Origin of the sequence: Pseudomonas sp. SIMBA_041, from assembly GCF_046535095.1 — a bacterium.
Taxonomy (GTDB): Bacteria; Pseudomonadota; Gammaproteobacteria; order Pseudomonadales; family Pseudomonadaceae; genus Aquipseudomonas; species Aquipseudomonas mucoides.
This window is the reverse complement of the sequence record NZ_JAWRXJ010000004.1, coordinates 1-230,686: the sequence shown is the minus strand read 5'-3', so window position 1 is coordinate 230,686 and position 230,686 is coordinate 1. Positions and strand designations below refer to the sequence as shown.

Below are 230,686 nucleotides of genomic sequence, written 5' to 3'. Positions count from 1 at the left end.
CCTTGCCCACTTCGGTGTTCAGGCGGAACTCGATGCCCATGCCGGTGAAGACTTCGCGACGATTGCTCAGCACGGTCTTTTCCAGCTTGAACTCGGGGATGCCGAAGGTCAGCAGGCCACCGATTTCCGGGTTCTTGTCGAACACCACCGGGGTCACGCCGCCACGTACCAGCACGTCGGCACAGCCCAGGCCTGCAGGACCGGCCCCGATGATCGCGACACGCTTGCCGGTCGGCTTGACCTTGGACATGTCCGGGCGCCAGCCCATGGCGAACGCGGTGTCAGTGATGTACTTCTCGACCGAACCGATGGTTACCGCGCCGAAGCCGTCGTTGAGGGTGCAGGCACCCTCGCACAGACGATCCTGCGGGCACACCCGGCCGCACACTTCCGGCAGGGTGTTGGTCTGGTGCGACAGCTCGGCGGCCTGGAGGATGTTGCCCTCGGCCACCAGCTTCAGCCAGTTCGGAATGAAGTTGTGCACCGGGCACTTCCATTCGCAATACGGGTTACCGCAACCCAGGCAGCGGTGGGCCTGATCAGCCGAATGCTGGGGTTTGAAGGGTTCGTAGATCTCCACGAACTCTTTCTTGCGTTGACGCAACAGTTTCTTCTTCGGATCTTTGCGCCCGACATCGATGAACTGGAAGTCGTTATTCAGACGTTCAGCCATTGTTAAAACCTCATCAAACTCTTCAGGCGCATATCACTGCGGGTTGGCACGGGTGCTGGAAAGCAACGATTTCAGGTTGGCAGCCTTGGGCTTGACCAGCCAGAAACGACGCAGGTAGTCGTCGAGGTTTTCAGCGAGGTTACGACCCCATTCGCTGTCGGTTTCCTCGACGTATTCGTTCAGCACGCGTTGCAAGTGGCTGCGATAGGCTTCCATCGCCTCACCGCTGATCCGCTGGATTTCCACCAGTTCGTGGTTGACCCGGTCAACAAAGGTGTTGTCCTGGTCGAGCACGTAGGCGAAACCGCCGGTCATGCCTGAGCCGAAGTTGTAACCGGTCTTGCCCAAGACGCAGACGAAACCACCGGTCATGTACTCGCAGCAGTGATCGCCAGTGCCTTCCACAACCGTGTGGGCGCCGGAGTTACGCACGGCAAAACGCTCGCCTGCGGTGCCGGCGGCGAACAACTTGCCCCCAGTGGCGCCGTACAGGCAGGTGTTGCCGATGATGGCACTGTCCTGAGTCTTGTAGACGCTGCCCTTCGGCGGAACGATGACCAGTTTGCCGCCGGTCATGCCTTTGCCGACGTAGTCGTTGGCGTCGCCTTCCAGGTACATGTTCAGGCCGCCGGCGTTCCACACACCGAAGCTCTGACCGGCCGTCCCTTTGAAACGGAAGGTGATCGGCGCGTTCGCCATGCCTTGGTTGCCGTGCTTGCGCGCGATTTCACCGGAGATCCGTGCGCCGATCGAACGGTCGCAGTTGCAGATATCCAGGGCGAAATCGGCGCCGCTCATGTCGTTGATGGCCGAGGTGGCCATGTCGACCATTTTCTCGGCCAGCAGGCCTTTGTCGAACGGCGGGTTGCGGTCCACCTGGCAGAATTGAGGCTTGTCTGCCGGGATGTGATCGCTGCCCAGCAACGGCGTCAGGTCCAGGTGTTGCTGCTTAGCGGTCTGGCCTTCGAGGACTTCCAGCAGATCGGTACGACCGATCAGCTCTTCGAGGGAGCGCACGCCCAGCTTGGCCAGCCACTCACGGGTTTCTTCGGCGACGTAGGTGAAGAAATTCACCACCATGTCGACGGTGCCGATGTAGTGATCCTTGCGCAGCTTCTCGTTCTGAGTCGCGACGCCGGTGGCGCAGTTGTTCAGGTGGCAGATACGCAGGTATTTGCAGCCCAGTGCGATCATTGGCGCGGTGCCGAAGCCAAAGCTTTCAGCGCCGAGGATCGCAGCCTTGATCACGTCGAGGCCGGTTTTCAAGCCGCCGTCGGTTTGTACCCGCACTTTGCCGCGCAAGTCGTTGCCGCGCAGGGTCTGGTGGGTTTCAGCCAGGCCGAGTTCCCACGGAGCACCCGCGTATTTGATCGAAGTCAGCGGCGATGCGCCGGTGCCGCCGTCGTAGCCGGAGATGGTGATCAAGTCCGCGTAGGCCTTGGCCACACCGGCCGCGATGGTGCCGACGCCCGCTTCTGCTACCAGCTTCACCGAGACCAGCGCCTTCGGGTTGACTTGTTTCAGGTCGAAAATCAGCTGCGACAAGTCTTCGATCGAATAGATGTCGTGGTGCGGCGGCGGCGAAATCAGGGTCACGCCCGGCACTGCGTAACGCAGCTTGGCGATCAGACCGTTGACCTTGCCACCCGGCAACTGACCACCTTCGCCGGGCTTAGCGCCCTGAGCGACTTTGATCTGCAGTACTTCAGCGTTGACCAGGTATTCCGGGGTCACACCAAAGCGGCCAGTCGCAACCTGCTTGATTTTCGAGCTCTTGATGGTGCCGTAACGCGCCGGGTCTTCGCCGCCTTCGCCGGAGTTGGAACGCGCACCGAGACGGTTCATGGCTTCGGCCAGGGCTTCATGGGCTTCCGGCGACAGGGCGCCCAACGAGATACCGGCGGAATCGAAGCGCTTGAGCACCGATTCCAGCGGTTCGATTTCGCTGATGTCCAGCGGCGTGTCGAGGGTTTTGACCTTGAACATGTCGCGGATCATCGACACCGGACGGTTGTCCACCAGCGCAGTGTATTCCTTGAACTTGCTGTAGTCGCCCTGCTGCACAGCCGCTTGCAGGGTGTTGACCACGTCCGGGTTGTAGGCGTGATATTCGCCACCGTGGACGAACTTCAGCAGGCCGCCTTGCTGGATCGGCTTGCGCGGGCTCCAGGCTTCGGCGGCGAGCGCTTTCTGCTCGGCTTCGATGTCGACGAAACGCGCACCCTTGATGCGGCTCGGCACACCACGGAAGCTCAGCTCGCAAACTTCTTCGGACAGACCGATGGCTTCGAACAACTGCGCGCCGCGATACGACGTGATGGTCGAAATACCCATCTTCGACAGGATCTTCAGCAGGCCTTTGGTGATGCCTTTGCGGTAGTTCTTGAACACCTCATAGAGGTCGCCCAGCACTTCACCGGTACGGATCAGGTCGCCCAGCACTTCGTACGCCAGGAACGGATAAACGGCGGAGGCGCCGAAACCGATCAGCACGGCGAAGTGATGCGGGTCGCGAGCGGTCGCGGTTTCCACGAGGATGTTGGAGTCGCAACGCAGGCCTTTTTCGGTCAGGCGATGGTGCACCGCGCCAGTGGCGAGCGAAGCATGGATCGGCAACTTGCCCGGGGCAATGTGCCGGTCACTCAACACCACCTGGGTACGACCGGCGCGCACGGCTTCTTCAGCCTGATCGGCAACGTTGCGGATCGCCGCTTCGAGGCCGACGCTTTCGTCGTAGTTGAGGTCGATGATCGCGCGCTCGAAGCCCGGACGATCGAGGTTCATCAGCGAACGCCACTTGGCCGGGGAAATGACCGGCGAGCTGAGGATCACGCGCGAGGCGTGCTCCGGCGATTCCTGGAAAATGTTGCGCTCGGCACCGAGGCAGATCTCCAGCGACATGACGATGGCTTCACGCAGCGGGTCGATCGGCGGGTTGGTGACCTGCGCGAACTGCTGGCGGAAATAGTCGTACGGCGTGCGCACGCGCTGGGACAGCACGGCCATCGGCGTATCGTCGCCCATCGAGCCCACGGCTTCGTAGCCTTGCTCGCCGAGCGGACGCAGCACCTGATCACGTTCTTCGAAAGTGACCTGGTACATCTTCATGTATTGCTTGAGCTGATCGACGTCGTAGAACGCCGAACCATGGTCGTTGTCTTCCATGGTCGCCTGAATGCGCAGGGCATTCTTGCGCAGCCATTGCTTGTACGGGTGACGGGACTTCAGGCGGTTGTCGATTGCATCGGTGTCGAGGATCTGACCGGTTTCGGTGTCCACGGCAAAGATCTGGCCCGGACCCACGCGGCCCTTGGCGATCACGTCTTCAGGCTGGTAGTTCCAGACACCGATTTCCGAAGCCAAGGTGATGAAACCGTTCTTGGTGGTGACCCAACGCGCCGGACGCAGACCGTTACGGTCGAGCAGGCACACCGCGTAGCGACCGTCGGTCATGACCACGCCGGCCGGGCCGTCCCACGGTTCCATGTGCATCGAGTTGTATTCGTAGAACGCACGCAGATCCGGGTCCATGGTTTCGACGTTCTGCCACGCAGGCGGAATGATCATCCGCACGCCACGGAACAGGTCGATGCCACCGGTGACCATAAGCTCCAGCATGTTGTCCATGCTGGAGGAGTCGGAACCGACGCGGTTGACCAGCGGGCCGAGCTCTTCCAGGTCCATCAGATCGTTGGTGAACTTGGTGCGACGGGCCACGGCCCAGTTGCGGTTGCCGGTGATGGTGTTGATCTCGCCGTTGTGCGCCAGGAAGCGGAACGGTTGAGCCAGCGGCCATTTCGGCAGGGTGTTGGTGGAGAAGCGCTGGTGGAACACGCAAATCGACGTTTGCAGGCGCTCATCGCTCAGGTCTGGATAGAAGGCGGTCAAGTCCGCCGGCATCATCAGGCCTTTATAAATGATGGTCTTGTGCGAAAAGCTGCAGACGTAGTGGTCGGTATCGGCGGCATTGGCCACGGACGAGCGACGACGGGACGTGAACAGCTTGACGGCCATGTCCTGATCGCTCAGGCCTTCACCGCCGATGAACACTTGTTCGATCTGTGGCAAGCGCTCAAGGGCCAGGCGGCCGAGGACGCTGGTGTCGATCGGCACTTTGCGCCAGCCGACGAGGGTCAGGCCGGCCGCCAGGATCTCGCGGTTCATGTTCTCGCGAGCGGCTTCGGCTTTTACCGGGTCCTGGTTGAAGAAGACCATGCCCACAGCATATTGCTTGGGCAGTGTGACGCCGAAGGTTTCCTGGGCGATGGCACGCAGGAACACGTCCGGCTTTTGAATCAGCAGACCGCAACCGTCACCGGTCTTGCCGTCGGCATTAATCCCACCGCGGTGGGTCATGCAGGTCAGGGCCTCAATGGCCGTTTGCAAAAGGGTATGACTGGGCTCGCCCTGCATATGGGCTATCAGGCCGAAACCGCAGTTATCCTTGAATTCATCTGGTTGGTACAGACCTGCTTTCATAGACACTTTCTCACCAGGCTGCCTCTTGTCGAGGCAAATTTCTTTTCAATTCAACCACTTGCCATCCACGCCGAACGTTCGTCAGCTTTGCGGGAGCAAAAGGGAGGTCATTGTACACACCGACACTTACGCTCACAAATTTGACGACGAACTGTCGCAAATCTATGTCGCATTTGTGAAAGGTTTAAAGCGATCTGCTGTGCTAGTCAAAACTTTTTTAATTTTGACCGCACGACTCAAAGACTACTGTGACGCAGACACCACAAGGCACGCGGCCTGTAGAGGCGGCATGCACTTGTAGAAATTTTGAGGTGCCGGGAGAGGCGGCCTGGGTAAGGCCGCCGAATCTTCAGCGAGTTGTAGCCAGTTCCTGTTGGACGCTGGCGACAGTGCGAGGCCAAGGTTTACCAGCCTGAACCTTCGCTGGCAAGGCCTTGATGGCGGTAACGGCTGCATCGCGGCTGGCGAAGTTACCGTAGGTGATGACGTAAAGCGGCTTGCCGTTGAGGACTTTCTTGAAATAACGGTACTCGCCGCCCTGCTCTTTCACGAAGTTTTGTGCAGTCGTTTCGGAGCTGGTGCCGAGAATCTGCACCACGTAGTTGCTGGTCGGCTGACCGGCGTACCAAGTGCCACCCGCGGCCTTGGCGGCAGGGGCTGGCTTCTCGGCAGGCTTGGCGGCAGCCACAGCGGCTGGCTTGGCTGGCGCGGGAGCCGGCTTCACGGCCGGCGCAGTCGGGGCTGGCTTGGCGGTGGCGACCTGAGTCGGTGCTGGAACCGGTTTAGCGGCTGGCGTCGGCGCAGGACCCGGCTGAATGCCCGCTGGCGGCGCGACAGTGGTCACGGTTGGCGGTGTCGCGCTGGAACCCTCGACCGGCACGCCATCGTCGCCCTCGGTGATGCCACCGGCCGCTTCAGCCAACGGACCGCGCATGACCGGTTGCGAGTTGCCGACCAGCGGCAATGGCATCGGCTGCGAGTTACCGGCGAATTCGACGGAAGGTGCACCGCCGTTAGGCTGTGGCGAACCCTGTCCGAGCGGCAGTTGTGCCTGTTCGTTGGCAGGTGCGCCGGTGGTCGGTGCTTTGCTGCGACCCGGCATCAACCAGGCGGCGGCTACCGCGACCACGACAACGGCGGAAATCGCCAATACGTGTTTCTTCGGCATGTTAAACCCCATACTTGGACGCTTCACCGCTGAGCGGCTGGCAATCATGGCTTCGATCATTGCATCGCGGGCGACCTGGTTGATGTTGCCAGGCCAACCGTCGGAGCTTTCGTGAATATCAGAGATCTGATCCGCGGTGAAAAGTTCGATACCCCGACCGGCACCTTCGAGGCGCTGATCCAGATATTCGCGGGTTTCTTCTTCGGTGTAAGGCTGCAGCTCGATCACGTGGAAGCGCTCTTCCTCAAGGCTCAGCGCCTCAAGCTGAGCGATCAGCGACGACTCGCCAAACAGGAACACGTGCGGGCGACCTTCCGGTGCGCCGGCCGCCAGAGCCATGAGGGCTTCCAGCGCGGACTCGTCGAGCTGCTCGGCGTCATCCACCAGCAAATAGACTTCCTGACCGGTCAACGCCAGTTGCACCACTTGCGCCAGAATCGCGCCGATCTCGGCCTGTTCGACGTTCAGCGATTGAGCGACCTGGCGCAAGATGCCGGCCGAATCGCCCGCCCCGCGAGCGGAAACCACCACGCTCTGCACCGACTGCTTGTTGGTGCTGGCTACCAGAGCCTGGCGCAACAGGGTCTTGCCACTGCCTTGCGGGCCCGTGACCACCAGCAGCAGCTGGCTATAACGCGCCAGGTGATGCAGTTGCCCCAGCACCGGTTTGCGCTGGGCCGGGAAAAATTTGAAGCCAGGTACCCGTGGAGCAAAAGGGTCATGACTTAACTGGTAATGGCCGAGGAAAGCCTCGTCGGCATGCAAACTAGTCATCGGGATCTTATTAACCTTTCAGCTGAGCCAGGGCGCGGTAATCCGCTCCCAGCGTGGCCTGTAAAATCTCTTTCGGATAATCGTCGGTCACCACCGCTTCGCCCATGTGGCGCAGCAGCACCAGGCGCAAACGACCGTCGATCACTTTCTTGTCAATTGCCATGTGTTCAAGGAAATCGGCTTCGGTCATCTCTTCTGGCGGGATGACCGGCAGGCCGGCACGCTGGAACAGGCGAATACCGCGATCACGTTCTTGCTCACTGATCCAGCCCAGTCGCGCCGACATCTCCAAAGCCATCACGGTGCCAGCAGCGACGGCTTCACCGTGAAGCCAGACACCATAGCCCATGTGGGTTTCGATGGCGTGGCCAAACGTATGACCGAGGTTCAATGTGGCGCGAACACCGGTCTCTTTTTCGTCGGCGCCGACCACTGCAGCCTTGGCGGCGCAGGAGCGTTCGATGGCATAGGTCAGGGCGACCTGATCCAGGGCACGCAGGCGATCAACGTTTTCTTCGAGCCAGGTCAGGAACGGCTCATCGCAGATCAGTCCGTACTTGATGACTTCAGCCAGGCCAGCGGACAGTTCGCGGGCCGGCAGGGTATTGAGGGTCGCGGTATCGATCAGCACCACGTTGGGCTGATAGAACGCGCCGACCATGTTCTTGCCCAGCGGATGGTTGATACCGGTCTTGCCGCCCACCGAAGAGTCGACTTGCGACAGCAACGTGGTCGGCACTTGAATGAAATCAACGCCACGCTGGTAACAGGCGGCAGCAAACCCGGCCATGTCACCCATCACGCCGCCACCGAGGGCGATCACGGTGGTGCGGCGGTCGTGCCGTGCGGTCAGCAGGCCGTCGAAAATCAGTTGCAGGGTTTCCCAGGTCTTGAAGGCTTCGCCGTCAGGCAGGACAACGGAAATCACCGAGTACTGCGCCAGGCTGCGGGTCAGACGTTCGAGGTAGAGCGGTGCAACGGTCTCGTTGGAGATGATCGCTACTTGCCGTCCGCGAATATGCGGGGCCAGCAGCTCAGGCTGATCCAACAAACCTTCGCCAATGTGAATCGGGTAGCTGCGCTCGCCTAGATCGACCTTGAGTGTCTGCATGTGTCCCCACAGTGAAGATGAATCAGGCGTCCTGCCTTGAGTTATCGAATGTCCACGGCACCCGTTGGTGTGACGCCGTTCGGTAGCCATCTGCCATAACCTGGAGCGGTCATGGCAGGACGCCGAGGATAGCGCATTTCGCGCTGCGCATTAACGGGGCGGTAGCTGCTGCAAGCGTTCGAGGATGTCGAGCACCACCATTCGCGGCGGCCGCTCATCGGTTTCAACCACCAGGTCGGCGATTTCCCGATACAGCGGATCGCGGATTGCCAGCAGATCCCGCAGAGTCTTGGCCGGATCAGCGGTACGCAACAGGGGGCGATTGCGGTCACGGGCAGTTCGGCCGACTTGCTGTTCGACAGAAGCATGCAAGTAGACCACCCGACCACCGGCATGCAGCGCCCGACGATTGGCTTCGCGCATGACTGCGCCCCCACCGGTTGCCAATACCACGCCATCGCAGCCGCACAGCTCGGCAATCATCGCCTGCTCGCGGTCACGAAAGCCCGGTTCGCCTTCTTTATCGAAAATCCACGGGATATTGGCGCCCGTGCGCAATTCAATTTCCTTATCGGAATCTTTGAACGGCAGGCGCAGCTCTTTGGCCAGCAACCGGCCGATGGTGCTTTTACCAGCGCCCATCGGTCCAACAAGAATCAAATTTCGCACAGAATCAATGACTCACAGCAATCGCCTGGTTGTTCATGATACGCGGAGTGAGAAATACCAGCAGCTCGGATTTTTTCTCCGAAACCACGTCACGCCGGAAAAGGCGGCCAAGATACGGCACATCGCCGAGAAATGGCACCTTATCTACAACCTTGCTTTGAGTATTTGAGAAAACCCCGCCAATCACGATGGTCTCGCCATCGTTGACCAGGACCTTGGCGTTGACCTCGTTTTTCTTGATCGGCGGTACATCCTGCACCTTGTTCAGGTAGTCCGGCTCATCCTTGGTGACCTTGACCTCCATGATAATCCGGTTGTCCGGGGTGATCTGTGGTGTCACTTCCAGCGACAGCGAGGCTTCCTTGAAAGACACCGAAGTCGCGCCACTGGAGCTGGCTTCCTGGTAGGGAATCTCCGTGCCCTTGAGGATTTTTGCGGTTTCCTTGTCGGACGTGACCACCTTGGGCTGCGAGACGATTTCGCCGTTGCCGGTTTTCTCCATCGCCGTCAGTTCCAGGTCCAGCAACACGTTGTCGGTGATGAAGGCGATGCCGATGCCCGAGGTGCTGCCTGCTGCGCCCATGTCGACAAACGACGAGTTGGTACTGGTACTTTCCGGTGTGCCGATGGTCCTCCCATCGCTGGCCCCGGACGTATTCCAGTTGCCCTTGTTCCGCACCGAACCACCCCAGCGCACGCCGAGGCTTTTGTCGTAATCGACGTTGGCTTCGACGATTCGCGCTTCGATCATCACCTGGCGAACCGGGATGTCCAGTTGCGTGACGATGCGGCGAAGCTCATCGAGACGGTCCTGGGGCTGGTAAGCAATGATGTTGTTGGTGCGCTCATCAACGGTGATCGACCCCCGCTCGTCGGCTTTCGCCTCGGCACTGGTCACTGAAGTGAACAACTTGGCAATGTCCGCCGCCTTGGCGTAGTTGACCTGCAACAGCTCGCGACGCAGCGGCGCCAGTTCGGAGATCTGCTTCTGCGATTCCAGTTCCTGGCGTTCCCGAGCGGCGATTTCATCGGCCGGCGCCACTAACAGCACGTTACCGATCTTGCGCTTGTCCAGGCCCTTGGTTTTCAGCACCAGGTCCAGTGCCTGATCCCATGGCACGTTTTGCAACCGCAACGTGATGCCGCCCTGCACGGTGTCGCTGGCCACCAGATTGAGGTTGGTAAAATCGGCGATCAGTTGCAGCACCGAGCGCACGTCGATGTCCTGGAAATTCAGCGAGAGTTTTTCGCCGGTGTAGGCGAAGCGCTCTGCGTTGCGCTTTTGCAGATCGTCGACCGTCATCGGCCGGATGCTGACGGTCAGCTTGTTGTCGGTCTGATAGGTCGAATAGTCGAACGCGCCGCCAGGCTCGATGGTGATCGTGGCACGGTCGCCAGTGGCGACGGCGTTGACGAATTGCACCGGAGTGGCGAAATCCTTGACGTCGAGGCGCACACGCAACTTTTCGGGCAATTGGGTCCTGGCAAAACCGAGGATGATCTTGCCTTCGTGTTCCTGGATGTCTGGTGCGATGGACGGATCCGACAGGTCGATGACCACATTGCCTTCACCCTGGGTACCCCGCTGGAAGTCGACGCCGCGAATGGCCTTGCTCGAAGGGGCGTAGGTTTTAGCCGGCGCCGGTGTTGCTACCGCGGCGCGAGCCGCCGGTTTCGACGCCTTGCTGTTGGCCCCCTGCCCGACCACCACCAACAGGTTGTTGCCTTCGACCCTCGCGTTATACGGCGTCAACTGCGTCAGGTTAATGATCAATCGCGTGCGGTCGTTGGCCTCGACCACCGTGGCACTGCGGGCATTGCCGCCACCGAGGTCGCGCGTCTTGTTCTTCAGCTGACTGACCACGCCGGGCAGGTCCAGTGCAATCCGCGCCGGCTGTTCGGTCGTGTAACCGTCGGGCACCGGTGGCGGCCCATCGAAAGACAACTTCAACTCGACGCGATCACCCGGCAGCGCGGCAACATCCAGCGCTTTGAGGTTGCTCGCCAGCACCATCGGAGACACCAACGCTATCCATAGCGAAATGCCGAGGGTTGAGAAAGTCCTGTTCATTATTCGAGTTCCACTATGAGTGCTCTTTCAAAGGAAGGGTCCGTGGTCGCTCCAGCCAGGCACCCTCGCCATCGGGAACGATTTCGACCACATCAACTTGTGAGCCGCTGATGGCGACGATCCGCCCATCGTTACGCCCCAGGTAATCACCGACTTTCAGCCGATGCACCCCGCCCGCCCCGCGCAACAGTGCAAAGGAGCCAGAGGCATTGGAGATCGTGCCGACCATTTCAAACTGCTCGATGTTGAATCCTTCGAGGTACTGCTTGATCCGATTGGGGTCGGGTTTGACGTTGCGCGAGCCGCGTTTCTGGCCTGCCAGGTCCACTCTGACCTGCCGGGAAAACGGGCTGCGCAGGTTGGCGGCGTTGTAGGTGAACGTTGGGTAAGACCGAAACGTCGGCGTTGGTTCAATTTTGCCCGGAGCCCGCAGGCGCACTTCGTTCATGTAGGCATCCAGGTCGCCGAGGTCGTTATCGCTGCCACACGCGGCCAGGCTGGCGAACAACACCACCATCGATACACAACGAAGCGGACTCATTTCTGCGCCCCGTTGTAGCGATAGGTCTTGGCAAGGATGCTCATGCGCAACTTCGGACCACCTTCAGGGCTGGCCGGCGCGATGTCGAAATCATGCAGTGTCACGATCCGGGGCAGCCCGGCCACGCCACTGACGAAGGTCGCCAGGTCGTGATAGGCACCAGTCACCGTGATCTGGATCGGCAGTTCGATGTAGAACGGCTGGGTGACTTCCGGCAGCAGTTTGATCTCTTCAAACTCCAGTCCGCTGCCCAGCCCCGTGCGGGTGATGTCCTCCAGCAGGCCGGGAACCTCGGTGTCGCTGGGCAATTGCCGCAGCAGCATGCCAAAGGACGTTTCCATCTCCTTCATTTGCTGGGTGTACAGCTCCAGATTTGCCGCCATGTGGGCCTTGGTCGCGAACTGTTCCTTGAGGGTCGACTCTTCCTCGCGCTTCAGGTTGAGCTGGTCTTCGAGATCACTGAGGTAAAAGGTGTACCCCAGCGCCAACACCAACAGCATGAGCAAAACAGCCACCACGGCCTTGATCGCTGGCGGCCAGGAACCCATGTTGCTGGTGTCCAGATCGTTGAGATCAACATTGCGCAACCCTTCCAGCCATTGAGACGGACTCATTTATCCTCCTCCACGGCAGCGGGCTGGGTCTGACGAACGGTCAGCTGAAAGACATTGGCCTGATCCAGCTGACCGGCGGTCGTCGCCTTGACCTCGGTAAGACTGGGGGCATCGAACCAGTCGGACGCATCCAGGTTGCGCATCAGGTCCGACACGCGATTGTTCGACTCCGCCGCGCCGGTGATGGACAGGGTTTTGCCGACCATTTTCACTTCAGTGAAATACACACCGTCCGGCAGCGTGCGCGCCAATTGATCGAAGATCCGGCCGCTGATCGGCCGGTTGCCTTGCAGGTCCTGGATAATGCGCATGCGCTCGACCAGTTGCTGGCGTCGGGCTTTCAGATCACTGATCTGTGCGATCCGCTCGTCGACCACTGCGATCTGCTTGCCGATGTAGGCGTTACGGGCAGCCTGCCGATCAATGGCTCCACTGATGAACTGGTCCGCGACCAGTACGCCCCCCACGGAACACAGCAGCACGCCGACCAACGTCAGCAAAAAGCGTTTGCGGCGTTCTTCCCGCAGCTCTTCGCGCCAAGGTAAAAGATTGATCCGCGCCATCAGTCGAAACTCCTGAGGGCGAGCCCGCACGCGATCATCAAGGCTGGCGCATCGCTAGCCAGCGCGCCGGCGTTGACCTTGCTGCTCAAGGCCATGTTGGCGAACGGGTTGGCCACCTGAGTCGGCGTATCCAGGCGCTGTTCGATCAACCGGTCCAGCCCCGACACCGACGCCGTGCCACCGGCCAGCAGAATGTGATCGACCGCGTTGTACTGGCCAGAGGCAAAGAAGAACTGCAACGAGCGCGAAACCTGCTGTACCAGCGCCTCGCGAAACGGTTGCAAGACTTCGTTGACGTAGTCGTCTGGCAATCCGCCCTGCTTCTTCGCCAGCCCGGCCTGCTCGACCGTCAGGCCATACCGGCGCTGAATTTCCTCGGTCAGCTGCCGCCCCCCGAACAATTGCTCGCGGGTATAAATGATCTTGCCGTTGTGCAGCACGCTGAGGGTGGTCATGGTCGCGCCAATGTCCACCACCGCAACCGTCAGGCGCTCCTGGGTGGCGGCCAGTTGTGTCGAGAGCAAGCCGAAGGAACGCTCCAGCGCGTAAGCCTCGACATCGACCACGCGCGCAGTCAGGCCGGCCAAGGCCAGAGCCGCCTCTCGGACTTCGACATTTTCCTTGCGACAGGCGGCCAGCAACACATTGACCCGCTCCGGGTTACGCGCGGACACGCCCTGGACTTCGAAGTCGATGGCGACTTCATCCAAAGGGTAGGGAATGTACTGATCGGCCTCGATCTTGAGCTGGTTTTCCATCTCGTCGTCGGAAAGACCACCGTCCATCTCGATGGTCTTGGTGATCACCGCCGAACCGGCCACTGCCACCGCCACGCTCTTGAGGCTGGTTCTGGCCTTGAGCAACACACGAGAGAGCGCCTGCCCGACACCCTCGAGCTCAGCGATGTTTTTTTCGACTACCGCATTGGCCGGCAACGGCTCTACCGCGTACGCCTCGACCCGATAACGGTCACCCTGACGACTCAGTTCCAGAAGCTTTACCGACGTGGAACTGATGTCGATCCCCAACAGCGAGTTGGCTTTTTTATTGAAGAGTCCTAGCACTACCCATTCCCTATGACTATCCGTGTCTTACGGACTCTGTAATATCCGTTGCGTTCATTACCTCCCGTCTTGACAGAAGCGCCCATGACGCTCCCTGCGGAAAAATGCTTATAATGCCCAGCGTTTTTTTTCCGGTTTTTACTTCAAGCGCGGGTCGTTCCCTGTTTATCCGAACCCTGATGCCTCATTCATTCTTTGCCCTGGATGTCCAAAAGCCTTGATTCGTCTGCTGAAATTTTTCGGTTGGTCCATCGTCGCCGTTTTCTGCGGACTGCTTCTGGGTCTGAGTGGCGCCTTTCTTTACCTTAGTCCCGGATTACCGTCCGTGGAGGCGCTGAGAAGCATCCAGTTGCAGATTCCTTTGCGGGTCTACAGCAGCGATAACAAGTTGATCGCAGAGTTTGGCGAAATGCGCCGTACTCCAATCCGTTTCGCCGACATTCCCCCCAATTTCATTAATGCGTTACTAAGTGCTGAAGACGACAATTTCGCCAACCACTACGGCGTCGACCCCAGCAGCCTGATGCGTGCGGCGACCCAATTGGTCAAGAGCGGACACATTCAGTCCGGCGGCAGCACCATCACCATGCAGGTCGCGAAAAACTTCTTCCTGACCAGTGAACGCAGCTTCTCGCGCAAAACCACCGAAATTCTCCTGGCCCTGCAGATCGAACGACAGCTGACCAAGGACGAGATCCTTGAGCTGTACGTCAACAAGATCTACCTGGGCAACCGCGCCTACGGCATCGAAGCCGCCGCGCAGGTTTACTACGGCAAATCGATTCGTGACGTCAGCCTCGCCCAGATGGCGATGATCGCCGGCCTGCCAAAAGCCCCGTCGCGCTTCAACCCGCTGGCCAACCCGGCCCGCAGCAAAGAGCGCCGCGACTGGATTCTGGGGCGCATGTACAAGCTCGGGAAAATCACCGAAGCCGACTACACCACGGCGATAAACGAACCGCTGAACGCCAGCTATCACGTGCCGACGCCGGAAGTGAATGCACCGTACATCGCCGAAATGGCCCGGGCCGAGATGGTCGGGCGTTATGGCAGCGACGCCTATACCGAAGGGTTCCGCGTGACCACGACTGTGCCGAGCAATCTGCAGGAAATGGCCAACACCGCGGTTCACGAAGGCTTGATGACATATGACCAGCGCCATGGTTATCGCGGCCCCGAGTCGCGCCTGCCGGGCAAGACGCGCGAGGCCTGGGCTACCGAGCTGACCAAGCAACGCACCATCAGCAGCCTTGAACCCGCCATCGTGACTCAGGTCGACAAAAACGGCCTGCAAGTGATGACCCGCACCGGTGACGAACACGTCGGCTGGGATAGCATGAAGTGGGCGCGTCCGTTCCTGAACACCAACAGCATGGGTGCCAATCCGAAGCAGCCTTCGGATGTGGCTCAAGTCGGCGATCTGATTCGCGTGCAGCGTCAGCCGGACAACTCGCTGAAATTCAGCCAGATTCCGCAGGCGCAGGGCGCACTGGTATCCCTTGATCCGCAGAACGGCGCCATTCGTTCGCTGGTCGGCGGTTTTGCGTTCGAGCAGAGCAACTACAACCGCGCCTTGCAGGCCAAGCGCCAGCCAGGCTCGAGCTTCAAACCGTTCGTCTACAGTGCGGCGCTGGACAACGGCTACACCGCCTCCAGCCTGGTGAACGACGCGCCGATCGTGTTTGTCGACGAATACCTGGACAAGGTCTGGCGCCCGAAGAACGACACCAACACCTTCCTCGGTCCGATCCGTCTGCGCGAGGCGCTGTACAAGTCGCGTAACCTGGTGTCGATCCGCTTGCTGCAAGCGATGGGCGTCGGCAGGACAATCGACTACATCACCCGCTTCGGTTTCAACAAGCAGGACCTGCCGCCCAACCTGTCCCTGGCACTGGGCACCGCGACCCTGACCCCGATGGAGATCGCCACGGGCTGGAGCACCTTCGCCAACGGCGGCTTCAAGATCACCCCGTACATCATCGACAAGATCGAAAGTCGCAACGGCGACACGCTGTTCGTCGCCAACCCGCCGAGCGTTCCTCAGGGCGACGCAGCGTCCAGCGGCATTGCTGCCCCGGCCGCGCAGACCTTTACAGTCAACGCGACACCGGGTGAGGCGCCAGCCGCTCCGGGCACCGCGCCGCAAACGCCGGCCGTTGCCGAACGCATCGTCGATGGCCGCACGACCTACATCCTCAACAGCATGCTGGAGGACGTGATCAAGCTCGGCACCGGCCGTCGCGCACTGGCCTTGGGACGTGGCGACATTGCGGGCAAGACCGGTACGACCAACGAATCCAAGGACGCGTGGTTCTCCGGCTATAACGCCGACTACGTGACGACGGTCTGGACCGGTTTCGACCAGCCTGAAAGCCTCGGCCGCAAGGAGTTCGGCGGCACCGTCGCGCTGCCGATCTGGATGAGCTACATGGGCGCCGCCCTCAAAGACAAGCCGCCGCATACGCAGCCAGAGCCGGAAGGCATCCTGAGCCTGCGGGTCGACCCGGTCAGCGGTCGTGCCGCCAGCCCGGGCACGCCAGGCGCGTACTTTGAACTGTTCAAGGCCGAAGACACGCCACCGTCGGTGAATGAGCTGGGCAACGGCACAGCGCCGGGCAGCCCGCTGCCAGCGGATGAAGCGGCACCGATCGATTTGTTCTAGAGAGGCAGCTACAGGTTTCAAGCTGCAAGCCACACGCTGAAGCAAGAGCCGCATCGCTTTTAACTTGCAGCTTGTAGCTTGCCGCTTCAAGCCCATAAAAAAACCCAGCACTTGGCTGGGTTTTTTATGGGCGGCTGCTTTTATCCGTTGAACACGTCATCCACGCTTTTCAGCGGGTAGTTCTTCGGATACGGCAGGGTCGCTACGCCGGTCTCGATGGCAGCCTTGGCCACCGCATCGGAGATCAGGGTGATCAGGCGGGCATCCATTGGTTTCGGAATGATGTACTCACGGCCGAATTCCAGTTTGATACCGCCGTAGGCGTCGCACACTTCCTGAGGAACCGGCAGCTTGGCCAGTTCACGCAGGGCGTTGGCCGCAGCCACTTTCATTTCTTCGTTGATGCGCTTGGCGCGAACGTCCAGGGCACCACGGAAGATGAACGGGAAGCCCAGCACGTTGTTGACCTGGTTCGGGTAGTCCGAACGGCCGGTGGCCATGATCACGTCGTCACGGGTGGCGTGAGCCAGTTCCGGGGAGATTTCCGGGTCCGGGTTGGAGCACGCGAACACGATCGGGTTGGCCGCCATGGATTTCAGGCCTTCAGCGCTCAGCAAGTTCGGACCGGACAGGCCAACGAACACGTCTGCGCCTTGCAGGGCGTCTGCCAGGGTGCGCTTGTCGGTCGCGTGAGCGAAGACAGCCTTGTACTGGTTCAGGTCGTCACGGCCGGAGTGGATCACGCCGGTACGGTCAACCATGAAGATGTTTTCGATGTTGGCGCCCATGCTCACCAGCAATTTCATGCAGGAGATGGCCGCCGCACCGGCGCCCAGGCAGACGATCTTGGCGTCAGCGAGGGTTTTGCCGGCGATTTCCAGGGCGTTGATCATGCCGGCCGCGGTAACGATCGCGGTGCCGTGCTGGTCATCATGGAACACTGGAATGTCACACTGCTCGATCAGAGCGCGTTCGATTTCAAAACACTCCGGTGCCTTGATGTCTTCCAGGTTGATGCCACCGAAGGTGATGGAGATGCGCTTGACGGTGTCGATGAAGGCTTGCGGGCTTTCGGAGTCGACTTCGATGTCGAAAACGTCGATGCCGGCGAAGCGCTTGAACAGCACGCCTTTACCTTCCATCACAGGCTTGGAAGCCAATGGGCCGAGGTTACCCAGGCCGAGAATCGCGGTGCCATCGGAAATGACTGCAACCAGGTTGCCTTTGCCGGTGTATTTGTAGGCCAGCTCAGGATCGCGGGCGATTTCGCGTACTGGTTCGGCTACGCCGGGGCTGTAGGCCAGCGACAGGTCGCGGGCAGTAGCGGTGGCCTTGGTGAGCTCGACGCTCAGCTTACCTGGACGAGGATGGGCATGATATTCGAGAGCGGCAGTTTTCAAATCAGACATGGGGGCATTCCGCTTTTACTGTTGGACAGACTGGTCAGCGAGGATACGCGCCTCGCAAAATCCCCACAAGACTGACCGGTCACCCCTGTCAAGCGCCCTGCCCTACGACTTTGGGCCAAGAGCCGCGGAACACAAGGGATGGACTGTTCACAATCGACAGCAAAAATGTCTACAATTTTTTCTTAGCGCGCGATTTGCAGCATCGACGGATCGGTGAGCGGCAGAAGCCAGCGCGCCTGTCCGGATTTCAACCCGCCGCGACGGGAACGATCCACTACCCAGCCACGCGCCTCGATCTGCTTGCCTTCCAGGTTTTCCAGCGCCGGGACATCGAACTGCCCGAGTAAATTGGGTGCAACACGCAATACAACTGAATCCTGCAACTCGATCCAAATCCCACCGCGATTGCGCTGAACCTTGCTCACACGCCCACTGAGCACGGCGAAACCGGAAGCGTTGATCTGCTCTGCTTTCAGTACAGGTGATTGCCGCCACAGGCCAAGGCCGGCCTGACGGGCACTGCGTTCGGCGGCTTGCTGGCAGCCGACCAAATCGACATTCGGCACGACTGCCACTTGGAAACCGAGCCCTTCTGCGAGCATCTGCGCTTCGAGATTGGCGCCATCGGCGCTATAGACATGAGCCAGAGTGCGACCGTAATGGTCCTTGCTCTCCTTGCCGGGCAACAAGCCGACCCGTCCATCGCTGGCGGCCACCAACGCTTCCAGGCGTTTGCGCGCGGCCACGGCGAACGGCTCGTCGGAACGCCCCTTTTTGCCCAGCTCCGGGGTGTTCAGACCGATCATGCGCACACTGCGGCCATCGTCGAGGCGCAAGGTGTCGCCATCCACCACTCGCTGCACCATGACCGACTCCAGTGCGCTCGGCGTCGGACAAAAGGCGTGGGCGCCGGACAGCCAAATCGCGGACACAAAAAAGGCGCCCGCGAGGGACGCCTTTTTCAACAGCAAGGAAAAGCCCATCGGGCCCTTCAACCTTACTCTGCAGCAGCTGGAGCTTTCTTGCCGAAAGCGCCAAAACGGTCTGCGAAGCGCTGTACACGACCGCCAGTATCCAGAGTCTTCTGCTTACCGGTGTAGAACGGGTGGCACTCGTTGCATACGTCGATCGCCAGAGGCTTGGCCAGGTTCGAACGGGTTTCGAACTTGTTGCCACAGCTGCAGGTAACTGCGGTGACTTCGTATGTTGGATGGATATCGGCTTTCATGGTGTCTTCCTCGGGCTAGCGTGCCGCCACTCAACACTATTGTTGAATACCGCACGTAATTAGGCCGCGGATTCTACCAGACATTGCCAATCGCGCAAGCTGTCGCTGAGACCGACCGTCTGCTAGGCTCCCGACCCAAAGCGCCGTCCCGTGCAGGAGCGAGCCTGCTCGCGAAAGAGGGTGTGTCAGCCCAGCATTTGTGGTGCCTGACACACCCTCTTCGCGAGCAGGCTCACTCCCACAGGGTATGCGCCCGGTTTTTCATTTATTGCCTGTCCAAAGAGAATCCCCCGCGTGCCCGACGCCATTTTGCGCCTCGCCCTGCCTTCGCCGCTGCGCCGCCTGTTCGATTACCGTGCCCCGGCCGGAGTCCTGCGTGCCCAGCTGCAACCGGGCATGCGCCTGCGGGTGCCGTTCGGTCGACGGGAAATGATCGGAATTCTGGTGGAGGTCACCGACACCAGCGAAGTCCCGGTAGAAAAGCTCAAACCGGCGATCGCCCTGCTCGACGCCACGCCGCCACTGCCGCCCGCACTATTCAAGCTGTGCCTGTGGACGTCCCAGTATTATCAGCACAGCCTCGGCGACACCTTGAGCTGGGCGCTGCCGGTGTTGCTGCGTCAGGGCGAACTGGCCGAAGCGCGCCAGGAACGCTTCTGGTCCGCCGCACCGGGCGCCAGCCTGGATGACCCGCGCATTGCCCGCGCGCCCCGCCAGCGCGAAGCCCTGGCGACACTGGCCCAGCATCCCCACGGCGTGGCGCATCAGTTGCTGAGCAAACTGATGCTGAGCAAGGACAGCCTGGATTTGTTGCTGGCCAAAGACCTGGTCCAGGTCGAAATCCGCAAACACGCCCCCGGCGCACGCCACGAGCACTGGCTGGCGCAACCGGAATTGCCACTCAACCCGGAACAACGCGCCGCGTATGAAGCGATTCGCGCCGGGTTCGACAGCTATCATGCGTTTCTGCTGGCCGGCGTCACCGGCAGCGGCAAGACGGAAGTCTATTTACAGCTGATCCGCGAAACCCTCGAGGCCGGCAAGCAGGCGCTGGTGCTGATCCCGGAGATTAACCTCGGCCCGCAGACCCTGGCGCGTTTCGAGCAGCGCTTCAATGCGCGCATCGCGCTGATTCACTCGGCAGTTAACGACCGAGAACGCCTCGAAGCCTGGCTTGCCGCGCGGGACGGTGACGCCGACATCATTATCGGCACCCGCTCGGCGCTGTTCACGCCGATGAAAAACCCCGGCCTGATCATCATCGATGAAGAGCATGACGGTTCCTATAAACAGCAGGAAGGCTTGCGTTACCACGCCCGCGATCTGGCACTGGTCCGCGCCCGCCAGGAAAACATCCCGATTGTCCTCGGCTCCGCCACACCCTCACTGGAAAGTCTGCACAACGCCTACACCGGCCGTTACGGCCTCCTGCGGCTGAACGAGCGAGCCGGCGGCGCCAAGCAGCCACGCTTCCTGCGCCTGGATGTCAAAAGCCGCCCGCTGGACAGCGGCATTTCCGGGCCGATGCAGCAAGCGATCGGCCAGACTTTGGCCGCTGGCCAGCAAGTATTGGTGTTCCTCAACCGTCGCGGCTTTGCGCCGACGCTGTTGTGTCACGACTGCGGCTGGATGTCCGAATGCCAGCGCTGTGATGCGCGGATGACCGTGCACCAACGCTCCGGCGAACTGCGCTGCCATCATTGCGGCTACGTCGAGCGCGTGCCGCGGCGTTGCCCGAAATGCAGCAAAGTCGATTTGCGCCCCGTGGGTGCTGGCACCGAGCGCGCCGAGGAACGGCTGGCGATTCTGTTCCCGGACGTCCCGGTGTTGCGGGTCGACCGTGACAGCACATCGCGCAAGGACGCGATGAATCAGCTGTTCGCCACCATTCAGAAAGGCCAGCCGTGCATATTGGTCGGCACGCAAATGCTTGCCAAAGGGCATCACTTTCCGCGGGTGACGCTGGTGTCGATTCTCGACGCCGACGGCGGCCTGTTCTCCGGCGACTTCCGCGCCAGCGAGCGCATGGCGCAGTTGATCGTTCAAGTGGCCGGCCGCGCCGGACGGGCGGAAGAGCCGGGCAGAGTGATTATCCAGACGCACCTGGCAGACCATCCGCTGCTGGTGCAACTGACCGAGCAAGGATATTTCGCCTTTGCCGAGCAGGCGTTGAGCGAACGTCGCTCCGCTGGACTGCCACCGTTTGCGCATTTGGCGCTGCTGCGGGCTGAAGCGCATAAACCGGGGCAGGCTGAAGGCTTCCTGGATGAAGCATGCAGCGAGGCCGAACGCTTGCTGGCCGAGCAGAATCTGGGTGGGATCGAGTTGCTGGGGCCAGTGCCCGCGCCGATGGAGCGTCGCGCCGGGCGCTATCGCGCACAGTTGTTGTTGCAGGCCACGGCCCGGGCGCCGCTGCATCGGTTGTTGAGTAGCTGGTTGCTGGTGCTGGAGCAGATGCCGAGCGGGCGGGCGGTGCGCTGGTCCCTTGATGTCGATCCCGTGGATTTGTATTGAATTAGAGATCGCCTTCGCGAGCAGGCTCCGGGCGGCGTTCCGACGAAGGCTGACTATTTGTCACCACATATCCATAACCTGCCCGCTATAGTTGGCAAGCCCGTCTTCGCAACGGATAATGCCCAGTTTTTCCACCAGCGCATCGAAGCGCGCACCGCGCTTGCGGTCGAAAGAGACCACCATGAAAGACACCATTCGCCAGCTGATCCAACAAGCCATCACCCAACTCGTCAACGAAGGTGTGTTGCCTGAAGGCCTGTCGCCGGCGATCCAGGTGGAAAACTCCCGCGACAAAAAGAACGGCGACTTCGCCAGCAACATCGCGATGATGCTGGCCAAACCGGCTGGCATGAAGCCGCGTGACCTGGCTGAGAAAATCATCGCTGCGCTGCCGGCTGATGAAAACGTCAGCAAAACCGAAATCGCCGGCCCGGGCTTCCTGAATTTCTTCCAGAACACTGATGCCCTGGCCACTCGCCTGGATGCCGCCCTCGCCGACGACCACATCGGCGTGCGCAAAGCTGGCCCGGTGCAGCGCACTGTGGTCGACCTGTCGGCACCGAACCTCGCCAAAGAAATGCACGTCGGCCATTTGCGCTCGACCATCATCGGTGACGGCGTGGCGCGCGTTCTGGAGTTCCTCGGCGACGACGTGATCCGTCAGAACCACGTCGGCGACTGGGGCACCCAGTTCGGAATGCTGATGGCGTACCTGCAAGAAAACCCGATCACCAGCGACGAGCTGTCGGACCTGGAAAATTTCTACCGTGCGGCCAAGCAGCGCTTTGACGAATCCGAACAGTTTGCCGATCGTGCCCGTGGCCTGGTGGTCAAGCTGCAAGCCGGCGACCCGGACTGCCTGGCCCTGTGGACCAAGTTCAAGGACATCTCGCTGTCGCACTGCCAGAAAATCTACGAACTGCTGAACGTCAAACTGACCATGGCCGACGTGATGGGCGAAAGTGCCTACAACGACGACCTGATCAACGTGGTCAACGACCTCAAGGCCGCCGGCATGCTGGTCGAGAGCAATGGCGCCCAGTGCGTGTTCCTCGACGAGTTCAAAAACGCCGACGGCGACCCGTTGCCGGTGATCATCGTCAAGGCAGATGGCGGCTACCTCTACGCCACCACCGACCTGGCGGCCGTGCGTTACCGCAGCGGCAAGCTCAAGGCTGATCGCGCGCTGTACTTCGTCGACCAGCGTCAGGCCCTGCACTTCCAGCAAGTGTTCGCCGTGGCGCGCAAGGCCGGCTTCGTGACGCACCCGATGGAAATGGAACACATGGGCTTCGGCACCATGAACGGCGCCGATGGCCGTCCGTTCAAGACCCGTGACGGCGGCACCGTGAAGTTGATCGACTTGCTGACCGAAGCTCAGGAACGTGCCTACACCCTGGTGAAGGACAAGAATCCGGAACTGGCCGAAGCCGAGTTGCGCAATATCGCCAAGGTGGTGGGCATTGGCGCGGTGAAATACGCCGACCTGTCCAAGCACCGCACCAGCGACTACAGCTTCAACTTCGACCTGATGCTCAACTTCGAAGGCAACACCGCGCCGTACTTGCTGTACGCCTACACCCGCGTCGCTGGCGTGTTCCGCAAACTGGGCAAGGACTTCACCGAAGTCGAAGGCCAGATCGTGCTGGAAGCGGCACACGAACACGAACTGGCGGCGAAACTGGCGCAGTTCGGTGAAATCCTCAACAACGTGTCCGATAAAGGCACGCCGCACATCCTCTGCACCTACCTGTACGATGTGGCTGGACTGTTCTCCAGTTTCTACGAGAACTGCCCGATCCTCGGCGCCGACACCCCGGCGCAAATGCAAAGCCGTCTGCGCCTCGCCGCGCTGACCGGCCGCACTCTCAAGCAAGGCCTGGAACTCTTGGGTCTGGAAACTCTGGAGCGTATGTAAGTTGGCTGCCAAGAAAAAACCTGCACCCAAGCGTGGCGCCAGCCGTTACCAAGCTCCTGCAAAACAGCCGATCCCGGGCTGGCTGTGGATGGCCATCGGCCTGACGGTTGGCGCGTTCATCGTCTTCCTGATGAAACTGGAGCCCGGCAAGGGCAGCGACACGGTCAAGCGCGAGAAGGTGGAACAGCAACAGAAAGCCAAGATCGCCGAGGCCAACAAGACCCCGCCGAGCCCGACGCAACCGGTGAAGCCGAAGTACGACTTCTACACCTTGCTGCCGGAATCGGAAGTGATCGTGCCGCCGGATGCCGTGCCGGAGAAGACGCTGCCAACGCCACAAGTGCCAGCCATTCCGACCACGCCGGTGACACCAGCCGAAGCGGCGAAGATCGACACGGCGCGGGCTCAGGCCGCTCTGGCCGGGATTACGCCACCACCGGCGCCACCCGTTTCCAAAGCGGCGCCGGTGACCAAGTTCTTCCTGCAGGCCGGTTCGTTCCGCAAGGAAACTGACGCGGACAAGGTTCGCGCGCAGATCATTCTGCTGGGGCAGGCCGTGGCAGTTGAGTCAGGCACGGTGAAGGATGAAACCTGGTATCGCGTGCTGGTCGGGCCGTTCAGCAATCGCGAACAACTGACCACGGCGCAGAAACAATTGGCCGGCGCAGGGTTTAGCAACCTGTTGTTACAACAACGCCAAAGCCGCTGACTTCACGGCAGGACCGCCGCGTCATCGTTCATCGCGAGCAAGCTCGTTCCCACAGGATATGCGCCAACCCTGTGGGAACGAGCTTGCTCGCGATGGCGTCGTGATAGACACCCAATTCCCTCACAGACTCACACCGCTCGTCTCCCGCCCCGTCCCGCAGTTGAAAAACGCTCCACCACCCCCATATGAGTTGGCATAAGGCATTTTCGCCCCGCTGCGTGGAGACTCTCCCTTGACCACCATCGTTTCAGTTCGCCGCCACGGCAAAGTCGTCATGGGCGGCGACGGCCAGGTTTCTCTCGGCAATACCGTGATGAAAGGCAACGCGAAGAAAGTTCGCCGCCTGTACCACGGCCAGGTTATCGCCGGTTTTGCCGGGGCCACCGCTGACGCCTTCACCCTCTTCGAACGTTTCGAAGGCCAGCTTGAGAAACACCAAGGTCACCTGGTTCGCGCTGCCGTCGAACTCGCCAAAGAATGGCGCACCGACCGCTCCCTCAGCCGCCTCGAAGCCATGCTCGCAGTCGCCAACAAAGACGCCTCCCTGATCATCACCGGCAATGGCGATGTGGTTGAGCCTGAAGAAGGCTTGATCGCCATGGGTTCCGGCGGCGGCTACGCCCAGGCCGCTGCCAGCGCACTGCTGAAGAAGACCGATCTGTCGGCCCGGGAAATCGTCGAAACCGCCCTCGGCATCGCCGGCGACATCTGTGTATTCACCAACCACACCTTCACCATTGAGGAGCAGGACCTCGCTGAGTAAGCCTGTTTTGGCCACCACGCCACGGCTCACTTTTACCTGAGGACCGCCAATTACTATGTCCATGACTCCCCGTGAAATCGTCCACGAACTCAATCGCCATATCATCGGCCAGGACGATGCCAAGCGCGCCGTCGCCATCGCGCTGCGTAACCGCTGGCGCCGGATGCAGCTGCCTGAAGAGCTGCGCGTTGAAGTAACCCCCAAGAACATCCTGATGATCGGCCCGACCGGTGTCGGTAAAACCGAGATCGCTCGCCGCCTGGCCAAGCTCGCCAACGCGCCGTTCATCAAAGTCGAAGCGACCAAGTTCACCGAAGTCGGCTACGTAGGCCGCGACGTTGAATCGATCATTCGGGACCTGGCGGATGCGGCGATCAAGCTGCTGCGCGAACAGGAAATGACCAAGGTTCGCCATCGCGCCGAAGACGCCGCCGAAGACCGTATCCTCGACGCCCTGCTGCCACCGGCTCGCATGGGTTTCAGTAACGAAGACGCCGGATCGGCCACCGATTCCAACACCCGCCAACTGTTCCGCAAGCGCCTGCGCGAAGGTCAGCTGGATGACAAGGAGATCGAAATCGAAGTCGCCGATGTAGCCGGCGTCGACATCTCCGCGCCACCGGGCATGGAAGAAATGACCAACCAGTTGCAGAGCCTGTTTGCCAACATGGGCAAGGGCAAAAAGAAAAGCCGCAAGCTCAAGGTCAAGGAAGCACTGAAACTGGTGCGTGATGAAGAAGCCGGCCGCCTGGTCAATGAAGAAGAGTTGAAGGCCAAGGCGCTGGAAGCGGTCGAGCAGCACGGCATCGTGTTCATCGACGAAATCGACAAGGTCGCCAAGCGCGGCAACTCCGGCGGCGTCGACGTATCCCGTGAAGGCGTACAGCGCGACTTGCTGCCGCTGATCGAAGGCTGCACCGTCAACACCAAGCTGGGCATGGTCAAGACCGACCACATCCTGTTCATCGCCTCCGGTGCATTCCACCTGAGCAAGCCGAGCGACCTGGTGCCGGAACTGCAAGGCCGCCTGCCGATTCGTGTCGAGCTCAAGGCGCTGACGCCGGAAGACTTCGAGCGCATTCTCAGCGAGCCACATGCCTCGCTCACCGAGCAATATTGCGCACTGCTGAAAACCGAAGGCCTGGGCATCGAGTTCCAGCCGGACGGTATCAAGCGCATTGCCGAGATTGCCTGGCAGGTCAACGAGAAGACCGAGAACATCGGTGCCCGTCGCCTGCACACCTTGCTCGAGCGCCTGCTTGAAGAGGTGTCGTTCAGCGCCGGTGACCTGGCCAGCGTCCATGACGGCAAGGTGATCATGATCGACGCTGACTACGTCAACAGCCACTTGGGCGAATTGGCGCAGAACGAAGACCTGTCCCGCTACATTCTGTAAGCCTCAAGTTGCAAGCTACAAGCGTCAAGCTTATCGAGTTAAGCTTGCAGCTTGTAGCTTTCCTCCCGAGGCTCTTCCTATGCTCCCCACCGACATCAAACTGCACAAAGCCTCGAAAACCCTGTCGCTGAAATACGCGTCCGGCGAGGAATATCACCTGCCCGCCGAGTTCCTGCGCGTGCACTCTCCCTCCGCCGAGGTCCAGGGCCACGGCAAACCCATTCTGCAATTTGGCAAGAAGAATGTCGGCCTGACCAAGGTAGAACCGGCCGGTCAGTACGCACTGAAGTTGACCTTCGACGACGGCCACGACAGCGGCCTGTTCACCTGGGAATACCTCTATGAGCTGGCGCGACGTTATGACGCACTTTGGGATGACTATCTTGCCGAGCTCAAAGCCGCTGGAAAAACCCGCGACCCAAACGAATCCGTCGTCAAGCTGATGCTCTAAGTCAGGCCTCTTGCTCTTTAGAGGGCATTTTCTAATTTCATCTGTTTGAATGCTCCGCCTCAGGGCCAATGATTGGCCCGCTTGCGAAAAAAATTAAACTCGGGTAACCAATGGATCTGGCAAGTTCCCTGCAGGCTCTCTGAACTAAAAAGCAGCGATGCAGTATTAACGGTCACCCGAGCAGTAGTACCTGGCATTGGCTGTGTGACTACCCAGTCAGGCTCAGGTACTCGTCTCAGGACAATGGAGCGTCGTAGATGAGTAACAAGAATAACGATGACTTGAAATATCAAGCCTCGGAAAACACTTTAGGGCTGAATCCTGTCGTTGGGCTGCGTGGTAAAGATCTACTGGCTTCTGCTCGCATGGTGCTCAGGCAGGCCATCAAACAACCGGTCCACAGTGCCAAGCATGTTGCCCATTTCGGCCTTGAACTGAAGAACGTGTTGTTCGGTAAATCCGAACTGCTTCCGACCCCCGAAGACCGTCGCTTCGCCGATCCGGCGTGGAGTCAGAACCCGCTCTATAAACGTTATCTGCAAACTTACCTGGCGTGGCGCAAGGAGCTCCACGACTGGATCGACGAGAGTAACCTGGCGCCCAAGGATGTCGCGCGCGGGCATTTCGTGATCAACCTCATGACCGAAGCCATGGCCCCGACCAACACGGCGGCCAACCCGGCGGCAGTCAAGCGCTTCTTCGAAACCGGCGGCAAAAGCCTCCTCGATGGCCTTTCGCATCTGGCCAAGGACATGGTGCACAACGGCGGCATGCCGAGCCAGGTCAACATGGGCGCATTCGAAGTCGGCAAGAGCCTGGGTGTGACCGAAGGCGCTGTCGTGTTCCGCAACGACGTGCTGGAACTGATTCAGTACAAGCCGACCACCGAACAAGTCTTGGAGCGCCCCCTGCTGGTGGTGCCGCCACAGATCAACAAATTTTACGTATTCGACTTGAGCCCGGAAAAGAGCCTGGCGCGCTACTGCCTGCGCAGCAATGTGCAGACCTTTATCGTCAGCTGGCGCAACCCGACCAAGGAACAGCGCGAGTGGGGCCTGTCGACCTACATTGAAGCGCTCAAGGAAGCGGTCGATGTGGTTAGCGCCATCACTGGCAGCAAAGACATCAACATGCTCGGCGCCTGCTCCGGCGGTATCACCTGCACCGCGCTGCTGGGCCATTACGCGGCACTCGGCGAGAAAAAGGTCAACGCCCTGACACTGCTGGTCAGCGTGCTGGACACCACCCTGGACAGTGACGTCGCCCTGTTCGTCGACGAGCAAACCCTGGAATCCGCCAAGCGCCAGTCCTATCAGGCCGGTGTGCTGGAAGGCCGCGACATGGCGAAAGTCTTCGCCTGGATGCGCCCCAACGATTTGATCTGGAACTACTGGGTCAACAACTACCTGCTGGGTAACGAACCGCCGGTGTTCGACATCCTGTTCTGGAACAATGACACCACCCGATTGCCTGCCGCGTTCCATGGCGACCTGATCGAGATGTTCAAAAGTAATCCACTGATCCGTCCCAATGCACTGGAAGTGTGCGGCACGCCAATCGACCTGAAACAAGTCACCGCAGACATTTATAGCCTGGCTGGCACCACCGACCACATCACCCCGTGGAAGTCCTGCTACAAGTCGGCGCAACTGTTTGGCGGCAAGGTCGAATTCGTGCTGTCGAGCAGCGGACATATCCAGAGCATTCTGAACCCGCCGGGCAACCCGAAATCGCGCTACATGACCAGCAGTGAAATGCCGGCCAAGGCCGAAGACTGGCAAGAAAACTCCACCAAGCACACCGATTCCTGGTGGCTGCACTGGCAGACATGGCTGGCCGAACGTTCGGGCAAACTGAAGAAGGCCCCAACGGTTTATGGCAACAAAACCTTCACCGCCGGCGAAGCAGCACCGGGTACTTATGTGCATGAGCGGTAACTGACACACCCCACCCTCCTGCAGGAGTCGAGCTTGCTCGCGAAGGCGGCGGCACAGTCAATGTAACTGCGTCTGCCTCACCGCTATCGCGAGCAAGCTCGCCACCTACAGGGGATCGGGGATGAATTAACCCACAGGGCCTGAAGCATGCCGCAACCGTTTATATTCCGTACCGTCGACCTGGATGGCCAGACCCTCCGCACGGCAGTACGCCCGGGCAAGCCTCACTTGACGCCCTTGCTCATTTTCAACGGCATCGGCGCCAACCTGGAGCTGGTGTTTCCGTTCGTCGCGGCATTGGACCCGGACCTGGAAGTCATTGCGTTCGACGTACCCGGTGTCGGCGGCTCGTCGACGCCGAATCGGCCGTACCGCTTTCCGGGCCTGGCGAAACTCACAGCACGGATGCTCGATTATCTCGACTACGGACAAGTCAACGTGATCGGCGTGTCCTGGGGCGGCGCCCTCGCCCAGCAATTTGCGTATGACTACCCCGAGCGCTGCAAAAAACTTGTGTTGGCGGCCACGGCGGCTGGAGCCGTCATGGTGCCGGGCAAACCGAAAGTGCTGTGGATGATGGCCAGCCCACGACGCTACATCCAGCCGTCGCACGTGATCCGCATTGCACCGATGATCTATGGCGGCGCCTTCCGTCGCGACCCCACCCTGGCGGCCAGCCACGCAGCGAAAGTCCGTTCGGCGGGCAAGCTCGGTTATTACTGGCAGTTGTTTGCCGGCCTGGGCTGGACCAGCATTCACTGGTTGCACAAGATCAACCAGCCGACGCTGGTACTGGCCGGTGACGACGACCCGTTGATCCCGTTGGTCAACATGCGCCTGCTGGCCTGGCGAATTCCCAATGCCCAGCTGCACATCATCGATGATGGGCATCTGTTCCTGATCACCCGTGCCGAAGCCGTGGCACCGATCATCATGAAATTCCTCGAGGAAGAACGCCTGCGCGCCGTGATGCATCCGCACCCGACGCCGTTGGGCAGTTAGTCGCTTCATCGGCCGGCAGGACGCCGCGCCGCGCAACAACCCACAACAGCGTCTATGGTGATCTGGTTCAGTGAGTTTGTTTTTGGCTTGAAACGAAGGAGTGTTGAGACATGCGCGACAAACCAGCGAGAGACGCTTTACCCACTCCCGCCGCGTTCATCAACGCACAGAGTGCAATTACCGGCCTGCGCGGCCGGGACCTGATTTCGACCCTGCGCAACGTGGCGGCCCACGGCTTGCGCAACCCGGTGCACAGCGCCCGACACGCCTTGAAACTGGGCGGTCAGTTGGGCCGTGTCTTATTGGGTGAAACCTTGCACGCGACCAACCCGCAGGACAGTCGTTTCACCGATCCGGCGTGGAGTCTCAACCCGTTTTATCGTCGCAGCCTGCAGGCCTATCTGAGCTGGCAGAAACAGGTTAAAAGCTGGATCGACGACAGCGCCATGTCCCCCGACGATCGCGCCCGCGCGCACTTTGCGTTTGCCTTGCTCAATGACGCCGTGTCGCCGTCCAATACCCTGCTCAATCCGCTGGCGATCAAGGAAATCTTCAATTCCGGCGGCAACAGTCTGGTGCGCGGTATCAGCCATCTGGTCGACGACTTCCTGCACAACGACGGCCTGCCCCGGCAAGTCACCAAGCAAGCATTCGAAGTGGGTAAAACCGTCGCCACCACGACCGGCTCGGTGGTGTTTCGCAACGAGCTGCTGGAGCTGATCCAGTACAAGCCAATGAGCGAAAAACAGTATTCAAAACCGCTGCTGGTGGTACCGCCGCAGATCAACAAGTACTACATTTTCGACCTGAGCCCGCATAACAGCTTCGTCCAGTTCGCCCTCAAGAACGGCCTGCAGACGTTCATGATCAGTTGGCGCAATCCCGATGTGCGCCATCGCGAATGGGGGCTGTCGACCTACGTCGAAGCCGTGGAAGAAGCGATGAATGTCTGCCGGGCGATCACCGGCGCGCGCGAAGTGAACCTGATGGGCGCCTGCGCTGGCGGGCTGACCATCGCCGCGCTGCAAGGTCACTTGCAGGCCAAGCGACAGCTGCGGCGGGTGTCGAGCGCGACCTACCTGGTGAGCCTGCTCGACAGTCAGATGGACTCCCCGGCAACGCTGTTCGCAGACGAACAGACCCTTGAAGCGGCCAAGCGCAAGTCCTATCAGAAAGGTGTGCTGGATGGTCGTGACATGGCCAAGGTGTTCGCCTGGATGCGCCCCAACGACTTGATCTGGAGTTATTTCGTCAATAACTACCTGCTCGGCAAAGAACCGCCCGCGTTCGACATCCTCTACTGGAACAACGACAACACGCGGCTGCCGGCGGCCTTTCACGGCGATCTGCTGGACTTCTTCAAACACAACCCGCTGAGCCACCCGGGCGGCCTTGAAGTGTGCGGCACGCCCATCGACTTGCAGAAAGTCACCGTCGACAGCTTCAGCGTCGCAGGCATCAATGACCACATCACGCCGTGGGACGCGGTGTACCGCTCGACTCTGTTGCTGGGTGGTGAACGACGCTTCGTGCTGTCCAACAGCGGCCACGTGCAGAGCATCCTCAACCCGCCGAGCAACCCGAAAGCCAACTACGTCGAAGGCGCAAAATTGAGCAGCGACCCACGCGCCTGGTATTACGACGCCAAGCAAGTCGACGGCAGCTGGTGGACGCAATGGCTGGAGTGGATTCAGCAACGTTCCGGCGCGCTGAAAGAAACCCACATGGCCCTCGGCAATCAGAACTATCCACCGCAAGAGGCAGCACCCGGTACTTACGTGCGTGTGCGCTGACGTTCAACCTTCCACGGCCGGCGTTGGCCGTGGCACTGACTCGATCATTAAGAAGACTGGATGAAAACCCGCGACCGGATTCTCGAATGTGCTTTGCAGTTGTTCAATCAGAAAGGCGAACCGAACGTCTCCACCATGGAAGTTGCCAACGAGATGGGCATCAGCCCTGGCAACCTCTACTACCACTTTCACGGCAAGGAGCCGCTGATTCTCGGGCTGTTCGAGCGCTTCCAGTCTGAACTGGCGCCGCTGCTCGACCCTCCTGCCGATGTGGAACTGGCACCGGACGATTACTGGCTGTTCCTGCACTTGATCGTCGAACGGCTGTCGCATTACCGGTTTCTGTTCCAGGACCTGTCGAACCTCGCCGGACGCCTGCCAAAGCTGGCCAAGGGCATACGCAACCTGCTCAATGCGCTGAAGCGCACACTGGCGTCATTGCTCGCGCAGTTGAAGGCTCAGGGGCAATTGGTCAGTGATACGCAGGCGTTGGGGCAGTTGGTGGAGCAGATCACAATGACGCTGCTGTTCTCGCTGGACTACCAACGGATTCTTGATCGTGAGGGTGAGGTGAGGCTGGTGGTGTACCAGATCATGATGCTGGTGGCGCCGCACTTGCTGCCGCCGATCAAGGTGGCGACGGAGCAGATGGCGCTCCAATATCTGGAAGAACACGAGTAAACCTGAGACCGCCGCTCCCACATTGGATTGGCGGTGTTCTGGAGAATGGGTTCACCAACAAAAACGCCCGACCTTGGCAGGCCGGGCGTTTTTTTGAGCCCTGAAAATCAGGACTGACTGGTTGGCGTCGTTGCTGGCGCTACAGTCGGGGTTACAGCAGGGGTCGGCGCGGTTGCAGAGTTCGATGCGCTGACCGGGGCGGCCGGGGTTGCCGGTTTGGCAACAGCAGCCACTGCTGGTTTTGGTGCGGCGGCTTTCGGCGCTGCCGGTTTTTTCACCGCTGGCTTCTTCGCTGCAGCAGGTTTTGCTGCTGGCTTGGCGGCCGGTTTGGCAGCTGCGGTTTTGGCAGCTGGTTTAGCCGCTGGCTTGGCGGCTGCTTTAGCGGCAACCGGTTTAGCCGCTGGCTTGGCAGCAGCAGGTTTTGCTGCGGCAGTTTTGGCAGCAGGCTTGGCCGCTGCTTTCGCAGCAGGTTTGGCAGCCGGTTTAGCGGCGGCTTTGGCCAGTGGCTTGGCAGCGGTTTTAGCCGCTGGCTTGGCCGCTGCGGTTTTCGCCGCAACAGGCGCAACCTTGGCACCGGTGAGTTTTTCGATTTGCTTGGTCAGGGTATCGACCTTGCTGTGCAGTGCTTTCACTTCGTTGCGGCTCGGGACACCGAGGCGCGAAATGGCACTGTTCAGGCGCTTGTCGAAAGCCCCTTCCAGCTCATCCCATTTGCCCAGCGCGCGATCTTTAACGCCAGTGATGCGCGACTTGGCCGACGAAGCAGAATCCTTGGCGGCGTCGACTTTCTTGCCAACAGCGTTCTTGGTGAGCTTCTCGGCTTTCTCGCCGTCTTTGACCAATGTATCGAAGAGCTTGCTGCCGTCAGTGTCGATCTTCGAGTACACGCCTAAACCAGCCAGCCAGATTTTGCGGGAGTAGTCTTCGACTTTCCCGATCCACGAGCTGCCTTCTTTTTCGGTGTTCTTTTTAACAGCCATCCCGTTCTCCTTAAGATTTACGCGCGACGCGTTCGAGCAATGCCGTCAGCTCATCGAGCTTAGCAGAGAGTGTCTCAACGTCATGTTTAGACGGAATGCCGATACGATTCAAGGCACTTGCGACACGCGAGTCAAAAGCCTTCTCGACCTTGTCGAGTTGAACTTCGACCTTGCCTTTGAAAGTACTCACTTCACTCTTGGCTTCAACGATCTCGGCGTTAGCGGCTTCAAGCTTTTCAGCCACTACTTTTTTGCCTTTCTTTTCAACAGTTTGACCCGCCTTGATCAACTCTTGAAAGTACTCGCTACCCTCTTGCCCGACCTTGGCGTAGGCACCCAGGCCAGCCAGCCAGATCTTGCGGGCATAGGATTTGACGTCGCCCAGAGCGGTGGTCGATGCGTCGATTTTTTTCTTCAAAATAACTTTGGCCATGGTGCACCTCACGCGCAGAAGGTTTGAGGAACTGCCCGGACAAGTGTCGGGCTCAGGCACAAAGTAGGGAGAAAAATTAGAAACGGCACCCTAACAACTGACATAAACAAGTAGTCGGAACGCCAACCAACCTGTGGGAGCGGGCTTGCCCGCGAAGACGATGGATCAACCACAAAATTTATTGCGGATGTTCCGGCCTCTTCGCGGGCAAGCCCGCTCCCACAGGGATCGTGTTTCACAGAAAGAACCGGATCAGACCAACGCTTTATCGAGGGCCTTTTCGATTTCAGATTTGATCATGCCGCTCATGGCCGACATCATCAGGCCCAACTCCACATCGACGCGGATCGAATCTTCGCTGACATGCACCGCGCCTTTCACTCCGGAGCGCTTGAGGTTCAGCGTGTCACCGGACCACTGCGGCTCCAGGCCGTATTGATCGGACAGTTTCTGCGCCAGCTTGTCGGCCTTCTCGCGGGCCGCTTCCTTGCCCAGGCCGTGGGCACGTTCAACACTAATACGGGCCATCGAATGACTCCTGCTTTATGGATACTTTCCTGAAGCATCTTGACCATGACTGCGTCAAAACGTCCCGGTGGTTGCCCATCTTACCTTCAGCCTTGCCAAGACAAAGCATGCCTTGGGGATTAGAATGTCCCGCATTCTCTTCTGGTGACAGCGATATGACTGATCAGCGCAAAGGCAGCGATGCCGAACCCACCACTCACTTTGGTTTCAAAAACGTTCCGGAAAGCCAAAAAGCGGAAAAAGTCGCTGAGGTTTTCCATTCGGTAGCCGCCAAGTACGACTTGATGAATGACCTCCTGTCGGGCGGCATGCACCGTTTGTGGAAGCGTTTCGCAATCGAGCTTTCGGGCGTGCGCACCGGCAATCGCGTGCTGGACATCGCCGGCGGCACGGGCGACCTGACCAAGAAATTCTCACACCTCGTCGGCCCGACCGGCCAGGTGGTGTTGGCCGACATCAACGAATCCATGCTCAAGGTCGGTCGTGACCGCCTGCTGGACCTCGGTGTGGCCGGCAACGTCGAATTCGTTCAGGCCGACGCTGAAAAGCTGCCGTTCCCGGACAACCATTTCGACTGCGTGACCATCGCCTTCGGCCTGCGCAACGTGACGCACAAGGAAGACGCCCTGCGTTCGATGCTGCGCGTGCTCAAGCCTGGCGGTCGCCTGTTGGTGCTGGAGTTTTCCAAGCCAACCAACGCGCTGATGTCCAAGGCCTACGACGCCTACTCGTTCGCCTTCATGCCACTGATGGGCAAGCTGATCACCAACGACTCGGAAAGCTATCGCTACCTGGCCGAGTCGATCCGCATGCACCCGAATCAGGAAACCCTGAAGTCGATGATGGTCGAGGCCGGTTTCGACCGCGTGACCTACCACAACATGACCGCAGGCATCGTCGCCCTGCACCGCGGCATCAAACCCTGATGTTGCTGGCCGGCCTGCTCGCCAGCGTTGAACTCGGCCTGAACCGGGTGCTGCGTCTCGACAGCACCGCGCTGCCGCGGCTGGCGCATTTGAGCGGCCGGGTGATTGCCGTCGACTGCCGCAGCCCGGCATTGCAGCTGTTCATCCTGCCCAGCGATGAAGGCCTGATGCTCGCTTCCCACTGGGAAACCGGCGCCGACTGCACCCTGCGAGCACCGGCTTCGAGCCTGTTGAAACTGGCGATGAGCAAGGACAAGACTTCGGTCCTGCATGGCCCTGAAGTCGAACTCGACGGTGACAGCGGCGTGCTGCTGGAACTGGCGGCGATCCTTCAGGACCTCGAACTGGACTGGGAGTACGAACTCTCGCGCTGGCTGGGGCCGGTGGCCACACAACTGGTTGGCGGTCACCTGCGCAGTCGCGCCCGCTGGTATCAGCAAGGGTTCGCCAGCCTGGGGCAGAACCTCGGCGAATACCTGGCTGAAGAGTCGCGCACCCTTGTCGGTCAGCGCGAAGCCGAAGCCCGATTCAGTGAACTGGACCAGATCAAACTCGATCTGGAACGACTCGAGGCGCGCTTCGAGCGCCTTTCCCGATCCCTCGACCCAAGCGATAACGCATGAAGCTGCTTGCCGTCCGCCGTTTGTTGCGCATCCAGCGCGTTGTGATTCGTTACCGCCTCGATGACCTGCTGTTTGCCCTGCCGCTGCCGTGGTTTCTGCTGGCACTGCGTTACGCGCTGCCGTGGCGCTGGTTCCCGCGCAAGACGCTGGACCTGAGCCGTGGCGCGCGATTGCGCCTGGCGTTGCAGGACCTGGGGCCTATCTTCATCAAGTTCGGGCAGATCCTGTCCACCCGCCGCGACCTGTTGCCGGAAGACATCGCCGACGAGCTGATGAAACTGCAGGACCGTGTGCCGCCGTTCGACTCGCAAGTGTCGGTCAAGCTGATCGAAGAGCAGCTCGGCAAGAAAATCAGTGAAGTGTTCAGCCGTTTCGACGTCGAGCCGCTGGCGTCCGCTTCGGTGGCGCAGGTGCATGCCGCGCAGTTGAAAACCGGCGAAGAAGTGGTGGTCAAGGTGATCCGCCCGGGCCTCAAACCGATCATCGCCCAGGATCTGGCGTGGCTGTTCATTCTGGCCCGCGCTGCTGAAAAGCTCTCGGCCGACGCGCGCCTGCTGCACCCGGTGGACGTGGTCAGCGACTACGAAAAAACCATCTACGACGAACTCGACCTGCTGCGCGAAGCGGCCAACGCCAGCCAGCTGAAGCGCAACTTCGAAGGCTCGCCGCTGCTCTACGTGCCACAAGTCTATTGGGACTGGTGCCGCCCGAAAGTGTTGGTGATGGAGCGCATCTACGGCATCCAGGTCACCGACCTGACCACCCTGGCCGACCAGCGCACCGACATGAAAATGCTCGCCGAACGCGGCGTGGAGATCTTCTTCACCCAGGTGTTCCGCGACAGTTTTTTCCACGCCGACATGCACCCCGGCAATATCTTCGTCAGCACCGTCAACCCGTGGAGCCCGCAGTACATTGCGATCGACTGCGGTATCGTCGGCAGCCTGACCCCGGAAGACCAGGACTACCTGGCCCGCAACCTGTTCGCCTTCTTCAAGCGTGATTACCGGCGTGTGGCGCAATTGCACATCGATTCGGGCTGGGTGCCGGCGGAAACCAAACTCAACGAATTCGAAGCAGCGATCCGCACCGTGTGCGAGCCGATCTTTGAAAAACCGTTAAAAGATATTTCCTTCGGCCAAGTTCTGATGCGCCTTTTCCAGACCGCTCGACGCTTCAACATGGAAGTTCAGCCGCAGCTCGTGCTGTTGCAAAAAACCCTGTTGAACATCGAAGGCCTGGGCCGTCAGCTGTACCCGGACCTGGACTTGTGGAACACCGCGCAGCCGTTCCTTGAACGCTGGATGCGCGAGCGCGTCAGCCCCAAAGCCTTGCTCGGCAACGTGCAGAGCCAGTTCGAACAGCTGCCGCACCTGGCCAACATGGCCCGCGACCTGCTCGAACGCATGTCCCACCCCCACGCCTACGACCCGCCACCACCGTGGCATAAACGCAAGGATGACTGGTTCTTGCGCCTGCTCGGCTGCGCCCACCTGGCGGGCGGCGTTATTCTGCTGGCCGGTGGACCACTGAACGAACTGGGTCATTGGCCCGGGGGAATCATGGTGGCCGTTGGTTTGTATCTGGTCGTTCGCCGATAGCCAGTTGTGTGATCCACTGGCACACTGTTTGAACGTTGGGCCAGGCTAATGAAGTGCGAAGCCCGCTGTCGGAGTCGAAGATGAAAAACTGGCTGGACGAGATCAAGTGGGACGCTGATGGCCTGGTGCCGGCGATTGCCCAGGATCACAAGACCGGGCGCGTCCTGATGATGGCCTGGATGAACCGTGAAGCGCTGGAACTGACTGCTGCCGAGAACCGTGCCATTTACTGGTCGCGCTCGCGTGGCAAGCTGTGGCGCAAGGGCGAAGAGTCCGGCCACGTGCAAACCCTGCATGAGATGCGCCTGGACTGCGACGCCGACGTGATCATCCTGATGGTCGAGCAGATCGGCGACATCGCCTGTCATACCGGCCGCCAAAGCTGCTTCTACCGCGTCTATGAGAACGGCGACTGGACAACGGTCGACCCGGTCCTGAAAGATCCGCACGCCATCTATTCCGCAGGACACAAACATGAGTGACACTCTGACCCGCCTGGCCGCAGTGCTGGAAGAGCGCAAAGGCGCCGCTGCCGACAGCTCGTATGTCGCCAGCCTGTACCACAAGGGCTTGAACAAGATTCTGGAAAAAGTCGGCGAAGAGTCGGTCGAAACCATCATTGCCGCCAAGGACGCCGCCATCAGCGGCGACTGCAGCGATGTGATCTACGAGACCGCCGATTTGTGGTTCCACAGCATGGTCATGCTCGCCCAACTGGGGCAGCATCCGCAGGCTGTACTTGATGAACTGGACCGTCGCTTCGGTCTGTCCGGACACGCCGAGAAAGCCTCGCGCCCGTCCGCCTGAACAATTATTAGAGAGGAGCAGCAACATGGGCATTTTTGACTGGAAACACTGGATCGTCATCCTGGTTGTTGTCGTATTGGTATTCGGCACCAAGAAACTGAAAAACCTCGGCACGGACGTGGGCGAGTCGATCAAGGGCTTCAAGAAAGCCATGAACGACGACGAAAAGCCGGCCGATCCGACCGTGACCCCGGCGCAACCGGTTCCACCTGTTCAGCCACAGACTACGCAGTCCGTGAACCAGCCGCACACCATCGACGTGCAGGCACAAAAAGTCGAAGAGCCGATCCGCAAAGACGTGTGAGCACTGACTAATGTTTGGTATCAGCTTCTCTGAACTGTTGCTCGTCGGCCTAGTGGCCCTGCTGGTGCTGGGGCCCGAGCGCTTGCCGGGTGCTGCGCGCACCGCCGGCCTGTGGGTCGGGCGCTTGAAGCGCAGCTTCAACGCGATCAAACAGGAAGTTGAACGTGAAATCGGTGCCGACGAGATTCGTCGGCAGCTGCACAACGAGCACATTCTGTCGCTGGAGCAGGAGGCGCGGAAGATTTTCTCGCCGACTCAGCAGGAGCCGACGCCGGTGGAGCATGTGGGGGAACAGACGATTCACGCGCCTGTCGCCGCCACTGAACCAACGCCTGCGCCAGCACCTGTTGTAGCGACTGCGCAACCTGAGTCCGTTGTATCAGCACCACCGGTTGCTCCTGCCGCCGCGCCGACAGCGCCGGCCCCTCATGACCCAACACTGCCGCCGCGAGCCCCATGAGCGATCTCCCCGAAAACGACCAGCACATGCCGCTGGTTTCGCACCTCACCGAGTTGCGTACCCGTCTGCTGCGCTGCGTAGCGGCGATTTTCATCATCTTCGCCGGGTTGTTTGCCTTTACCCAGCAGATCTACACCTTCGTCTCCACGCCGCTGCGCGCGTACCTGCCCGCCGGCGCGACGATGATCGCCACCGACGTGTCGTCGCCCTTCCTGACGCCGCTGAAGCTGACCATGATGGTCTCGCTGTTCCTGGCGATCCCGGTGATCCTGCACCAGATCTGGGGCTTCATCGCACCGGGCCTGTACAAGCATGAAAAGCGCATCGCGGTGCCGCTGCTTATGTCCAGCATCGTGCTGTTCTACACCGGCATGGCGTTCGCCTATTACCTGGTGTTCCCGTTGATCTTCAAGTTCTTCGCCGCTGCCACCCCGGCCGGCGTGGAAATGATGACCGACATCACCAGCTACCTCGATTTCGTCATGACGCTGTTCTTCGCCTTTGGCGTGGCGTTCGAAATTCCGGTGGCCGTGGTGCTGCTGGTGTGGATCGGCGTGGTCGACGTCAAATACCTGAAGAAAATCCGCCCGTACGTGGTCATCGGCTGCTTCGTGGTCGGCATGATCCTGACGCCGCCGGACATCTTCTCGCAGACGCTGTTGGCGGTACCGATGTGGCTGCTGTTCGAGATCGGCATCCTGTTTGGCAGCCTGATCAGCAAACGTGGCGAGCATCCGGACGACCAACCGGTTGACGATCACAACGACCAGCCGCCAGCGACCCAACCGTGAACCTGCTGCTGCTCGAAGAAGCCGATTTCATTGCGGCCGACCGGGTGATCCTGCGTGATCGCCGGTTGACGCACATGCAGGAAGTTCACCGCTGCGAAGTCGGTGACAGCCTGCGTGTCGGTCGGATCGGCGGGTTGATGGGCGCGGCCGAGGTGTTGCGCCTGGACGCCGCTGAAGCCGAATTGCGCGTCACCCTCGACCAACCGCCCCCGAACAAGCTGCCGTTGACCCTGGTGTTGGCCCTGCCGCGCCCGAAAATGCTGCGCAGGGTGTTTCAGACCGTGGCCGCCATGGGTGTGCCGCGCGTCGTGCTGGTGAACAGCTATCGCGTCGAGAAGAGCTTCTGGCAAACCCCGTTCCTGGAACCCGAGGCGATTCGCGAACAATTGATCCTCGGCCTCGAACAGGCCCGGGACAGTGTGCTGCCCGAGATCGTTATCGAGAAGCGCTTCAAGCCCTTCGTTGAGGACCGTCTGCCGGCGATCACCGAGGGCACCCTCGGCCTGGTCGGACATCCCGGAAACTACCCGCCTTGCCCCCGCGGCCTCGACGAACCGGTGACCCTGGCCATCGGCCCCGAAGGTGGCTGGATCCCTTACGAGATCGACCTGCTGGGCAAGTCCGGCCTGCAACCGGTGCAGCTCGGCGAGCGCATCCTGCGCGTCGAGACCGCCGTCACCGCCCTGCTCGCCCGCCTGTTCTAACACGGCCCCTTGTAGCAGCTGGCGAAGCCTGCTGCTACAAGGGATGTGATCGTCGCCAGTCTTTTTCCGCCCTACAGAACCGGCTTTGCCTGCCGATACAGTTCCCACAAAACCAATCAGTGGTCCAGGGAGTTGTAGCATGTACCAATGGCTAGCCGAGAATCTGGGGAACATCAGCGTCAATCGCAAACTGGGAATCGGTTTCGGTCTGGTGCTGTTGCTTACCCTGTTGATCACCTTCACCGGCTGGACTGGCCTGAGCGACGTGACGAGCCGTGGCGACAAGCTCGGGTTCATCGCCAGCCTCAATGACCTGACCAAAGACCTGCGCCTGGCCCGTCTGGACTATGAAATGCGCCGGGGCGAACAAGGCCCGGGGGCGGTCAACGACAAGCTGGCGCAACTCGATGCGGGCCTGCAAACCGCTCGCAAACTGATTGAGCAACCGGCCGACGCGGCAATGGTTGACCAGCAATTGGCCGCCGTCAGCCAGTACAAACAAGCGTTCAGCGCGATGATCCAGGCCGGTGCCAACCGCGAAGACGCGCGCAGCAAACTCGGGGCCACGGCCGACAACGCCGTCGCCCGCGTCGCCGAAGTCGAGAAATCCCTGCTGCAAGGCGACAACGTCGCCCAGTTCAATAGCGTGATCGATTTGAGCAAATTGATTCAGCAAGCGCGCTTCCAGGTTCGCGGCTACACCTACAGCGCCAAGCCCGAAGCCGAACAACCGGCGCTGGACGCCATCGACAACGCCCTGAAAAACCTCGAAAGCCTGCCGTCCAAACTGCCGGAAGAACACACCGCCAACCTGCAACAGGCGACCGATTCGCTCAAGGCCTACCGTGCCGCCGTCAGCCAGTACCGTGACTCCCAGGTCGCCAGTGCTGCCGCACTCGTGCGCATGGCCGAGCAAGGCGATATCCTGCTCGACGTCAGCAAAAAACTCACCGTGTCGCAAACCATCGTCCGCGACACCGATGCGGCTCACGCCAAGAACATGCTGCTGATGGCCACCGCCCTGGCCCTGGCCTTCGGCATAGTCGCAGCCTGGGCGATCACTCGCCAGATCGTCATCCCGCTGAACCAGACCCTGAAAGTGGCTGAACGTGTGGCCGCCGGCGACCTGACTCACAACCTGACCTCCAAGCGTCGCGACGAACTCGGCCAGCTTCAGCGTGCCATGCAGAGCATGACCCTGGGCCTGCGGGAACTGATCGGCGGCATCAGCGACGGCGTTACACAAATCGCCAGCGCCGCCGAAGAGTTGTCGGCGGTCACCGAGCAGACCAGTGCCGGGGTCAACAGCCAGAAAGTCGAGACCGATCAGGTAGCGACCGCAATGAACGAAATGACCGCGACCGTGCAAGAAGTCGCATGCAATGCCGAAGAAGCCTCCGAAGCCGCCGTCGCCGCCGATCAGCAAGCCCGCGAAGGTGACAAAGTGGTCGGCGAAGCCATCGCCCAGATCGAACGCCTGGCCCTCGAAGTTGGCAATTCCACCGCCGCGATGGGCGATCTCAAACGCGAAAGCGACAAGATCGGCAGCGTGCTCGACGTCATCAAATCCGTGGCCCAGCAAACCAATCTGCTGGCCCTCAACGCCGCCATCGAAGCCGCCCGTGCCGGTGAAGCCGGACGCGGTTTTGCGGTGGTGGCCGATGAAGTTCGCAGCCTGGCGCAACGCACCCAGAAGTCCACCGAAGAAATCGAAGAGCTGATCGTCGGCTTGCAAAACGGCACCCAGCAAGTCGCCACGATCATGGACAACAGCCGCGTCCTGACCGACAGCAGCGTCGAACTGACCCGCCGCGCCGGGGGCTCACTGGAAAGCATCACCCGCACCGTGTCGGCGATTCAGTCGATGAACCAGCAGATCGCCGCCGCTGCCGAGCAGCAAACGGCAGTGGCCGAGGAGATCAACCGTAGCGTGCTGAACGTGCGTGACGTGTCCGAGCAGACCTCGGCAGCCAGTGAAGAGACGGCGGCATCCAGTATTGAGCTGGCGCGGCTGGGAACGCATCTGCAGATGCTGGTGGGCAGGTTCAAGGTTTGAGGTGATGCGGACTGATCGTTCCCACGCAGAGCGTGGGAACGGTCGACTAGAGAACCTGACGCAAAAACGCCTGCGCCCGCGGATCCTTCGGCGCATCAAAGAACTCCGCCGGTGACGCATCTTCCAGCAATTTGCCGTGATCGAAGAACAACACCCGATCCGCCACTTCCCGCGCAAAGCCCATTTCATGGGTGACGCAAACCATGGTCATGCCTTCCACGGCCAGGGTTTTCATCACGTCCAGCACTTCGCCGACCATTTCCGGGTCCAGCGCCGAGGTCGGCTCATCGAACAACATGACCTTCGGCTCCATGGCCAACGCCCGGGCAATCGCCACGCGCTGTTGCTGGCCGCCGGACAGACGCGACGGAAACTCGTGGGCTTTCTGTGCAATGCCGACCTTTTCCAGCAACGCCAGGGCCTTGGCCTCGCGCTCTTTCTTGCCGCGTTTGCGCACGACTTTCTGCGCCAGGCAGAGGTTTTCCAGCACGGTCATATGCGGGAACAGGTTGAAGTGCTGAAACACCATGCCGACCTCGCGCCGGTAGGCGTTGACGTCGGTTTTCGGGTCGGCCAGTTGCAGACCATCAATGCTCACCGAACCCGAGTCGAATGCTTCCAGGCCATTAAGGCAGCGCAGGAAGGTCGATTTGCCGGAGCCGGACGGGCCGATCACCACCAGCACTTCACCCTTGGCCACGTGCGTGGTGACGTCATCCACCGCGCGAACCACCTGGCCGCGGGTATCGAAGACTTTTACCAGATCGCGAACTTCAATCACTTTGCGCGAGCCTCCGCTCAAGCCGGCTGGCGATTTTCGACAGCGGCAGGTTGATCAACAGGTACAACCCGGCCACGCAGAACAGGATTTCGAATGGCGAGAACGAGGTGGTGATGACTTCACGACCGCTTTTCAACAGTTCGGTAATTGCGATGACCGAAACCAGCGACGTGTCCTTGACCAGGCTGATGAATTGCCCGGCCAGGGGCGGCAATACCCGCTTCAAGGCTTGAGGCATCACCACGTGGCGCATCGACTGGCCAGCGCTCAGCCCCAACGAACGCGCGGCTTCGTTCTGGCCGCGGGCGATGGACTGCACGCCGGAACGGATGATTTCCGCGACGTAGGCGCCCGTGAACAGCGACAACGCCGCGATCCCGGCGAATTCCCGGGACAGGTTCATCACGGTGCCGATGAAGAAATAGAAAATGAAGATCTGTACCAGCAGCGGTGTGCCACGGACCAGTTCGACGTAAATGGTCGAAAGGTCGCGCAGGGTCGGGTTGCTCGACAGCCGGCACAAACCGGTGACGAGACCGATCAACAGACCGAGTACGCCAGACACCACGGACAACCACAACGTGGTCCACAGTCCCCAAAGCAGTGGACCGGCGGCCCAATGGCGTGTCACGCCGATCACATCGCCTTCGGCCACATCATCGCCTTGGGCGACTTGCAGGCTGTTGTCGTCGACGGTCACGCGCTGCTCATCACCCGCGTCGTTGCGCAGGGTGACTTCGGCTTTATCGCCCGTGCGCACCAGTTCGCTGACGGTGGAGATGTCGGCGGCGCGCTGGGATTCTTCGGCGTGGTAGGCGAAGTATTGCGGCACTCGGTTCCAGCGCCATTCGTAGGACATCAGCGAGGTGGCGTAATACAACGCGCCGGCCAGGCCGATCAGCACCAGCACGGTTAAAACGTGCCAGGGCCATTGGGATTTTTTTTGTTTCATTTGCTTTGAAGCTTCCGAATTTTGTGTCGCCGGGAAGGCCGTCATCGCGGGCAAGCCTGCTCCCACAAGGTTCTGCGCCGGACACAAAATTTGTGTTCACCCAGATCACTGTGGGAGCGGGCTTGCCCGCGATTGGGGCGGCGCGGTCTAACTGACCGAACGCCGCTTGTCAGCGTTACTCCATGTCCTTGAGCCAAGCGGTGTCTTTGAACCACTTGTCATGGATGCGATCGTAGGTGCCGTCTTCGTGGATCTGGTGCAGGAAGTTGTTGATGAAGTTGATGCTGTCGTAGTCACCCTTCTTCAGGCCGAAGGCCAGCGGCTCGTACGTGAACGGCTTGTCGAGGAACACCAGTTTGCCGGCGCCAACCTTGTTCACCGCCACCACGTTGTACGGCGCGTCGTAGATGAAGGCATCAGCCTTGCCATTGACCACGTCCAGCACCGCTTCCTGTTCATTGTCATAGCCGTGGTACTTGGCTTTGGAGATCAGCTTCTTGGCGACCATCTCGCCGGTGGTGCCGAGCTTGGAGGTGATGCGGTAGTCGGCGGTGTTCAAGTCCTTATAGGACTTGATGGTGCCTTCCAGCTCTTTGCGGATCAGCAGGGTCTGACCGACGACGATAAACGGTTCGCTGAAGTTCAGGCGCAGGTTGCGTTCCTGGGTCAGGGTCATCCCGCTGCCGATCATGTCGAACTTGTCGGTCATCAGGGCCGGGATGATGCCGTCGTAGCCGGTGGACACCAGCTCCAGCTTGACGCCCATGGCTTTGGACATGGCTTTGAGGATGTCGACTTCGAAACCGATGATCTCGCCGCGCTTGTTGGTCATCTCGAACGGCATGTAGGTCGGGTCCATGCCGACTTTCAGCGTGCCGCGCTTGACCGCGTCATCGATGGCACCGGCCTGCGCCGCGCTGACTGCAACCAATGCCGTGACGCCGACCAGCAGCATCGAGAGATACTTCTTCATCATCATGTCCCCAAAACCATTGCGGTGTGAGGCGCGCAAAAACGGCGGCTTCCCTCAGGAAACGCCCCCATACGGACAAAAATTATCCGGGCGCACCAATTCGGGGACGGATCCTAAACTACTCGCCCGTTTGCACAAGGGCTGAAACAGGATTTGTTGGCTGACGCCGATCAGGCAAAAAAAAACCCCGCTGGATGAGCGGGGTTTTCTATTACGCCAACTGAGGCTGTGCGCTCAGCGGTTTGAGCGGCAGCAACGGCGCGTGGGGATCGGCTTTCACCGATTGACGCCAGGCTTGCAGCCATTCGGGGTGACCTTCACTCCAGACCTGCTCATGCAGACGACCCAATGCCACCGGGTCACTCAGCAATTGCACACGCTCATTGTTGTTCAGGCCATCAGGCCCGACCTTCAAGGCGTGACGAACCCGTTCGACACGCAGCCACTCGATTGGCTCGGCCTGACCGTGACGAGAAGTCGCCAGCGAGCACGCCAGGGCGTTCTGCTGCGGATCGACCACCGCCCGGATGAAGCCGTCGTTCAGTGCGTGATAACGGTTTTCGTGGGTGTACTGGTCGGTGGCCAGCAGCGCCTGCGGCGGATTGTATTCCTCAGGGATCAGGAACAGGCTTTCGTCACGGGACTTCAAGCCCAGACCGACACGGCTGGAAATCACCGACACCGGAATCGACAGCATCAACGAACCGACAATCGGCACCAGCCACCACAGGAAGCTCGGGTTCAGCCAGATCACCAGCAAGGCCCAGAAGAAGCCCAGCAAGGTCTGCGGACCGTGGCGCTTGACCGCTTCGCTCCATGGCGTGGAATCGTCGTCACGTTGTGGCGAGTTCCAGGTCGCGGCCCAGCCGAGGAACGCGGCCAGTACGAAACGGGTGTGGAAAATCATCCGCACCGGCGCCAGCAGCATGGAGAACAATACCTCCAGCAGCATCGACATCGTCACCTTGAACTTGCCACCGAACTCTTTCGCACCTTTGGCCCAGATCAGGAGGATGCTCAACAGCTTCGGCAGGAACAGCAGCACGATGGTCGTGGAGAACAGCGCCACAGCCTTGTCCGGGTGCCATTGCGGCCACAGCGGATACAGCTGTCGCGGCTCCATGAAGTATTGCGGTTCCATCAGCGTGTTGACCGCCAGCAGCGCCGTCGACAGCACGAGGAAGAAGAACCACAACGGCGCCGACAGGTAAGACATCACGCCGGTCAGGAACACCGCCCGGTGAACCGGGTGCATGCCCTTGACCAGGAACAGGCGGAAGTTCATCAGGTTACCGTGGCACCAGCGACGGTCACGCTTGAGTTCGTCCAGCAGGTTCGGCGGCAGTTCTTCGTAGCTGCCCGGCAAATCGTAGGCAATCCACACGCCCCAGCCAGCACGGCGCATCAGCGCGGCTTCAACGAAGTCGTGGGACAGGATCGCACCGGCGAATGCGCCTTTACCCGGCAATGGCGCCAGGGCGCAGTGCTCGATGAACGGCTTCATGCGGATAATCGCGTTGTGGCCCCAGTAGTGGGATTCACCCAACTGCCAGAAGTGCAGACCGGCGGTAAACAACGGACCGTACACGCGAGTCGCAAACTGCTGCATCCGTGCATACAAGGTGTCCATGCCCGACGCACGCGGCGCGGTCTGGATGATCCCGGCGTCCGGTGTGGCTTCCATCAAGCGCACCAGGCTGGTCAGGCATTCACCGCTCATCACGGAGTCCGCGTCGAGCACGACCATGTACTTGTAGTCACCGCCCCAACGACGGCAGAAGTCGTCGAGGTTGCCGCTTTTACGTTTCACGCGACGGCGACGGCGGCGATAGAAGATCTTGCCGAAGCCACCGGCTTCGCGGCAGACGTCCAGCCAGGCTTGCTGCTCGGCAACGCAGATGTCGGCGTCGTTACTGTCGCTGAGGACGAAGAAGTCGAAGCGATCCAGGTCACCCGTGGCCGCTACCGATTCAAACGTCGCCCGCAGACCGGCAAATACACGCGGCACGTCTTCGTTGCAGATCGGCATCACCAATGCGGTGCGCGCGTCCTTTGGAATCGGCTCATTACCGGCACTTTTACCGGAGATGCGGTATTTATCGTGCCCGGTGAGCAACTCGAGGAAGCCCATCAGCGCGGTCCAGAAACCGGCCGACACCCAGCAGAACAGAATCCCGAACAGGATCAGGATGCTGGTTTGTAATGCGTATGGCAGCACTTGTGTGGCGGTTTGCAGCAGCGATTGATGCAGCACTTCGTTGAGGTCGACGAACGACCAGCCCTGGTACGGCATGATGCCTTTCATGTACCAGCCGGCGACGATGGTCTGGCCGAGCATCAATACCAGCAGAATGTAGCGACGGATCGAACCCACAGTGCGCCAGCGAGCGGCCGGCAGCACACGTTCATCTTTCGGCGGAGCCGGCGGATTGGTGCGACCGGTCAGGCGGCGCCAGCCACGTACCAGAATGTTGGTGCGCCACGGCTCCGGCACGACTTTGGTCCGACGGATCGGCGGGGTCGCTTTGAGGCAAACCCGACCGCTGGCGTCGACCGCCAGCATTTCCGCTTCTTCCAGTTCTTCAGCCGTGTTCAAGGTCAAACGACGGCCCACCGAGGCTTGGGCAGCCTCGGTCGGTGCGTCGAACGTCTGCGACGACAGACGCTGGTGCAATTCGCTGAAGGACGAGCAGCCCGCGAGTTCCGCGCGCTGCTCGTCGGTCATCGGTAGATGCGCCAGATACTCGGCGAGCGTCTCTGGCTGTATTTGAGAATTACTCATCGGCAGACAACTGATAGCTCCAGGTCTCGGTCAGGACTTCTTCAGTCGATGCCGATTCCGGTGTGGCTGGGGCCGCGTCGGCAGCGACTGGCTGCTTGGCGTCTTTATTAGCCTTGTCCTTGGCATCTGCAACCGGCTTGGCATCGGCCTGCTTGGCCTCTGCTTGCTTGGCTTCCTTGTCGGCTTTTTCCTGTTGCTTTGCGGCAACCTTGTCGGCTTTGGCGACAGACGAATTCGAGGCTGGAACCGACGTCTTGGCCAGGTCTGCCGGCACGATGTTCTGAACCAGGGCCGCGCGCATTTCGGTGGCTTTGCTCGCATCCTTGATCTTCATGCGCAGCGTCAGGCGCCAGCCCTTGGTTTCAGGGTTGTAACGCACGCTGTTCTCGACCAGTTCAGCGTTGTCGCCCACGCTGACCTGGCTGCGAACGTCCGCATCCGGTGGCAATGCCGCCAGGGACGGGCCTTCGAAGTCCACCAGATAAGCAACGCTACCGTCCGGCTGACGGATCAGGTTGGACTGTTTAACGTCACCGGTGGAGCGCAGGGTCTGTTTGACCCAGGCACTGTCAGGCGCGTGGATGGAAGCTTCGTCCATGGTCCAGTGCATGCGATAGGCAACATCGAGCGGCTGGCCAGGCTCTGGCAGTTTTTCCGGGTTCCAGAAAGCCACGATATTATCGTTGGTTTCATCGGCGGTCGGAATCTCGACCAGATCCACGGTACCCTTGCCCCAGTCACCCTTCGGCTCGATCCAGGCGCTTGGGCGCTTGTCGTAGCGATCGTCGAGGTCTTCATAGTGGCTGAAATCGCGGCCACGTTGCAGCAGACCGAAACCACGCGGGTTCTCGACCGAGAAGTTGCTCACCGACAGGTGTTTCGGGTTGTTCAACGGACGCCAGATCCATTCGCCGTTGCCGGCATGGATCGCCAGGCCGCTGGAATCGTGCAGCTCACGACGGTAGTTCAGCACTTTCGAAGGCTGGTTGGCGCCGAACAGGTACATGCTGGTCAATGGAGCAATACCCAGCTTGCCGACCTTGTCGCGCAGGAACATCTGCGCCTTGACGTCGACAATGGTGTCGCTGCCCGGACGCAGGGTCAGGCGATAGGCACCTGTCGCACGCGGCGAATCCAGCAACGCGAAAATCACCAGGTGCTTGTCACCCGGCTTCGGCTGTTGAATCCAGAACTCGGTGAAACGCGGGAATTCTTCGCCGGATGGCAATGCGGTATCAATCGCCATACCCCGGGCAGACAAACCATAAACGTGGCCCTTGCCGACGACGCGGAAGTAGCTGGCGCCGAGCATGGTCATGATTTCGTCTTGCTTGTCAGCCTTGTTGATCGGGTACAGCACCCGGAAACCGGCATAACCCAGTTGTTCGGTGGCCTTAGGATCGAACTTCACGTCGCCGAAATCGAAACGACTCGGGTCATATTTGATTTCTTCGACGGAATTAGCCGTGATTTCGTTGATTTTCACCGGTGTATCGAAATGCATACCCTGGTGATAGAACGACAGCTTGAACGGGGTTTTCTGATCCGCCCACTCGGCCTTCTCGGTCAGGAAACGAATTTTCTGATAGTCCGCGAATTTCATCTCGCGGAACTCGGTTGGCAGGTTACTGCGCGGAGCTTCGTATTTTTGCGCGGCCAGCTCTTTTGCCTTGACCGACACATCCTCCAGACTGAATGCCCAAAGCTGGCCGGCGCTGAATAGGCAGAGCAGTGCAGAGCCCGCTACCAGAGCGCTTCGGAACCGTTTGGCAGTCAATTTTGGTGCATTACAGGGACTAACAATCACGAGCAACCCTCGCCGAAAACAGATCAAAAAACCAACGGCCAGTTGAAGGGTTCGCACGGTCAACGGCATGAAAAAACCGACCTTGCAAACCACTCTTGCCAAGTTGGCGAGCATTGTTCCGACTCCGATGGGGCTAAATGATTCCCCAAACGGTTCAGGACAAGTCTCTACCTAAGTCAAAATGGACCAACGAACGCCGATCCCCGTAGCGCGCGATTATCTAGTAGGCCGCGTTACAACGCATCAGGCGCAACAAAGTATTTCTCGCGAAAAACGCCTGTTTACAGTCGAAAAGCTCTTAAAAAGTTGTTTCAAGCGCTTTCAGGTCTGTAACAGGAAGGTTACCGGGCCATCGTTGACCAGGTGCACCTGCATATCCGCGCCGAATCTACCTGATGCCACAGTGCCATGCACCTGTTTCGCTTTGCCTAATAGATAGTCGAAAAGCTCCTCACCCAACGCAGGAGGGGCCGCGGTCGAAAAACTCGGACGCAGCCCGCTTTTAGTGTCAGCAGCCAGGGTGAACTGTGAGACCAGCAGCAACCCGCCACCGACATCCGCCAGGGACAGATTCATCTTGCCCTCAGCGTCGCTGAATACCCGATAGTTAAGCAGCTTATTGAGAAGTTTGTCGGCGCTGGCCCGAGTATCCTCGGGCTCGACGGCGACCAGTACTAGCAACCCTTGGTCGATCGCCCCCACCACTTCCCCCGCGACCTCGACTCGCGCACCCCGTACGCGTTGCAACAACCCCTTCATGCTTCTTCGGGCGGCAGATCGAGCAAGCGGCGCGCCATCTGGCCGGCGGCCCGTACCAACGCATCGGTGATGCCCGGTTCGGCCGCTGCATGGCCGGCGTCACGGATGATCTGCAGCTCACTGTTCGGCCAGTTCTGGTGCAATTCCCAGGCGTTATCCAGCGGGCAAATCACATCGTAGCGACCGTGGATAATTACACCGGGCAAATGGGCAATCTTGCCCATGTCACGGATGAGCTGGTTGGGCTCAAGGAAGGCGTTGTTGGTGAAGTAGTGACATTCGATGCGTGCAATCGACAACGCGCGCTGAGGTTCCGAGAAGCGATCGACCACCAGCGGATTCGGACGCAACGTTGCGGTCCGGCCTTCCCACGTGGACCAGGCCTTGGCCGCATGCATCTGGGCAATCTGGTCGTTGCCGATCAGGCGCTTGTGGAAAGCGCTGAGCAAGTCGTCGCGCTCGTCCAGCGGGATCGGCGCAATGTAATCCTGCCAGTAATCGGGGAACAGACGGCTGGCGCCTGCCTGGTAGAACCACTCGATTTCCTGCGGACGGCAGAGAAAGATCCCGCGCAGGATCAGGCCGTGGACACGCTCCGGGTGGGTTTGCGCGTAGGCCAGCGCCAGGGTTGAACCCCAGGAGCCGCCAAACAGCACCCATTTGTCGATGCCCAGATGCTTGCGAATTCGCTCAAGGTCGGCGACCAGATCCCAGGTGGTGTTGTTTTCGAGGCTGGCGTGGGGGGTGGAGCGACCGCAACCACGCTGGTCAAAGGTGACAATGCGATACAGGTTTGGATCGAAATACCGACGGCTCTGGGCATCACACCCGGCGCCGGGGCCGCCGTGGATGAACACCACCGGCAAACCTTCCGGTGAACCGCTTTCGTCGACGTAGAGCGTATGGGTGTCATCGACGGCCAGATCGTGCCGGGCGTGGGGTTTGATCTGTGGGTACAAAGTCTGCATTGCGCGCTCCGTAAGGGGTCGAGGTCATCCCTGGGGGGACTTCTATTATTCTGCCGTCCGGCATCATAAACCCGAATTACGTCAATGAGCATGCCCCTTGCTGCGTCAGAGTCTGTCAGCCAAAAACCCGAGCAGCGTTTCATAGAGTTCGTCCACCTCGGCGACCTGGCCGCGCGCGCGCAAACAGCCGTGAACCAGCCCTTCGCCATAGTACAACGTAGTGTCCACGCCAGCGGCTTCCAGTTGTTCGGCGTAGACCACACCGTCATCGCGCAGAGGATCGAATTGCGCGACGGCAATCAAGGCCGGCGGCAGTCCACCGAAATGCCCGGCGAGCAATGGCATGGCATAAGCGCCCGGCTGTCGGCTGCCGCGCAAGTACAAGGCGTGATAGCAATCGACATCGCTGCTGCTGAGTAACGGCGCGTCGATGCATTCGCTGCGCGATGACGACTGCTGATCGCCGCCCAGGCCCGGATAGATCAGGACCTGCGCAGCGGGCAGTGGTTCGTGGGCATCGCGTAACGCCAGGCACAACGCCGCGGCCAGATTGCCGCCAGCACTGTCCCCCATCACCAGCGTCCGCGCTGGATCCAGTCGGAACGGCCCGGCACGCAACGCGCGCCAGACCTTGAGACAGTCATCGAATCCCGCCGGATATGGATGTTCGGGCGCCAGACGGTAATCAACGGCAATCACCAACACGCCGAGTGTCGAGGCGAACTCGGCGCAGATGAAGTCGTGGGAATCCAGATCGCCGACCACCCATCCGCCACCGTGCAGATACACGATGCACGGGCACGTATCGGACGATGGCGAGGCGTGTGGCTGATACGACCTGACGGCCACACCGGCCAAATCGAAATCGACGACATAGAGCCCTTCAGGACGCGGCGGGGTAAACGCCTGGCACATCTCGCTGTAGGCCAGGCGCAAACCGGCGAGGCTGGTGTCGGTGCTGTTGAAGCTGACGGTTTTCTCGACGAAGGCCGTCATCTGTTCGGAAAGCAGGTAGGGAGTCATGTGCCAGTGTCAGTCCGTCAGAATTTCGTGAACAGGGCCTTTGTGGCGAGGGGGCACTCGTCATTACCGATGGGTCAGTTTTTCAAACTGGCCTGTACGGTTGCGAGGCCGTCCTTGCCATCAAAACTGGACACGCCCGCCAGCCAGCGCTGCAAATCTTCCGGGTGATCGCGCAACCATTGCCTGGCCACGTCCTGCGGCGTCTTGCGTTCCATGATCGGCACCATCAACTGGCTTTCCTGGGACGCGGTAAACGTCAGGTTTTCCAGCAGACGATTGACGTTCGGGCAACGCTGGGCGTAATCCGGCGCGGTGACGGTGGAAACGGTGGCCGCGCCTTCGTTCGGCCCATACACGTCTTCACTGCCCGTCAGGTAGGCCATCTTCATGTTGATGTTCATCGGGTGCGGCGTCCAGCCGACGAACACCACGAATTCCTTGCGATTCACCGCGCGTTGCACGGCGGCAAGCATGCCGGCCTCACCGGACTCGATCAGTTTGAAATCCTTCAAGCCAAAGTGATTGGTCTCGATCATGGTTTTGATTGTGGTGTTGGCGCCGCTACCCGGCTCGATGCCATAAATCTTGCCACCGAGCTGGTCCTTGAATTTTGCGATATCGGCGAAGGTTTTCAGTCCGGCGGCGGCCACGTAATCCGGCACCGCGAGCGTCGCCTGGGCATCGGCCAGGCTCGGTTTGTCCATGACCTTCACTTGATTGGCGGCCACGAACGGCGCGATGTTTTTGTCCATCGCCGGTTTCCAGTAACCAAGGAAGATGTCGAGCCGCTTGTCGCGGATGCCGGCGAAGATGATTTGCTGCACGGCGCTGGTTTGCTTGCTTTCGTAGCCCAGGCCATTGAGCAGCACATCGGCCATGCCGCTGGTGGCGATGACGTCGGTCCAGTTGACCACGCCCATGCGCACGGCTTTGCAGGAAGCATCGTCACTGGCCAGGACGCTGGTGCTCAAAAGAGCCGTGCCGCAGAGGATTGAGAGACAGCGGGTGAACAGTCTTTTCATCGTGAGAGTCTCGTGCGGCAGATTATTGTGAGGGCCGGTGTCTTCGTGCACCGTGCTCAGCACATTACGCAGCAGCGAGAGGGTAAAAGCGAACTGTGGCGACCGAGATTTGCACGGTGGCGACAGTCTGGCGAGATCGTTCCCTTGCTCCGCGTGGGCGCGTGGGAATGCAGCGAGGGATGCTCTGCGTCTCAAAGGCGGATGCCGTAGCCTAATAAAGCAACGACAACGTAAATAGACAGCACACTATAACCAAACAATATAAAAAACTGTCAGAAGTGCCAGCTGACAACCCACATTGAAAAATATTAAATCAACAAGAAAGCAATACACCAGCAAAAGATAATACTTCAATCCGGAGAAAATATTATGGACACACCGTCTACATCACAAGGCCTCGATGAAGAATTCAATGCAACCATAAAATTCGCATCTGGAAATTTCGCATTCAAGGCGAATAAGATCAGCATAAAAGAGAGCGTTGATTCATTAGGAAATAAATGCTGGCGAGTACAGGCCTTCCAAGATATTTATAAGGACTTCCCCCCAAACCAGGTTTAGCTGGCATCAAAGAGGTTATCGCCATTCATCTCTATATCGGAGAGGAACTCAGCGGAACAAATGAAGCACTGGTTCCCGCAATCCAGCCGCCCAACGCGATAAAAAACAGTGGCAACCTGTTCAAGATTGTCGACAAAAAACCTGACAAGGACGACGTTATAGATACAGCCGAAACTTACCCAGGCACCGAAGGCATAGCAAGTTACGAGTGGAATCAAGAAAGAACACGCATCAAAGGCACTTTTCGCCTCCTGGTAATGGACTGCGATAACCCTGGCCCCGAAACAGATATAAACATATATGGTAACTTCAACCTATTAAACAGTGGCGACCATAGAATTTAATGCCAATCCCAAATTAAGAAGCGATTTTCAAAAATCGCTCTCAACTTTACTTCAAGAAATTTTTAGCCCCCCAACTCAACAAACCTTGCAGCAACTCCTTGAGCACCCCTTGCGTTGGCGCAGCCAGATCCGGGCGATAGCGGAACGGCTCGAACTCTTCCATGTAGGTGCACTGCCCCAACTCCAGTTGCACCGCATGGATGTTTTCGGCCGGGTTGCCATAATGCCGGGTGATGTGGCCGCCCTTGAAACGACCGTTCAGCACATGGCTGTAGTCGCCGTGACGCGCGCAGATTGCTTCCAGCTGAGTGGCCAACTGCGGATCGCAACTGGCGCCATTGAAGGTGCCAAGATTGAAGTCCGGTAGTTTGCCGTCGAACAGGTGCGGGATGATCGAGCGGATCGAGTGCGCGTCGAACAGCAACGCATAGCCGAACTCGGCTTTCAGTCGCGCCAGCTCGTTTTGCAAGGTCGTGTGATACGGCGTCCAGATCTGCTCCAGATAGGTCGCGCGCTCCTCTTTCGACGGCTCCAGCCCTTCACGGAACAATGGAATGCCGTCGAACAGCGTCGCCGGGTACAGACCGGTGGTCGCGCCGACATACAAAGGCTTGTCGTCGGATGGCCGGTTCAGGTCGATCACGAATCGCGAATACTCGGCTGCCAACGTACTCGCGCCCAACTCTGCAGCAAACGCGTAAAGCTGCGGAATGTGCCAGTCGGTGTCCGGCAGGCTGCGGGCGTCGGGGATCAACCCGGCTTCGACCGCCGGGGTCAGGCGCAGGCCGGCGTGGGGCATGCTGATCAGCAGCGGCACGCGGCCTTGTTTGAAGTTCAGAACCTTATCCACAATTGCTCTCCTAAACGCTTGTCTCGACGCCGTGACGCACGACGCGTTTTTCCAGGTCACCGCCCAGCCAGTACGACAGGTCGGCCGGACGATCGATTTGCCAGGCGACAAAATCCGCGACCTTGCCAGCTTCCAGCGAACCGTGGGTGTCGGCCATGCCCAGCGCGGTGGCGGCATGAATCGTTGCACCGGCCAGTGCTTCTTCCGGGGTCATGCGGAAACAAGTGCAGGCCATGTTCAGCATCAAGCGCAATGACAGCGCCGGCGAGGTGCCGGGGTTGAGGTCGCTGGCGATGGCGATTTTCACCCCGTGCTTGCGCAGGGCTTCCATGGGCGGCAACTGGGTTTCCCGCAGAAAGTAGAACGCGCCCGGCAGCAGCACGGCGACGGTGCCGGACTTGGCCATGGCGATGGCGTCGTCCTCGGTCATGAACTCCAGGTGATCCGCCGACAGTGCGTGATAACGCGCCGCCAGACTCGAACCGTGCAGCGACGACAGTTGTTCGGCGTGCAGCTTCACCGGCAAACCGAGCTCCTGTGCGGTGACGAACACGCGCTCGACCTGCGCCGGCGAGAACGCCAGGTATTCGCAGAAGGCATCCACGGCATCCACCAGCCCTTCGGCGGCCAGGGCCGGGAGCATGTCGGCGCAGATGTGATCGATGTAGTCGTCGGCGCGATCGGCGTATTCCGGCGGCAAGGCGTGAGCGGCCAGGCAGGTGCTGCGCACGCTCACCGGCAGTTCGGCGCCGAGACGGCGGATCACGCGAAGGATTTTGCGTTCGCTGGCCAGGTCGAGGCCGTAGCCGGATTTCATCTCGACGGTGGTCACGCCGTCGCGCATCAAGCTCTTCAGACGCTTGGCGGCACTGGCGAACAGTTCGTCTTCGGTCGCCGCACGAGTAGCGCGCACGGTGCTGGCGATGCCACCACCGGCCGCGGCGATTTCCGCGTAGCTGACGCCTTGCAGACGCTGTTCGAATTCACCGCTGCGGTTACCGCCAAACACCGTGTGGGTATGGCAGTCGATCAGGCCCGGAGTCACCCAGGCCCCTTTAAGATCATTGACTGCCGGGTACTCGCCCGACGGCAGTTCAGCGCGTGGGCCGATCCACTCAATGTGCGCACCTGACGTCACGATGGCCGCATCCTCGATGATCGAGTAGACGCCTTGCGCCATGGTTGCGACGTGGCAGTGTTGCCAGAGAGTTTTCATCCGTGGCCTCCGTTAGGTTATCGATGAGAAAAAGAAGGTTCCCGCTCTACCGGTACTGCCTTCCCTGCCGCCGGTTTTACCCACGTCAGGTAGGCCAGCACCAGCAATACAATCCAGACCACGCCGACGATCAGAGCCGCCTGGGTGTCCGGGAAATAGCCCAGCACGCCGAAAATGAACAGCATGAAGGCAATCGCTGCCATCGGCGCATAGGGCCAGAACGGCACCGGGAATTTCAGTTCGGCGACCTGTTCGCGGCTCATGGAACGACGCATGGCCACCTGGGTGAACAGAATCATCAACCAGACCCAGACCGTTGCGAAGGTGGCAATGGAGGCGATCAACAGAAACACGTTTTCCGGAATCAGGTAGTTGAGCAGCACGCCCAGCAGCAGCGCGGCACTCATGACCACCACGGTCATCCATGGCACACCGTTGCGCGACAAGCGGGCAAAGCCTTTGGGTGCGTGCCCTTGCTGGGCCAGACCGTACATCATGCGGCCCGCCCCGAAGATGTCACTGTTGATCGCCGACACCGCCGCCGAGATCACCACGATATTGAGAATGGTCGCCGCCGAGCTGATCCCCAGATTGTCGAAAATCTGCACGAACGGGCTGCCCTGGCTGCCGATCTGCTGCCATGGAAAAATCGACATCAGTACGAACATCGTCAGCACGTAAAACAGCAGGATACGCAACGGTACGGCATTGATCGCCCGGGGCAGCACGTGCTGCGGGTCTTTGGCTTCGCCGGCCGTCACACCGATGATTTCGATGCCGCCAAACGCAAACATCACCACCGCAAACGAAGCGATCAGGCCGCCCACGCCATTGGGCATGAATCCGCCATGGCTCCAGAGATTGCTGATGTCGGTCGCCTGAGCACCGGGTGCCGTGCTGATGCCGAACAGCATGATGCCAAAGCCGCCAAGGATCATCGCAACGATAGCTGCCACTTTGAGCAGCGACAGCCAGAACTCCATTTCACCGAAGACTTTGACGTTGCACAGGTTCAAGCCGCCGACCACCGAAACGATGCCCAGCACCCAGATCCAGCGGGCGACTTCCGGAAACCAGAAGCCCATGTAAATACCGAACGCGGTGACGTCGGCCATGCCGACGATGACCATTTCAAACGCGTAGGTCCAACCGAGGATGAAGCCCGCCATCGGCCCCAGATAGGTGCTGGCGTAGTGGCCAAAAGAGCCGGCCACCGGATTGTGCACCGCCATCTCGCCGAGGGCGCGCATGACCATGAACACCGCCGCGCCACCAATCAGGTATGCGAGCAGTACCGCAGGCCCGGCCATTTGAATGGCCGAGGCAGAACCGTAAAACAGCCCGGTGCCGATCGCCGACCCCAGTGCCATGAAGCGAATATGTCGGGCAGAGAGCCCGCGTTTCAAACCTTTTGCTGGCTGTTGCATTTCTCGTCCTTAATTATTCTTATTCGACTCAAAATCGTATCGCGAGCAGGCTCGCTCCCACAGGGGTTGTGTGAACACTGGAGATCCACTGTGGGAGCGGGCTTGCTCGCGAAGAGGCCATTACAGGCTAGGCAGCAACTTCACCGACAACAGCTCGTTCAGGCAACGCGTTGCCAACAACTCGGTCGCGGCATTGATGTCCGGTGCAAAGAAGCGATCCTTCTCATAGAACGGCACTTCTTTACGCAAGATGGCACGCGCCTTTTCCAGTTTCGCCGAAGTCTTCAAACCATTGCGCAAGTCCAGGCCCTGAGCCGCCGCCAGCCATTCCACCGCCAGCACGCCACGGGTGTTTTCAGCCATTTCCCACAGACGCTTGCCTGCCGCCGGAGCCATGGACACGTGGTCTTCCTGGTTCGCCGAAGTCGGCAGGCTGTCCACCGAATGCGGATGCGCCAAGGCCTTGTTCTCACTGGCCAGTGCCGCCGCCGTCACCTGAGCGATCATGAACCCGGAGTTCACGCCACCGTTAGCCACCAGGAACGGGGGCAGTTGCGACATGTGTTTGTCCATCATCAGCGAGATACGACGTTCGCTCAGGGAACCGATTTCAGCGATGGCCAACGCCATGTTGTCGGCGGCCATGGCCACCGGTTCGGCGTGGAAGTTACCGCCGGAAATCACATCACCTTCAGCAGCGAATACCAGCGGGTTATCCGACACGGCGTTGGCTTCGATCGCCAACACTTCGGCAGCCTGACGGAACTGGGTCAGGCAGGCGCCCATGACTTGTGGCTGGCAGCGCAGGGAGTACGGGTCCTGGACCTTTTCGCAATTTTCATGCGAGTCGGACACTTCGCTGCGCTCGCCCAGCAGATCACGGTAAGCGGCAGCGGCGTCGATCTGGCCTTTCTGGCCACGGGCAGCGTGGATGCGTGCGTCGAACGGCGAGCGCGAGCCCAATACCGCTTCAACGGTCAGCGCGCCCAGCGCGACAGCGCCAGCGAACAGGTCTTCACCCTCGAACAGACCGCGCAAGGCGTAAGCAGTCGATACCTGAGTGCCGTTCAGCAGCGCCAGGCCTTCTTTTGCGGCCAGGGTCAGCGGGGTCAGACCAGCGATTTTCAGCGCTTCGGTGGCTTCCATCCATTCGCCCTTGTAGCGCGCCTTGCCTTCGCCCAGCAGCACCAGCGACATGTGCGCCAGAGGCGCCAAATCGCCGGAAGCACCGACCGAACCTTTCAATGGAATGTGCGGGTAAACCTCGGCGTTGATCAGGGCGATCAGCGCGTCGATGACCACGCGACGAATCCCGGAAAAACCACGGCTCAGGCTGTTGACCTTGAGCACCATGACCAGGCGTACCAGCGCGTCGCTGATCGGCTCGCCGACACCGGCGGCGTGGGACAAAACGAGCGAGCGCTGGAGGTTTTCCAGGTCTTCGCTGGCGATACGGGTCGAGGCCAGCAGGCCGAAACCGGTGTTGATGCCATAAGCGGTGCGGTTCTCGGCGAGGATCTGTTCCACGCAGGCCACGCTGGCTTCGATCTGGGCCGAGGCGCTGTTGTCGAGGGTGATTTTGACCGGTTGCTGATAAACATCACGCAGTTGGGCAAGGCTCAGTTGGCCGGGAATCAAATTAAGCGCAGTCACATCATTCTCCTTTTGAGAGTTTTTATTAACTCACCAGACGCTCCGGAGATTTCCGTTGTCCGTCGCGTCTCGCTTTTGGGGAGACGCGCCTTGGCACGCTGGTGTTATGGAAATCAGTTCAGGTTCGGCAACGCGTTGTGCAGCAAAATCGGGTCTTTCAACACACCGGCAGCGGCGGCGATGTCCGGTGCAAGCCAGCGGTCCTGGTCGTAGGCCGGAACCCGCTCGCGCAGCAGACGCCACGCGACATCGGTGCCAGCGCCAAAGCGTTGCTCTTTCAAGAATTCAAACGCCTGAGCCGCCAGCAAGTACTCGATGGCAAGGATCTGCGTGCAGTTTTCCAGCGCACGATGCAGCTTCAGCGCGGCGTTGGTGCCCAGGCTCAAGTGGTCTTCCTGCAGGCCCGACGTAACGTAGTTGTCGAGCACGGCGGGTTGCGCCAATTGCCGGTTTTCCGCGCACAGGGACGCGGCGACGTACTGAACGATCATCATCCCGGAGTTGACGCCCGGATTGGCCACCAGAAACGCCGGCAGACCGCTGACGTGCGGGTTGATCAGGCGATCGAGGCGACGTTCGGCGATGGAGCCGATTTCAGCCATGGCGATGGCCAGCAGGTCCGCTGCCATCGCTACGGACTGGCCGTGCGGGTTGGCTTGGGAAACGACGCGGTAGTTGTCCGGCGTGCCCAGCACCAACGGGTTATCGGTGGCACCGTTGAGTTCGTTTTCGATTTGTTGAGTCGCGTGAACCAGCTGGTCACGGGCAGCGCCGTGGACCTGCGGGATCGAGCGAATGCTCAGGGCGTCCTGGGTACGAATACCTTTGCTGCTGGCGATCACTTCACTGCCATCGAGCACCGCGCGCAGGTTGACGCCGACTTGCTGCATGCCCGGGTGCGGCTTGAGCGCAATGATCTCGGCGTCGAACGCATCGATCTGACCGCGCTGGGCTTCAAAACTCATGGCGCCGATCACATCGGCCCATTGCAGCAAATGCGCGGCGTCGGCAATCGCCAGGCAGCTGAGGCCGGTCATGCACGGCGTACCGTTGACCAGGCACAAACCGTCCTTGGCGCCGAGCTTGACCGGTTGCAGGCCTTCTTCGGCCAGGGCTTGCTGAGCGGAAACGATTTGCCCGCGATAGCTGACATTGCCAACACCCAGCAGCGCGATGCCGATGTGAGCCATGTGCGTCAGGTAGCCCACAGAACCCTGGGACGGCACTTGCGGGGTGATGCCACGGTTGAGCAGCGCCAGCAGGGCTTCGACCACTTGGCGGTGCAGGCCGGATTTGCCGTGACTGTAGTTGACGACGGCGGCGCACATGATGGCGCGCGTCTGCTCGTTGGTCAGCGGCGCGCCCACGCCACAGGCGTGGCTGAGCAGGGTGTTGCGCGACAACTGGCTGAGTTGTTCATCTTGCAGGGAGACGTTGCACAACGCGCCCAGCCCGGTGTTGATGCCATAGGCACGCTCGCCGCTGGTGACGATGCGCTGGACGATGCCCTGGGCGTTTTCAATGCGTGCCCAGACCGGCGCCGACAGCTCAAGCTGCGCGCCATGACGGGCAACGGCGACCACATCCTGCCAGCGGACCTGCGCTTCGGTGATAACGATTTTTTCAGCCTGGGACATCTTTGACCTCGTGCGTAAAACCTGAATATTGATGCAGCTTTACCGGCCCCATCGCGGGCAAGCCCGCTCCCACAGTGTTCTGTTGTGTGAAGAAAATTTATGCAACACAACCAATCCCTGTGGGAGCGGGCTTGCCCGCGATGAGGCCGGCAAAAGTCACCGCAAATCTTTTAAACCACTGCAGCCCGACGTTGCACAAACCGGTCGACATACTCATCCGCCGGCGAATGCAGGATCTCGCGCGGGGTGCCGACCTGAATCAGGCGGCCGTCCTTGAGGATCGCGATGCGGTTGCCGATGCGCACGGCCTCGTCGAGGTCGTGGGTGATGAAGACGATGGTCTTGTGCAGGGTCTTTTGCAGTTCAAGCAACTGGTCCTGCATCTCGGCGCGAATCAACGGGTCAAGGGCACTGAACGCTTCGTCCATCAGGATGATGTCGGTGTCGGCGGCCAAGGCGCGGGCCAGGCCCACACGCTGACGCATGCCGCCCGAGAGCTGATGCGGGTATTTGTTTTCGTAGCCCTTGAGGCCCACGGTGTTGATCCAGTGCAGCGCGCGCTCGGAGCACATTTGCTTGCTCTCGCCGCGCACTTTCAGGCCGTAGGCGACGTTGTCCACCACAGTCTTGTGCGGCAGCAGGCCGAAGCTCTGGAACACCATGCTGATCTTGTGCCGGCGAAATTCGCGCAGGGCTTCCATGTCGTATTGCAGGATGTCCACGCCGTCCACCAGGATCGCGCCGCTGGTCGGGTCGATCAGGCGGTTGAAGTGACGCACCAGAGTCGATTTGCCGGAACCCGACAGGCCCATGATCACGAAGATCTCGCCCGTGCCGATGCTCAGGGACAGATCGTTCACGCCGACTACGCAGCCGGTTTCGGACAGCACCTGGTCTTTGGTCTTGCCCTGGCCAATCATCGCCAGCGCATCCTTGGAGCGGTTGCCGAAAATCTTGAAGACGTTTTTGACTTCAATCTTGCTTACGGTCGCGTTGTTCATTTGCTCACCTCATGCCGTGCCCGACCGTACGCCTGAGTAATGCGGTCGATCACCACAGCCAGAATCACGATCGCCAGACCGGCTTCCAGGCCACGTCCGACGTTGAGGGTCTGAATCCCCACCAGTACGTCTTCGCCCAAGCCACGGGCACCAATCATCGAGGCAATCACGACCATCGACAGCGCCATCATGGTGGTCTGGTTGATCCCGGCCATGATGCTCGGCAGGGCCAGGGGCAGTTGCACGCCAAACAGTTGCTGCCAGCGGTTCGCACCGAAAGCGTTGATCGCCTCCATCACTTCACCATCAACCTGGCGAATGCCCAGGTCGGTCAAGCGAATCAGCGGGGGGGCGGCGTAGATCACGGTGGCGAAAATCGCCGGGACCTTGCCCAGACCGAACAGCATCAGCACCGGGATCAGGTACACGAAGCTCGGCATGGTTTGCATGATGTCGAGCAACGGCATCAGCACCGAACGCAGGCGATTGCTACGTGCCGAGAGAATGCCCAGCGGAATGCCGATCAGCACCGAAATGATCGTCGCGACCATCATCAGCGCCAGGGTTTGCATCAGCTTGTCCCAGAGGCCGACCGCACCCACCAGGAACAACAACCCGACAATCACGGCCGTGGTCACGACTTTGCGCGTGGCGTGCCAGGCAATGCCCGCGACGATGGCGAGCATCAACCACCAAGGCGCCGCACGCAGCAGGCCTTCAAGGTTGACGATGGCCCACAGCAGCGTGTCAGAGATCTGCCGGAACACGTCGCCGTAGTTGGTGACCAGCGAATCGACCCAACCGTTGACCCAGTCGGCGATGGAAAAGGTAAAGCTTTCGGGAAACATAGGAGACTCTCAATCAAGGGGTTGCGATCAAGCGTCCGACTGCCGCTACCGGCAGTCGGAGAGGCTCAACCTACAAGGCCGCGTCGATTTTCTTGGCTGCGTCTTCGCTCACCCACGCGTGCCAGACTTCAGGATGTTCCTTCAAGAAGATCTTCGCCAGTTTTGGCGACTCGATCCGCTCTTTGGTCATGCGCCCAAGGTTCTGGTTGAGGATGTCGATTGGCACGTTGACCTTTTCCAGCACGGCCACCAGTTCCGGGGCCTGTTCGTGGAAAGTCTTGGACAGGCCGACCTTGATATCCACGGTCTTGTTCACGCCTGGTTTCTCTTCGAGTTTCACCGCGTCGATCTGGCCCATCAGTGGGGTTGGCGACCAGTAGTAGAACAGGATCGGCTCGCCACGCTTGTAGCTCGACAGCACGGCCGCATCCAGCGCCGGGCCGGTGCCTGGGCGGAAGTTGGTGTAGGTGCTTTCCAGGCCGTAGCTCTTCAGCATTTCGCTGTTGTCCAGCTCGCAGGTCCAGCCGGCCGGGCAGTTGTAGAAACGGCCCTTGGAGGGCTCTTCAGCGTCCTTGAAAATCGCCGAGTATTTGCCCAGGTCGGCAATGTTTTTCAGGTCGGGAGCTTTGGCTTCCAGCTTGCGCTTGGCATCGCCTTCGATGACGTAACGCGGCACGTACCAGCCTTCGATAGCGCCCACCACAGGTGCGCCGACACCGACGACCTTGCCGGCCTTCTCGGCCTTGTTCCAGACTTCGCTGCGACCGACCCACTCTTCGGCAAACACCTGAATGTCGTTGCTGCTCAGGGCGTTTTCCATGGTGATGGAGTTGCCCGGCAGGCTGTCGGTCTTGCAGTCGTAGCCCTTCTCCAACACGACTTGCATCACGTCGGTCAGCAGCATCGCGCTTTCCCAGTTCAGGCCGGCAAATTTCACCGGTTTGCCCGACTCGCACCAACCAGCCGCCTGAGTGGCGCCAGCACTGGCCAGCAGGCCCATGGAAAGCAATGTGGTCAGCAGGGTCTTGTTCGATTTCATTGTTGTGACGCTCCTAATCATGAATTGGCTTACGGCAGTCAAGAGGCATCCAGCCCTGTCCACGTCCAATCAGGCCTGCGTCGCTACGCGACCGGTCCCGTTTGTTTTAGGTTGTACAACACTGTCCTGCTCGATCGGCAGAATCAGTTGATCGGGCACGGTGCCGTGCCATTTTTTCGCACACACGTAATACAGGGCCGCGGGAATCACCAGACCGATGATCCAGGAGATATCCACATCACCCAGGGCCGCCACCAGCGGACCGGTATAGAACTTGGTGGAGATGAACGGCAACTGCACCAGCACACCGAAGACATAGACGCTGATACCGAGGGCGTTCCAACGGCCGTAGCGACCGTTAGGATCGGCCAGTGCCGGCACGTCATAGCGCTCGCGGGTGATGCAGTAGTAATCCACCAGGTTGATCGCGCTCCATGGCGTGAAGAACGCCAGCAGGAACAGGATGAAGGACTTGAACGCACCGAGGAACGAGTGCTGGCCGAGCAACGCCATCAGGGTCGCAGCACCAACGATCACCAGCACGAAGACCAGACGCTGCAGGCGCGATACTTTCAGGTCACCACGGAAGCCGCTGATGATGGTCGCAATGCACATGAAGCTGCCGTAGGAGTTCAGCGTGGAGATGGTGACCTTGCCGAACGCGATGCTGAAATACAGCAGCGCAGCGGTGGCACCGGTACCGCCCAGACCAACGATGTAGGCGACTTCATGCCCAGCGAATTGGCCGTTGGCCGATGCAGCAGCGAACACGCCGAGGACCATCGCGACCTGCGCACCAATGACCGAACCTGCGCCTGCGGCAAAAAAAGTTTTCACCGAAGAAATCTTGCTCGGCAGGTAGCGCGAGTAGTCAGCCACATAAGGGCCGAAAGCGATCTGCCAGGAGGCCGCGAGCGATACCGCAAGCAAGAAACTGCTCCAGCTGAAGTGGCGAATTTGCAACAGTGCGCCCACATCAACCTGGCTCATCAGACGGCTGAACAGATAAACAAAGGCAATCACGCCAATGACACTGGCCACACGGCCGATCCAATGGATCACCCGATAACCGAGCACCGTGACCAGCACGATGACACTGGCGAAAATAAGGATGCCGACGCTGTCGCTGACGCCAAACAACTGGCCCAGCGCCTGACCGGAAAGCACGGTACCTGTTGCGGTGAAGCCCAGGTACATCAAGCAGACCAGCACGATCGGGATGGCCGCGCCATACACGCCGAACTGGACCCGACTGGAAATCATCTGCGGCAGGCCCAGCTTGGGACCTTGCGCCGCATGCAACGCCATGACCCCGCCGCCGAGCAGTTGACCAATCAACAGACCGATCAACGACCAGAACACATCACCGCCCAACACCACGGCCAGGGCCCCGGTGACAATCGCGGTGATTTGCAGGTTGGCACCCATCCACAGGGTGAACTGGCTAAATAGACGACCGTGTCTTTCCGCTTCCGGGATGTAGTCGATCGAGCGCTTCTCGATCAACGGTTTGTTGCCTGCACGTTCGCTGACAGCCATGGTTCAACCTCTGTGGATTGTTTTGTAGGTTTACGCAATCCCTGTAGCAGCTGCCGCAGGCTGCGTTGGGTTGCGAAGCGACCCCGGCATTCCAATGTGGAACGAAGGTCCTTCGGCCCTTAACGCAGCCTTCGGCAGCTGCTACTCGGGTTGTTTATTTGCCGGTAATCATCGGCAGGTTCAGCCCTTGTTCCTTGGCGCAGTCGATCGCGATCTGGTAACCCGCATCGGCGTGACGCATAACGCCGGTCGCCGGGTCGTTATGCAGCACGCGAGCAATACGCTCGGCTGCTTCGTCCGTACCGTCGCAGACAATCACCATGCCCGAGTGCTGGGAGAAGCCCATGCCGACACCGCCGCCGTGGTGCAGGGACACCCAGGTCGCGCCGCTCGCCGTGTTCAGCAGAGCGTTGAGCAGTGGCCAGTCGGACACGGCATCGGAACCGTCTTGCATGGATTCGGTTTCGCGGTTCGGGCTGGCGACCGAACCGGAGTCCAGGTGGTCGCGACCGATCACGATCGGCGCGGACAATTCACCGCTGCGCACCATTTCGTTGAAGGCCAGGCCGAGCTTGGCGCGCAGACCCAGGCCAACCCAGCAGATACGCGCCGGCAGACCCTGGAAGCTGATGCGCTCGCGGGCCATGTCCAGCCAGTTGTGCAGGTGGGCGTCGTCCGGGATCAGCTCTTTTACCTTGGCGTCGGTCTTGTAGATGTCTTCGGCGTTGCCCGACAGTGCAGCCCAACGGAATGGGCCGATGCCGCGGCAGAACAGTGGACGGATGTAAGCCGGTACGAAGCCTGGGAAGTCGAATGCGTTTTCCACGCCTTCTTCCTGGGCCATCTGACGGATGTTGTTGCCGTAGTCGAAGGTCGGGATGCCCATTTTCTGGAAATCCAGCATCGCTTTAACGTGCACGGCCATCGACTGCTTGGCGGCTTTGACCACAGCAGCAGGCTCGGTCTTGGCGCGAGCGCGGTACTCTTCCCAGGTCCAGCCGGCCGGCAGGTAACCGTTGAGCGGGTCGTGGGCGCTGGTCTGGTCAGTGACCATGTCCGGGCGTACGCCACGACGAACCAGTTCCGGCAGGATTTCAGCGGCGTTACCCAGCAGTGCGATGGAAATCGCTTTGCCTTCTTTGGTGTATTTTTCGATGCGCGCCAGTGCGTCGTCGAGGTCTTTGGCCTGCTCGTCGACGTAGCGGCTGTTCAAACGGAAATCGATGCTGACCTGTTGGCATTCGATGTTCAGCGAGCAAGCGCCAGCCAGAGTGGCGGCCAGAGGCTGGGCGCCGCCCATGCCGCCCAGACCGGCGGTCAGGACCCAACGACCTTTCAGGTCATCGTTGTAGTGTTGGCGACCGGCTTCGACGAAGGTTTCGTAGGTGCCCTGGACGATGCCCTGGCTGCCGATGTAGATCCAGCTGCCGGCGGTCATCTGGCCGTACATGGCCAGGCCTTTGGCGTCCAGTTCGTTGAAGTGTTCCCAGCTCGCCCAGTGTGGCACCAGGTTGGAGTTGGCGATCAGTACGCGCGGTGCATTGGTGTGAGTCTTGAACACGCCGACCGGCTTGCCGGATTGCACCAGCAGCGTCTCGTCGTCGTTCAGGTTGGTCAGGCTTTCGACGATCTTGTCGTAGCACTCCCAGTTACGTGCCGCACGTCCGATACCACCGTAAACCACCAGTTCTTTAGGGTTCTCGGCGACTTCCGGGTCGAGGTTGTTCATCAGCATCCGCAGCGGCGCTTCGGTCAGCCAGCTCTTGGCGGTCAGCTTGTTACCGCGTGCGGCACGGATTTCAACGTTACGAAACTTGGTAGGTTTCTGGGTATTGTCAGTCACGAAAAAGACTCCTCAGCGATCAATTCAAACCAACCCTGGCAGTGGGCAAGCCAGCCTGTGCGCATCGTTGCGCCACAAGCGAATCAGTGGACGCTGCGGAGAGTCTCGGTCGACTCATACGCATACGTCTTTACTTGTACATACAAGCATATGCAATCAAGCGGCCAACTTGTTTGATGGGTGTTCAAGAAAGTTTTTGGATGGGCTGGAACGCTTGTAGATCAAGGGTTCAGGTAGAGATGAAATTTTTCGGGGGGATTGTTGCAGAAGGGTGACGGCTGTTACTTGAGCGAGGTTTTGCGCCACGCTGGGGCGTTCGGTAACAAGATGGTGCGCGCAGGGGAACAGTTTTTGCGAGGCAAAAAGCATCGCGGGCAAGCCCGCTCCCACAGGGAAATCATCGTACCTGTGGGAGCGGGCTTGCCCGCGATAGAGGCGACTTGATATTGAATCAGTGCGCAGTCAGTTCGATCACACAGCATGGGCCATTGCTGGAGACTTCCAACAACCCAGTGTTACCGTCCAGTTGCAGGCAATCATGGCGACCCAGTTGCGAAACGCTGTTACCGGCTTTCACCTCCAATGCGTCGGCGATGCTGAACACCAACACGGTCCCCGCCGAACTGAAAAACCGCTGTTCACCCGCCAGCCACTGCAACCGCGCGCTGTAACGTTGCGGCGCATAAATCAGGTTGAAATCGCGGATCGGCCCGCCGAGCAGTGTGCAGGACACTTCGCTCTCACCACTGAAGGCAAACGGGTGCAGCGGTAACAACGGATGCGTGTCCTGGCCATCCACCCGCAAGGTCATGCCGTCACCCTGCAGCACAGTGATGACCCGCTCGTAACCGGTGAATGTCGAGAAACCACCCGACTCGCCGATGTCGGCAATCGACAGGCGCCAGCCGAAACCCTCAAGGCCAACGCCCGCATCGCGGGTGATTTCTTCAGTGCTGCCGCCGCCGTTTTTCCACGGCATGCGCGGGTAATCTTTGGCGCGTAAAACCATTGTTCTCATTTATGAAACCGACCTTCCAGACGATGACGGGAACCGGGGTGGATCAAACGGGCGGCGGTCACGGGCTGACGGCCGGACCAGGTGCGGCGACGAATCAGCAGGCACGGCTCGCCCTTTTCAATCTGCAGCAATTTGCACTCCGACGCCTCGGCCAGAATCGCCTCGACCACGTGCTCACCTTCGGTCAGCGGCGCGACCTGGTTCAAGTAGGCATAAGGCGTTTGGAGGGTGAAATCCTGCTTGAGGTACTCCGGGGCGACCAGCGCGTTGACGAAACGGTCTTCGATTTGCACCGGGATATCGTTTTCGAAATGCACGATCAGCGAATGGAAAACCTTCTGCCCTTCGCGCATATCCAGCGCCAAAGCGCGCTCGGAGCCGGCGGCCTCTTCTTCAAGGGTGATCACCTTGCAGGTATGGCGATGGCCACGGGAGGCGATCTCGTCGGCGATGTTGTGCACTTCAAACAGCGCGGACTGGCTTTTCGGCTCGGCGACGAACGTACCCACGCCTTGCATGCGCACCAACAGACCGTCGGCGGTCATCTCGCGCAGGGCACGGTTGATGGTCATGCGGCTGAAGCCGAGCTGGCTGACCAGCTCGCTTTCCGACGGAACGCGGTAGTGCGGCGGCCAGTTTCCACTGTCGATTTGCTGGGTAATCATCTGTTTGACGCGGGCGTACAAGGGCGCCGGACTGTCGCCGATGTTCGCGGCCAACGGTGACACTGGGGGCGGAGTCGGCACGGTTAATCCTTGTTCGTTTGAGAAGAGTTGCTAGCTTGCCGGAGTTTACCGAGCAGGCAAACGTCTGTATATGTATATACAAATAACACACGATGGGGTGCTGAACCATGTCCGCCTTCTTTGCCGAACGCGCGCTGCTGCCTAGTGGATGGGCCAACAATGTACGTCTTGAGGTCAACGCCGAGGGCGTATTGACCCATATCCAGGCCGATTCCCATGCAGATGGCGCCGAACGGCTAAGCGGTCCGCTGCTGCCGGGGATGCCGAATCTGCACTCCCATGCCTTCCAGCGAGCGATGGCCGGTTTGGCGGAAGTGGCGGGTAATCCGAACGACAGTTTCTGGACCTGGCGCGATTTGATGTATCGCCTCGTCGGAAAAATCAGCCCGGATCAACTCGGCGTCATCGCCCGTCAGCTCTACATCGAAATGCTCAAGGCTGGTTACACCTCGGTCGCGGAATTTCATTACGTGCACCACGACACCAATGGCCAGCCTTACGCCGACCCGGCCGAACTGGCGCTGCGTATCAGCCAGGCGGCGAGTTCCGCCGGTATCGGCCTGACCCTGCTGCCGGTGCTCTACAGCCATTCCGGTTTCGGTGGCCAGACGCCCAACGAAGGCCAGCGCCGCTTTATCAACAGCACCGAGAACTACCTGAAACTTCAGTCGCGCTTGCAGCCGATCCTGGCGCAGCAACCGGCGCAGTCGCTGGGCTTGTGCTTCCATTCGCTACGCGCAGTAACCCCGCAGCAGATCAGCGAAGTGCTGGCCGCCAGCGACAAACAATGCCCGGTGCACATTCACATTGCCGAACAACAGAAGGAAGTCGACGACTGTTTGACCTGGAGCGGTCGTCGTCCGCTGCAATGGCTGTACGAAAACAATGAGGTCGATCAGCGCTGGTGCCTGGTTCACGCCACCCACGCCAACGCGGAAGAAGTCACGCTGATGGCCAAGAGTCGCGCCATTGCCGGTTTATGCCTGACCACCGAAGCCAACCTTGGCGACGGAATTTTCCCGGCGGTGGATTTCCTCGCTCAGGGCGGACGCATGGGTATTGGTTCCGACAGTCATGTGTCGTTGAGCGTGGTGGAAGAATTGCGCTGGCTGGAATACGGCCAGCGTCTGCGCGATCAGCGGCGTAATCGTTTGTATGGCGCGGAGCAGCCGATGGTGGGTCGCACGCTGTACGACGCAGCACTGGATGGCGGCGCTCAGGCGTTGGGTCAGCCGATTGGCGCATTGGAAGTCGGTAAGCGTGCGGATTGGCTGGTACTGGACGGCAACGATCCGTACCTGGCGACGGCCAGTGGCGACGGGATTTTGAATCGCTGGTTGTTTGCCGGTGGTGATCGTCAGGTGCGTGATGTGCTGGTCAATGGCCAGTGGGTCGTGCGTGACGGGCGTCATGCGGGAGAAGAAGAAAGCAATCGCGCCTTCACCCAGGTCCTGCGCGATCTTCTGGGCTAACCCCAAACAAAATGTGGGAGCGAGCCTGCTCGCGAAGGGGCCATCAGATTCAACAGAGATGTTGACTGACAGTCCGCCTTCGCGAGCAGGCTCGCTCCCACATTGGGTTTCTGCAAACAGTTAGTTCGAGGTCTTGGCCATCTGCGTATCCGTCGCACGCCAGATCAGCCGCGTGGTGTCGTAACCTTGCTGACGCGCCTTGCTCAGCAATTCCTCTCGAACCACGCCATTGACCGTCGGGGTCCGCGACAGCAGCCACAGGTACTTGCGACTCGGGTCGCCCACAATGGCTGTCTTGTAGTCATCGCTGACGTACAACACCCAGTATTCGCCCTTCGCCGTACCGGGCAGCAGACGAGAAAACCAGGTATCGAACTCGACCCACAGTTTGTCGAATTTACCTGACACCTGTGGATAAGCCGTGCCCTTGACCTCTTCCCACTGCCACTGCGGTGTCAGGCAGCGGTTCAACACCGCCATGTTGCCGTCAGGCTTGAGGCTGTAATGGGCTTCGGACTGCGCGCAGTCGCGCTGGAAATACATCGGCAGGCGAGCCAACTCGTACCAGGTTCCCTGGTAACGCTTGAGGTTGACGCTGTTGACCGTTTTTGGCGCCAACGAATCATGGCCAGAAGTGGCGCAGCCAGCCAATACCAGGCCGGCAAAAAGTACGAACAGGAACCGCTTCATTGTTTTTCTCCCGTGGGCGCAACGCCCCGGTTTACTTCAGGCCTTGGCCGGAAAACATCAATACTTTGTCACCGGCGTACTGCACGCTGATAAAGCTGTTTTTGTCGCCCCAGGTGCAACTGGACATACCGAGCGCGCCCGAGCAATCAGCAGGTTGACCCAACAACGTTTCGACCTCGGCCTTAGGCATGCCGGTCGACAGTTTCGAGTAGTTTTCCTGATTGACCTTGCTGCATGCGGCCAACAACACGCAGAACGAGAGCAAGGCGATAGATCGCAGCGACATGGTGAAACTCCTGGAGCGAAGGGGAATGGCATGGCTGCCAAGCAGAAGCTTAGAAGAGAAAACCCTCTTCTGGTTCCCCGACCGTCACGCTATTTATCAGGCCACTCGTCTGCCTTTTTTCGAAAAATCAGCCACTTTCTTACGCAAATGGGTATTTCGTCAGTTTTTGCAAAAAGACGCCTAATCTTTGGCGCTGGCCAGTCGACACAGAGGGATCCCACAGCCCTGACTGTGGCAAATTGACGCCCCCAGTTGATCAGCCCCTCCGCGGTAGCTCATTTAATGACCAGAAACATGAAGTTCAGCCACAAGATCTTGCTGGCTGCCGCCCTCGTGGTGGCCGTTGCATTCGCTTGTTTCATCCTGTTCAACGACTATCGCCAGCGCCAGACCCTGCGCAGCAGTACCGAATCCTCGATGCAGGAACTCGGCAGCCTGACCACCAGCAACATCCAGACCTGGCTGGAAAGCCGCATTCAGTTGCTGCAATCGTTGTCCCAGCAGATCGCCATGGATGGCAGCGCACCCGCCAGCCTGAAACGCGCCATCGACCTGCCGGCTTACACCAGCAACTTCCAGCTGAGCTATTTCGGCGGCACTGACGGGGTGATGTTCTCGGTCCCGGCCGGCAATCGCGCCGCCGACTACGACCCTCGCGCTCGCGGCTGGTACAAGGCGGCCAACAGCGCGCAACAGACCATCGTCACCGAACCGTACATCGCTGCGTCCTCGGGCAAATTGGTAATCACCGTCGCCACGCCCGTGAAGAATCAGGGCCAGATGATCGGTGTCGCCGGTGCGGACATCGACCTGTCCAGCGTCAGCGCAATCATCAACTCGCTGAATTTCGGCGGCCACGGCCATGCATTCATCGTCAGCGCCGACGGCAAGATCCTGATCCACCCGGACAGCAAACTGGTGCTCAAAGGACTGGCCGATGCCTACCCGAACGGCGCGCCGAAAGTCAGCCCGGGCATGAAAGAAGTCGAGTTCGACGGCAAGACCCAGTTCATCTCCTTCACCCACGTCAACGGCGTGCCGTCGGCGGACTGGTATGTGGCGCTGGTGCTGGATCAGGACACCGCGTTCTCGATGCTCAGCGAATTCCGCACCTCGGCGATCATCGCCATGGTCATCGCCGTGGTGATCATCATCGCGTTGCTGGGCATGTTGATCAGCTTCCTGATGCAGCCGCTGCTGACCATGGGCCGCGCGATGCATGACATCGCCGAAGGCGAAGGTGACCTGACCAAACGCCTGACCATCCACGGCCAGGACGAATTCGGCGCACTGGGCACCTCGTTCAACCGTTTTGTAGAACGTATTCACACCTCGATTCGCGAAGTGTCCTCGGCCACCGGCCAGGTCAACGAAGTCGCCCTGCGTGTGGTGGCCGCGTCCAACTCGTCGATGTTCAACTCCGACCAGCAAGCCTCGCGCACCAGCAGCGTGGCCGCCGCGATCAACGAACTGGGGGCCGCCGCCCAGGAAATCGCCCAGAACGCCGCCCTCGCCTCGCAGCATTCGAGCGACGCCCGCGCCCTCGCCGAAGACGGTCAGCAAGTGGTGGATAAAACCATCGCTGCGATGCAGCAGCTGTCGGCGAAGATCAGCGATTCGTGCGGCAACATCGAAACACTCAACAGCAACACCGTGAACATCGGGCAGATTCTGGAAGTGATCACCAGCATCTCCCAGCAGACCAACTTGCTGGCCCTGAACGCGGCCATCGAAGCAGCCCGTGCCGGTGAAGCCGGTCGTGGCTTTGCCGTGGTGGCGGACGAGGTGCGCAACCTCGCCCACCGCACTCAGGATTCGGCGCAGCAAGTGCAGAAGATGATCGAGGAGCTGCAAGTCGGCGCCCGTGAAGCGGTCAGCACCATGACCGACAGCCAGCGCCAGAGCGAAAGCAGCGTCGGCATCGCCAACCAGGCCGGTGAACGCCTGGGCAGCGTGACGCAGCGCATTGGTGAAATCGACGGGATGAACCAGTCAGTGGCGACGGCGACGGAAGAACAGACCGCGGTGGTGGAGTCGATCAACGTCGACATTACCGAGATCAACACCTTGAACCAGGAAGGGGTGGAGAACTTGCAGTCGACCTTGCGTGCGTGTGCGGATCTTGAGCAGCAGGCGGCGCGATTGAAGCAGTTGGTGGGTAGCTTCAGAATCTAAGGCGCTCTTACTGGCCTCTTCGCGGGCAAGCCCGCTCCCACAGGGATCTTCGGTGGACAGAGATCATTGTGGGAGCGGGCTTGCCCGCGATGGCGGCATTAGCAAAAAAGAAGCATCAGAACCGAGATCCAGGCCCCGAAAGAAACTCTATTTCCTCAGCCGTAGACGCCCGCCCCAACACCGCATTGCGATGCGGAAACCGTCCAAACCGCGCAATCACGTCCCGATGCCGCTCGGCATAATCCAGGTTATCGGCAAACACCGCCCGATCAGCCTCCGGCTGCTGCGCCACCAATTCGATGAACCGCGAAACAGCTTCGTTCTGCACCGCCAGATGCTCGCAATGCTCCAGCACCAGGTAAATAAACACCCGCTGAATCGGCTGCAGCTGCCGATCAAAATCCGCAGCAATGCCTTGCGCCACCAGAGCCTGAGCCCTGAGATCGCCGGAAAAGGATTTGGGAGTGTCGCGGTAGATCATTCGCGGGAGTTGATCGAGCAGCAGCACCAGAGCCAGCCAACCTTCGGGGCGTTGCGCCCAGTCAGTCAATCCGCCGACCAGTGCCTGCTCGACCCAGTCCCCGAAACGCGTTTGCGCTTCGAGGTCCTGGCTGTTGCGCTTGCCGAACCATAACTTGCCCTTGGCGGCCGCTGTTTCGTTCGCTGATCCGGAAGAACCGAACCACCAATCGAGCAACGGCTGCCAGGGCGCGGTCATGGTTTAGGCCTTGTGGTAAGCCGTGACGCGTTCGACTTCTTCTTTCGAACCGAGGAACACCGCGACACGCTGGTGCAGGCCGTCCGGCTTGATGTCGAGGATGCGCTGATGGCCATCGGTGGAAGCGCCGCCGGCCTGTTCAACCAGGAACGACATCGGGTTGGCTTCGTACATCAGACGCAGCTTGCCCGGCTTGGACGGCTCGCGGCTGTCGCGCGGGTACATGAACAGACCGCCACGGGTCAGGATGCGGTGCACGTCCGCGACCATCGCGGCGACCCAACGCATGTTGTAGTTCTTTTTCAGCGGGCCTTCTTCGCCAGCCAGCAATTCGCCGACGTAACGTTGTACCGGGGCTTCCCAGTGACGCTGGTTGGAGGCGTTGATCGCGAATTCCTGAGTGGAAGTCGGGATCTTGATGTCTTCGTGGGTCAGCACGAAGCTGCCCATTTCACGGTCCAGGGTGAAGCCTTTAACGCCATCACCCAGGGTCAGGATCAACATGGTCTGTGGACCGTAGATCGCGTAACCGGCAGCCACTTGCTCGGTGCCTGGCTGCAGGAAGGCCTTCTCGTTCAAAGGCTCGTTCTGGCTCAGGTATTCGTTCGGGCAACGCAGCACCGAGAAGATCGTACCGACCGGTGCGTTAATGTCGATGTTCGACGAACCGTCCAGCGGGTCGAATACCAGCAGGTACGCGCCTTTCGGGTATTTGCCCGGGATCTGGTAGGCATTGTCCATTTCTTCGGACGCCATGCCGGCCAGGTGACCGCCCCATTCGTTGGCTTCGAGCAGGATCTCGTTGGAGATCACGTCGAGTTTTTTCTGCACTTCACCTTGGACGTTTTCAGTGCCCATGCTGCCCAGAACACCACCCAATGCGCCTTTGGACACGGCGTGGTTGATCTCTTTGCAAGCACGCGCCACCACTTCGATCAGGAAACGCAGATCGGCAGGGGTGTTGTTGCTACGGGTCTGCTCAATCAAATAGCGACTCAGGGTAACGCGGGACATGGAAGGCTCCGGTGGAATGGGGGGCTAAAAACCCGCGCAGTTTAACGCGAGTCGAGGCGCATTTCCTCCTATCAGACGTGATACGCCCAAGAGAGTTCATGCACCGGGATGAGCGTAGTTCGAAACGGGCATTTTTACCGGCCGATAAACCGCTATCGCGAGCAGGCTCACGCCCACTTGGATCCCATGAACACGGGAGATCCACTGCGGGAGCGCGCCTGCTCGCGATGGGGGCGCAACACCCACTTTCAGGGTTTGACAGGGGGCTTGCGCAGCAAGCTGAACGCCATCGCTGCCAGGAACAGCACACTCAGCAACAACACCGCCCACAACCCGATTTTTTTCCAGCTCGTGCCCGCCGTTGCCGTCGTGATCACCGTCGATGTCGGCGTCACCACCGCCCCGCCGTCCACCGTTGCCTTGCCCAATGTCGCCAGTTTCTGCGCGCTGTAATCCGGAATCAGCGTCGACAACGGCAAGCTCGCCGCTTTCACCGTCGCACTCCCCAGCGCCAGCATGTAAGGCCCGGGGCCGCGTGCCAGGAACACCAGTTGCGTCGAACGCACAGCGAACTTCAGCGTCGGCGCTTCGGCACCCAGGCCGCCGCCACGCTCGTCCACCACCAGTTTCAACTGCTGCACGGTTTGCCCCGACAACTGCAATTCGTTTTGCACCACGTCCTGACCACTCTGGGTCAGGCGATACAGCAAACCGCTGCCCAGCGGCTGCCACGGCAAACTGCTCTCGCGGCGACCCGACAACGTCACCGGCGCCAGACTGTTGGGCTGACTCAGATCGACCTGCACCCGTTCGACATTCAGCCCCATCGGCAACTGCCAAGTGTATTCACCGACCTTCGCGCTGCTGCCGGCCAACGCTTGAGACCAGACCAACGGCAGCGGCAGGCTGCGGGTGCTGGCGCTTTCCAGCTGCGCCGAGGTCAGCGCTGGCGCCGGGCGAATTCCACAGCAAGCGCAGATAGCGCGCCGATTGCCCCGGCAACCCGACTTCATGCTGCTCGACCTGTTCGTCGGCAAACGTCAGCCGTGCGACCTGCCCTTCGCCCCACGATTGCCAATGCTGCAAGTCGTCGCTGGCTTCTATGCTGAATCGCTGGAAGCCGTCACGCTCGCTGGTCCAGTCGAGGACCAATTGCTGCAACGGCGCCTTGATGCCACTGGCATCGAGCAACCAGCCGCGCAGGACTTCTTCGCCCGCCTCCAACTGACTGGACGGCTGCACTTCGACCAGGGTGCCGTTGGCACTCGATTGCACCCGCACGCTGGGCGCGCGCTCGGTGGAATCCGCCGAGTTGTACAGCGGGAACCACTTCACGTCGGTCAGCGTGCGATCTTTGCGGGTCTGGGCCGATTCCCGCGCCAGGGCATACGCCTGAACCTGACCGGCGGCGTTGAACACACGCACATCACTCAGGTCGGTTTGCCGCGCATTCAACTGCACGCTCAACGGCAATTCGAGGCGATACCACGGGCCTTCGCCGCTCACGGACAACGGCACTTGAGTGGTGAAATCCGCCGGTTGCTCCTGGGCGCTGACTGACAACGTCACACCCAGCGCAACGGCACCCAACCATCCCAGGTTCAGCTTCTGACTCAAGACGACACTCCTTCGGTTTCCGGGGCCGGTTTTTCAGATTCCGGCACAGCCTCGGCACGCTTGGGCGGCAGCGGCGCGAAATAGCCCACCACCAGTAGCAGCACACCCACGCCGATAAACGACACGATCCGCGCGAGCCCGCCGCGGTTACTCAATTCCACAAAGAACAGCTTGGCCACCACCACGCCAATCAACGCCGCACCGATCAGCCAGACCTCGCGACGATGGCGCAAATGGCCACCGATCATCAGGCTCAGCGCCATCAGGGTCCAGACGATGGACAGGCCGGCCTGCACCAGCATCGATTCCAGCAAGGCATCGAATTCGAACGGCACACCGCCCCATTGGTGCGCGGTGCGCATCACCAACGCAGTGAAGAACACGAACAGCGAAACCCCGGCGATCAATTGCGTGGCGTGTTCGGCGTAATCCTTGCGGATCGCCAGCTGCGTCACCGCGCTGCGCGACCAGACGTAGACGCCGAACAGCGCACATAGCAGGCCCAATTCCAGCGGGTTGATCAGCGGCACATAAGGCAGCGGTTCGGCGGTGCCGTCGCTGACCACGTTCGCCAGCCAGAACCAGCCGAGCATCAGCAGCGCCAGCGGTGCCGCCGCATACAGTCGGTACTCGCGGGGATACGCCGACACCGGCCACGGCCAAGTGCGCGGCGCCGCCATCAGCACCAGGTACAGACTCGGCAGAATCGCCCAGCCCAACCAGCGCCAGGCGTTGTACTGCTCGGACAACAACAGCAAGCCGTAACGCAGTTCCAGCGCCAGCACACCGATCAACAACCAGCAGCCAAGCACATGCGCGGTGCTGAGCGCGCGCACCCGCAACATCGGCGCCAGTCGTTTCAGCGAAACGAAATGCACGACAAACACCGCCGCCCAGGCCAACCAGCCAAAACTGGCCGCCGGGTGATAACGCGAATGCCACGCCGCGAGCAACACCACGCCGGCCGCTGGTATCAGCAAGGTGCAGAGCAAACCCAGCGAAGACCATTTCAAGCGCAGTGCCAACAGTGTCCACAGCGCCACGCTAATGGCCGCCACCGCCAGCAGCAGCGGCGCTTGCAGATTCACCGGCGCAAAGCGCAGCACTTCACTGACCCACGCCAGCGCCCACCAACCTGCACCCCACACCAGCAGCACTTCGGACAAACGCTGCAAGCTCAACACATCGAACGCCGAAGCATGGTTGCCCAGCTGCAATCGCCAGGCCCCGACCAGCGCCGCCAAGCCCAGTACCAACGGCGTCCAGAAACCGCTGTGCGCCAGTGGCTTCAGTCCTTCGCTGGCCAACGGTCCGAGCAGGTCCGGCCCGGCAAACAGGAACGCCGCGCCGCCAATCACCTGCAACAGCAAACCGAAGACAAAACTCACGCGCTGCTTGAGATACAGGCTCAACCAGATGATGAACAAACCACTGGCCGCCCACACCGCACTCGCGGTCTGCCATGGCAGCACGAACAGCACCGCCAGATTGATCAGCACCAGGCCGGCCAGCAACACCACCGACAAACCGCGCAGCAGTCGCACGTCGCTGCGCACCATGTCATCACGGGCCGCCAGCAGCATGCCGGCGATCAACGCCAGGCCGATCAGCGAGGCACTGAGCAAACCGCTCCAGCCGGCACTGAACACCGCCGCCGATTCACCGCCAGCACCTTGCAGACGCAGCAGGAACAACGCGCCACCGAGCAATTGCACAGCAAACGCGGTGAACAGGAACGTGCGCGATTGCAGGCGCAGACCGACAAACAACGTCGCCAGCCCGGCCAGCGCCCAACTGATCGCCGTACCGTGGGTGAAGAAAAACAACGGCGCCAATAGGTAAAGGAACATCAGGCCGAGGCAAGCCAGTACCGGCAGCCCTTTGCGTTCCCATTGCGCCGTGTGCTCCGGCGAGGCTTGGCGCAATTGGTAGAAGCTGAACAACAACGCCACGCCGAGCATCAACGCACCCAACGGTGCGCCGTCGAGCAGGCTGCTTTCGCCGATCCGCAGCTCGCTGAGAAACGCCAGCGCCGAACCCAGTTGCAGCAACAAGGCAAAGGCCCTGGCCAACGGGCGTTGCTGACGCAAGCCGAGCCAGAAAATCCCGGCACCTTCGACGGCCCAGGCCGCCGACGTCCAGCGCGCATCCAGCCCCAATGGAATCGCCAGACTGGCGAAAATCACACCCAGTGCCAGACAGGTTTCTGCCACCAACAACGCGCGGCCGCCCATCAGCAATCGGGCCAGCCCCATGTAAATCATGCCCAGCGCCAATGCGCTGAACGCGGCGGCAAACTCAAGGTGCTGGACCAGCGCGAACTGCAAGCCGAAGCCCACCAACGGCGGGCCAAACAGCATCGTGCCGTCGACGTAATCACCTTTACGCGCCGACCAGCGCAGCAACGCCTCGCGACTGTCGTCCTCGGGCGCATCGCTCATTTCCAGTAACTTGCGCCGGGCGAACAGCAGGCCGATGGCCAGGTACATCAGGAAAAACAGGATCAGGAACGGCTCGGTGCTCCACAGCAACTCTGGCGTGTAGGAACGCAGGCCCCAGGCGAAACCGATACCGAAGGTGCCGACGAAGCCAATCAAGTTGAGCAATCGCCAGGCCTTGAACCAGGCGATGGCGAGGATGCCGGCGTTGAGCAACGCAAAGTAGCTGAACAGCGCGACGTGATTGCCGGCGCCAGTGGACGTGAGAATCGGCGCGGCAAAACCGCCCAGCGCGGCGACGCAGGCCAACGCCAGGGAGTCCTGGGTGATCGCCAGAATGGCCGAGAACACCGTCACCGCCACCAGCAAGCCAAGCGCTGCGGTGGGATCAAGCAACGGATGCAAACGCATGGCGGCGAACACCGTCAGGTACAGCACGGCAATGCCGGTGCCTTGCAGCATCAATGCGTAATGGGTGTTGCGATGACGCAGCCACCAGCCCAGTCCGAGCAGGCCCAATGCTGCCGCCGCAACCCCGGCGTAACGCAGTTCAATCGGCACCACCATGCCTTCGGTTGCGTAGCGCAGCAGAAAGGCCAGACCGAGGAACAACAGCACCACACCGACCCGCAGCACAGTGTTGCCACCGAACAGCCAGGCGCGGGCGCCACTGATGGCGCGATCGATAAAGTTAGGGCCGCGCGGGATGGCAGGTTCGCGGGCAACCGGCTCGGGTTTCCAGACATCGGCCGGCAGTGGCTGACTGGACTCAGTCGCCGCAGTGGTGATCGGTTCGAGTTCGGCAGGGAGGTCCCAGATCAGTTCCGGGCTGTCGGCAGGGATTTCGTCGAGCGTAAATTCAGGAGGCGCAACGGACTCGCTGGCGATCGGTTCGCCGGTTTCAGACGCCTTGACGCCGGACACTTCGAGCAAGGTCAGTCGTTGCTGCACGGCATTCAGCGCAACTTGCGTCTGCTCCAGCAAAAGGTGCTGCTCGGCCGCTTTTGAACCTAAACGGGCGATGTGAATGGCTTGGCCAATACCCAAGCCGAGCAATGCGCCCAACAGCGCATCACTGAACGACTCATCGAGTATCCAGCCGAGCACCAGCCCAATCAGCATGAAAATCCATTGCATGGTCGATATCCCTAAGCGGCTCATTGCCTTGTGGCGTCTGCACTGACGTCATCGCGGGCAAGTCACGCTCCCACAGGATTTTCATGAGCCGAAAGAACGACGATGACCTGTGGGAGCGTGACTTGCCCGCGATTGAGCGCGCAGCGCTCACTGAAACTGGTGCTTAGTATATCGGCCAGGCCCAACAACCGTCGGGCCTTGCACGCAATTATTGCGAAAAGTTACTCCAGTGCCTTCCAGATGTCCGTCGCGTACTCACGAATAGTCCGGTCCGAGGAGAACCAGCCCATCCGCGAGGTGTTCAACACCGCCGAACGCCACCATTCCTTGGAGTCGTGCCAATGGGCTTCAACGCGCATCTGCGCGTCCCAATAAGAGTCGAAGTCGGCACAGACCAGGAAGCGGTCGTAGTCCACCAGCGAATCGATCAACCCGGTATAACGGGACGGATCATCCGGCGAGAACACCCCGCCACGAATCGCTTGCAGCACGTCGCTCAGCCGATGGGACGCTGCGATATCCGGCGTCGCGTTGAACTCATGGTTCTGTTTGCGTGCTTCAACCTGCTGCGCACTGAGGCCGAAGATGAACATGTGCTCGGCGCCGATGCGCTCGCACATTTCGACGTTGGCCCCGTCCAGGGTGCCAATAGTCAATGCACCGTTGAGGCCGAACTTCATGTTGCTGGTGCCGGAGGCTTCGAAGCCTGCGGTGGAAATCTGCTCCGACAAATCCGCCGCCGGAATAATGCTCTCCGCCAGGCTGACGTTGTAGTTGGGCAGGAACACCACTTTGAGCAGACCGCGCACGGTCGGGTCGTTATTCACCACCCGGGCAATGTCGTTGGTCAATTTGATGATCAGCTTGGCCTGGTGATAACTGGCGGCGGCCTTGCCGGCGAAGATCTTCACGCGCGGCACCCAGTCGACTTCCGGTTCGGCCCGAATCGCCTGATACAACGCTACGGTGTGCATCAGGTTGAGCAACTGGCGTTTGTACTCGTGGATCCGTTTGACCTGCACGTCGAACATCGCCGCCGGGTTGACTGCCACGCCCAGCCGCTCGTGAATCAGGTACGCCAGGGCTTTTTTACTGTGCAGACGCTGATCGGCGAAGGCTTTTCGGAACGCGGATTTCTCGGCGAACGGTTCCAGATCGAGCAAGCGCTCTTCGGGGTTATCGAGCAAATCAGGCCCGAGGGCATCGACCATCATCGACGTCAGTTCAGGGTTGGCCTGGTACAGCCAGCGGCGGAAGGTGATGCCGTTGGTCTTGTTGTTGATCCGGTCGGGGTAGAGTTTGTGCAGTTCGGAGAATACGGTTTTACGCATTAACTGCGTGTGCAGCCCGGAGACACCGTTGACGCTGTGCGAACCAAGGAACGCGAGGTTGCCCATGCGCACACGGCGGCCATTGTCTTCTTCGATCAGCGACACCGCGCGCAACACGTCGAAGTCGTGAATCCCTTTGGCCCGCAGCGAATCGATGTGTTGGGCGTTGATCAGGTAAATGATCTGCATGTGCCGCGGCAACATCCGCTCCATCAAGCCGACCGGCCAGGTTTCCAGCGCTTCCGGCAGCAGCGTGTGGTTGGTGTACGACAGCGTGTCCACGGTGACTTGCCATGCTGCATCCCAGGCGACGTCGTAGACATCGACCAGTTGGCGCATCAATTCGGCCACGGCAATCGAGGGGTGCGTGTCGTTGAGCTGGATCGCCGCGTGGTCGCCCAGGGTCAGGACCGAGGTGTGCATGTTGCGGTGACGGCGCAGCAAATCCTGCAATGAGGCAGCGACGAAGAAATATTCCTGGCGCAGGCGCAGTTCCTGCCCGGCTTCGGTGCTGTCCGCGGGATAAAGCACGCGGGAAATACTTTCGGCCCGGGCGACTTCGGCCACGGCACCCAAGTGGTCACCGGCGTTGAAGCGTTCCAGGTGCAAATCTTCCATCGCGCGGGCGCGCCACAGACGCAAGGTATTGACGCTCGCCCCACGCCAGCCGACCACCGGCGTGTCGTAAGCAATCGCGCGGACGGTTTCCACCGGGGTCCAGACTTGCTTGGTCTTGCCGTTTTCATCGGTGACGGTTTCGACGCCGCCGCCGAAGCCGATCGGGTAAACGACTTCTGGGCGCTCGAATTCCCACGGGTTGCCGAAGTCCAGCCAGTGTTCGGTCTGTTCCTGCTGCCAGCCGTCGACGATGGCCTGGCGGAACAAACCGTGTTCATAACGAATGCCGTAGCCGTGGCCGGCGATGCCCAGGGTCGACATGCTTTCCATGAAGCAGGCGGCCAGACGACCGAGGCCACCGTTGCCCAGCGCCGCGTCGGGCTCCAGCAGGCGAATGCGTTCGAGGTCGACACCGAGTTCGGTCAGCGCTTCGCGGGCGACGTCGAGCAAGCCCAGGTTGCTCAGGCTGTCGTAGAGCAGCCGGCCGATAAGAAATTCGAGGGAGAGGTAATAAACCCGTTTCTGTCCTTTGCGGTAGATCTGCCGGGTGTGGTCCATCCAGTGCTCGACCATGTGATCCCGCGCCGCCAGGGCGATGGCTTCGAACCAGTCGTGGTCGAAGGCGTGATCCGGGTCTTTACCCACCGCATAGGTGAGTTTGGTCAAGACGGCGTCGCGGAATGCGGCCACCTCTGCTTCGCGAACAAGTGGTTCTTGAGTCATCGATAGGACCTCGAGCGAGCGTGGAGTTGTTGAGCCTAGACGGTCTGACAGACGGTGAGGGCTCTGGTTCGGCAGTTTTTCCTGATAGTGCGAGATAGGTCGGCATTACCTTGTCGTGTGCCTGAATCAATGCAGGGGCCGTGCCGGATTAACGGTGCTTTTTGGGTGATACAGAAAAAATCTGGCGAAAGGTTGTTCAAAAATCCACCAGTCCCGGTATGATCGCGCGCCCTGATGCATGTAGCTGGTAACAACCGATGATGAAGCCCAACCTGATCGCCGCCGCTGAGATCGATCGCCTCGATACCTGGGCCAAGTACTCTGCGCCGATGTGCGGTTCCTGCGTGTCCAGCTGCTGCACGCTGCCGGTCGAGGTCAAGATCAAGGATCTGATCCGTATCGGCATCGTCGACGAGTTCGAACGCGGCGAGCCGGCGAAGAACATCGCCAAGCGCCTGCAGAAGGAAGGAATCGTCGAACGCTACAGCCAGAAGACCGAGATCTTCACCCTCCAGCGCATGAGCAACAACGATTGCCTGTACCTGGATCGTAAGAGCCGTCTGTGCACTATTTATGAAAAGCGCCCGGATACCTGCCGCAATCACCCGAAAATCGGGCCACGGCCTGGGTATTGCGCGTACAAGCCAAAGGAAGTGGCGCGCGAGACCAGCAGTAGCCGTCGTACCCTCGAAAAATTCTGATCCTCAGCCTGTGAACTGTGGCGAGGGAGCTTGCTCCCGCCTGAGTGCATAGCACTCAGAAAATCAGCTAGCTGCAAAAATCTGGGGCCGCTACGCAGCCCAGCGCGAGCAAGCTCGCTCGCCACAGTTACCGCACAAACCCCAGACAAACAAAAACGCCCCCGACCTTGCGGTCGGGGGCGTTTTTTTTAAGCGTTAACTAAGTCGAAACTCAGTTACCGCTTTTCTTGGCAGCGCGGGTACGCTCGCTTTCGCCCAGGATCTTCTTACGAAGACGGATGGACTTAGGAGTGACTTCGCACAATTCGTCTTCTTGAACGAATTCCAGAGCCTGCTCCAGAGTGAAGCGGATAGGCGGAACCAGAGCGATGGTTTCGTCTTTACCCGAAGCACGCATGTTGTCGAGCTTCTTGCCTTTGGTTGGGTTGACGCCCAGGTCGTTGTCGCGGCTGTTGATGCCGACGATTTGACCTTCGTACACGTCTTCACCGTGACCCAGGAACAGTTTGCCGCGAGCTTGCAGGGTTTCCAGCGAGTAAGTCAGTGCCTTACCGGTAGCAACCGACACCAGCACGCCGTTCTGACGGCCGGACATGTCGCCGGACTTCATCACGTCGTAACGGTCGAAGATCGAGGTCAGGATGCCTGCACCGGAGGTCAGGGTCAGGAACTCGTTACGGAAACCGATCAGGCCACGGGCCGGGATGTTGTACTCAAGGCGCACACGGCCCTTGCCATCCGGAACCATGTTGGTCAGGTCGCCCTTACGGATACCGATCTGTTCCATGATCGAACCTTGCGATTCTTCCGGCAGGTCGATGGTCACGTTTTCGTACGGTTCGTGCTTGACGCCATCAACCATGCGGATGATCACTTCCGGACGACCAACACCCATTTCGAAGCCTTCGCGACGCATGGTTTCGATCAGTACCGAGAGGTGCAGCTCACCACGGCCGGAGACTTTGAACTTGTCGGCGGTGTCGCCTTCTTCAACGCGCAGGGCAACGTTGTAGAGCAGTTCTTTGTCCAGACGTTCCTTGATGTTACGGGAAGTCACGAACTTGCCTTCTTTACCGCAGAAAGGCGAGTCGTTTACCTGGAAGGTCATGGAAACGGTTGGTTCGTCAACGGTCAGCGGCTTCATCGCTTCGACGTTCAGTGGGTCGCACAGAGTGTCGGAGATGAACAGCTGGTCGAAGCCGCTGATGCAGACGATGTCGCCGGCAGCTGCTTCGTCAACGTCGATACGGTGCAGACCGTGGTGACCCATCAGCTTCAGGATACGACCGTTACGCTTCTTGCCGTCGGCGTCGATAGCGACAACCGGAGTGTTCGGCTTGATGCGGCCACGAGCGATACGGCCAACGCCGATAACACCCAGGAAGCTGTTGTAGTCCAGAGCGGAGATTTGCATCTGGAATGGACCATCGCGGTCGACTTTCGGCGCAGGTACGTTGTCGACGATCGACTGGTACAGCGGGGTCATGTCTTCAGCCATGTCGGTGTGTTCCAGACCGGCAATGCCGTTCAGGGCCGAGGCGTAGACGACTTTGAAGTCCAGCTGTTCTTCGGTAGCACCGAGGTTGTCGAACAGGTCGAAGATCTGGTCCAGAACCCAGTCCGGACGCGCGCCTGGACGGTCAACCTTGTTGATGACCACGATTGGACGCAGGCCGGCTTCGAAAGCCTTCTTGGTCACGAAACGGGTTTGCGGCATAGGGCCGTCTTGAGCGTCAACCAGCAGCAGAACGGAGTCAACCATCGACATTACGCGTTCAACTTCGCCGCCGAAGTCGGCGTGGCCCGGGGTGTCCACGATGTTGATGTGGTAGCCGTTCCAGTTGATGGCGGTGTTTTTCGCCAGAATGGTAATACCGCGCTCTTTCTCCTGGTCGTTGGAGTCCATCACGCGCTCGTCGTTGAGCTCGTTGCGCTCCAGGGTGCCGGATTGACGCAAGAGTTTGTCTACCAGGGTGGTTTTACCATGGTCAACGTGAGCAATGATGGCGATGTTGCGTAGATTTTCGATCACTTGTGTATCTCGATCAGAGGATTCGGTGTGCTGACAAGTCTTGGCAGCGATTAACAGTAGAGTCAGGCCTTGCCGTTACAGCTTGACGGCAGAGTCGGGGGGCCGGTGACGCAGGCCACAGGCATACAGCCCCGGGCTCTTAGCTCGGTCGATAAACGCGCACATTGGCATGCCCCTCACTGAGCAAATGGTGGGCATGCAGGCGACTCATCACGCCTTTGTCGCAATACAGCAGGTACTGGCGAGTAGGGTCCAGTTCCTTGAAACGAGCGTTCAATGCATAGAAAGGCATCGCTTGTACCTCGATACCAGCCAGGGCCAGCGGATCATCTTCAGCGGCATCCGGGTGACGGATGTCGATGATGATTTGCCCCGCCAGCGCTTCGCTGACTTCTTCAATCTGCAAGTCCTGGCCCAATTCGTCGATTACGCGATCGATCGGGACCAGTTTGGCGTTCTCGAGCGCACGCTCAAGGACCGCCATGTCGAATTCTTTCTCTTCATGCTCCACGCGCGGACGCTTGGCGTGGGTCTTTGGGTTCACCGAGATGACCCCGCAGTATTCCGGCATGTGCTTGGCGAAGTCGGCAGTCCCGATTTCGTTGGCCAGGTCGATGATGTCCTGCTTGTGACTGGCGATCAGCGGACGCAAGACCAGCTTGTCGGTCACGCAGTCGATCACGGACAGGTTCGGCAACGTCTGGCTCGACACCTGGGAAATCGCTTCACCGGTGACCAGCGCTTCAATGTCCAGCCGATCAGCAATACGGGAAGCAGCGCGCAACATCATACGCTTCAAAACTACACCCATATGACTGTTATCGACTTTCCCGAGAATTTCTCCCAGAACTTCCTCGAACGGCACACTGACAAATAACACGCGTTGGGAGCTTCCGTACTTCTTCCAGATGAAGTGCGCGACTTCCATGACGCCCAGTTCATGGGCCCTTCCGCCCAGATTGAAGAAGCAGAAATGGCTCATCAGGCCACGACGCATGATCTGGTAAGCCGCCACGGTGGAGTCGAAGCCACCGGACATCAGCACAAGCGTCTGTTCCAGTGCACCCAGCGGATAACCGCCGATGCTGTTGTGCTGGCTGTGGATCACAAACAACCGTTTGTCGCGAATTTCGATGCGAACTTCGATTTCCGGCTCTTTCAGCGAGATTCCGGCGGCGCCGCACTGACGACGCAGTTGGCTGCCGACGTATTTTTCGACGTCCATCGAGCTGAATTCGTGCTTGCCGGCACGCTTGCAGCGCACCGAGAAGATCTTGCCGGCCAGGGACTCACCGAAGTGCTGCTTGCACTTGGCGACGATGTCGTCGAAATCGCCCAACGGGTATTCATCGACCTGCAGGAAATGCGCGATGCCCGGCATGCAGCTCAGGCGCTCGGTCATCTCCTTCAGGGCTTTGGGCTCGCTGACGCGGGTTTCCAGCTCGAGATTGTCCCACACACCGTTCACCACCACGGCCGGGTCCAGGTCGCGGAGCACGGTGCGGATGTTTTTAGCCAATTGGCGGATGAAACGCATCCGTACCGGGCGGCTCTTGATGGTGATCTCGGGGAAGACTTTTACGATTAGTTTCATGAAAACAGCGCGCGCTGGGCCAGCCGAAAAAGGGGGGCGCGGATTATAGCGGAAATTGCTCAAGGTTTAACCAGTTAATGTGCAGAAGGTTTTGCGCGCACCAAAACAGGTCATTTATGGATTTTAACGCTACATTGTAGGGCGAGATTTTTCACCTGAAGACGCTTTGTGCCTTTATAAGCGTGAAATTGGGGCAAAAAACCCATGGTGGGGCACTGGCATGCAATTTGCTCCCTTGTGAGGCAGGTTGCCTTGGCAGAGTATTCGCGCCGGCATCACCCACATTCCAAGGGCATCCACTACTAAGCCCGAAGCCACCCGGAGGACACTATGTCGAAGTCGGTTCAACTCATCAAAGATCATGACGTCAAGTGGATTGATCTGCGCTTCACGGACACCAAAGGCACTCAGCACCACGTGACCATGCCGGCTCGCGACGCGCTGGATGACGCTTTCTTCGAAGAAGGCAAAATGTTCGACGGCTCCTCCATTGCTGGCTGGAAAGGCATCGAAGCCTCCGACATGATCCTGATGCCGGACGACAGCACTGCCGTACTTGACCCGTTCACCGAAGAGCCGACCCTGATCCTGGTTTGCGACGTGATCGAGCCTTCGACCATGCAAGGCTACGACCGCGACCCACGTGCGATCGCCAAGCGTGCCGAGGAATACCTGAAGTCGACCGGTATCGGTGACACCGTATTTGTGGGTCCAGAGCCTGAGTTCTTCATCTTCGACGAAGTGAAGTTCAAGTCCGACATCTCTGGCTCGATGTTCAAAATCTTCTCCGAACAAGGTTCGTGGATGTCCGACCAGGACGTGGAAGGCGGCAACCGTGGCCACCGTCCAGGCGTCAAAGGCGGCTACTTCCCTGTTCCGCCATTCGACCACGACCACGAAATCCGTACCTCCATGTGCAACGCCATGGAAGAAATGGGCCTGGTCATCGAAGTTCACCACCACGAAGTGGCGACTGCTGGCCAGAACGAAATCGGCGTGAAGTTCAACACCCTGGTTGCCAAGGCTGACGAAGTTCAAACCCTGAAGTACTGCGTACACAACGTTGCTGATGCATACGGCCGCACCGCGACCTTCATGCCTAAGCCTCTGTACGGCGACAACGGTTCGGGTATGCACGTCCACCTGTCCATCGCCAAAGATGGCAAGAACACCTTCGCTGGCGAAGGCTATGCCGGCCTGTCCGACACCGCCCTGTACTTCATCGGCGGTATCATCAAGCACGGTAAGGCACTGAACGGCTTTACCAACCCGTCGACCAACTCCTACAAGCGTCTGGTCCCAGGTTTCGAAGCACCGGTAATGCTGGCCTACTCGGCTCGCAACCGTTCCGCTTCGATCCGTATTCCTTACGTGTCCAGCCCTCGCGCTCGCCGTATCGAAGCCCGCTTCCCGGATCCAGCAGCCAACCCGTACCTGGGCTTCGCTGCACTGTTGATGGCTGGCCTGGACGGCATCCAGAACAAGATCCACCCTGGCGATGCTGCTGACAAAAACCTGTACGACCTGCCGCCTGAAGAGGCGAAAGAGATCCCACAAGTTTGCGGCAGCCTGAAAGAAGCCCTGGAAGAGCTGGACAAAGGTCGTGCGTTCCTGACCAAAGGCGGCGTGTTCTCCGATGACTTCATCGACGCTTACATCGCTCTGAAAAGCGAAGAAGAAATCAAGGTCCGCACCTTCGTACACCCACTGGAATATGAGCTGTACTACAGCTGCTGATCCGGTAGCGCTGCGACACGCAGCGTGACAAAAAGAGGCCTCCTTCGGGAGGCCTTTTTTGTTGGGGCAATTTCCCACAATGAAATTCGCCATCTCCTCGGGCGCACGCAGCATCGTCCGGCATCAACCACTTTTAATGACTCGTAGCCTGTCCTCTGCCCGAACTCAAAGGATGGATCGATGAAAACCCTTACGCTAAAGACATCACTGGTCGCTCTCTGCGCCCTCGCCCTTCAAAGCTGCACCACAACCACCATGGAAATCGAACGAGAAGTCCTGCTCAAAAGCAGCCGATCGTGGGATGACACACCTTACGTTCGCTACCCGGATGCGACACCCGAGCTGACAGTGCTCAGACTCAAGATACCCGCCAACACCCAACTGCCTTGGCACACCCACGCCATGCCCAATACGGGCTATGTCCTCTCCGGCGAGCTGATGATCGAGAACAAGGACAACGGCCAGACCAGACGCGTCAAACAAGGTGAAGCCGTGGCGGAAATGGTCGATATCGCCCATCGCGGGGTCACCGGTGATGAACCGGTAGAGCTGATTGTGTTCTATGCTGGCAGCGAAGGTATTCCACTGTCGGAGTAAATCCTTGCTGCTCACAGGGAGTCTGAATGCAGCCACTTTTAATGCTTTTGCTGCTGTCCTTCGTTTTTCCCGTGATGGCCCAAATCTACAAATACACCGACGCCGACGGCAACACTGCCTACAGCAATCAACCGCCCGATGGCGTCACGGCCCAACCGGTAGAACTGCCGCCGCTCAATAATATTGAGCACCCGCCGCTTCCCGCACCGCCTACCGATACCGTTAACCATCAGCAGTCACACAGCACCTATGAGGTACTGCAACTGACCGGCCTGCCCACCGAAGAGGCCCTGCGTGCCAACAATGGCACTTTCACCGTCAGCGTCCTGATCAAACCGCGCCTGAAAGCGCCGCACCTGCTGAGATTGCTGCTGGATGGACAACCGTATGGACAATCAAGCAATGTGCCGATCCTGCAACTGGTGAACATCGACCGCGGCGAGCACAGCCTGGCGGTACAAGTGGTTGATGGCGAGGATGCCCTTCAGCAAAGTCCGACCGTGACATTCACTGTGCAACGGGTGCACAAGCCGTGAGGCTGTGGCTGCTGATCGCCAGCTTGATCGCCTTCCCTGCGACAGCAGAGGTATTCACTTATCTCGACGCACAAGGCAATCGCGCATTCACCGACCAGCCGCAGCACGGCAACGCCAAACGCATACCGCTGCCGACCAGCAATCGCATGGCTGCCCAGCCCACGGCTGCGAAGCCGCTGATTGCCGCGAATCCGCCCGAAGAGCAACCGCTGTTTCACTACGACTTGTTGCGCATACTGGTGCCAGAACCAGACGCGACAATCCGCAGCAATGCCGGCGAAATTATCGTCAGCGTCACCAACGAACCCCGCCTGCAACCGGGTCATCGCTACCGCCTGCTACTCGACGGCCAACCCACCGCCGAACCTGGCCTGAGTCCTGTATTTCCCCTGACCAATATCGATCGCGGCAGCCACAACCTGTCAGTGGAAATCCTCGACGAACAAGGCCGCACCGTCGAACGCACTGCCAACCAGCCCTTCCACATGCTGCGCACCTCACTCGCGCAACAACGCCGGGTCAAACCCTGCACCCTCGCCGACTACGGCCAACGGCCGGAATGCCCCCTCGAAGACAAACCGGAAGAAGAAAAAAATCCGTTCCTGCGTTTGTTCTAACGCCGTTCAGGTTTGCGCACTATATTGGTGCAATAGGGTGCACCGTACCCACATCGCAACCCATTTTGGTTCGAAAGTACCCGGGAAAGCTGGCAGAACGCCACGCAAACGAGCGTCAAACGCCCGTTTCAGGCCTTAATTGCTTCTTTTCGGAGCCTTGGTTTGGTTTTTGCATTTTCCCCGCATCAGCGCTTGTTTCTCGCGCATGCTCCGCTCCAAAAGAGGTCCTGATGACCATTAGCGACGCACTACACCGCTTGCTACTCGACAACCTGACCACCGCCACCATCCTGCTCGACGCCGAATTGCGCCTCGAGTACATGAACCCGGCGGCGGAAATGCTGCTGGCCATCAGCGGCCAGCGCAGCCATGGGCAGTTCATCAGTGAGTTGTTCACCGAATCCACCGAGGCGCTGAATTCCCTGCGCCAGGCGGTCGAGCAGGCGCACCCGTTCACCAAACGCGAAGCGATGCTCACGGCCCTCACCGGCCAGACCCTGACTGTCGATTACGCGGTCACGCCGATCCTGGCCAACGGCGCCACCATGCTGTTGCTGGAAGTCCATCCCCGTGACCGCCTGCTGCGGATCACCAAGGAAGAGGCGCAGTTGTCGAAGCAGGAAACCAGCAAGATGCTGGTCCGCGGGCTCGCCCACGAGATCAAGAATCCGCTGGGCGGGATTCGCGGCGCGGCGCAACTGCTCGCCCGCGAACTGCCAGAAGAAAGCCTGCGCGATTACACCAACGTCATCATTGAAGAAGCCGATCGCCTGCGAAACCTCGTCGACCGCATGCTCGGCTCCAACAAATTGCCGTCGCTGGCCATGTGCAACGTCCACGAAGTGCTGGAGCGCGTCTGCCATCTGGTGGAAGCGGAAAGCCAGGGCTGCATCACCTTGGTGCGCGATTACGACCCGAGCATTCCAGACGTGCTGATCGACCGCGAACAAATGATTCAGGCGGTGCTGAACATCGTGCGCAACGCGATGCAGGCCATCAGCAGCCAGAACGAATTGCGCCTGGGCCGCATCAGCCTGCGCACCCGCGCCATGCGCCAGTTCACCATCGGCCACGTGCGCCATCGCCTGGTGACCAAGATCGAAATCATCGACAACGGTCCGGGCATTCCTGCGGAACTTCAGGAAACCATCTTCTTTCCCATGGTCAGCGGTCGCCCGGACGGTACCGGGCTGGGCCTGGCCATTACCCAGAACATCATCAGCCAGCACCAGGGCTTGATCGAATGTGACAGCCACCCAGGCCACACCACTTTCTCGATCTTTCTGCCACTGGAACAAGGAGCCACATCGACATGAGCCGTAGTGAAACCGTGTGGATCGTCGATGACGACCGTTCTATCCGTTGGGTCCTGGAAAAAGCCTTGCAGCAGGAAGGCATGACCACGCAAAGCTTCGACAGCGCCGATGGCGTGATGAGCCGCCTGGCGCGCCAGCAACCGGACGTGATCATCTCCGACATCCGCATGCCGGGCGCCAGCGGCCTGGACCTCCTGGCACGGATTCGCGAACAGCATCCACGGTTGCCGGTCATCATCATGACCGCTCACTCCGATCTGGACAGCGCTGTCGCGTCCTATCAGGGCGGCGCGTTTGAGTACCTTCCCAAGCCGTTCGATGTCGATGAAGCCGTCTCCCTGGTCAAGCGCGCCAATCAGCACGCTCAGGAACAGCAAGGCCTGGAAGTCCCGGTCGCCCTGACCCGTACTCCGGAAATCATCGGCGAAGCACCGGCGATGCAGGAAGTGTTTCGCGCCATCGGGCGCTTGAGCCACTCCAACATCACGGTGCTGATCAACGGCGAATCCGGCACCGGTAAAGAACTGGTGGCTCACGCCCTGCACCGCCACAGCCCACGGGCGGCCTCGCCGTTCATCGCGCTGAACATGGCGGCAATTCCGAAAGATTTGATGGAATCCGAGCTGTTCGGCCACGAAAAAGGCGCGTTCACCGGCGCGGCCAACCTGCGTCGCGGTCGCTTTGAGCAAGCGGATGGCGGCACGCTGTTCCTTGATGAAATCGGCGACATGCCGGCCGACACCCAGACCCGTTTGCTGCGGGTACTGGCCGACGGCGAGTTCTACCGCGTTGGCGGTCATGTGCCGGTGAAGGTCGATGTGCGAATCATCGCCGCCACTCACCAGAACCTGGAAACCCTGGTGCACGCCGGGAAGTTCCGTGAGGACTTGTTCCACCGCCTCAATGTGATCCGCATCCACATTCCGCGCCTGTCGGACCGTCGCGAAGACATCCCGACACTCGCCAAGCACTTCCTCAGCCGCGCCGCGCAAGAACTGGCGGTCGAGCCGAAGCTGCTGAAAAGCGAAACCGAGGAATACCTGAAGAACTTGCCGTGGGGCGGCAACGTCCGTCAGCTGGAGAACACGTGCCGCTGGATCACGGTGATGGCATCGGGTCGCGAAGTACACATCAGCGACCTGCCGCCTGAACTGCTGAGCCTGCCACAGGATTCGGCGCCGGTGACCAACTGGGAACAAGCACTGCGCCAGTGGGCCGATCAGGCGTTGGCGCGTGGTCAGTCGAGCCTGCTGGACACCGCCGTGCCGGCTTTCGAACGGATCATGATCGAGACCGCCCTCAAACACACCGCCGGCCGCCGCCGCGATGCTGCGGTCTTGTTGGGTTGGGGGCGTAATACCCTGACGCGCAAGATCAAGGAACTGGGGATGAAGGTGGATGGTGGGGATGATGATGAGGGGGATGAGGGCTAAACCCTTCACCTGATCGTTCCCACGCTCCCGCGTGGGAACGCCTCAATGGACGCTCTGCGTCCACTTCAACTGGGGACGCGGAGCATCCCCGGGCTGCATTCCCACGCAGAGCGTGGGAACGATCAACTGCCAAATCCAATCGCGAGCAGGCTGACTCCTACATTTAGAGCTCTGTGCACCGACTGAATGCACCGTGAACCGCAATCGCGCACAAACACTGATCCATCACCCCATCACTTTTCGCAATCGAACCCCTATCGAAAAAACACGAAAGCCCCGGAATACGGGGCTTTCGACGTTTCAGCGCGGCTTTCTGTTTCAACTTGTTAAAAACTGGCACGCCCCCTGCAATAGTCCATTCAGTGATTCAGTTCACTACCCGGTTTCGGGGACCTTGGTACAGGCAGGCCGGGGATTCCCCTCTTTACATCGGGCTCACACCGCACAAGCGACGAGCCCACCCGTTTTGGGGCCCTTGATACAGGCAGGTCAGGGGTTCCTTCTTTACACCGGGCTCACGACGCAATGCGTGAGCCCCGCCGTTTTGGGAACCTTGGTACAGGCAGGCCGGGGATTCCCTCTTTTATTGCTCCCGGAGATGGATCTCCAGTCGCCAGCGGTCATTGACCTCGCTTCCGGCCCACTCGCCTTGCAGTGGCCGGGCCGCCACCACCGACAGCAACAACCCCCCATCACTCAAACGAACTCGCCAGTTGACGTTTTTATCGTCGAGTCTGAGCTGACCTTTCTGCGCCTTGCCTTCAGCCTCGAACAGCAGCGCGAGGCTACCGTCGACAAACTCGCCGTGGCTTTTGGGTTCGTTGTTGAACCACACCACCAGGCCGTCGCTGGTGACCTCCACTTGCTGCAAGACCGTCGGGTCTGGCGCGGTCAGGCGACCAATCATCAGCCCCACCATCATCCCGACAATCGCCAACGAACCGAGCACACGCGGGAATAGTTTCGAACGGGGGTCCTTTGGCGGCGTAGAATGCCCGTCATCTTTATCTTCGGAGCCGTGCATGTTTCACGTCATCCTTTTTCAACCAGAAATTCCGCCGAATACCGGCAACGTTATCAGGCTGTGCGCCAACAGTGGCTGCCACCTGCATTTGATCGAGCCGCTGGGCTTCGAGATGGATGACAAGCGCCTGCGCCGGGCCGGCCTCGACTACCACGAGTACGCCACCCTGCAGCGCCACGCCGACCTCGCCAGCTGCCTGGAAAGCCTTGGCCACCCCCGGTTGTTCGCCTTCACCACCAAGGGTTCGCGACCGTTCCACGATGCCAGCTTCGCCGAGGGCGATGCCTTCCTGTTCGGTCCGGAAAGCCGAGGCCTGCCGGCTGACGTGCTCGACGCCCTGCCCGGCGACCAGCGCCTGCGTTTGCCGATGCGTGAAGGCTGTCGCAGCCTGAACCTGTCGAACACCGTGGCCGTCGCCGTTTATGAAGGCTGGCGTCAACTCGGGTTCAAGTAATAATCCGACCATCATTTTTGCCTGACAGAAACAATCGCGGGCAAGCCCGCTCCCACAGGTTTTGCACAATCCTGTGGGAGCGGGCTCGCCCGCAATTTTCAGCAGCGCAGCTTATTGAACGGTCGGAGTCTCGCCGGCCGCCTGCATGCGTTGCAGTTCTTGTGCGTACAGCGCGTCGAAGTTCACCGGTGCCAGCATCAGGGCCGGGAACGAACCACGGGTGACCAGGCTGTCCAGGGTTTCGCGAGCGTACGGGAACAGGATGTTCGGGCAGAACGCGCCAAGGGTGTGGCTCATCGAAGCGTCGTCCAGGTTCTTGATCAGGAAGATCCCGGCCTGTTGCACTTCAGCGATGAACGCCACTTCGCCGTTTTCACCGTTTTTCACGGTCACGGACAAGGTCAGCACGACTTCGTGGAAATCGCCTTCCAGAGCCTTTTGACGGGTGTTCAGATCCAGACCGACGCTCGGCTCCCACTGCTGGCGGAAAATCGCCGGGCTTTTCGGGGCTTCAAAGGACAAGTCACGTACGTAGATGCGCTGCAAGGAGAATTGCGGTGCGGTTTCTTCTTCGCTAGCTGCAGTGTTCTGTTGGTCAGTCATCTCAGATCCTTTCTGATCTTGGGGTCTTATAGGGAAGGTATTCAGGCCTTGAGCATGGCGTCGAGCTTACCGGCGCGCTCAAGGGCAAACAAATCATCACAACCACCCACGTGGGTGCTGCCGATCCAGATCTGCGGCACGGACGTACGTCCGGCTTTCTGAGCCATGGCGGCGCGCACCTGCGGCTTGCCATCGACCTTGATCTCTTCGAAGGCCACGCCTTTGTTCTCGAGCAGACACTTGGCTCGCGAGCAGTAGGGGCAGTAATCGCTGGAATAGACGACGACGTTGCTCATATCACTTCACCAACGGCAGGTTGTCGCCCTTCCAGCTGGAAATACCACCGGAGAGCTTGGCGGCGGTGAAGCCGGATTTCATCAGTTCGCGGGCATGGGTACCGGCGGTCTGGCCCAGGGCGTCGACCAGAATGATGGTCTTGGCCTTGTGCTTTTCCAGTTCGCCGATGCGCGCGGTCAGTTTGTCGTGAGGAATGTTCAACGCGCCAACGATGTGACCGGCGGCGAAGTCCTTGTTCGAACGGATGTCGATCACGACGCCTGCGTCCTTGTTGACCAGCCCGGTCAATTCACCGGTACTCAGGCTACGGCCGCCGCCTTGCATTTGATAGGCAATCAGCGCCGCCAGCAGTACGACGAAGATACCGACAAGAATGTAGTGGTTAGTGGCAAATTCAATCAGGTGAGCAACCATCGAAGGAGGTTCCAGGGCGTTAAAATGTCGGCCAGTATACACAGCCACTATGGTGGGCCAAACCCCGTCCGGCGGTGACGTGGCCGGAACTTGGCTGTAGGGCGTGTTGACCCTCAATTGCGAGTCGCGCCGCGCCCCGTAAATCGCAAGACTAGGCATGAGGAGTGAGGTTTGGCGTTTCAAATGAACGACGAATAACGACGGATTGCGCTTTACGGGGCGTGACCCTCCGGGTTTGCCCTGTGAGCGCGCCATGCTGCGTTGCGGGACTCGGCAACGAAACAACCCTTACCCACGTCCCGCGCCTTGCCTGGCACGCTCACAGGGCAAACGCGACTCGCAATTGAGGGTCAACACGTCCTAAACTTGCCACTCCCTTTTTAATCGCCCTCTTTTAACCTCAGCCACGAGTGGAATCCATGACTACCACGCCTAAACCTTTGGTCCTGATTATTCTCGATGGCTTCGGTCACAGTGAGAGCCCTGAATCCAACGCCATCTTTGCCGCGAAGAAGCCCGTACTGGACCGTTTGTGGGCTACCGTACCGAATGGCCTGATCTCCGGCAGCGGCATGGATGTCGGCCTGCCGGACGGCCAGATGGGCAACTCTGAAGTCGGCCACATGAACCTCGGCGCCGGCCGTGTGGTGTATCAGGACTTCACCCGCGTGACCAAATCGATCCGCGATGGCGAGTTTTTCGAGAACCCGACCATTTGCGCCGCCGTGGATAAAGCCGTTGCCGCCGGCAAAGCCGTGCATTTCATGGGCCTGCTGTCCGATGGCGGCGTTCACAGCCACCAGGACCACCTGATCGCCATGGCGGAACTGGCGTTCAAGCGCGGCGCTGAAAAAATCTACCTGCACGCCTTCCTTGATGGCCGCGACACGCCGCCAAAAAGCGCTCAGTCGTCCATCGAACTGCTCGACGCGACCTTCCAGGCGCTGGGCAAAGGCCGGATCGCCAGCATCATCGGCCGTTACTTCGCCATGGACCGCGACAACCGTTGGGACCGCGTGTCCCAGGCCTATAACCTGATTGTCGACGGCAAAGGCGAGTTCAACGCTGCCACCGCCCAGGAAGGTCTGGAAGCCGCCTACGCCCGTGGCGAGAGCGACGAGTTTGTCAAAGCCACCTCCATCGGCGAGCCGGTCAAGGTCGAAGACGGCGATGCCGTGGTGTTCATGAACTTCCGCGCCGACCGCGCCCGAGAGCTGACTCGCGTGTTCGTCGAAGACGGTTTCAAGGAATTCGAACGCAGCCGTCAGCCGAAACTGGCCGGTTTCGTCATGCTGACCCAATACGCCGCGAGCATTCCCGCGCCATCGGCCTTCGCCGCCGGCAGCCTGGAAAACGTGCTCGGCGATTACCTGGCGAAAAACGGCAAGACGCAACTGCGCATCGCCGAAACCGAAAAATACGCCCACGTGACCTTCTTCTTCTCCGGCGGTCGTGAAGAACCGTTCCCGGGCGAAGAACGCATCCTGATCCCGTCGCCGAAAGTCGCTACCTATGATTTGCAGCCCGAGATGAGCGCGCCGGAAGTGACCGATCGCATCGTTGATGCCATTGAGCACCAGCGTTACGACGTGATCGTGGTCAACTACGCCAACGGCGACATGGTCGGCCACAGCGGCGTGTTTGATGCCGCGGTGAAAGCGGTTGAATGCCTGGACCGGTGCGTCGGGCGTATCGTCGAAGCCCTGGAAAAGGTCGGTGGCGAAGCGCTGATCACTGCCGACCATGGCAACGTCGAGCAGATGGCTGATGAAGCCACCGGTCAGGCGCACACCGCGCACACTACCGAGCCGGTGCCGTTCATCTATGTCGGCAAGCGTGACCTCAAGGTCCGTGAAGGCGGCGTACTGGCGGATGTGGCGCCGACCATGCTGATGCTGATGGGCCTGGAAAAACCGGCGGAAATGACCGGGACATCGATTCTGGTGTAACCCGCTCGCTCGAACACAACCGAAACCCTGTGGGAGCGAGCAAGTCGAATCGTCGCATCGCCGCTCCCACATTGGTTTTGGGGTGTTTTTTTGTCCAGTTATCACACAGTCCCAATTGGGCATTTTTTTTGCCACGCTTGGCGGGCATACTAGGCCGTCCCTTTCCCTGGTGTCGCCCGCCTCTATGCTCCGCGTCCTGATAGCCCTTGCACTGACTTGCCTGCTCCAACCGGCTTTTGCTGACGAGCGCGAGCAAACCCAACAACAGTTGGACGCCACGCGTCAGGACATTGCCGAGCTGAAAAAACTGCTGGGCAAGCTCCAGGAAGAAAAATCCGGTGTGCAGAAAGAGCTCAAAGGCACCGAGACCGAAATGGGCAAGCTCGAGAAGCAGGTCGATGCCCTGCAAAAAGAACTGAAGAAAAGCGAATCCGAGCTGCAGCGACTCGATGCAGAGAAAAAAAAACTCCAGAGCGCGCGCACTGAACAGCAACGACTGATCGCCATTCAGGCCCGGGCGGCCTATCAGAACGGCCGTGAGGAATACCTGAAGCTGCTGCTCAATCAGCAGAACCCGGAAAAATTCGCCCGCACCCTCACCTATTACGACTACCTGAGCCAGGCCCGCCTGGAGCAGCTAAAGAATTTCAACGAAACCCTGCGCCAACTGACCAATGTCGAAAAAGACATCGACGCCCAACAGGCGCAGTTGCTGGTGCAGAAGAGCAGCCTCGACACCCAGCGCGATGAGCTCGATAAAGTCCGCAAGGAACGCCAGCAAGTCCTGGCCAAGCTCAACGACGACGTAAAGGCGCGCGACCAGAAACTGGCATCCCGCGAGCAGGATCAGGCAGACCTGTCTAAAGTCCTTAAAACCATTGAAGAAACCTTGGCTCGCCAGGCCCGTGAGGCAGAAGAAGCGCGGAAAAAAGCGCTGATCGCCCAGCAGGAAGCCGAAAAAAAGCGTTTACGTGAGGCCCAGGCGGCTGCAGACGCAGAGAACACCGACGCCCCACGCAAACCGGTTAAATCGACACCCGGCGCCCTGGTTTCAAGTTCCGGCGAGACCTTTGGCGGCCCTTTCGCGTCAACCCGGGGAAAACTTCCCTGGCCGGTTGATGGTCGACTGCTGGCACGCTTCGGCGAATCCCGTGGCGACGATGCCCGCACCAAGTGGGACGGCGTGATGATCAGCGCCTCCGCCGGCAGCCAGGTGCATGCCGTGCATGGTGGTCGCGTGGTGTTTGCAGACTGGTTGCGTGGCGCCGGGCTGCTGGTGATTCTCGACCACGGCAACGGTTTTTTGAGTCTTTATGGTCACAACCAGACGCTGCTCAAGTCTGCGGGTGACGTGGTAAAAGCCGGTGAGTCCATCTCCACTGTCGGTAACAGCGGCGGGCAGGACACACCAGCGCTGTATTTCGCAATTCGTCAGCAGGGTCACCCGAGTGATCCGGCGCAATGGTGTCGCGCGCAAGGATAAGCACGCTACCTAATTTCAGGAGTTCGTTAGACATGCTGCATTTGTCCCGCCTTACCTCGCTGGCCCTGACGATCGCCCTGGTGATCGGCGCGCCTCTGGCGTTCGCCGCTCAACCGGCCCCGGCAGTCGCGCCTGCGGGCACTGCCGCGACGACCAAGGCGCCGTTGCCGCTGGAAGAATTGCGCACCTTTGCCGAGGTCATGGACCGGATCAAAGCCGCTTATGTCGAGCCGGTGGACGACAAGACCCTGCTGGAAAACGCCATCAAAGGCATGCTCAGCAACCTCGATCCGCACTCCGCCTACCTGGGCCCGGAAGATTTCGCCGAACTGCAGGAAAGCACCAGCGGTGAATTCGGCGGCCTGGGCATCGAAGTCGGCGCCGAAGACGGTTTCATCAAGGTGGTTTCGCCGATCGATGACACCCCCGCCTCCAAGGCAGGTATTCAAGCCGGCGACTTCATCGTCAAGATCAACGGCCAGCCGACTCGCGGCCAGAGCATGACCGAAGCCGTGGACAAGATGCGCGGCAAGATCGGCCAGAAAATCACCCTGACCCTGGTGCGCGATGGCGGCACGCCGTTCGACGTCACCCTGGCCCGCGCCATCATTCAAGTGAAGAGCGTGAAGTCGCAATTGCTGGAATCCGGGTACGGCTACATCCGCATCACGCAATTCCAGGTCAAGACCGGCGAAGAGGTCTCCCAGGCCCTCGCCAAGCTGCGCAAGGAAAATGGCAAGAAGCTCAACGGCATCATCCTCGACCTGCGTAACAACCCTGGCGGCGTGCTGCAGGCCGCGGTGGAAGTGGTCGACCACTTCATCAAGAAGGGCCTGATCGTCTACACCAAGGGCCGTATCGCCAACTCCGAGCTGCGCTTCTCCGCGACCGGCAAGGACGAAAGCGAAGCCGTGCCAATGGTCGTGCTGATCAACGGCGGCAGTGCCTCGGCGTCCGAGATTGTCGCCGGTGCCTTGCAGGATCAGAAACGCGCTGTGCTGATGGGCACCACCAGTTTCGGCAAGGGCTCGGTGCAAACCGTACTGCCACTGAACAACGATCGCGCGCTGAAGATCACGACGGCGTTGTATTTCACGCCGAACGGCCGCTCGATTCAGGCCCAGGGCATTGTTCCGGACATCGAAGTGCGCAAGGCAAAGATCACCAACGAGCAGGACGGCGAGTACTTCAAGGAAGCCGACCTGCAAGGCCACTTGGGCAATGGCAACGGCGGCGCCGACAAGCCGACCAGTTCCAGCAAAGCCAAGGCCATGCCGCAGGATGATGATTACCAGTTGGCCCAGGCCTTGAGCCTGCTCAAAGGGTTGAGCATCACGTCCGGCCGCTGAGATGTTCCAGCGGTTTATCCTGGGTTTATTGCTCTGCCTGACGGGTGTTGCTCACGCAGCCCCCGTCGAGACGGCCCCTCAAAAAGCGTATCTCAGCCTGATCATCGATGACCTGGGGCAGAACCTGCCCCGGGATCGCCGCGTGCTGGCCCTGCCCGGCCCGGTCACCACGGCGATCATGCCCGACACGCCCCACGCCACCGAGTTCGCCCGCGAAGCCCATCGCGCCGGCAAGATCGTCATCCTGCACATGCCGATGGACCCGGCCACGGGGCCGTTCGCCTGGCATCCCGATCTGCCCATCGAAGAACTTGAGAGGCGCCTCGACGCGGCATTCAAGGTCGTGCCCTACACCGCGGGCATCAACAATCACATGGGCAGCCGCATGACCGCACAGCAACCGGCCATGGTCTGGTTGATGGCGGACTTGCAGCAACGGCACAAGTTCTTCGTCGACAGCCGTACCAGCGCGCAAACCGTTGCTGCCGCCGAGGCGCAGAAGATCGGGTTGGCGAGTGTTTCGCGGGATGTATTTCTGGATGATGAGCGCACCGAGGCGGCAATCTTCACGCAGCTACAGACAGCGATCAGCCTGGCGCGCAAGCAGGGTTCGGCGGTGATGATCGGGCATCCGTATCCGCAGACACTGGCGGTACTGGAACGCGAGCTGCCGAAGCTGAAGGCGCAGGGGATTGAGTGGATTGATATCAAGCAGATGATCAGCGTGCGGGGTAACCGCGCGACGGCCGCCCATGGCAAGGATGGCGTTTACCGGTAATCCGTCACACCGCCGCTCCCCCATTTTGATCACTGGGTCTTAGAGATACCGCGCCATGATCTCGTCCACCTTGCCTTCCTTGCGCAGCTGATCCAGCGCGGCCTGAAGCTTGGCGACCATTTCGTCCGGCACGTCTTTGTTCAATGCCAGATACAGTTCGGCGCTGTTGAAACGCAGTATCGTTTTCAGACCATTCACGCCTTCCTGCCGCGCCAGATAACGCCCGGCCGGGTCGCCCGTGGCCCACAGATCAATCTGGCCATTGACCAGCTTCTTCGCGTTGTCCTGGTCGCGCAGCACAACGATCGGATTCAACCCCTGCTTGCCCAGCGTCTCGGCAATCGCATCACCCTTGTACGCGCCAATCTTGTATTTGCGCGCGTCATCCAGCGTTTCAAGGCTGATCTTGCTGTCAGCCTTGGCCAGCATGATCCAGTCATCCGGACCAATCGGGCCAACCCATTTGAAGAGCTTCTCGCGGTCGGGCAAACGCGCCATCACGAACACGCCATAACCGGGTTTTTCCAGCGCGAGTTTGTAGATGCGCTCCCAGGGGAAACGCAGGGTCAGGCTGTAGGTGATGTCGGCACGTTTGAACATCTCGCGGACGATGTCCACGGCGATGCCATTAATGTTCTCGTCCTGAGCGAAGTTTTTGCCGTTCTTCGCCATGTTGTACGGCGGGAAGTTTTCCGTCAGCAACACCAGGTCGGTGTCGGGACTTTCTTCGGCGCGCACCCCATTGATGAGCAATAGAGAAGCGCTGGCGAGGATAAGAAGAAGGCGTTTAAGCATGTCTGGCTACCGAAATCCATGGCGTACCCAAGAGTGCCTTGAGCTCGCCACACTGTCTACTGGCCTTTTAATAACAGCCTTATCGACATCGCAAACAAAATGAGTGTCACAGTCACTGTGGTAGATAGTTACCGCCCTTCACCCAGCCTCACCTGATTAATTGCTAATACCCGGCGACAGGCCGGTTTTACATAATTAATCAGAGGCACCATTCAATGAATTCGATCCCCGTACTTTTTATCAGCGCATTGTGTTCGCTATGTCTACCGTGCTTCGCTGATACCAGAGATTATGGAGAAAACCTGCAAAATCTCGCTGCTTCCAGGGTTCTTAAAAACATCGATGGTTCGCAGGACCACTGGCAAGGTATCGGACGCCTGGAAATCAATGGTGCCAGATGCACCGCAACGCTTCTGGACACGCGCGATGAACTGGCATCCCCACCGACTCCCGCTTACGTGCTCACCGCTGGGCACTGCATCGAATTGACCAACGGAAACATCGTAACGGACAAGCCGGTAAGCGGAACCATGCAGTTCAATTTCTTCGCCGACATTCCCGGATTCAAATCTTATCCGTTGAAAGCGGTGGTATGGCGGAGCATGCAAGGCGTTGATCTGGCTATCGTTGAACTGGAAGTCAGCCTTCAAAAGCTCATCGATGAGGGCATACAACCGTTGAAACTGGCCCGGGATACACCGGCGAACGACACCGATGTGTTGATCGTGGGCGCCCCAACAGGCTTTGAGGACGTCACATTGCGCATGGCCGCCTGCACCTTACAACCGGCCCTGGAGATTGTTGAAGGTGCATGGGTATGGCGAAACACGTTTATGACTCGCTGTCAGGATATCCGGGGAGGTAGCTCTGGAAGCCCCTTACTGGATCGATACACCAATGAGATCGTAGGCGTCATAGGAACAGGGAACTTTGATGACAGCATCATTCCATGCCGCGATCATGCCCCCTGCACACCTGTTGGAAATGTCTATCTGGCTGTGCCGGGGAATGTGTACGGCAACCCGACGGCATTTCTCAACGGGTGCTTCTTGCAGGGCCGCATTGCTAAAAACCCACCGTCGTCTTGCCAGCTCTACCCGGCGTTCACCGTCGACACGGACGCGAATAAGCTGGAAAGATACAAAAGGGTCAAACAGCAGGATAACGGTTCGATTGCCATCCCTACGTGGAACTATCGATTTTCAATAAGTACTGCTTTTTACCGTCATAAAAGCGTCCGCACGGCAATGGACTGTGAGAGCCCCCATCACTACAGCGATGCCGTAAGCTCAATTGATACCTTCATCAATTCCGAGATAGGCACGGAGCCCGGATTCTATTTTCTTTGCATTCTCGGTGTTGATTCCTTGGCGCAAGAACCTGAATCAGGGCTTCTGAAAAATGCGCTGTCCCTGCCGGTCGAGGTCCTGGAGAACAAGCCAACCTCCCCACCCGATTTATCGATCAAGGGCGACGTCAATGTGACACTGGCGAAAACAGCAGAACCCTATAGGACCTATTCCATCAAATTTGGTCCAGCAGCAACAACAGACTGTCATCAACCTGAGAAATACGTCGATGACATGGACATGGATTTCTGGATTGATAGCGAGGAGCTTCCAGGGAAGCTCTGCTCCATTGCTTATGACAAATCGGGACAGGCTTCCGAACCGAGGACCGACTTACTGAGCCCCGTGACAGGGATTCATAAGGCTGCGTCATCCAACGCCCAGATTGATCCATAACATAGGCCCGGAACATCTTCTCCGGGCCACGGACCTTCACCGCATCACGATGCCGCGATGGGCCATGTAGGCCTTGGCTTCCTGCACGGTGTATTCGCCGAAGTGGAAAATACTCGCGGCCAGAACTGCACTGGCGTGACCTTCGATAATGCCGTCGGCCAAATGCTGCAGGTTGCCGACGCCGCCGGAGGCGATCACCGGAATACCCAACGCATCGCTGATAGCGCGAGTCACGCCAAGGTCGAAGCCGTTTTTCATGCCGTCCTGATCCATGCTGGTCAGCAGGATTTCACCGGCACCCAGGCCTTCCATCTTCTTCGCCCACTCGACGGCATCGAGGCCGGTAGGCTTGCGGCCCCCGTGGGTGAAGATTTCCCAGCGCGGGGTTTCGCCCGGGCCGGAGACCTTCTTCGCATCGATGGCAACCACGATGCACTGCGAACCGAAATGTTGCGCCGCCTCGCCCACAAATTCCGGATTGAACACTGCAGCGGTGTTGATCGAGACCTTGTCCGCACCGGCATTCAGCAGGTTGCGGATGTCTTGCACGGTACGTACGCCACCGCCCACGGTCAGCGGGATGAACACCTGGCTAGCCATGCGCTCCACGGTATGCAGCGTGGTATCGCGACCGTCGACGCTGGCGGTGATGTCGAGGAAGGTAATCTCGTCAGCACCCTGCTCGTCATAGCGACGAGCGATTTCCACCGGGTCACCGGCGTCGCGAATATTCTCGAACTTCACACCTTTGACGACCCGGCCGTTGTCCACGTCCAGGCAAGGGATGATGCGTTTGGCCAGCGCCATGGTCAGTCCTCAGCCTTTGTACGAATCGCAGAAAGCTTGCGCTTCAGCGACGTCGAGGGTGCCTTCGTAGATCGCCCGGCCGGTGATCGCGCCGATGATGCCGGGCGCCTTGGCGTCGAGCAGCGACTTGATATCGCCGAGGTTGTGAATACCACCGGACGCGATCACCGGAATGCGCGTGGCAGCGGCCAGCGCGGCGGTGAACGGTACGTTGCAGCCCTGCATCATGCCGTCTTTGGCGATGTCGGTATAAACGATCGCGGACACGCCATCGGCTTCGAATTGCTTGGCCAGGTCGATCACTTGAATGGTGCTGATTTCCGCCCAACCGTCAGTGGCGACGAAACCGTCTTTGGCGTCCAGACCGACGATCACTTTGCCTGGGAACGCACGGCAGGCTTCAGCCACGAAAGCCGGATCTTTCACAGCTTTGGTGCCGATGATCACGTAGCTCACGCCCGCTTTCACGTAGTGCTCGATGGTTTCCAGGGAACGGATACCGCCACCGATCTGGATCGGCAGGTTCGGGTAGCGCTTGGCAATCGCGGTGACCACTTCGCCGTTGACCGGCTGGCCTTCGAAGGCGCCGTTCAGGTCGACCAGATGCAGACGACGGCAACCGCCCTCCACCCACTTGGCAGCCATGCTCACCGGGTCATCGGAGAACACCGTGGAATCTTCCATGCGGCCCTGGCGCAGACGAACACAGGCACCGTCTTTGAGATCGATAGCGGGAATAATCAGCATCTGGCAAACCTTCAAATTCGAGTGTTCAGCTTCGCTCGGAAATCAGTTTTTCTCGAGCGCCCACAAGTCGCTTTCGATGCTTTCGAACCTCTCTTTGAGGTGCGTCTGCACATCGAAAATCGCCCTGTTGTAATAATGCGGAGCAATTTCACGGGTAAACAGTTCAAGGATTTCGGCCGCTTCGAACGAACCCAGGTCCAGTTCGAAGCGATCCTCCATGAAGCGTTTGATCTTCTGGTTGGCCTCGTTCTCCTGTTCAGGAGTGAGGGTCAGGATCGGTGGCTTCGTTTTCTTGACGGCCATTTACCAGCGACCATCCCACGCGGCGAAGTTCTGCAGCAATTGCAGGCCATGGGTATGGCTCTTCTCCGGGTGGAACTGCACGGCGAAACGCGAACCATCGGCCAGCGCCGCGGCGAAATCGACACCGTAGTGACCGCCACCGACCACCTGCCGTGCATTGCCGGCGGCGATGTAGTAGCTGTGCACGAAGTAGAAACGCGCCAGGTCCGGAATGTCGTGCCACAGCGGGTGACTCACCTTCTGTTTCACTTCGTTCCAGCCCATGTGCGGGACTTTCAGGTGTTCGCCGTCTTCATGCAGGTCCTTGCCGAAGAACTTCACCGCGCCCGGGAACAGGCCGATGCAGTCGACGCCGTCGTTCTCTTCACTGCTGTCGAGCAAGGCTTGCATGCCCACGCAGATGCCGAGGAACGGGCGGTCCTGGCTGACTTCACGCACCAGCGAATCGAACCCCAAGCGACGAATTTCCGCCATGCAATCGCGAATCGCGCCGACGCCGGGAAACACCACCCGGTCAGCTTCGCGAATCACGTCGGCATCGCTGGTGATCAAGACCTTGCCGGCACCGACGTGCTCGAGGGCCTTGGCCACCGAGTGCAGGTTGCCCATGCCGTAATCGATAACCGCGACCGTCTGCATTACAGAACGCCTTTGGTCGATGGCATCTGACCGGCCATGCGGTCATCGAGCTCGACGGCCATGCGCAGGGCGCGGCCGAAAGCCTTGAACACGGTTTCGATCTGGTGGTGGGTGTTGGTGCCACGCAGGTTGTCGATGTGCAGGCTGACGAGGGCGTGGTTGACGAAGCCCTGGAAGAATTCCTGGAACAGGTCAACGTCGAAACCACCGACGGTAGCGCGGGTATACGGCACGTGCATCTGCAGGCCGGGGCGGCCGGAGAAGTCGATCACCACGCGCGACAGCGCTTCATCCAGCGGCACATAGGCGTGGCCGTAGCGACGGATGCCTTTCTTGTCGCCGATGGCTTTGGCGAAGGCCTGACCCAGGGTGATACCGACGTCTTCCACCGTGTGGTGGTCGTCGATATGCAGGTCGCCCTTGCTGACAATATCCAGGTCGATCAGCCCGTGACGGGCGATCTGGTCCAGCATGTGCTCAAGAAAAGGAACACCGATATCAAATCGGGCCTTTCCGGTGCCATCCAGGTTGATCGAGGCTTTGATCTGGGTTTCCAGAGTGTCGCGCTCGACTGACGCCTTACGTTCGGCCATCACCAGCTCCGCAAAATCATTGGGCGAAAAAGGCAGCCATTATAGGGGCGCGGGGCCGAAACAGAAACACGAGACGTGATATGGCTGACGGATAGAATCCCGTGCTGTCGGGGATAGACATGTCCATACAAGCCATTTTGGACACCCCAAAACAACTGTAGGAGTGAGACCGGCTTGCCGGCGATAGGGCCCTCACATTCAACATTTCTGTCGACTGTCAGACCGCTATCGCCGGCAAGCCGGCCTCACTCCTACAGGGGTACTGCGTTTACTTAGTGGAAGAGGACTGCAGTTTTCTGCAAGGTCACCCAAACACCCCACGCCAACGGAATACCCACCACCAGCCATGCAGCAATCGCCAAAGGCTTGGAGCCCGGCGCAGCTTTCCACTCCAGCACGGTGCTGCTGTCAGCGCCCTTGTCGTGGCCCAGCGCCTGTTCGGCAGCCAGTTCAGCGTCGGTCATGAAGTACTTGTCGGCCACTGGACGCACCAGCAGGTTGCACAGGAAACCCAGCACCAGCAGGCCCGCGAGGATGTACAAGGTGATGTCGTAAGCGGCGGCACGTTCAACGCCGATGCTCAGCTGATACTCACGCAGGTAGTTCACCAACACCGGACCCAACACGCCCGCCGCGGCCCATGCCGTCAGCAGACGACCGTGGATTGCACCGACCATTTGCGTACCGAACAGATCCGCCAGATACGCCGGGACCGTCGCAAAACCACCGCCGTACATCGACAGGATGATGCAGAACGCGGCCACGAACAGCGCAACGTTGCCCAGATGACCGAGGTTCGGGATCAACGCGTACAGCGCGAAACCGAGGGCGAAGAACACGAAATAGGTGTTTTTGCGACCCAGGTAGTCCGAGAACGAGGCCCAGAAGAACCGGCCACCGATATTGAACAGGCTCAGCAAACCGGTGAAACCGGCAGCAATCGCCGCAATCGAAGCCAATTGCCCGGCGTCCAGTTGACCGAATGGCAGGTCCACACCGATCAATTTACCGCCGAACACTTCCTGCAACAGCGGCGACGCCATGCCAAGAATGCCGATGCCGGCGGATACGTTCAGGCACAGCACCAGCCACACCAGACGGAACTGCGGAGTTTTCCACGCCACATTCACGTGAACGTGACGGTGAGTGATCATCGCATTCGAGGCTTTTTTCGCCGGAGCGGTCCAGCCCTCAGGCTTCCAGCCGGTTGGCGGAACGCGGTAGGACAGTGCGCCACCGATCATGAACACGAAGTAGATCGCGGCCATCACCAGGAAGCTTTGCCACACGCCCACGCTTTCTGCCGAAGCGAAATGGCCCATCAGGGCTGCGGCCAGCGGAGCACCGACCATCGCGCCACCACCGAACCCCATGATCGCCATGCCGGTCGCCATGCCACGCTTGTCCGGGAACCACTTGATCAACGTCGACACTGGTGAGATATAGCCCAACCCCAGGCCGATACCGCCAATGACCCCGGAGCCGACCCACATCAGCCAGATCTGGTGGGTATAGATCCCCAGCGCAGAAATCAGCAGACCACCGCACCAGCACAGCGCCGATACAACGCCCGCCTTGCGCGGCCCGGCGTGTTCCAGCCAGCCGCCCCAGATCGCTGCCGAGCAGCCGAGGAAGATGAAGAACAGGGTGTAGATCCAGCCGAGCATCGAGATCGGCCAGTCGCATTGCGACGAGAATACTTGCGAGATAAAGCTCATGTCCGGCGCACAAGCCACCGGTTTGGTCACACCCAAGGCTTTGGACAGTGGCAACCAGAACACCGAAAAGCCGTAGGCCATGCCGATGCAAAGGTGGATGGCCAACGCGGCCGGTGGTACCAGCCAGCGGTTGAAACCGGGCTTGGCGATGATGCGTTCCTTGGACAGGAACGCAGGCTGGCCGGCGTAGAGGCCGTCCGCCGCGAGGCTTGTAGTCATTGTGTATCCCCCAATTATTAGTAGGGTTCGCCAGCCACTCCTCACCCCCGGCCTTTATGCGCACGCATGACCGTTTTGTTGAGTGAAGTGCCTTTTTGTGCGACATCGGGTCGCAGCGGGACGGACGAACGGGCAAAGGTTACCATTTGCACGTGACAGAAAAACCAAACTGATATCACCTTTTGTAAGTCATCTGTTCTCGTACCTCTTTAAGGAGACGCCATGCCGATCATTGTCGAACCGCTGAACGAGGTCACTTATCAGGATCAGCAAGATCTGCAGAAGATTTACCGCGACGCTCCGGACTGGCTGTACGCCCCGTTTTCCGGGGATGTACAGCTGATCGAAAGCTGTTTGCGGGACGGTTCGCTGATCGCCGGACGCTTCAATGATCGACTGCTGGGCGCAGCGCGTTTGCAACGGCACCAGGACGTTTGGCACTTGTCCCAACTTTGCGTACGAAAAATTACCCGACGCCGTGGTGTCGCCGAGCGGCTGGTGAGCGAAGCGCAGAAATTGGCCTCTGATTCGGGCGCCACCCTGCGCCTGCTGGCTCCCGCCGGGCATCTCGAAGCCCAGGCGCTGGCGGCCAAGCTGAAACTGCCGCTGGATGTGTTACCAGCGTGATCGCCTGACCGGTCGTCCGCATTGGAGCGCTATACTCCCCGGCTAAATTTCGAATTTGACTAACTACAAGGACTCGCCCATGAAAGCGTTCGGCAAAATCCTGGGTCTGGTACTTCTCGGGCTGTTGCTGATCATTGTGGCGCTGGGCTTTGCCCTGACCCACCTCTTCGATCCCAACGACTATAAAGACGAGATTCGCCAGATTGCCCGCGACAAGGCCCACATCGAGCTGACGCTCAATGGCGACATCGGCTGGAGCCTGTTCCCGTGGCTGGGCCTGGAGTTGCACGACGCCAGTGTTGCGACCCTGGTCAAACCGACAGAGCCGTTTGCCGACTTGCAGATGCTCGGCCTGTCGGTGCGCGTGTTGCCGCTGCTGCGCCGCGAAGTGCAAATGAGCGATGTCCGCGTCGAAGGCCTGAACCTGCGCCTGACCCGCGACAAGGACGGCCATGGCAACTGGCAGGACGTCGGCAAGGTTCCGGCGCCAGCCACTGCGGCCACGACACCGGCCACACCTGGCGAACCGGCACCGGAAACCACCGTTCAAGTGGAAAAACCGGCCCAGCCCGTTCGTCTGGACATCGACAGCCTGACCGTCAACAACGCCCGCGTTGAGTACAACGACGAGCAGACGGGCAAGCAGTTCAGCGCCGAGAGCATTCAGCTCAGCACCGGTCCGGTCCACGACTCGACCAATATTCCCGTCAAACTCACCGCGTTCCTGGGCACCAACCAACCGGTTCTGCGAGTGCGCACCGAGCTCAATGGCGAGCTGCGTTTCGAACGCGCCTTGCAGCGCTACAAGTTTGAAGACATGAAACTGTCCGGCGAAGTCGCAGGGGATCCGCTGCAGGGCAAGACCATGACCTTCGCGGCGCAAGGGCAATTGCTGCTGGATAAAGCGGCGAACGTCGCCGAATGGACCGGCATCAAGATTTCCGCCAACCAACTGCGCGCACTGGGTGAGCTCAAGGTCAACGACCTCGACAAGACCCCACAGATCAGTGGCGGCATTTCGATTGCCCAGTTCGACCTGGCGAAATTTGTCGACAGCATCGGCCAGAAACTGCCAGCGATGGCCGAAGGCAGCCTGAGCAAAGTCGAACTGGTCAGCCGTGTGGCCGGCACGCCGACCAGCGTGTCGTTCGACAACATCAACCTGAAAATCGATGACAGCACCTTCAGCGGCCGAATCGCTGTCGAAGACTTCGCCAAGCAATCGCTGCGCGCGGCCCTCAAGGCGGACACGTTCAACGTCGACCGCTATCTGCCACCCAAATCCGCCGAAGCCAACAGCGCGACACAAGTGCGTCAGGCCGAAGTCGCCAGCACCGAGGCCGACGCCATGGCCGGCGCGGGCAGCACACCGCTGCCGGAGTCGCCGACCAAGACAGCCTGGAGCACCGAACGCCTGCTGCCGGTCGAGCGCTTGAGCAAGCTCGACGTGGACGCCGACCTGACCTTTGGCCAGTTGACCCTCGACAAGCTGCCGATCAACAACGCGGCGCTCAAGGCCACCGGCCAGGGAGGCCTGCTGACCCTGGAGAACCTGCGCGGCGATCTGTACGAGGGCAACTTCGAAGCCAAGGGCACCCTCGATGTGCGCCAGCAGGTTCCTGCGCTGAACATGCAGACGCGCATCAGCAAAGTACCAGTGGAAAAAATCCTCGAAAGCCAGGGCAAGAATCCACCGGTCAAAGGCCTGGTGACGCTCAACAGTGCGCTGACCGGCAGCGGTAACAGCCAGAAAGCGCTGATCGACAGCCTCAACGGCACCGCCAGTTTCGTCATCAACAACGGCGTGCTGCTCAATGCAAACCTTGAGCAACAGCTGTGCAAAGGCATCGCCACCCTGAATCGCAAAACCCTCAGCGGCGAGCCACGGGGCAAGGACACGCCGTTCCAGGAACTCAAGGGCAACCTGACCTTCCGTAACGGTGTGGCCAGCAACCCGGACCTGAAAGTACGCATCCCGGGCATGACCGTGAATGGCGACGGTGACGTCGACCTGCGCGTGCTGGGCATGGATTACCGCGTGGGCATCATCGTCGAAGGCGACACCAGCGCCATGCCGGACCCGGCTTGCCAGGTCGGCGACAAGTTTGTCGGTGTCGAGTGGCCACTGCGTTGCCGGGGTCCGCTGGAACTTGGTGCCAAGGCCTGCCGTCTGGATAACGAACGCATGGGTCAGGTCGCGAGCAAAATGGCCGGCGACAAGATCAGCGAAAAAATCGACGAGAAGCTGGGCGACAAGGTCAGTCCTGAACTGAAAAACGCATTGAAGGGGCTGTTCAAGCGATGAAAGCCGAGCAGTTTTCAACGGCGGTGCTGGATTGGTACGACCGCCACGGCCGCCACGATTTGCCCTGGCAACAGGGCATCACCCCGTATCGGGTGTGGGTCTCGGAAATCATGTTGCAGCAAACCCAGGTCAGCACCGTGTTGAATTACTTCGACCGCTTCATGGCTTCGTTGCCGACGGTCGAAGCCCTGGCCGCAGCGCCGGAAGACGAAGTGCTGCACCTGTGGACCGGCCTGGGTTACTACACTCGCGCACGCAATCTGCAGAAGACCGCGAAGATTGTTGTCGCTGACTACGCTGGCGAGTTTCCCCGCGACGTTGAAAAACTGGTTGAATTGCCCGGCATCGGCCTGTCGACGGCGGGCGCCATCGCCAGCCTGAGCATGGGCCTGCGGGCGCCGATCCTCGATGGCAACGTCAAACGCGTCCTGGCGCGCTTTACTGCGCAAGAGGGTTACCCGGGGGAGCCGAAGGTCGCCAAACAGCTATGGGCGAACGCTGAGCGCTTTACGCCGCATGATCGGGTCAACGCCTACACCCAGGCGATGATGGACCTGGGCGCCACGCTGTGTACGCGCAGCAAACCGAGTTGCCTGCTCTGCCCGCTGGAAAAGGGCTGCGAAGCGCACATGCTCGGCCTGGAAACCCGCTACCCCATCCCCAAACCGCGTAAAACCGTGCCACAGAAGCGCACGCTGATGCCGATGCTCGCCAACGGCGAAGGCGCGGTTCTGCTTTACCGGCGGCCTTCCACGGGCCTGTGGGGCGGTCTCTGGAGTTTGCCGGAGCTCGATGACCTCGACGACCTGCACCATCTGGCGGCGCAACACTCGCTGGAACTGGGCAGCCAACAGGCGCTACCGAGCCTGGTGCACACGTTCAGCCATTTTCAATTGTCCATCGAACCCTGGCTGGTCCATGTCCAGGAGGCCGGCCATCACGTGGCCGAGGCCGACTGGCTCTGGTATAACCTCGCCACCCCGCCGCGCCTGGGCCTTGCCGCCCCGGTCAAAACCTTGCTCGAACGCGCGGCCGCCGTATTGAACGCAGGAGAATTGTCATGACCCGCACCATCATGTGCCGCAAGTACAAAGAAGAATTGCCCGCCCTGGAACGCGCTCCCTTCCCGGGCGCAAAAGGCCAGGACATTTTTGACCATGTCTCGGCCAAGGCCTGGGCCGACTGGCAAAAGCACCAGACCCTGCTGATCAACGAAAAACGCCTGAACATGATGAACGCCGAAGACCGCAAATATCTTCAGGGCGAGATGGACAAGTACTTCTCCGGCGAGGAATACGCCAAGGCTGACGGCTACGTGCCGCCGGCTGAATAATCCCGATTTCTCGGGGGGCGGATCGTAAGCGACGGTAATAATTAAATTTTTTTTGAAAAGTTTGTTGACGACCCCCTGAAAAACCAGTTTAATGCGCCCCGTTGCCCAGATAGCTCAGTCGGTAGAGCAGGGGATTGAAAATCCCCGTGTCGGCGGTTCGATTCCGTCTCTGGGCACCAAATACCGAAAACCCTGAATCGCAAGATTCAGGGTTTTTTTATGCCTGCGATTTGATAACCGCCTGAAACCTGCAGCGCATACCCCCTGAAAAACAAATCCTTCCTTATTGCTCTAGCCCAATGATGGCTCCGTGCTATTATTTTTCCGTTACATGGAAGACGACCTACATTGGTGCCGATGCCCCCCGCATCCGAATCAGTCGATACAGGATCGAGACAGCGCATGGAGTGCGTGCTTTTTACCCCCTCCCCGCAAAACACTGACCTCCCCTGTTGGACCTGTGTAGCCAGTCTTGCAAGCACGCTCTCCTCTCGAAATCCTGAACATGGAACAGTTATGTCTGACATCAATGAACTCAAAGACAAGATCAACACTAAAACCTTGAATATGGTTTTGCTGTCGGCCGCAACCGTTGGGCTGTACCTGTTGCTGTGGCTGGTCAGAACCAATCAGAAAATCAGCGAAACCACCAAAATCAAACTGGTCGATAACACCTACATCATCTGGCTGGCCGTCTGCCTTGGCTGGAGCGGTGCTTTGTCCAATTCGGGTGAAGTACTGTTCGATGCGCTGTCCGGCATTCTGATCATTGCAACCAACGCGCTGTACATCGTCTGGGCGTTCAAAGCCAAGAATGCACTGTCGGAATACGCCCTCAGCGAACACAAAATCGATCTGCGGATGAACGCGTTCTATACGTTCTTCCTGAATGTTTTCTACATCAACTACTGCATCAACGACCTGCCTGAAGAGCAACGCAAGCAACTGATCCTGCGTGGCTCGACGACACAAGCCTGATTCAGGGTAATGGGCGGGCAGCCCCCAGTGGCTGCCCGTCTAATCTGCAGCCTCCCTCATTCGCTACTGTTCCAGTGGAACACCAGATTCCTCGCGCCAGCACTGCCGATATCCGTCGTGTCACGTTTCGCTTCACCGTTGCGCGTTGCCACGACCGTGTACTTGCCGGCAGGTAATTGGACATAAACCAGAGGACCCGCCTGACTCAGCGTCAGCACCGGCCCTTTAGCGTTCTGAACCAGCAACTGCACGTCCGGAATGTATTCGTCTTGCGGACCGACCGAGAAGGTCATGTGCAGGTTGTAGCCCGTCGTTTGCTGGATGGCTTTCGCCTCATCCTCGCCGATACCGCCGGAGAGGTAAGAAATCCCGTTTTGTTCCTGCCGTTGAACTTGCACGCCAGTAGCATCAACAGGGTCAAGGCTGGCGGCATTCAACATCGCCGGAAACGCCAGGACACCGACAGCAACAAAGGACAACATGAAGGCATGGACGTATTTCATGATGACGACTCCCGGGCTCCTCAGAACCCTCTCATTCCCTTGAGTTTTGATTTCCTGGACGCGGTTCCGGTTTTAGATTGATTCGATCTTGGGTTCACTGCGAAACGGACTACACCCTGTATTCCACAAACACGTCCCGTCATCGGCTTGGTCCTGCAAAACGTATCCGGTATTTCCTTCCGGATTGGCAGCGGCGTACTGCATCGCTACCCCATGCACGCTTGGCATCCTCTTTCGCCTGCTTCTCCAGCCGCGGAAGACTTCATGCCCCTCGTCAAACCCGATAACACTCAAGATTCGCCACTCACCTCATTGGTGGACAACCTTGGCGAACTGATCCGCCAGGCACGCCTGAAAGCGTTGCGAGCGGTCGATACGGCGCAAGTGCAAACCTGTTGGCAGATCGGGCGGCATATCGTTGAGTTCGAGCAGGAGGGGGCTCATAGGGCGGGCTATGGGAAGCAGTTGTTGGCGACGTTGGCCAAAGCCCTAACCGCCGAGTTTGGGAAGGTTTTGACGCATCCAACCTCCGCTACATGCGCCAGTTCTATCAAGCCTTCCCGATTTGTGACGCACTGCGTCACGAATTGAGCTGGACCCATTACCGAAGGCTTCTGCGCGTCGACAACGACCATGCCCGTCAGTGGTACATGAACGAATCAGCCCACCAGAACTGGTCAAGCCGCGCCCTTGAGCGTCAGATCAACACGCTGTATTACGAACGTCTGCTGGCGAGTCGTGATCGGTCCACTGTCAGGGAGCGCTTTTCGGTACTGGAGGGCCATGAGCAACTGTTCGCCAGCAAGTACAAACGAGTGCTGCCGAGTGAAGAGGAACTTCGAGTGGAGCTGGATCGGGAACGGGTCCTGCTTGAGGATCGGCTGGTCAAGAAACGCCGATAAAAATGGGTGGATTGTCCGAAACCGTCATGAAGTCTATCGTTGGCAGCTACGCGCAAAGGTACGTCATCGATGAATTTCAAGGACACGCCTGCACTGGCGCCTGCTCAGATCGAGCGGCCATTGCCTGCCACCCCACCCGGCGCCCCCTTCAAGGAGACCGCCGCAGACGGCTTCATCCTCGGCGGCTTCACCTGGCGGCACACCGCGCAAGACCCGGCCCGCCCCGTCGTGATCATCAACGCCGCCACCTCGGTGCGCTGCCGCCATTACTCGCGTTTTGCCGATTACCTGTTCGCCAACGGGTTCGATGTCATTACCTACGATTACCGGGGCATCGGCGAATCTCGTCCCGCCTCGCTGAAAAACCTCGACGCCTCATGGACCGACTGGGGTGCGCTGGACTTTGAGGCGATGCTCAAGCGCGCTGAGCGTGAATTCCCCGGCCAGCCCATCGATGTCATCGGCCACAGCTTTGGCGGCTGTGCAGCGGGCCTGGGAGCGTCCGGGCATGTCATTCGACGGATGGTGACGGTCGGCGCGCAATTCGCTTACTGGCGCGACTATGCGCCCGCCCATCGCTGGCGGATGTTCGGCAAATGGCACGTGGTGATGCCGTTGATGACGATGTTTCACGGCTACTTCCCCGGCAAACGCCTCGGCTGGCTGGAAGACACGCCGGCCGGCGTGGTTCGTGACTGGAGCACACCGACCGACCGCTTTGAAACACGCCCCAGCGGTCGGCGCCTGCAGGGCGGAACCGGTCGGTTACCCTTCGAACGCGTCGGCGCAAATATCCTCGCGATCAGCGTCAGCGACGATCCTTACGGTACGATTTCGGCCATCGAACGCCTGCTCGGCTACTTCACTCAAAGCACCCGCACCCATCTGCGAATCACCCCGCAAGACATCGGCGAAGAAGAAGTCGGACATTTCGCCTTTTTTCGCAGCGCATACCAAGCCACACTATGGCCCATTGCATTGTACTGGCTGCAAAACGCCGAACTGGCCCCCGACACACCCGGGCGGCGAGTCCCGCGCAGCTGAGCCCTCTCAAAAAATTACGGAACGACGTCCATGGCCTCCGCCAACAAGCAAAACAAACGCGCCTCCCGCGCCAAAGCCAAGGCCAAGCAGAACCGCACCCAGCGTGCCGCCGCGCCGGTCGAGCTGGACCCGAACGACGATCGCATCGACTTCGAATCGGTGGACCTGACCGAGCTGTTCAAGAAAATGATCGACGCCGAAAAGACCAGCCAGCAAGCAATGTGCCTGGCGTTCCTGGAAGACCCGCTGCTGGAATTGGTCTATGAACAGGAAGGCGAAGAAGGTGCGATGGACTTCATTCTCGCCGCGCTGATCGAGTACCGCCAATGGTCGACCGAAGTCGACGAGGCCGGTGCCCTGGCGTGGATCGAATCACCAGCCTTCCAGGCTGACTATGTCGCGGCGTCCGATAGCATCGCCGCGCAAACCCAACAGAAAGCAAACTGAGCTCCCATGGCATCCCTGAACAAGCAACAAAAACGTGCCAAGCGCGCAAAGGCCAAAGCCAAGCAAATCAACATCCACGGCCGCAAACCTGCCGCGCTGGACGATGACCTGGACGAAATCGGCGAGCCGATCCCGGAATACACCCTGGCGATGTTCAGCAAGATGCACGACGCCGAAGCCACCAGCCGCAGCGACATGCTTCAGGTCCTGCTGTCGGACCTCGCCGGCATCATCAGCGACCATCCAGACTTGCTGGACATGGAAAACGCCGACAACGAAGCCATGGCCGCCACCCACCTGGCCGCCGACATGCTGCTCGACTACCGCATGTGGGCTGATGGCATGGACCGGGAAACCGCTCAGGCCTGGCTGACCGAGCCGCAGTTCATCACCGACTTCGGTCATGCGCTGGACAGCTATCGTCAGGCGCTGGATGCGCAGGAAGAAAAGAGCGAATAAACGCTTGGCAGAAACAAAAAACGGCCGCTCGTCATCACTGACAGCGGCCGTTTTTTATGGAAACCATTCCAAAAGGACCCGCCCGCTACCTCTCATCAGCGGATCGGTATATCCCATTGACATATCCCTTATTAAATCTATTCTTTGAACTCACAACACACCCAAAAAAGCCGGAGGCCAAAAATGGAACAGACCACCCTTTTCATGAGTAATCGAAGCCAGGCTGTCCGTCTTCCGAAAGCTGTAGCCATGCCAAGCGATGTAAAACGAGTCAACGTAGTTGCCATCGGCAGGGCCCGCATCATCACCCCAGCGGACGAAACTTGGGATAGCTGGTTCGATGGAGATAGCGTAAGCGCAGACTTTATGACTGACCGCGACCAACCCTTCGAACAGGAGCGTGAGTCGTTCTGATGATCAAGTTCATGCTCGATACCAACATCTGCATCTTCACCATCAAAAACAAACCGCAAATCGTAAGAGAAGCTTTCAACCTTCACGACGGGCAGTTGTGCATCAGTGCAGTCACGTTGATGGAGTTGATCTACGGTGCCGAAAAATCTGCGGCTCCCGAAAAGAATCTGGCGGTGGTCGAGAGCTTCGCTGCACGCCTTGAGGTCTTGCCTTTCGACAATGACGCGGCCGCGCACACAGGAATGATTCGGTCAGAGCTGGCAAGGGCGGGCACACCCATTGTCCCGTACGACTCTATGATTTCGGGACATGCCCGTTCACGCGGGCTCATTGTTGTAACAAACAACCTGCGCGAGTTCGAACGGGTCCCAGGACTGCGTGTAGAAGACTGGGTTCACCCCGCTTGAGCCGGACACAGTCACTCAAACAAAAAACGGCCGCTCGTCATCACTGACAGCGGCCGTTTTTTTTCACGCCTTCAAATCAACAATCAGGCAGCAACACCTTCCAGACGCGGGATATCAAAGCCAAGCTTGGCACTGGCATAGCCCAGTTCGCCTTTGGCGATGGACTGAGCCTTGTAACCGTCATTGATCAGGTCCTTCACGTACAGCTTGTTGTAGATGAACATGAACACGAGGTTGCTGAGGCTGAAGGTGAAGCAGGCCACGACGAACATGATCGCTGCCCACTTGAAGTCACCACGGAACAAGGCCGGGAAAAAGCCAAAGAAAAATACGGTCCACGAGAAGCCGATTGGCGCTTCTTTCATGGCACCGGTATTCGGGTTTTTAAACACAACCGATGTAAACGCCATGCCTGTCTCCTTGATGCCCCAATGGGTTGGCTGAATGGCCGGGCTAGCTCCATGCAGCGCTGATTCCGATCTACCGCTTGAACGGCAGGCACACGCAAATGCATCTGTGAACACACCGCAGATGAAGGAGCAGGCAAGAAAAGGTCGGGGGGCTTTTAGCCGGGAAGGCTGAGGGCGTCGAACAATCCGTGTCCTGAAACTCCATCGCATCCCGTAACAGCGGGATACACATTCGGTGCAAAGGCTACTATCTAGCCATCATCGTGTCTATCCGCTTGCTACCCAATAAAGCATCTGAATGAAAGGCAAAAAAACGACCGCGATCATCTCTGATGGCGGTCGTTTCGGTGCTTCAACAACAATTGGCGTGAGTCAGATCTCAGCGCGCCAAGGCTGCGCTCAGCTTCTCATTGTGACGACGGCGTGCAACCAGCACGCCTGCCGCGACTACCAATAGCGCCAACAGGCCGGTCGCGAGAATCTCCACGCGATGCGCTTCCTGGAACAACATGATGGTCAGGGCCGCCACGATGAAAATGATCACCGCGTAGGTCAGGCCCGGGAACAGCCACATGCTGAAGGCGATTTTTTCACCGCGAGCCATGCGCTGTTTGCGCATGCGCAGTTGCGAAATGGCGATCACCAGGTACACCAGCAACGCGATGGCGCCGGAGCTGGCCAGCAGGAATTCGAACACCGCGGCCGGGGCCACGTAGTTGGCGAATACCGCAAGGAACGCAGCGCCGGTGGACAGCATGACGGCCCAGTACGGGGTGCCGCTCTTGTTGGTGCGCTGGGAAACGGCCGGTGCATCACCGCGCTTGCCCAGGGAGAACATCATCCGCGAAGCGGTGTACAGCGCCGAGTTAAGGCAGCTGGTCACAGCAACCAGCACCACGATGTCGACGATCAGCTTGGCATTCGGGATGCCCATGCGCTCCAGCACAGTCTGGTACGAACCAACGCTGGCCAGGATCGGGTCGTTCCATGGCACCAGGGCCACCACGATGAAAATCGATACGAGGTAGAACAAGCCGATCCGCCAGATCACCGAATTGGTGGCCTTGGAGATTTGCTGGCCCGGGTTCTTCGATTCCGCGGCCGCGATGGTCACGATCTCGGTGCCCATGAAGGAGAACATGGTGGTCAGGATCGCGCCCAGTACCGCGCCCATGCCGTTTGGCAGGAAGCCCTGGGTGTCGAACAGGTGCGAAACGCCGCTGACCTGGCTGCTCGGCAAGAAGCCGAAGATCGCCATTACGCCGAGGGCGATGAAACCGATGATCGCCACGACCTTGATCAGGGCGAACCAGAATTCGAACTCACCGTAGTTTTTTACGCTGAACAGGTTAGTCACCGTCAGCAGCAAGGTGATGATCAGCGTGAACGCCCAGATCGCCACGTTCGGGAACCAGGCGTGCAGGATGGTCGCGGCGGCGTTGGCTTCCAGCGGAATCACCAAGACCCAGAACCACCAGTACAACCAGCCGATGGTGAAACCGGCCCAGTGACCGATCGCGCGATCGGCATATGTCGAGAAGGAACCGGTGTCCGGCGAGGCAACAGCCATTTCGCCGAGCATGCGCATCACCAGCACGACCAGCATACCGGCGGCGGCGTAAGCCAACAGCACGGCCGGGCCAGCGGCGGCGATGGCGTGACCCGAGCCTACGAACAAGCCGGCGCCGATTACCCCGGCAATCGACAGCATGGTCACATGACGCGGTTTGAGCCCCTGTTCGAGGCCATTGGAGCTTGGGGTACTGCTCATTGAAACTACCTTTGTAAGGAAAAGCGAATGCGTGCATCCCGCCTCGATTTCTCTCTCGTAAAAAGAAACCAACGGGGCGTTCTGTATTCTGTACGCAATAATTGCGCCAAAATGTTTCAACACCGTCTATCACGGTGATCTCGTCCAGACCGGACAGTCATCGCAACCCATTGAAAATAATGGCACTTTGCCAAGGCGTTACCCTGCGACTCACTTTCAAGGACGAATCCGCGCACCGGAAACACCCCAGGAAAATGCTCGACGCACAATAAAAGTGCAGATCAGGAACGTTTGGCCGGTTAGCGCTTCCAACCCCCCGCCAAAGCTGGCAACATCGCGCCCTTTTTTACGCGACACCCGCCGGGTATCTGGTTCAAACGGCTGTTCGGTTGATAGCAGCGCGACAGTCTGCTGTAGCGATGCGACAACCTGCCACGTCACGTCCGTTTACCGCCCGTAGCGCTGTTGGCTGCCATTCGAACGCTATGCTAGCTTGGCCGCCTCGCCAGGAAGGCCGCCAACAGCAGGAGCGAAACACTATGAGGAACGCACATGGCTGAGGCCACGCCCGCGCTTGAAATCCGCAACTTGCACAAACGCTACGGACAGCTTGAGGTGCTCAAAGGCATCTCGCTGACCGCCCGCGACGGCGACGTGATCTCGATCCTGGGTTCTTCCGGTTCCGGCAAGTCCACGTTCCTGCGTTGCATCAACCTGCTGGAAAACCCGCACCAGGGCCAGATCCTGGTGGCCGGCGAAGAACTCAAACTCAAAGCCGCGAAGAATGGCGAACTGGTCGCTGCCGATGGCAAGCAGATCAACCGCCTGCGCAGCGAGATTGGTTTTGTGTTTCAAAACTTTAATCTCTGGCCGCACATGAGCGTGCTCGACAACATCATCGAAGCGCCGCGTCGCGTCCTCGGTCAAAGCAAAGCCGAAGCCATCGAAGTCGCCGAAGCCCTGCTGGCCAAGGTCGGTATCGCCGACAAGCGCCATGCCTACCCGGCGCAATTGTCCGGCGGCCAGCAACAACGCGCGGCCATCGCCCGCACGTTGGCGATGCAACCCAAGGTGATCCTGTTTGACGAGCCGACTTCCGCCCTTGACCCGGAAATGGTCCAGGAAGTACTTAATGTCATCCGCGCCCTGGCCGAAGAAGGCCGTACCATGCTGCTCGTGACCCATGAAATGGGCTTTGCCCGTCAGGTCTCCAGCGAAGTGGTGTTCCTCCACCAGGGCCTGGTAGAAGAACAAGGATCGCCACAGCAGGTGTTCGACAACCCGCTTTCGGCACGCTGCAAACAATTCATGTCCAGCAACCGCTAACGGAGCTACCCGCATGCAGAACTTCAAAAAAGTCTTCCTGGCGGCCGCCGTCACCCTGGCGTTCAGCGCCGGTGCCATGGCCGAAACCCTGAAGATGGGCATCGAAGCGGCCTACCCGCCGTTCAACAATAAAGATGCCAGTGGCAATGTCGTCGGCTTCGACAAGGAAATCGGCGACGCTCTGTGCGCCAAGATGAAAGTCGAGTGCACCGTGGTGACCTCCGACTGGGACGGCATCATCCCGGCCCTGAACGCCAAGAAGTTCGACTTCCTGATCTCCTCGATGTCGATCACCGACGAGCGCAAGCAAGCGGTCGACTTCACCGACCCGTACTACTCGAACAAGCTGCAGTTCATCGCACCTAAAGACAAAGAGTTCAAAACCGACAAGGCTTCCCTGAAAGGCAAAGTGATCGGCGCACAACGTGCGACCCTCGCCGGCACCTGGATGGAAGACAACATGGACGGCGTCGAAGTCAAACTCTACGACACCCAGGAAAACGCTTACCTGGACCTGACCTCCGGTCGTCTGGACGGCATCCTGGCGGACAAGTACGTCAACTACGAATGGCTGAAAAGCGACGCCGGCCGGTCCTACGAATTCAAGGGTGATCCAGTAGAAGAAAGCGACAAGATCGGTATCGCGGTACGTAAAGGCGACCCGATCCTCGCGAAGCTGAACCTCGCCCTGAAGGAAATCGTCGAAGACGGCACCTACAAGAAAATCAACGACAAGTACTTCCCGTTCAGCATCTATTGATTCTGACCTGCCGGACCGGCGCCGTTCGCTAACGGCGCCAGTCCATGGCATTGCCTGCCGCGATTTGAAAAGAAACCCATGACTATCGATCTCTACGGATTCGGCCCGGCGCTCGCCGCTGGCGCGCTGATGACTGTGAAACTGGCACTCTCGGCCTTGTGTCTGGGGCTGGTGCTCGGTTTGCTCGGCGCCTTGGCCAAGACATCCCCGTACAAGCCGTTGCAATGGCTTGGCGGCACTTATTCGACACTGGTTCGCGGCATCCCGGAATTGCTCTGGGTGCTGTTGATCTACTTCGGCACGGTCAACCTGATGCGTGCCCTGGGCGAGTCTTTCGGCAATCCCGATCTCGAACTCAATGCCTTCGCCGCCGGCGTGATCGCGCTGGGCCTGTGCTTTGGCGCCTACGCCACCGAAGTGTTTCGCGGCGCGATCCTGGCGATTCCCAAAGGTCACCGTGAAGCCGGCGTGGCGTTGGGCCTGTCGAAATTCCGCATCTTTACCAAACTGATCATGCCGCAGATGTGGCGCATCGCCCTGCCGGGCCTTGGCAACCTGTTCATGATTCTGATGAAAGACACCGCGCTGGTATCGGTCATCGGCCTGGAAGAAATCATGCGCCACGCGCAAATCGGCGTGACCGTGTCCAAGCAACCGTTCACCTTCTATATGGTGGCCGCGTTCATGTACCTGGGCCTGACCGTGCTCGCCATGAGCGGCATGCACTTGATGGAACGACGTGCCGCGCGCGGCTTCGCGAGGAGCACCCAATGAACTGGGAAGTCATCATCAAGTGGCTGCCGAAACTGGCCCAAGGCGCAACGCTGACCCTGGAACTGGTGGCCATCGCCGTGATCGCCGGTTTGCTGCTGGCGATTCCGTTGGGCATCGCGCGTTCGTCGCGGCTCTGGTACGTGCGGGCATTTCCCTACGGCTACATCTTCTTTTTCCGTGGCACGCCGTTGCTGGTTCAGCTGTTCCTTGTCTATTACGGCCTGGCTCAGTTCGATGCAATTCGTAACAGCCCGATGTGGCCGTACCTGCGCGATCCGTTCTGGTGCGCCACCGCGACCATGACCCTGCACACGGCGGCCTACATCGCCGAGATCCTGCGCGGCGCGATCCAGGCGATTCCGCCGGGTGAAATCGAAGCGGCGCGCGCGTTGGGCATGTCCCGCGCCAAAGCGCTGTTCTACATCATCCTGCCGCGAGCCGCGCGCATCGGCCTGCCGGCCTACAGCAACGAAGTGATCCTGATGCTCAAGGCCAGCGCCCTGGCCAGTACCGTGACCCTGCTGGAGTTGACCGGCATGGCCCGCACCATCATTGCCCGGACCTACCTGCCGGTGGAGATCTTCTTCGCCGCGGGCATGTTCTATCTGTTGATGGCTTACGTACTGGTTCGTGGCTTCAAGCTGCTGGAGCGCTGGTTGCGCGTCGATGCCTGCCAAGGGCGTTGATTCCTCCCGCGTGCTGACGGGCGAGGCCCTGCTCGCCCGCTTCACCGCGCTGGATGCTTTCCTGATCGAGCATCAAGCGCTGTGGAAACCGCGTCCGTTTACTCATCTGCATCTGCCTTGGGAAACGTCCTACCCGGAATTGGCACTTTGGCTACGGGAACGGTCGCTGGACGACGCAGAACTTGCGCATAACCAACCTTGTTTGCTGCATGCGCCGGAGCCGTTTGCTTCATTGGCTGCGCTGTCCCATGAATTGAGTTCTGTGGGTGAATTACCGGCGCATTCGCTGCAAGCGGCCGGGCATCGGCTGAACGTCGATGTACCGGGACGCAAGTGGCAACAAATCGAGGCGTTCGCCAGTCGCCTGTCGTTTGCGGCAGCGCCGAAGCATTGGCTGGATTGGTGTTCGGGCAAGGGCCACTTGGGTCGGCGTTTGCTGCACACCGGGCAACAACTGACCTGCCTGGAATACGACCCGGCCCTGGTGGCCAGCGGACAGGCACTCAGCCAGCGTCATCAATTGCGGGCGCTGCACGTCGAACAGGATGTGCTCGCGCCTGACACCGCGAATTTATTGACTGTTGATCACACACCGGTGGCGCTGCACGCCTGCGGTGATTTGCATGTGCGGTTGATCCAGCTCGCCAGCGCGGCGGGGTGCAAACAATTGGCCATCGCGCCGTGCTGTTATAACCGGATCAATCTTCCGGCCTATCAGCCGCTTTCCTCGGTCGGTTTGCGATCCGACCTACAGCTGTCCCTCGACGATCTCGCCCTGCCCATGAGCGAAACCGTCACCGCTGGCGCTCGCGTACGACGTCAACGCGACACCTCCATGGCCCGGCGCCTGGGTTTCGACGTGCTGCAACGGCAATTGCGCGGCGTCGATGAATACCTGCCCACCCCTTCCCTGCCGAGTGCCTGGCTGGATAAGTCCTTCGCCGAGTACTGCCATCATCTGGCCGCACTGAAAGACTTATCCACAGTCGGTTCGCAAGATTGGTCCGCTGTCGAAGCTGCTGGATGGCAACGCTTGGCGCACGTGCGCAATCTGGAGCTGCTGCGCGGACTTTTCCGACGTCCGTTGGAGCTTTGGCTGGTCCTCGATCGCGCCCTTTTCCTTGCCGATCAGGGTTATACCGTTCGCCTCGGGACCTTCTGCGAAACCCCGCTGACGCCGCGTAATATCCTGCTCTTGGCGGAACGCCCATAAAAGCCACAGCCTGTGGATAACTCTGTTGATGAAATTATCGTGGATCCAATATCTACGGCTGTTTCAGAGGTGAAACGCAACTGTTCATTTTTCGTACACTCACGAAAAAATCCAGAAAAACAGGGATTTGCGCACCAATGAGAACAGGTCCACAAAAACACCGGTGAGCGCAGAATGCCACCGCCGCCGTTGTGCATAAGCATTCAATGCAAAGGACATAAGCGCCTAAACCCGGACCTCACGCGGGGAAAATTGCACCGCCTCCCGACTCTTGTTATACAAACACGCAAGGACGCCGTCAGCGCGACCACGAACAAGAAAATTCGACCGACAGGATGCGACCGTGACGTTCATTTCCTACGCACAGAACTTCGAAGACATACGCCTGTGGCGCGCCCTCAAAACCGTCGAGAACGGCTTCTATATCGACGTCGGCGCCAACGATCCGACCCATGACTCGGTCACCAAAGCGTTCTACGACCACGGCTGGAGCGGCATCAACGTCGAACCGATGCCCAACTACTACGAAGCCCTGTGCCAGCAGCGTCCCAAAGACACCAACCTGCAATGCGTGGCCGGCGAAAGCGCCGACAGCCTGACCTTCTATGGCATCGCCGGCACCGGCCTCTCGACCGTCGACCCGGCCATGGCGCAAATGCACAAAGACGCCGGCATGGACGTGCGCAGCCAAACCGTCCAGTCCCGCACCCTGACGTCCATCTGCGAAGAACACGCCCAGGGCCGCCCGATCCACTTCCTGAAAATCGACGTCGAAGGCCACGAAGAAACCGTCCTGCGCGGCATGGACTTCACCCGGTGGCGGCCATGGGTCATCCTCATCGAAACCCCGTGGGACCGCGACCAGACCTGGGAAACCCTCGTCACCGGCGCCGGCTACCACTCCATCCTGTTCGACGGCATCAACACCTACTACCTCGCCGAAGAACACCTGAACCTCAAACCCGCCTTCGACATCCCGCCGTGCAACCTGGATGAATTCCAGTTCTGCAAAGGCCACAACTTCAGCCACCCCATCGGCGATGCCGAACAGCAACTCGCCACTGCCCTGCAACGCGCCGAACAGGCCGAAGCACAGCTGCGCGCAATGCAAAACAGCCGCACCTGGCAAGCCATCCAGAAACTCAAGAAAACCCTGCTACGCGCTTGACCTGACGCCTGCGCAAAAATAGTCTGAATTCAGGGGTTTACAGAACCAACCCAATCGCTATAATCGTCGCCCAACACGCCGGTATAGCTCAGTTGGTAGAGCAACTGACTTGTAATCAGTAGGTCCCGGGTTCGACTCCTGGTGCCGGCACCATACAAAACAAAGCCCCTGCAGAAATGCAGGGGCTTTGTTGTTTCTGGAACGTCCACTTTTTATCCACACTCTGGAACCCGCGCGAGCCTGCTCGCAATGAGTCCGTCAAACCCAACGACGATCTACTGACCAAGACAAAGGGCTGCCTTTCCAAGGCACCAAAAACGAAGCAACCTCAACCAAACAGCATCCTTTGCCAATGATCCTCACCCACAATGGCAATCGAAGCTCCTGCCTCCCGCAACTCCACTGCCTTCATGATCTTCGTTCCATAAGTGCTGTGGCGCCACTGCTCATTACCCACGCTACCGACCACCAGGTAATGCACCTTCTTACTCACACCGCCCCCAATCAAACCACCTCGTTCTTCGACCAGCGCCTGACAATCCTTACGCGGCCCAAAGGCCATGACACCCGTAAATACGAACATCCGGCCATCCCACACCAAATCAGGGGCCGGTAAATTGAAGGGAAGGTCCGTAGGAGCAACGGCAACAGCACCGCCGACTTTCGCTCCCTCAATACCCACTCCAGAAAAACCATGCAGGATGTTAAGCAGCTCCAGGGACTCATCCTTGTCTAGAGCATCGTCCTGAAGCATGCACGCCAAACGCGAATACAGCAGATTGATCACAGGATCATTCAGATGCGCGAGATTGTTTTCCAACCATTGCTTTAGAAAAACCGCTTCCGTGATATTCACAACACCGTCGGCCGTAATCCCAGCGGCCAACCCGACCAAGGCATCGGCGGCACGTCGATCGATACGGGCGCGATGGAAAAATTTGCTGCTCTCGAACTCGTTATGTAGATCCATTACGGGTTTTCCTTTGAGGTGGGTACTGGTTCGATACCGAAGCATCAGCGGATAGATGTTGTGTTCAACGCTAGCACCACTGCGCGCAGACACCCCGTTTTTAGCCAGGAAAATAGATCCGTCCCCTTTTCCGCCTAAAGGCCTCCCCTGCTACCTATCAATCTAATTTTACAACTTCAACCTCATCAAAATAGTCCCCAATAGATGAAGCTTCCTCTTCACCCATAAGCCGTACACAGGTCAAATTTTCAATAGCTCGTGAGCACGCAACATACATAATCTTCTGATTTTCAGCCGACACAGGGCCTGCTGAGAATATATTAGTAAACTTATAGTCTCGCCAAAAGAACTCATCCACTACAACTAATACGTTTCTTATCCCTGAGCCTTTCGTCTTGTGCATGGTTATAAAATTTGTTTTCTCCGACAAATAATCGTAGTAATTAAAAACCTCGCCTAAGGTTATTTTTTCGCCAAAAAAATCAGCATAAAATAAATCCCGTTTTACATCTCGCTCCAAATCTCCAAATTCATAATCATCAATATCGAATCCTGATTTATTTAATTTACTACAACTGTCAATACCTGCGATGTAAAGATTCTTAAAATCAGTGTACCTGGCGTCCCCATTCATCTGCTCAATGAAGTGATCTCTTCTTTTTATGAAGCGTTCGTAGGACTCCGACCTTTTTATCAACTTCAGCTGAAAAGATTCGAGTATCGCCTTGTGCCCAGAGCAGTTCAATTCGAAAACCTGCTTGAATGCGGCTAGCAACTCATCCTTTTGACGAACTGAATCTAATACAAACCCAGATTTTTTTACAGAGCGGATAACGTTAGAATGTCTACGAGACGAAACATCTTGATATAGTTCATACAAATCATAGAAATGGCACGTAGTTAGTACTTTCTCTAGGTTTTCATTCGTTGACTGACCAAATCGAGAGTTGAAAATCTCGTACAAACGACCAAACCCTGCTTCTAACGCTACAGCTTTGTTTGTCAGCATTAGCATTTTGTAGTTATCAAAACCCTGAGCTATCTCAATCAACTTATAAAGTTTTTCGACATATAAATCCTTTGCCTCACGAGAGCTTTGCTGATTAGGCTTCTCTTCGCAAATCGCATAAACCAGCTTCACTTTACCTTGGCGCTCGGCCAAAGTTTCTAAAAGACCGCTATCAAAAACCCTCAAGGCAACATTTTGTTTTAATCCGTCGTTCCTCAAGTTATTTATAAGCCTTACAACCTGCTCCGAGCATCTATAGTTATCCTCCTTTTCAATTTTCTCTAGCGCACCAGCTTGTACATATGACTCTACATCCCCAACCCCCTCCTCATATATACCTTGCATCGAATCGCCGAAAAAACCGAATATTATATTTTGATCAATTGCAACATAGTTAAGAAACGCTCTAACCACATCAGGAGAAGTATCTTGATACTCGTCAACAAATATATAATCATACTTGTCAGACAAAATTTTCCGCAATTTCGCGCGCTTCACCAATAGAGAAACCGCTAGCTTAATGAGCCCATCATGGCCGAAACTTAAATCGCGAAGACTATTAAACACGGTTTCATTATAAGCAACTTTATGAGCGGGAACCCCTTCAATATGCTTCAATATATGGGAATTTAAATATTTTATCTTATCGTTTAAAACTTTGTTTGCCGCGGCAGGGTCTCTATCATAAACAGGCTTACCTAGTACTTTTTCCTCTTTTGTTCTTAGTATAAAATATGCCTTTTCGGCATATTTCTCGTATGCCCTTTTATAGCGAGCATGCTCACGCTTCTTATATTCCTTCTCATCATCCAAGGCCTCCCCTCGCGTGAATTCAGGCAGAAGGAAAATTTCGTGTATGACCTTATGCAGATCGAGCCGGAAGGTTTTTACGATTCCATTCATAAACGAATGAATTGTGCTGATGGTATGCAGATCACCTGCTCGCATCTTGATCTCATCAGCAGCCAAATTTGTATGGGTAATACATGCCACCCTCTTATCTGGCATATTTTTAGAAATGTGGTCTAACAACTTCTTCAAGGTTTCGGTCTTCCCACTTCCTGCTCCCCCCTGGAGTAGGAAACTCTTCCCCCGCGCTAGGCAGGACAAAACCTGATCAAACGGAGTCATTCGGATATCCATTCCAACGCCTCCTCAATATAGGTGGGAATACGCCAAGTAACTTGGTCATCAGTTAGTGCCAAGTACAACAGAGAGGACGCGAACGCAGATTTTTTATCCAATACTTTATCAATCAAATCGTAGGCATCTAGCCCTGCATCAAACTCATGCACGTTCTTCAATCCATTTATGCTATCAATTTTCTTTTTAATCAACTCCTTATTGACATGCACAAAAGCATCCTCAAAACTCCTCGCATGATATTTCTCTTCCTCCTTCTGATAAGCAATATATATATTAGAGTAAGCATGCTTTAGATCATGCGAAACTAATCTAGAGAACCAACTGGCGAACTTAGCTTCATCAGAGAAGTCGGGAGCATCATAGTAATGTTTTAACGTGGCATTGCTAATGTGATCTGCGTCAACAACCTTGGAGGAGAGATAAGTTGTTTTGGGCTTATCTTTGCTTAAATCAAGGGTCTTTTTGGTTGTATCTATATCCGTGATGACAAGAGTTTTGATCTCCAAAAACTCTAGAAAATGCCTAAACGCCTTGGCATTAGCACCGACTTCTAAAATTGTAACATTTTGGGAGAACAATGAAATATGGTCTTTACTGTGGAGCTTTGACTTATCAAATAGTTCTACAAAGTAAGGCCAGAGCATTCGTTCAGTAACACCCTCAATAAATATCACCTTGCTTGCAAAAAACAGCTCGCACGAATTGAGAGTTAGGTACTGCTCTAGAAACTTAAACGAATCTTCATCGTCGCCATACTTAGCTTTCAGCTCAGCATGGAAATTTTTTATTTTTGTCTTACCTTCTGAGTTTTGCAAATACCTTATGTCTTTAAAATCACACTGCGAAACAATATGAGATGAATGCGTAGTAATTACGGCCTGAATATTGTCAATCTCATTCAAGATACTTTTTATTTGATTGGCAAAAATATATTGCATCTGTGGATGCGTATGCGCCTCTGGCTCCTCGATAAAAAGGAGATTTATATTTTTTCCGGTTTTGGCAAACGACTCTTTCTTGATCTCAACACTCAAAAGCAAATAAAGTATATTCATATGACCGAGACCATTGAACGTCTCGGGGAGAAATTCGGCGCGCTCTCCATACACCACCTGCGAGCTATTCTCCAAAACCTCATTTGATTCAAGATTGGATACAACCTTGATATCTTCAATCCCCAAAAAGGCTTTAGACGTCTTTAAGAATGGCTCAAAAAAATCCTTATAGCTGTTTTCAAGACTCTCATCAATTTGCAGGAGCAAGTTATTAATCGGATCGAAGTCCGTGACATCCTTATTGGCCTTATTGAAATATTGCGTTGTCAGCTTCGAAAGCATTTTCTTGCCGCCTTCGCTGCTAGCAACATCTCGCTTAGCATGAATTATTTGGAAATTAATCAGATCCCTGACCGAAGTGATGTCTTTCTTTACAAGCCTAGTTCGATTTTCCAGAAGTAGATCTTCATCATTCGCATATGCATAGACATGTACCTGTAAGTACCTATCAAGGTTTTTTCGAAGAAACCTCTCCCTCTCACCATCGAATTGCTCTATATCTCTCAGCAATAAGTCTTTGTTTATAACGCACTCGAATAAAATATTTACTTTGTTTACTTTACTATCAAGATCCAACATAAATTCTGATAGGTGTCGCAAATTGTCTTCGTCACCGTACTCAATTTCAATCCTCATACTTATCGATAGAGGAACAACGTCAGTTCCGTGATCTATCGCAACTAGATCCTTACGAATCGCCAAAGGAAAATCATGGTAATTAAAGGCAACACCTGACTCGTAGAACTTCTCAAAAAGCACAAGCAAGGATGTTTTTCCACTATTATTTCTACCAATAAGCAAAGATAAACTATCCCGCAAATCTAACGTCACATCCTGCAAAGCCCGAAAATTTACAGCTGAGATTTTAGTGATCTTCATGTAGGTCTCTTATATCCATTTAGAGCAAAGGATAAGCACTTTCAAACACTTTGGAGGTTAATATAACTTTGATACATAAATTTCAAGAATACCTTCCCGCAAAAGTTTTATTCACATATTATTTTAAATGTGCCTTGAGCCTGGTTCGAAAGATCGAATGGCTTCAATATAGCCTAAGCATAGCCTTTTGCCATTTATCGATTTGACCTGCGAGAGTCCGGGACTGAGAGGTAACGGCGTCGAGCTGTGTGAGAAAGCAAAAGGGTAGCAATGGGGGTAACAGTTAAAACATCAACCATTTATCCTATTGATAAATATGAAAAATATTTCTTTTTTCGACTCCTGGTGCCGCACCATACGCAATATCGAAAAAGGCTCACCGAAAGGTGGGCCTTTTTCGTTTGTGGGTCTTACGCTCGCCCCTTTCGCTGAAGGATGGCGAACCGACGCATCCAATTCTGGTACCGCGCATCTACATCCCTCCCCGAAACGATGAGCGGTTACGGTCGAAAAGCTGTGAGACGGCATAATGACAGCAGTGCTTATGCACAACCCTCTCCGCCGTTGCGAGCCGCTTTGTAATGAACACCGAACGACGTTACTCGATCATCTTGGAGCGCAGCGCCGAGGTGCTGCTTGAACATGCACCCATGTCACAGATAGAGGCATTTTGGGACGCCAACGATACCCGCTACTTCGGGTTGCGCATGGAGGACGAGCACAGCGCACACGCACGAGTGATTGTTACGGACGAAGTCCCCGACGACGAAGATGTGGCGCTTTTCTGACTGTAGCGAATGGAATCACTCGCCTCCTACGAGAGGAGGGGGGCGCCCAAATGATTTTCAGATCTATTGCCGACACCACAAAACAAAGCCCTCGTAGAAATACGGGGGCTTTGTTGTTTCTGGATTCTGGGTTCTGGGTTCTGGGTTCTGGGTTCTGGGTTCTGGGTTCTGGGTTTTTATACACCGGCCATCAATCAATCAAACTCCGTAGAAACCGAAAGATGCTCCCAAGCATCAATCTCCCCCTGCAACCGCGCAATCTTTTCACGCACCAACCTCACCGCATCCTTACCCAGCAACAGATGAACCGGCGGCTTTTCAGCAGCGACCAAGGTCAGCAACGCCTGCGCAGCCTTTTGCGGATCGCCAGCCTGCTTGCCACTCTTCTCTTCCCGCGCCTTGCGCACTGGATCAAACACCGCTTCGTAGTCACTCACGGTGCGACCGGATCGGATCATCGAGCGCCCCGCCCATTCGGTGCGAAATGAGCCAGGTGCCACGGCGGTCACGTGGATGCCCAGGCTTTCGACTTCTTTGGCCAGCGCTTCGCTGACGCCTTCAAGGGCGAATTTGCTGCCGCTGTAGTAAGCGATGCCCGGCAAGGTGATGAAGCCGGCCATGGAGGTGATGTTGACGATATGCCCGCTGCGCCGTTCACGCATGCCGGGCAGGACTGCTTTGATCATTGCCACCGCGCCAAACACGTTGACGTCGAACTGGCGCTGCATTTCAGTCAGTGGCGATTCCTCGAGAATGCCTTCGTGCCCATAGCCGGCGTTGTTCACCAGCACGTCGATCTGCCCCACTTCACGCAGGATGTCAGCCACCAGCGGTTCGACGGCTGGGAAATCGGTGACGTCGAGCACGAACGCTTTAGCGCGATAGGCGTCCAGCGCTTCGAACGCGGCGCACTCGGATTCGCGCCGCACCGTGCCAACCACCGTGTGTCCCGCCGCCAGCGCTGCTTGCGAAAAGGCCAGGCCGAAACCTGAACTGACGCCGGTGATCAGGAAAACCTTGTGAGCGTGGGTGTTCATGCTGCGTTCTCCAATAAAAACGCCGTCGATAGTGATCGACGGCGCTGTGGACAAGTCAACGAGGTCTTAGTGACCAGCGCTCTGCCCACCATCCACGTGCAGAATCTCCCCGGTAACAAAGTTGGCGCTATCCAGATAAACAACCGCCTGAGCAATGTCACCGATCTCACCCATATGCCCAACCGGGTGCAGATTCCCCAGCGCTTCATGCGTTTCTTCACCATGCATCGGCGTCTTGATGATGCCTGGCGAAACCGCATTCACCCGAATCCCGCGCTTGGCGTACTCAATTGCCAGGGACTTGGTCGCCGCGTTCAAGCCACCTTTGGTCAGCGAAGCCAACACCGATGGCACACCATCAACCGCGTGGTCCGTCAGACTGGTGGTGATGTTGACCACATGGCCTTTGCCTTGTTTTTCCATCTCGTTGATCGCGAGCTGGGTGATGTAGAAGAAGCCGTTCAAGTTCACCGACAACACATTGGCGTAGTCTTCAGCGGTGTATGCGGTGAACGGCTTGGCGATAAAGATCCCGGCGTTGTTGACCAACGTATCGATGCGGCCAAAACGTGCGATCGCTTCACGGATCACTTGCTGCGCAACCGCCGGGTCGCCGATGTCGCCCGCCACGGTGAGGATGTCCGGGTCGGTGGACGGTTTGATCGAACGCGAAGTGGCGACAACCTTGTAATCCAGGTCACGGAACGCTTTGACCATGCCTGCGCCGAGGCCTTGGGACGCGCCGGTAATGACGATGACTTTTTTCGAATTGCTCATGATGAACCTCTGCTAATTAAAAGATGATTTAAAAAAGTAAGTAATCAGGCTTCGGCCGGGGCCTTGGCCATTTGTCTCAGCATTTGTTCGTAGTACTCGACCGACTGCGATCCGGACACCAGGTGACGACCGTTGAGGATCATGGCCGGGACCGAGTTGATCCCGTGCTGGCGGTAGAACGCCTCAAGCTCGCGCACTTCTTTTGCGAACGCTCCGGAGGCCAACACTTCTTGCGCAGTGGCCACATCCAGTCCCGCTTCCCCGGCCAGACGAGCGAGGGTTTCGCGGTTGCTAGGGTTCTGGCCGTCAGTGAAGTAAGCGCGCAACAGGATCTTCTTCAGCTCGATCTGCCGCCCTTCCTGCAACGCCCACAACAGCAATCGGTGCGCATCAAACGTGTTGTAGAAGTGCGTGCGCTTCTCCAGATCGAAGGTGAAACCGATGGCCTCGCCACGAGCGATTTGCATGGCTTTGCCAGCGGCGACGTCTGCGGCGGTGCGTCCATATTTGCGCATCAAATGCTCGACCGCTTTTTCGCCGACTGCCGGCATGTCCGGGTTCAGTTCGAAAGGCTTGTAGGTCAGCTCCACCGAAATCTCACCGGCCACGTTCTCGATCGCTTGCTCCAGCGCCGTCGCACCCAATGCACACCACGGGCACACCACGTCGGAGATGAAGTCGATGGAGACGGACGCGGTCATGACTTGCCCTCCGCCTCAGCCAGTTGCTTTCGATACTTTGTGGTGGTGATGCCGGCGTAGCCCCAGTTATCCGTGTCGACTTCTTCGATCACGATGTGGGTCAGGTGCGGATCCTTTTTGAGGACGCGTTCCAGGGTTTCTGTGATTTCGGCGATCACCTGAGCTTTCTGCTCTGAGGTAACGCCATCGCGGGTAATGCGAACGCTGACAAAAGGCATGAGGGAATCTCCAAGTGACCTGCCCTTCGGAATGAATGGGTAGGCGTTGGAGCTCAATGTAGGGCGTTAGCTGGAGGGGAAAAAGGTGGGGGCGGGAACATCATTAGTTACTTGGTGTAATTAGTAAGATATCGCAGGTGTCCGATTTTGCAGTAGGACTCAGCCGCTTCTGATGTAGTCCGCCTTTTGACGTGTCGCTTTTTTTCACTTTCTGCGACACGTTATTAGAACGTGTCGCTGGAGACGACATGTGCGCGTCGATGTGTTCTTTCGTTTAACTGTTGCTCAGCCATAAAAATCACTAAACCGCCCTCCACGCCACCACCTAGCCACGATTGCGCAGTCGTCCCTCTCAAGCTACCTTCAGGTCGTCGCTGCCAATTCAGCGACCGGGCCTGATAACCCGAGTAAGATACAGGCGCACAAGCGCCCATAATCACGATTGTTGGCGTTTTTTTGTGCCTGCATTTCCGTGTAATGGCGGCTGTGCGTGGGAGACCTTCGGGTCTGCCGGGTTCCTGTATCTCCGGTTTATCAGCCCGCGCACAGCTGCCACCCATTCGCCTGATAACGAACGTGGTAGCTCAAACTTTGATTCAGGAGTTTTTGCTAATGCCCGCTACCGGTCCGTCCAAAATTTGCGCTACCGCTCCACCGGTCATCACCCACCCCCGCCCAAACACCGGAGGTGCCCAATGACCAACCCTCAAGACCTCAAAACCATCGGCCTCACCCCTTTCTCCTACCACGCCAACGATGCACTGTTCCGCATCAACGCCGGCGTCCCGGTGATCCAGGCCCTCTCCCACGCTTCCGATCTGCTCCACATCGCCAAGCTTCTCGCATCCGATGCCGCGATGGTTCGCGATACCGACCGGCATGCCTGGGCATCGCATTACTTGCAGGATATGAGTAAGGCGATCATCGATGACGTAGTGAAGGTGCTAGCCGCGCCGTGTAACAACCGAGCCAGTAACGTCGCGCCATAAACAAATCGCACGCATGAAAAAGCCCCGAATCAATCGGGGCGTTTGCGTAAGTCGGTCATCTACCCACTGGCTGATTCGGGTGATATCGATCACTCACGCCACTGTCGATCGGTTCTTCCCCCCGCATCGACTGAGCCACCGCTTCGGTAATGGCGTCCCAAATGTCCGGCCTTGTCAGCACCGGCATTTCCTTTGCCAGTACGTTGCTCAGCTTCCCTTCGTTCTGCTCAATGGATCGCAGGAGTCGGTCAGCCTGTTGATCCGGCATTTCAACGATTTCCTTGATCGCCTGCCTGGCCCTTATGTGGCTGCGTAAATACCGCGACTCTTCACGCATCTGTTCGGTGATCGTGCGGCGGATGACGTTCGAGATGAACACGACGTGTGGCCCCAGGTTTGGATATCGCCACACCGGGCGTGCCTGTTCCTGCCCCGTGAATTCAATGTTCGAGACCACGCCGTCAGGGTATTGCGTGCGAGTACTGGCGAACGTTACCTGGTCTCGTATGCCCTGCATGAGCGGTTTTGAAACCTGATCCAGCACGCTGTCATACAGGCGCCGCTCGGCCGAGTCGTCGGTGATAACCGCTGAAATCGGGAGAATCACCGGATCTGGAATGGCTCCATCACGACGCAAAATGTCGTTGATCAGGAAGCGATGGACCCGGCCGTTGCCATCAGCCAGCGGATGGATATAGACAAAAGCAAACGCCGCCACAGCGCTGCGCATGACCGGGGATTGCCCTTGAGTGCGATTCAGAAAGACGCGAATCCCTTCTAACATCCGCTCCAGATCACTTTCCGGTGGCGCGACATAATGGACGATCTCCTGATAGCGAACCGTCTCTCCAACAAACACCGGCGATTGCCGAATTCCCAGGCGGGTCAGGGTGGTCACTGCGCCAAGGATCTCTTCCTGCATCTCAGCCAGTGCCGCATCGGTGAGCGGCAATTCGCCCTGACCGGTTCGTCGCGCCAACACATCTGCAAATCGCTGGATACGCGTAGAGCGATCCGCCTCCCCTTCAATCGCGAAACTGGCTTTGCTTTCCCGCAGCGTCATCCATGCCGCGGCGCGCAGCAGAAGCGCCTCGCCAAATTCTGCGGTCAGTTGACCAAAGAGGTGAGGCACATCGAGGTCCGCTGCTGACTGGACTGCTGCTGTCTTGACGACGACTGGGCAGAAGTAGCGCGTGCCTGGCAGGTTGTCAGTCACGCGCCAACGCGGCACTTTCACCGCCTCTTCGGGTGACGCCGCCACCATCAGATCGGCGTTGATGGCGTCGACATACTTACCGCCTATGGGCTCGGGCGCTTGCAATTGCTCGCCGGTGAGCCACTCAAACAGGAACGCTGCCCGGCGTGCATATTGGCCAGTGGGCTCAACATTTAACCAGTCTTGCACCGGTGCCGGACCCACCTTGGTAAACAGCCGACTCAAGAATTCAAGGTTCGGGACTTCATGCCGCAGATGAAATTGCAGATGGGATGAGAGGTCCGGATCGGGGCGCATATTCTCCGTATACGTCTCAAGACGAAACCCGTCTTCGACTTGAGTTAACCGCCGGCTACCCACCTGACTCAACACGGGTAGCCGCGCCATCGGCAGCACGCCGAATGTCGTCGCTAGCCAGGCAGCACCGATGGGGTCTACGGGAAACTCGCTCACGGTCACACTCCTTTGAACAGCTCGGCTGAAATCAAAAATGCCTACAAATGGAGAGTAACGATCAAAATCAGGTTTTGCTGCATAAAAACGATTATTTTTTGATGGGTTTGCATAAAAACGAACATTTCAGACGCGTCAGATTGATCCGGCCCTGACCCTAAACGCATAAAAACGAGTTTCGGTGCTCAAAAACGATCATAAATCCGTACTTTTGCATAAAAACGTTTCGAGACCGGCCGCCTTTCGAAGTCCCAGCAGCACGAAACCCGCACTGACAACCCCGTTCCCACCCCAAAAAAAATGCCCAAACCTCCCGGTCCGAGCATTCTTTGACCCCGATCACCCACCCTCCCCCAGAAACCCGCGATCCTGCGCAACCCTCCAACCATCGGACGCCAGCATCAATTCGCTACTAAACTCGGGACAAGCGGGTTCAGGTGCAGGATTATAGCCAGCACGTATCGCCCAACCGACGGCCAGGTACTCAACAATAGCCAGCCCACTTTAGAGGGCATTACCCAATGGATAGCAGAACCCTACGCAACTTGATGCGCATTGTGCAGACCGGCTCATTGTCGGCGGCGGCAGAGCATTCCTGTTTAACGGTGCAGGCATTGGCTGCGCAGTTGAACAAGGTCGAAGAGCAGTTTGGTTTTCGGTTGTTTCGTCGCTCCAACAAGGGGTTGACCCTGACCACGCAGGGCACGGAACTCACGCCTTTCATGGACAAGGTGTTAGTGGCCACGCGACAACTCGAAGAAAAAGTCGCGGCGTTGAAAGAGCCTGGGCAGCGCACGCTCAGGGTGGCGCTGAACACGACGCTTTCGTCTGACTTCAATCGGCGAATGATCGGACGCCTGATTGAGGTGTTTCCCGACTATCAGCTGGAATTCAGCTACGCCGAGTCGATGGAAAACCTCAGCAAGCTGAAGAACGAAGACTTCGACCTGGCGGTGTTGATCGGCCCGCAGCAGCCGGGATTACCGAGCATTATCCTGCCCGAGGTTCAGGTGCAGGTGGTCGGTGCCCATTGCGGCCAGGAACATGATCCGCTGGTCATGCTCGGCAACAAGTTTCAGGTGCGTCCGGCTGACGATTGTCCGTATTCCCACAGCTTCCTGCGCTTTCTCGACGCCGGTCTTGGCAATTACGAGTCGAACAAGCGGATGGTCTACTCCTGCAGTGAAACGCTGACGCTGTCGCTGATCACGCAAATGGATGGCCTCGGCATGGTGTCCCGCGATGCGGCCCAACGTAACGGCTTGACCATTTTTCCTGGCTTCGAGGATGCCCTCGAAGTGCGGTTGGCGGTCAATAACCCTGAGTTGTCGGGCCAGGCATTGCACGATGTGGTCGACTTGCCGCTACATGAAAGAACCGAGCGCAATGTACGCAGCCGTTCCCACCGCAACGGAGAGAAAGAGGTTTTTGCTGAAGTACGCACATAACAACGTCGGAATCGCGGCATAAAATTCCGGGCGATCGAGCTGCACGTGCTGATCCTTGATCAACAACGGCGTGACGCTGATGGCAGCGACGATCGCCACCGGCAAGTATTCCAGCGCACGGGCGACGAAGGGCGGCCAATGGTCGGTGTTCACTTGCAGCGGCAACGCACGCGGCAGGAAGGTCACGGCCATCATCAGGACGACGACCAGAATCAGGAACGTTTGGTCAGGCATACACCCACCCCGCAGCCCACAAAGGTGGCGATGAATACGTTGAACGGAGAACTGCCGGCCAGGCTCAATGCGCCCATGCAGGCGACAGCGGCCAGTGCGGCGATGAGTTTGTTACGCGTATTGCACAGCGACACCAGCACGTAGAGCATCATCGCCGTCAGTGCGTAGTCGAGCTGGTACTTGATCAAGTGCGCCGCGTACTGCGCGCAAATCGCCCCGAGTAAACCGCCGAGCACCCACGACGTGTGGCAATACAGATTGAAGCCGATCAGGTAACGCACATTGACTGGCGCGCCCTTGCCCAGTTTGACGCTGTGGAAGGCGAACGACTCATCGGTCAAACCACCCGCATAACACCAACGCTCAAGACGACTGAGCCCCATGGCCTGCAACGCCTTGGCCATGTAGACCGACATCAGCATGTGCCGCGCGTTGATCAAAAATGTGGTGAGGACAATGGTGGTCAGCGACGCGCCACTGGTAATCAGTGCCAGCGCGGCGAACTGCGAAGCACCGGCGTAGACAAACAGGCACATCGCGACTGGCAACCACACGGGCATCCCGGCATTGACCGCCATCAGGCCGAACACGAACGACACCGTGAAATAACCGGCCACCACCGGGCTGGCTTCTGCAAAGGTGCGCGAACGTTGTTGTGGCCCGACCATCAGCGGCCGGCTGCTGGACGTCTCATTCATAGATCCCTCTCAAATGTTCTTTCGCCACGCGGTTCGCAAAAACCCTGGGCACTCCAAAAACGTTTCCCGGCGAGGTTGGCATCGTCGACAAACAGGAACATGCGCAGCACGCCCACGCGTTTCATGTCCGCCGAAGCCGCTTCAACCAGCCGTTGACCCACGCCTTGGCTGCGATACAACGGGCTCACCGCCAAATGGTTGATCGTGCCACGACTGCCCAGCATGCCGCCGAGCACCGCGCCGACGATTTCGCCGCGGGTGTCCAGCGCGATGAACGCGGTGGTGGTCTTCTGCACCAATACACCACGCAGGCACTTGGCGTCCTGCCATTCGCAGAAAGACACCTCTTCGAATTGCCGGAAGAAGCGCTCCAGGCGCTGGGCATCCTTGGCTGTCGTACGCCTCAACATCACCGGTGCAGGGCACTCGGCGAGGCTGATCGCGGCGTTGTACTGTTCAGCGAACAATGTCGAAAGCGGTCCCGGGCCGCGAGAAGGAAATCGCCAGAATTTGCCGATAGGCCATGGCATGGGAATGGGTGTTGCGCGCCGGCGTGACGTAGTGGCGCATGTCCCGATCCAGGAAGTAAGTGGTGTCGAGAATGTCCGTGTAAGTCGTCGACGCCAGATGCTCTTGTTCATGGGCACTGTACAAGCGGCTTTCCGCGCCCTCCACGTTATTGCGTCCCCAGAAATGCACGCCGCTGAACGGGTAACCGTCGCAGTGAATACCTTCCGGGGTGATCTCCAGTTGCTTGCCTGGTTTGATCTCGATCCGGATCTGGTGAATCTGGCATTGCCAGATTTCGTCGTGCAGTTCCGGCGGCAGAACGTTTTTGTACACTTCGAAATCCGTGTCGATCAGGCTGCGCATCACCGGCGAATGAATGATTTCATCGGAGAAATCCTGGAAGTGCCGGACCATTCCGCCCACGTAGGCGTTGTTGGCCTTGGACTGGACGTAGGCGCGGTGCTCCAGCTGCGTCAGTTCGCGCGTCACCGGGTTGTATTCGAAATCGCTGTAGCGTCGGTACCGATTGCCCGCCTCGGCCTGACCGTAGTAACTGTCGGGCTCCATGTTTTCCCAACTTCTGGTCAATCTGATGAAGTCGGAGAAGTGACCGAACAGATTGAAGTCACTACTTTTGACGTTGACGTATTTGTCGCGCCGTAGCGATTCGCCCACTTCTTTGTTCAAAACGAGCATTTTCAAAATCTCCGTGCATTTAGCAACCTAATCTAGAGAGCACAGGATTTGCGTCCATGAGAAAGAATTTCAGGCATATCAAGCGTTGCTTGAAACGGAGTTTGAAGTTGCTTCAATTTGACGTTTTGCGACTGAAAACAGCGGTTTTTAGCGCTTTTTAACCGTCACCAGGCAAAAAAATCCCTCGAGCCAGTCGAGGGATTTACGATTTTTTTACGCTTAATCGATCATCAGAAGACGTTGATCGGGTAATCCACGAACACACGCAGTTCGTTACCGCTGACGTTGTACTCGCTGGACTTCTGCGACACACGCAGCACCGAACTGCGCAGCTTCACGCTCAGGTCTTTGGCCGGGCCGCTTTGCACGACGTATTTGAACTGGTTGAAGATTTCGCGCTCGGTGCCGCCTTCGCTGGTGGACGTGGTGATGTTGTCACCGCGCACATACGCAACGTTGTACGTCAGACCCGGAACGCCGAACGCGCTGAAGTCCAGGCCGTAGCCCAACTGCCAGCTGCGTTCGTCTTCGGCGTTGAAGTCGGACCAGTAGGAGTTCGCCAGGTAGATGGTGTTGCCACCGTCGCCCACACGCCCTTGGTCTTTCTGGTAGCCGCCGTAGGCGTAGCCGAGGTTGCTGTCGCCCGTGCTGCGCTGGTGCGCGAGGGTGAACGAGTGCGGGCCGGTGACGAAGGTCGCGGCCAGGCTCCAGATCTTGTTGTCGTCGCCGGTGATACCGTTTTCGCGGACGTAGGCATCGTCCAGCTTGGTGCGGTAGCCGTTGAAGTCCAGGGTCAGGGACTGATCCTTGTCGATCGGGAAAATGTAGTTGGCATTCACGTATTGCTTCTTCAACACGTCTTCGACGTCGGAAGCGTACAGCGCGCCTTTGAATTGTTCGGTGAACTGGTAGCTACCGCCCAAGACGTTGATCGACTTCAGGCCACCGCTGTCACGACCTTCAGCGCTTTTACGCGATTCGGCGGTGAAACGACCGGCGTCCAGCTGCAGGCCGTTGATCTCTTTGGACGTGATCAAGGTGCCGGTGTAGCTTTCTGGCAGCAGGCGCGAGTTGTCGTAATTCAACACCGGCAGGGCCGGCATCTGGTCGCCGTAGGTCAGCGTGGTGCTGGACAGGCGGAACTTGATCGCGGCGCCACCCTTGGACAGGTCGTCAGCCGGCTGGCCACTGTCGCCCTTTTTGAAGAAATCGATGCCTTGCGCGCCGCTACGGTCTTCGCTGCGCTCCAGATTGAGGGCGTACAGACCGAAAGCGTCGACTCCGACACCCACGGTGCCTTGGGTGAAGCCGGACGAGAACGTGCCGATGGCCGCTTGGCCCCACTCGGATTTATCCGGGTTGCCGTCTTTGTAATCACGATTGATGTAGGCGTTGCGCAACAGCACTTTGAGGCTGCTGTCTTCAACAAAACCCTTGGACTCGGCCTGGTCGTTAGCCATGGCCTGTGTAGCACTCAACATCCCCAGAGCGATCAGGCTGATTCGCTTGTTCAACATTTTGTTTTCCTTATTTCGGGTTGAAACGCGCTGTGTCGAACGGCTGAAACGGCGCTATCGCACTCTTTTTTCACCCCAAAACAAAAAGGTCCGCGCACGAAAAAATCGTGGCGGACCTTTTATTATTTTGTGGGCGTGGCGGTTAGCCACAGGCGTTGGGCGGGATCCTAGTCGCGCCCATAATGCTGTGTCAATTTGATGAATTGACTATAGATAGACGAAAAACGTCTAAGCGAGCTGAGCCAGCCAGGCTGCAAACGCCTCGGGCTTACCGAGCCAAGGGCTGACATCGACCAGCGTGAACTGGCCATTTCGCTCAAGCGCCAGTGTCGGAAAACCTTGTCCGCCGACCTTGGCCAACAGGGCGCGACTGTCTTTGATGTGCTGTTCGGTATTGGCACTGTGAAAGGCCGTTTCGAAGGCCAGGGGTTCCAGGCCGATCTCTGCTGCCAATTCAAGCAGCACCGATTGATCGGCGATGCGCCGACCTTCAACGTAATGCGCGGTCTGCAAACGCCCCAACAACTCAATCCCACGCCCGGCAATTTGCTCGGCTGCCAGCACGGCCGCAATTGGCGGAGCGGAATCGAACACCGCCGTTTCATCGCGCAGCAGACCTTCAAAATATGCTTCGCCAAAAGGCTGCCCGCTGTATTCGGCAATGCGTCGATCGTGGGGCATCACGTAATTGCGCAGTTGAGGTGAAACGGCTTTGCGGTTGGCGCCCGTCATCATGCCGCCACCGTGGGCGATTACCGGCAACACGCCTTGGGCTGCTTGCACCAATGGTTTGGCGCCATAGCACCAGCCGCACAACGGGTCATAAATGTAATGAAGGATCATCGAAAGGCTCAGGCAATAAAGTAGGAAAATTCACTGCCGGCAGACTAATCCTCAGGTGGTTGCGGAAAAACGCTGGAATGGCTTTCAGTCTGTTTCGTGGATCGGTCGAATAATGCCCCGCCCTCTGACCTGGAGTAAGCCTGAAAAAACCATCGCCCATAAAAAAGCGCCGCCATCCCGGCAGCGCTTTATCAATCCTTTGTTTATTCTTCTTATCCTTCCATCACATCCCACAACGCTTCCAGTTCCGCTTCGCTGAACAAGCCAGCGGGGTAGCGCTCGATCATCATCCGGCGCGGATCAGGTTCACTGATCTGACGCGTTCCATTGGACTTGAACCACTGCGCAAGGACCTGGAGCGATTCGCTATTAATTGCCAGGGGATGCAACGCCCGCTCGCTCACTACGTTCACTTCGGCGTTCATTTCAGCGCTCTCTCCTGGTTCGTGAGCGGCTAACTTATCCAAGGTTTATGACAGAACATCGCAGTTCTCCCCCTCCCTGTTTCACGCGGTGACAGATACAAGAGCTGTGCCAATGTGTCTGTGCTGTCGACAAGCGGATACAAAAAAGCCCGCAGTCCATAAGGGCTGCGGGCTTTTCAGGGTGTGGAGAGGGTTAACCGTAGCTCAGCTGATTGTGCAATCGACTCAGGCTGTTACAACCCCACTCACTCCTTGTGCGGCGCGGGTTGCTGTTGAGTAAGGCAGTGAATGTTACCGCCTCCCAGTAACAGTTCCCGGCCTGGCACCATCACCACTTCGTGTTGCGGGAACAGGGTCTGCAAAATTTCCTTTGCCGGCTCGTCCAGCGGGTCATCGAAGCTTGGCGCGATGATGCCGCCGTTGACGATCAGGAAGTTCACGTAGGAACCCGCCAGACGAACGGTCGGATTTCGTTCCTGAGTGCCGTCCACCGGGTCGACGCCCGCGCACTCTTCTTCGGTCGCATACAGCGGACCCGGAATCGGCATCTTGTGCACCGTGAAAGGGCGACCTTTCGCGTCGGTGCTACTTTGCAGGACCTTCATGGCCGCCTGGCAGCGCGGGTAGTTCGGGTCTTGCGGGTCATCGGTCCAGGCCAGCAACACTTCACCCGGGCGCACGTAGCAGCAGAAGTTATCCACATGGCCGTCGGTTTCGTCGTTGAACAAACCGTCCGGCAACCAGATGATTTTATCCACAGCCAGATTCGCGCTGAGCACTGCTTCGATCTCTGCACGATCAAGGTGCGGATTGCGATTGCGGTTGAGCAGGCATTCTTCGGTGGTGATCAGGGTGCCTTCGCCATCGACGTGAATCGAACCGCCTTCGAGCACGAAGCCCTCGGTGCGGTAACGCTGGCTGCGCTCGATCTCGAGGATCTTGCCGCCGACCTGCGAGTCACGGTTCCATGGCGAATACAGGCCACCGTCGAAACCGCCCCACGAGTTGAAGTCCCAGTTCACGCCACGGACTTCGCCACGGTTGTTGATGACGAATGTCGGACCGGTGTCGCGCACCCACGCGTCATCGCTGGACATTTCCACCACACGAATATTCGGCACATCGAGGCGGGCGCGGGCGTTTTCGTACTGGCCTGCGGAAACCGCGACGGTCACCGGTTCGAAACGTGCGATGGCTTTGGCCACCGCCACGTGTGCGGCTTGCGCCGGTTTGCCACCCAGGCGCCAGTTGTCCGGGCGCTCGGGCCAAATCATCCAGGTCTGGGTTTGTGGCGCCCATTCGGCCGGCATGTAAAAGCCGTCGGCGCGAGGCGTGGTGTGCAAAGTGGTCATGAGAATCAGGACTCCAGGGAACCGTCGAGAGATTTCAGTGCGCCGTACAGGTTCGGGCGACGATCACGGAACGAACCCCACGCGCTGCGAATGTGCTCCAGCTCGTCGAGGTCGAAAGTGTGCACAAGAATACCTTCTTCGGTTTTGTTGAGCTCCTGAACTTTTTCGCCGAACTGGTTGGCGATGAAGGAAGAGCCGTAGAAGGTAATGTCGTAGCCGTCCTGCTCTTCGTTGCCGATGCGGTTGCTGGCGATCAGCGGCATCAGGTTGGCGCCGGCATGGCCCTGTTGCACGCGCTGCCAGTGATCACGGGACGAGATGGTCTTGTCGTGCGGTTCGCTGCCGATGGCGGTCGGGTAGAACAGGATTTCCGCGCCTTGCAACGCCATGCTGCGGGCGCACTCCGGGAACCACTGGTCCCAGCAGATGCCCACGCCGATTTTCGCGTAACGGGTGTTCCACACTTTGAAACCGGTATCGCCCGGGTTGAAGTAGTACTTCTCATGGTAACCGGGGCCGTCCGGGATGTGGCTTTTACGATAAATCCCGAGGTTGGAGCCGTCGGCATCGATGATCGCGATGCTGTTGAAGCGCGCACGACCGGCCAATTCGTAGAAGCTGATCGGCAGCACCACTTGCAGCTCTTTGGCGACTTTCTGGAAGTGCTTGATCGCGACGTTGTCTTCAACGGCTGTGGCCAGTTGCAGGTAATCCGCGTTCGGCTTCTGGCAGAAGTATGGGGCTTCGAACAGTTCCTGGATCAGGATGATCTGCGCGCCTTTGGCTGCCGCCTCACGAACCAGCTTCTCGGCGGTTTCGATATTGGCTTCAAGGTCCCAGGAACAGGCCATCTGGGTAGCGGCGACGGTAACGATACGGCTCATGAATCGGCTCCTGAGCAAAGGCTTGGGGTCGACTGTGGCATCGACCCGTGACAGAAATGGGAAGCGCTGGGCATGGATCGTCCACAGCGAGGCAGCGGTGACTTTATAGCCGATAAATATCGGCTTTAGAAGCCACCCACAAACCTTCTGTCATATTTTTTTGCTAAAAAGCCGATATCTATCGAATTAACACGCCTACAGGGTTATGGGTTTACAGGCCTTCCGCGAGCACCTTCGAGAGCATGTCGACGAAGAAATCCACGCTCTGGCGCGACGTCACCATCGGCGGTTTGATCTTCAGGACGTTAAGGAAATCACCGGTCGGCTGCATGAAAATCCCCAGCTCGCGCAGGCGATCACACAGCGCCGTGGTTTCTTCGGTTGCCGGTTCCAGCGTGTCGCGATTGCGGATCAGCTCGACGCCCAGATAAAACCCGGAACCGTGTACCGCGCCTACCAGCGGATGAATATCGATCAGCGCTTCCAGGCGCTCCTTGAAGTACCCACCCACCACCTGAGCGTTGTCCCAGAGCTTTTCTTCTTCCATCACATCCAGCACCGCCATGCCGATCTGGCAACTGACCGGACTGCCGCCCGCCGACGAGAAGAAATAACCTTCGGCCTCCAGCGCTTCGGCAATTTCCCGACGGGTGATCACCGCGCCCAACGGCTGACCGTTACCCATGCCTTTGGCCATGGTGATGATGTCCGGGACCACACCCTGCTCTTCAAAACCCCAGAAGAAATGGCCCATGCGCCCGTAACCGACCTGCACTTCATCGGCGATGCATACACCGCCCTGGGCGCGGACCCTGGCGTAGACCTGCTGCAAATAGCCCGGTGGCAACGAGATTCCGCCGGCATTGCCGTACACCGGTTCACAAATGAAACCGGCCAGTTTGCGTCCTTGTGCAGCGACTTTTGCCAGGTTGTGTTCGACGCTGCGCACGTAGTCCGGCGCGCTGTCCGGGCCACGAAATTCCCCGCGATACGTGTTCGGCGCAACGACGGGATGCACCCAGTCCGGGCGGCTGCTCAAGGCCTTGGGGTTGTCGGCAATCGACGTCGACACCGCATCGGCGCCTACCGTCCAGCCGTGATAGGCCTCCAGCACGCTGAGCATGTCGCGCCCGCCGCTGTAGGCCCACGCCAGGCGAATGGCCAGGTCGTTGGCCTCGCTGCCGCTGTTGACCAGGAATACCCGGTCCATGGAGTCCGGCGCCAACTTCAGCAAACGCTCGGAAAACTCGGCGACCGCCGCATAATTGAAACGCGAGTTGGTGTTGAGCAGCGACCACTGACGACCGGCGACCGCCGCCATGCGCGGATGACCATGGCCGAGCACCGCGACGTTGTTGAGCATGTCGAGGTAAGAGCGGCCCTGCATGTCGATGAGGTGGTTGCGCCAGCCGCGCTCAATGCGCGGCGGATCGACGTAATAGTGCTTTTGGGTCCGGGCGAAACTGGCGCTGCGGCGTGCCAGCAGTGTCTGCGAATCCAGTTCTTCTTCAGCGTCACAGGCCAGCCCCAGCAATGCAGCTGGCGACGGGCACAAGGCTTGCCAGGCCAGGGCACGCGATGGCGTGCAAAACAGCGGCGCATTGAACGCCGTGCCTCGGCACAACTGCACGATCAACGGCCCGCTGACCGAGCCCAGCACCTGGCCTTTGACCAGCGCCGCGCCGACGTGCAGCGACGGGGTCACGCCCCACAGTCGTACGCTCAGTTGCGGACCGTCGAGTTGCAGTACACCCGCCGAGGGCTGATGAACCACACCGGCAAACGGCGATTCGACTGCCGTGCCGTGGGGCACTCGCAATTCGACGTGCAACGGGCAGGTGTCCGGCTCGTCCGCCGTGTCTGGCCGGGTTCGCGACAACCGGTATTGTCCATAGCGACTGGCCGCCAGGCCGTGGGTCGCAGCAGCTTCCGTCAGGAGTCGCTGATCGATGCCTTCTTGCTCCCAGTTGCCCGCCTCGAAATGCGGGCTGAGGACGCCCAGATCGATCAGCTCAAACTCGCGCCCCACCAGGCTTGGCAACAACGGTGCAAACCCTTCGCTGCCGATGCTCGGCAGACTCTGGCCAACACACGCCAGGATCGCCGCTTCCATCAGTTCCAGCGGCACCGAGGTGGCCACGCGGAAAATTTCCCACTCATGGGTCAGGTTGTCACGGCTGTATTGGTTGCCCGGATCAATGCTCACTTGCTGCTCGCCACTGAGCACCAGCACCGCCGCACGCGCGACGATCAGTGGCCAGAGCGCCAGTAGCTCTTCACGCTGCAAAGGATTGACCGCGTGATAGGCCTCGATGGCCGGCAAAATGTAGAACGGATCGCCGTTGGCGTGGTGCAGCAGCGCGGCGCACGTCACCGAAAGATCGGTGATGCGCCAGGTGCGGACCAGGTCGCCGAAATCGATCACGCCCTGCAATTGCCACTGGCGTTGCGCATCGCGCTGCCAGACCACGTTGTCGTCCGTGATGTCCATATGAATGGCCTGCACCGGCAACTTGTCCACCAGCGGTTTCAGATGACGCTCGGCGCGTTCGGCGGCCTCGGCGATCAACCGGCGTTGCGCGTCATCCTTGATCACCGGCAGCAGATGACCAATCAATGCGTTGGCGTGACGGGCGTCCCACTGCAACGTGCGCTCAAGGCCCGGATGGTCGAACGCCGCCAAGGCCAGGTCCATTTCGCCGCACAGTTGACCGAAACCCGCCACCACGGCACCCGGCAGGTGATCCAGATGGGTAAGCGACTGACCTTCGATGTAGTCGAGCAGGCGCACGTGCACCGATTGACCCGCGACATCCAGCGTGAGCAGATCAGCACCATTTTTGGCCGGGATCACTCGCGGCACCTTCACGCCGGACTGCTCCCGTAAATGCTTGAGCCCCGCGTGCTGGGCTTGCAGTTCCAGCGCCGAATACTCACCACGGCAGATTTTCAGGACGAAACGCCCCCGGTCGCTGTCGACGCGAAAGTTGAGATCCTGCTGGCTGCCCAGGGTCTGCAACGTTCCGCTCAGTCCGTAATGCCCTTCCAGCAGCTCTAACGCTTGCTGCGCAGACACTTGCGGGCTGGGCAAACTGGCGCGGTGAATCAACGTGGCGAGCGGCATACAACGACCCCTGAAATTTTATTAGGCGCTTATATCGCCACTGCCAGACGCGATACGCAACCCCCTTTTGATCGCCTGACCGGCCCTGACACTCGACATGACCAGTGAACGGGTCAGGAAAAATCAAGTCGTACTCGCCTCACTCGGCACTTTGCGCAAGAATGTCCCCCATCAACGCCCATTACTGGAGAAGCACCATGAATGTAGTCACCACCGACCTGCCCGGTGTTCTGATCATCGAACCCAAGGTTTTTGGTGACGAACGCGGCTTCTTCTATGAGAGCTTCAATGCCAAGGCCTTCGAAGAAGCGACGGGGCTGGACACACAGTTTGTCCAGGACAACCATTCCCGTTCGCAAAAAGGGGTACTGCGCGGCCTGCATTACCAACTGCAAAATACCCAAGGCAAACTGGTCCGCGTGACGGCCGGTGAAGTGCTGGATGTGGCGGTGGATATTCGTCGTAGCTCACCCCATTTCGGCAAATGGGTAGCGGTGCGTCTGTCCGCCGACAACCATCGCCAACTTTGGGTCCCGGAAGGTTTCGCCCACGGATTCGTGGTGCTGAGCGAGTTCGCCGAATTCCTCTACAAAACCACTGACTACTACACCCCCTCCGCCGAGCGCAGCATTCGCTGGGACGACCCGGACCTGGCGATCGATTGGCAACTGGAGGCAGCACCACAACTGTCCGGCAAAGACCAGGCAGCCGCGTTCTTCAAGGACGCTGAAGTCTTTTCCTGAAACCTGTCTGCATCTTCGTTGCAACCACGACTTGACCAAGGCGCGCAGACTGCGCCATCAAGCCTAGGCATAATGCGCCTGTACCCACAGGCGCCCGATGCTCATGACTCCGACCCTACCTCGCAGACCCCGCTGGCGCAGCCTCGCCCTGCTGGCGCTGTGCCTGGCGCCGCTGCTGTGGCCGCTGGAGCATTTGGCCGAGCGCTATTACCGCAGCGAATTGGCCGGGCAGAACCGTCAGACTCTCGACTTGTACGTCGCCAACCTGCTGGGCACGTTGCACCGTTATGAAGTCTTGCCGCAGATCCTCGGCGACCTGCCGGCGCTGCGCGCCGTACTTGGTGCGCCAGACGATAGCGTCACCCAGGGCAACGCCAACCGCTTGTTGAAAAACATCAGCACCCAAACGGGTGCCGAAGTCATGTACCTGATGGACACCCGTGGCAAGACACTGGCGGCGTCCAATTGGGACAAACACGACAGCTTCGTCGGGCGTAATTTTTCCTTCCGGCCTTATTTCAGCGAAGCCATGGCCGGGCGGCTGGGACGGTTTTTCGGCCTGGGCACGACCTCGGCCAAACGCGGCTACTTCTTCGCCGCGGCGGTACGCGAGGGCGAAAAAGTCATCGGCGTGCTGGTGGTCAAAGTCGACCTGGACCACACCGAAAGCCTCTGGGGCAAAACCCCGGAACAACTGCTGCTGACCGACCACAACGGCGTGGTCATTCTCACGTCGCGGCCGGAGTGGCGCTTTCGCTCGACTCGCCCGTTGAGCGATGAAGAAAACCAGGCCATTACCGCGATCCAACCGTATCCGACCCGCGATCCGAAGCCGCTGAATCTCAATCCCAATGCCTGGGTGACGCAGACCCAGCAGATCGCAGAAACCGGCTGGAACGTCAGCATCCTTGCCCCGCGCACCCTCATCGATCGCCCCGTGCGCACGGTGGTCGCCGTCGGCGGCGCAACATTGTTGGTGGTGATGCTGCTGCTCGGGCTGATGATGCAGCGCCGGCGCCATTACCTTGAAAGGATCGCCTTCGAAGCCAAGGCCCGGCGCGAACTCGAAGGCCGGGTCGCCGAGCGCACCAGCGATCTCGAAGGCCTCAACCGCCGATTGAAACAGGAAGTACTGGAGCGCGAGCATGCCCAGCAGGAACTGGTTCGCGCCCAGGATGATCTGGTCCAGGCCGGCAAATTGTCGGCACTCGGCACGATGTCGGCGAGCATCAGCCACGAACTCAATCAACCGCTGGCGGCGATTCGCAGCTATGCGGAAAACGCCGAAGTGCTGCTCGATCATCAACGCACTGACGATGCGCGTGGCAACCTCAAATTGATCAGCGAATTGACCGGGCGCATGGCCTCGATCATCGCTCACCTGCGCGCCTTCGCCCGCCGTGATCGGCACGCGCCGGAAAGCGTGGCCCTGCAACCGGCGCTGGATGACGCGCTGGCGTTGCTGGCCAAGCGCCGCCGCAGCATGGAAGTCGAATTGATCCGCGACTTGCCTGCCGCCACGCTGTGGGTCGAGGCCGGGGAAACCCGTCTGCGTCAGGTGCTCGGCAACCTGTTGGCCAACGCCCTCGATGCGCTGACCGAAAAAGGGCCGCCGCGTAAACTCTGGTTGAGTGCCCAATCCACCGCGGACGGCGTCACTTTGTACATTCGCGATAACGGTCCCGGCTTTTGCATGGAAGCCCTGGGACGTGCGAGCGAGCCCTTCTACACCACCAAGACCCGCACACAAGGGCTTGGGCTGGGGCTGGCGATTTGCGAAACCCTGATGCGTGCCTTCGGTGGTGAACTGTCGTTCGCCAACCACAAGGAAGGTGGCGCCCTGATTACCCTGAAACTGCGCGCTGGCGCACCGGGCGTGAGCCTGCAACCGTCCGAGGACCGAAGTGCATGACCATCGAGAATCGCATTCAGGTCGTGTTGATCGACGACGATCCCCACCTGCGTCAGGCCTTGAGTCAGACGCTGGACCTGGCCGGCCTGAAAATCCTGCCGCTGGCCGAAGCCAAAGGCCTGGCCGCACAACTGGAGCGCGACTGGCCGGGCGTGGTAGTCAGCGACATTCGCATGCCGGGCATGGACGGTCTCGAATTGCTGACCGAACTGCATGCCCAGGACCCGGAGCTGCCGGTGCTGCTGATCACCGGCCACGGCGATGTGCCGCTGGCGGTGCAAGCCATGCGCGCCGGGGCTTATGACTTCCTCGAAAAACCGTTCGCCAGCGACGCCCTGCTCGACAGCGTGCGCCGCGCCCTGGCCTTGCGCCGGTTGGTGCTGGATAACCGCAGCCTGCGTCTGGCCCTGAGTGATCGCAATGAACTGAGCACTCGACTGGTCGGGCAATCGGCGCCGATGCTGCGCCTGCGTGAGCAGATTGGCGCACTGGCCGCGACCAAGGCTGACGTGTTGATCCTCGGTGAAACCGGCGCGGGTAAAGAAGTCGTGGCCCGTGCGCTGCACGATTTGTCGAACCGTCGTAACGGTCCGTTCGTGGCGATCAACGCTGGCGCACTGGCCGAGTCGGTGGTGGAAAGCGAGTTGTTCGGCCATGAGCCGGGGGCGTTCACCGGCGCGCAAAAACGTCGCATCGGCAAGTTCGAATTCGCCAACGGCGGCACGCTGTTTCTCGATGAAATCGAAAGCATGAGCCTGGACGTGCAGGTGAAATTGCTGCGCTTGCTGCAAGAGCGCGTCGTCGAGCGTTTGGGCGGCAATCAGTTGATCCCGCTGGACATCCGCATCATCGCCGCGACCAAGGAAGACCTGCGCCAGTCCGCCGATCAAGGACGTTTCCGCGCTGACTTGTATTACCGCCTGAACGTCGCACCGCTACGCATTCCCCCCCTGCGCGAGCGTGGCGAGGATGCGTTGATGTTGTTCCAGCATTTCGCCGACGAAGCCAGCGCCCGCCACGGTTTACCGCCCCATGAATTGCAACCGGGGCAACGCGCCCTGTTGCTGCGCCACACCTGGCCCGGCAATGTACGGGAACTGCAAAACGCCGCCGAACGCTTTGCACTGGGCCTGGAACTGGCGCTGGACAACAACACGCCGGATGGCGCAAGCAGTACACCGGTCGAAGGGGTCAGCGGCGGTTTGAGCGAGCAAGTGGAAAATTTCGAAAAGAGCCTGATCGCCGCCGAACTGGCGCGCTCTCACAGCTCCGTGCGCAGCCTCGCCGAAGCGCTAGGCATCCCGCGCAAAACCTTGCACGACAAGCTGCGCAAACACGGGCTGAACTTCGCGGGTGGCGCCAGCGGTACGAGCGACGATCTCGATTGAGCGACCGTTAAATCATCACTTTCAAACAAGAGGCCTGTGCATGAACCGCGACAGTCGTCACCTGGAATCGATTCTCCATCACGACATCCCCCTGACGCAGGCGATGGGCGTCAAAGTGCTCGACTGGCACGACCAGCAACTGCGCCTGTACTTGCCGCTGGAAGCCAACGTCAACCACAAAAGCACCATGTTCGGCGGCAGCCTGTATTGCGGCGCGGTGTTGGCGGGTTGGGGCTGGCTGCATTTGCGCTTGCGCGAGGAAGGGATTGAAGACGGGCACATCGTGATTCAGGAAGGGCAGATCAACTATCCACTGCCGGTGACCATGGACGCGACGGCAATTTGCCAGGCGCCGAGTGCGGCGGTGTGGAAGAAGTTTCTGGCGATGTATCAGCGCTATGGGCGGGCGCGGTTGACGCTTCATTCAAGGATCGTGAATGTCGACAGCGATGAGGATGCGGTGAGGTTTACCGGGCAGTACGTCCTCCACCGCTGAGTAGAGGCCAGCACAAAACCCTGTAGGAACGAGCCCTTACCCGCGGTCAGGAACGGGCGAGCTCCAGCAGCTTTTCGCGCCACGCAGCCTTCGCCGGCAGCGCCAAAAAGAATGCATTCAACAACGATTCCCGCGCCGGATAGCAAAACGGCGCACCGCTCAAATCCAGCACCTCACCGCCGGCGCCTTCCAGCACGCCTTGCGCCGCGGCCGTGTCCCACTGCGACGTCGGTGCCAGGCGCGGATAACAATCCGCCGCCCCTTCCGCCAACAGGCAAAACTTCAGCGAACTGCCAATGTTGGCCAATTGCAATTCACCCAGGCTATCGCTCAACCCAGCCAGCAAGCGCTCCTGCTCCGGGCTCGAATGCCGGCGGCTGGCGACCACGGTAAACGCTTCCCCCGCCGCAGGCACTTCGCGAACCTGGATCGGCAATGGCGAGCTGCCCTTGTCGCCACGCCAGGCGCCCAAACCGGCACCACCGACGTAAAAGCGGCCGTTGGTCGGCATCGACACCACGCCAAACACCACCTGCCCCCGCTCGATCAACGCAATGTTGACGGTGAACTCCTCACTGCCGGAAATGAATTCCTTGGTGCCGTCCAACGGGTCGACCAGCCACCAGCGATGCCAACTAGCGCGCACGCTTTGCGGGATGTTGGCGTCCTCTTCGGACAGCACCGGAATGCTGGGGTCCAACGCGGACAACCCGGCCAGAATCAAGTGGTGAGCTGCCAGATCGGCAGCGGTCACCGGAGAATCGTCAGCCTTGGCCGTCACGGCGGTACCGGTGCGCCAGAACGGCAAAATCGCGTCGCCCGCCTTCAACGCCAGCTTAACCACAGGCGCCATCAACGGATGGGGGAAACTCAAATTCATGGCAAAAACACCCCACGCTGGGTCAGTAAGTCACGGGCCAGATACAGCGCCGCCAAGGCACGACCCTCAGTGAAACGCGGGTTCTGAGCCAGCGCGGACAACTCGCGCAAGTTGATCCTTTCCACGCCCATTGGCTCGGGCTCGTCACCTTCAAGGCTTTCTTCATACAGATCGGTGGCCAGCACCACCTGGATCTTCTGGCTCATGTAACCGGGCGACAGCGACAACTCGGTCAGATGCTCCAGCTGCCGCGCGCCATACCCGGCTTCTTCCTTGAGCTCTCGCTCGGCCGCCGCCAGCACGTCTTCACCCGGCTCGACCAAGCCTTTGGGCAATGACAGCTCGTATTCATCGGTGCCGCCGCAATATTCCTCGACCAATACCGCGTGATCGGCATCGAGCATCGCCACGATCATCACCGCGCCATAACCCGCGCCCTTGCCGACCAAACGCTCGTAGGTGCGCTCCACGCCATTGGAAAAGCGCAGTTTGAGCTCTTCGACACAAAACAAACGGCTGGTGGCGACGATCTCGCGGGCGAGTACGGTGGGTTTCTGGCGCATGAAAAGCTCCTGGGCGTGAACGCGTTACTATACCCGGCCTATCCTGATTGTTGACTTCGGATATCTCTTTTAACGCTGGAGAAGTTTTTTATGTCCCTGCTGCCCTGGCGCGACATCGACACCGTTCTGCTGGACATGGACGGCACGCTGCTGGACCTGCATTACGACAACCATTTCTGGATGGAGCACTTGCCACAGCGTTACGCCGAGTTGCACGGGGTGAGCCGGGCCATGGCCGAGATGGAATTGCAGCCGCTGTTCGAACGCAATGCCGGCCAGTTGCAGTGGTACTGCCTGGATTTCTGGAGCGCCGAATTGAAACTGCCGGTGCGCGAACTGAAACTGGAAACCGCGCACCTGATCGCCTTGCGCCCGGATGCGGATACGTTTCTGGCGGCGATCAAACAAGCAGGCAAGCGGGTGGTGATGATCACCAATGCGCACCGCGATTCGCTGTCATTGAAGCTGGAAAGGATTGAACTGGCGCCGTATTTCGAGCGATTGATCAGCTCGCATGATTACGGGTTTCCCAAGGAGAATCCGCAGTTCTGGGAGGCGTTGCAGGCCGACATCGGCTTCGACCCCACGCGCAGTCTGTTTATCGACGATACGCTGCCGATCCTGCGCAGTGCCCGCCGTTTTGGCGTAGTGCACCTGTTGGCGGTGAGTGAGCCGGACAGTCGAAAAGGGGCCAAGGACACGGCGGAGTTTGCGGCGGTGGGGGATTATCGGGAGCTTATTGCAGGGCTTTAGACCTTATCGACTGCATCGCGGGCAAGCCACGCGCCCACAGAAGATACAAAACCTGTGGGAGCGTGACTTGCCCGCAATGGCCATCACACGGTCTTGAGGATTACTCAGGAATCCGCAATGTTTGCCCCGGATAGATCTTGTTCACATCCTTGAGCATCGGCTTGTTGGCCTCAAAGATTTTCTGATACTTGTTGGCGTCATGGTAAACGCGTAACGAAATCGCACTTAAGGTATCGCCCTTCTCAACCACGACGAATCGCGCGGCCACAGCCACCGGGCCGGTCACTGTGATCTGGTCATCCACGCTGCCCACGCCGGCAATATTGCCCACCGCCAGCAGAATTTTTTCCTTCTCTTCCTGACTGCCGACTTCCCCGGTCACGGTCACTTTGTCGCCATCCACCGTGGCCTCCACATTCGGGTTACCCAAGCCGACCTTGCTGATGTGCTCCTTCAACTGTTCGCTGGCATTGGCGTTGCCGGGGGTCAGCAAATCGAGCAGTTTTTCGCCTGCTTCTTTCACAAAGCTCAATAGACTCATGGTGCACTCTCCTTAGGTTTCAGGTTCCAGACGCAAAAGACTAGACCAAGCTTGTCATCCCCGGTTCCAACCCGACCAATGACGTTGATCCGGCGCAAGCGCTAGAATCCCCCTCCTTCACCGCGCCCTGGAGCGAAGATGGACATCAAGCAGCTCAAATTCCTCATCGCCCTCGACGAAACCCGGCACTTCGGCCAGGCCGCTGCGCGCTGCCACATCACCCAGCCGACCCTGTCCATGCGCTTGCGCAGTCTCGAAGAAGAACTTGATTTGCCGCTGGTCAATCGCGGTCAGCGCTTTGAAGGTTTCACGGCACCAGGTGAACGGGTGCTGGCGTGGGCGCGCACGGTTTTGGCCGCTTACGACGGTTTGCAGGCCGAAGCCGCGGCGTGTCGCGGCAATCTGGTCGGTACGTTGCGGTTGGGTGTGGTGCCGTTGTCGAGTTTCGATCCGCTGCCCTTGATGCAACGCCTGCATGCCGAACACCCGAACCTGCGTTTCGAACTCTCGGCGCTCAGCTCCGAGCAAATCCTCGAACAACTGGCGAACAACCGTCTCGACCTTGGCGTGTCCTATCTGGAACGCCTGGACGGCGAGCGTTTCGATTCGCTGGCCTTCAGCGAAACCCGCATGGGCCTGCTCTACGATCGTCGTTTCTTCAGTTTCGGCGAAGCGCCGCTCACATGGGAATCGCTGATCGAGTTGCCCCTGGGCATGCTCACCAGCGGCATGCACTTTCGTCAGTCCATCGACCACAACTTCCACAGCCGCGGCCTCACACCCCAACCCCTGCTGCAAACCGATGCCGTCCACCAATTGTTACAAGCGGTGCACGGTGGCCTTTGCTGCGCGGTGATGCCGTTGGACGGTGGCCTGGAAAACCTCACCGATCACTTGCGCCTGCAACCCATCGAAAAAGCGCAAACCCTCGCCCGGCTGGGGCTGATCATGCGTCGAAGCGCGCCGCGTTCGGCCTTGGCGGAAGCCTGTTTCGCGATCTATCAGAAATCACCGACGGACTCTTGATCGACGTCATCTATCGGTAGATCAGTAATAGCGATTAGACGCGACCTATTGACGCGCCTAGGCTTAAGCCTGACCCAACCGTCGGTGATGCCATGAACGCCAAGCGCCCTTCCTGCGCGGCGCCAGCCCTAGAAACGCCCGCGCCAGACGCAAGCCAGACCTACAGCTATAGCGACCTCCAATACACCGAATCAGCCAGCACCGCGCTCGCTGAGGAAGTGGCGTTGGCGATCGCCTACAACGGCATCAGTCAGGCGGTGATGCTGGTCACGCCGACTGACCTTGAAGACTTCATCGTCGGATTCAGCCTGGGCAGCGGCATCATCGAAGACGCCACCGACATCTATGACCTGCAACTCAGCGGCTCGGGGTCGGCGCAGTACGCGCAAGTGACCATCGCCAATCGCGCCTTCTGGAACCTCAAGCAGCAGCGTCGACAACTGGCCGGCACCAGCGGTTGCGGGCTGTGTGGTGTGGAAGCGGTCGAGCAGGCATTGCCCGACCTCAAGGTATTGCCGGGCGCGCCACTGCCGCCCGCCGAATGGCTCGACGGCCTGCGCCAGCGCATCGGCGCCTTCCAGCCGCTCGGTCAGCACTGCGGTGCGGTGCACGCGGCGGTGTTCATGAACGGTCAGGGCGAATTGCTACTGGGCCGTGAAGACATCGGCCGCCATAACGCCCTCGACAAGCTGATTGGCGGACTGATCCGCCAGAAAATCCCGACCACTGGCGGCCTGGCGATTGTCACCAGCCGCTGCAGCCTCGAATTGATCCAGAAAGTATTACGCGCCGGCATCCAGACACTGGTCAGCCTGTCGTCGCCCACGGGCCTTGCCGTGCAATGGGCCCGTCGTCACAACCTCAACCTCATCCATCTGCCCCAGAAGAATGCGCCACGGGTCTACAGCCCGGCTTTGGAGAATCAAGCGTGAGTCAACACCGTCAAGCCGACCAGACACCTGTTCCTCGTTACAAGCCTTACAAAGGTCCGGCCGGTGGTTGGGGCGCGCTGGCCAGCGTTGCCCGGGCCTGGTTAACCAGCGACAACGCGTTGAAAAACCTGCGCATGATGCTCAAGACCAACAAGAACGGTGGGTTCGACTGCCCGGGTTGCGCCTGGGGCGATTCCAAGGAAGCCGGCATGGTGGCGTTCTGCGAGAACGGCGCCAAAGCGGTGAACTGGGAAGCGACCAAACGCCGTGTCGATGGTGCGTTTTTCGCCAAGCACAGCGTCAGTTCGTTGCTGGAACAAAGTGATTACTGGCTCGAGTACCAGGGCCGTTTGACCGAGCCGATGTGCTACGACGCCGACACCGATCGCTACAAGCCGATCAGTTGGGAAGCCGCGTTCGCCTTGATCGCCAAGCATTTGCAGGGCCTGTCGAGCCCGAACCAGGCCGAGTTCTACACCTCGGGCCGCGCCAGCAACGAAGCGGCGTACCTCTATCAATTGTTCGTGCGCACTTACGGCACCAACAACTTCCCCGACTGCTCGAACATGTGCCACGAGGCCAGCGGTGTGGCATTGGCGCAGAGCGTTGGCGTCGGCAAAGGCACCGTGACCTTCGACGACTTCGAACATGCCGATGCAATTTTCGTCTGGGGCCAGAACCCCGGCACCAACCATCCGCGAATGCTCGAACCACTGCGCGAAGCGGTGAAACGCGGTGCGCAGGTGGTGTGTATCAACCCGCTCAAAGAGCGCGGCCTGGAGCGCTTCCAGCATCCGCAACACCCGATCGAAATGCTCACCAACGGCGACAAACCAACCAATACCGCGTACTTCCGTCCGGCATTGGGCGGCGACATGGCAATCATGCGCGGCATGGCGAAGTTTCTGCTGCAGTGGGAACGCGATGCGCAGAAGGCCGGTGAGCCTGCAGTGTTCGACCACGACTTCCTCAACGAACACAGCGCCAATGTCCTGGAATACCTGGCCGCCGTCGACGATACGCCGTGGGAGCAGATCGTCGAACAGTCCGGCCTGCCTCTGGTGGAGATCGAGCAAGCGGCGCGTATGTACGTCAAGGCCAAGAACGTGATCATGTGCTGGGCGATGGGCATCACCCAGCACCGCCATTCGGTGGCGACCATCCAGGAAATCGCCAACCTGATGCTGCTGCGCGGCAACATCGGCCGACCGGGCGCCGGTCTGTGCCCGGTGCGTGGCCACAGTAACGTGCAGGGCGACCGGACCATGGGCATCAACGAGCGTCCGCCGGTGGCGTTCCTCGATTCGCTGGAGCGTCGCTTCCGGTTCAAGGTGCCGCGTGACAATGGCCACAACGTCGTCGAAGCGATTCACGCCATGGCCGACGGTCGCTCCAAAGTGTTCATCGGCCTGGGTGGCAACTTCGCCCAGGCCACGCCGGACAGCTCGCGCACTTTCCAGGCGTTGAGCAATTGCGACCTGACCGTGCAAATCAGCACCAAGCTTAACCGCAGCCATTTGGCCCACGGCAAAGAGGCGCTGATCCTGCCGTGCCTGGGCCGTACCGACATCGACATCCAGACCGAAGGCCCGCAAGCGGTGACCGTGGAAGACTCGTTCAGCATGGTCCACGCCTCCAACGGCCAGTTGCAGGCGCTGTCGAACCAGATGCGCTCGGAGCCGTCGATCATTGCCGGCATCGCCGCCGCCACGCTGGGCAGCAAACCGGTGGACTGGAACTGGCTGGTGGCCGATTACGACCGTATCCGCGACCTGATCGCCGACACGATCCCGGGCTTCCGGGACTTCAACGAGAAGATCAAGAATCCGGGCGGTTTCTACCTCGGCAACAGTGCCGGTGCACGCAAGTGGAATACCCCGTCGGGGCGCGCGAATTTCCGTCCCAACGTCTTGCCCAAAGACCTGGTGCACGAACGCACCCGCGCGACGGGCGTGTTGCCGGATCTGATCATGCAGTCGATGCGTTCCCACGATCAGTACAACACCACGATTTATGGTCTTGATGACCGTTACCGTGGCGTAAAGGGTCAGCGCGATGTGTTGTTTGTGAACGAAGCCGACATCATTCGCCTGGGTTTCAAGCCGGGGCAGAAGGCTGACATCGTTTCGATCTGGGATGACGGGCGTGAGCGGCGCGTGAAGGGTTTCACGTTGTTGGCGTTTGATATTCCGGCGGGGCAAGCGGCCGCTTACTACCCGGAAGTGAACCCGCTAGTGCCGCTGGAAAGCATCGGGGATGGCAGCCATACGCCAACGTCGAAGTTTGTGGCGATCCGGTTGGAAATGGCGAGTGAGACTGGATTGATCTTGGCCAAGTCGGCTTAACGTTTCGTCTGTTCTACCGCTATCGCGAGCAGGCTCACTTCTACAGGGGAATTTGTGTTCAACACAGATCCATCGCAGGATGTGAGCCTGCTCGCGGTGGCGATCTCAAACTAAATACATATTCCGGACCAACCACTTTCCAATCGCCCACAAAAAAGGCCGTTTCTATAAAGAAACGGCCTGCCCGAAGTAACTAAAGACCGGCGAAAAACAGTTAAGTTCCGTCTAAAAAACAGTAACTTATAGAAATGTGCTGAAGTCGTGTTACTCGTCGGATTTCGATTGTCACCGCCCCGACACAGCCTCAGGATCGCGCCGTCATCCCCTTGAGGTTCCTCCATGAAGTTCTCCTCGATTCTCTTGTTGTCCCTTGGCTTGTTCAGTGGCCTTGCTTCTGCTGGCGGCACCACCGAAGCAGGTGTGGGCGGCGCATTGGGCGGGGTTCTTGGCTCGGTCGTCGGTCAATCGCTGGGCGGTAATACTGGTTCCACCATCGGCGCGGCGCTGGGCGGCGCGGGTGGTAGCGCCGTCGGCGCAAACAAACACAGCCGTGGCGAAGCCGCCATCGGTGGTGCGCTGGGCGCAGCAGGCGGTAACGTGGTCGGCCGCAGCATGGGCGGCACCACCGGCAGCCTGATCGGCTCCGCAGCAGGTGGCGGCGCCGGTGGCGCGCTGGGTAACTACATGGGCAACAAATACGATGATGAGGGCGACAACGATAGTCGCTCCTATCGTGGTCATGGTGATCGTGGCTACTACCGTGACGGCCACCCAGGCCGCGGTCATGCCTATGGCCACCGTAAGCATCACCATCGCTATCGCGACTGAGGCTTCCATCGCCTCGTTGGCCGGTACATAAAAATCGCAGCCCTAGGGCTGCGATTTTTTTTGCCTGGTTTACACCACCAGGCGCTCCAGCGCCTCACGCAATCCTGACGGAATCGATACAGGCTGAGTCGAAGCACGATCGACAAACACGTGCACGAAGCGCCCGGCCGCGCAGGCTTCGTCTTCCCCTTGCTTGAACACCGCCAATTCGTATTGCACTGAACTGTTGCCGAGCTTGCCGACCCGCAGGCCGATCTCGATCCGGTCCGGAAAGGCGATGGATGCAAAGTAATCGCACGCTGAACTCACGACAAAACCCACCACCTCGCCGTCATGGATATCCAGACCACCGACGTCGATCAGGTAGGTGTTCACCGCCGTGTCGAAGAAGCTGTAGTAGGTGACGTTGTTGACGTGACCGTAAGCGTCGTTGTCGTGCCAGCGCGTGGTGATCGGCTGGAAGTGCGGATAGTCGGTGCGTTGGTTCATGCGCAGCTCTCGTCTGGAAGTGGCTGAAGTCTACCGATCCGCAAAGCCTTTACCCACCGCTGCCAGCTCACCGATCAAGCGTGCCGGCTTCCAGTGGTCGCCCTGCCGGGTTTCCAGGGCCATCAAGCGCTGGTGGATGTCTGCCAGGCCTTGCTGATCCGCCCAGGCCATTGACCCGCCCTTCGCCGCCGGGAAGCCGTAGACGTTGAGGTACACCAGATCGATATCGTGCGCTGACTGCGCAATGCCTTCCTGAAGGATCTTCGCCCCTTCGTTGACCAGTGCCAGCAAGCAACGCTCCAAAATCTCCTCAGCGCTGATCTCACGACGCTGGAAGCCCAATCCTTCGCTGACCTGCAGCACCAGCGCATCGACTTCCACATCGTGCTCGGCCTGACGGCTGCCGGGCTCGTAGTGGTAATAACCGTTGCCACTCTTCTGACCGAAACGCCCGAGTTCGCACAACCGGTTGTCCACTTGAACCTCCGGTGCATCCTGGCCTGTACCGGCCAGTTCGCGAGCGCGCCACCCGAGGTCGACGCCCACCACGTCGTACATGCGAAACGGCCCCATGGCGAAACCGAACCCTTGCAGCGCCGCATCCACTTGATACGGATAAGCGCCCTCCAGCAGCATTTTGCGTGCTTCGAGCACATAGGTATTGAGCATGCGGTTGCCGATGAAACCGTCGCAGTTGCCCGCCACCACGCTGACCTTGCCCATGCGCTTGCCTAGCGCCAATGCCGCATCAAGCACCACCGGTGCAGTCTGGGCGCCACGGACGACTTCCAGCAGTTTCATGATGTGGGCCGGGCTGAAGAAATGCAGGCCCAGCACTTGCTGCGGACGGCGAGTGGCGGCGGCAATGGCGTCGATATCCAGCGCCGATGTATTACTCGCCAGAATCGCTTCGGGTTTGAGCAGACCGTCCAGCTCGCGGAAAATTTTCTGTTTCAGCTCTAGGTTTTCGTACACCGCCTCGATCACCAGATCGACCCCGCGGATCGCTGCGTAATCCGCCGCTGCGGTCACACGCGCAGTGCGTGCATCGGCCTCGGCCTGATCGATACGCCCTTGTCGCACATTGTGAGCGTTGGTTTCGGCCACGGTGGCCAGCGCCTGTTCAAGCATCTGCGGATTGTTATCCACCCACTGCACCGGCACCCCGGCGTTGGCCAGGCACATGACAATGCCACGGCCCATGGTGCCCGCTCCGATGACGGCGGCGCGCTGAATATTGAATGGCGTCTGGCTCATGATGTGCTCTCTTGTTGGCGACCCAAAGACAGCCCCCACCATAGTCAGCCATCGCGTTTTTTTGAAATTTATTCCTGTGATGAGCAACATTCAGCGGATGGATCTACGCCGGCAAATGCACCTCGACCCAACTGCGCACCTCGGCATACGGATAATCTTCCAGCGCCGCAAACCCGGAAATCGCCCGAGCCTTCATCTTGGTAAACAGCGGCACGCTGATCCCGCACAGGAAACGCGTCACCCGTTCCGCCGAAGGAACGTTGCCGGTGTGTTGTTCGTGCCTGTGGATAAAATCACCGCACAGCACTTCGAAATTTTTATCCACAAGCGCCGGCAATTCCGGCGGCGCAGGCAACCGCGCCACATCACCGTGACACACCGAGCAATGCCCGCATTGCCGAGGCGCGTTTTCGTCGCCGAAATACTCGGCCAGGCGATAACCCAGGCAGTGATCTGTGGCGAACAGATCCAGCATGGCGTGAATCCGGGCGATCTCGGTACGTTCATGTTGGGTGAAATAAGCATGCAGTTCGGCACTGAGGGCCTGACTGTCGAAGCTCGTTTGCAGCAGGCTGTAGACCTCGGTCATCTGCTTGCTTTCAAGCTCGACCCAACCCTTCTCCTGGAAATAATCCAGTGCCTTGACCACCCGATCGCGCTCCGCCTGATGCTGCTCGTACAGCGCATCGAAGTTCACCGTGGCCCAGGTTCGCGCGCGGCTGGAGGTCTGGATAATCGCGGCGACGAAGTCCTTGCGCTCACCTTCGAAGCGCGCGAGCAAGGCTTCCGGTTCTTGCAAATACTTGAACCGGTATTCGGCGTAGTAGGCGTAGCGCGGGGCAATCAAACCGCGCAGTTCCAGTTGGACCAGCAAGGTCTTGAGCGGCAATTGGCGAATGTTGCTTTGATCGGCTAACGGCCCCAATAAAAACTCCCACTGCCCCTCAGGCGCGGCGGCGAGCATTTCATCGAGCACACAGTGGATCCCGTCCAGCTCGGGCGTGTCACCGTAGACGAAGTTTTCCAGCACGTTGAGGCTGTCGCGGTTAGCCAGCACCAGGCAATCGGAGGGCTGCCCGTCGCGCCCGGCGCGGCCGATCTCCTGACTGTAGTTTTCGATGGATTTGGGCAGGTCGAAATGCACCACGTTGCGGATGTCGCTTTTATCGATCCCCATGCCAAACGCAATGGTGGCAACGATGCAATTGGACTGCCCGGCCATGAAGCGCTTTTGTATGCCTTCCCGCTGATCGTGAGGCAAACCGGCGTGATAGGCCTCAGCCTGAATGCCGTTGCGCCCCAAGTGTTCGGCGATGTGCTCAGCGGTTTTTTGCAAGGTGACATAGACGATGCTCGGCTGATGGGGGCGTTCGCTCATCCATTCAACCAGGCGTCGGCGTTTGTCCTGACCGCGTACGGGCTCGACTAACAAATTGAGGTTTGGCCGGTAGAAACCCGTGGTCACGACATCGTCCGGGGCAATGGCGAATTTGGCCTGCATGTCGGCGATTACCTTGGGCGTCGCAGTCGCGGTCAGCAGCAGTGCCTGCGGGATATTGAACTGACGCTGGTAGTCGGGCAGCTTGAGGTAGTCGGGGCGGAAGTTGTGGCCCCACTCCGAAATGCAGTGCGCCTCGTCCACCACCAGCAGCGAGATGGGGACTTGCTGCAGGAAGTTGCGGAAGCGCTCGTTCTTCAGGCGCTCCACGGAAATCATCAAGATCTTCAACTCGCCGGACTTGGCCCGAGCCATCACATCGCTGGCGTCATCGCGACTCTGCGCCGAATCGATACTGCCCGCCGCAATACCGTGGCGTTGCAGGAACGCCAGTTGATCCTGCATCAACGCCAGCAACGGAGACACCACCAGCGTGAGGTGCGGCAGCAACAAGGCTGGCAGCTGATAGCAAAGAGATTTGCCCGAGCCGGTGGGAAAAATCGCCGCCGCCGAGCGCCCGGCCAACACCGCGCTGACTGCCGCCTCCTGACCGGGACGAAACTGTGGATAACCGAAAACCTCTTCCAGGGTGTTGTGCATAAGCTGTCACTCCGTTGACCGCTGCGAAGCCCAAAGCCTAGCCGGCAAACGCAGCGAGTCGAGAAAAGGTCGGGACCAAAACGATACGGGATGATACAGCGTCACCCTATGGGGCTTGGCCACAGAATGAAACAAACGAAACACTTTGCTCCTCGCCGTGCCGTTCACTCTGACGGTAAGGTCTTTCTCGCAAAATAACTGTCCGCGCACTTCACATCACGGCAGGACGCCTGATGGGCGCGGCACTTGAACAAGGAATGACCATGCTCCAAAAATCGATTTTTGCCGTTGCACTGATCCTGACTTCCCTGCTGCTGAGTGCCTGCGATGGACCACCTGTGGAGCCACCGTTGCTCGCTACGTGCGACACCCTGGAATGTTCGGCCCAACAGGCCTGGCGAACTTCCTGACCACTGCCGGTCAAGTGCCCCGGCTTTTGCTCGCCCACGCAGCATGAGCCGGGCTGATTCCCCTTAAGCGTTGCACAGTCGTTTTCGAAACGTCCTACAGATTCTGACGAAGTCCCTACCGAGGCTCGAAGCGCTTCGCCTGACAAACCCGTAGGAAATTCGCGTCCAAGGGTATTGCTGAAAAAAACCTCGGCCCGCACGTAGGCAAAAGGCGACACCCACAGTAAATCCCCTACAAACCCTGTCCATTTGCGCGGTATTGCGAGGCCTGGATGCACGCCCCTATAGTTTGCCGCGCCGCTGAAAACAGGACGGACCTCATGCAAGACCGCTATCGCCCACTCAAAACCAGTTACAGCGAAACGCCCGTGTTGGTCATCGACACTGACGCAGATCCCCACGAAATACTCGACGCTGCCCGCCAACGCATCCGCGCCGCCAGCGGCCTGCTCGAAACCCTTTATTGCCTGTGCTTTAAACAGGCTGATACAGGCGACATTCCCAACATCGTCAATGCGTTGTACCTGCTGACCCAAGACGGCAACGAACTGCTGGAAATTGCCCGGCAACGCCTGCCGAAAATTACCGCTGGTTAATGCCCGGATAAAAATCCCTGTGGGAGCCGGGCTTGCCCGCGAGGAACGATAACGCGGTGCACCTGAATGCCACCAAACGATAGATATTTCGGCTGGGGATAAGTCCGTAGGCAATGCCCTATCAAAGCTTCATCCCGGTCCTACAGCTTCAGATCCCTTGTCGTCTATCGCTGCCCGGTGGCTCACATCTATAGTCTGACTGTCGCTGGCAAATCAGCGGCTCGGGCTTGGTCACCCGACAAAGAGAGCTCACATTACCCATTACATATAGGTGTTCTTCAGTGACAACGTTAAATCCTCTTTTTGATCGCTACCGCCCGCTGCAATCCAACCTCACCGATTCCCCGGCCCTTATCATCGACACAGAGGCCAACCCCCAGGACATCTTCGAAGCTGCCATGCAGCGCATCCGAGCCTCCAGCGACCTCCTGAAAACCCTGCACTGCATCTGCTTCAAACACGGCGACGTCGAAGACATCCCCCACATTACCCACGCGCTTTACCTGCTGACGCAGGACGGCCTCGACCTGATGCAAGTTGCCCAACAACGCATGATGGGCTGGAAAGCGCCTGCCTGACGCTGTGTAAATAGATCGTTCTCACGCTCGATGTGGGAACGATCATTGAAACTGGAAATAACCTTGAGCCAATTTTTTGATGAACTGATAGAAAGCGTGCAACAGATGAACAAAATCATGCGAGCGGAGCGTCAGCCTTCCCGCGAATTTCATGTCGATGCGTTCCACGTTAAAGAGATCCCCAATCGATCCGCCCTCTGCGACAGAACAACAGATCCATGCTTCCCCCAAAACCAGACGCCCAATAAGACCCGCGCAAGCCCGACCGGACACCCTCACCATGAACCTCGCCCCTAACTTCCCTGATGACCACACCATGCACCTGCTCATGCAGCTGCTGCACGAAGAGCTCGGTCTGCCCGAACGCAAATCTATCAGCCTCACCACCTCGATCAATTTCGACCTAGGCTGTGACGGTGCCGATGCGCAGCATTTGATGGAAACGCTTGAAGAACAGTTCGCCATCGATTTCATCGACTACGACGCCTATCGCTACTTTCAACCCGAAGGGTTTGACGTATTCCTCAAGCGCCGCGCAAAGGGTCGCGGCGATAAAGTCCCCCTGACCATCGACATGCTTTACCAAGCAATCAAATCGCAACGATGGGAGACAAAAGAAATAGAAGGCATTCAACCGAACTCATAAGTGCCATTATTCTGCCTGTTTATGGCATTTATAGATGGAATAATCGCAGTTTTAATAATTACTCTCCCGTTCATACCTCGTCCAAGTAAGCCGCTGAATAGGACAAAACTGGATCTTGCGCCTCATCATACAGCCCAGCAAAGAATTGAATAAGTGCTATTATTCTGGCAGTTAAGGCCAAATAATGTAGGAATAATGGTACATGGCAAAGAAGACAGCGCCCCTATTGCCGGCTGCGTCCAAGCTGCTTGCCGAGTTTGGCGAACGACTGAAACTCGCTCGGCTGCGTCGCAGGCTGACAGCCAAGCAAGTCGCCGAGAGAGCAGGCATGTCGCTAACGACGTTGCGCTCTCTTGAGTCCGGCGGATCAGGCGTGACGATGGGCGCTTATTTGTCAGTGATGCAGGTGCTGGGGCTGGAAAAAGACTTGAGCAAGGTCGCCGCAGCGGATGAGTTGGGGCGCCAACTGCAAGACGCGCAATTAGGCCCCGTAAAACGCCAACGAGCACGCAGCTTGCCCCTCGCGAAGGCGTCGCCGCCTATTCGTGAAACAGAGACGGAAGCCTTGGAAACACCGATATCCAAATCAGATCTTGCCGTTGACTTCCCTTTGAACACCCACTCTTTATCCAGATTGCTGACGAAGAAAAAACCTAAACCTACGACGGATTAAAAATGACACTGATCGCGGTGTATGCCGACTGGGAATCCTTGAACGGACCCCGACGCCTGGGATTTCTACATGCCAGAAAGGCTCGCACCAGCAATGTGTTCGAGTTTGAGTACGATGCCGCCGCCTTAGCCGATCCCGAGTTGAACTTCACGTCGCTGGATCCCCGCATCGGCCTCTTTCAAGGGCGACAGTTTCCGGGTCAACATCAGTCACGGTTCGGCGTTTTTGCCGACTCAAGCCCGGATCGATGGGGTCAATTGTTGATGAAGCGGCGACTGGAGCGAGATATCCGTGACGGGGCGGCTCCGGTAGGCACCAAGCTATACGAATCGGATTTCCTCCTGGGCGTTCATGACCTCTATCGAGTCGGGGCAATTCGATACAAGCTCAACGACGAAGGCAATTTTCTGGATGATTCTGATGGCTTGGCGGCCCCACCTTTTGTGGAATTGCGCGCATTGGAGGAGGCAAGTCGTGCGTTGGAGAACGATCCAGATAACACCTCTCCCGATGGGCGCGAGTGGTTAAGGATGCTGATAGCACCCGGTGGTTCACTGGGGGGCGCCAGACCCAAGGCCAGCGTTGCCGACGAGCATGGTCATTTATGGATTGCGAAGTTCCCCAGCACTCGTGATGACTACGATGTCGGAGGCTGGGAAATGGTGGTGAATGCCTTGGCGAATCATTGCGGGTTGCGTGTCGTAACCGGCAGAGCTCGTCGCTTCGCAAGCGATCATCACTGTTTCATGGTCAAGCGCTTCGACCGTACCGAAACGGGTGGCCGACTACATTTCGCCTCAGCCATGACCATGACAGACCGTGTGGACGGTGACGATGCATCGGTAGGCGCCAGCTACCTTGAGTTGGCAGAAGTGCTCATGGAACACGGTTCAGAACCCAACACAGATTTGCGCGAGCTGTGGTCACGTATCGTGTTCAACATCCTGGTCTCCAATACGGACGACCACATGCGCAACCATGGCTTTCTCCTTGACCCCGGGCGGGGCTGGCGTTTGTCTGATGCCTATGACATGAACCCTGTCGCACACTCCGATGGATTGAAGCTCAACATCACAGACGCCGACAACGCACTGGACCTTGAACTCGCTCGAGAAGTGGCCGAATACTTTCGAGTCAACCGTGCGGATGCGGAAGAAATCATTGAGAGTTTCCAAGAGGCCGTCAGCCAATGGCCAACACTGGCCAGCGCATTGGGACTGTCGAGGCGCGAACAAGACAACATGGCGCCAGCGTTTCGCCTCTCAGGCAATCGCTGAGGAGAGGCGTGCACATCCAGTCGCCCTGGTCTTCGAGCAATTCGGCTATCGCTACTTCCAGCCCGAAGGCTACGATGTGTCCCTCAAACGCAAAGCCAAGGGACGTGGCGTCAAACTGCCGCTGACCATCGCAATGCTCTATCAGGCCATCAAGGCCCAACGCTGGGACACTCAGACGCTAGAAGACCTCTAACGTCCGCAGCGCACACCTATAAGGACATAGCGTGGACGTATTGATGGGTTTACTGGCTGCCTTGCTGTGGGGCGGTACGGATTTTCTGGTGGGTTTGAACGCCCGTGCGGTCGGCGTTAAACGCGCGGTGTACTTCGGTCAGGCGTTGGGTTTCAGCATCATGAGCGTGCTGTTGATTGCCTTTCCTGCCTTTATTCTCAAATCGTTGTCGGCATCGCTCGACGTCTGGTTGTTCGGCATTGTCGCCGCTGTGCTCACCGTGTCCGGCGCCTTGGCGTTGTCCAAGGCATTCGCCCTCGGCAAAGCATCTATCGTCGCGCCGCTGGTGACCTCCTACGGCGTAGTCACTACGCTGCTGTCCTGGGCCGCGGGTGAACAGATCAATCTGATCCAGTCATTGTGCATCGCGCTCTGCGTGATCGGGGTCATCCTTTCCAGCATCCACGCCGATTCAAAGCTTCCACACAACCCTCAGGCCAGCAGCTCGATTGCCTATGCACTTCTGGCGGCGGTTTTTTATGGCACCAGTTTTTGGCTGCAAGGCCACTTCGTTCTTCCGGTGCTTGGACCGGTGACGATGCTTTGGCTTGCCTATCTGGTGGGGCTGGTCGTGCTGGTATTGATGGTGTTGAAGATCAAGGACGGCTTGAAAATTCCGCCGTTGAAAAACTGCATGACCTTGACCGGTGCCAGCCTGATGAACCTCGGCGGATTCTTCTCTTTCGCCTGGGGCGCAGTGGCGGGGTCGGTTTCGGTGGTGACGGTGATCAGCACACTGTCCGGTGGAATTGCCGCCATTCTGGGCTATGTGTTCTTCAAGGAAAGACTGGCGAAGGTGCAGGTGCTGGGTGTCGTGTTGGTCCTGGTTGGCGCGTTCGTGCTGCATCTGAAAACCTGAAACAGCGCCCACAAAAAAGCCGCCCCAGAGGGCGGCTTTCTTATTATCAAACCAACACTTACAACTTAGGCCCGGCAGCCTTGATCGCGTCGCTCACTTCAAACTTCTTGAAGTTCTCGACAAACAATCCAGCCAGTGCTTTAGCGGCTTCATCGTAAGCAGCCTTGTCAGCCCAGGTGTTACGTGGGTTCAACAGGCCAGTCTCAACGCCCGGTACAACCAACGGCACGTCGAGGTTGATGGTGTCGAGGTGTTCGGTTTCAGCACCGATCAACGCGCCGCTCTGGATCGCTGCAATCACGCCACGGGTGGTCGGGATGTTGAAGCGCTTGCCAACGCCGTAGCCGCCACCGGTCCAGCCAGTGTTGACCAGGTAAACCTTGGAGCCGAAGCCGCGGATGCGCTTGATCAGCAGCTCAGCGTATTCGCCAGCCGGACGCGGGAAGAACGGTGCGCCGAAGCAGGTGGAGAAGGTCGACTTGATGCCGCTGCCGGAACCCATTTCGGTCGAGCCCACCAGTGCGGTGTAGCCGGACAGGAAGTGGTAGGCCGCTTGTTCTTCGCTGAGGATCGACACTGGCGGCAGCACGCCGGTCAGGTCGCAGGTCAGGAAGATCACAGCGTTTGGCTCGCCACCGAGGTTCTTCTCGGAACGCTTGGCAACGTGCTCCAGCGGATAGGCTGCGCGGCTGTTCTGGGTCAGGCTGACGTCAGCGTAGTCGGCGTGCTTGGCGTCATCGATAACGACGTTTTCCAGGACTGCGCCGTGCTTGATGGCTTTCCAGATGACCGGCTCGTTCTTCTCGGACAAGTCGATGCACTTGGCATAGCAACCGCCTTCGATGTTGAACACCACGCCCTCGCCCCAGCCGTGCTCGTCGTCACCGATCAGGTAACGGCTTTCGTCGGCCGACAGGGTGGTTTTACCGGTCCCGGACAGACCGAAGAACAGGGTCACGTCGCCTGCTTCGCCGATGTTGGCAGCGCAGTGCATTGGCAGCACGTCGGAAGCCGGCAGCAGGAAGTTCTGCACGGAGAACATGGCTTTCTTCATTTCACCGGCGTAACGCATGCCGGCGATCAGCACTTTCTTCTGTGCGAAGTTGATGATCACGCAACCATCGGAGTTGGTGCCGTCACGCTCAGGCACGCATTCGAAGTTGGCGACGTTGAGCACCTGCCACTCATCACGGCCAGCCGGGTTGTACTGGGCCGGGTTGATGAACAGGCAACGACCGAACAGGTTCTGCCAGGCAGTCTGGGTGGTCATTTTCACGGCCAGGTAGTGATCGGCCGATGCGCCTACATGCACGTGGGAAACGAAATGCTCTTGCGCGTTGTTGAACGCCTCGACGCGGTCCCACAGGGCATCGAACTTGTCGGCCGGGAACTTGCGGTTGATCGGGCCCCAGGCGATAGCGGCCTGAGTGGTCGGCTCGTCAACGATGAAACGGTCGACTGGCGAACGGCCGGTACGGTGACCGGTGCGAACAACCAGCGCGCCGGTATCGGCAAGCTCGCCTTCACCGCGATTCAGGGCTTCTTTAACCAGATCATCAACACTCAGATCGGTGTACACGGCGTTATTGGCTTGCGTCATGAGGTTCCCCATCGGCCAGTGGCCGAGTGCTCCAAACGTTTTGTAGTAGAAAGTCGTGCACTACTACCGCGAGAAAAAGTGGGCCGGATTATGCCAGAAAAGCCCAAAAAGAGTAGGGCCCTCCCGTCGTAACGGCGTAATACCGGCGCTAACCAGTGAATTTACCTGCGCTGAACCGTTTTAGTGACGGGTATCTGACGGCGTGTCGACGCCCGCTCCGGCGAATAATTGAGCGATATCGGCGGCATCGAACAGGTAGCGCTGATTGCAAAACTGACAATCGATCTCGATGTTGCCACCGTGTTCGACGACCAGGTTTTGCGCATCCTCCACCCCCAGACTGACCAGGGCATTGGCGGAACGTTCGCGGGAGCAGCTGCAACGGAAGCGCAGTTTCTGCACGTCGAACAGGCGCACCTGCTCTTCGTGGTAGAGGCGATGGAGCACGGTTTCGTTGTCCAGACTCAGCAGCTCATCCGCGGTCAGGGTGCTACCCAGCGCGGTGATGTGCTGCCAGCTGGCGGCGCGTTCTTCTTCATCTTTCAAACGGTCTGCGGGCAATTGCTGCAACAGCAGGCCACGGGCACGGCGGCCATCGGCGTACAGCCAGAAGCGCGTACCGACCTGTTGGGACATGACGAAATAATTGGTGAAGCACTCGGACAGGGTTTCGCCGTCGAGGTCGACGATGCCTTGGTAGCGCTGACCGTGGGTCGGGTCGACCGTCAGCGCCAGGACGCCGTTCGGCATCAGGTCGGCGAGCGTCGCGTCAGGGGCGATCTGGTCAGCTTCGTAACGGGCCAGGCCGCGAATATCGCGCTCACTGGAGCACTCGATCATCAGCAGCGGGATCGGGCCGTCGGAACGGGCCTGAAGGATCAGCAAGCCATCGAACTTCAGCGCGCCGACCAGCAGCGAGGCGGCCGCCATCAGTTCGCCGAGCAGTTGCTGGACCGGTTCCGGATAGGCGTGCTTGGCCAGGACTTCGGCGTAGCTGAGCTCCAACGAGACCAGCTCGCCACGGGTGTCGCTGTCATCGAAGATGAAGCGTTGGGTGAAGTCGTTATCCGGTAGGTCGGTCATAGGTCTGGGTATCTGAATGGGTGAAGATGGGGTTCAACGGTCAAAAATCGCGTGTGCTCGGCATGGCCGGTATTTTATGAACAATCCGGGGGTAGTTCCAAGCAAGGTGGAACGTCCGCCGGTATGGGCTCTCGCGATTTAGCGTCTCTGGCACTGCTGACCTTCTGGTTATGGCCTACAGGTCAGAGGCCGTGTGTGATTTTCGACGAGCGGCTGTTTGTCCGCTCGATGCGCCGCTGGCGAATCACCCGATATGGTTACTCGATCAGGTAATTGCAAGTCTTGCCTGTGGATAAGCTGGCCTCAGGCGAGTGCTGCGCACTCGATCGCGGGCAAGTCGAATCGTCGCACCGCACGCTCCCACAGTAGACTGCATATCCCTGTGGGAGCGGGTTTGCCCGCGATGGCTGTATAACTCACTCGTCGTTGCTGCTGCCCCGAAACTTGAACAGATCCCGGCGCTGTTTCTTGCTCGGCTTGCCATCGGTGGTCATCCCCAACGCACCCGCCTTGCGCTGGGCCGCGGCGTTTTCGCGCTTGGCGATGCTGGCCTCGGTTTCGGCATACAGTGTCTGGGCCTCCGGCGCGCCACGGCGAACGATCGACAAGGCCTGAACCACTACCGTGCGCTCTTCGAAACCTGCGCGAATCACAAATTCGTCGCCTACTCTTGGCTCCTTGCCCGGCTTGCAGCGCTCGCCGCGGCAATGCACCTTGCCGCTTTCAATCGCAGCCTTGGCCAAGGCTCGGGTTTTGTAAAAACGCGCGGCCCACAACCATTTATCGAGACGGACTTTGTCGTCCTCTTCGTTTTTTTGTGCCATGGGATTTCCTCATTCTGAAATATTGGTGAACTGTACTACTGTTTCAGTCGCACCAAGAATTGCACCGGCGCGGATTACAATGCATGCATTCCAGAACCTCCTCGGAGGGCTGGAAATCCGGGCCGTAGATATCTGTCGCCTTTTAACCATTATTCTGCGTGAATACCGCGAATTCGGCCGCTTGCGGGCCGTGCGGTTTCTACCGGTTGAGCAACTTTGAAGACATTTGATCATTTGACCGTTGTCGGTCTGCGCGAGTGGGTGGCGCTCCCTGATTTGGGAGTCGCGGGCCTGCGGGCAAAAATCGACACCGGTGCCAGTACCTCCAGCCTGCATGCCACCGACATCGAGCCGTTCGAGCGCGATGGCGAGCAGTGGGTTCGCTTCACCGCGCACTTGGGCACGGTGGTGCAATTGCGTCATCGACGCTGTGAAGCACCGCTGGTGACGATGAAAACCATTAAAAGCTCCAACGGCCACGCGCAGAAGCGCTACGTGGTCAGTACCACCCTGGCCCTCGGTGATCGGGTCTGGAAGGTTGAGTTCACGCTCGCCTGCCGCAAATCCATGCGTTATCGCCTGTTACTCGGTTCCAAAGCCCTGATTCACGGCCAACTGGTGGTCAATCCGGGCATCAAGTACGTACAAGACAAGCCGGTGTTCCCGGTATCTACCTCTTCCACAGGTGTTGCATGAAGATCGCTGTGCTGTCGCGGAATCCGCGTCTGTATTCCACTCGTCGTCTGGTTGAAGCCGGTACCGAGCGTGGCCACGAAATGGTGGTGATCGACACCCTGCGCGCCTACATGAACATTGCCAGCCACAAGCCGCAGATCCACTACCGCGGCAAGCCGCTGGAAGGGTTCGATGCGGTGATCCCCCGGATCGGTGCGTCGGTAACGTTCTATGGCTGCGCGGTGTTGCGTCAGTTTGAAATGATGGGCGTGTTTCCGCTCAATGAATCGGTGGCCATTGCCCGCTCGCGGGACAAACTGCGCTCGCTGCAATTGCTGTCACGTCGCGGGATCGGTTTGCCGGTAACCGGGTTCGCGCACTCCCCGGATGACATTCCCGACCTGATCGACATGGTCAACGGCGCTCCGCTGGTGATCAAGGTGCTGGAAGGCACCCAAGGCATTGGCGTGGTGTTGTGTGAAACCGCGACGGCGGCGGAGTCGGTGATCGAAGCGTTCATGGGCCTGAAGCAGAACATCATGGTCCAGGAATACATCAAGGAAGCCGGCGGCGCGGACATCCGTTGTTTCGTGGTCGGTGACAAGGTGATTGCGGCGATGAAGCGCCAGGCCAAGCCTGGGGAGTTTCGCTCCAACCTGCATCGGGGTGGCAGCGCCAGCCTGATCAAGATCACCCCGGAAGAACGTATGACTGCATTGCGTGCGGCGAAGGTGATGGGCCTGGCGGTGGCGGGTGTGGATATCTTGCGTTCGAATCACGGGCCGCTGGTGATGGAAGTGAATTCGTCACCGGGTCTGGAAGGGATCGAGACCACCACCGGGAAGAATGTGGCGGGGATCATCATTGAGCATCTGGAGAAGAATGGTGGGCCGAATATGACGCGCACCAAAGGCAAGGGATAAAAAAGCAGCTTTAAGCGGCAAGTTTCAAGCTGCAAGTAAAAAGCGGATTTGCTTTTCGCTTGAAGCTTGAAGCTTGAAGCTTGAAGCTTGAAGCTTGAAGCTTGAAGCTTGAAGCTTGAAGCTGCTGCTATACCGCATCTCGAGGCAACATCAACCCCAGCGGCAACCGCACCCGCGCTTCCAGCCCGCCACCGGAACGGTTGCGCAGCTCTACATTCCCGCCATGCATCGAAGCGATCCGCTTCACGATCGCCAAACCCAATCCAGTCCCCTTGCCACCCCGGGCACGATCCCCCCGGGTGAACGGATTGAAGATCGCTTCCAGCTCGGAAGGATCAATCCCCGCCCCACGGTCCATGACACTCAGTACCACATACGGTGCGCTGGTATCGCCGGAGACATAGGCTGCCACCTCAACGCCACTGCCCGCGTGATGCAAGGCATTGCCGATCAGGTTGTTCAACAGGCGTTTCATCGACACCCGACGCAATGGAAACGGCTGAATCGGCTCCAGGCGCAGACGGACCTTTTCTTCACTCTGGTTGTACGGCGCAGCGACTTCACGAACCAGGTCGCTGAGGTCCACCTCTTCCACCGACTCGTCACGGCCATCGCGAATAAACGCCAGAAACTGGTCGAGAATCGCGTCCATGTCCTCAATGTCGCGCACCATGTCGTCGGTGAGGTCGGTGCGATCCCCCATCAGCTCCAGAGACAGCCGCAAGCGGGTCAAGGGCGTACGCAGGTCGTGGGACACTCCCGCCAGCATCAATTCGCGCTCACGCCCGGCCTGCTCGACGTCTTCGGCCATCTGGTTGAAGGCGCGGTAAACCTCAGTCATTTCGCTGGGCGTATCACTGATCGGCAGTCGCACGCTGCGTCCCTGGCCAAGTTGCCTGGCGGCATACACCAGACGTTTCAACGGTTGATTGAGCTGACTGACGAAAATCCACGCCGACGCAGTCGACAGCAAGCCAATGGCGAGGAACCAGCCGAGCACGTTCCAGATTTTCTGGCCACGCAACGGATGGGGATACAGCGGCACTTTCAGCCAGCCATCGCCCAGGCTCGGCGCCCGGACCCACAGCGCCGGTGGTGAGTGCATGCGCAATCGAACTTCAGTGTCGGCGCCCAGTTCGGCCTGCATCTGCCGCTGGTAAATCTCGCTGTACGGCCAATGCTGTTCACCCTCCGGTACACCCGCACCCACGACCCGGATCAGGGTGGCGGCATCGGCAATTTTCGCGCGGTTTTCTTCATCAGCAGCCCAATAGGCGCGCAGCGTCAGGGCGACGCCGTGGCTGTATTGGCGGTCCACCAGCACGTCTTCGTTCATCAACAGATAAACCAGGGTCAGCGCCTTGGAAAACAGGACGACGATCAGCACCAGCCAAAGGGTGCGGGAGAAGAAACTCTGGGGGAACCAAACGGGGGTTTTCATGGATAACCGCTACACACTTGCAGGAGCGAGCGATGCTCGCATATTGCGGATCGCGAGTCTGCGGACAAAGTCGTCTGACCGTTGCCCGCAAGACCCGCTCCTACAAATCGCCGATCACTTGGTGGCGGCGCCATCCGGAACGAACACGTAGCCCACGCCCCAGACAGTCTGGATGTAACGCGGCTTGGACGGATCGGGTTCGATCATCCGGCGCAGACGGGAAATCTGCACGTCGATGGAACGCTCCAGGGCATCCCACTCGCGGCCACGGGCCAGGTTCATCAGTTTGTCGCGGGTCAATGGCTGACGCGCGTTCATGACCAATGCCTTGAGGACCGCAAACTCACCGGTGGTGAGCATGTGCACTTCGTCACCGCGCTTGAGCTCGCGGGTCGCCAGCGACAGTTCGTAATCACCGAACGTCACGCTTTCGTCTTCGCTGCCCGGTGCACCTGGCACAGGCGTCGACTGACGACGCAGGACCGCTTTGACGCGGGCCATCAACTCGTCCGGGTTGAACGGCTTGGCCAGGTAATCGTCGGCGCCCAGTTCAAGGCCCTTGATACGGCTCAGCTCGTCGCCCTTGGCGGTCAGCATGATGATCGGAATCTGATTGTTCGCCGTGCGCAGGCGGCGGCACGCGGTCAGGCCGTCTTCGCCAGGCAGCATCAGGTCGAGGACGACCAGGTTGAACACTTCACGCGCCAGCAGGCGGTCCATTTGCTCGGTGTTCGGTACGGCGCGGGCGCGGTAGCCCTTGCTGACGAAAAAGCGTTCCAGCAGGCTGCTCAGCCCTGGATCGTCGTCAACAATAAGAATTTTTTCGCCTTCAGCAATGTTTGCAGTGCTGCTCATTAGATGCTCCTTTTAGCTCGGCGCGCATTATGGCGTAGCTGCCGTTATACGCACCGTGTGCATTGTTAGCAGATTTTTCCTCCACCGCCAGCAAACCGGCCATTGCCCCTCCAGTCTGCGATGCCCCCGAACGGCCGAACGCTGGTTATAATGCGCGGCCTTTTGTGTCAGGCAACATCAGACAGGTACGACAGAGCGGCGCCATTTATTTCCCGGGCGTGCGCAGTAATTGTTCGATTTCACGGGTCAATGGGGTGCCCTTTGATCCAGGCAGCGGCGCAGGCCAGGCCGCTCAACCAGACTCGCAGAGCCTTTAATTCTGCGCCTGCGAGCCTGCTTTCACAATTTGTCAGGTGGTTTTATGGACAGCATCAACAGCCGCATCGCCGAGGAACTCGGTGTACGCCCACAACAGGTCGAAGCGGCCGTCGCGCTACTCGATGAAGGCTCTACCGTTCCCTTCATCGCCCGTTACCGGAAAGAAGTGACCGGCAGCCTCGATGACATCCAGTTGCGGCATCTGGAAGAGCGTCTGCGCTACCTGCGAGAACTCGACGAACGGCGCATCAGCATCCTCGCCAGCATCGAAGAGCAAGGCAAGCTGACCCCGCAACTTGAGCGCGACATCAAACTCGCCGACACCAAGACCCGCCTCGAAGACTTGTACCTGCCGTACAAGCAGAAGCGCCGCACCAAGGGCCAGATCGCCCTGGAAGCCGGCCTCGGCGAACTGGCCGACGGCCTGTTCAACGACCCGACCCTGACCCCGGACACCGAAGCCGCACGCTTCATCAACGCCGAAAAAGGCGTGGCCGATGTCAAGGCAGCCCTCGAAGGCGCCAAGTACATCCTCATGGAACGCTTCGCCGAAGATGCCGGTTTGCTGGACAAACTGCGCAGCTACCTGAAGCAGGAAGCCACCCTCAGTGCCCGCGTCATTGCCGGCAAGGAAGAGGAAGGCGCCAAGTTCCGCGACTATTTCGAACACGACGAACCGCTGAAAAGCATGCCATCGCACCGCGCGCTCGCCATTTTCCGTGGCCGTAACGAAGGCATTCTGAGTTCGGCGCTGAAAGTCGGCGACGAGCTGCCGGGCACCATGCACCCGTGCGAAGGCATGATCGGCCAGCAATTCGGCATCCAGAACCAGAATCGCGCCGCCGACAAATGGTTGGGCGAAGTGGTGCGCTGGACCTGGAAGGTCAAGCTTTACACCCACCTCGAAACCGATTTGCTGGGTGAACTGCGCGATGGCGCGGAAACCGAAGCGATCAACGTGTTCGCGCACAACCTGCACGATTTGCTGCTGTCGGCACCGGCCGGCCCACGCGCCACCCTGGGTCTCGACCCGGGCCTGCGCACCGGTTGCAAGGTCGCCGTGGTCGACGCCACCGGCAAGCTGCTGGATCACGCCACGGTTTACCCGCACGTGCCGCACAACAAGTGGGACCAGACCCTCGCCGTTCTGGCCGCCCTGTGCGCCAAGCACTCGGTCGACCTGATCGCCATCGGCAACGGCACCGCCAGCCGCGAAACCGACAAGCTGGCTGCTGAGCTGATCAAAAAATACCCGGCGATGAAAATGACCAAGGTCATGGTCTCCGAGGCCGGTGCATCGGTTTACTCGGCATCGGAACTGGCGTCGAAAGAATTCCCGGATCTGGACGTGTCGATCCGTGGCGCGGTGTCGATTGCCCGTCGCTTGCAGGATCCACTGGCCGAGCTGGTGAAGATTGATCCGAAATCCATCGGCGTCGGCCAGTACCAGCACGACGTGTCGCAGCTGAAACTGGCCCGCGGCCTGGACGCGGTAGTCGAGGACTGCGTGAACGCCGTGGGCGTCGACGTCAACACCGCCTCCGTGGCGCTGCTGGCCCGCATTTCCGGCCTCAACGCGACCCTGGCGCAGAACATCGTCAGCCACCGTGACGAGCACGGCGCGTTCAAAACCCGCGCCGCGTTGAAGAAAGTCGCGCGTCTGGGCGAAAAAACCTTCGAACAAGCCGCAGGCTTCCTGCGGGTGATGAACGGCGATAACCCGCTGGATTCGTCGGCCGTTCACCCGGAAGCCTATCCGCTTGTACAGCGCATTGCCGCTGAAACCGACCGCGACATCCGCTCGCTGATCGGCGACGCCAGCTTCCTCAAGCGTCTTGACCCGAAGAAGTACACCGACGAAACCTTCGGTCTGCCAACGGTCACCGACATCCTGCAAGAGCTGGAAAAACCGGGGCGTGACCCGCGTCCAGAGTTCAAGACCGCCGAGTTCCAGGAAGGCGTCGAAGACCTCAAGGACCTCGAACTGGGCATGATCCTCGAAGGCGTGGTGACCAACGTGACCAACTTTGGCGCGTTCGTCGACATCGGCGTGCATCAGGACGGTTTGGTGCACATCTCTGCGCTTTCGGAGAAGTTCATCAAGGATCCACGTGAAGCGGTGAAGGCCGGTGATGTGGTGAAGGTGAAGGTCATGGAAGTCGACATCCCGCGCAAACGCGTGGGTCTGTCGATGCGCATGAGCGACACCCCGGGCGAGAAGATCGACGGTGCGCGCGGCGCACGTCCGGGGTCGGCACCACGCCAGTCCCAGAACACCGCACCGCGCAAGGAAACCACAGCGCCAGCCCCGAGCAACAACGCGATGGCGTCGCTGTTCGCCAACGCCAAGCAGTTGAAGAAACGCTGATGGACATCCCTGCCGGGTACACCGAAAGCGCCTTTTTCAAGCTGCTGGGGTGTCGCTTGCACAGCCTGGAAACCGGGGTGGCGCACGTCGCCCTGGCACTGGAGCCAGAGCTGCGCAATCGCGGCGAAAAGCTGCACGGCGGGGCTTTGTTCAGTCTGGTGGACATTGCCATGGGGCTGGCCTGCTCCAGCACCCACGGCTTTGACCAGCAGAGCGCGACCATCGAATGCAAGATCAACTACATCCGTGCTGTTTCAGACGGTGAAGTGATGTGCACGGCGCGGGTGATCCACCCGGGCCGCCGCACGCTGGTGGTCGAGGCCGATGTGATGCAAGGCGACAAACTGGTCGCAAAAGCACAAGGCACGTTCGCTGTCCTGTAGCTAGATGTCATCGATTTGAGTTAATTTCGGCGCAATGCAACCTGTGGGCGCGAGCTTGCTCGCGATGGCGGTGTGTCAGACGACATCAATGTTGACTGACAATCCCTCATCGCGAGCAAGCTCGCTCCCACGGGGTTTGTGCAATTCCTGACTGACCGGCATTAGGCCTGTGCGGCTCGAAAAAACCAGGCGAAAACGCCAGTTTTAACTTCACCCTTGTAGACCGTCTTGCCCACCCCCATATTGGGGCGACTGACGCGTGAAGGAATCCAACTTGAGCGAACTTCTCAACCGCCGCCTGGCTCTGCTCGGCGAGCGCGCTAACCTCTCTCTGCTCGAACAGTGCCTTCACGGCATCGAACGTGAATGCCTGCGCGTGACCGGCGAAGGTCGCCTGGCGCAAACGCCGCACCCGGAAGAATTGGGTTCCGCGCTGACCAACGAACAAATCACCACCGACTATTCCGAGTCGCTGCTGGAGTTCATCACGCCCGCCCTGCCCGATCCGGCGGATACGCTGGCGAGCCTGGACAAGATCCATCGCTTTGCCTACAGCAAGCTCGGCAACGAGTTTCTGTGGAGCCCCTCGATGCCGTGCCCGTTGCCGGCCGAGGAAGACATCCCGATTGCCTACTACGGCACGTCCAACATCGGTCAGCTCAAGTATGTGTATCGCAAGGGCCTGGCCCTGCGCTACGGCAAGACCATGCAGTGCATCGCCGGGATTCACTACAACTTTTCCCTGCCGGAAAAGCTCTGGCCGTTACTCAAGGAGTCGGAAGGCTTTGTCGGCACCGACCGCGACTATCAGTCCTCGGCCTACATCGCACTGATCCGAAACTTCCGCCGCTATAGCTGGCTGCTGATGTACCTGTTTGGCGCCTCGCCGGCGCTGGACGCCGGCTTCCTGCGGGGGCGTTCGCACCAGTTGGAACAACTGGACCCGGACACCTTGTACTTGCCGTACGCCACCAGCCTGCGCATGAGCGACCTGGGTTACCAGAGCAATGCCCAGGCCGGTCTGACGCCGTGCTACAACGACCTGTCGAGCTACACCGATAGCCTGCGTAAAGCGGTCGCCACGCCGTATGCGCCGTATGTCGAAATCGGCACGCATCAGGACGGTGAGTGGGTTCAGCTCAACACCAATATTTTGCAGATCGAAAACGAGTACTACTCCAACATCCGTCCGAAACGTGTGACCTATACCGGTGAACGGCCGATTCAGGCGCTGGTGGCCCGTGGCATTCAGTACGTTGAAGTGCGTTGCCTGGACATCAACCCGTTCCTGCCGATGGGCATCGACCTCACCGAGTCGCGCTTCCTCGACGCGTTCCTGCTGTATTGCGCCCTGAACGACAGTCCGCTGTTGACCAATACGTCCTGCAGCAACGCCACCTCGAACTTCCTCAGCGTGGTCAAGGAAGGTCGCCGCCCGGGCCTGCAATTGCACCGCGACGGGCAGCCGGTGGACCTCAAGGAGTGGGCCAGCGAGTTGCTGGAGCAGATTGCTCCGTTGGCCGCGATGCTCGATCAAAGCCATGGTGGCGATGCTCATAGCAAGGCGCTGGATACGCAGTTGGCCAAGGTCAAGGATCCGTCGTTGACGCCTTCTGCCCAAGTGCTGGCGGCGATGGCGGAACACGAGGAAAGTTTTGCTCAGTTCTCTTTGCGTCAGAGCCGGACACATGCGGAGTTTTTCCGCAGCGAGCCTTTGAGTGAGGAAGACCAGGCGAAATTTGAATCACTGGCGCGTTCGTCGCTGGCGGCTCAGGTTGAGCTGGAGCAGAACGAAGTCGGCGATTTCGATGTGTTTGTCGGGTCGTATCAGGCGAGTATTCTGGCGATCAGTAACTGACCAGCCAAGGCAGATCCCTTGTTCATTGATCGCTCCCACGCTCTGCGTGGGAACGATCAGGGGGAGGCATAGCGTTTTCCACACATAACCGCGTGACCCAGCACTACGCGGTGGATGACTACCGGCCGGCGCGGCGGGTGATGCAACGGGCGACGGTGTTGGGGGATGTGCCGTTTTTCCGGTAACCCCGGACTCTTCAGCGTCTGGTCTGGCCCCATCGCGAGCAAGCTCGCTCCCACAGGGTTAATGGTTGACCACAAAAATTGTGGCCACCACCCATCCACTGTGGGAGCGAGCTTGCTCGCGATGGCGGTGTAACAGACGCCGGAAAAATCCGGCGCCAAACGGTTACTCAGCCGTCGAAGGTTTCTCCCAAAGATTAATTCCGCCTTCCTGGGCAAACCGGTCAATCTCCGCCAATTCTTCAGCACTGAAGCTCAAATTCTTCAACGCCCCGACGTTCTCGATAATCTGCTCCGGCCGACTCGCACCGATCAGCGCTGAGGTCACTCGCGGATCGCGCAGCGTCCAGGCCAGCGCCAGTTGCGCCAGACTCTGCCCACGGCGCTTGGCAATCTCATTGAGCCCACGCACATGCGCAATGTTGGCCTCGGACAGGTGCGAGGACTGCAACGAACCACCGCCCGGACGATTGACCCGCGCATCCTTCGGAATGCCGTTGAGGTACTTATCGGTCAGCAACCCCTGCGCCAACGGCGTGAACGCAATCACGCCAGTGCCGAGTTCGTCGGTGACGTCCAGCAGGTCTTTTTCCACCCATCGATTGAGCAGGTTGTAGGCCGGCTGATGAATCAGCAGTGGCACTTTCCACTCTTTCAACAGCGCCGCCATCTCACGGGTTTTCACCCCGGAATACGACGAGATCCCGATGTACAAGGCCTTGCCTTGCTGTACGGCGGTGGCCAGCGCGCTGGCAGTTTCTTCCAGTGGGGTGTCCGGGTCGAAGCGGTGCGAATAGAAAATATCCACATAATCCAGGCCCAGACGCTGCAGGCTCTGATCCAGGCTGGCCAGCACGTATTTGCGCGAACCACCGCCCTGCCCGTAAGGACCGGGCCACATGTCCCAGCCAGCCTTGCTGGAGATGATCAGCTCATCGCGGTACTGCTTGAAATCTTCGCGCAGCAGACGGCCAAAGTTGATCTCGGCACTGCCATACGGCGGGCCATAGTTGTTGGCCAGGTCAAAGTGGTTGATGCCCAGGTCGAACGCCGTGCGCAACAACGCGCGCTGGGTATCGATCGGCGTGCTGTCACCGAAGTTGTGCCACAGTCCCAGGGACAGTGCCGGCAGCACCAGACCGCTGCGACCCACGCGGCGGTAAGGAATGGAATCGTAGCGGTTTTCGGCAGCGGTGTAGGTCATCGAATCCTCTCTTGTCGGTCTTGAATGTGGTATCGACTGCTTCGCAAGTTGCCCAGCATACGCCCAGACAAACGCCGATAAACCTCGGACTCGAGAAAATGCTGAAACGTTTCACAAATGATCGTTCCTACGCTCTGCGTGGGGATGCTGCCGGGAACGCTCTGCGTTCCGTTTTTTGAAGTGACGCAGAGCGTCACGGGATGCATTCCCACGCGGAGCATGGGAAAGATCTGCTCTCAAATGGCCCCCGCAAACACCTCCTCCAACCAATCCACAAACACTCGAACCCGTGGCGACATGTGGCGGTTATGCGGATACAGCACCGATACCGGCATCGGCGGTGGTGGCGTGTCGGTGAGAACTTCCTGCACCAGCCCTTGGGCAATCAGGGTCTCCATCCGGTAATGCGGGCACTGGATCAGCCCGAGTCCGGCAATCGCCGAGGCGGCGTAGATTTGCGCGCCGAACACTGAAAGCGCGCCGTCGATGGCGACTTCCTTCAGTTCACCATTCACCATGAATTCGAACGGAAACAACTTGGCGGTGGTGCGCGAGACGTAGTTCACCGCGCGGTGATGCTTGAGGTCGTCGAGGGTTTTCGGTTCGCCGTATTTGCGCAAGTACGCGGGGCTGGCGCAGGTGATCTGGCGCAGGTGGGCGATGCGTTTTCCGATCAGGGCCGAATCACTCAACGTGCCCGCGCGCAGTACGCAGTCGACGCCTTCGGCGATCAAGTCGACAAAGCGGTCGGACTCGCTGATGGACAGTTCGATCTGCGGGTAGCGTTCCATGAACTGCGGCAAGGCGGGGATCACAAAGCTTTTCGCCAACGTGCCGTGCAGGTCGACGCGCAGCCGGCCTTTCGGTGCGCAGCCGCGAAACGCCAGTTCGGCCTCTTCCAGTTCCGCCAGCAGTTGCACGCAGCGCAGGTAATACGCCTCGCCATCCAGCGTCGGGCGCACCTTGCGCGTACTACGCTCCAGCAATCGCGTGCCGAGCCAGGCTTCGAACTGGTTCAGGGTGTGCGTCAACGTGGCGCGCGGCAGGTTCAGGTCGTCGGCCGCCAGGGTGAAGCTGCTGCGCTCGTAAATCCGCACGAACACCTTCATCGCTTTGACTTGATCCATGCCGACCTCCGATTGTTGGCGATTCTTGAACAGTCAAGGCAACTCTCGTGCATTTATCGACCTGAGTAAACATGTGAGTCTGGCTTCACACCGAGCCCACCCCTGATCAGGAATCAACACCATGAGTATTCAGAAAGTTGCCATCGTCACCGGCGCCTCGCGCGGCATCGGCGCTGTGATCGCCAGACAATTGGCCCGCGACGGTTTCGCCGTCGCCATCAATTACGCCAGCAGCGCCACTGAAGCGTCGGCCCTGGTGGTGGAGTTGCGTCAGGCCCGCCATCAAGCCATAGCGATCAAGGCTGACGTGGCCAACGCCGACGACGTGCGTCGGATGTTCGACGAGACCGAAACGCAACTGGGGAAAGTCGATGTACTGATCAATAACGCCGGCATCCTCAAAGTGCTGCCGCTGGCGCAACACACCGATGAATTGTTCGAGCAGACGTTCAACATTCACGCACGCGGCACGTTCAACACCTTGCGTGAAGCGGCGACGCGCTTGAACAGCGGCGGGCGGATCGTCAACTTTTCCAGCAGCACCGTCGGCCTTAACCTGCCAGGTTACGCGGTGTACATTGCCAGCAAAGCGGCGGTGGAATCGCTGACCCAGGTGTTTGCCAAGGAAATGCGCGGGCGCAATATCACCGTGAATGCCGTGGCGCCGGGGCCGGTGGCCACTGAGTTGTTTTTGCACGGCAAGAGTGAAGAGCAGATTCAGAATTTCGCGAAGATGCCTCCGCTGGAACGGCTGGGTCAGCCGGAGGATATTGCTCGGGTGGTGTCGTTTCTGGTGGGGCCGGACTCGGCCTGGGTCAACGGGCAGATTTTGCGCGCTAATGGTGGGTTGGTTTAACTATGCTCAATCCAAGACCCTAGTGACCCTTTCGCGAGCAGGCTTACCAGGAAACAAATCTCTAAAGGGCAAAACCCACCATGCACACCGCCATCATCATCACCTTCGGCCTGGCCCTCCTCGCCCTGATGCTGTTCATCGGCGAGAAAATCGGCTTCAGCCGCCAGACACTGACCTACAGCTTTGTAGTCCTGTGGCTGGCGCTGACAGTGATCAACGGCGCCATCGGCGTGGTCACTGCCGGCCAGTCCTTGAGCTCGGAGCTGGGGATCGGCACGGTGGTGTTCAGTGTGCCGGTGGCGGCGCTGGTGTTGTTCATGGTGTTGAGCGCCGAGGCCTGAAACAGGCCCCGCGTTACTAACGCACCAAATGCAAAAACTGCAGATGCCGTTCGTACTGGTCAAGGATGTCGTTGATGATCTGGTCCTTGGTGTAACCCACCAGATCGTAGTCCTGACTGCCCTCGCTCAAATGCACTTCGGCCCGGTAATAACGACGGTTATTGAGCTGCTTGGAGCCCATGCCGCCACGGGCAAAGGATGGCGTGAAGTAACCGCGCATCTGCACCTGATAAATAAACGGATGCTCTTCACCGTGACCGATTTCCAGGCTGACACTGTCGTTGACCGGGTCCGGTTGCGTGATCACATTCAAACCCTTCTCGACGAACACCGCCGACACTTCCTCGATCGCCGGGCGCACCGTGGTATCGAGAAAACGATACACCTCATCCCGGGACGGGAAGTGCACCGCCTGACTCAAGCGCTGACGCCAGCCACCGCGCCGTGAGCCGGCCACCGGTGCCAGGGAATGCAGTTGCGCAATCTGCTTCTGCGACTCCAGGTAGAACGCCTTGTGCAGCCCCCACATCATCAACAGCAGGATCAGCGAGAACGGCAGCGACGTCAGCACCACCGCCGACTTCAACGCATCGATGCTGCCGGAGAACAGCAGCGCACTGGTCACCAGTGCGGTCATCGCGCCCCAGAACACCCGCAGCCATTTCGGCCCGTCTTCATCCGGGTTGCCGCCCTTGGCGGACAACGTCGACAACACCACCGTGCCGGAGTCAGCCGAGGTGACGAAGAACACGAAGCTGATGAACACCGTCACGGCGATCACCGTTTTGCTCCACGGGTAGGTTTCCAGCAGCAAGTAGAGGGTCATCGACGGGTTGTCGATGGCCGACATGCCGAGCGCACTCATGCCGTGGTTGAGCACTTGATCGATGGCGCTGTTGCCGAAGATCGACATCCACGCCAGGGTGAAACCGAGCGGGATCAGCAGCACGCCGAAGACGAATTCGCGGATGGTGCGGCCACGGGAAATCCGCGCGATGAACAGGCCCACAAACGGTGACCATGCGATCCACCAGGCCCAGTAAAACACCGTCCAGCCGCCGAGCCAGTCGCTGGGTTTGTCATAGGCGTACAGGTCGAAACTCTTCATCGGCAAGGCGCCGAGGTAGTCGCCGATGTTTTGGATCAGGGTGTTCAACAGGTGCTGCGTGGGGCCGGCGAACAGCACGAACAGCAGCAGTGCGCAGGCCAGCAGCATGTTGATGTCGGACATCACCCGCACGCCTTTATCGACGCCAGACACTGCGACGATGATCGCCGCGCCCATCATCAGCGTAATCAGGCCGACCTGAATCCACTGGGTGTGGGCGATGCCGAACAAGTAATCCAGACCGGAGTTAAGGTGCAGCACACCAAAACCCATGTCGGCACCGAGGCCGAACACCGTGGCGATGATGCCGAAGCCGTCCACCGCGTAACCGATGGGGCCGTTGATACGCTTGCCGATCAGCGGGTACAGCGCCGAGCGCAGGGCCAGCGGCAGGTTGTGACGGTAGGCGAAGTAGGCCAGCGCCATGCCGACAAAAGCGAACACGCCCCAGCCGTGCAGGCCCCAGTGCAGAAACAGAATTTGCATCGCCTGACGCGCAGCCTCCGGTGTACCGGCCGTGCCTTGGGGCGGTTGCGCCAAGTGGGTCAGCGGTTCGGACACACAAAAGAAAAACAGCGTGATGCTGATCCCGGCGGCGAACAGCATGCCGGCCCAGGACAGGTAACTGAACTCGGGTTCGTCGTGGTCGGCACCGAGCTTGATCTTGCCGTAGCCGGACAAGGCGGTGACCACCACGAAGACCAGATACAGGGTCATCGCGAGCATGTAGTACCAGCCGACCGTATTGGCCGCCCAGTTTTGCGCCGCCAGCAACCAGGCACCGGCTTGCTCGGGCATGGCGATGACGACAATGCCGAAGAGCAGAATGAAGCTCGCCGAGAAGTAGAACACCGGCGGGTTCATGCGGACCAGGCCGCTGGGTGGGATAGACGATGCACTCATGAAACGTGCACCTCTAAGGGGTAAAACGTGGCTGTAGAAATCAGACTCAGCAAAGGCAAGCCTCCTGTTGTGAGCGGGCAGCAAACTGCCGGTTTAACTTGAATGAGCGTTCAAGTTAAACATGGATAGGGGGCTAAGGACTAATCCCTGGGCTCGGCGGTACTGTTCGTACGCTAGCTCAAGGATGGGTAAGAGGAGGGATTTTGAGGATTCGTTCAGTTGAGATTTAGCTGAATGCCGTTGTCTCGGCACGGCTTGAAATCCAATCGCGAGCAAGCTCGCTCCCACAGTGGATTTGGGTCAGTCCACGCTATTGTGAACACCACAAAACCCTGTGGGAGCGAGCTTGCTCGCGATGAGGCCGGATCAGTCAATCGAGATTCCGGACCTACTTCTGCGTCCCATCATCATGCTGCAAATTCGCCTGCGTCAGGTTGCACCCCGCCGGCACGCTGCGGGTCAGCCACACATTGCCGCCAATGGTCGAGCCCTTGCCAATCGTGATCCGCCCCAAAATCGTCGCCCCGGCATAAATCACCACGTCGTCTTCAACAATCGGATGCCGCGGATGGCCCTTCTGCAACTGACCGTCTTCATCGGACGGGAAGCGCTTGGCGCCCAGCGTGACCGCCTGATAAATCCGCACGCGCTCACCGATAATCGCGGTCTCGCCGATCACCACGCCCGTCCCGTGATCAATGAAAAAGCTGCGGCCGATCTGCGCGCCAGGGTGAATGTCGATTCCGGTGGCCGAGTGGGCGATCTCCGAACTGATCCGCGCCAGCAACGGCAACCCGGCGCGGTACAAATGGTGCGCCAGGCGATGGTGAATCACCGCCAGAATGCCCGGATAGCAAAGCAACACTTCGTCGACGCTACGCGCCGCCGGGTCGCCGTGGTAGGCAGCCAGCACATCGCTGTCCAGCAAACTGCGCAGTCCCGGCAAGGCGAGCGCGAAGTCCTGAATGATCTGAATGGTTTTCGCCTCGATGTCGGCCTCCGCCTGCTGGCTGTGGCGAGCGGCATAGTGCAATTCGAGTCGTGCCTGGGCCAGCAACGCATTGAGCGCCACATCGAGGGTATGGCCGACGTAGAAGTCTTCACTCTCCTCGCGCAAATCCACCGGCCCCAGGCGCATCGGGAACAACGCCCCGCAGAGTGCTTCAAGGATCTCCGCCATGGCCGCTCGCGACGGCAATTCGCGCCCGCCCTGCTCGGTGCTGGCACGCCCATTTTGTGCACGCCACTGCGAACGCGCCGTGCGCAGTTGGCTGACGATGGTCTGCAGTTGCCAATGACTGGAACGCTCGCTCACGGTAAAAACTCCTCACGGGTGGCCGGACTGTCTGGCCGCGCTGACGGCGTTTACTTTACGGCATGGTCTTGAGGCCGAATTAAGAACCAATTGTGCAGAGCTCAGAATCTTTGGCTATAAGCGATTGGCGGTTGCCCAGGCAAATGGGCGTGCCTATAGTCCTGTCATCTTTCTCCGCCAGTACGGACCCATGATCAAACAACAGCTCGCTCGTTTTAACCGTCTCGATTTACTCGGCCACCCCACTGCCCTGGAAAAACTTGAACGCTTGTCGACCTGGCTGGGCCGCGATGTGTACGTCAAACGCGATGACCTGACGCCACTGGCCATGGGCGGCAACAAACTGCGCAAGCTCGAATACCTCGCCGCCGATGCTCTGGCACAAGGCGCCGACACGCTCATCACCGCCGGTGCGCTGCAGTCCAACCACGTGCGCCAGACCGCAGCCATTGCCGCCAAACTGGGCCTGAGTTGCGTCGCGCTGCTGGAAAACCCTTTGGGCACTGACGACGCCAACTATCTCGGCAACGGCAATCGCCTGTTGCTGGACCTGTTCGATACCAAGGTCGAGCGGGTGGAAAACCTCGACAACGCCGACGAGCAATTGCAGGCCCTGGCCGATCGCCTGCGCAATAACGGCAAGAAGCCGTACCTGGTGCCGATTGGGGGTTCGAATGCGCTGGGCGCGTTGGGTTATGTGCGCGCCGGGTTGGAGTTGGCCGAGCAAATCAAGGACACCGGTTTGAATTTCGCCGCCGTGGTCCTGGCCTCGGGCAGTGCCGGCACCCACAGCGGGCTGGCGTTGGCGCTGAGTGAAGCGCTGCCGGATTTGCCAGTTATTGGCGTCACGGTTTCCCGTAGTGATGAAGACCAGCGACCGAAAGTCCAGGGCCTCGCCGAACGTACGGCCGAACTGCTCGGCGTGCAGTTGCCAGCGAGTTTCAAAATTGAACTGTGGGACGAATATTTCGGGCCGCGCTATGGCGAGCCGAACGCCGGAACACTGTCAGCAGTGAAGCTGCTGGCGAGTCAGGAAGGCTTGCTGCTGGACCCGGTGTATACGGGCAAGGCCATGGCCGGGTTGCTGGACGGGATCGGACGCGGACGCTTCGATGAGGGGCCGATTATCTTCCTGCACACCGGGGGGGCACCGGCGTTGTTCGCCTACAAAGACTTTTTGTGATCGATGGTTCCCATGCTCTGCATGGGAACCCTCTTCATATGCAATTATTGAATAACCAGATCAATATTTAATATTTTCCAATCTATAGGCGTCATCATATAGTCGCGCCGCAGGCGAATTTGCAGCGAGACGCATATGCTGCTTTAGGGCAGGATATCGCAGTCGTCCAAATCCCGGATTTGCCAACATTCCTAAAGCGTCTTCCATAAGAAAACACAGGGGCTTGTCATGAATTTTTCCGCACTACGTCGAAACCTGCTGGTTGGTTCGCTGGGCCTGGCGCTGAGCGCCGGTTTGCTCGGCCAGGCCGTTGCCGGTGAGCAACTGCAAAAAATCAAGGACGCGGGCGTGATCAACGTCGGTCTGGAAGGCACTTATCCTCCGTTCAGTTTCGTTGACGCCGACGGCAAACTGGCCGGCTTCGAAGTCGAGCTTTCCGAAGCACTGGCTAAAAAGCTGGGCGTCAAAGCCAAGATTCAGCCAACCAAGTGGGACGGTATTCTTGCTGCTCTGGAATCCAAGCGCCTGGACGTAGTGGTCAATCAGGTCACCATCTCCGACGAGCGCAAGAAGAAGTATGACTTCTCCGAACCGTACACCATCTCCGGTATTCAGGCGCTGGTACTGAAGGACAAGGAAGCCGCGCTGAACATCAAGACCGCCGCTGACCTGTCCGGCAAGAAAGTCGGTGTAGGCCTGGGCACCAACTACGAACAATGGGTCCGCGCCAACGTGCCGGGCGCTGACGTGCGCACCTACGACGATGATCCGACCAAGTTTGCCGACCTGAACAATGGCCGGACCGATGCCATCCTGATCGACCGCCTGGCCGCACTTGAATACGCCAAGAAAGCACCGAAAACAGTCGCTGCCGGTCAAGCGTTCTCCCGTCAGGAGTCCGGTATTGCCCTGCGCAAAGGCGAGCCAGAACTGCTGGCAGCCGTGAACAAGGCCCTCGACGAGCTGCGTGCCGATGGCACCCTGGCCAAGATCTCGGAAAAATACTTCCAAGCTGACGTCACCAAATAATGGAAGAAGCTTTCCAACTCGCACTGGACTCCGCGCCCTTTCTGCTCAAGGGCGCGTACTTCACAGTAATCCTTAGCCTCGGCGGGATGTTCTTCGGCCTGGTGATGGGTTTCGGCCTGGCACTCATGCGCCTGTCGCGTTTCAAACTGGTGAGCTGGATCGCCCGCATCTACGTGTCGTTCTTTCGCGGCACGCCGTTGCTGGTGCAACTGTTCGTGATCTATTACGGCTTGCCGCAACTGGGTATCGAACTTGATCCGCTGCCGGCGGCCCTGATCGGCTTCTCGCTGAACATGGCGGCCTACGCCTGCGAAATCCTCCGTTCCGCGATCAGCTCCATCGAGCGCGGCCAGTGGGAAGCTGCCGCAAGTATCGGCATGACCCGCGCGCAAACCCTGCGCCGGGCCATCCTGCCACAAGCGATGCGCACGGCCTTGCCGCCGCTGGGCAACAGCTTCATTTCGCTGGTCAAGGACACGGCACTGGCCGCCACCATTCAGGTGCCGGAGCTGTTCCGTCAGGCACAACTGATTACCGCCCGGACTTTCGAAGTCTTCACCATGTATCTTGCCGCCGCGCTGATCTACTGGATTCTGGCCACGGTGCTGTCGCACCTGCAGAACACGTTGGAAGCGCGGGTCAATCGGCACGACCAGGAGTCCTGACCCATGATTGTCGTGGAAAAACTGACAAAGCAGTTCAAGGGTCAAGTCGTGCTCAACGGCATCGATCTTGAAGTGAAGGAAGGCGAGGTCGTGGCGATCATCGGGCCTAGCGGCTCGGGCAAGACCACGTTCCTGCGGTGCCTGAATTTTCTGGAAGAACCCACCAGCGGCCGGATCAAGGTCGGTGACATCGAGATCGATGGCAGCCGCCCGCTGAACCAGCAGCAAGGTCTGGTACGACGCCTGCGCCAACACGTCGGCTTCGTGTTTCAGAACTTCAACCTGTTCCCGCACCGTACTGCTCTGGAAAACGTCATCGAAGGCCCGATCATCGTGAAGAAGATCCCGCACGCCGAAGCCGTTGCCCTGGGCAAAAAGCTCTTGGCCAGGGTTGGCCTGGCGGGCAAGGAAGATGCTTACCCGCGGCGCCTTTCCGGTGGTCAGCAACAGCGCGTAGCGATTGCCCGGGCGCTGGCGATGGAGCCGGAAGTGATCCTGTTCGATGAGCCGACCTCGGCGCTCGATCCGGAACTGGTCGGTGAGGTGCTGGCGGCCATCCGCAGCCTCGCCGAGGAGAAGCGCACCATGGTCATCGTTACTCATGAAATGGGTTTTGCCCGAGACGTGGCCAATCGCGTGGTGTTTTTCGACAAGGGCGTGATCGTTGAACAAGGCGAAGCAAAAGCGTTGTTTGCCAACCCGAAAGAAGAACGGACAAAACAGTTTCTCAGTAAGTTCTTGAACAACACCCACTGAAGTATCGCCTCGCCACTTGTTAACTTCCATGGATGGAAGTGACAACTAATTCTTCAACAAAACTCCTTCCCACCTACTTCCCCCCTACTTTAAATAATTCAGCCCACTCCTGGTGCGGTACATATATATGTCCTGCAACAGATCTTTCTCGCCTAAAGTTTGCCTAACCCAGCGTTCGACAACATGCGACCCTTGGCCACCGCCGGCGTGATGTCACGCCTAAAAACGTAGCCATGTTCGACAGCTCGCCGCAGCTTATTAACTTCAGCACGTAGGATTATTCTGAATAACAGGTGATCCAGCACTTAACTAGCCAACTCTATTGACACCTATTCAAGCGCACTCTTATCTAGTCGCCAACAGGCGCCAACCTTTGCACTTCAGCCTTATTCAACTTCCAAGTAATAAGGCGATTTGTTGCCGGGTAATGCACGCCTTTGAACTTTCAGAAACGGAACTTCGCTGCAAGGTTTCAAGGAGAAAAACCATGACAAGCACTTTGAACACACCCGAACTTGCGGCCCCGACCCTGGCGCAATCGCACAAGGCCGGGGTCAACATGATCTCGGCGGCTCATCTCATGATCGACGTGGCGCCCTACCCCGGCATGGACGCAGGCGACCTGATCGAACTGTTCTGGGACGACTGCTACGTCGCATCACGCGTGCTGGGCGCCGACGACGTCGGTGCAGTCGTTGGCCTGCGGGTGCCGGAAAGCTTCATTGCCAACGGCTGCGCACGCATTCATTACAAGGTCATGCAGGTTGGGCAAGGGCCGGCGTTATCACCGGCGACACGGGTCCAGATCAAGCTGGACTGCCCTGGTGGCTCGTTATCGGCCCAGTGCGGCGACGAAAACCAAAGCCTGGCACCCGTGGGCCTGCCCGAGACCATTCGCCGCCAAGGGGTCAATCCGAACCAGATCAAGCGTGGCGTACCACTGACCATCGAGCCCTACCTGAACATGGCCGCCGACGACGAAATAACAGTGCGCTGGGGCGATGTGCGCATGGACCTGCCCAAGCTCAAGGCCGACGAGGTGGGCCAGCCGATTCAGGTCTGGGTGCCGCCGGCAATCATTCTCGAAGCCGGCGAAGACCTGCGGTTGGAAGTGACCTATTGCATCCTCGACCGCGTGGGTAACAACTCGCGTTGGGCGCCACCGCGCTGGCTGAACATCGGTTGCGCCAATCCCTATCTGAAGGTACGGCAGAAGGAGATGTTGATGGCGGCCGAACCGCGTAAACGCTGAGCCCCCGTTGACACTGGGCGAACTCAATCGTGTAGCAGCTGGCGAAGCCTGCTGCTACAGGGGTATGCGCACACTCATCAAATGGGTGTAGGCCACCCCTTCTATGTATATTCCTAAAAGTTAGTTTATTAATTTTTTCTACACGTTTAGGGTATATGCACCGGACCACCGGACATTCTTGATTTTATTCGTCGCCACTACGCGACGATCCCATGAGATGTGAGGTAGGTATGGTCCGGAACACAATCACCCCAGTGCAGATCGCCAGGGCATTGCGTGCAGCCAAGGAGCGGCACTGATGTCCAGTCTGGCAGATGCAATCGTTCAGAGTGATCTGGACATCGCCCCCCTGTTGTTGCCCGCGCAAGTCTTGCGCAACGACGCACAAGCCATCAAAGCCGCCCATGAGCTGGCGCAAGTCGCTCGTCTGCACGCGGCCAAACGCGACCGCCAGCGCAAGTTGCCCTGGTCGGAAATCGAACAGTTCACCCGCAGCGGTTTAGGCAGCATTGCCATCCCCCGTGAGTACGGTGGTCCACAGGTTTCGTTCGTCACCGTCGCCGAGGTTTTCGCGATCATTTCCGCGGCAGACCCGGCATTGGGACAGATCCCGCAGAACCAGTTTGGCATTCTCAACCTGGTACTCGGCAGCGCCACTGAAGCGCAGAAAAAACAGCTGTTCAAAAGCGTGCTCGACGGTTGGCGCATCGGCAATGCCGGGCCTGAACGCGGTACAAAAAACACCTTGGAACTCAAGGCGCGCATCACCGCCGACGGCGACGGTTTTGTCCTCAACGGGCAGAAGTTTTACTCCACCGGCGCACTGTTCGCCCACTGGGTCGCGGTCAAAGCGTTGAACGACGATGGCAAACAAGTGCTGGCCTTCGTCCGTCGCGGCACGCCGGGGCTGCGCATCGTGGATGACTGGTCGGGCTTCGGTCAGCGCACCACCGCCAGCGGCACCCTCTTGCTCAACAACGTGCGTGTCGACGCCGAGCTGGTGGTGGACAACTGGAAGATAAACGAGCAGCCGAACCTCCAGGGCGCCGTGTCGCAACTGATTCAAGCCGCCATCGACGCGGGGATTGCCCGAGGTGCCATCGACGACGCCATCGAGTTCGTGAAAACCCGCGCGCGTCCATGGATCGACGCCAAGGTCGAACGGGCCAGCGATGACCTGTACGTGATTGCGGATATCGGCAAGTTGAAAATCGAATTGCATGCCGCCGAAGCGCTGCTGCGCAAGGCCGGGCAAGTACTCGATCAGGTCAACGCCGCCCCCGTCACAGCCGAGTCGGCCGCCCGCGCCTCGATTGCCGTGGCCGAAGCCAAAGTGCTGACCACCGAGATCTCGCTGCAGGCCAGCGAGAAGCTTTTCGAACTGGCCGGCAGCCGCGCCACCCTCGCCGAATTCAACCTCGACCGCCATTGGCGCAACGCCCGCGTGCACACGCTGCACGACCCGGTGCGCTGGAAGTATTACGCCGTCGGCACTTATCACCTCAACGGCACGCTGCCGGCGCGGCATTCCTGGATCTGACGACCCGTACCCTTTTTGACCAGATCTCTGGAGAAACACATGACTTATTCCCACCACGTCGCGGTCATAACCAGCGACGAGCAAGCCCTGGTCGTCGCCAGTGATCTGGCCGACGACTTCAAACGCGACAGCGCACTGCGCGACCGCGAGCGTCGTTTGCCGACCCCGGAACTCGAAGTGTTTTCCCGCTCGGGCCTGTGGGGCATCAGTGTACCCAAGGAGTACGGCGGCGCCGGGGTGTCCAACGTGACGCTGGCCAAAGTGATCGCCTTGATTGCCCAGGCTGACGGCTCGCTCGGGCAAATCCCGCAGAACCATTTTTACGCCCTCGAAGTGCTGCGTGTGAATGGCAGCGAAGCGCAGAAACAACGCCTGTACGCCGAAGTCCTGGCCGGCCAGCGCTTCGGTAATGCGCTCGCCGAACTTGGCACCAAAACCGCTCACGACCGCGTCACCAGCCTTAAGCGCGACGGTAACGGCTATCGCATCAACGGTCGCAAGTTCTACGCAACCGGCGCGATTTACGCGCAACGCATCCCGACCTCGGTGGTCGATGAACACGGCGTACAGCAACTGGCGTTCGTCCCTCGCGACAGCCAAGGCCTGACCGTCATCGACGACTGGAGCGGCTTTGGCCAGCGCACCACCGGCAGCGGTTCGGTAGTGTTCGAAGACGTGTACGTGGCGGCCGAGGACGTGGTCCCGTTTCAAAGCGCGTTCGAACGCCCGACCACCGTCGGCCCGCTCGCGCAAATCCTTCACGCCGCCATCGACACCGGCATCGCTCGCGCCGCCTATGAAGATGCGCTGCATTTTGTGCGCACCAAAACCCGGCCATGGATCGACGCCACCCATGAAAAAGCCACCGATGATCCGCTGACGATCAAGAGTTTCGGGCACTTGAGCATTCGCCTGCACGCCACCGAAGCCCTGCTGGAACGCTCCGGCGAATTCCTCGACAAGGCTCAAGCCGACACCAACGCCGAGACCGTCGCCGCCGCCTCGATTGCCGTCGCCGAAGCCCGGGCCATCAGCACTGAAATTTCCCTCGCCGCCGGCAGCACGCTGTTCGAACTGGCTGGCAGCCAGGCGACCCTGATCGAACATGGCCTGGACCGGCACTGGCGCAACGCCCGCGTGCACACGTTGCACGACCCGGTGCGCTGGAAGTATCACGCAGTGGGCAACTACTACCTCAACGATGAAAACCCTCCGCTACGAGGGACCATCTGATGGCCGACGCCAAAAAGAAGATCCTGCTCAATGCGTTCAACATGAACTGCATCGGGCACATTAACCACGGCTTGTGGACCCATCCACGGGACAACTCCACGCAGTACAAGACCCTCGAATACTGGACCGAACTGGCGCAACTGCTGGAGCGCGGGCTGTTCGACGGACTGTTCATCGCCGACATCGTCGGCGTGTACGACGTCTACCAGAACTCGGTGGACGTGCCGCTGAAAGAGTCGATCCAGCTGCCGGTCAACGACCCGCTGCTGCTGGTGTCGGCCATGGCCGCCGTGACCAAAAATCTCGGCTTCGGCCTGACCGCCAACCTCACTTACGAACCGCCATACCTGTTCGCCCGGCGCATGTCGACGCTCGATCACCTGAGCCGTGGCCGGGTCGGCTGGAACATCGTCACCGGCTACCTCGACAGCGCCGCCAAGGCCATGGGCCTGAGCGAACAGGTCGAGCATGACCGTCGTTACGACCAGGCCGATGAGTACCTGGAAGTGCTCTACAAACTCTGGGAAGGCAGCTGGGAAAACGGCGCGGTGCTCAACGACCGCGAGCAACGGATCTACGCGCAGCCGGAGAAAGTGCACAAGGTCGAGCACAACGGCGAGTTCTATCAGGTCGAGGGTTATCACCTGTGTGAGCCGTCACCGCAACGCACGCCGGTGCTGTTCCAGGCCGGCAGTTCGGATCGCGGCTTGCTGTTCGCCGGGCGCCATGCCGAGTGTGTGTTCATCAGCGGCCAGAACAAACCGTCGACCAAAATCCAGGTGGACAAGGTTCGCGCCAGCGCCGTCGAGGCCGGACGTAACCCCGAGGACATCAAGGTGTTCATGGGGCTGAACGTGATTGTCGGCACCACTGAAGAGCTGGCCTGGGCCAAGCACGCTGAGTACCTGAGCTATGCCAGTGCCGAGGCCGGCGTCGCGCATTTTTCGGCGTCGACCGGGATCGATTTTTCCGAATACGCCATCGACGAACCGATCCAGTACGTGAAGAGCAACGCGATCCAGTCGGCGACCAAAAACCTGCAAAACAACGACTGGACCCGGCGCAAATTGCTCGAGCAACACGCCCTCGGCGGCCGCTATATCACGGTGGTCGGTTCACCGGAGCACGTGGCGGATGAACTGGAATCGTGGATCGCCGAAACCGGCCTGGACGGCTTCAACCTGACACGGATTGTCACCCCGGAAAGCTATGTGGATTTCATTGAACTGGTGATTCCGGAGTTGCAGCGTCGAGGGTCGTACAAGACGGCTTATGACCAGGGCAGCTTGCGGGAGAAGCTGTTTCAGGGTGAGGCGCATTTGCCTGAGCAACACACCGGCTCTACCTACCGCCATTGAACTCTGTGGGAGCGGGCTTGCCTGCGATAGCGGAGTGTCAGCAGCCACTACTTCAACTGACCCACCGCTATCGCAGGCAAGCCAGCTCCCACAGTTGATCTGTGCTGTTCCCAAAATAACTTATGACTGGAAATTCCACATGAAAAAAACATTTCTGATCCACCCAGTCAAAGCACTGGCCCTGGCCCTCGGCCTGTTCAGCTCGGCGGTGTTCGCCGCCGACGCACCGTTGAAAATCGGCACCACCGCCGCCTTCGCCATCCCCCTCGAAGCCGCCGTCGAAGAGGCCTCCAAACAAGGCCTGAAAGTCGAACTGGTGGAGTTCAGCGACTGGATCGCCCCGAACGTCAGCCTCGCCGCCGGCGACATCGACGTGAACTATTTCCAGCACATCCCGTTCCTGGAAAACGCCAAGGCCGCTTCCGGTTTTGACCTGGTGCCGTTCGCGCCGGGGATCATCAACAACGTCGGTCTCTACTCGAAGAAATACAAAAGCTTCGACGAACTCCCGCAAGGCGCCAGCGTGGCCATCGCCAACGACCCGATCAACAGCGGACGCGGCCTGCAATTGCTGGCCAAGGCTGGCCTGATCACGCTCAAACCCGGCGTCGGCTACAAAGCCACCGAAGACGACATCATCGCCAACCCGAAGCAGATCAAAATCCTCCAGGTCGAAGCCGTGCAACTGGTGCGCGCCTACGACGATGCTGATCTGGTCCAGGGCTACCCGGCCTACATCCGTCTTTCGAAGACCTTCGATGCCGGTTCCGCGCTGCTGTTCGACGGCCTCGACCACAAGGAATACGTGATCCAGTTCGTGATCCAGCCGAAGAGCAAAACCGACCCGCGCCTGATCAAATTCGTCGACATCTACCAGCATTCGCCGGCCGTTCGTGCAGCCCTGGACAAGGCCCACGGCAAGCTCTACCAAGCCGGTTGGGAAAGCTGAGAATGACGGCCGCCACCCCACTGCGACTGGAGAGTCCAGCGCTCAAAAACGCTCAACGCACCGAACTGCACCCGGAGCTCAATCGGGCTCATGTGCGCTTCGTCGGCCTGGGCAAAACCTACAACGGCCAGCAGGGTCCGGTGGTGGCGTTGCAGGGCATCGACCTGGCGATCCAGCACGGCGAAGTGTTCGGCATCATCGGCCGCAGCGGTGCCGGCAAATCATCGCTGATCCGCACCATCAACCGGCTGGAGCAACCGAGCACCGGCCGCGTGCTGATCGATCAGGTGGACATCGGCGAGTTCGATGAAGACCGCCTGGTGGCGATGCGTCGACGGATCGGCATGATCTTCCAGCACTTCAACCTGATGTCGGCCAAAACGGTGTGGCAGAACGTCGAGCTGCCGCTGAAAGTCGCCGGGGTGTCCAAGGACAAACGCGAGCGAAAGGTTCGCGAACTGCTTGAACTGGTGGGCCTGCAAGGCAAGCACAACGCGTATCCGGCGCAGCTGTCTGGCGGGCAGAAACAGCGCGTCGGCATCGCCCGCGCGTTGGTGCATGACCCGGCAATTCTGCTGTGTGACGAAGCCACTTCAGCGCTGGACCCGGAGACCACCCAATCGATCCTCGGCCTGCTACGCGAGATCAACCAGCGCCTGGGTTTGACCATCGTCCTGATCACCCACGAGATGGTGGTGATCCGCGATATTTGCGACCGCGTCGTGGTGCTCGAACACGGCAAAATCGTCGAGCAAGGACCGGTCTGGGAAGTTTTCGGCAACCCGCAGCATGAGGTCAGCAAGACCTTGCTCGCCCCATTGCAACACGCCCTGCCGGAAGAACTGCAAAGCCGTTTGCGCCCACTGCCGCTCTCTTCGGAAACGGCGGTGGTGCTGCGCTTGCAGTTCACCGGCAGTGCCACCGACGAGCCGGACCTGGCCGCCTTGTTCAGCGCCCTCGGGGGGCGCGTGCGCTTGCTGCAGGGTGGCGTGGAACGGATTCAGGGCCATGCGCTGGGGCAGTTGTTATTGGCGGTCACCGGCTCGCCGTTTGATGCCGAAGACGTGTGCCAACGCGCCAGCCAATGGGCGCAACAGGTGGAGGTGCTGGGTTATGTGGTTTGATCGCTTGCTGCAAGGCTTTATCGACACCTTCCTGATGGTCGGCGTGTCGTCATTGATCGCGCTGTTGGTGGGTATTCCGCTGGCGGTGTTTCTGGTCACCAGTTCCAAGGGCGGCATCTACGAAGCACCGACACTGAACCGCGCCTTGGGGGCGTTCGTGAACCTGTTCCGCTCGATTCCATTCTTGATTTTGATGGTGGCGCTGATTCCGTTTACCCGGCTGATTGTCGGCACCACGTATGGCGTCTGGGCGGCCGTGGTGCCGCTGACCATCGCTGCAACGCCGTTCTTTGCACGGATTGCCGAGGTCAGCTTGCGCGAGGTCGATTTCGGCTTGATCGAAGCCGCGCAAGCGATGGGCTGCCGGCGTTGGCACATTGTCTGGCATGTGCTGCTGCCGGAAGCGCTGCCGGGGATCGTCGGGGGGTTCACAATTACGCTGGTGACGATGATCAACTCGTCGGCCATGGCCGGGGCGATTGGCGCCGGCGGGTTGGGCGACATTGCGTACCGGTATGGGTATCAGCGTTTTGACAGCCAGATCATGTTGACGGTGATTGTGTTGCTGGTGGTGTTGGTGGCAATCATTCAGCTCGGTGGGGATCGGTTGGCTCGGGGGCTCAACAAGCGCTAATCGAGAGGGGCATACACCTTGTAGCATGGCGTATATTCGGCAAACCCCAATTGCCTGCGCAGCCTCCTCATGAAACAGACTCCCGACGACCTCCAGCAGATCACAGCTACCACCCTGGGCCATTACAACTCGGTGGCCGAAGGTTTCCGTGAAGGCACGCGTGATCACGACGTCAGCCAGAACATCGATGCCCTGTTGCGGCACATTCAGGGCGAGGCGCCGTTCGACATTCTCGATTTCGGCTGCGGTCCTGGCCGCGATCTGCAAACGTTCACGCGCATGGGGCATACCGCCGTCGGCCTCGACGGGTCGGAAAAGTTTGCGCAGATGGCGCGTGAGGACAGCGGTTGTGAAGTCTGGCAGCAGGATTTTTTGAAGCTGGATTTACCAGCCGAGCGCTTCGACGGGATTTTTGCCAATGCGGTGCTGTTTCACATCCCGCGACAGGAACTGCCTCGAGTGTTGAAGGAATTGCGGGGGGCGTTGAAACCGGGTGGGGTGTTGTTCAGCTCCAATCCACGTGGGGAGAATCAGGAAGGCTGGAACGGTCCGCGTTATGGGGCTTATCACGATCTTGCGACATGGCAGCAACTGCTGACCGAGGCGGGGTTTGTGGAGCTGGAGCATTACTACCGGCCAGCGGGGCTGCCGCGGGAGCAGCAGCCTTGGTTGGCGAGTGTTTGGCTTAAGGCTATTTAGGCTGGTCGGTCGCCATCGCGAGCAAGCTCGCTCCCACAGGGAATTTGTGAACGCCACAGATCCAATGTGGGAGCGGAGCGCGAAGCGCTCGATTTTTTAAGTCGCCTCTTTCTTCGGTTCGCGAATCTTGTACCAGGCCACATAAAGCGCCGGCAAAAACAGCAGCGTCAGCAACGTCGCGATGATGATCCCGCCAATCATCGCGTACGCCATCGGCCCCCAGAACACTTCCCGGGCAATCGGGATCATCCCCAGGCTCGCCGCCGCAGCCGTCAGCAAGATCGGCCGGCGTCGATGCTCGGTGGCCTGGACCACCGCGTCCCACGGCGCATAGCCTTTCTTCTCGTATTCATCGATCTGGGTCACCAGAATCACCGAGTTACGAATGATGATGCCGATCAGCGCCAGAATCCCGAGGATAGCGACGAAGCCCATCGGCGTGCCCGTCGGCACCAGCGCGATCACCACGCCGATCAGGCCCAACGGTGCGACGCTGGCCACGAGGAACAGCTTCTGCACGCTGTGCAACTGGATCATCAGGAAGGTCGCCATCAAGAACAGCATCAACGGCACGACCTTGGCAATCGGCCCCTGGGCCTTGCCGCTCTCTTCCACCGTACCGCCGGTGGCGACCTTGTAACCTGCCGGCAACGTGGCGGCAAAGGCGTCGATGGACGGTTTCAGCAGCCGCACCAGGTCCGTCGGCTGAATCTCGTCACGCACCGCAGCCTTGATGGTGATCGTCGGTAGACGGTCGCGACGCCACACCAGCGGCTGCTCCAGTTCGTAACGCACGGTCGCAAATGCCAGCAACGGAATCGACGTGCCATTGGGCGAAACGATCTGCAGGTTCTGCAGCGTTTCCGGCGTGCCCCGTTCGGAATCCACCGCACGGCCAACCACGTTGATCAGGTAAATATCGTCATCGACCTGGGTCACGGGCGCGCCACTGACGATGCCGTTCATCAACTCCGCCACGTCTTCGGAAGACAGCCCCAGTTGCCGCGCCTTGTCCTGGGCGATGTCGATGCGCAGCACTTTGCCCGGCTCGTTCCAGTCGTAAATGATCTCGCCGATGTGCGGGTTTTTATCCAGCTCGGTGGCCAGGTCGATGGCATGACGACGAACCTGGTCGATGTCTTTGCCGCTGACCCGGTACTGGATCGGACGGCCTACCGGCGGGCCCATTTCCAGGGCCTGGACGTAACCGCCAATGCCGACGAAGTCCTTGCGCAAGATGTCGCGAATCCGCTGGCTCAAGGCTTCACGGGTTTTGCCCTTGCTGACGATCACCAGCTGCGCGTAGTAGGGGTTTTGCAGTTGTTGATCGAGTGGCAGGTAGAAACGGATCGCACCCTGACCGATGTAGGTGCTCCAGCGCACGATGTCCGGGTCGTCCTTGAGCTCGGCCTCAAGGCGATCGACCGCTTTGCGGGTTTCGTCGATCGAGGCGTTTTGCGGCAGGTTCAGGTCCACCAGGATTTCCGGTCGATCCGAAGACGGAAAGAACTGGTTCTGCACGAAACGCATGCTGAACACCGCCAACGCAAAGCACAGCACGGTGATGCCAATGGCCCACCAGCGATTGCGCAGGCACCACAACAAGCCGCCATTAAAGGCTTTGCCGACGCGACCGGGTTCGCCTTCGTGCGGTTTCACGTTGGTGCTGAGGATGTGCACGCCGATCACTGGCGCAAACAGCACCGCCACCACCCACGACACCAACATGGCGCAGGCAATCACCGCAAACAGCGTGTAGGTGTATTCGCCGGCAGAACTGGCGTTCAGGCCGATAGGCACAAAACCCGCCACTGTCACCAGCGTACCGGTGAGCATCGGGAACGCGGTAGAGGTGTAGGCGAACGTGGCCGCCTGCTCCTTGGTCTCGCCCATTTCCAGGCGCGTGACCATCATCTCCACGGTGATCATCGCGTCGTCCACCAACAGGCCGAGGGCAATGATCAGCGCACCCAGGGAGATCCGCTGCATGGTGATGCCGCTGTACTCCATGTACACAAACACCATCGCCAGCACCAGCGGGATCGAGCACGCCACCACCAGCCCGGCACGCACGCCAAGACTGATGAAGCTGACCACCAGCACGATGATCACCGCCTCGAACAGCGCACTGGTGAAACCGCCTACAGCTTCTTCCACCACCACCGCCTGATCGGACACGTTGTGCACACCGACACCCACCGGCAAGTCGGCAGTCAGTTGGTTAATCCGTTCATGCAAAGCCTTACCGAATGCCTGGACGTTGCCGCCCTTCTGCATGGCAATCGCCAGGCCGATGGCCGGTTGCCCGTTGAAGCGGAATTCCGGGGACGCCGGATCGACGTAGCCGCGACTGATTTCGGCAATGTCGGCCAACCGATAGAAACGGTCGTTGAGCTTGAGGTTGACCTCGGCGAGGTCTTTCTCCGAGGCAAACTGCCCCGAGGTCCGTACCGAAATCCGCTCCGGCCCGGCCTCGATCACCCCCGCCGGGGTCACGGCGTTCTGCGATTGCAGGCTCTGCACCACCTGACGCTGATCGATGCCCAGCGCCGCGAGTTTGCGCGTGGAAAAGTTCAGGTACAGCACTTCGTCCTGCTGGCCGACCATCTCGATCTTGCCCAGCCCCGGCACGTCGCGAATCTCGGCGCGGGCCTGCTCCACGTAGTCACGCAACTGGCGCATGGTCAGGCCATCGGCGGTGAAGGCGTAGATCGAACCGAACACATCACCAAATTCGTCGTTGAACCCGGGGCCCTGCATGCCTTGGGGGAACTGGCCGCGAATATCGTTGATCTTCTTGCGCACCTGGTACCAGATTTCCGGAATGTCCTTGGCACTGGTGGTGTCGCGCAGGTACACGTAGACCGTGGATTCGCCGGGCCGCGTGTAGCTTTTTACGTAGTCGAGAGAATCAAGTTCTTCGAGTTTTTTCTCGATGCGGTCGGTGATTTGCTTGAGGGTTTCCTCCTGGGTCGCGCCCGGCCATTTGCTCTGGATCACCATGGTCTTGATGGTGAACGAAGGGTCTTCTTCGCGCCCCAGGTTGAAGTACGAGAACACCCCCATCAGCAACGCGACGAACATCAGGTACCAGACGAACGACTGGTGCTTGAGGGCCCATTCGGAGAGGTTGAAAGGCCCTTTCATTGACTGTCCTCGTCAAATTTCACTGGTTGCCCCGGTTTGAGGCTGTTTACGCCGGCCGTGATGACGCGCTCACCGTTTTTGACGCCACCGGCCAGCACCACGGTGCTGTCGGTGCGGCTGATGACCTTGACGTCCCTGGGTGCCACGGTCTTGTTCTGTGTATCAAGGACCCAGATACGGGGTTTGCCGTCGACCTCCTGCAACGCGGTGAGCGGCAGTTCGATGCGCGGCTTGATCGCCGAACTCAGAGTGACACTGATCGCAGTCCCCAAACGAAAGCCCGGCGGCGTTTCAGTCAGAGTGAGGCGCGCACGACGGGTACGGGTGGCACTCTGCGCCTGGGGCTCGATTTCACGGATGGTCGCGGTGGTGTTGGTGTTCGGGTCGAGTTGAGCAGCGACCTGGAACACCACGTCATCAGGCAGTTGATCGACCAGGGTATCGGGCAGGTCGATCACCGCTTCCTTGATGTCCGGTTGCGCCAGGGTCACCACTTGCTGGCCGGCGGTCACCACTTGGCCGGCCTCGGCATTCCACGCGGTAACCACGGCTTTATGGTCGGAGCGCAATTCGGTGTAGCCGAGTTGATCCTTGCTCTGGCTGACCGCCGCCTGGGCCTGATCGAGGGACGCCTGGGTGGTTTTCAACTGAGTCAGGGCATCGTCCAGTTGCGCCTGCGCGCCAACCCCGCGATCAAACAACGACTGCTGACGCTGCGCGTTGGCTTGCGCGTTGATCAGTTGCGCCTGGACTTTCGCCAGATCGCCCTGGGCTGAGCGCAACTGGTTTTGCTGGTCGGAAGGATCAAGGGTGGCCAGCAGCGTATCCTTGGTCACCTCGGCCCCGACATTGACGTTACGACTGGCGATGCGCCCGGCCACGCGAAAGCCGGTATTGCTTTCATAGCGCGCCTGAATGCTGCCGGCAAACCGGCCCAGATCCTCTTCTTTCAAGGCCTGGACCTTGATCGACAACACCGGACGTATCGGCTCCGGCGGTGGTTCGTTTTTGGAGCAGGCGCTCAGCACCAGCCCGATGGACAACGCCCATAAAGGCTTCATGGCTTGGCTCCCCCACCCAGATCCTTGTAAGTATTTTCGGCAATCTCGACTTCCATGCCCGGGTGCAGCAATTGCCCACCGGCGATCACGACTTTCTCCCCACCGGTGAGCCCTTTGCTGATGATGACTTTGCCCGTCAGGTAGCGGCCTACCGTGACCGAATGCAACTGGGCCTGGCCCTTTTCGTCGATCAACCAGACGGCGGGTTGACTGATGTTCTTGGTCAGGGCAGACCACGGCAACTCCACCGAGGATTTGCCCGCGCCCTTGGCCGTGGCGCTCACCACCGACCCGAGCTGCATGCCTGGCGGCAGACTGTCCAGGCCCACCTTGACCTGTATTGTGCCGGACTGGGCGGACACCGCCGGGGTCACTTCGCGTACCTTGCCGGTGGTTTTGATCTCGGGGTTGTCGAGCAGGCTGAGGACAATGGCGTCATCCGTTGGCTTCTCGGCCAGCAGCGCTTCATAGACGTTGAATACCGCATCCCGATCGCCATCGCGGGCCAGGCTGAACACCGGCATTGTCGCCTGCACCACCTGGCCGACTTCGGCCTGACGCGCGGTAATGATGCCCGGCGCATCGGCAATCAGTGCGGTGTAGCTCAGTTGATCGCGGGCATTGGCCAACTGCGCCTGGGCCGCGCTCAGGGCGCTCTGACTGCTGCGCAACGCCGCCTGCGCCGAGTCGTACTCGCTCTGGCTGGTATAGCCCTTGGGCAGGAGTTTTTCCTGGCGCACGAACGCCGCGGCATTCTGTTTGACCAGCGCCTGTTGGGCGACCACTTGGGCCTGCGCCGAATCGACACTGGTCTGCAAATCCTTGGGATCGAGGCGGGCCAGCACTTGTTTGGCCGTCACCCGGTCACCGACGTCTACCGATCGCTGGATGATCTTGCCGCCCACGCGAAACGACAGCTCGGTCTGGACCCGGGCCTGGATATCGCCGGTGAGGGTGACCGCGGCGGCGTAATCCGCCGGTTTGACGACTTGTATGAACACCCTCGGCAGGTATTCCTTGATGGGTTCTTTTTTATCGCACGCCGTCAGCAGAGTGACGACGCTCAAGGCCATGATGACTTTCAATCCGGTGACCGCCATGCAAACTCCTAGGCCTTTTTTATGGGCAATACGACAGAGAGCTTAGAACAGCGTTCAAAGCTTGCACACCCGGCTTATGAAGAAAAAAACCGTGATGGATGGCGCTGAAAACGCCTGTCGTAGAGGCTGCGAGTGCCTGATGAGGGCATTGGCCGAACTTATCGGAGACTTCTAAACCGCCTCGACAATCACGCTCTCAGGCTTGGTGTCATCGCTCGGTTCCTTGCGAACATATTAGTCGTACAGCTTGAGCAGGTACTTCTTCGCCGCTGGCGAAATCGGTGCTTCGGCACCCAGAGTCAACACGCGGTAGCCCGGGTTTTATTTGGCCCAACTGAACAGCACCCACCGACTTTAAACGCAAGAATCTAAATACCGTTAAAGCATATAGATATCACGCAAAAAACCAGTCGCAGATTTGCTGTCGCAATGGATGACGACTACTTTCCTTTGCGCTGTAGGAGGGATCTTTTTTTCGAAATGCCCCTCCAAGGACGGACAGTTTTTGGCCAGACTCCCTCGGCCGAACCCTCACAAGGAAGAGAAAATGGCAGACGTAAAAGTGCCAGAGCGACTGGATCCGCAAGACTTCGTTAAGTTATTGGTGGCGTTGCGCAGGGCGTTGAAGGCCGGGGTGGCCTGAGAGGGTTGATCGTTCCCACGCGGAGCGTGGGAACGACCACGCCGACGCTTTATCAGCCGTCGGCGATTGAAACCTTGAAGAGTTTTGTTGCTGCGTCGAATCAGAACGCCGGCAGAACCGCGCCGCTGTACTTCTTCTCGATGAAGGCTTTCACTTCAGGACTGGTCAAAGCCTTGGCCAGTTTCTGAATGGCAACGCTGTCCTTGTTGTCCGGACGAGCCACCAGGAAGTTCACATAAGGCGAATCTGCACCTTCGATCACCAGCGCGTCTTTAGCCGGGTTCAGGCCTGCTTCCAGCGCGTAGTTGGTGTTGATCATGTCCAGGTCAACCTGATCCAGCACACGCGGCAGCATGGCCGATTCCAGTTCCTTGAACTTGAAGTTGTGCGGGTTCTTGGCGATGTCTTTCGGCGTAGCCAGCGCGTTTTTCGGGTCTTTCAGTTCGATCAGGCCAGCCTTCTGCAGCAGGATCAGGGCACGGCCGCTGTTGCTGCCTTCGTTAGGGATGGCAATGGTCGCGCCATCTTTGAGCTCAGCCAGGGTTTTGACTTTCTTCGAGTAGCCGCCAAACGGTTCGACGTGTACGCCGATCACAGTCACCAGGTTGGTGCCTTTGCCTTCGTTGAAGCTTTTCAGGTACGGCAGGGTCTGGAAATAGTTGGCGTCCAGACGCTTCTGGTCAACCTGTACGTTTGGCTGAACGTAGTCGGTGAAGACTTTGATTTCCAGGTCCACGCCTTCTTTGGCGAGGGTTGGCTTGATCAGCTCAAGAATCTCGGCGTGTGGAACCGGGGTCGCCGCAACCACAAGTTTCTCGCCAGCCTGGGCCAGGCCAGCAGTCAGGGCAGCCGCCAGTGCGGTGAACAACAGAACCTTTTTCATGCAGTGTCCTTATCGAAAATCTCGGTCGTCGTCGACGACGGCTAAATACAAGTGCCATTGAAGTGCTATCGCTGGCGTGAAGCGGACAATACCCGGATTTTTTATTCCCGAATAATATCTTTTATTCACTTTCATATTCCATTTTGTTCATAAAGATCATTGTAGCGTCTGCGTCAGGCTTTCCAGTAAACGCTTGAGCGCGGAACGCTCCGTGGCGGTGCCGTTTTTGATCAGATGAATCGCCTGCTGCTCGATCTGCGCCAGCGATACGGGCGTCTCCAGCAAATTCAGATGCTCGGGCAAAATCTCGTCGCCGGTGCTCACCAGCAATGCGAAATGAATGACGTTTTCCAGCTCCCGGGTATTGCCCGGCCAACTGTGCCGCTCCAGCACCAACTGCGCGGCCTCACTGATCAGCGGGACGGGCAGGTCGAGACGCTGGCTGTAGATGCCAAGAAAGTACTCCGCCAGTGAGAGGATATCGCCCACACGGTCACGCAATGCCGGCAGCTCAAGGTGTCCTTCGCTGAGGTAGTGATAAAGCCGCTCATGAAATTTCCCGGCGGCCACTGCCTGGGCCAGATCAATGCTGGTGGCCGCCACCAGACGCACGTCCACCGGGCTCGGTTGATGTGCACCCACCCGGGTGACTTCGTGATTCTCAAGTGCGGACAGCAATTTGATCTGGATTGGCAGCGGCAAATCACCGATCTCATCCAGATAGAGCGTGCCGCCGTTGGCCGAACCAAACCACCCGGCACGACTGCTCGCCGAGCCGCTGAAGCTGCCCGCCGCATAACCGAACAATTCAGCATCGGCGTAGGTTGGGCTGATCGCGCCGCAATTGACCGAAACGAACAACCCGCCGCGATCACTGGCGCGGTGGATATGTCGCGCGAGCAATTCCTTGCCGCTGCCGGTTTCACCGCGAATCAACACCGAGATTGAACGCGGGGCCAGTTGTTCCAGTTCCTGGCGCAATTGCCGCGAACGTGGATCGACAAACACCAGCGCTTTGGCGCGGATGCTCAGGGGACTTTTTTCTGCATCGGGAAAGGTCAGCAGCGGCTGACCGAAGTGTTCAAGACTCATGGCTGACTCCCGCCCAAAACCGCCGGGAGACGGGGGCGATTCTAAAAGGAAAAAAGGTTCAAGCGCGGCGCAGGGCGTGAAGTTCCATGCGGTTCTGCAGGCGATAGAGGTAGGCAAAACCCTGCTCCCAGCGCTGGTGACCGGACTTCACATTGATGTGCCCGGCCCCCGATAAAATCCCCGCCTCGGCACCCCAGTTGCGCGCCAGTTCAAGGGCTCGCGGCGCACTCACGGCGCTGTCGTTATCGGAACTGACGACCTGGCATGGGAACGGCAACAAGTCGGTGGGAATCGGCGCAAAGTTGCGCAACGCCGGCGCGCATGCCGGGCGCTCGACATCCGCAGGCGCGACCAGCAAGGCACCGCGCACCTGACGCAGAAACTGTACGGGCGCAGCGGCGGCCCAATGGGCGACGGTGATGCAACCCAGGCTGTGAGCGATCAGGATCACCGGCGTGCTGTCGGCGGCAATCGCCTCGGCCAGCGCCGCAACCCAGTCTTCACGACGCGGCGTCAGCCAATCTGCCTGCTCCACCCGCGCGCTGTTCGGCAGACTGTTCTGCCAGTGGCTTTGCCAATGATCTTCCGACGACCCTTGCCAGCCCGGCACAATCAGGTAGCGAATTGATTCGTTGCGCATGGGGGGAGCTCTCCTGCTGCGTGTCTGTTCCTGATCGAGTATAGGGAGGGGATTTATATTCGTTAAGGAATAAGAAGCTATGTATTAAGATCCGCATAGAATAAGCAAATCCCACTGTTTCATCGCCAAGGCATTTTTCAGAGCAAAAAAAAGGACCGCACCCTGCCAAGGAGACGGCCCCGGAAACTCAAAATCTCTGAAGCGATGATTGGTTAAAACGATTATCTTATAAAGGAATATTTAATTGCTTTATAAGATCTAAAACGCATATAGCCATCAGCGAAACGTTGACGGCCCCACCTCCTGCTTGTGCCTTAACGTATCGCCTCTTTGGGTCAAATTGATGACGGGCGCCTTTGCCATCGCTTACATCGTGTTTGAGTTTTCGATTTCATCCTTCATACCTGAGCAGCACGAACCTCCCGAGGTTGTGCAGCGCCTTTACGTTCAAACCGGTTCGCCCGTCCAAACGTCCCGAAATCATTGAACCGCACGCCCATCTCACGCATCACTTTATGCGCCACCGGCACGGTCATCTGGCGGATGTAAAACGGTTCCTTCACCACAAAGTGATGGATGCCATGGCTGCTGCCGAAGTTGAAGCAGAACGCCTGCAACGGCCACAGCCACCCGGCGTTCAGCACCTGACATTGCTGCATCACATTGCCCGGCTCGATGTCACCGTAGTAGTGCATGTTCGAGCTGATGAAGTGCAGGCAGAACGTACGCAACACGTTCGGGCCGATGATCACCACCGCCGCGATATCAATCACCTGCATCACCGACAACGTCGTCGCCGACCACTCGATTGGCGCGCCCATCAAGAACGCGATGCCGTTGATCGCATGGAAGCCGAGGAACACGTACCACGCGCCCCAATGCACCAACGCCAGCGGTGCGTAGACCTTGAGCGTGCGCTGGACGATGCTGAATTTATGCGCCCAGGTCTTGGCTCGCAGCATGCGGATGAAGGACGACATCATGTTGTCACCAACCATCAGCAACCGCGCAAATCCCCAGGGTTCGCCGTTGGTGATGGCGCGTTCTTCCATATCGGTTTCAGTGCCCGATACCTTGTGGTGATTGAGGTGCAGATGCCGACGGATCCACGGATTGATCGTGCTCGGCCGCGCCAGCCACACCAGCCCCATCATCAGGTTGTGCGGCACGCGCTGTTTGCGAAAGTACATGCTGTGAATCAGGTCGTGTTCCAGTTCGTGGGTCAACGAGGCGAAAAACGCGTTGAGCAACAAGCACGCCCACCAGGCCATGTGGCCAGTCATGTACAGCGCCGCCGAACCGATCATCCCGGCCAGGGCAAAGGCCAGAATGCCGGCGCCGAGGGCGTCCTGATGATTGAGAATCGGGTAGCGCTGACGCAGCTCGACGCCCTTGGCCAGCACCACTTCACGAATATGTGCTGATCGCTGCGCTGCATTCAATCGCTGGGGACTTGCAGAAGTACCGTGCATGCTTCCATCCTCTGGTTATTGATGTTCGCATCCTGCCTTGCGAATGTTTACAAGGTGGTAGCCATGAACGCCAACCTGTTGACCGGAAGCGCCAATCAGCATGACTGAACCGACCTCCCTCGCCAGCTGGACCCGCGCCCTGCGCAAGCAGCTCGATGCGCTGGGCCTCGACAGCACCGCCCTGTGCCAGCAGGCGGGGCTCGACCCGCGATTGATGGACGACCCGAACGCCCGTTACCCGTTGTCCGGCACCACGCGCCTGTGGGAAATCGCCGTGCAGGTCAGTGGCGATCCGGCAATCGGCCTGCGCGTATCGCGTTTCGTCAGCCCCACCACGTTTCATGCGCTCGGTTATGCGCTGGTGGCCAGCGGCAGTTTGCGCGAGGTGTTCGAACGCATCGTGCGTTATCACCAGGTGGTCAGCGATGCCCTGGAACTGGAGCTGACCCGCACCGAGGACCGCTACCGCTTTCGCCTGAAAATTCCTGTGGGCAACCCGGCACCTGCGTTCGAAGCCATCGACGCCTTCACGGCGATTTACGTACGCACCTGCCGCAATCGCCTCGGTCGGGACTATGCACCGCTGGCGGTGTACCTGCGCCGCCCGGAACCCGCCGATGCCCACCAATGGCACAAAGTCTTCCGTTCACCGGTGTATTTTTCGGCAGAAGAAGACCGCGTGGAGTTTTCCCTGGTGGATTTCGACAGCCACCTCGATGACGCCAACCCGGAACTGGCTGAACACAACGAAACCGTGCTCGACCGCGCCTTGGCACAGCTCAAACCGCTGACCTGGGAGCGCAAGGTCCGTGACGCCATCGAAGAGCAATTGCCCGAAGGCGAACCCAGCGCCGAACACATCGCCAAGGCCCTGCACCTGAGCTTGCGCAGCCTGCAACGGCATTTGGCGGATGAGGGGTGTCGGTTCGATACGCTGCTCAATGAAAGTCGCGAAAACCTGGCGCTGCTGCACCTGCGCGACCCGCAATGCTCGTTGAGTGAGGTCAGTTACTTGCTGGGGTTTGCCGATACCAGCAGCTTCAGCCGCGCGTTCAAGCGCTGGACGGGGATGACGCCGGGGCAGTTTCGGGATGGGTTGCGCTGACCGGCCCAGACATTGGGTCGCCTCGCCCGGCCTCATCGCGAGCAGGCTCGCTCCCACAGTGGTTCTGCGTTTTTATGAGATTTTGAGTTCTCTGAAGATCAATTGTGGGAACGAGCCTGCTCGCGATGAGTCCGGATCAGACACCACAAAAAAGCTTCAGCGCCCGCGATCCCGCCGCAACAACTTGCGCACCCGCGCCACCAACTCGCTCACCGCAAACGGCTTGAGCAAATAATCGTCCTCATGCAACTCCAATCCGCGCAGGCGATCCTCGATGCCGTCCTTGGTGGTCAGGAACAGTACCGGCGTCTCTCCGAGCTTGCGGATCTGTTGCTGCAACTGCCAGCCGTTGAGCCCCGGCAGCATTACGTCGAGGATGATCAGCGAGTATTCGCCGGTCTCGATGAAACGCCGGCCGTCCATGCCGTTGAGCGCGACATCCACCGAATAGCTCGCCTCGTTCAGGCCGTTGGCCAGGAGTTTGGCGGTCTCCGATTCGTCTTCTACTAGCAGTACACGCATGGCACACCTCGATTATCGTCGTCACAGGCTAGGCGCCTTCGCGGGCAAAGCCCACCAATAACGTCGCGCGTTAAAAAATCGCCAGTGCCCGCAACCGCTCGGCATCGACAATTTCGATCTCGCCGTACTTGAGATTCAGGATTCCCTGGCCCTGCAAATCCTTGAGCAACTGATTGGTGGTCTGGCGCGACAACGACAGCAGCGACGCCAACTGCTCCTGTGGCAATTGCAGCACCCGGCGGGGTGGATCGATTTCGCCGTAGCCTGCAGCGATCATCAGCAAGCGATGGGCGAGACGCGCCGGGGCGGGCATCAGGCTCAGTTGTTCGAGGTTGATGAAGGTCAGGCGCAACTTGTGGCTCATCAGCAACGCCAGTTGCCGCCAGTACACCGGTTGTTCGTCGAGCAACTTCAGCAGTGCCGCTTGCGGGATGTGCAACAGGGTACACGTCCCCACAGCGAAGGCGTCGTGGGTCCGCGCCTGACCGTCGAACAGGCAGATTTCACCAAACCAGTGCGGCGGTTCCACCAGGCTCAGCAGCGCTTCCTTGCCTTGCTCACTGACCGCGCCGATGCGCACCGAGCCTTCAAGCACCGCATACAACCCGCACGGCGGATCGCCGCGTTTGAACAGCAATTGCCCGGACGACAGGCGCCGCAGCCGGGCCGCGGCCAGCAGACTATCCTGAAAGGGAACAGGTAGATGACTGAACCACTGGCCGCTCATCAAGCGCGAGCGCCAAACCTGCATGTCCATGGAAACTCCTGGAAATTGTCGCCTGCCTGACAGAGCGGAAAGTGAACCCGGGGCATGATCAATCACCCTACAGGAGGAATAACAATGAAAAGCCTCGTTGACCATCTCAGTCAATACGCCGCCTACCACCGTGATCCGCGCAACATCGCCAGCCACTTTATCGGTATTCCGTTGATTGTGGTGGCCGTTGCTGTACTGCTGTCGCGGCCGCAATGGGCCGGAGGCTGGCTTTCGCCGGCGGTGCTGGTGTCGTTGGCGTCGGCGTGGTTTTACCTGCGCCTGGAGTTGCGCCTTGGGGTGCTGATGACCGTGTTGCTGGGGCTGTCGGTTTGGGCGGGCCAGGTGTTGGCGCAGCAAAGCATGCTGGTCTGGCTATCGAGCGGAATCGGGATGTTTGTGGTGGGCTGGGCGATTCAGTTTGTCGGGCATCACTATGAAGGGCGTAAGCCGGCCTTTGTCGATGACGTGACCGGGTTGATTGTCGGGCCGTTGTTTGTGGTGGCGGAGTTGGCGTTTTTGTTGGGGTTGCGGCATGACCTGAAAGAGCAGATCGAGGCGCGGGCCGGGGGTGTAAGAATCAATCCGAATCGCGCTGCGGCATAAGACGCCTTCGCGAGCAGGCTCCCACAGAGTTTCTATGTACACCATAGATCCAATGTGGGAGCGGGCTTGCTCCGGGCGGCGTTCCGACGATGCTTTTGCTTTAGAGGTTGGCGAGTTTCTGCCAGACCTTGGGCTTGAAGAACAGTGTTTCGCCCTTCGCCAGCCCGATCAGGCTGTCATGGTCCTTCACCACTTCCGCCTCTATCAATTCGCTCTGACCTTCAACTTTCAGCGTCACCCGGGTCGTCGCGCCCAACGGACGGATATCGCGCACTTCAGCCGCATGGTGATCTTCCAGTTCATGCCGTGACAGCGACACTTCATGCGGACGGAACAGCACGTGATTGTCTTCGCCCAGATGCAGACGGTTCGAATCGCCGAGGAAGTGATAAACGAAATCGCTGGCCGGGTTTTCGTAGACATCGCCCGGTGAGCCGATCTGCTCGATCACGCCTTTGTTCATCACCACGATACGGTCGGCGACTTCCATGGCTTCTTCCTGGTCGTGGGTCACGAATACCGAGGTCAGGTTGATGTCTTCATGCAGCCGCGCCAACCAGCGGCGCAGTTCTTTGCGGACCTTGGCGTCGAGGGCGCCGAAGGGTTCATCGAGCAGCAGCACTTTCGGCTCGACCGCCAAGGCGCGAGCCAGGGCGATACGCTGACGCTGACCACCGGAGAGTTGCTCCGGGTAGCGATCCGCCAGCCAGTCCAGTTGCACCATGTTCAGCAGTTCGTGGACTTTTACCGCGATCTGGCTTTCGCTCGGGCGCTGTTTTTTCGGCTTCATGCGCAGGCCGAACGCGACGTTGTCGAACACGGTCATGTGGCGGAACAAGGCGTAGTGCTGGAACACGAAGCCAACGTTGCGATCACGCACGTCGTGGCCGGAGACGTCTTCACCGTGGAACACGATGTTGCCCTGATCCGGGGTTTCCAGGCCGGCGATGATTCGCAGCAGCGTGGTTTTACCGCACCCCGACGGGCCGAGCAGCGCCACGAGTTCACCGCTCTGGATGTCCAGGCTAATGTTGTCCAGCGCCTTGAACGCATTGAAATTCTTGCTGACGTTACGCACTTCGATCGACATGAATTATTCCTCCGCGGCGCTGGCGCGCAGGCGGTTAATACGGTTTTCGCTCCACTGCTTCAGCAGCAGGATGAAGAGCGCCATGATCAGCAACAGGCTCGCTACCGCGAACGCGGCCACGTGGTTGTATTCGTTGTAGAGGATCTCGACGTGCAGCGGCAGGGTGTTGGTCACCCCGCGAATGTGCCCGGAAACCACCGACACCGCACCGAACTCACCCATCGCCCGCGCGGTACACAGCACCACACCGTAGATCAGGCCCCATTTGATATTGGGAACGGTGACGTGCCAGAACATCTGCCAGCCATTGGCGCCCAACAGGCGCGCGGCCTCTTCCTCTTGCGTGCCCTGTTCCTGCATCAGCGGGATCAGCTCACGCGCCACGAACGGCACGGTGACGAAAATCGTCGCCAGCACGATACCCGGCAAGGCGAAGACGATCTGGATGTCGTGATCCTGCAGCCACGGCCCGAACAGGCCCTGGGCACCGAACATCAGCACGTAGACCAAGCCGGCGATCACCGGCGACACCGAGAACGGCAAGTCGATCAACGTGACCAGCATGCTCTTGCCGCGGAACGAGTACTTGCTCACGCACCACGCGGCGCTGACGCCGAACACCAGGTTCAACGGCACCGAAATCAGCACGGCGATCACCGTGAGTTTCAGCGCCGACAGCGCATCCGGTTCGAAGATCGCAGTGAAGAACGCACCCAGGCCGAGCTTCAGCCCCTGGGACACCACGATGAACAGTGGCAACAGCAGAAACAGCGCAAAAATCAGCCAGCCAAGGCCGATCAGGATTCTTCGCGAAGTGGCACTGCCACGGCGCGCAGCGTTGGCCGAAGAGGCGGCCGCAATAGACGATTGGGACATGGTTCGCGCCTCCTTATGGGGTTTCGATGCGACGTTGCAGCAAGTTGATCAGCAGCAACAGGACGAAGGAAACCACCAGCATCAGTACACCAATGGACGTGGCGCCGGTGTAATCGTACTGGTCGAGCTTGACCATGATCAGCAGCGGCAGGATCTCGGTTTTCATTGGCATATTGCCGGCGATGAAAATCACCGACCCGTACTCGCCGACCCCGCGGGCAAAGGCCAACGCGAACCCCGTCAGCCATGCCGGGAGCAATGCGGGCACCAGAATGTAACGGAACACCTGTAACGGTTTTGCCCCGAGACACGCCGCCGCTTCTTCCACTTCACGCGGGATATCAGCCAATACTGGCTGTACGGTACGTACTACGAATGGAAGTGTCACAAAAGTGAGGGCAAGGGTGATGCCGAGGGGGGTATACGCAATCTTGAAACCCAGGTCCGCTGCAAACTGACCGACCAAACCGGTGGGGGTGTACAACGCCGTCAGCGCGATACCGGCCACCGCCGTCGGCAACGCGAAGGGCAAGTCGATCATTGCGTCGATGACTTTGCGACCGGGGAAGGTATAGCGCACCAGCACCCAGGCGAGCAGCGTGCCGATCACGCCGTTGATGATCGCGGCATAGAGCGCGGTGCCGAAGCTCAGCTTCAACGCCGCCAGCACCCGAGGCGCCGAGATAATTGCCCAGAACTGATCCCAGGTAAGTTGGGCGGCATGCACGAACATCGCCGCCAGTGGAATGAGCACAATCAGGCTGAGGTACACCAAGGTGTAGCCCAGCGTCAGCCCGAAGCCGGGTATGACGGGGGAGATACGACGCGACATAAAAGTCCTTGGTTGAGAACGCGCAAAGCCCCGACGGCTAAATCGGGGCTCGTTGATGGCTATTTAAGACTACTGCGCCTGATAAATCTGGTCGAACACGCCACCGTCATTGAAGAACTTCGGTTGCGCGGTTTTCCAGCCGCCGAAGTCTTTGTCGATGGTCACCAGGTCCAGGGTCGGGAACTGCTTGGCGTACTTGGCAGCCACGTCCTTATCACGTGGACGATAGAAGTTTTTCGCGGCAATTTCCTGACCGGCCGGGCTGTACAGGTGCTTGAGGTACGCTTCGGCGATCTGCTCGTTGCCCTTTTTCTCGGCGTTCTTGTCGACCACGGCCACTGGCGGCTCGGCAAGAATCGACAGCGAAGGCACGACGATTTCAAACTTGTCGGCGCCGCCGTCTTCTTTCAGCGCCAGAAACGCTTCGTTTTCCCAGGCCAGCAACACGTCGCCCTGACCGTTGTTGACGAAGGTGATGGTCGAACCGCGAGCGCCGGTGTCCAGCACAGGCACGTGTTTGAACAGGGTCTGGATGTAGTCCTTGGCCTTGGCTTCGTCACCGCCGTTGACTTTCAGGCCATAGGCCCAGGCCGCGAGGAAGTTCCAGCGGGCGCCGCCGGAGGTTTTCGGGTTCGGGGTGATGACCGAGACATCGTTCTTGACCAGGTCGCCCCAGTCCTTGATGCCTTTCGGGTTGCCTTTGCGCACCAGGAACACGATGGTCGAGGTGTACGGCGTGCTCGCTTCTGGCAGACGCTTCTGCCAGTCAGCCGGAAGGGTCTTGCCGAGTTTGGCGATTTCGTCGATGTCACCCGCCAGGGCCAGGGTCACGACGTCGGCACGCAGACCGTCGATCACCGCGCGGCCCTGCTTGCCCGAACCACCATGGGATTGCTGGATTTTTACAGTGTCGCCGGCGTGATCCGCCTGCCAGTACTTGATGAACTCGGCGTTGTAGTCCTGGTACAGCTCACGCGTCGGGTCGTACGACACATTGAGCAGCTCGTAATCCTTGGCAACCGCGGATCCCGCAAAAAGGGCGCTGGCCAGGGCGGCCAAAGCGAAATGACGAATCGACGACATGGTGAAAGCTCCTGGAATTCTGTTTGTGTTGGCTTTTTTTTATGGAGGCGGGAAGCGGATTGCCGGTTGCTTAGCTCGGCTTGTTGCTCGGGTTCTGCAGACGGAATTTCTCTTTGCGTTCGATCTGGACGACCTGGGCGTTATGCACAGTGATCTCCACAGCCCCAAAGCGCAGATCGCGCAATGCGCTCTGGATCTCACGCAAAATGGCTGCTTCGTCTTGGCCATCAACACTACGTAGGGATGCGCTCATGGTGCTGCTCCTTCAACTGAGAGGTTGCCTGGCAGTGGCGGCACTGCTTGCGGCGTGAGACCAATAGTAGTGAGGAGTAGATATTCTTAAAAAGACTATTTAAGAATGTTTATATAACTTAAAGACTGATCGTTCCCACACAGCACGTGGGAATGATCGAACACGGGCTTAGCGAATAATGGGCGCGCACATCCAATCCAGCTGCTCTGCCGGCACCGGTCGCCCAAACCAGTAGCCTTGCCCCAGATCGCATTCATGCTCGAGCAGGAATCCGGCCTGCTCGACCTGCTCGATCCCCTCGGCATGCACTTGCATCCCCATGCTCTGCGCCAGGGCAATGATCACTCGCACAATCGCCGCGTCATCTTCATCACACGGCAACCCGGCGACGAAGCCTTGGTCGATCTTGAGTTTCTGCACCGGCAATCGCTTGAGCCGCAGCAGGGACGAATATCCCGTGCCGAAATCGTCGATGGCCAGCCGCACACCCAGCTCGCGCAGGCGATGCATCTGCTCCAGCGCCACCTCCGGATCCTCCATCACTGCACTTTCGGTCACTTCCAGCTCCAGATACGCCGGATCAAGCCCCGTCGAATCAAGCACCTGAGCCACCTGCTGATACAGCTCGCGTCGGGCAAACAGTCGCGATGAGACATTTACCGCCACAAACGCCAACCCCACACCCGCCGCTCGCCACTGACACATTTGCTGACAGGCCTGCTGCATAACCCAGGCATCAATCTCGGCAATCAGCCCGGTACGCTCGGCGATGGGGATGAACTCTGCCGGCGACACCAGCCCGCGCTGCGGATGCGCCCAACGCACCAGTGCTTCGACGCCGATCAGGCGACTGGTTTTGAGGTCATGCACGGGTTGGTAATAGACGCGCAGCTCTTGCTGCTGGAGCGCGCGGCGCAGCTCAAAGGCCATTTCGACCCGCTGCTGGGCATGGGCGGTCAATTCTTCGGTATAGAGCGCGTAGCCATCCCGGCCCGCACTCTTGGCCTTGAACAAGGCCGAATCGGCGTTGCGCAACATTTGCTCGGCACTCAAGGCATCACTCGGAAACTGACTGATGCCGACACTGGCGTTGATAAACAGTCGATGCCCATCAATGTGGAACGGCTCCCGCAGGCCATCGATGATTCGCTGAGCCAGCGCCGCGGCTTGTGCCACTTGCGGACAGCTTTCGGCGAGCACCGCAAATTCGTCACCGCCCAGACGCGCCAGGGTCATGCCTGGGCCGAACATGGCATTCAAATGCTCGGCCACCGCCTTCAGCAGTTGATCACCGACGGTATGCCCGAGGCTGTCGTTAATCATCTTGAAGTGATCCAGGTCGATCATCAGCAACGCGCAGCCCCGTTTATGGATTTGCGCCGATGCCAGTGCCTGTTCGACACGGTCGGTGAACAGCAGTCGATTGGGCAGATCGGTCAGCGGATCGTGGTGAGCCAGATGCTTGAGTTCGTGCTCGGAATTTTTGATCGCACTGATATCGGAAAACACCGCCACGTAGTGGCTACGCAGGCCCTGATCGTCATGGATGATGCGGATGGTTTGCCATTGTGGGTAGATTTCACCGCTTTTACGGCGATTCCAGATCTCCCCGCTCCACTCACCGGTGCTGTTGAGTGTCGCGAACATCGACTGGTAAAACGCTGGCGGATGATGGCCGGATTTGAACAGGCTGGGTTGCCGGCCCAGCACCTCATCACACTGATAACCGGTGATCGCCATGAAGGCCCGGTTCACATGGACAATCAGCCCGTTGCTATCGGTGACCAACACGCCCTCACGGGTGCAATCGAACACGGCGGCGGCCTGGCGCAAACGCTCACGGTCGGCATGGCGCTCGCGCAGCCTGGCGCCGATCCCCAGGCATTTGAACAGTCGGGCCCGGGCAAGGAAGATCAAACCGGCACTGAGCACCACCCAGAAATAACCGTTGATCAGTTGCCATCGCAATAGCTCGGCAGAGCTATCGAAGAAACTGTTCAATACATAGCCGCTGACGGCCATCCAGGCGACTGAAAGCAACAGGTAAAGCAGCGCTGCACGCAAGGCGTCGCGATAGGTGGCAGACATTAGAACGTCCATGTCCCTACAGAAAGGTTGGAATTATAGGCCAAGGACACATCCAGCCACTCTTATCTGAAAGGGCGACTGGTTTTATCCGTGGGCTTAGTGATAATGCAACGGCTGTTTTTTTCTTTATCGAGGGCCCTACAGCCTATGTGGTACGAAGGTTTACTCGGCTTGTCGCCCTGGTCACTGGTGGCAGTCACCCTGCTGATGACCCACGTCACGATCGTTGGCGTCACGGTCTATCTCCATCGTTATTCAGCCCATCGCTCGCTTGAGCTCAATGCCGGCCTGAAACATTTCTTCCGCTTCTGGCTGTGGTTGACCACGGCGCAGAACACCCGCGAGTGGACCGCTATCCACCGCAAGCATCACGCCAAATGCGAAACCGTCGATGATCCGCACAGCCCGGTCGTCAAAGGTCTTTCCACCGTTTTGCGCAAAGGTGCCGAGTTGTACCGCGCCGAAGCGGAAAACCCGGAGACCCTGCGCATCTACGGCAAGAACTGCCCCGAAGACTGGATCGAACGTAATCTCTACAGCCGATTCCCGCTGTTGGGTGTGGCGATCATGGGTGTCATCGACCTGCTGCTGTTCGGCACCATCGGCATCACCATCTGGGCCATCCAGATGATGTGGATCCCTGTGTGGGCCGCCGGCGTGGTCAATGGCCTTGGCCATGCCATCGGCTACCGCAACTTCGAATGCCGCGATGCCGCCACCAATCTGGTGCCTTGGGGCATCCTGATCGGCGGTGAAGAGCTGCATAACAACCATCACACCTACCCTAACTCGGCAAAATTGTCGGTGAAGAAGTGGGAGTTCGACCTCGGTTGGGCCTGGATCCAGGTCTTCAGTTTCTTCCGTCTGGCCAAGGTCCAGCGGGTCGCCCCGATCGCGCACCGGGTTGAAGGCAAAGGCAGCCTGGACATGGACACTGCCATGGCCATCCTCAACAACCGCTTCCAGATCATGGCCCAGTACCGCAAATTGGTGATCGCGCCTCTGGTCAAGCAAGAACTGGAAAAGGTCGATCACTCGGTCCGCCATCAATTCCATCGCGCCAAGCGCCTGCTTTCGCGGGAAACCAGCCTGCTGGACGAAAAACACCACGTTCGCATCCAGACCATGCTCGAACACAGCCAGGCGCTGAAGGTAATTTACGAAAAACGCCTGGCCTTGCAGCAGATCTGGGTCAAGACCAGCTCAAATGGTCACGACATGCTCGCCGCCATCAAGGATTGGGTGCATGAAGCTGAGGCCAGCGGGATTCAATCCCTGCGTGACTTCGCCGACCAGTTGAAGACCTACTCCCTGCGCCCTGCCGCTGTCTGATGCCGTTGATCGGTGCGCCCCGCCAGCGGGCGCACCCTTCGGAACTAAGCTCCAAATCCCCTATCTCAAAGACACTTCGCCACCCCTGGCGGGTTTCGTTGTCGCCGCTTTCGAGTCCAGAACAGCGCACGCCCTTTGAGATTTGTCCCTATGGTCCCAAAAAACCTGCACGACTCATCCTTTGCGCAATCGCCCGACACAGCTCAAACCCTGATGGCGCTGATGCATGCCCAAAGTGAAGTGGCGCGCCTGAGCGAACGCGAACAGCTGTTCAGTTCGCTGCTGGTGAGTGTCAACGCGGTGTTGTGGGCATTCAACTGGGAAACCCGGCAGGTGCTTTACGTCAGCCCGGCTTATGAGCGAATTTTCGGCCGCTCCGCCGGCAGTTTGCTGTCCGACTACAACGAATGGCGCGACAGCATTTACCCCGACGACCTGGACTATGCCGAGCGCAGCCTGGCCGACGTGCTGGTCAAAGGTGCGGTTGAAGACCGCGAATACCGCATCATCGATGCCGATGGGCAGGTGCGTTGGCTCAGCGACAAATGCTTCATCAATCGTCAGGCGGAACCCGGCCAACCCGTGATCATTGTCGGCATTGCCGAAGACATCACCGAAAAGAAGCGGATGGAAGCCGAACTGCAACGCCTGGCCACCACTGACGTGCTGACTCAAAGCAGCAATCGCCGGCACTTCTTCGAATGCGCGCAAAAGGAGTTTGCACAGGCACGCAAGCAAGGCACACCGCTGGCGTTTCTGCTGCTGGACATCGATGATTTCAAAGGGGTCAACGACACGTACGGTCATCCACAAGGTGACGTAGTGCTGCAACAGATCGCAGAGAGCGGTCGCGCGGCGCTTCGCCGAGGCGATGTGTTCGGACGGATCGGTGGTGAAGAGTTTGCGGCGGTGTTTCCTGGCTGTGCGCCGGACATGGCCCTGCAAGTGGCGGAAAGATTGCAACGGCAGATTCAGCAATTGAGCTTTAGCCATGACGACCAGACGTTTGGCATTACTGTCAGCCAGGGGCTGACCAGTCTCACCAACGAGGACGAAAGCCTCGACAGCCTGTTTGCCAGGGCAGATGCGGCGATGTATGAAGCCAAGCGGCAGGGCAAGAACCGGATCATTTCCGGTTAATCCGCCGAACTCCTCCAGGGATTGTGTATGGATTACTTTTTGCGTAATCGCATCAGTTCCGGCAAACCGATTTTGAGCAACCGCGCTGTTCGGCTTTTCGCCAATGCTTCCACGCCCTCATGCTCGGTCAGGCGCGCCAATTGCGCCGCCATGTTCATCACCAGCGCCTCGCGTGAGTAAACCCCGCCACCGAGCTGATAGACCGACGCAATCAACTCTCTCAGCTCCAGCGGCAGACGCCAGCGGGTGCGCAGTGCCGAACCGTAGGCTGCGCCGAACTCGGCCAGCGCATCGCCGACTTCCTCCCACTCGTCCAGATCACCTCCGCCCTGCTTCCACTCTTGTAAACATCGCAGCAGAGCCAGGTCACCAAGACGATGCAGCATGCCTGCGCAGTAACAGCGCTCTTGTTCCAGATCCAGCAAGCGTGCCAGCGTGCGGGCGTACTCGGCGGTGTGCAGGGACAACTCCCAGTTACGTTCGGCATAGTCCGCCAGTAGCGGATCGTCGAGCCGCGCACTGCGCTTAAGGGCCAACCCCAGAATGAGATTCATGCTTTGTCCGGAGCCTAAACGGTGCAAGGCCTGGGACAGGGTTTGCACGGGATCGCCAAGGTGATGCGCCGCGCTGTTCGCGGCGGCAATCAGCACAGCGGTAATCTGCGGATCGGTGCGAATCTCGTCCTCCAGTCGTTTCAGATCGAGACCGCTCGGATTGAGGCTGCGCTGGACTGCTATCTGTACATCAGTCATCAACGGCGCACCGTCCGTCAGGTCTCGCCGTCGCTCCAGGTACACCGATAACGTCATGCCCGGCGCCAACCTTGGCACCTCGCAGGAAACCTCTTCACCGGCGTTCAGCAGCAACTCCTGCAGACGCTGGGTCAGGTTTTCCATGTTCAGGGGTTTGGTCAGGTACGCCGTGGGCGCCAAAGGCAAAGCCTCGTGCACGCTGCCACTGTCGTTGCGGCTGCTCATCAGAATGAACGGCAGCGGTGGATTGCGTCGGCGCTGACGCACGTTACGCAAGACATTCAAGCCATCGACACCGGGCAACTCCCAGTCAACGATCGCCAGGTCGTAGGGAATTTCCGCCAGCCGGTCGATTGCCTGTTGGCCATCGGCGCACAGGTCTACTCGCGCATCGCAGCGCACTTTCAATAACACCTGCTTGAGCAAGTCTCGAGACCACGGGTCGGCCTCGGCAATCAACACCCTCGGTGCAGCGGGTAAATCAACGACAGTCATGCAGCACGCTCCCTCGCAATGCTATGAACCATAGTCAACACTGGCGATTCGAGACAAATCAAATGACCTGAATGTGTTTCAAGAGGCGTAAAAAAACCCGCCGAAGCGGGTTTTTTGTCGATCAGGTCACACACTAGGTGGTCACAGCTCGGAGAAGCACTCTTCGATGATCGCCAGACCTTTGTCCAGTTGCTCGTCCGGCGCAGTCAGCGGTACCAGGACGCGCAGAACGTTGCCGTAGGTGCCGCAGGACAGCAGGATCAGGCCTTTGTCGCGAGCCTTGGCCACAACCGAGGCTACCGCAGCAGCGTTTGGCTTGTGGCTGTCGCCGTTTTCGAACAGCTCGACAGCGATCATCGCGCCCAGGGCACGGACTTCGCCGATCACCGGGTACTTGGCCTGGATAGCCTTGAGGCCAGTCACCAGACGCTCGCCAACAGCTTTACAACGGTCCAGCAGGTGTTCTTCTTCGAACACTTCCATCACGGCCAGGGCCGCAGCGCAAGCGATCGGGCTACCGGCGTAGGTGCCGCCCAGGCCGCCTGGAGCGATGGCGTCCATGTATTCGGCCTTGCCGCACACACCGGCCAACGGGAAGCCGCCAGCGATGGATTTGGCGAAGGTGGTCAGGTCGGCGGACACGCCCATCTGTTCCATGGCGAAGAAGGTGCCGGTACGGCCAGCGCCGGTTTGCACTTCGTCAGCGATCAACAGGATGCCGTGCTGGTCGCACAGGGCGCGCAGACGCTTCATGAACTCTTTAGGCGCGACGTAGAAACCGCCTTCGCCCTGAACTGGTTCGATGATGATGGCAGCGATGTCACGCGGCTCAGCGTCGTTCTTGAAGATGCGTTCGATGCTGGCGATCGAGTCGTCGACGCTCACACCGTGCAGTTCATTCGGGTACAGCGCGCGGAAGATGCCGCCTGGCATCAAGCCCATGCCGGCCGAGTAAGGCACGACTTTACCGGTCAGGCCCAGGGTCATCATGGTGCGACCGTGGTAAGCGCCGGTGAAGGCGATCACGCCAGCGCGGCCAGTGGCGGCACGAGCGATTTTCACGGCGTTTTCTACCGCTTCGGAACCGGTAGTGACCAGCAAGGTTTTCTTGGCGAAATCACCAGGTACCTTGGCGTTGATTTTTTCGCACAGCTCTACGTACGGTTCGTAGGCCAGTACCTGGAAGCACGTGTGGGTCAGCTTGTTCAACTGCTCGGTGACGGCGGCGATGATTTTCGGGTGTACGTGACCGGTGTTCAGCACGGCGATACCGCCGGCGAAGTCGATGAACTCGCGACCTTCAACGTCGGTCACGGTGGCGTTCTTCGCGTGGTCGGCGAAGATCGGGTGAATCTGGCCAACACCGCGCGGTACAGCGGCTTCGCGGCGTTTCATCAGGGATGCGTTTGTCTTGCTCATAAAGTCCTCATTCACCGCTCATCGGGCGGCGTGGTTCAAGGAAAATGCGGCGGGGAGGCAACTACGGCAGCATGCGATGATCGACTGCCACAGCTTTCCCGGCCACAGAGAAAATTCCGTGTGAAGCGCAGAAAGGGACAGCGCTCTCGTGCCCTTTCCGCTTGAAGCAATGCCTTGCCGGGCTTAGATGCCCAGGCAGAGGTATTTGATTTCCAGGTAATCTTCGATGCCGTACTTGGAGCCTTCACGGCCCAGGCCCGACGCCTTGATGCCGCCGAACGGCGCGACTTCGTTGGAGATCAACCCGGTGTTGACGCCGACCATGCCGTATTCCAGGGCTTCAGCCACACGGAACACACGACCCAGGTCGCGCGCATAGAAGTAGGAAGCCAGACCGAACTCGGTGTCGTTGGACATCGCGATCACTTCGGCTTCGTCTTTGAAACGGAACAGCGGCGCCAATGGACCGAAGGTTTCTTCCTTGGCCACAGCAGCGTTTTTCGGCACGTTGGTCAGGATGGTCGGCTCGAAGAAGTTGCCTTCCATGACCTTGCCACCGGCCAGAACGGTTGCGCCTTTGCTGATCGCGTCAGCAATGTGCTCTTGAACCTTGGCCACGGCTTTTTCGTCGATCAGCGGGCCAGTGGTGGTGCCTTCTTCCAGACCGTTGCCGATCTTGAGTTTGGCCACGGCCACTTTCAGCTTCTCGGCAAACGCGTCGTAGACCGAATCCTGAATGTACAGGCGGTTGGCACAGACGCAGGTCTGGCCGTTGTTGCGGTACTTGGAAATGATCGCGCCTTCGACGGCCTTATCCAGGTCTGCGTCGTCGAACACGATGAACGGTGCGTTGCCGCCCAGTTCCAGGGATACTTTCTTGATGTCCTTGGCGCATTCAGCCATGAGCTGGCGACCGATTTCGGTCGAGCCGGTGAAGGACAGTTTGCGAACGATCGGGTTGCTGGTCAGCTCGCTACCGATGTCGCCGGCGCTGCCGGAAACAACGCTGAACACACCAGCTGGAATGCCAGCGCGCTGAGCCAGTTCAGCCAGGGCGAACGCGGAGAACGGAGTTTGCGAAGCAGGCTTGAGCACCATGGTGCAACCGGCAGCCAGGGCTGGGCCGGCTTTACGGGTGATCATTGCGGCCGGGAAGTTCCACGGGGTGATTGCAGCGGTCACGCCGATTGGCTGCTTGATCACGATCAGACGCTTGTCTGGCTGGTGGCCCGGTATCACGTCACCGTAGACGCGCTTGGCTTCTTCGGCGAACCATTCAATGAAGGAAGCGGCGTAAACGATTTCGCCCTTGGCTTCGGCCAATGGCTTGCCCTGCTCGAGGGTCATCAGGCGAGCCAGGTCATCCTGGTTCTCGATAATCAGTTCGAACCAACGACGCAGCTTGTTCGCGCGGTCCTTGGCGGTCAGTGCACGCCAGGCCGGCAGCGCTTTGTCAGCGGCTTCGATCGCACGGCGGGTTTCGGCAGCGCCCATTTTCGGCACGGTGCCCAGAATTTCGCCGGTGGCCGGGTTGTTCACTTTGATCGTCTGACCATTGTCCGCGTCGACCCAAGCGCCATCGATAAAGGCTTGCTGGCGGAACAACTGGGTGTCTTTAAGCTGCATGTCGGCTTTCCTTAACAGCACCGCGGCAGGCGCGGAGCAAATTATGATTGTAGAAAGGCGCCCTATAGGCTGCCGTCAGGGAAATCATTCACTGGGCTGAAGCACATAAATAGCGCACTGATTGATACCGTGCGGTTCAGCACCCAGACAAGAGCGTTTGAAATCTCAAACGAATCCTAGGATCAAAGGGGGTAAAGGACAATAGCCTGTTCGAAAAAAAGAACGAAAACGCCGCATTTGCCTAATTTTTCTGATCAACGTAGCAAACGCAGGTTACGCTTTCAAAAAACACAGGCGATTCAGCAGCATGGACGCACGCAGCACATATGAGTATCATGGCGCCCGCTTGCACCAGTAGCTCAGCTGGATAGAGTACTGCCCTCCGAAGGCAGGGGTCGTGGGTTCGAATCCCGCCTGGTGCACCATACGCTGCAAATGAAAAAGCCTCAGACCTTAGGGTCTGGGGCTTTTTTGTGGGTGACGATTTTTCAACTTCGGACAATGACGTTGTTTTTGGCGGGAACTGAGGGGCTGTGCATCCGCTCGCTATCTGAGGCTTGCGAGAGCGTCAGGGGCAGTGTGTCGCCACGCGAGCCCTGAATCGAGTCTCAGGGGCTGCCACGCGGCTTGGAAGCCATGGTCAGAGCCTTGAACAGGCGGCTCGCCATCAGAACCTCCCTTTAAAGCATGAGGCTCACACCCCAATTGAAATAGAGCACTACGGTATGAACTTTCCAGCGGGCAAAACAAAACCCCTACCTGCATACGCAGATAGGGGTTTCGGAATTTAATCTTGACGATGACCTACTCTCACATGGGGAAACCCCACACTACCATCGGCGATGCATCGTTTCACTGCTGAGTTCGGGATGGGATCAGGTGGTTCCAATGCTCTATGGTCGTCAAGAAATTCGGTAGCCAGGTCGTTTACCTTTCGGTTCACGCTCCAGCGAATGGGTATGTAATAGATTTGTGTGTTTCGTTTCGAATTTTCGACTTTGTATCGTCTTCACACACCGCAATCTGGCCTCTTTCGAGCT

At 59.0% G+C, this 230,686-nt stretch carries 207 protein-coding genes, 3 tRNA genes, 1 rRNA gene and 6 pseudogenes (1 of these 217 cut by a window edge); 102 read left to right on the top strand and 115 right to left on the bottom strand.

Annotated features, from left to right (window positions below):
- The 10 genes from SB725_RS11225 to SB725_RS11180 all read right to left on the bottom strand — a co-directional run.
- Positions 1-673: the start of an FAD-dependent oxidoreductase gene (locus tag SB725_RS11225; protein ID WP_027922091.1), read on the bottom strand. It extends 746 nt beyond the left edge of the window; 673 of the gene's 1,419 nt are visible here — the first part of the coding sequence; it begins with the start codon at positions 671-673; its stop codon lies off the left edge, out of view.
- Between the two features lie 33 nt (positions 674-706).
- Entirely contained in the window at positions 707-5,152 is a 4,446-nt protein-coding gene (gltB, locus tag SB725_RS11220; protein WP_059181771.1) for a glutamate synthase large subunit, read from the bottom strand.
- 349 nt (positions 5,153-5,501) lie between these two features.
- Positions 5,502-7,094 (bottom strand): SPOR domain-containing protein, encoded by a 1,593-nt coding sequence (locus SB725_RS11215; protein WP_027922093.1) that lies wholly within the window; start codon positions 7,092-7,094, stop codon positions 5,502-5,504.
- A 10-nt stretch (positions 7,095-7,104) separates the two neighbouring features.
- Entirely contained in the window at positions 7,105-8,205 is a 1,101-nt protein-coding gene (aroB, locus tag SB725_RS11210; RefSeq protein WP_027922094.1) for a 3-dehydroquinate synthase, read from the bottom strand.
- 150 nt (positions 8,206-8,355) lie between these two features.
- The gene (gene aroK / locus SB725_RS11205) at positions 8,356-8,874 is read right to left on the bottom strand and encodes a shikimate kinase AroK (protein ID WP_027922095.1); all 519 of its coding nucleotides are present in this window, start codon (positions 8,872-8,874) and stop codon (positions 8,356-8,358) included.
- Positions 8,875-8,878: 4 nt separating this feature from the next.
- Entirely contained in the window at positions 8,879-10,945 is a 2,067-nt protein-coding gene (gene pilQ / locus SB725_RS11200) for a type IV pilus secretin PilQ (protein ID WP_027922096.1), read from the bottom strand.
- A 13-nt stretch (positions 10,946-10,958) separates the two neighbouring features.
- On the bottom strand, positions 10,959-11,486 hold the full coding sequence (locus SB725_RS11195) for a pilus assembly protein PilP (protein ID WP_027922097.1): 528 nt from the start codon (positions 11,484-11,486) through the stop codon (positions 10,959-10,961).
- Positions 11,483-12,100, bottom strand: coding sequence for a type 4a pilus biogenesis protein PilO (gene pilO / locus SB725_RS11190; protein WP_059181774.1), 618 nt, complete (start codon positions 12,098-12,100; stop codon positions 11,483-11,485). The genes SB725_RS11195 and pilO overlap by 4 nt, the downstream gene beginning before the upstream one ends.
- Positions 12,097-12,663: a PilN domain-containing protein gene (locus tag SB725_RS11185; protein ID WP_027922099.1), complete on the bottom strand. Its 567-nt coding sequence runs from the start codon at positions 12,661-12,663 to the stop codon at positions 12,097-12,099. The genes pilO and SB725_RS11185 overlap by 4 nt, the downstream gene beginning before the upstream one ends.
- On the bottom strand, positions 12,663-13,727 hold the full coding sequence (locus tag SB725_RS11180; RefSeq protein WP_027922100.1) for a pilus assembly protein PilM: 1,065 nt from the start codon (positions 13,725-13,727) through the stop codon (positions 12,663-12,665). The genes SB725_RS11185 and SB725_RS11180 overlap by 1 nt, the downstream gene beginning before the upstream one ends.
- Before the next feature lie 220 nt (positions 13,728-13,947).
- Here SB725_RS11180 and SB725_RS11175 point away from each other — a divergent pair, with 220 nt between their 5' ends.
- The gene (locus SB725_RS11175) at positions 13,948-16,389 is read left to right on the top strand and encodes a penicillin-binding protein 1A (RefSeq protein WP_371258937.1); all 2,442 of its coding nucleotides are present in this window, start codon (positions 13,948-13,950) and stop codon (positions 16,387-16,389) included.
- Between the two features lie 140 nt (positions 16,390-16,529).
- Here the strand turns inward: SB725_RS11175 and SB725_RS11170 are convergent, their stop codons facing one another.
- From SB725_RS11170 to rpmE, 3 genes are all read right to left on the bottom strand, one after another.
- Positions 16,530-17,798, bottom strand: a complete 1,269-nt coding sequence (locus SB725_RS11170) for a malic enzyme-like NAD(P)-binding protein (protein ID WP_027922102.1) — start codon at positions 17,796-17,798, stop codon at positions 16,530-16,532.
- A 182-nt stretch (positions 17,799-17,980) separates the two neighbouring features.
- Positions 17,981-18,781 carry a thermonuclease family protein gene (locus SB725_RS11165; RefSeq protein WP_410921764.1) on the bottom strand — a complete coding sequence of 267 codons (801 nt, stop codon included), beginning with the start codon at positions 18,779-18,781 and terminating at the stop codon, positions 17,981-17,983.
- A 14-nt stretch (positions 18,782-18,795) separates the two neighbouring features.
- The gene (gene rpmE / locus SB725_RS11160; protein WP_059181778.1) at positions 18,796-19,026 is read right to left on the bottom strand and encodes a 50S ribosomal protein L31; all 231 of its coding nucleotides are present in this window, start codon (positions 19,024-19,026) and stop codon (positions 18,796-18,798) included.
- 294 nt (positions 19,027-19,320) lie between these two features.
- Here rpmE and SB725_RS11155 point away from each other — a divergent pair, with 294 nt between their 5' ends.
- Complete coding sequence (locus tag SB725_RS11155) at positions 19,321-21,540, top strand: primosomal protein N' (protein WP_027922105.1); 2,220 nt, start codon at positions 19,321-19,323, stop codon at positions 21,538-21,540.
- 60 nt (positions 21,541-21,600) lie between these two features.
- Here SB725_RS11155 and SB725_RS11150 read toward each other — a convergent pair whose 3' ends face one another.
- On the bottom strand, positions 21,601-21,723 hold the full coding sequence (locus SB725_RS11150) for a hypothetical protein (RefSeq protein WP_256218298.1): 123 nt from the start codon (positions 21,721-21,723) through the stop codon (positions 21,601-21,603).
- Between SB725_RS11150 and argS the strand changes: the two genes are divergently transcribed.
- The 9 genes from argS to SB725_RS11105 all read left to right on the top strand — a co-directional run bounded on the left by argS (position 21,722) and on the right by SB725_RS11105 (position 32,190).
- Positions 21,722-23,458 carry an arginine--tRNA ligase gene (gene argS, locus SB725_RS11145; RefSeq protein ID WP_410921763.1) on the top strand — a complete coding sequence of 579 codons (1,737 nt, stop codon included), beginning with the start codon at positions 21,722-21,724 and terminating at the stop codon, positions 23,456-23,458. The two genes, SB725_RS11150 and argS, sit on opposite strands and share 2 nt — an antisense overlap.
- A gap of 1 nt (position 23,459) precedes the next feature.
- Positions 23,460-24,167 (top strand): SPOR domain-containing protein, encoded by a 708-nt coding sequence (locus tag SB725_RS11140; RefSeq protein ID WP_027922107.1) that lies wholly within the window; start codon positions 23,460-23,462, stop codon positions 24,165-24,167.
- 232 nt (positions 24,168-24,399) lie between these two features.
- Entirely contained in the window at positions 24,400-24,930 is a 531-nt protein-coding gene (gene hslV, locus SB725_RS11135; RefSeq protein ID WP_007899242.1) for an ATP-dependent protease subunit HslV, read from the top strand.
- A 55-nt stretch (positions 24,931-24,985) separates the two neighbouring features.
- Positions 24,986-26,326, top strand: a complete 1,341-nt coding sequence (hslU, locus tag SB725_RS11130; protein WP_027922108.1) for an ATP-dependent protease ATPase subunit HslU — start codon at positions 24,986-24,988, stop codon at positions 26,324-26,326.
- Between the two features lie 79 nt (positions 26,327-26,405).
- Positions 26,406-26,777: a gamma-butyrobetaine hydroxylase-like domain-containing protein gene (locus SB725_RS11125; RefSeq protein ID WP_027922109.1), complete on the top strand. Its 372-nt coding sequence runs from the start codon at positions 26,406-26,408 to the stop codon at positions 26,775-26,777.
- A 257-nt stretch (positions 26,778-27,034) separates the two neighbouring features.
- On the top strand, positions 27,035-28,714 hold the full coding sequence (gene phaC / locus SB725_RS11120) for a class II poly(R)-hydroxyalkanoic acid synthase (protein ID WP_410921762.1): 1,680 nt from the start codon (positions 27,035-27,037) through the stop codon (positions 28,712-28,714).
- 147 nt (positions 28,715-28,861) lie between these two features.
- On the top strand, positions 28,862-29,716 hold the full coding sequence (gene phaZ, locus SB725_RS11115) for a poly(3-hydroxyalkanoate) depolymerase (protein ID WP_410921761.1): 855 nt from the start codon (positions 28,862-28,864) through the stop codon (positions 29,714-29,716).
- Positions 29,717-29,826: 110 nt separating this feature from the next.
- Positions 29,827-31,509 (top strand): class II poly(R)-hydroxyalkanoic acid synthase, encoded by a 1,683-nt coding sequence (gene phaC, locus SB725_RS11110; RefSeq protein ID WP_027922112.1) that lies wholly within the window; start codon positions 29,827-29,829, stop codon positions 31,507-31,509.
- 60 nt (positions 31,510-31,569) lie between these two features.
- Positions 31,570-32,190 carry a TetR/AcrR family transcriptional regulator gene (locus tag SB725_RS11105; RefSeq protein ID WP_027922113.1) on the top strand — a complete coding sequence of 207 codons (621 nt, stop codon included), beginning with the start codon at positions 31,570-31,572 and terminating at the stop codon, positions 32,188-32,190.
- A 107-nt stretch (positions 32,191-32,297) separates the two neighbouring features.
- On the opposite strand, the gene SB725_RS11100 is transcribed toward SB725_RS11105, so the two are convergent.
- The 3 genes from SB725_RS11100 to SB725_RS11090 all read right to left on the bottom strand — a co-directional run bounded on the left by SB725_RS11100 (position 32,298) and on the right by SB725_RS11090 (position 34,131).
- Positions 32,298-33,170 (bottom strand): phasin family protein, encoded by an 873-nt coding sequence (locus SB725_RS11100; protein WP_027922114.1) that lies wholly within the window; start codon positions 33,168-33,170, stop codon positions 32,298-32,300.
- A gap of 10 nt (positions 33,171-33,180) precedes the next feature.
- The gene (locus tag SB725_RS11095; protein WP_027922115.1) at positions 33,181-33,603 is read right to left on the bottom strand and encodes a phasin family protein; all 423 of its coding nucleotides are present in this window, start codon (positions 33,601-33,603) and stop codon (positions 33,181-33,183) included.
- A 252-nt stretch (positions 33,604-33,855) separates the two neighbouring features.
- Positions 33,856-34,131: a polyhydroxyalkanoic acid system family protein gene (locus tag SB725_RS11090; RefSeq protein WP_027922116.1), complete on the bottom strand. Its 276-nt coding sequence runs from the start codon at positions 34,129-34,131 to the stop codon at positions 33,856-33,858.
- A gap of 155 nt (positions 34,132-34,286) precedes the next feature.
- On the opposite strand from SB725_RS11090, the gene ubiE reads away from it, so the two are divergent.
- From ubiE to SB725_RS11035, 11 genes and pseudogenes are all read left to right on the top strand, one after another.
- Positions 34,287-35,057, top strand: coding sequence for a bifunctional demethylmenaquinone methyltransferase/2-methoxy-6-polyprenyl-1,4-benzoquinol methylase UbiE (gene ubiE / locus SB725_RS11085; RefSeq protein ID WP_007948968.1), 771 nt, complete (start codon positions 34,287-34,289; stop codon positions 35,055-35,057).
- Entirely contained in the window at positions 35,057-35,680 is a 624-nt protein-coding gene (locus tag SB725_RS11080; protein WP_027922117.1) for an SCP2 domain-containing protein, read from the top strand. Before ubiE ends, SB725_RS11080 begins: the two co-directional genes overlap by 1 nt.
- On the top strand, positions 35,677-37,281 hold the full coding sequence (ubiB, locus tag SB725_RS11075; RefSeq protein ID WP_410921760.1) for a ubiquinone biosynthesis regulatory protein kinase UbiB: 1,605 nt from the start codon (positions 35,677-35,679) through the stop codon (positions 37,279-37,281). The genes SB725_RS11080 and ubiB overlap by 4 nt, the downstream gene beginning before the upstream one ends.
- Positions 37,282-37,361: 80 nt before the next feature.
- Positions 37,362-37,763, top strand: coding sequence for a phosphoribosyl-AMP cyclohydrolase (gene hisI, locus SB725_RS11070; protein WP_007989281.1), 402 nt, complete (start codon positions 37,362-37,364; stop codon positions 37,761-37,763).
- Positions 37,756-38,088, top strand: coding sequence for a phosphoribosyl-ATP diphosphatase (locus SB725_RS11065; RefSeq protein WP_027922119.1), 333 nt, complete (start codon positions 37,756-37,758; stop codon positions 38,086-38,088). Before hisI ends, SB725_RS11065 begins: the two co-directional genes overlap by 8 nt.
- A 25-nt stretch (positions 38,089-38,113) precedes the next feature.
- On the top strand, positions 38,114-38,392 hold the full coding sequence (locus tag SB725_RS11060) for a twin-arginine translocase TatA/TatE family subunit (RefSeq protein ID WP_010464483.1): 279 nt from the start codon (positions 38,114-38,116) through the stop codon (positions 38,390-38,392).
- Between the two features lie 10 nt (positions 38,393-38,402).
- Positions 38,403-38,852: a Sec-independent protein translocase protein TatB gene (gene tatB / locus SB725_RS11055; protein ID WP_027922120.1), complete on the top strand. Its 450-nt coding sequence runs from the start codon at positions 38,403-38,405 to the stop codon at positions 38,850-38,852.
- A complete protein-coding gene (gene tatC / locus SB725_RS11050; protein WP_027922121.1) occupies positions 38,849-39,643 on the top strand; it encodes a twin-arginine translocase subunit TatC in 795 nt (264 codons plus the stop codon). Before tatB ends, tatC begins: the two co-directional genes overlap by 4 nt.
- Entirely contained in the window at positions 39,640-40,347 is a 708-nt protein-coding gene (locus tag SB725_RS11045) for a 16S rRNA (uracil(1498)-N(3))-methyltransferase (protein ID WP_027922122.1), read from the top strand. Before tatC ends, SB725_RS11045 begins: the two co-directional genes overlap by 4 nt.
- 139 nt (positions 40,348-40,486) lie before the next feature.
- Positions 40,487-41,545, top strand: a pseudogene (locus tag SB725_RS11040) (methyl-accepting chemotaxis protein); the annotation flags it as partial.
- Complete coding sequence (locus tag SB725_RS11035) at positions 41,531-42,403, top strand: methyl-accepting chemotaxis protein (RefSeq protein ID WP_410921839.1); 873 nt, start codon at positions 41,531-41,533, stop codon at positions 42,401-42,403. The pseudogene SB725_RS11040 and the gene SB725_RS11035, both read left to right, overlap by 15 nt.
- A gap of 46 nt (positions 42,404-42,449) precedes the next feature.
- On the opposite strand, the gene SB725_RS11030 is transcribed toward SB725_RS11035, so the two are convergent.
- From SB725_RS11030 to hutC, 21 genes are all read right to left on the bottom strand, one after another.
- Positions 42,450-43,184: an amino acid ABC transporter ATP-binding protein gene (locus SB725_RS11030; protein WP_410921759.1), complete on the bottom strand. Its 735-nt coding sequence runs from the start codon at positions 43,182-43,184 to the stop codon at positions 42,450-42,452.
- The gene (locus SB725_RS11025) at positions 43,177-44,136 is read right to left on the bottom strand and encodes an amino acid ABC transporter permease (RefSeq protein WP_059183039.1); all 960 of its coding nucleotides are present in this window, start codon (positions 44,134-44,136) and stop codon (positions 43,177-43,179) included. Before SB725_RS11025 ends, SB725_RS11030 begins: the two co-directional genes overlap by 8 nt.
- Positions 44,137-44,311: 175 nt before the next feature.
- Positions 44,312-45,109: a transporter substrate-binding domain-containing protein gene (locus SB725_RS11020; RefSeq protein WP_310266586.1), complete on the bottom strand. Its 798-nt coding sequence runs from the start codon at positions 45,107-45,109 to the stop codon at positions 44,312-44,314.
- A gap of 211 nt (positions 45,110-45,320) precedes the next feature.
- Positions 45,321-47,891 (bottom strand): glucans biosynthesis glucosyltransferase MdoH, encoded by a 2,571-nt coding sequence (gene mdoH, locus SB725_RS11015; protein WP_410921758.1) that lies wholly within the window; start codon positions 47,889-47,891, stop codon positions 45,321-45,323.
- Positions 47,884-49,698: a glucan biosynthesis protein G gene (locus tag SB725_RS11010; protein ID WP_027922128.1), complete on the bottom strand. Its 1,815-nt coding sequence runs from the start codon at positions 49,696-49,698 to the stop codon at positions 47,884-47,886. Before SB725_RS11010 ends, mdoH begins: the two co-directional genes overlap by 8 nt.
- Before the next feature lie 321 nt (positions 49,699-50,019).
- Entirely contained in the window at positions 50,020-50,457 is a 438-nt protein-coding gene (gene dtd, locus SB725_RS11005) for a D-aminoacyl-tRNA deacylase (RefSeq protein WP_059181779.1), read from the bottom strand.
- On the bottom strand, positions 50,454-51,425 hold the full coding sequence (gene pip / locus SB725_RS11000) for a prolyl aminopeptidase (RefSeq protein ID WP_027922130.1): 972 nt from the start codon (positions 51,423-51,425) through the stop codon (positions 50,454-50,456). Before pip ends, dtd begins: the two co-directional genes overlap by 4 nt.
- A 105-nt stretch (positions 51,426-51,530) precedes the next feature.
- Complete coding sequence (locus SB725_RS10995) at positions 51,531-52,448, bottom strand: alpha/beta hydrolase (RefSeq protein WP_410921757.1); 918 nt, start codon at positions 52,446-52,448, stop codon at positions 51,531-51,533.
- A gap of 74 nt (positions 52,449-52,522) precedes the next feature.
- Positions 52,523-53,470: a choline ABC transporter substrate-binding protein gene (locus tag SB725_RS10990; protein ID WP_410921756.1), complete on the bottom strand. Its 948-nt coding sequence runs from the start codon at positions 53,468-53,470 to the stop codon at positions 52,523-52,525.
- 951 nt (positions 53,471-54,421) lie between these two features.
- Positions 54,422-55,225, bottom strand: coding sequence for an N-formylglutamate deformylase (hutG, locus tag SB725_RS10985; RefSeq protein ID WP_410921755.1), 804 nt, complete (start codon positions 55,223-55,225; stop codon positions 54,422-54,424).
- A 10-nt stretch (positions 55,226-55,235) separates the two neighbouring features.
- Complete coding sequence (hutI, locus tag SB725_RS10980) at positions 55,236-56,441, bottom strand: imidazolonepropionase (protein WP_027922135.1); 1,206 nt, start codon at positions 56,439-56,441, stop codon at positions 55,236-55,238.
- A gap of 17 nt (positions 56,442-56,458) precedes the next feature.
- Positions 56,459-57,868: an amino acid permease gene (locus SB725_RS10975; RefSeq protein ID WP_059181783.1), complete on the bottom strand. Its 1,410-nt coding sequence runs from the start codon at positions 57,866-57,868 to the stop codon at positions 56,459-56,461.
- Positions 57,869-57,988: 120 nt separating this feature from the next.
- Entirely contained in the window at positions 57,989-59,521 is a 1,533-nt protein-coding gene (hutH, locus tag SB725_RS10970) for a histidine ammonia-lyase (protein WP_027922137.1), read from the bottom strand.
- A 113-nt stretch (positions 59,522-59,634) separates the two neighbouring features.
- Entirely contained in the window at positions 59,635-61,158 is a 1,524-nt protein-coding gene (gene hutH, locus SB725_RS10965; RefSeq protein WP_194940884.1) for a histidine ammonia-lyase, read from the bottom strand.
- Between the two features lie 170 nt (positions 61,159-61,328).
- Positions 61,329-62,159 (bottom strand): glycine betaine/L-proline ABC transporter ATP-binding protein, encoded by an 831-nt coding sequence (locus SB725_RS10960; RefSeq protein ID WP_007948989.1) that lies wholly within the window; start codon positions 62,157-62,159, stop codon positions 61,329-61,331.
- On the bottom strand, positions 62,156-63,007 hold the full coding sequence (locus SB725_RS10955) for an ABC transporter permease (RefSeq protein WP_027922139.1): 852 nt from the start codon (positions 63,005-63,007) through the stop codon (positions 62,156-62,158). Before SB725_RS10955 ends, SB725_RS10960 begins: the two co-directional genes overlap by 4 nt.
- 70 nt (positions 63,008-63,077) lie before the next feature.
- Positions 63,078-64,046, bottom strand: coding sequence for an ABC transporter substrate-binding protein (locus SB725_RS10950; RefSeq protein WP_027922140.1), 969 nt, complete (start codon positions 64,044-64,046; stop codon positions 63,078-63,080).
- Positions 64,047-64,115: 69 nt separating this feature from the next.
- Complete coding sequence (locus SB725_RS10945) at positions 64,116-65,585, bottom strand: purine-cytosine permease family protein (protein ID WP_027922141.1); 1,470 nt, start codon at positions 65,583-65,585, stop codon at positions 64,116-64,118.
- 154 nt (positions 65,586-65,739) lie between these two features.
- Positions 65,740-67,428, bottom strand: a complete 1,689-nt coding sequence (hutU, locus tag SB725_RS10940) for a urocanate hydratase (RefSeq protein WP_027922142.1) — start codon at positions 67,426-67,428, stop codon at positions 65,740-65,742.
- Positions 67,429-67,879: 451 nt separating this feature from the next.
- A complete protein-coding gene (locus SB725_RS10935) occupies positions 67,880-68,446 on the bottom strand; it encodes a HutD family protein (RefSeq protein WP_027922143.1) in 567 nt (188 codons plus the stop codon).
- Positions 68,443-69,111: a histidine utilization repressor gene (hutC, locus tag SB725_RS10930; RefSeq protein ID WP_253405710.1), complete on the bottom strand. Its 669-nt coding sequence runs from the start codon at positions 69,109-69,111 to the stop codon at positions 68,443-68,445. Before hutC ends, SB725_RS10935 begins: the two co-directional genes overlap by 4 nt.
- A gap of 188 nt (positions 69,112-69,299) precedes the next feature.
- On the opposite strand from hutC, the gene SB725_RS10925 reads away from it, so the two are divergent.
- Positions 69,300-70,664, top strand: coding sequence for a formimidoylglutamate deiminase (locus SB725_RS10925; protein ID WP_059181785.1), 1,365 nt, complete (start codon positions 69,300-69,302; stop codon positions 70,662-70,664).
- 120 nt (positions 70,665-70,784) lie between these two features.
- Here SB725_RS10925 and SB725_RS10920 read toward each other — a convergent pair whose 3' ends face one another.
- Both SB725_RS10920 and SB725_RS10915 read right to left on the bottom strand, forming a co-directional pair.
- Positions 70,785-71,354, bottom strand: coding sequence for a lipocalin family protein (locus tag SB725_RS10920; RefSeq protein ID WP_027922146.1), 570 nt, complete (start codon positions 71,352-71,354; stop codon positions 70,785-70,787).
- A 31-nt stretch (positions 71,355-71,385) separates the two neighbouring features.
- Positions 71,386-71,640, bottom strand: a complete 255-nt coding sequence (locus SB725_RS10915; RefSeq protein ID WP_027922147.1) for a hypothetical protein — start codon at positions 71,638-71,640, stop codon at positions 71,386-71,388.
- A 25-nt stretch (positions 71,641-71,665) separates the two neighbouring features.
- On the opposite strand from SB725_RS10915, the gene SB725_RS10910 reads away from it, so the two are divergent.
- The 3 genes and pseudogenes from SB725_RS10910 to SB725_RS10900 all read left to right on the top strand — a co-directional run bounded on the left by SB725_RS10910 (position 71,666) and on the right by SB725_RS10900 (position 73,815).
- Positions 71,666-71,824, top strand: coding sequence for a hypothetical protein (locus SB725_RS10910; RefSeq protein ID WP_155953701.1), 159 nt, complete (start codon positions 71,666-71,668; stop codon positions 71,822-71,824).
- 98 nt (positions 71,825-71,922) lie between these two features.
- A pseudogene (locus SB725_RS10905) lies at positions 71,923-72,957 on the top strand (cache domain-containing protein); the annotation flags it as partial.
- A 93-nt stretch (positions 72,958-73,050) separates the two neighbouring features.
- Positions 73,051-73,815 (top strand): methyl-accepting chemotaxis protein, encoded by a 765-nt coding sequence (locus SB725_RS10900; RefSeq protein WP_370694726.1) that lies wholly within the window; start codon positions 73,051-73,053, stop codon positions 73,813-73,815.
- Positions 73,816-73,930: 115 nt separating this feature from the next.
- Here SB725_RS10900 and SB725_RS10895 read toward each other — a convergent pair whose 3' ends face one another.
- The 5 genes and pseudogenes from SB725_RS10895 to SB725_RS10875 all read right to left on the bottom strand — a co-directional run bounded on the left by SB725_RS10895 (position 73,931) and on the right by SB725_RS10875 (position 83,411).
- A complete protein-coding gene (locus tag SB725_RS10895; RefSeq protein WP_027922150.1) occupies positions 73,931-74,533 on the bottom strand; it encodes a DUF924 family protein in 603 nt (200 codons plus the stop codon).
- 3 nt (positions 74,534-74,536) lie between these two features.
- Positions 74,537-75,547, bottom strand: coding sequence for a class 1 fructose-bisphosphatase (locus SB725_RS10890; RefSeq protein ID WP_059181786.1), 1,011 nt, complete (start codon positions 75,545-75,547; stop codon positions 74,537-74,539).
- Between the two features lie 248 nt (positions 75,548-75,795).
- Positions 75,796-77,164 (bottom strand): annotated as a pseudogene (locus SB725_RS10885) (DUF3999 domain-containing protein).
- The gene (locus SB725_RS10880; protein ID WP_410921754.1) at positions 77,161-80,739 is read right to left on the bottom strand and encodes a DUF2339 domain-containing protein; all 3,579 of its coding nucleotides are present in this window, start codon (positions 80,737-80,739) and stop codon (positions 77,161-77,163) included. The pseudogene SB725_RS10885 and the gene SB725_RS10880 overlap by 4 nt, the downstream one beginning before the upstream one ends.
- Before the next feature lie 221 nt (positions 80,740-80,960).
- Positions 80,961-83,411, bottom strand: coding sequence for a glycogen/starch/alpha-glucan phosphorylase (locus SB725_RS10875; RefSeq protein WP_027922154.1), 2,451 nt, complete (start codon positions 83,409-83,411; stop codon positions 80,961-80,963).
- A gap of 260 nt (positions 83,412-83,671) precedes the next feature.
- Here SB725_RS10875 and SB725_RS10870 point away from each other — a divergent pair, with 260 nt between their 5' ends.
- A complete protein-coding gene (locus SB725_RS10870; protein WP_027922155.1) occupies positions 83,672-84,112 on the top strand; it encodes a YkgJ family cysteine cluster protein in 441 nt (146 codons plus the stop codon).
- A gap of 211 nt (positions 84,113-84,323) precedes the next feature.
- Here the strand turns inward: SB725_RS10870 and typA are convergent, their stop codons facing one another.
- Positions 84,324-86,144, bottom strand: coding sequence for a translational GTPase TypA (gene typA / locus SB725_RS10865; RefSeq protein WP_027922156.1), 1,821 nt, complete (start codon positions 86,142-86,144; stop codon positions 84,324-84,326).
- 139 nt (positions 86,145-86,283) lie between these two features.
- Entirely contained in the window at positions 86,284-87,738 is a 1,455-nt protein-coding gene (thiI, locus tag SB725_RS10860; RefSeq protein ID WP_027922157.1) for a tRNA uracil 4-sulfurtransferase ThiI, read from the bottom strand.
- 330 nt (positions 87,739-88,068) lie between these two features.
- On the opposite strand from thiI, the gene glnA reads away from it, so the two are divergent.
- From glnA to ntrC, 6 genes are all read left to right on the top strand, one after another.
- Positions 88,069-89,475 carry a glutamate--ammonia ligase gene (gene glnA / locus SB725_RS10855; protein WP_027922158.1) on the top strand — a complete coding sequence of 469 codons (1,407 nt, stop codon included), beginning with the start codon at positions 88,069-88,071 and terminating at the stop codon, positions 89,473-89,475.
- A 180-nt stretch (positions 89,476-89,655) separates the two neighbouring features.
- The gene (locus SB725_RS10850; protein ID WP_194940889.1) at positions 89,656-90,072 is read left to right on the top strand and encodes a cupin domain-containing protein; all 417 of its coding nucleotides are present in this window, start codon (positions 89,656-89,658) and stop codon (positions 90,070-90,072) included.
- Between the two features lie 26 nt (positions 90,073-90,098).
- Positions 90,099-90,608 carry a DUF4124 domain-containing protein gene (locus tag SB725_RS10845; RefSeq protein ID WP_410921753.1) on the top strand — a complete coding sequence of 170 codons (510 nt, stop codon included), beginning with the start codon at positions 90,099-90,101 and terminating at the stop codon, positions 90,606-90,608.
- Positions 90,605-91,225 carry a DUF4124 domain-containing protein gene (locus SB725_RS10840; protein WP_410921752.1) on the top strand — a complete coding sequence of 207 codons (621 nt, stop codon included), beginning with the start codon at positions 90,605-90,607 and terminating at the stop codon, positions 91,223-91,225. Before SB725_RS10845 ends, SB725_RS10840 begins: the two co-directional genes overlap by 4 nt.
- Before the next feature lie 230 nt (positions 91,226-91,455).
- Complete coding sequence (gene glnL, locus SB725_RS10835; RefSeq protein ID WP_008024908.1) at positions 91,456-92,541, top strand: nitrogen regulation protein NR(II); 1,086 nt, start codon at positions 91,456-91,458, stop codon at positions 92,539-92,541.
- Positions 92,538-93,974, top strand: a complete 1,437-nt coding sequence (gene ntrC / locus SB725_RS10830) for a nitrogen regulation protein NR(I) (protein ID WP_027922162.1) — start codon at positions 92,538-92,540, stop codon at positions 93,972-93,974. Before glnL ends, ntrC begins: the two co-directional genes overlap by 4 nt.
- 583 nt (positions 93,975-94,557) lie before the next feature.
- Here ntrC and SB725_RS10825 read toward each other — a convergent pair.
- Positions 94,558-94,998 (bottom strand): hypothetical protein, encoded by a 441-nt coding sequence (locus tag SB725_RS10825; RefSeq protein ID WP_027922163.1) that lies wholly within the window; start codon positions 94,996-94,998, stop codon positions 94,558-94,560.
- On the opposite strand from SB725_RS10825, the gene SB725_RS10820 reads away from it, so the two are divergent.
- Positions 94,997-95,452, top strand: a complete 456-nt coding sequence (locus tag SB725_RS10820; protein ID WP_027922164.1) for a tRNA (cytidine(34)-2'-O)-methyltransferase — start codon at positions 94,997-94,999, stop codon at positions 95,450-95,452. The genes SB725_RS10825 and SB725_RS10820 overlap by 2 nt on opposite strands.
- Positions 95,453-95,563: 111 nt before the next feature.
- Here the strand turns inward: SB725_RS10820 and secB are convergent, their stop codons facing one another.
- Genes secB through SB725_RS10805 form a run of 3 tightly spaced genes read right to left on the bottom strand, consistent with a single transcriptional unit; the run spans position 95,564 to position 96,766 of the window.
- Positions 95,564-96,055: a protein-export chaperone SecB gene (gene secB / locus SB725_RS10815; RefSeq protein WP_027922165.1), complete on the bottom strand. Its 492-nt coding sequence runs from the start codon at positions 96,053-96,055 to the stop codon at positions 95,564-95,566.
- A 41-nt stretch (positions 96,056-96,096) separates the two neighbouring features.
- Complete coding sequence (grxC, locus tag SB725_RS10810; RefSeq protein WP_027922166.1) at positions 96,097-96,351, bottom strand: glutaredoxin 3; 255 nt, start codon at positions 96,349-96,351, stop codon at positions 96,097-96,099.
- A 1-nt stretch (position 96,352) separates the two neighbouring features.
- Positions 96,353-96,766, bottom strand: a complete 414-nt coding sequence (locus SB725_RS10805; protein WP_027922167.1) for a rhodanese-like domain-containing protein — start codon at positions 96,764-96,766, stop codon at positions 96,353-96,355.
- A gap of 419 nt (positions 96,767-97,185) precedes the next feature.
- On the opposite strand from SB725_RS10805, the gene gpmI reads away from it, so the two are divergent.
- The 4 genes from gpmI (at position 97,186) to SB725_RS10785 (ending at position 102,325) form a co-directional block, all read left to right on the top strand.
- Positions 97,186-98,715, top strand: a complete 1,530-nt coding sequence (gene gpmI / locus SB725_RS10800) for a 2,3-bisphosphoglycerate-independent phosphoglycerate mutase (RefSeq protein ID WP_410921751.1) — start codon at positions 97,186-97,188, stop codon at positions 98,713-98,715.
- 184 nt (positions 98,716-98,899) lie between these two features.
- Positions 98,900-100,198, top strand: a complete 1,299-nt coding sequence (locus tag SB725_RS10795; RefSeq protein WP_027922169.1) for a murein hydrolase activator EnvC family protein — start codon at positions 98,900-98,902, stop codon at positions 100,196-100,198.
- 32 nt (positions 100,199-100,230) lie between these two features.
- Positions 100,231-101,547, top strand: a complete 1,317-nt coding sequence (locus SB725_RS10790) for a S41 family peptidase (protein ID WP_027922170.1) — start codon at positions 100,231-100,233, stop codon at positions 101,545-101,547.
- Position 101,548: 1 nt separating this feature from the next.
- Positions 101,549-102,325 (top strand): divergent polysaccharide deacetylase family protein, encoded by a 777-nt coding sequence (locus tag SB725_RS10785; RefSeq protein WP_194940891.1) that lies wholly within the window; start codon positions 101,549-101,551, stop codon positions 102,323-102,325.
- 39 nt (positions 102,326-102,364) lie between these two features.
- Here the strand turns inward: SB725_RS10785 and SB725_RS10780 are convergent, their stop codons facing one another.
- The gene (locus tag SB725_RS10780; protein WP_027922172.1) at positions 102,365-103,120 is read right to left on the bottom strand and encodes a substrate-binding periplasmic protein; all 756 of its coding nucleotides are present in this window, start codon (positions 103,118-103,120) and stop codon (positions 102,365-102,367) included.
- 215 nt (positions 103,121-103,335) lie between these two features.
- Between SB725_RS10780 and SB725_RS10775 the strand changes: the two genes are divergently transcribed.
- On the top strand, positions 103,336-104,865 hold the full coding sequence (locus tag SB725_RS10775) for a trypsin-like serine peptidase (RefSeq protein WP_410921750.1): 1,530 nt from the start codon (positions 103,336-103,338) through the stop codon (positions 104,863-104,865).
- 36 nt (positions 104,866-104,901) lie between these two features.
- Here the strand turns inward: SB725_RS10775 and hisF are convergent, their stop codons facing one another.
- The 6 genes from hisF to SB725_RS10745 form a co-directional block, all read right to left on the bottom strand.
- Positions 104,902-105,672: an imidazole glycerol phosphate synthase subunit HisF gene (hisF, locus tag SB725_RS10770; protein WP_007972752.1), complete on the bottom strand. Its 771-nt coding sequence runs from the start codon at positions 105,670-105,672 to the stop codon at positions 104,902-104,904.
- A 9-nt stretch (positions 105,673-105,681) separates the two neighbouring features.
- A complete protein-coding gene (gene hisA, locus SB725_RS10765; RefSeq protein ID WP_010464588.1) occupies positions 105,682-106,419 on the bottom strand; it encodes a 1-(5-phosphoribosyl)-5-[(5-phosphoribosylamino)methylideneamino]imidazole-4-carboxamide isomerase in 738 nt (245 codons plus the stop codon).
- Positions 106,420-106,461: 42 nt separating this feature from the next.
- The gene (locus SB725_RS10760) at positions 106,462-106,722 is read right to left on the bottom strand and encodes a DUF2164 domain-containing protein (RefSeq protein WP_027922174.1); all 261 of its coding nucleotides are present in this window, start codon (positions 106,720-106,722) and stop codon (positions 106,462-106,464) included.
- A complete protein-coding gene (hisH, locus tag SB725_RS10755) occupies positions 106,723-107,361 on the bottom strand; it encodes an imidazole glycerol phosphate synthase subunit HisH (RefSeq protein ID WP_059181795.1) in 639 nt (212 codons plus the stop codon).
- On the bottom strand, positions 107,361-107,954 hold the full coding sequence (gene hisB / locus SB725_RS10750; protein WP_003218037.1) for an imidazoleglycerol-phosphate dehydratase HisB: 594 nt from the start codon (positions 107,952-107,954) through the stop codon (positions 107,361-107,363). Before hisB ends, hisH begins: the two co-directional genes overlap by 1 nt.
- Before the next feature lie 272 nt (positions 107,955-108,226).
- A complete protein-coding gene (locus SB725_RS10745) occupies positions 108,227-109,891 on the bottom strand; it encodes an OFA family MFS transporter (RefSeq protein ID WP_027922176.1) in 1,665 nt (554 codons plus the stop codon).
- A 222-nt stretch (positions 109,892-110,113) separates the two neighbouring features.
- Between SB725_RS10745 and SB725_RS10740 the strand changes: the two genes are divergently transcribed.
- The 6 genes from SB725_RS10740 (at position 110,114) to SB725_RS10715 (ending at position 115,134) form a co-directional block, all read left to right on the top strand.
- Positions 110,114-110,518: an acetyl-CoA sensor PanZ family protein gene (locus SB725_RS10740; protein WP_027922177.1), complete on the top strand. Its 405-nt coding sequence runs from the start codon at positions 110,114-110,116 to the stop codon at positions 110,516-110,518.
- 79 nt (positions 110,519-110,597) lie between these two features.
- Positions 110,598-112,823 (top strand): AsmA family protein, encoded by a 2,226-nt coding sequence (locus SB725_RS10735; protein WP_059181796.1) that lies wholly within the window; start codon positions 110,598-110,600, stop codon positions 112,821-112,823.
- Positions 112,820-113,887 (top strand): A/G-specific adenine glycosylase, encoded by a 1,068-nt coding sequence (mutY, locus tag SB725_RS10730; protein ID WP_059181797.1) that lies wholly within the window; start codon positions 112,820-112,822, stop codon positions 113,885-113,887. The genes SB725_RS10735 and mutY overlap by 4 nt, the downstream gene beginning before the upstream one ends.
- Positions 113,884-114,156: an oxidative damage protection protein gene (locus SB725_RS10725; protein WP_010464608.1), complete on the top strand. Its 273-nt coding sequence runs from the start codon at positions 113,884-113,886 to the stop codon at positions 114,154-114,156. The genes mutY and SB725_RS10725 overlap by 4 nt, the downstream gene beginning before the upstream one ends.
- Positions 114,157-114,259: 103 nt before the next feature.
- Positions 114,260-114,335: transfer RNA gene (locus SB725_RS10720), tRNA-Phe, on the top strand.
- A gap of 337 nt (positions 114,336-114,672) precedes the next feature.
- Positions 114,673-115,134 carry a DUF4234 domain-containing protein gene (locus SB725_RS10715; RefSeq protein WP_027922180.1) on the top strand — a complete coding sequence of 154 codons (462 nt, stop codon included), beginning with the start codon at positions 114,673-114,675 and terminating at the stop codon, positions 115,132-115,134.
- Positions 115,135-115,190: 56 nt separating this feature from the next.
- On the opposite strand, the gene SB725_RS10710 is transcribed toward SB725_RS10715, so the two are convergent.
- Positions 115,191-115,637 carry a hypothetical protein gene (locus SB725_RS10710; protein ID WP_027922181.1) on the bottom strand — a complete coding sequence of 149 codons (447 nt, stop codon included), beginning with the start codon at positions 115,635-115,637 and terminating at the stop codon, positions 115,191-115,193.
- Positions 115,638-115,901: 264 nt separating this feature from the next.
- Between SB725_RS10710 and SB725_RS10705 the strand changes: the two are divergent.
- From SB725_RS10705 to vapC, 6 genes and pseudogenes are all read left to right on the top strand, one after another.
- Positions 115,902-116,539, top strand: a pseudogene (locus SB725_RS10705) (DUF1016 N-terminal domain-containing protein).
- A gap of 69 nt (positions 116,540-116,608) precedes the next feature.
- Positions 116,609-117,583, top strand: a complete 975-nt coding sequence (locus tag SB725_RS10700) for an alpha/beta fold hydrolase (protein WP_410921749.1) — start codon at positions 116,609-116,611, stop codon at positions 117,581-117,583.
- Positions 117,584-117,613: 30 nt separating this feature from the next.
- Positions 117,614-118,030, top strand: coding sequence for a hypothetical protein (locus SB725_RS10695; protein WP_027922183.1), 417 nt, complete (start codon positions 117,614-117,616; stop codon positions 118,028-118,030).
- A gap of 6 nt (positions 118,031-118,036) precedes the next feature.
- Positions 118,037-118,489: a hypothetical protein gene (locus SB725_RS10690; RefSeq protein WP_027922184.1), complete on the top strand. Its 453-nt coding sequence runs from the start codon at positions 118,037-118,039 to the stop codon at positions 118,487-118,489.
- Positions 118,490-118,672: 183 nt separating this feature from the next.
- Entirely contained in the window at positions 118,673-118,903 is a 231-nt protein-coding gene (gene vapB / locus SB725_RS10685) for a type II toxin-antitoxin system VapB family antitoxin (protein ID WP_194940893.1), read from the top strand.
- A complete protein-coding gene (gene vapC / locus SB725_RS10680) occupies positions 118,903-119,310 on the top strand; it encodes a type II toxin-antitoxin system tRNA(fMet)-specific endonuclease VapC (protein ID WP_194940894.1) in 408 nt (135 codons plus the stop codon). The genes vapB and vapC overlap by 1 nt, the downstream gene beginning before the upstream one ends.
- An 83-nt stretch (positions 119,311-119,393) precedes the next feature.
- On the opposite strand, the gene SB725_RS10675 is transcribed toward vapC, so the two are convergent.
- The gene (locus tag SB725_RS10675) at positions 119,394-119,720 is read right to left on the bottom strand and encodes a hypothetical protein (protein ID WP_027922187.1); all 327 of its coding nucleotides are present in this window, start codon (positions 119,718-119,720) and stop codon (positions 119,394-119,396) included.
- 379 nt (positions 119,721-120,099) lie between these two features.
- Positions 120,100-121,491, bottom strand: a complete 1,392-nt coding sequence (gene gabP / locus SB725_RS10670) for a GABA permease (RefSeq protein ID WP_027922188.1) — start codon at positions 121,489-121,491, stop codon at positions 120,100-120,102.
- 552 nt (positions 121,492-122,043) lie between these two features.
- Between gabP and SB725_RS10665 the strand changes: the two genes are divergently transcribed.
- The 7 genes from SB725_RS10665 to SB725_RS10635 all read left to right on the top strand — a co-directional run bounded on the left by SB725_RS10665 (position 122,044) and on the right by SB725_RS10635 (position 127,571).
- Positions 122,044-122,817 carry an ABC transporter ATP-binding protein gene (locus tag SB725_RS10665; RefSeq protein WP_027922189.1) on the top strand — a complete coding sequence of 258 codons (774 nt, stop codon included), beginning with the start codon at positions 122,044-122,046 and terminating at the stop codon, positions 122,815-122,817.
- Between the two features lie 13 nt (positions 122,818-122,830).
- Positions 122,831-123,577, top strand: a complete 747-nt coding sequence (locus tag SB725_RS10660) for an ABC transporter substrate-binding protein (protein ID WP_410921748.1) — start codon at positions 122,831-122,833, stop codon at positions 123,575-123,577.
- A 78-nt stretch (positions 123,578-123,655) separates the two neighbouring features.
- Positions 123,656-124,351: an ABC transporter permease gene (locus SB725_RS10655; RefSeq protein ID WP_410921747.1), complete on the top strand. Its 696-nt coding sequence runs from the start codon at positions 123,656-123,658 to the stop codon at positions 124,349-124,351.
- Entirely contained in the window at positions 124,348-125,037 is a 690-nt protein-coding gene (locus SB725_RS10650) for an ABC transporter permease (RefSeq protein ID WP_027922192.1), read from the top strand. Before SB725_RS10655 ends, SB725_RS10650 begins: the two co-directional genes overlap by 4 nt.
- A complete protein-coding gene (locus SB725_RS10645) occupies positions 125,018-126,250 on the top strand; it encodes a methyltransferase (protein ID WP_410921746.1) in 1,233 nt (410 codons plus the stop codon). The genes SB725_RS10650 and SB725_RS10645 overlap by 20 nt, the downstream gene beginning before the upstream one ends.
- Before the next feature lie 343 nt (positions 126,251-126,593).
- Positions 126,594-127,418: an FkbM family methyltransferase gene (locus SB725_RS10640; RefSeq protein WP_027922194.1), complete on the top strand. Its 825-nt coding sequence runs from the start codon at positions 126,594-126,596 to the stop codon at positions 127,416-127,418.
- Positions 127,419-127,495: 77 nt separating this feature from the next.
- Positions 127,496-127,571, top strand: a tRNA-Thr gene (locus SB725_RS10635).
- Between the two features lie 175 nt (positions 127,572-127,746).
- On the opposite strand, the gene SB725_RS10630 is transcribed toward SB725_RS10635, so the two are convergent.
- The 3 genes from SB725_RS10630 to SB725_RS10620 all read right to left on the bottom strand — a co-directional run bounded on the left by SB725_RS10630 (position 127,747) and on the right by SB725_RS10620 (position 132,477).
- Positions 127,747-128,388 carry a BRCT domain-containing protein gene (locus tag SB725_RS10630; RefSeq protein ID WP_410921745.1) on the bottom strand — a complete coding sequence of 214 codons (642 nt, stop codon included), beginning with the start codon at positions 128,386-128,388 and terminating at the stop codon, positions 127,747-127,749.
- 157 nt (positions 128,389-128,545) lie between these two features.
- Positions 128,546-130,540: a UvrD-helicase domain-containing protein gene (locus SB725_RS10625; protein ID WP_410921744.1), complete on the bottom strand. Its 1,995-nt coding sequence runs from the start codon at positions 130,538-130,540 to the stop codon at positions 128,546-128,548.
- The gene (locus SB725_RS10620; RefSeq protein ID WP_410921743.1) at positions 130,525-132,477 is read right to left on the bottom strand and encodes an ATP-dependent nuclease; all 1,953 of its coding nucleotides are present in this window, start codon (positions 132,475-132,477) and stop codon (positions 130,525-130,527) included. Before SB725_RS10620 ends, SB725_RS10625 begins: the two co-directional genes overlap by 16 nt.
- A 581-nt stretch (positions 132,478-133,058) precedes the next feature.
- Here SB725_RS10620 and SB725_RS10615 point away from each other — a divergent pair.
- On the top strand, positions 133,059-133,265 hold the full coding sequence (locus tag SB725_RS10615; protein ID WP_027922195.1) for a hypothetical protein: 207 nt from the start codon (positions 133,059-133,061) through the stop codon (positions 133,263-133,265).
- A 194-nt stretch (positions 133,266-133,459) separates the two neighbouring features.
- On the opposite strand, the gene SB725_RS10610 is transcribed toward SB725_RS10615, so the two are convergent.
- The 4 genes from SB725_RS10610 to SB725_RS10595 form a co-directional block, all read right to left on the bottom strand.
- Positions 133,460-134,302 (bottom strand): oxidoreductase, encoded by an 843-nt coding sequence (locus tag SB725_RS10610; protein WP_410921742.1) that lies wholly within the window; start codon positions 134,300-134,302, stop codon positions 133,460-133,462.
- 66 nt (positions 134,303-134,368) lie between these two features.
- Entirely contained in the window at positions 134,369-135,079 is a 711-nt protein-coding gene (locus tag SB725_RS10605; RefSeq protein WP_027922197.1) for an SDR family NAD(P)-dependent oxidoreductase, read from the bottom strand.
- Between the two features lie 44 nt (positions 135,080-135,123).
- The gene (locus SB725_RS10600; RefSeq protein ID WP_410921741.1) at positions 135,124-135,780 is read right to left on the bottom strand and encodes a DsbA family oxidoreductase; all 657 of its coding nucleotides are present in this window, start codon (positions 135,778-135,780) and stop codon (positions 135,124-135,126) included.
- Entirely contained in the window at positions 135,777-135,998 is a 222-nt protein-coding gene (locus tag SB725_RS10595; protein WP_027922199.1) for a tautomerase family protein, read from the bottom strand. Before SB725_RS10595 ends, SB725_RS10600 begins: the two co-directional genes overlap by 4 nt.
- 695 nt (positions 135,999-136,693) lie before the next feature.
- On the opposite strand from SB725_RS10595, the gene SB725_RS10590 reads away from it, so the two are divergent.
- Entirely contained in the window at positions 136,694-136,987 is a 294-nt protein-coding gene (locus SB725_RS10590) for a DUF3077 domain-containing protein (protein WP_410921740.1), read from the top strand.
- A 55-nt stretch (positions 136,988-137,042) separates the two neighbouring features.
- Here the strand turns inward: SB725_RS10590 and SB725_RS10585 are convergent, their stop codons facing one another.
- The gene (locus tag SB725_RS10585) at positions 137,043-138,656 is read right to left on the bottom strand and encodes a Fic family protein (protein ID WP_194940909.1); all 1,614 of its coding nucleotides are present in this window, start codon (positions 138,654-138,656) and stop codon (positions 137,043-137,045) included.
- Between the two features lie 521 nt (positions 138,657-139,177).
- Here SB725_RS10585 and SB725_RS10580 point away from each other — a divergent pair.
- Positions 139,178-140,104: a LysR family transcriptional regulator gene (locus SB725_RS10580; RefSeq protein ID WP_059181813.1), complete on the top strand. Its 927-nt coding sequence runs from the start codon at positions 139,178-139,180 to the stop codon at positions 140,102-140,104.
- Here SB725_RS10580 and SB725_RS10575 read toward each other — a convergent pair.
- The 10 genes from SB725_RS10575 to SB725_RS10530 all read right to left on the bottom strand — a co-directional run bounded on the left by SB725_RS10575 (position 140,021) and on the right by SB725_RS10530 (position 150,387).
- Complete coding sequence (locus tag SB725_RS10575) at positions 140,021-140,338, bottom strand: AzlD domain-containing protein (protein ID WP_081743912.1); 318 nt, start codon at positions 140,336-140,338, stop codon at positions 140,021-140,023. The genes SB725_RS10580 and SB725_RS10575 overlap by 84 nt on opposite strands.
- Positions 140,317-141,036: an AzlC family ABC transporter permease gene (locus SB725_RS10570; RefSeq protein ID WP_027922203.1), complete on the bottom strand. Its 720-nt coding sequence runs from the start codon at positions 141,034-141,036 to the stop codon at positions 140,317-140,319. Before SB725_RS10570 ends, SB725_RS10575 begins: the two co-directional genes overlap by 22 nt.
- On the bottom strand, positions 141,033-141,446 hold the full coding sequence (locus SB725_RS10565) for a GNAT family N-acetyltransferase (protein WP_172825958.1): 414 nt from the start codon (positions 141,444-141,446) through the stop codon (positions 141,033-141,035). Before SB725_RS10565 ends, SB725_RS10570 begins: the two co-directional genes overlap by 4 nt.
- Before the next feature lie 46 nt (positions 141,447-141,492).
- Positions 141,493-142,242 carry a 2OG-Fe dioxygenase family protein gene (locus tag SB725_RS10560; protein ID WP_027922205.1) on the bottom strand — a complete coding sequence of 250 codons (750 nt, stop codon included), beginning with the start codon at positions 142,240-142,242 and terminating at the stop codon, positions 141,493-141,495.
- A 230-nt stretch (positions 142,243-142,472) separates the two neighbouring features.
- Positions 142,473-143,759 (bottom strand): OprD family porin, encoded by a 1,287-nt coding sequence (locus SB725_RS10555; RefSeq protein WP_410921739.1) that lies wholly within the window; start codon positions 143,757-143,759, stop codon positions 142,473-142,475.
- A gap of 228 nt (positions 143,760-143,987) precedes the next feature.
- Positions 143,988-144,602: a DsbA family protein gene (locus SB725_RS10550; protein WP_032833436.1), complete on the bottom strand. Its 615-nt coding sequence runs from the start codon at positions 144,600-144,602 to the stop codon at positions 143,988-143,990.
- 212 nt (positions 144,603-144,814) lie between these two features.
- Positions 144,815-145,027, bottom strand: coding sequence for a hypothetical protein (locus SB725_RS10545; RefSeq protein ID WP_027922207.1), 213 nt, complete (start codon positions 145,025-145,027; stop codon positions 144,815-144,817).
- 245 nt (positions 145,028-145,272) lie between these two features.
- Positions 145,273-146,379: an agmatine deiminase gene (gene aguA / locus SB725_RS10540; RefSeq protein WP_027922208.1), complete on the bottom strand. Its 1,107-nt coding sequence runs from the start codon at positions 146,377-146,379 to the stop codon at positions 145,273-145,275.
- A gap of 5 nt (positions 146,380-146,384) precedes the next feature.
- Positions 146,385-147,263, bottom strand: a complete 879-nt coding sequence (gene aguB / locus SB725_RS10535) for an N-carbamoylputrescine amidase (RefSeq protein WP_410921738.1) — start codon at positions 147,261-147,263, stop codon at positions 146,385-146,387.
- Between the two features lie 211 nt (positions 147,264-147,474).
- Positions 147,475-150,387, bottom strand: a complete 2,913-nt coding sequence (locus SB725_RS10530; RefSeq protein ID WP_410921737.1) for an aminotransferase — start codon at positions 150,385-150,387, stop codon at positions 147,475-147,477.
- Between the two features lie 197 nt (positions 150,388-150,584).
- Here SB725_RS10530 and rfbC point away from each other — a divergent pair, with 197 nt between their 5' ends.
- From rfbC to SB725_RS10510, 4 genes are all read left to right on the top strand, one after another.
- The gene (gene rfbC, locus SB725_RS10525) at positions 150,585-151,130 is read left to right on the top strand and encodes a dTDP-4-dehydrorhamnose 3,5-epimerase (RefSeq protein WP_027922211.1); all 546 of its coding nucleotides are present in this window, start codon (positions 150,585-150,587) and stop codon (positions 151,128-151,130) included.
- A gap of 103 nt (positions 151,131-151,233) precedes the next feature.
- Positions 151,234-153,042: an ATP-binding protein gene (locus SB725_RS10520; protein WP_027922212.1), complete on the top strand. Its 1,809-nt coding sequence runs from the start codon at positions 151,234-151,236 to the stop codon at positions 153,040-153,042.
- The gene (locus SB725_RS10515) at positions 153,039-154,430 is read left to right on the top strand and encodes a sigma-54-dependent transcriptional regulator (protein WP_410921736.1); all 1,392 of its coding nucleotides are present in this window, start codon (positions 153,039-153,041) and stop codon (positions 154,428-154,430) included. The genes SB725_RS10520 and SB725_RS10515 overlap by 4 nt, the downstream gene beginning before the upstream one ends.
- Before the next feature lie 40 nt (positions 154,431-154,470).
- Positions 154,471-154,926 carry a thioesterase domain-containing protein gene (locus SB725_RS10510; protein WP_027922214.1) on the top strand — a complete coding sequence of 152 codons (456 nt, stop codon included), beginning with the start codon at positions 154,471-154,473 and terminating at the stop codon, positions 154,924-154,926.
- Positions 154,927-154,972: 46 nt separating this feature from the next.
- On the opposite strand, the gene cysQ is transcribed toward SB725_RS10510, so the two are convergent.
- Positions 154,973-155,806 carry a 3'(2'),5'-bisphosphate nucleotidase CysQ gene (gene cysQ / locus SB725_RS10505; protein ID WP_410921735.1) on the bottom strand — a complete coding sequence of 278 codons (834 nt, stop codon included), beginning with the start codon at positions 155,804-155,806 and terminating at the stop codon, positions 154,973-154,975.
- Positions 155,803-156,369, bottom strand: coding sequence for an ADP compounds hydrolase NudE (gene nudE, locus SB725_RS10500; protein WP_027922216.1), 567 nt, complete (start codon positions 156,367-156,369; stop codon positions 155,803-155,805). Before nudE ends, cysQ begins: the two co-directional genes overlap by 4 nt.
- Before the next feature lie 90 nt (positions 156,370-156,459).
- Between nudE and yrfG the strand changes: the two genes are divergently transcribed.
- The gene (gene yrfG / locus SB725_RS10495) at positions 156,460-157,122 is read left to right on the top strand and encodes a GMP/IMP nucleotidase (protein ID WP_410921734.1); all 663 of its coding nucleotides are present in this window, start codon (positions 156,460-156,462) and stop codon (positions 157,120-157,122) included.
- A 100-nt stretch (positions 157,123-157,222) separates the two neighbouring features.
- Here yrfG and lysM read toward each other — a convergent pair whose 3' ends face one another.
- On the bottom strand, positions 157,223-157,663 hold the full coding sequence (lysM, locus tag SB725_RS10490) for a peptidoglycan-binding protein LysM (protein ID WP_410921733.1): 441 nt from the start codon (positions 157,661-157,663) through the stop codon (positions 157,223-157,225).
- Between the two features lie 138 nt (positions 157,664-157,801).
- Between lysM and SB725_RS10485 the strand changes: the two genes are divergently transcribed.
- The 4 genes from SB725_RS10485 to SB725_RS10470 all read left to right on the top strand — a co-directional run bounded on the left by SB725_RS10485 (position 157,802) and on the right by SB725_RS10470 (position 162,794).
- Complete coding sequence (locus SB725_RS10485) at positions 157,802-158,689, top strand: LysR family transcriptional regulator (protein WP_027922219.1); 888 nt, start codon at positions 157,802-157,804, stop codon at positions 158,687-158,689.
- Between the two features lie 92 nt (positions 158,690-158,781).
- Positions 158,782-159,621, top strand: coding sequence for a formate dehydrogenase accessory sulfurtransferase FdhD (gene fdhD / locus SB725_RS10480; protein ID WP_027922220.1), 840 nt, complete (start codon positions 158,782-158,784; stop codon positions 159,619-159,621).
- Positions 159,618-161,966, top strand: coding sequence for an FdhF/YdeP family oxidoreductase (locus tag SB725_RS10475; protein ID WP_027922221.1), 2,349 nt, complete (start codon positions 159,618-159,620; stop codon positions 161,964-161,966). The genes fdhD and SB725_RS10475 overlap by 4 nt, the downstream gene beginning before the upstream one ends.
- Positions 161,967-162,305: 339 nt before the next feature.
- On the top strand, positions 162,306-162,794 hold the full coding sequence (locus SB725_RS10470; protein WP_027922222.1) for a glycine zipper domain-containing protein: 489 nt from the start codon (positions 162,306-162,308) through the stop codon (positions 162,792-162,794).
- Between the two features lie 69 nt (positions 162,795-162,863).
- Here SB725_RS10470 and SB725_RS10465 read toward each other — a convergent pair whose 3' ends face one another.
- The 3 genes from SB725_RS10465 to SB725_RS10455 all read right to left on the bottom strand — a co-directional run bounded on the left by SB725_RS10465 (position 162,864) and on the right by SB725_RS10455 (position 166,578).
- Positions 162,864-163,283, bottom strand: a complete 420-nt coding sequence (locus tag SB725_RS10465) for an acyl-CoA thioesterase (protein ID WP_059181821.1) — start codon at positions 163,281-163,283, stop codon at positions 162,864-162,866.
- 30 nt (positions 163,284-163,313) lie between these two features.
- A complete protein-coding gene (locus SB725_RS10460; protein ID WP_410921732.1) occupies positions 163,314-164,540 on the bottom strand; it encodes a 3-hydroxyacyl-CoA dehydrogenase NAD-binding domain-containing protein in 1,227 nt (408 codons plus the stop codon).
- Positions 164,541-164,643: 103 nt separating this feature from the next.
- Entirely contained in the window at positions 164,644-166,578 is a 1,935-nt protein-coding gene (locus SB725_RS10455) for an ATP-dependent DNA helicase RecQ (protein WP_410921731.1), read from the bottom strand.
- A 263-nt stretch (positions 166,579-166,841) separates the two neighbouring features.
- Between SB725_RS10455 and SB725_RS10450 the strand changes: the two genes are divergently transcribed.
- From SB725_RS10450 to SB725_RS10420, 7 genes are all read left to right on the top strand, one after another.
- The gene (locus SB725_RS10450; RefSeq protein WP_172825921.1) at positions 166,842-166,988 is read left to right on the top strand and encodes a hypothetical protein; all 147 of its coding nucleotides are present in this window, start codon (positions 166,842-166,844) and stop codon (positions 166,986-166,988) included.
- A gap of 320 nt (positions 166,989-167,308) precedes the next feature.
- Positions 167,309-167,584, top strand: coding sequence for a hypothetical protein (locus SB725_RS10445; protein WP_027922226.1), 276 nt, complete (start codon positions 167,309-167,311; stop codon positions 167,582-167,584).
- A 281-nt stretch (positions 167,585-167,865) separates the two neighbouring features.
- A complete protein-coding gene (locus SB725_RS10440; RefSeq protein ID WP_027922227.1) occupies positions 167,866-168,162 on the top strand; it encodes a hypothetical protein in 297 nt (98 codons plus the stop codon).
- Between the two features lie 280 nt (positions 168,163-168,442).
- Entirely contained in the window at positions 168,443-168,808 is a 366-nt protein-coding gene (locus SB725_RS10435) for a DUF1493 family protein (RefSeq protein ID WP_027922228.1), read from the top strand.
- Positions 168,809-169,010: 202 nt separating this feature from the next.
- Positions 169,011-169,481, top strand: a complete 471-nt coding sequence (locus SB725_RS10430) for a helix-turn-helix domain-containing protein (protein ID WP_194940915.1) — start codon at positions 169,011-169,013, stop codon at positions 169,479-169,481.
- Positions 169,482-169,483: 2 nt separating this feature from the next.
- The gene (locus SB725_RS10425; RefSeq protein WP_027922230.1) at positions 169,484-170,758 is read left to right on the top strand and encodes a type II toxin-antitoxin system HipA family toxin; all 1,275 of its coding nucleotides are present in this window, start codon (positions 169,484-169,486) and stop codon (positions 170,756-170,758) included.
- Between the two features lie 236 nt (positions 170,759-170,994).
- A complete protein-coding gene (locus SB725_RS10420; protein WP_027922231.1) occupies positions 170,995-171,849 on the top strand; it encodes an EamA family transporter in 855 nt (284 codons plus the stop codon).
- Positions 171,850-171,907: 58 nt separating this feature from the next.
- Here SB725_RS10420 and SB725_RS10415 read toward each other — a convergent pair whose 3' ends face one another.
- The 3 genes from SB725_RS10415 to SB725_RS10405 form a co-directional block, all read right to left on the bottom strand.
- On the bottom strand, positions 171,908-173,449 hold the full coding sequence (locus tag SB725_RS10415) for a phosphoenolpyruvate carboxykinase (RefSeq protein ID WP_027922232.1): 1,542 nt from the start codon (positions 173,447-173,449) through the stop codon (positions 171,908-171,910).
- A gap of 180 nt (positions 173,450-173,629) precedes the next feature.
- The gene (gene hslO, locus SB725_RS10410) at positions 173,630-174,532 is read right to left on the bottom strand and encodes an Hsp33 family molecular chaperone HslO (RefSeq protein WP_027922233.1); all 903 of its coding nucleotides are present in this window, start codon (positions 174,530-174,532) and stop codon (positions 173,630-173,632) included.
- Between the two features lie 416 nt (positions 174,533-174,948).
- Entirely contained in the window at positions 174,949-175,356 is a 408-nt protein-coding gene (locus SB725_RS10405) for an RNA-binding S4 domain-containing protein (RefSeq protein ID WP_027922234.1), read from the bottom strand.
- A 234-nt stretch (positions 175,357-175,590) separates the two neighbouring features.
- Between SB725_RS10405 and SB725_RS10400 the strand changes: the two genes are divergently transcribed.
- Together SB725_RS10400 and rimK are read left to right on the top strand one after the other, a co-directional pair.
- A complete protein-coding gene (locus SB725_RS10400) occupies positions 175,591-176,052 on the top strand; it encodes an ATP-dependent zinc protease (protein WP_172825959.1) in 462 nt (153 codons plus the stop codon).
- Complete coding sequence (rimK, locus tag SB725_RS10395) at positions 176,049-176,954, top strand: 30S ribosomal protein S6--L-glutamate ligase (RefSeq protein ID WP_007949201.1); 906 nt, start codon at positions 176,049-176,051, stop codon at positions 176,952-176,954. Before SB725_RS10400 ends, rimK begins: the two co-directional genes overlap by 4 nt.
- A gap of 127 nt (positions 176,955-177,081) precedes the next feature.
- Here rimK and SB725_RS10390 read toward each other — a convergent pair whose 3' ends face one another.
- The 3 genes from SB725_RS10390 to SB725_RS10380 form a co-directional block, all read right to left on the bottom strand.
- Entirely contained in the window at positions 177,082-178,395 is a 1,314-nt protein-coding gene (locus SB725_RS10390) for an ATP-binding protein (RefSeq protein ID WP_027922236.1), read from the bottom strand.
- A 114-nt stretch (positions 178,396-178,509) separates the two neighbouring features.
- Positions 178,510-179,250, bottom strand: coding sequence for a two-component system response regulator OmpR (gene ompR / locus SB725_RS10385; RefSeq protein WP_027922237.1), 741 nt, complete (start codon positions 179,248-179,250; stop codon positions 178,510-178,512).
- Positions 179,225-179,353, bottom strand: coding sequence for a hypothetical protein (locus SB725_RS10380; RefSeq protein ID WP_256218301.1), 129 nt, complete (start codon positions 179,351-179,353; stop codon positions 179,225-179,227). Before SB725_RS10380 ends, ompR begins: the two co-directional genes overlap by 26 nt.
- A gap of 258 nt (positions 179,354-179,611) precedes the next feature.
- Between SB725_RS10380 and SB725_RS10375 the strand changes: the two genes are divergently transcribed.
- From SB725_RS10375 to SB725_RS10360, 4 genes and pseudogenes are all read left to right on the top strand, one after another.
- The gene (locus tag SB725_RS10375; protein WP_027922238.1) at positions 179,612-181,936 is read left to right on the top strand and encodes a Tex family protein; all 2,325 of its coding nucleotides are present in this window, start codon (positions 179,612-179,614) and stop codon (positions 181,934-181,936) included.
- Positions 181,936-182,319, top strand: coding sequence for a PaaI family thioesterase (locus SB725_RS10370; RefSeq protein WP_410921730.1), 384 nt, complete (start codon positions 181,936-181,938; stop codon positions 182,317-182,319). Before SB725_RS10375 ends, SB725_RS10370 begins: the two co-directional genes overlap by 1 nt.
- 274 nt (positions 182,320-182,593) lie before the next feature.
- A complete protein-coding gene (gshA, locus tag SB725_RS10365) occupies positions 182,594-184,177 on the top strand; it encodes a glutamate--cysteine ligase (protein ID WP_027922240.1) in 1,584 nt (527 codons plus the stop codon).
- A gap of 80 nt (positions 184,178-184,257) precedes the next feature.
- Positions 184,258-184,362 (top strand): annotated as a pseudogene (locus tag SB725_RS10360) (taurine dioxygenase); the annotation flags it as partial.
- 163 nt (positions 184,363-184,525) lie between these two features.
- On the opposite strand, the gene mgrA reads toward SB725_RS10360, so the two are convergent.
- Both mgrA and SB725_RS10350 read right to left on the bottom strand, forming a co-directional pair.
- Positions 184,526-185,563 carry an L-glyceraldehyde 3-phosphate reductase gene (gene mgrA / locus SB725_RS10355; RefSeq protein ID WP_027922241.1) on the bottom strand — a complete coding sequence of 346 codons (1,038 nt, stop codon included), beginning with the start codon at positions 185,561-185,563 and terminating at the stop codon, positions 184,526-184,528.
- Between the two features lie 236 nt (positions 185,564-185,799).
- The gene (locus tag SB725_RS10350) at positions 185,800-186,690 is read right to left on the bottom strand and encodes a LysR family transcriptional regulator (protein ID WP_027922242.1); all 891 of its coding nucleotides are present in this window, start codon (positions 186,688-186,690) and stop codon (positions 185,800-185,802) included.
- Between the two features lie 121 nt (positions 186,691-186,811).
- On the opposite strand from SB725_RS10350, the gene SB725_RS10345 reads away from it, so the two are divergent.
- Both SB725_RS10345 and SB725_RS10340 read left to right on the top strand, forming a co-directional pair.
- Positions 186,812-187,546, top strand: a complete 735-nt coding sequence (locus SB725_RS10345) for an SDR family oxidoreductase (RefSeq protein WP_027922243.1) — start codon at positions 186,812-186,814, stop codon at positions 187,544-187,546.
- Positions 187,547-187,626: 80 nt separating this feature from the next.
- On the top strand, positions 187,627-187,887 hold the full coding sequence (locus SB725_RS10340) for a hypothetical protein (protein ID WP_027922244.1): 261 nt from the start codon (positions 187,627-187,629) through the stop codon (positions 187,885-187,887).
- A gap of 16 nt (positions 187,888-187,903) precedes the next feature.
- On the opposite strand, the gene betT is transcribed toward SB725_RS10340, so the two are convergent.
- Complete coding sequence (gene betT / locus SB725_RS10335) at positions 187,904-189,859, bottom strand: choline transporter BetT (protein WP_177327593.1); 1,956 nt, start codon at positions 189,857-189,859, stop codon at positions 187,904-187,906.
- Positions 189,860-190,286: 427 nt separating this feature from the next.
- Complete coding sequence (gene epsC / locus SB725_RS10330; protein WP_027922246.1) at positions 190,287-191,213, bottom strand: serine O-acetyltransferase EpsC; 927 nt, start codon at positions 191,211-191,213, stop codon at positions 190,287-190,289.
- Between the two features lie 190 nt (positions 191,214-191,403).
- On the opposite strand from epsC, the gene SB725_RS10325 reads away from it, so the two are divergent.
- From SB725_RS10325 to SB725_RS10270, 12 genes are all read left to right on the top strand, one after another.
- Entirely contained in the window at positions 191,404-192,396 is a 993-nt protein-coding gene (locus SB725_RS10325; RefSeq protein WP_027922247.1) for a D-cysteine desulfhydrase, read from the top strand.
- Positions 192,397-192,624: 228 nt separating this feature from the next.
- Entirely contained in the window at positions 192,625-193,425 is an 801-nt protein-coding gene (gene tcyJ, locus SB725_RS10320) for a cystine ABC transporter substrate-binding protein (protein ID WP_027922248.1), read from the top strand.
- Positions 193,425-194,090 carry a cystine ABC transporter permease gene (tcyL, locus tag SB725_RS10315; RefSeq protein WP_410921729.1) on the top strand — a complete coding sequence of 222 codons (666 nt, stop codon included), beginning with the start codon at positions 193,425-193,427 and terminating at the stop codon, positions 194,088-194,090. Before tcyJ ends, tcyL begins: the two co-directional genes overlap by 1 nt.
- Before the next feature lie 3 nt (positions 194,091-194,093).
- Positions 194,094-194,846 carry an L-cystine ABC transporter ATP-binding protein TcyN gene (tcyN, locus tag SB725_RS10310; protein WP_027922250.1) on the top strand — a complete coding sequence of 251 codons (753 nt, stop codon included), beginning with the start codon at positions 194,094-194,096 and terminating at the stop codon, positions 194,844-194,846.
- Positions 194,847-195,333: 487 nt separating this feature from the next.
- Positions 195,334-196,098 (top strand): hypothetical protein, encoded by a 765-nt coding sequence (locus SB725_RS10305; RefSeq protein WP_027922251.1) that lies wholly within the window; start codon positions 195,334-195,336, stop codon positions 196,096-196,098.
- A gap of 298 nt (positions 196,099-196,396) precedes the next feature.
- Positions 196,397-197,638 (top strand): SfnB family sulfur acquisition oxidoreductase, encoded by a 1,242-nt coding sequence (locus SB725_RS10300; protein ID WP_059181832.1) that lies wholly within the window; start codon positions 196,397-196,399, stop codon positions 197,636-197,638.
- A gap of 39 nt (positions 197,639-197,677) precedes the next feature.
- Positions 197,678-198,871 carry an SfnB family sulfur acquisition oxidoreductase gene (locus SB725_RS10295; RefSeq protein WP_059181833.1) on the top strand — a complete coding sequence of 398 codons (1,194 nt, stop codon included), beginning with the start codon at positions 197,678-197,680 and terminating at the stop codon, positions 198,869-198,871.
- Positions 198,871-200,229 carry an LLM class flavin-dependent oxidoreductase gene (locus tag SB725_RS10290; protein ID WP_059181834.1) on the top strand — a complete coding sequence of 453 codons (1,359 nt, stop codon included), beginning with the start codon at positions 198,871-198,873 and terminating at the stop codon, positions 200,227-200,229. The genes SB725_RS10295 and SB725_RS10290 overlap by 1 nt, the downstream gene beginning before the upstream one ends.
- A 139-nt stretch (positions 200,230-200,368) precedes the next feature.
- Positions 200,369-201,178, top strand: coding sequence for a MetQ/NlpA family ABC transporter substrate-binding protein (locus SB725_RS10285; RefSeq protein WP_027922255.1), 810 nt, complete (start codon positions 200,369-200,371; stop codon positions 201,176-201,178).
- 2 nt (positions 201,179-201,180) lie between these two features.
- Entirely contained in the window at positions 201,181-202,302 is a 1,122-nt protein-coding gene (locus SB725_RS10280; protein ID WP_410921728.1) for a methionine ABC transporter ATP-binding protein, read from the top strand.
- A complete protein-coding gene (locus tag SB725_RS10275) occupies positions 202,292-202,936 on the top strand; it encodes a methionine ABC transporter permease (RefSeq protein WP_027922257.1) in 645 nt (214 codons plus the stop codon). Before SB725_RS10280 ends, SB725_RS10275 begins: the two co-directional genes overlap by 11 nt.
- A gap of 69 nt (positions 202,937-203,005) precedes the next feature.
- Positions 203,006-203,635: a class I SAM-dependent methyltransferase gene (locus SB725_RS10270; protein ID WP_410921727.1), complete on the top strand. Its 630-nt coding sequence runs from the start codon at positions 203,006-203,008 to the stop codon at positions 203,633-203,635.
- Between the two features lie 96 nt (positions 203,636-203,731).
- Here SB725_RS10270 and SB725_RS10265 read toward each other — a convergent pair whose 3' ends face one another.
- The 8 genes and pseudogenes from SB725_RS10265 to SB725_RS10230 form a co-directional block, all read right to left on the bottom strand.
- On the bottom strand, positions 203,732-206,782 hold the full coding sequence (locus SB725_RS10265) for an efflux RND transporter permease subunit (RefSeq protein WP_059181838.1): 3,051 nt from the start codon (positions 206,780-206,782) through the stop codon (positions 203,732-203,734).
- A complete protein-coding gene (locus tag SB725_RS10260) occupies positions 206,779-207,843 on the bottom strand; it encodes an efflux RND transporter periplasmic adaptor subunit (RefSeq protein WP_027922260.1) in 1,065 nt (354 codons plus the stop codon). Before SB725_RS10260 ends, SB725_RS10265 begins: the two co-directional genes overlap by 4 nt.
- The gene (locus SB725_RS10255; RefSeq protein ID WP_027922261.1) at positions 207,840-208,943 is read right to left on the bottom strand and encodes an efflux RND transporter periplasmic adaptor subunit; all 1,104 of its coding nucleotides are present in this window, start codon (positions 208,941-208,943) and stop codon (positions 207,840-207,842) included. The genes SB725_RS10260 and SB725_RS10255 overlap by 4 nt, the downstream gene beginning before the upstream one ends.
- A 237-nt stretch (positions 208,944-209,180) precedes the next feature.
- Positions 209,181-209,288: pseudogene (locus tag SB725_RS10250) on the bottom strand (glutamine ABC transporter substrate-binding protein); the annotation flags it as partial.
- A 398-nt stretch (positions 209,289-209,686) separates the two neighbouring features.
- Positions 209,687-210,469, bottom strand: coding sequence for a MetQ/NlpA family ABC transporter substrate-binding protein (locus SB725_RS10245; protein WP_010464830.1), 783 nt, complete (start codon positions 210,467-210,469; stop codon positions 209,687-209,689).
- A 156-nt stretch (positions 210,470-210,625) separates the two neighbouring features.
- The gene (locus tag SB725_RS10240; protein ID WP_410921726.1) at positions 210,626-211,561 is read right to left on the bottom strand and encodes a sigma 54-interacting transcriptional regulator; all 936 of its coding nucleotides are present in this window, start codon (positions 211,559-211,561) and stop codon (positions 210,626-210,628) included.
- Positions 211,562-211,619: 58 nt separating this feature from the next.
- Complete coding sequence (locus tag SB725_RS10235; RefSeq protein WP_027922264.1) at positions 211,620-212,201, bottom strand: alpha/beta hydrolase; 582 nt, start codon at positions 212,199-212,201, stop codon at positions 211,620-211,622.
- A gap of 398 nt (positions 212,202-212,599) precedes the next feature.
- Positions 212,600-213,673 (bottom strand): fatty acid desaturase, encoded by a 1,074-nt coding sequence (locus SB725_RS10230; protein ID WP_410921725.1) that lies wholly within the window; start codon positions 213,671-213,673, stop codon positions 212,600-212,602.
- 100 nt (positions 213,674-213,773) lie between these two features.
- On the opposite strand from SB725_RS10230, the gene SB725_RS10225 reads away from it, so the two are divergent.
- Positions 213,774-214,778, top strand: coding sequence for an AraC family transcriptional regulator (locus tag SB725_RS10225; RefSeq protein ID WP_027922266.1), 1,005 nt, complete (start codon positions 213,774-213,776; stop codon positions 214,776-214,778).
- 156 nt (positions 214,779-214,934) lie between these two features.
- Here the strand turns inward: SB725_RS10225 and SB725_RS10220 are convergent, their stop codons facing one another.
- Positions 214,935-215,300 (bottom strand): response regulator, encoded by a 366-nt coding sequence (locus SB725_RS10220; RefSeq protein WP_027922267.1) that lies wholly within the window; start codon positions 215,298-215,300, stop codon positions 214,935-214,937.
- A 70-nt stretch (positions 215,301-215,370) separates the two neighbouring features.
- Positions 215,371-216,057 (bottom strand): Crp/Fnr family transcriptional regulator, encoded by a 687-nt coding sequence (locus tag SB725_RS10215; protein ID WP_027922268.1) that lies wholly within the window; start codon positions 216,055-216,057, stop codon positions 215,371-215,373.
- An 84-nt stretch (positions 216,058-216,141) separates the two neighbouring features.
- Here SB725_RS10215 and SB725_RS10210 point away from each other — a divergent pair, with 84 nt between their 5' ends.
- A complete protein-coding gene (locus SB725_RS10210) occupies positions 216,142-216,660 on the top strand; it encodes a DUF962 domain-containing protein (RefSeq protein WP_027922269.1) in 519 nt (172 codons plus the stop codon).
- Between the two features lie 100 nt (positions 216,661-216,760).
- Here SB725_RS10210 and SB725_RS10205 read toward each other — a convergent pair whose 3' ends face one another.
- From SB725_RS10205 to dibA, 6 genes are all read right to left on the bottom strand, one after another.
- The gene (locus SB725_RS10205; protein WP_059181840.1) at positions 216,761-217,750 is read right to left on the bottom strand and encodes a sulfate/molybdate ABC transporter ATP-binding protein; all 990 of its coding nucleotides are present in this window, start codon (positions 217,748-217,750) and stop codon (positions 216,761-216,763) included.
- 3 nt (positions 217,751-217,753) lie between these two features.
- Complete coding sequence (gene cysW / locus SB725_RS10200; protein ID WP_027922271.1) at positions 217,754-218,626, bottom strand: sulfate ABC transporter permease subunit CysW; 873 nt, start codon at positions 218,624-218,626, stop codon at positions 217,754-217,756.
- A 13-nt stretch (positions 218,627-218,639) separates the two neighbouring features.
- On the bottom strand, positions 218,640-219,458 hold the full coding sequence (cysT, locus tag SB725_RS10195; protein ID WP_027922272.1) for a sulfate ABC transporter permease subunit CysT: 819 nt from the start codon (positions 219,456-219,458) through the stop codon (positions 218,640-218,642).
- A 69-nt stretch (positions 219,459-219,527) separates the two neighbouring features.
- Entirely contained in the window at positions 219,528-220,541 is a 1,014-nt protein-coding gene (locus SB725_RS10190; protein ID WP_027922273.1) for a sulfate ABC transporter substrate-binding protein, read from the bottom strand.
- A 70-nt stretch (positions 220,542-220,611) separates the two neighbouring features.
- Positions 220,612-220,794: a sulfur starvation response protein OscA gene (gene oscA, locus SB725_RS10185; protein WP_027922274.1), complete on the bottom strand. Its 183-nt coding sequence runs from the start codon at positions 220,792-220,794 to the stop codon at positions 220,612-220,614.
- 168 nt (positions 220,795-220,962) lie between these two features.
- On the bottom strand, positions 220,963-222,882 hold the full coding sequence (gene dibA / locus SB725_RS10180; protein ID WP_059181842.1) for a phosphodiesterase DibA: 1,920 nt from the start codon (positions 222,880-222,882) through the stop codon (positions 220,963-220,965).
- A 147-nt stretch (positions 222,883-223,029) separates the two neighbouring features.
- Here dibA and desA point away from each other — a divergent pair, with 147 nt between their 5' ends.
- Both desA and SB725_RS10170 read left to right on the top strand, forming a co-directional pair.
- Positions 223,030-224,214, top strand: a complete 1,185-nt coding sequence (desA, locus tag SB725_RS10175; RefSeq protein ID WP_027922276.1) for a delta-9 fatty acid desaturase DesA — start codon at positions 223,030-223,032, stop codon at positions 224,212-224,214.
- 150 nt (positions 224,215-224,364) lie between these two features.
- Positions 224,365-225,354 (top strand): GGDEF domain-containing protein, encoded by a 990-nt coding sequence (locus SB725_RS10170; protein WP_059181843.1) that lies wholly within the window; start codon positions 224,365-224,367, stop codon positions 225,352-225,354.
- Positions 225,355-225,386: 32 nt separating this feature from the next.
- On the opposite strand, the gene SB725_RS10165 is transcribed toward SB725_RS10170, so the two are convergent.
- From SB725_RS10165 to gabD, 3 genes are all read right to left on the bottom strand, one after another.
- The gene (locus SB725_RS10165; RefSeq protein WP_410921724.1) at positions 225,387-226,601 is read right to left on the bottom strand and encodes an HDOD domain-containing protein; all 1,215 of its coding nucleotides are present in this window, start codon (positions 226,599-226,601) and stop codon (positions 225,387-225,389) included.
- A 141-nt stretch (positions 226,602-226,742) separates the two neighbouring features.
- Positions 226,743-228,020, bottom strand: a complete 1,278-nt coding sequence (gabT, locus tag SB725_RS10160; RefSeq protein ID WP_027922279.1) for a 4-aminobutyrate--2-oxoglutarate transaminase — start codon at positions 228,018-228,020, stop codon at positions 226,743-226,745.
- A 183-nt stretch (positions 228,021-228,203) separates the two neighbouring features.
- Positions 228,204-229,646, bottom strand: a complete 1,443-nt coding sequence (gabD, locus tag SB725_RS10155; RefSeq protein WP_008148203.1) for an NADP-dependent succinate-semialdehyde dehydrogenase — start codon at positions 229,644-229,646, stop codon at positions 228,204-228,206.
- Positions 229,647-229,994: 348 nt separating this feature from the next.
- Between gabD and SB725_RS10150 the strand changes: the two genes are divergently transcribed.
- Positions 229,995-230,071: transfer RNA gene (locus SB725_RS10150), tRNA-Arg, on the top strand.
- A 366-nt stretch (positions 230,072-230,437) separates the two neighbouring features.
- On the opposite strand, the gene rrf is transcribed toward SB725_RS10150, so the two are convergent.
- Positions 230,438-230,553 (bottom strand): 5S ribosomal RNA (gene rrf, locus SB725_RS10145).
- Positions 230,554-230,686: the final 133 nt, after the last annotated feature.

Excerpts from the sequence above, each read along its gene's own strand:
- lysM (WP_410921733.1), bottom strand. The coding sequence starts at position 157,663 with ATGAGTCTATTGAGCTTTGTGAAAGAAGCAGGCGAAAAACTGCTCGAT.
- SB725_RS10510 (WP_027922214.1), top strand. The coding sequence starts at position 154,471 with ATGAACCGCGACAGTCGTCACCTGGAATCGATTCTCCATCACGACATC.
- SB725_RS11215 (WP_027922093.1), bottom strand. The coding sequence starts at position 7,094 with ATGACTAGTTTGCATGCCGACGAGGCTTTCCTCGGCCATTACCAGTTA.
- SB725_RS10895 (WP_027922150.1), bottom strand. The coding sequence starts at position 74,533 with ATGACCGCGCCCTGGCAGCCGTTGCTCGATTGGTGGTTCGGTTCTTCC.
- SB725_RS10760 (WP_027922174.1), bottom strand. The coding sequence starts at position 106,722 with ATGGCCGTCAAGAAAACGAAGCCACCGATCCTGACCCTCACTCCTGAA.
- SB725_RS10950 (WP_027922140.1), bottom strand. The coding sequence starts at position 64,046 with ATGAAATCGAACAAGACCCTGCTGACCACATTGCTTTCCATGGGCCTG.
- SB725_RS10215 (WP_027922268.1), bottom strand. The coding sequence starts at position 216,057 with ATGGACATGCAGGTTTGGCGCTCGCGCTTGATGAGCGGCCAGTGGTTC.
- grxC (WP_027922166.1), bottom strand. The coding sequence starts at position 96,351 with ATGAGCAACGTCGTCGTCTATTCCAGCGATTACTGCCCCTACTGCTCG.
- SB725_RS10340 (WP_027922244.1), top strand. The coding sequence starts at position 187,627 with ATGCACACCGCCATCATCATCACCTTCGGCCTGGCCCTCCTCGCCCTG.
- SB725_RS10615 (WP_027922195.1), top strand. The coding sequence starts at position 133,059 with ATGAACACCGAACGACGTTACTCGATCATCTTGGAGCGCAGCGCCGAG.
- SB725_RS11090 (WP_027922116.1), bottom strand. The coding sequence starts at position 34,131 with ATGGCCCGTATTAGTGTTGAACGTGCCCACGGCCTGGGCAAGGAAGCG.
- rimK (WP_007949201.1), top strand. The coding sequence starts at position 176,049 with ATGAAGATCGCTGTGCTGTCGCGGAATCCGCGTCTGTATTCCACTCGT.
- rpmE (WP_059181778.1), bottom strand. The coding sequence starts at position 19,026 with ATGAAAGCCGATATCCATCCAACATACGAAGTCACCGCAGTTACCTGC.
- SB725_RS10620 (WP_410921743.1), bottom strand. The coding sequence starts at position 132,477 with ATGAAGATCACTAAAATCTCAGCTGTAAATTTTCGGGCTTTGCAGGAT.
- SB725_RS10880 (WP_410921754.1), bottom strand. The coding sequence starts at position 80,739 with ATGCAATGGATTTTCATGCTGATTGGGCTGGTGCTCGGCTGGATACTC.
- SB725_RS10580 (WP_059181813.1), top strand. The coding sequence starts at position 139,178 with ATGGATAGCAGAACCCTACGCAACTTGATGCGCATTGTGCAGACCGGC.
- pilQ (WP_027922096.1), bottom strand. The coding sequence starts at position 10,945 with ATGAACAGGACTTTCTCAACCCTCGGCATTTCGCTATGGATAGCGTTG.
- tcyL (WP_410921729.1), top strand. The coding sequence starts at position 193,425 with ATGGAAGAAGCTTTCCAACTCGCACTGGACTCCGCGCCCTTTCTGCTC.
- SB725_RS10470 (WP_027922222.1), top strand. The coding sequence starts at position 162,306 with ATGAAGTTCTCCTCGATTCTCTTGTTGTCCCTTGGCTTGTTCAGTGGC.
- pilO (WP_059181774.1), bottom strand. The coding sequence starts at position 12,100 with ATGAGTCCGTCTCAATGGCTGGAAGGGTTGCGCAATGTTGATCTCAAC.
- SB725_RS10285 (WP_027922255.1), top strand. The coding sequence starts at position 200,369 with ATGAAAAAAACATTTCTGATCCACCCAGTCAAAGCACTGGCCCTGGCC.
- gltB (WP_059181771.1), bottom strand. The coding sequence starts at position 5,152 with ATGAAAGCAGGTCTGTACCAACCAGATGAATTCAAGGATAACTGCGGT.
- SB725_RS10445 (WP_027922226.1), top strand. The coding sequence starts at position 167,309 with ATGCAAGACCGCTATCGCCCACTCAAAACCAGTTACAGCGAAACGCCC.
- SB725_RS10605 (WP_027922197.1), bottom strand. The coding sequence starts at position 135,079 with ATGAGCAATTCGAAAAAAGTCATCGTCATTACCGGCGCGTCCCAAGGC.
- desA (WP_027922276.1), top strand. The coding sequence starts at position 223,030 with ATGTGGTACGAAGGTTTACTCGGCTTGTCGCCCTGGTCACTGGTGGCA.
- SB725_RS10785 (WP_194940891.1), top strand. The coding sequence starts at position 101,549 with ATGTTCCAGCGGTTTATCCTGGGTTTATTGCTCTGCCTGACGGGTGTT.
- SB725_RS10205 (WP_059181840.1), bottom strand. The coding sequence starts at position 217,750 with ATGTCGATCGAAGTGCGTAACGTCAGCAAGAATTTCAATGCGTTCAAG.
- SB725_RS10735 (WP_059181796.1), top strand. The coding sequence starts at position 110,598 with ATGAAAGCGTTCGGCAAAATCCTGGGTCTGGTACTTCTCGGGCTGTTG.
- ntrC (WP_027922162.1), top strand. The coding sequence starts at position 92,538 with ATGAGCCGTAGTGAAACCGTGTGGATCGTCGATGACGACCGTTCTATC.
- SB725_RS10820 (WP_027922164.1), top strand. The coding sequence starts at position 94,997 with ATGTTTCACGTCATCCTTTTTCAACCAGAAATTCCGCCGAATACCGGC.
- SB725_RS10805 (WP_027922167.1), bottom strand. The coding sequence starts at position 96,766 with ATGGTTGCTCACCTGATTGAATTTGCCACTAACCACTACATTCTTGTC.
- SB725_RS10935 (WP_027922143.1), bottom strand. The coding sequence starts at position 68,446 with ATGAGAACAATGGTTTTACGCGCCAAAGATTACCCGCGCATGCCGTGG.
- SB725_RS10280 (WP_410921728.1), top strand. The coding sequence starts at position 201,181 with ATGACGGCCGCCACCCCACTGCGACTGGAGAGTCCAGCGCTCAAAAAC.
- SB725_RS10295 (WP_059181833.1), top strand. The coding sequence starts at position 197,678 with ATGACTTATTCCCACCACGTCGCGGTCATAACCAGCGACGAGCAAGCC.
- SB725_RS10455 (WP_410921731.1), bottom strand. The coding sequence starts at position 166,578 with ATGCACAACACCCTGGAAGAGGTTTTCGGTTATCCACAGTTTCGTCCC.
- SB725_RS10460 (WP_410921732.1), bottom strand. The coding sequence starts at position 164,540 with ATGAGCCAGACGCCATTCAATATTCAGCGCGCCGCCGTCATCGGAGCG.
- argS (WP_410921763.1), top strand. The coding sequence starts at position 21,722 with ATGAAAGACACCATTCGCCAGCTGATCCAACAAGCCATCACCCAACTC.
- SB725_RS10600 (WP_410921741.1), bottom strand. The coding sequence starts at position 135,780 with ATGACCGCGTCCGTCTCCATCGACTTCATCTCCGACGTGGTGTGCCCG.
- SB725_RS10655 (WP_410921747.1), top strand. The coding sequence starts at position 123,656 with ATGACTATCGATCTCTACGGATTCGGCCCGGCGCTCGCCGCTGGCGCG.
- SB725_RS10550 (WP_032833436.1), bottom strand. The coding sequence starts at position 144,602 with ATGATCCTTCATTACATTTATGACCCGTTGTGCGGCTGGTGCTATGGC.
- mdoH (WP_410921758.1), bottom strand. The coding sequence starts at position 47,891 with ATGAGTAATTCTCAAATACAGCCAGAGACGCTCGCCGAGTATCTGGCG.
- SB725_RS10235 (WP_027922264.1), bottom strand. The coding sequence starts at position 212,201 with ATGCGCAACGAATCAATTCGCTACCTGATTGTGCCGGGCTGGCAAGGG.
- SB725_RS10660 (WP_410921748.1), top strand. The coding sequence starts at position 122,831 with ATGCAGAACTTCAAAAAAGTCTTCCTGGCGGCCGCCGTCACCCTGGCG.
- phaC (WP_027922112.1), top strand. The coding sequence starts at position 29,827 with ATGCGCGACAAACCAGCGAGAGACGCTTTACCCACTCCCGCCGCGTTC.
- SB725_RS10545 (WP_027922207.1), bottom strand. The coding sequence starts at position 145,027 with ATGAACGCCGAAGTGAACGTAGTGAGCGAGCGGGCGTTGCATCCCCTG.
- dibA (WP_059181842.1), bottom strand. The coding sequence starts at position 222,882 with ATGTCTGCCACCTATCGCGACGCCTTGCGTGCAGCGCTGCTTTACCTG.
- SB725_RS10645 (WP_410921746.1), top strand. The coding sequence starts at position 125,018 with ATGCCTGCCAAGGGCGTTGATTCCTCCCGCGTGCTGACGGGCGAGGCC.
- SB725_RS10975 (WP_059181783.1), bottom strand. The coding sequence starts at position 57,868 with ATGCAACAGCCAGCAAAAGGTTTGAAACGCGGGCTCTCTGCCCGACAT.
- ompR (WP_027922237.1), bottom strand. The coding sequence starts at position 179,250 with ATGAGCAGCACTGCAAACATTGCTGAAGGCGAAAAAATTCTTATTGTT.
- hisH (WP_059181795.1), bottom strand. The coding sequence starts at position 107,361 with ATGCAGACGGTCGCGGTTATCGATTACGGCATGGGCAACCTGCACTCG.
- SB725_RS10240 (WP_410921726.1), bottom strand. The coding sequence starts at position 211,561 with ATGAGTCTTGAACACTTCGGTCAGCCGCTGCTGACCTTTCCCGATGCA.
- hisB (WP_003218037.1), bottom strand. The coding sequence starts at position 107,954 with ATGGCCGAACGTAAGGCGTCAGTCGAGCGCGACACTCTGGAAACCCAG.
- nudE (WP_027922216.1), bottom strand. The coding sequence starts at position 156,369 with ATGCGCCAGAAACCCACCGTACTCGCCCGCGAGATCGTCGCCACCAGC.
- hisI (WP_007989281.1), top strand. The coding sequence starts at position 37,362 with ATGAAAAACTGGCTGGACGAGATCAAGTGGGACGCTGATGGCCTGGTG.
- SB725_RS10630 (WP_410921745.1), bottom strand. The coding sequence starts at position 128,388 with ATGGATCTACATAACGAGTTCGAGAGCAGCAAATTTTTCCATCGCGCC.
- SB725_RS10325 (WP_027922247.1), top strand. The coding sequence starts at position 191,404 with ATGATCAAACAACAGCTCGCTCGTTTTAACCGTCTCGATTTACTCGGC.
- SB725_RS10560 (WP_027922205.1), bottom strand. The coding sequence starts at position 142,242 with ATGCTCGTTTTGAACAAAGAAGTGGGCGAATCGCTACGGCGCGACAAA.
- SB725_RS10960 (WP_007948989.1), bottom strand. The coding sequence starts at position 62,159 with ATGAACAACGCGACCGTAAGCAAGATTGAAGTCAAAAACGTCTTCAAG.
- SB725_RS10665 (WP_027922189.1), top strand. The coding sequence starts at position 122,044 with ATGGCTGAGGCCACGCCCGCGCTTGAAATCCGCAACTTGCACAAACGC.
- SB725_RS10225 (WP_027922266.1), top strand. The coding sequence starts at position 213,774 with ATGACTGAACCGACCTCCCTCGCCAGCTGGACCCGCGCCCTGCGCAAG.
- SB725_RS10420 (WP_027922231.1), top strand. The coding sequence starts at position 170,995 with ATGGGTTTACTGGCTGCCTTGCTGTGGGGCGGTACGGATTTTCTGGTG.
- SB725_RS10910 (WP_155953701.1), top strand. The coding sequence starts at position 71,666 with ATGGCATGGCTGCCAAGCAGAAGCTTAGAAGAGAAAACCCTCTTCTGG.
- SB725_RS10875 (WP_027922154.1), bottom strand. The coding sequence starts at position 83,411 with ATGACTCAAGAACCACTTGTTCGCGAAGCAGAGGTGGCCGCATTCCGC.
- SB725_RS11105 (WP_027922113.1), top strand. The coding sequence starts at position 31,570 with ATGAAAACCCGCGACCGGATTCTCGAATGTGCTTTGCAGTTGTTCAAT.
- SB725_RS10390 (WP_027922236.1), bottom strand. The coding sequence starts at position 178,395 with ATGAAAACCCCCGTTTGGTTCCCCCAGAGTTTCTTCTCCCGCACCCTT.
- SB725_RS11185 (WP_027922099.1), bottom strand. The coding sequence starts at position 12,663 with ATGGCGCGGATCAATCTTTTACCTTGGCGCGAAGAGCTGCGGGAAGAA.
- SB725_RS10520 (WP_027922212.1), top strand. The coding sequence starts at position 151,234 with ATGACTCCGACCCTACCTCGCAGACCCCGCTGGCGCAGCCTCGCCCTG.
- aguB (WP_410921738.1), bottom strand. The coding sequence starts at position 147,263 with ATGAGCCGTATCGTTACCGTCGCCGCTACCCAGATGGCCTGTTCCTGG.
- mgrA (WP_027922241.1), bottom strand. The coding sequence starts at position 185,563 with ATGACCTACACCGCTGCCGAAAACCGCTACGATTCCATTCCTTACCGC.
- SB725_RS11125 (WP_027922109.1), top strand. The coding sequence starts at position 26,406 with ATGCTCCCCACCGACATCAAACTGCACAAAGCCTCGAAAACCCTGTCG.
- SB725_RS10465 (WP_059181821.1), bottom strand. The coding sequence starts at position 163,283 with ATGAACCAACGCACCGACTATCCGCACTTCCAGCCGATCACCACGCGC.
- SB725_RS10990 (WP_410921756.1), bottom strand. The coding sequence starts at position 53,470 with ATGAAAAGACTGTTCACCCGCTGTCTCTCAATCCTCTGCGGCACGGCT.
- SB725_RS10595 (WP_027922199.1), bottom strand. The coding sequence starts at position 135,998 with ATGCCTTTTGTCAGCGTTCGCATTACCCGCGATGGCGTTACCTCAGAG.
- SB725_RS10700 (WP_410921749.1), top strand. The coding sequence starts at position 116,609 with ATGAATTTCAAGGACACGCCTGCACTGGCGCCTGCTCAGATCGAGCGG.
- dtd (WP_059181779.1), bottom strand. The coding sequence starts at position 50,457 with ATGAAGGGGTTGTTGCAACGCGTACGGGGTGCGCGAGTCGAGGTCGCG.
- yrfG (WP_410921734.1), top strand. The coding sequence starts at position 156,460 with ATGTCCCTGCTGCCCTGGCGCGACATCGACACCGTTCTGCTGGACATG.
- SB725_RS10715 (WP_027922180.1), top strand. The coding sequence starts at position 114,673 with ATGTCTGACATCAATGAACTCAAAGACAAGATCAACACTAAAACCTTG.
- glnL (WP_008024908.1), top strand. The coding sequence starts at position 91,456 with ATGACCATTAGCGACGCACTACACCGCTTGCTACTCGACAACCTGACC.
- SB725_RS10530 (WP_410921737.1), bottom strand. The coding sequence starts at position 150,387 with ATGCCGCTCGCCACGTTGATTCACCGCGCCAGTTTGCCCAGCCCGCAA.
- cysQ (WP_410921735.1), bottom strand. The coding sequence starts at position 155,806 with ATGAATTTGAGTTTCCCCCATCCGTTGATGGCGCCTGTGGTTAAGCTG.
- SB725_RS11165 (WP_410921764.1), bottom strand. The coding sequence starts at position 18,781 with ATGGGCTTTTCCTTGCTGTTGAAAAAGGCGTCCCTCGCGGGCGCCTTT.
- SB725_RS10775 (WP_410921750.1), top strand. The coding sequence starts at position 103,336 with ATGAATTCGATCCCCGTACTTTTTATCAGCGCATTGTGTTCGCTATGT.
- SB725_RS11100 (WP_027922114.1), bottom strand. The coding sequence starts at position 33,170 with ATGGCTGTTAAAAAGAACACCGAAAAAGAAGGCAGCTCGTGGATCGGG.
- SB725_RS10290 (WP_059181834.1), top strand. The coding sequence starts at position 198,871 with ATGGCCGACGCCAAAAAGAAGATCCTGCTCAATGCGTTCAACATGAAC.
- hutH (WP_194940884.1), bottom strand. The coding sequence starts at position 61,158 with ATGTCCCAGGCTGAAAAAATCGTTATCACCGAAGCGCAGGTCCGCTGG.
- SB725_RS10795 (WP_027922169.1), top strand. The coding sequence starts at position 98,900 with ATGCTCCGCGTCCTGATAGCCCTTGCACTGACTTGCCTGCTCCAACCG.
- SB725_RS10190 (WP_027922273.1), bottom strand. The coding sequence starts at position 220,541 with ATGTCGTCGATTCGTCATTTCGCTTTGGCCGCCCTGGCCAGCGCCCTT.
- tatB (WP_027922120.1), top strand. The coding sequence starts at position 38,403 with ATGTTTGGTATCAGCTTCTCTGAACTGTTGCTCGTCGGCCTAGTGGCC.
- rfbC (WP_027922211.1), top strand. The coding sequence starts at position 150,585 with ATGAATGTAGTCACCACCGACCTGCCCGGTGTTCTGATCATCGAACCC.
- SB725_RS10690 (WP_027922184.1), top strand. The coding sequence starts at position 118,037 with ATGGCATCCCTGAACAAGCAACAAAAACGTGCCAAGCGCGCAAAGGCC.
- SB725_RS10945 (WP_027922141.1), bottom strand. The coding sequence starts at position 65,585 with ATGGCTGTCAGCGAACGTGCAGGCAACAAACCGTTGATCGAGAAGCGC.
- SB725_RS10915 (WP_027922147.1), bottom strand. The coding sequence starts at position 71,640 with ATGTCGCTGCGATCTATCGCCTTGCTCTCGTTCTGCGTGTTGTTGGCC.
- cysW (WP_027922271.1), bottom strand. The coding sequence starts at position 218,626 with ATGTCCCAATCGTCTATTGCGGCCGCCTCTTCGGCCAACGCTGCGCGC.
- hslU (WP_027922108.1), top strand. The coding sequence starts at position 24,986 with ATGTCCATGACTCCCCGTGAAATCGTCCACGAACTCAATCGCCATATC.
- aroB (WP_027922094.1), bottom strand. The coding sequence starts at position 8,205 with ATGCAGACACTCAAGGTCGATCTAGGCGAGCGCAGCTACCCGATTCAC.
- SB725_RS11035 (WP_410921839.1), top strand. The coding sequence starts at position 41,531 with ATGCAGAGCATGACCCTGGGCCTGCGGGAACTGATCGGCGGCATCAGC.
- SB725_RS11095 (WP_027922115.1), bottom strand. The coding sequence starts at position 33,603 with ATGGCCAAAGTTATTTTGAAGAAAAAAATCGACGCATCGACCACCGCT.
- SB725_RS10375 (WP_027922238.1), top strand. The coding sequence starts at position 179,612 with ATGGACAGCATCAACAGCCGCATCGCCGAGGAACTCGGTGTACGCCCA.
- SB725_RS10305 (WP_027922251.1), top strand. The coding sequence starts at position 195,334 with ATGACAAGCACTTTGAACACACCCGAACTTGCGGCCCCGACCCTGGCG.
- SB725_RS10515 (WP_410921736.1), top strand. The coding sequence starts at position 153,039 with ATGACCATCGAGAATCGCATTCAGGTCGTGTTGATCGACGACGATCCC.
- SB725_RS10300 (WP_059181832.1), top strand. The coding sequence starts at position 196,397 with ATGTCCAGTCTGGCAGATGCAATCGTTCAGAGTGATCTGGACATCGCC.
- SB725_RS10625 (WP_410921744.1), bottom strand. The coding sequence starts at position 130,540 with ATGGATATCCGAATGACTCCGTTTGATCAGGTTTTGTCCTGCCTAGCG.
- SB725_RS10260 (WP_027922260.1), bottom strand. The coding sequence starts at position 207,843 with ATGAAGCCTTTATGGGCGTTGTCCATCGGGCTGGTGCTGAGCGCCTGC.
- SB725_RS10485 (WP_027922219.1), top strand. The coding sequence starts at position 157,802 with ATGGACATCAAGCAGCTCAAATTCCTCATCGCCCTCGACGAAACCCGG.
- SB725_RS10590 (WP_410921740.1), top strand. The coding sequence starts at position 136,694 with ATGACCAACCCTCAAGACCTCAAAACCATCGGCCTCACCCCTTTCTCC.
- SB725_RS11025 (WP_059183039.1), bottom strand. The coding sequence starts at position 44,136 with ATGAAACAAAAAAAATCCCAATGGCCCTGGCACGTTTTAACCGTGCTG.
- SB725_RS11080 (WP_027922117.1), top strand. The coding sequence starts at position 35,057 with ATGTTGCTGGCCGGCCTGCTCGCCAGCGTTGAACTCGGCCTGAACCGG.
- SB725_RS10575 (WP_081743912.1), bottom strand. The coding sequence starts at position 140,338 with ATGCCTGACCAAACGTTCCTGATTCTGGTCGTCGTCCTGATGATGGCC.
- SB725_RS10430 (WP_194940915.1), top strand. The coding sequence starts at position 169,011 with ATGGCAAAGAAGACAGCGCCCCTATTGCCGGCTGCGTCCAAGCTGCTT.
- SB725_RS11065 (WP_027922119.1), top strand. The coding sequence starts at position 37,756 with ATGAGTGACACTCTGACCCGCCTGGCCGCAGTGCTGGAAGAGCGCAAA.
- SB725_RS10610 (WP_410921742.1), bottom strand. The coding sequence starts at position 134,302 with ATGAACACCCACGCTCACAAGGTTTTCCTGATCACCGGCGTCAGTTCA.
- SB725_RS10270 (WP_410921727.1), top strand. The coding sequence starts at position 203,006 with ATGAAACAGACTCCCGACGACCTCCAGCAGATCACAGCTACCACCCTG.
- SB725_RS10245 (WP_010464830.1), bottom strand. The coding sequence starts at position 210,469 with ATGAAAAAGGTTCTGTTGTTCACCGCACTGGCGGCTGCCCTGACTGCT.
- cysT (WP_027922272.1), bottom strand. The coding sequence starts at position 219,458 with ATGTCGCGTCGTATCTCCCCCGTCATACCCGGCTTCGGGCTGACGCTG.
- SB725_RS11150 (WP_256218298.1), bottom strand. The coding sequence starts at position 21,723 with ATGGTGGTCTCTTTCGACCGCAAGCGCGGTGCGCGCTTCGATGCGCTG.
- SB725_RS10870 (WP_027922155.1), top strand. The coding sequence starts at position 83,672 with ATGAAGCCCAACCTGATCGCCGCCGCTGAGATCGATCGCCTCGATACC.
- SB725_RS10565 (WP_172825958.1), bottom strand. The coding sequence starts at position 141,446 with ATGTTGAGGCGTACGACAGCCAAGGATGCCCAGCGCCTGGAGCGCTTC.
- gabT (WP_027922279.1), bottom strand. The coding sequence starts at position 228,020 with ATGAGCAAGACAAACGCATCCCTGATGAAACGCCGCGAAGCCGCTGTA.
- SB725_RS11060 (WP_010464483.1), top strand. The coding sequence starts at position 38,114 with ATGGGCATTTTTGACTGGAAACACTGGATCGTCATCCTGGTTGTTGTC.
- phaC (WP_410921762.1), top strand. The coding sequence starts at position 27,035 with ATGAGTAACAAGAATAACGATGACTTGAAATATCAAGCCTCGGAAAAC.
- SB725_RS10435 (WP_027922228.1), top strand. The coding sequence starts at position 168,443 with ATGAACCTCGCCCCTAACTTCCCTGATGACCACACCATGCACCTGCTC.
- SB725_RS10345 (WP_027922243.1), top strand. The coding sequence starts at position 186,812 with ATGAGTATTCAGAAAGTTGCCATCGTCACCGGCGCCTCGCGCGGCATC.
- SB725_RS10165 (WP_410921724.1), bottom strand. The coding sequence starts at position 226,601 with ATGACTGTCGTTGATTTACCCGCTGCACCGAGGGTGTTGATTGCCGAG.
- SB725_RS10695 (WP_027922183.1), top strand. The coding sequence starts at position 117,614 with ATGGCCTCCGCCAACAAGCAAAACAAACGCGCCTCCCGCGCCAAAGCC.
- SB725_RS10955 (WP_027922139.1), bottom strand. The coding sequence starts at position 63,007 with ATGTTTCCCGAAAGCTTTACCTTTTCCATCGCCGACTGGGTCAACGGT.
- SB725_RS10825 (WP_027922163.1), bottom strand. The coding sequence starts at position 94,998 with ATGCACGGCTCCGAAGATAAAGATGACGGGCATTCTACGCCGCCAAAG.
- oscA (WP_027922274.1), bottom strand. The coding sequence starts at position 220,794 with ATGAGCGCATCCCTACGTAGTGTTGATGGCCAAGACGAAGCAGCCATT.
- SB725_RS10230 (WP_410921725.1), bottom strand. The coding sequence starts at position 213,673 with ATGCACGGTACTTCTGCAAGTCCCCAGCGATTGAATGCAGCGCAGCGA.
- ubiE (WP_007948968.1), top strand. The coding sequence starts at position 34,287 with ATGACTGATCAGCGCAAAGGCAGCGATGCCGAACCCACCACTCACTTT.
- SB725_RS10745 (WP_027922176.1), bottom strand. The coding sequence starts at position 109,891 with ATGACTACAAGCCTCGCGGCGGACGGCCTCTACGCCGGCCAGCCTGCG.
- aguA (WP_027922208.1), bottom strand. The coding sequence starts at position 146,379 with ATGACCACTTTGCACACCACGCCTCGCGCCGACGGCTTTTACATGCCG.
- SB725_RS10920 (WP_027922146.1), bottom strand. The coding sequence starts at position 71,354 with ATGAAGCGGTTCCTGTTCGTACTTTTTGCCGGCCTGGTATTGGCTGGC.
- SB725_RS10350 (WP_027922242.1), bottom strand. The coding sequence starts at position 186,690 with ATGGATCAAGTCAAAGCGATGAAGGTGTTCGTGCGGATTTACGAGCGC.
- SB725_RS10415 (WP_027922232.1), bottom strand. The coding sequence starts at position 173,449 with ATGACGCAAGCCAATAACGCCGTGTACACCGATCTGAGTGTTGATGAT.
- SB725_RS11195 (WP_027922097.1), bottom strand. The coding sequence starts at position 11,486 with ATGAGTCCGCTTCGTTGTGTATCGATGGTGGTGTTGTTCGCCAGCCTG.
- ubiB (WP_410921760.1), top strand. The coding sequence starts at position 35,677 with ATGAAGCTGCTTGCCGTCCGCCGTTTGTTGCGCATCCAGCGCGTTGTG.
- hutC (WP_253405710.1), bottom strand. The coding sequence starts at position 69,111 with ATGATTACCCAGCAAATCGACAGTGGAAACTGGCCGCCGCACTACCGC.
- hisA (WP_010464588.1), bottom strand. The coding sequence starts at position 106,419 with ATGCTGATTATTCCCGCTATCGATCTCAAAGACGGTGCCTGTGTTCGT.
- SB725_RS10255 (WP_027922261.1), bottom strand. The coding sequence starts at position 208,943 with ATGGCGGTCACCGGATTGAAAGTCATCATGGCCTTGAGCGTCGTCACT.
- hslO (WP_027922233.1), bottom strand. The coding sequence starts at position 174,532 with ATGACCGACCTACCGGATAACGACTTCACCCAACGCTTCATCTTCGAT.
- SB725_RS10925 (WP_059181785.1), top strand. The coding sequence starts at position 69,300 with ATGTCCGCCTTCTTTGCCGAACGCGCGCTGCTGCCTAGTGGATGGGCC.
- betT (WP_177327593.1), bottom strand. The coding sequence starts at position 189,859 with ATGAACCCGCCGGTGTTCTACTTCTCGGCGAGCTTCATTCTGCTCTTC.
- glnA (WP_027922158.1), top strand. The coding sequence starts at position 88,069 with ATGTCGAAGTCGGTTCAACTCATCAAAGATCATGACGTCAAGTGGATT.
- tcyJ (WP_027922248.1), top strand. The coding sequence starts at position 192,625 with ATGAATTTTTCCGCACTACGTCGAAACCTGCTGGTTGGTTCGCTGGGC.
- tatC (WP_027922121.1), top strand. The coding sequence starts at position 38,849 with ATGAGCGATCTCCCCGAAAACGACCAGCACATGCCGCTGGTTTCGCAC.
- SB725_RS11020 (WP_310266586.1), bottom strand. The coding sequence starts at position 45,109 with ATGAAGAAGTATCTCTCGATGCTGCTGGTCGGCGTCACGGCATTGGTT.
- vapC (WP_194940894.1), top strand. The coding sequence starts at position 118,903 with ATGATCAAGTTCATGCTCGATACCAACATCTGCATCTTCACCATCAAA.
- pip (WP_027922130.1), bottom strand. The coding sequence starts at position 51,425 with ATGCAGACTTTGTACCCACAGATCAAACCCCACGCCCGGCACGATCTG.
- SB725_RS10380 (WP_256218301.1), bottom strand. The coding sequence starts at position 179,353 with ATGGCCGGTTTGCTGGCGGTGGAGGAAAAATCTGCTAACAATGCACAC.
- SB725_RS10265 (WP_059181838.1), bottom strand. The coding sequence starts at position 206,782 with ATGAAAGGGCCTTTCAACCTCTCCGAATGGGCCCTCAAGCACCAGTCG.
- SB725_RS10890 (WP_059181786.1), bottom strand. The coding sequence starts at position 75,547 with ATGTCCCGCGTTACCCTGAGTCGCTATTTGATTGAGCAGACCCGTAGC.
- hisF (WP_007972752.1), bottom strand. The coding sequence starts at position 105,672 with ATGGCGCTGGCCAAACGCATCATCCCTTGCCTGGACGTGGACAACGGC.
- SB725_RS10170 (WP_059181843.1), top strand. The coding sequence starts at position 224,365 with ATGGTCCCAAAAAACCTGCACGACTCATCCTTTGCGCAATCGCCCGAC.
- SB725_RS10570 (WP_027922203.1), bottom strand. The coding sequence starts at position 141,036 with ATGAATGAGACGTCCAGCAGCCGGCCGCTGATGGTCGGGCCACAACAA.
- vapB (WP_194940893.1), top strand. The coding sequence starts at position 118,673 with ATGGAACAGACCACCCTTTTCATGAGTAATCGAAGCCAGGCTGTCCGT.
- SB725_RS10555 (WP_410921739.1), bottom strand. The coding sequence starts at position 143,759 with ATGTTGAACAAGCGAATCAGCCTGATCGCTCTGGGGATGTTGAGTGCT.
- mutY (WP_059181797.1), top strand. The coding sequence starts at position 112,820 with ATGAAAGCCGAGCAGTTTTCAACGGCGGTGCTGGATTGGTACGACCGC.
- SB725_RS10675 (WP_027922187.1), bottom strand. The coding sequence starts at position 119,720 with ATGGCGTTTACATCGGTTGTGTTTAAAAACCCGAATACCGGTGCCATG.
- SB725_RS10790 (WP_027922170.1), top strand. The coding sequence starts at position 100,231 with ATGCTGCATTTGTCCCGCCTTACCTCGCTGGCCCTGACGATCGCCCTG.
- SB725_RS10275 (WP_027922257.1), top strand. The coding sequence starts at position 202,292 with ATGTGGTTTGATCGCTTGCTGCAAGGCTTTATCGACACCTTCCTGATG.
- gabD (WP_008148203.1), bottom strand. The coding sequence starts at position 229,646 with ATGCAGCTTAAAGACACCCAGTTGTTCCGCCAGCAAGCCTTTATCGAT.
- SB725_RS10370 (WP_410921730.1), top strand. The coding sequence starts at position 181,936 with ATGGACATCCCTGCCGGGTACACCGAAAGCGCCTTTTTCAAGCTGCTG.
- gpmI (WP_410921751.1), top strand. The coding sequence starts at position 97,186 with ATGACTACCACGCCTAAACCTTTGGTCCTGATTATTCTCGATGGCTTC.
- secB (WP_027922165.1), bottom strand. The coding sequence starts at position 96,055 with ATGACTGACCAACAGAACACTGCAGCTAGCGAAGAAGAAACCGCACCG.
- SB725_RS10845 (WP_410921753.1), top strand. The coding sequence starts at position 90,099 with ATGCAGCCACTTTTAATGCTTTTGCTGCTGTCCTTCGTTTTTCCCGTG.
- SB725_RS10725 (WP_010464608.1), top strand. The coding sequence starts at position 113,884 with ATGACCCGCACCATCATGTGCCGCAAGTACAAAGAAGAATTGCCCGCC.
- SB725_RS10900 (WP_370694726.1), top strand. The coding sequence starts at position 73,051 with ATGTTCAACTCCGACCAGCAAGCCTCGCGCACCAGCAGCGTGGCCGCC.
- fdhD (WP_027922220.1), top strand. The coding sequence starts at position 158,782 with ATGAACGCCAAGCGCCCTTCCTGCGCGGCGCCAGCCCTAGAAACGCCC.
- SB725_RS10710 (WP_027922181.1), bottom strand. The coding sequence starts at position 115,637 with ATGAAATACGTCCATGCCTTCATGTTGTCCTTTGTTGCTGTCGGTGTC.
- gabP (WP_027922188.1), bottom strand. The coding sequence starts at position 121,491 with ATGAGCAGTACCCCAAGCTCCAATGGCCTCGAACAGGGGCTCAAACCG.
- SB725_RS10405 (WP_027922234.1), bottom strand. The coding sequence starts at position 175,356 with ATGGCACAAAAAAACGAAGAGGACGACAAAGTCCGTCTCGATAAATGG.
- SB725_RS10650 (WP_027922192.1), top strand. The coding sequence starts at position 124,348 with ATGAACTGGGAAGTCATCATCAAGTGGCTGCCGAAACTGGCCCAAGGC.
- SB725_RS10850 (WP_194940889.1), top strand. The coding sequence starts at position 89,656 with ATGAAAACCCTTACGCTAAAGACATCACTGGTCGCTCTCTGCGCCCTC.
- SB725_RS10740 (WP_027922177.1), top strand. The coding sequence starts at position 110,114 with ATGCCGATCATTGTCGAACCGCTGAACGAGGTCACTTATCAGGATCAG.
- SB725_RS10780 (WP_027922172.1), bottom strand. The coding sequence starts at position 103,120 with ATGCTTAAACGCCTTCTTCTTATCCTCGCCAGCGCTTCTCTATTGCTC.
- SB725_RS10995 (WP_410921757.1), bottom strand. The coding sequence starts at position 52,448 with ATGACTCCCTACCTGCTTTCCGAACAGATGACGGCCTTCGTCGAGAAA.
- hutI (WP_027922135.1), bottom strand. The coding sequence starts at position 56,441 with ATGAAAACTCTCTGGCAACACTGCCACGTCGCAACCATGGCGCAAGGC.
- SB725_RS10220 (WP_027922267.1), bottom strand. The coding sequence starts at position 215,300 with ATGCGTGTACTGCTAGTAGAAGACGAATCGGAGACCGCCAAACTCCTG.
- phaZ (WP_410921761.1), top strand. The coding sequence starts at position 28,862 with ATGCCGCAACCGTTTATATTCCGTACCGTCGACCTGGATGGCCAGACC.
- SB725_RS10450 (WP_172825921.1), top strand. The coding sequence starts at position 166,842 with ATGCTCCAAAAATCGATTTTTGCCGTTGCACTGATCCTGACTTCCCTG.
- tcyN (WP_027922250.1), top strand. The coding sequence starts at position 194,094 with ATGATTGTCGTGGAAAAACTGACAAAGCAGTTCAAGGGTCAAGTCGTG.
- SB725_RS11170 (WP_027922102.1), bottom strand. The coding sequence starts at position 17,798 with ATGTCTGATTTGAAAACTGCCGCTCTCGAATATCATGCCCATCCTCGT.
- SB725_RS10425 (WP_027922230.1), top strand. The coding sequence starts at position 169,484 with ATGACACTGATCGCGGTGTATGCCGACTGGGAATCCTTGAACGGACCC.
- thiI (WP_027922157.1), bottom strand. The coding sequence starts at position 87,738 with ATGAAACTAATCGTAAAAGTCTTCCCCGAGATCACCATCAAGAGCCGC.
- SB725_RS10210 (WP_027922269.1), top strand. The coding sequence starts at position 216,142 with ATGAAAAGCCTCGTTGACCATCTCAGTCAATACGCCGCCTACCACCGT.